Raw genomic sequence first — 230,686 nt, forward strand, 5'->3', positions numbered from 1 at the left:
CTGGAACGGGACGGCCTGGTCGTGCGGACGTACCACCCGGAGGTGCCGCCGCGGGTCGAGTACGAGATCAGCGAACTGGGCCGCAGCCTGGCGCCGCTCTTCGCGCACCTGGCCGAGTGGTCGACCGAGCACCTCGACGAGGTCGAGAAGGCCAGGCAGGCCTACGACACGGCCTGACGGGACTACGGCACGGCCTGACAGGGCCTACGGCACGGCCTGACAGGCATACGACATCGCCTGACGGGCCTACGGCACCGCTTGACGCCCCGGGACGGCGAGTGCGGCGACCGGCACGACCAGGTCCGCCCGTTCCCGGGTCGCCGCGACCAGCTCGGCGTTGCGCTGGTCCGTGCGCAGCACCCAGGCCACGGCCTCCTCGTGCCCCTTGCCGAACTCCTCGTGACGGGCCACCAGGCGCCGGACCCGTTCGCCCTCCGCCAGCTCGCAGAACCACACCTCGTCCAACTGCTCCCGCACCCGCGCCCACGCGCCCGTGCCGAGCAGCAGATAGTTCCCCTCGGTCACCACCAGCCGGGCCGACGCGGGCACCGGCACCGCCCCGGCGATCGGCTGCTCCAGCACCCGCTCGAAGCCCGGCGCGTACACCACGTCGGTACCGTCCTCCTCGGCGCGCAGCCGCCGCAGCAGCGCCGCATAGCCCGCCGCGTCGAAGGTGGCGGGCGCGCCCTTGCGGTCCCGCAGCCCCAGCCGGTCCAGTTCGACGTCGGCGAGGTGGAAGCCGTCCATGGGAACGTGCGCCACCCACGGCTCGCCGCCCGCGTTGAGCTCCCGCACCAGCGCCTCGGCGAGCGTCGTCTTGCCCGCGCCGGGGCTGCCCGCGATGCCCAGGAGCGCGCGCCGGTCGCCCCGCGCGAGGGAGCGGGCGCGCGCGAGCAGGTCGTCGAATGTCAGCGGCACACTGGAGAGTGTGCCACCCGGCCGGGCCGTGATCCTGGCCCGGAACACAGGGAGAGGGGGACGCAGGAGGGAGCCGCCACCGTGCCGGACGAGCCAGACGTGCCAGACGAGTCCGAGGTGTCCGCCGAGCCGGACGGGGCCGACGACGCCGCACAGATCCGCACGCTGATCACGAAGTGGGCCGAAGCCGTCCACCGGGGCGACCTCGACGGCGTCGTCGCGGACCACGCCGACGACATCGTCATGTACGACGTACCGCCGCCCCACCACGGCATCCACGGGCTCGCCGCCTACAGCGCGGCCTGGCCGCCGTTCTTCGTCTGGCAGGCCCAGGGCGCCTGCTTCGACATCGAGTCCCTCGACGTGACCGCGGGCGCCGACGTGGCCTACGCCCACGCGCTGCTGCGCTGCGCGACCCCCGAGGAACTCGCCGTGCATCCGGGCCTCCGGCTGCGGCTGACCTTCGGCCTGCGCAAGGAGAACGGCCGCTGGCTGGTCGCGCACGAGCACCACTCGTTCCCCCACGACTGACCGGCCCCACCCGGAACCTGCACGCCGGGCCGGTCGTCATACACCTGGGCGAACTTCGCACCGCACGAGCACGGACTGCGGGTTATTTTGTCCGTGCTCCAGTTCGTTTTCACGGCTCCCGACCAGGGCCGAGCACCTCCATGGCATACACGGGGTAAGGGGTGGACGATGGCGCACGGCATGAATGCCCTGCTCGCCGAAGTACGACGGATCGACTGGGTGACCATGCCCGTCGCGTCCCGGCGCCGGCGGGGCGATGTCCTGCTCGCCGCCGTCGCCGGGGTCTTCGTCCTGGCTCAGCTGCTCCTCGTACGGCCGGGCATGGGCCTCGGCTGGGACGAGACCGTGTACGTCAGCCAGGTCGGGACCCAGGCGCCGCCCGCCTTCTTCAGCGCACCACGCGCGCGGGGGGTCTCCCTGCTGGTGGCACCCGTCGCGTCCTGGTCCACCTCCACCGAACTGCTGCGCGTCTACCTCGCCGTGCTCTCCGGGCTCGGTCTCTACGTCGGCCTGCGCGTGTGGCACGGACTGTTCCGGTACCGCGTCCTGGCGGGCGCGGGGGCGCTGTTCGCCACCCTGTGGGTGACACTCTTCTACGGCCCGCAGGCCATGCCCAACTACTGGGTCGCCATCGGCGCGCTGGTCACCGTGGGCTGCTTCCTGAAGGGCCGTGTGTGGGGTGTGCTGGCGGGCGCCGCCCTCATGGCGTGGATGCGGCCCACGGACGCGGTCTGGGTGACGGTGCCGCTGTTCGTGTTCGCGGTGGCGGCCCGGCGGTGGCGGCCGCTCGCCGCCCTCGCCACGGGGCTCGCCCTCGGCGCCGTGCAGTGGGTGATCGAGGCGTACGTCTCGTTCGGCGGCCTGACCGAGCGACTTGATGAGGCCTCCCGCATCCAGGGCGGACTCGGCTGGAACATCGCCGTCGACGACCAGATGCGCAGTCAGGTGGGACGCGCGCTGTGCCGTCCGTGCGACGGATCGATGCCGAACCCGCTGATCACGGCATGGCTGTACGTCCTTCCGGTACTCGCCGTCCTCGGTCTCGTCGTCGCCGTCCGCGCGGGCCGCACCACGCGCACCCTGGTCCCGTTCGCCTGCGCCGTCACGGCGGCCGTCCCCTACCTGTTCATGATCGGATACGCCGCGCCGCGCTTCCTGCTGCCCGCCTACGCGCTGCTCGCGCTCCCGGTCGCCGACGCGCTGCTCCACCTGGCCATCAGGCCGAACGGCACGTGGCGGCCCGTGGCCGCGACCTTGGTGGCGCTCGGCCTGACCGCGCATCTGGCCGTCCAGATGAACGTCCTGGACCGCGCGGTCTCCAACGCCACCGCCGCCCGCGACGGCTGGGAGCGGACCGCGGCCGAACTGCACCGCCTCGGTGTCCGCCCGCCCTGTCTGCTCACCGGGCACGAGGCCATCCCCGTGGCCTACTACACCGGCTGCTCCTCCGCGGCGACCGGCGGCCACAACGCCAACTCCACCACCGCCGAGATCCACGAGACGGCCCGTCACATCCCGGTCGCGTACCTCACCCCGCCGGAGGGCGGCACGGCCGGGTACGCCCACGACTGGACGCCCCACCAGGCCGGCGGGGTGCTCGTGCGGCTGGCGCCGCCGGGTGCGGCGGGCGGTGGCGGATGACGTCCGAACCGGTCGTCCTCAGCCCCCCTCGAAAACGGGTCTACTGGCACGCCGCCGTGACCCTCGCCGTGCTGGTGGGCATCGCCTGTCTGGCACGGCGGCACTGGCCGGTGCTGGAACGCGGGGCCGTGCGGCTCGCCGTCGCGGACCAGGGCTGGCTGCTCGTGGGCGGGGTCGCGGCCGCCGCGACCTGGGTGTGCGCCGCGCTGGCCCAGCAGGGCGCGGTCGTGCCCCGGTTGCCCCAAGGGAGGCTGGTGGCCGCGCAGTTCGCCGCCGGTTCCGCCAACCACCTGATGCCCGCCGGGCTCGGCGCCGGCGCGGTGAACCTCCGCTTCCTGATGCGCTGCGGTCTGCCCGCCGGGCGGGCCGCGAGCGCCCTCGCCGTCAAGGGGACCGCCGCCGCGATCGTCCGCGCCCTCCTGATCGTCGCCCTGGCGGCGGCCTGCCCGGGCGTGCTGCGGATGCCGCGGCCGGACCTGCGCATCCTGGCCGCCCTGTGCGCCGCCGTCGTCTGTGTGACCGTCCTCCTCGCCTGGCCGCGCTGCCGCCGCGCTCTCGCGGTCGTCCTCGCGGACATCAGAGCCGTCCACGCCAACCCGCCCCGGGCAGCGGCCCTGTGGGGCGGACAGCTGGCCTTCGCCGCCCTGCACGCGCTCGTGCTGATCGCCGTCAGCCAGGCCGTCGCCCTCCCCCTGCCGCCGGCCCGGGTGGCGCTCCTCTACGTCGCCGCCAGCAGCGCCGCCGCCCTGCTGCCCACCCCCGGCGGCCTCGGCTCCCTCGACGCCGCCCTCGCCTTCGCCCTCACCGCGAGCGGCGCCCCGGGCACCGCCGCCGCGTCCGCGGTGCTCGGCTACCGCCTCCTGACGGTGTGGCTGCCCCTGGTCCCGGGGCTGGTGGTGCTGGCCGTACTGGTACGCCGTAAAGCCCTCTGAGCCCGACCGGCGCACGCCTTCCGAGCCTGCCCGGAGTGAGCCGTCCGAGCCCGAACGGTGTTTCCGCCGCATGGACTTCAGGTAGGACTGGTGCGTCGGCCCGGAGACGACCGAGGGGGAACACGATGACGGCGAACGACCAGGGCGGACGGCTGGGTGAGGAGTTCTTCACCCCCGGGACCTCGTCCTTCACCGAGTTCCTGACCGCCCACCGGCCCGCGCTGCTGCCCACCCGCAAGCCCTTCCCGGACCACGTCCGCGCCGCGCCCGGCCGCTTCCCGCACGGCACCACCGTGCTCGCCCTCGCCTACCGCGACGGTGTGCTCATCGCGGGCGACCGCAGGGCCACGATGGGCAACCTCATCGCCCAGCGCGACCTGGAGAAGGTGCACCCCGCCGACGACTACACCGCCGTCGCCTTCGCGGGCACCGTCGGTCTCGCCCTCGACATGGTGAAGCTGTACCAGGTCGAGCTGACGCACTTCGAGAAGATCGAGGGCATCCCGATGACCCTCAACGCCAAGGCGCGGCGCCTCGCGGGCATGATCCGGCAGAACCTCGGCCAGGCCATGCAGGGCCTCGCCGTCGTCCCTCTCCTCACCGGCTACGACGACACGGCGCCCGAGGGGGAGCGGGGCCGCATCTTCAGCTTCGACGTCGCCGGGGGCCTGTACGAGAAGAAGGGCTTCCACGCCGAGGGCTCCGGTTCGCCCTATGCCCGGGGTGCGCTGAAGAAGCTGTTCCGGCGGGGCATGACCCGGCGCGAGGCCGCGCTCGCCGCTCTCCAGGCGCTGTACGACGCGGCGGACGACGACTCCGCGACCGGCGGCCCCGACATCAACCGGCGGATCTTCCCGATCGTCTCGGTCATCACCGAGGACGGCTTCGAGCGGCTGGCGGAGCCGGAGACGGAGGAGCTCAGCCGCGAGATGGTCGAGCAGCGCCGCACCCGCCCGGACGGCCCCAGCGCGACGCCGTGAGAAGGCGCGCGACGTCCTGAGGGTGCGCGCCATGCCGTGACCACGCTCTTTCCCCTCCCGTGGGAAAGATCTGCCACGGCCTTTACTGCACATGAGTTGCAGTTACCGGAGGATGGCACAAGGCTGCCTGTCGCGGCCGCTTCGCCGAACGAAAGATCCTCCCGATGCCGGTCGCCCCTGACTCCGCTCCGCCCCTCCCCGCGCCGGACACCGCAGTCACCGGGGTCCGGCAACGCGTCCGCGGCTCCATGACGCGTGAGGAGTGGATCAGGGTCGGGGGGATGGCCGCGTTCATCCTGGCCCTGCACGTGATCGGCTGGTTCACCCTGGTCGCCCTCGTCGCACCCCAGCACCACAGCGTCGGCACGAAGTCCTTCGGGGTCGGCATCGGCGTGACCGCGTACACGCTCGGCATGCGGCACGCCTTCGACGCGGACCACATCGCGGCGATCGACAACACCACCCGCAAGCTGATGGGGGAGGGGAAACGGCCGCTGTCGGTGGGCTTCTGGTTCTCGCTGGGCCACTCCAGCGTCGTCTTCGGCCTGACGTTCCTGCTCTCCCTGGGCGTGAAGGCCCTCGCCGGCCCCGTCCGCGACGACGGCTCCTCCCTGCACGACGTCACGGGCCTCATCGGTACGACGGTCTCCGGGACCTTCCTGTACGTCATCGCCGGCATCAACCTCGTGATCCTGGCCGGGATCTGGAAGGTGTTCCGGCGGATGCGTACGGGCAGCTTCGACGAGGCCGCTCTGGAGGAGCACCTGAACAACCGGGGTTTCATGAACCGGCTGCTGGGCCGGGTGACGGGGGCGATCACCAAGCCCTGGCAGATGTATCCGCTCGGTCTCCTCTTCGGCCTCGGCTTCGACACCGCCACCGAGGTCGCCCTGCTCGTGCTGGCGGGTTCGGGCGCGGCCTCCGGGCTGCCCTGGTACGCGATCCTGTGCCTGCCCGTCCTGTTCGCCGCCGGCATGTCCCTGCTGGACACGATCGACGGCACGTTCATGAACTTCGCCTACGGCTGGGCGTTCTCCCAGCCGGTCCGCAAGGTCTACTACAACCTCACCGTCACCGGCCTCTCCGTCGCCGTCGCCCTGCTGATCGGCACCGTCGAACTCCTCGGTCTGCTCGGCGAGAAGCTCGGCCTGCACGGCCCGTTCTGGACCTGGATCGCCGGCCTCGACCTCAACACCCTCGGCTTCGCCGTCGTAGGCCTGTTCGTCCTGACCTGGGTCGTCGCCCTGGTGATCTGGAAGGCCGGCCGGATCGAGGAGAAGTGGACGGCGGATCTCGCGGACTGACCCGTCGGCGGTGCCCCCTGCTCACAGCCGAAGTTCCTTGCGCCACTTGAGGATCTGTCTGTCCGGGTCGCCCGTGTACGACCACGGCGTGCGCGTGGCGCGGGCACCCTGGATGCGCAGCAGTGCGCCCGCGACGTCCGTCAGCCCCGCCTGACAGGCCGCGTGCGTCAGGTAGTTGAGGTCGCGCAGCTCGCCGGGCGCGATGCCGCCGCCGGGGCGGTCGGCCAGCCAGCGCTGCCAGGTGCGGCGTACGTCGCTGACCGCGCCGTCGTGGGTCCAGTGCTCGGCGAGACCGACCGCGGACTGGCGCCCCTTGGCCGCGTCCAGCGCGTAGCGGTACTCCTCGACCCGGGCGTACTGGACCAGCACCGGCAGCGCGCAGCCGGGCGGCGCCACACCGGCCGCGTCGCGGGCGAAGTCGTACATCAGTCCGTGCGTGCCGTGCCAGCGGTTGGAGTAGTAGTGGAGTATCTGGAGGTGGCCCTCCACGCTGTAGGGGTCGCGCCGGTGCAACTCGTCCCACCAGCGCGCCAGTTCCTGTCTGCGCACGCCCGACGGGTACAGCCGGGCGACGGAGATCAGGGAGATCCACGGCGTCGGGTCGTCCGGGCAGGCGTCGGCGGCCTGGAGGCAGGCCAGCACGGCGGTGTCGATGCGCTGCTGTTCGATCGGCACGCCACGGCCCGCGGCGATCGCCAGCTGGAACGCCCGGGCCGTCTCCGTGGCCGCCCGCAGCACCAGCGCGTCACCGCTGTGCGGCTCGGCGGCCAGCCATGACTCGGCCGTCGAACTGCCCGCGCAGGCCTGCGCGAGCAGCCGGACCCGGTGCCCGCGACTGAGCCAGTCGGGGCCGGTGGCCCGGAGCAGATCGCGCAGCCCCTGCCAGCGGCCGATGACGATGTCGTGGCGGGCGTCGGTGAGGGGGGCGTCCCCGCAGTCGGGGTCGAAGTCGAGGGTGAAGCGGTCTCGCACCATGGCCGGCCCCCTCAGAAGTCGGTGGGGAGACCCTCATGGGCACGGGACTGCGCGACCACGAGGCGGTCGGGGACGTAGTCCGTCTCGATGGTGTGCGAGGCGTCGAGCCTGGCCGGCCGGTAGTAGTCGCTGCCCTGCTTCCAGTACCAGAGCATCGGCAGCAGTCCGACGGCGAGCCCGCCGACGCCGATCCCGATCGCGGCGGCGCTCAGCTCGCTCAGCGACTCGACGAAGACCCAGAACATGAACACGGCGCCCAGCAGCGGCCACAGGCCCCCGAGCAGGAAGTTGGCCGCCGACTTCAGCAGCATCTTGCGGTAGGCGACGACCACCGCGAGCCCCGCCAGGCCGTAGTACACGGCGATCTGGAGGCCGATCGCCGAGATCGCGTCGGAGAGGATGTCGCCCACCGTGCCCAGCAGGTTGGAGGCGACGAGCATCACCAGCGCCACCGCCCCGACCACGGTGATGGCGACCCACGGGGTGTTCCACCGGCGGTGCACCCTGCCGAGCGCGGACGGCATCGTCCGGTCGCGGCCCATCGCGAACAGTGACCGCGTGACCTGGATCAGCGTGGTCTCCAGCGTGGCGATGGTCGACAGCATCACCGCGACGACCAGCAGCTTGCCGCCCCAGCCCGGCCAGATCTCCTCGCCCAGCACCGCCAGCACGTTGGCGTCGTTGTCCTGGATCTGCCGCGAGGACAGCACCACGTTCACCGCGATGGTGAACGCCTCGAAGAGCAGGAAGACGACGCCCACTCCGATCAGGCCCGCGAGTCCGGTCGTACGGCGGCTGTTGCGGGTCTCCTCGCTGAGGTTGCTGGTGACGTCCCAACCCCAGTAGTAGAACGCGGCGATCAGCGCGCCGGACGCGAACCCCGAGACTCCGTCGAACTGTCCGAAGCCGAGCCAGGACCAGTCGAAGGCACGGGCGTTGTCCGCGTGGAAGAGGGCCAGCAGCGCGAACAGGGCGAGTATGGCGAGTTCGATGCCGGACATCAGCAGCTGGGCGCGCACGGTGAGCCGGGCACCGCCGAGCACCACCAGCAGCATCATCACGAACCAGGCGGCGCCGACCAGCGTCGACAGTGCGGTGTCGGCGGCGAGTTCCTCGTCGAACAGGGCCAGCGTCATCGACCCGGCGGGCAGTGAACCGGCCACCATGAACAGGGTCGCCGACACCACCAGCGCCCAGCCGCTGAGGAAGCCGAGGAACGGGTGGAGCGTGCGGCCCACCCAGGAGTAGCTGGCGCCGGCGTTCACGTCGATGCGGCTGAGATAGCTGAACGCCAGGGCGATGCCCAGCATCGGGATCGCGCAGTAGAGCAGGGCGGCCGGGCTGGCGAGGCCCACCGCGCCGACGAGGACGGCGGTGGTGGCGGCGATCGAGTACGCCGGGGCGCTGCCCGCGACGGCCATCACCACCGTGTCGAAGGTCCCGAGGGCGTTGGCCTGGAGCCCTCTGCCCCTGTTGTTGCTCATGACTTGCTGCTTTCCGTCGTGCACGACGCAGGGACGACCAGGCCCCGACGGCGTAGGGGGGTGGGGGGTGGAACCCGCCTCCCACGACGAGGGATGGCCTCGGGCAAGGGGCGGCACAAAGGGGGCGGCAGACACCGTTCAGCACTGCGTCGGCAGACGGTCACACCGTGTGTGCGAGTGATGATAGCCCTAGCCGTCGGCCGTGCAAGATTGGCCGGAGGGGAATCTCCCGCTTCCAACTCCGCCGCAGGTCAGGGGCGTTGCCCGGGGCGGAGCCGGAGGCTTGTCGGTCACTCGCCGATGCGGTCGATCTGGCGGAGCCGGTTGGTGGCGTCCAGGGCGGCGACCTTGTAGGACTCGGCGAGGGTCGGGTAGTTGAACACCGCGTCGACGAGGTAGTCGACCGTGCCGCCGCAGCCCATCACGGACTGGCCGATGTGGATCAGCTCCGTGGCGCCGGTCCCGAAGCAGTGCACACCGAGCAGCGTGCGGTCCTCGGGGGAGACCAGCAGCTTCAGCATGCCGTGCGAATCACCGATGATCTGCCCCCGGGCCAGTTCCCGGTAGCGGGAGATGCCCACCTCGAACGGCACGCTGTCCTCGGTGAGTTGGTCCTCCGTCCGGCCCACGAAGCTGATCTCGGGAATGGTGTAGATGCCGATCGGCTGGAGCTGGTGCATGCGTCCGACCGGTTCGCCGCACGCGTGGTAGGCGGCCGACCGCCCCTGTTCCATCGAGGTCGCGGCCAGCGCCGGGAAACCGATGACGTCCCCGACGGCATAGATGTGCGGCACCTCGGTGCGGTAGAACTCGTCGACCGCGATCCGGCCCCGCCGGTCCGCCGACAGACCGGCCTTGTCGAGATCGAGGTCGTCGGTCAGGCCCTGCCGGCCCGCCGAGTACATCACGGCGTCGGCGGGGATCTTCTTGCCGCTCTCCAGGATCGTGAGCGTGCCGCGCGGATGCCGCTCGACCGCGGCCACCGTCTCCCCGAAACGGAAGGTCACGGCGAGGTCCCGCAGGTGGTACTTGAGCGACTCGACCACCTCGACGTCGCACAGGTCGAGCATCCCGGCCCGTTTCTCCACCACGGTGACCTTGCTGCCGAGCGCGGCGAACATCGAGGCGTACTCCATGCCGATGACCCCCGCGCCGACGATGACCATCGAGCGCGGCACGTGTTCCAGGGCGAGGACGTTGTCGGAGTCCATGATGGTGCGCCCGTCGAACTCGACACTGTCCGGCCGGGCCGGGCGGGTACCGGTGGCGATGACGATGTGCTCGGCGCTCAGCAGCCGCTCGTGGCCGGTCACCTCGCGCAGGGCGACGGTGTGCGGGTCGACGAAACGGCCGGTCCCGGCGTGGAGGGCGACGTGGTTGCGGGACAGCTGGCTGCGGATGACGTCCACCTCGCGGCTGACCACGTGCTGGGTGCGGGCGGTCAGATCGGTGACGGTGATGTCCTCCTTCAGCCGGTAGCTCTGCCCGTACAGATCGCGCTGGGTGAGGCCGGTGAGGTACAGCACCGCCTCGCGCAGGGTCTTGGAGGGAATGGTGCCGGTGTGGATGGAGACCCCGCCGACCATGTCGGGGCGGTCGACGACGGCCACCCGGCGGCCCAGCTTGGCCGCGGCGATGGCGGCCTTCTGGCCACCCGGGCCGGATCCGATGACGAGCAGATCAAAGTCGAAGTCGGGCACCCTCAGGAGTGTGACAGTTCAACCGCCCGGTCCGGAAGAGCGGGCAACTCCCCGGCACGGATGATCAGTTGCAGCGCGGGGTGCCGGACGCGCCCGACGGGGCGACAATGCCGTCATGGGCCATCGACTCGACGACGCGAGCGCTCCCGCCCGGCTGGCAGACCCCGACGAGGGCATCGGCCGGGACGAACTGGCCCTCGCGACCCGCAACCACGGACTGCCGCTGGAAGCCCTGCGCTACGACGTCACCCCGCCGGGCCTGCACTACGTCCTCACGCACTACGACATCCCGTACGTCCCCGACGACATGGAATGGCAGCTCACCGTCGGCGGCCTGGTCCGCCGGCCGCTCCGCCTCACCCCCGCCGACCTGCGCGCGTTCCCCCAGGTCACCACGCGGGTGACGCTGGAGTGCGCGGGCAACGGCCGGGCCCTGCTGACGCCCCGCCCGGTCAGCCAGCCCTGGCTCGTCGAGGCCGTCGGCACCGCCGACTGGAGCGGCGTGCCGCTGCGGCTGCTCCTGGAGCGGGCCGGGGTCGAGGCGGGCGCCGTGGACGTGGTGTTCACCGGCGCCGACCACGGCGTGGAGCGCGGGGTCGAGCAGGACTACCAGCGCGCCCTGCCGATCGGGACCGCCACCGGCACCGAGCCGGAGGTGCTGGTGGCGTACGCGATGAACGGCGCCCCGCTGCCGCCGCAGCACGGCCGGCCGCTGCGCCTGGTCGTCCCCGGCTGGTACGGCATGGCCCACGTGAAGTGGCTGCGCGACATCACCGTCACCGACACGGCGTTCACCGGTTTCCAGCAGTCCGTCGCCTACCGGCTGCGGCAGCGGCCCGAGGACGCGGGCGAGGCCGTCACCCGGATCGTGCCGCGTGCGCTGCTGGTCCCGCCGGGGTTCCCGGACTTCATGTCCCGGGCCCGCGTGGTCCGCCCCGGTCCGGTGCCGCTGGAGGGACGCGCCTGGTCCGGGCGGGCGCCCGTGACCCGGGTCGAGGTGAGCACGGACGCCGGGCGAACCTGGCAGGAGGCCGGACTGGAGCCCGACGGCGGGCACCGCTGGGCATGGCGCCGCTGGCGGTGCACCTGGACGGCGACACCCGGTGAGCATGTGCTGAGCGCGCGGGCCACCGACGCCGACGGCCGCACCCAGCCGCTGGAGCAGCCGTGGAACCGGGGCGGTTTCGCCGTCAACCTCGTCCAGCGGGTGCCGGTGCTGTGCGTCGACGAGGACGGCGAGGGCGACGCAGCGGCCGGACGGGACTGAAGGGCCCGGGGCCGGGCCCTTGTCGACCCACGGCTACGGCAGCAGCTTCTCCAGCGCGGCCGGCCCCTCGGCCTCCAGTTTGCGCCTGGCCCACTCCAGGTTGCCCGGGGTCAGGTCCCGTCCGGCGGCGAGCACCACGTCCTCGGGGGACACGTCGGTGCCGGTGCGGGTGTGGAGCAGGTCGTCGGGGGTGGCGCGGTCCTCGGAGGGCCCGGACGTGTCGGGCTGTGACGTCGGCATGATGTGTGCTCCTCGGGTCGTCATCGGGTCCGATATCACCATTAACCCGGGGAGCGCGGTGTGCATCCGGAAGAGGCTCCGCCCCGCGTGCCGACGGGCTTGGACGGGCGTCCAGGGCCACGGTGCCCCGTACGCGCTGGGACGGCACCGGCGCAGGCCCCGGAGCCACCGGCGCCCGGCGTCAGGCGGCGGGGCGGGGAGTGGCCCGGGGGTGCAGCCGGAACGCCTGGACGACGGCCCGGGCGTGCAGCGAATCCAGCGTCCTGATCTGCTGCTCCGCCCTCCGCAGCAGCCCCTCGACCCGATCGGCGTCCAGACGTGGCTCCAGCGCCGACACCGGGAGCAGAGCGCGCCAGAGGGACGCCTTGCCCTGCGCCCCCAGCCGCAGGGCCTCCAGCTCCACGAGCACGGCGAGGCCGGAACGCCGCAGCAGCCGGCCATTGGGCTTCAGCCGCCCGATCTTCTCGGCCAGCCACGCCGCGCCGAGCTTGTACCGCCGCACGGGCACATCGAGGTCCGACAGCAGCCCGACGAGGGCCTGCCGGTCCCGGGAGATCTCCGTGGCGAGCTTGTCCAGGTCATCGCCGTAGGCCGACGCGTGGTGCTCCTGGACCATGCGGCGGACGAGCGCGGTACCGGTCGTGGCACCGGCCAGATGATCATTGAGATAGATGCCCAGCATCCTGTGCCGCGCCGGACCGTCTACGGAGTTCGGTGTCGGCACGTTCATGGTGTTCCTCCGTGGCTCGGATTTCCTCGACCGGTCACCGAGTGCCCCGCTCGCGCAGGAACACGAGCGGTGGAGCCGGCTCGTGCGCAACGACACACGCCCGTCCGGTAAATCGCTGGCCCCCGCCCGGTCGATCTTCTAACGTGTGCACGTCACGCCCCAGGACCGACGGAAGGAGGCGAGTGCCATGCAGTTCACGGACATCCAGCGCTCCCTTCCCGTTGCCCCGGGCGTGCGCCACTGAGTTCCCGGGAGCGCTCCACGCGGCATGCATCCCGGAGGAATCCATGACCGGTCTGGTCATCCGCCCGCTCGACGAGAGCACCGCACACGAGTTCGATACCCTTCCCGACCCCCTCGGCGTCCGCGCCGCGCACCCGCTCACCCGGCACCGCCCCGACTGGCAGCGCATCGCCCTGCGCGACGGCCGCATCGTGGCCCGGGCCGCCTGGTGGGGCGGCCCCGACGACACCGAGCCGCTCTGTGTCGACACCCTGGACGTGCTGGCGGGGGAGACGGAGGCGGCCGCCGAACTACTGCGCACCGCGCCCTGGCGCGTCGACATCGACTTCAGCCTGCCGCCCGGCTGGCGCGAGGACCCGGAGGTCCGCCCCGCGGTCGAGGACCGCTTCGCCGCCGCCCGTGCGGCCGGCTACGAACTGCTCGTCGAGCGCTTCAACTACCGCTGGACCCCCGAGTGCGGACTGCCCGAACGGCCCGGCCGCCTCGTCTTCGGTCCCGAGCCCGACGACGCCGTCTTCTTCGACGCACTGCGCCGCATCCATTCCGTCACCCTCGACGCACACGCCGTGCGGGCCGCCGAGGAGGGCGGTGCCGACCGAGCGGCCCAGGAAGAACTGGACTTCTTCCGCTGGTGCCCCTCCCCGCGCGCATGGTGGCAGACCGCCCGAACCCCGGACGGCGAACTCGTCGGCATCCACATCCCCGCCCGCAACCACCAGGCCCCGATCGTCGGCTTCATCGGCGTGGTGCCCGAGCAGCGCGGGCACGGTTACGCCTACGACCTGTTGACCGAGTGCACCCACTACCTCGTGGAGCAGGGGGCCGAGTACATCGTCGCGGCGACCGACCAGGGCAACTTCCCCATGGCCGCGCACTTCGCCAAGGCCGGCTATCCGGTGCGGCGGGAGCGGGTCAACTTCCACCTCCCGCAGGGCGTGCGGTAGAGCGGTACACGCGGTGCGGCGCCGCGCCCGCCGCGCCCGCCGTATCCGGGCAGCCTCGGTCAGTGCCGGATGACAGGGTGAGCGGGAGCATCGGCACCGGGTGACGGAGGCGCAGTGGGGTCCGACCCCTGGCTGTCGGGCCGCTTCACCGTGGGGCCGGCCTGCGACGTCGTACGGCAACCGTTCGCCCGTGGGCCCGGTTCCGGTGGAGCGAGAAACCGTTCGACGCGCAGCGGCCGGACCTGCGATCTTGGGTGGTTGCGAGAACCGTGGAGAGGAACCCCCCATGCACCGAGCGGCCGATGCCGTCGCCGACCACTACGCGCTCGGCGACGGGCCGTGGACCATGACCCCCGTCACCCGCGGCGCGCTGGGGCAGATCTGGAAGCTGGCGGGGGACGGCAGCACGTGGGCGGTGAAGGAACTGCTCTTCGGCTGCGACGAGGGGCAGGTACGGCGGGAGGCCGCGCTGCGGGACGCCGCGGCGGAGCTGGGGATCTCCGCGCCCCGGCTGCTGGCGAACCGTGACGGTTCGCCCGTCACCCGACTCCACGGCTCGTACGTCAAGTTGTACGACTGGGTCGGCGGCGACGAGGCCGATCCCGCCGACCCGGAGCTGCTCCGCTGGTGCGGGCGGACGCTGGCCGTCCTGCACCGGGCCGGCCAGGGTGCCGCCGAGACGCCGGACGCCTGGTACGAGGAGTGTCCCCAGGAGGCCGACTGGACCCGGCTGTCGAAGGAGGTGCGCCAGGCCGGGGTGGCGTGGTCCGACGAGCTGGGCCGGTTCCTCGACACCCGGATGCCGGAACTGGCGCGGCACGTCACACCGTCCGGGCCCGACGGCCTGGTGCGCTCCCACCTCGACCTGCAGCCCCAGAACGTCCTCGTCGGCCCCGACGGCCCGACCCTCATCGACTGGGACAACGCGGGCGCCATCGCGCCGGAACGCGAACTCGCCCGTGTCCTCTACGTCTGGGCGGGCGGCAACGACTTCTCCGCCACGGCGGCCCGGACGATCACCCGGGCCTACGCGGACGCCGGAGGCCCCGCCAGGGTCACGGGTCTGGACTCGTTCTCGATGCTCTTCGCCACGGACCTGAACTTCGTGTACGTCCAGGCGGAGTGCGCGATCGACCCGAAGGTGACCGCGGAACAACGCGAGTTCGCGAGCTCCAGGGTCGTCGACACCTTGGCGACCCTGCCGGACCCGACTGCCATGACCCGGCTTGCGGCTGCCGTCGCGATGTGACACCGGCGGCGGCCGTCGCGCCCTGAGCGGCAGCCGGATGCGCCGTGCTCGTCCCGTTCCGTCCGTCAGCCGCGGTCGTCGCCCAGCAGGGACTCCGCAGTGGCCAGGATCTCGGTGACGCGCAGCCCGAACGCGGCGTCGCACGGGTGCGGTCGGCCGGTGCGGGCCGCGTCGAGCAGCGCGTCCGCGGCGCGCACGAGGGCGGGCACGGCACCCTCCGGACTCCTCGGCAGCAGCGCGACCCCGGCCTCGCCGCGCAGTTCGACGGCCGCGCCCGCCGCCGCGGGCGGCGCGGTCAGACTCAGGGTGAGGGTGCTCGAGGCGCCGCCGGTGTGGTCGAGGACGAGGTGCACGGTGTCGGCGGGACCGTGCGCGGCCGCCGCCACCCGTCGTACGTCGCCGAGGACCGGCAGCAGCACGGACAGGGCGTGCGGGCCCACGTCCCACAGGGCGCCCTTCTCCCGTCGCCAGGGCGACGCCCCGAACGGGCTGTCGGTGGTGAACACCGCACCCAGCCACTCGGCGCGCGCGGTGAACCAGCCCTCCACCGCCGCCTGTTCGGTGATCCACGCCTCCGTCACGGCCTGGAAGCGCGTCGTGAAGAACACGACCGAGGCGACCCCGGCCTCCCGCGCCGCGTCCACCACGGCCCGGCCCCGCTCGACCGTCGGCGCGAGCGGCTTGTCCAGCAGCAGATGGCAGCCCGCCCGCGCGGCCCGCGCCGCGAGCTCGGCCTGCACCGCCGGCGGCAGCGCGACCGCGACGGCGTCCACGTCGGCGAACAGCGCGTCGACGTCGTCGTAGGCCCGGGTGCCGAACCGGCCCGCCAACTCCTTGGCGGCGTCCGGGCGGCGGCCCCACACCCCGGCGAAGTCCAGTCCCGTGTGCTCGCTCAGGGCGGGCGCGTGCGCCCCCTCGGCCCATGGGCCGGTGCCGAGCAGTCCGATGCGCATGCCGCCGCCTCTCACCGTCGTCGCTGGTCGAGGGTGAGCGTGCCACACCGTCCCGAGGCCCGCGCAACCGGATCGAGGAGACCGGCCGAAGACCGGTCGACGCGTTCTCGCATTCAGTCCCCGTGGTGCTGAATGCGTTCTCCTTCTTCTATTGGACCTGCGGGCCGGGGCCGGTCCAGGCTGAGACAAGGGCGAGATTCCTGCCCCGGACGAGGTGTATCCCCAGGAAGCCAGGGGAGAAAGCGCTTGCCCAACCACCCGTACCCTGGGAAGGACCACCACCAATGGCCTCGCCGTTGGAGAGACCGCTCGACCACCGCTACCGGGGCGAGCACCCCATCCGCACCCTCGCCTACCTGTTCCGCGCCGACCGTCGCCGCCTTGCCCTGGCCGTCGTCGTCTTCACGGTCAAGCACAGCCCCATCTGGCTGCTCCCGCTGATCACCGCGTCCATCATCGACACCGTCGTCCAGCACGGGCCGATCACCGATCTCTGGCTCAGCACCGGGATCATCATGGTGATCCTGCTGGTCAACTACCCGCTGCACATCCTGTACGTCCGCCTGCTGTACGGCAGCGTGCGCCGCATGGGCACCTCGCTGCGGTCCGCGCTGTGCACCCGCATGCAGCAGTTGTCCATCGGCTACCACTCCCGGGTCAGCGCCGGCGTGCTCCAGGCCAAGGTCGTACGGGACGTGGAGACCGTCGAGCAGATGGTGCAGCAGACCGCGGAGACCGGACTCGGCGCGGGCACCGTGCTGATCGGCGGCCTCGTCATCATCGGCGTCCGCACCCCGGAGTTCCTGCCGGTGTTCCTGGTCGTCGTCCCCGCCGCCGCCCTCGTCGTGGCCCGCCTCAGGGCCCGGCTGCGCACCCACAACGAGCACTTCCGGCACGAGGTCGAGACCCTGTCGTCCCGGGTGTCCGAGATGACCCGGCTGATCCCGGTGACCCGCGCCCACGGCCTGGAGCGCAAGGCGCTGCGCCGCATGGACGGCACCCTGCACCGGCTGCTCACCTCCGGCAACCGCCTCGACCTCGTCAACGGCCGCTTCGGTTCGCTGGCCTGGGTCGTCCTCAACGTCGTCGGCGTGTGCGTCCTCGCCGGCGCCGCGCTGGTGTCGTACTACGACGTCTGGGGCGTCACCCCCGGCGACGTGGTGATGCTGAGCGCGTTCCTGACCACGCTGACCAACTCCACCACCACGCTGGCGGGCCTCGCCCCGGTCATCACCAAGGGCCTGGAGTCCGTCCGGTCCGTCGGCGAGGTCCTCCAAGCGCCCGAACTGGAGGACAACGAAGGCAAGTCGCAGGTCGCCGAGGTGCGCGGGGCGGTCATCTTCCAGCAGGTCGGCCACGCCTACGGGCACGGCGAGCGGCCCGCCGTGCACGACTTCACCCTCTCGGTGCGGCCGGGGGAGACCATCGCCCTCGTCGGCGCGTCCGGCGCGGGCAAGTCCACCGTCCTCAACCTCGTCATCGGCTTCATCCGTCCCACCTCGGGCCGGCTGCTCCTGGACGGCACCGACATGAACGCGCTCGACCTGCGCACCTACCGGCGCTTCGTGTCGGTGGTGCCGCAGGAGTCGATCCTGTTCGACGGCACGATCCGGGAGAACGTCGCCTACGGCATGGAGGACGAGGCCGACGAGGCGGCCGTGCGCGCGGCCCTGCGCGACGCCAATGCGCTGGAGTTCGTCGACCGGCTCCCGCAGGGCCTGGACACGGTCGTCGGCGAACGTGGCGCCCGGCTGTCCGGCGGTCAGCGCCAGCGCCTCGCGATCGCCCGCGCCCTCATCCGCGACCCTCGGGTGCTCGTCCTCGACGAGGCCACCTCGGCCCTCGACACCCGCTCGGAGGCCTTGGTCCAGGAGGCGCTGGCCCGGCTCCTGCGCGGTCGCACCACCTTCGTGGTGGCCCACCGGCTGTCCACCGTGCGGGGCGCGGACCGGATCGTCGTGATGGGCGACGGCCGCATCCAGGAGATCGGCACGCACGAGGAACTCCTGCGCCGGGGCGGTGCGTACACGGCGCTGCACGGCGGACAGGTGGCCTGAGGAGAGCCCTCCGGGCAGGGGCGGCGCCCGGAGGGCACGGTGCGCCGTCTGCTTCCGCGCGGCCGGGCGGGCGATGCCCCCGTCAGGCCGCGCTGCTGCGCGGGACGCGGTGCGGGCAGCGGGTGTCGTGGTCCGTGCCGCAGCTCGTCCACCATCGCTCGCAGCACGCGGCGTCGAGTTCGGCCTGGACGACGTCGTCGTCCACGGTCCCGGCGACGCCCGGGCCGACCGCCGCAGCCGCCGTGCGCTCCTCGTGCCACTCGGCCTCGCGGACGACGGCGATGACCGGGACGAGGCTCGCGGCGGCGGCGAGATACACGGCCCAGGTGGGGCCGTGACGGTATTGCAGGACCGTGGTCCAGGCGAGTCCGGCGCTCGTGGCGACGTAGAGCGAGCAGAGCAGACGGGGGAGGCGGTTCATGGCGTTTACCGTTCGTGCGAGGGGATGCCTCCTGTTCAACTGCCGACGGCCCGTGGGGAAGCGGTTCGGTTCCACGCTCGCGGGAACGTCACTCCTGTGGGTTTCCCGCAGGCCGGATTCGAGCGGCACTCGGGCATCGAGAGCCAGGATTCCGTCAAATGCGGGCCGTGGGGCGGGAGATGTGACCGCTTCGTCGGCGGGCCCGTGAACGGATGGTCGAGAGAGGGGCTTTTCGTGCTGGTGCCGGACCCGAAGGTCGTCAGGAAGCTGCTCACGCAGTACGCGTCACTTCAGATCGCCCACGCCGAGCGGGGTGACGTGACGGTCGCGCGAGAGCTGGAGGACGTGAGCTACACCCTGTGCGTCCTGATGGGCACCACCGCGGTCCATGACGCCGTCGCCAAGGCGGACGCCCTGCTCTAGGCCGCCGTCAGCCGGACTCCGCGGTGTGTGAACGCCCGTGGAACGCCGTGCGGTAGGCCTGCGGAGTGGTTCCGGCCACGCGCCGGAACCGCTCGCGGAACGCGGTCGGGGAGCCGAACCCGGCCTGCCGTGCGATGCGTTCGATCGGGTGGTCGCTGTTCTCCAGCAGGTACTGGGCGCGCCGCACCCGCGCCCTGAGCAGCCACTGGAGCGGCGTGGTGCCGGTCTGCTCGCGGAACCGGCGGCTGAAGGTGCGCTCGCTCATCCCCGACCGGGACGCCATCGCCCCGAGGGTGATGTCCTGGCCCAGGTTGTCCTCGATCCACTCCAGGACCGGTTCGAGTGTCGAGCCGCGCGGCACGGGCGGATGGTCGTGCACGATGAACTGGGCCTGGCCGCCCTCCCGTTCGAGGGGCACCACCGACATCCGCGCGGCATCCGCGGCGACGGCCGACCCGAAGTCGCGCCGGATCATGTGCAGACACATGTCGAGGCCCGCGGCGGCGCCCGCCGAGGTGAGGATGCGGCCGTTGTCGACGTAGAGCACGTCCGGTTCCACCCGCACCCGCGGATAGCGGCGGGCGAGTTCGTCCGCGGCGACCCAGTGGGTGGTGGCGCGCAGGCCGTCCAGCAGCCCGGCCTCCGCCAGCACGAACGCCCCCGTGCACACCGAGGCGATCCGGGTGCCCGCCGCCGCGGCCCGCCGCAGCGCGTCGAGGACGGGTTCGGGCGTGGGACCCGCCGCGGGGGAGGAGCCGGGCACGATCACCGTGTCCGCGTCCGCCAGCGCCTCCAGGCCGCGTTCGACGCGCAGCGAGAAGCCGCCGTCGGCCCGTACCTCCGGCGACTCGGCGCACAGCCTGACCCGGTAGGCGCCGCGGCCGTCGGGCAGCCGTGTCCAGTCGAAGACCTGCAGGGGCGCCGCCATGTCGAACGGCACCACCAGGTCGAGAGCCAGGATCGCCACGGAGTGCATGGGGCCACGATAGGCGGGTTCTCGCCAGGCCCGGCAGGGGGGACCGGCTGGAAGAGCGCAGGTCGGGCCGTTGGCGAGAATCCGTTGCTGCCTGTCATTCCTGCCTCTGTGCCCTGGGCGTGAAGATCCCTAGCGTGGGCGGCCGGCCCTCCACGTCGGCCCCCCATGTCCGCCAATCCGCGTCCGCCCCCCATGTCCGCCAATCCGCGTCCGCCAATCCACGTCCGCCAATCCACGACCGCCCCTGGACCTCACCGATGACCAAGTTCCTGCTGTCCCTCCACGTCCTCGCCGCCATCGTCGCCGTCGGCCCCGTCACCGTCGCGGCCAGCATGTTCCCGCCCGCGGCGCGCCGGGCGGGCGACGACCCCGCGAGCACCGGCACCGTCGTCCTGCTGCACCGCATCTGCCGCGTCTACGCCGGCCTCGGTCTGGCCGTCCCGCTCCTCGGCCTCGCCACCGCCGTGGCGATGGGGGTGCTGGGCAGCGGCTGGCTGGTCGCGTCCGTCGCGCTGACCGCCGCGGCCGCCGGGGTCCTGGTGGCCTTCGTCCTGCCCCGGCAGTCGGAACTCCTCGACCAGCTCGACGCGGGGCAGCCCGTCGAGCGCGCCAGCACCGGCCAACTGGCCATGTTCACCGGCGTGTTCAATCTGCTGTGGGCGACGGTCACCGTGCTCATGATCGTCCGGCCGGGCTCGACCACGGGAGCCTGAGTCAAGCCGAACAGGGGAATTCACCCCGCAGGGTGCAGGGGCGCCTAGACTCGACAGCCGTGCCCATACCAGTGGGCCGTGACATGAAAGGCACGTTGACGGGTGTTCCAGGATTCCCCCATCTATGACCGACTCATCGCGGAGCGCGGCGACGTACCCACTCAGGTTCGCAGGGAGGCCGAGCGAGTCAGCAGGGAACTGGAGTTCGTCATGCAGCCCCTCCAGTCCATCGGCCGTTCCCAGCTCGGCGAACTGCCCTCGCCGCCTCCGCCGCCGGGCTGGCAGCGCAACGCGCTCATGCCCGGCCCCGGCCAGCTGTGACCCTCAGGTGAGCGCGGAGTCCGTGCCGTTGACCTGTGCCCCCTCCTCCGGCCCGGGGCGGGCCAGCCACTCGGCGATGGTCCGCGCGATCGGCTGACCCGTCTCCACCTCGACGAAGCCGAACTGCCCCGACTGGTTGCACTCCAGGAACCACCAGGTTCCGTCGGCGTCCTCCGCGAAGTCGAAGGCGCCGTAAGCCAGTTCGGCCCCCCGCAGATAGCCGCGCACGGCGTCGGCGATCCGCGGCGGCACCTCGGTGGCCTGCCACGGGTGGGCGGGGGAGGCGAAGCGGACGTCCACCTCGTCCGCGTCCGCCGCCGTGCATTTGCGTGCCGCCAGCATCTGTTCACCCACCACCGTGAGCCGGATGTCCGCCCGCTTGGCTACCCGGCGCTGCAGCAGCGTCGGACCGAACGCGACGGCGCCGAAGTCCGCGTCCGGCGCCACCCTGCTGGTCGGCACCGCCCGCGGCGGATCCTGCGGATGCGACCCGGAGACCGGCTTGACCACCAGGTCCGGATAGCGCTCGGCGAACTCACGGGCGGCCTGCGGGAACGTCGTGATCAGCGTGGCCGGCACGGGCAGCCCGGAGCGCTGGGCCAGCCGCAGCTGCCAGGGCTTGTGCCGGGCCCGGCGGGCCGCGTCGGGATGGTTCATCCACCGCGCCCGCGAGCTGCGGAGCATTCCGTAGAGCGCCTGCGAGGACTCCTCCGTCAGCCATGCGGACGGTGCGGCGGCCCGGGTGGCGGCCCGCCCCGGCCGGCGCACCCACACGGACCGCAGTCCGTTGATGCTCACCAGCCGCCCCCCGGACGACAGATGGCCGCGGAAGGAGCCGTGCACGTACTCCCCGGACAGCGCCGCGCTTCCGGTCAGGTCGGCGGGGTCGAGCCGGACCACCGGCACCCCGGAGGCGTTGAGGTGGACGACGACCATGTCGGCCGTCACGTCCTCTTCACTGGTCAGGATCAACACGGTCATGTGCGCCGGTCCGTGTTCAGTCGTCGAAGTGGGTCTTCGAACCGGCGGTGGATGTCGTCGTGCCCAGTTCTCTCAGCAACGCCAGGTCGTGGGCGGCGATCCGCCCGTCCGACAGCACGTTCAACTGCCGCCCGGAGTCGTACACATACGGAGTGGTGGCCTCCGACTGTGCTGCCGGACGTGCGTAGTTGAGCGCGAACGGTTGCATCGTCTCTCCCTCGTGGGTGCTGCGCCGAGCCGGCGATGGTCGCTTGCACCGTCGCCCGGGACGCCGACTGCCGTCGGCTTCCTGAGACTTATACGAATCGAACGAGTGATTGGTTTCCTTACTGTGTGTAACCAGGGGCCGTTGAGGCTGCTGGGACGGGGGAGACAGGAGGGGAATGAGGGGCGTGTGATCAGGCGGTATTGCGGAATTGGTCACGCTCCGCGTACGCGCGCATGCTGCGCAGAGCGAGGAGCAGAACTCCGATGTCGTCGAGATACACCGGGTCGACCAGCAGGTCGGCCGGCAGCAGGAAGTAGGCGAGGGCACCCCAGAAGACCCAGCGCGGCCCGGTCGGCAGCCCGGCCCGCCTCAAGTCCCGCCGCGCGCGCAGCAGTCGTACGAAGACTCCCACGGCCGCGGCCAGAAGCAGCGCCGCGACCACCGCGGCGACGACGATCACGGTGGTGGTGTCCACGGGCCCTCCTCGTATCGGGATGTGCCGTATCAGGGTGTGTGCATGCCTTCACGGATTCCCGTTCCCACGACGGGTATGGCCGCCAAGGCTCGAACCGGTGTCATCGAACACCAGTGGGGGTGCCGGGACGTGAGCTGTCGGGGGTCCGTCATACCCGTGGCGCATCCGAGTGGCACGGTCGGGCGCGGACGCCTAGTAATGGTCACCGTAACGTTGCGTGTCGCGCGTCGGGGGCGCCAGCAGCAGCGGCCGCATTCCACTCCTTTGGAGACCCGCGCATGACCAGTCGCCCGCCCACCCCTCAGTCGAACGGCCCCGCCATATCCGTCTCGGAGCCGACCAGCCCCTTCGCACCGCCCCCGGCCGGCGGCCGCGGGGAAGGGAATGTCTCGGCGCACGGCGATCCGGTCGACGCCCTGGTCCGCGCCGCCGTGGCCGATCGCCCCCTGGACGAGGTGGCCCAGCTCATCACGCTGCTCGAACAGTCCCCCCTGTACGCGCGTGCCACGGCCGACGCGCTCCGCGCGGTCGGAGTGAGCCGCTCCGTGGACGACGTCACCCGCCTCGTCGTCCTGCTGACCCGGCCGCCGCGGGACGCGTCCGGAGCCGACGAGGCGATCCGCGCCGCGGCCGAGTCCCGTTCCGTCGACGAGGTGACCCGGCTGATGGCCCTGCTCCAGCAGGCCCCGCTGGAGCCGCACTGCGGACAGGAGGCGGTCCGGGCGGCCGCCACCGGCCGGCCGGTGACGGACCTCGTGGAGCTGATCGGCCGCCTGGCCGACGAACGCGGCGGCACACCCCCGCCGCAGCCGGAGGCAGCAGCCGACCCGGTGCCGCTCGAGGAGACGCCGGTGCGCCGCCCCGCGCGGGTTCGTTTCCGCAGCGCCGCGCCGCCCGCCTGGCCGGCCCGTCTGGCGGCCCTGGCACTGTTCGTCTGCGCCGTCGCCCACGTCCCGGCCCACCAGGACGGTGTCTCGCTGCGGCGGTACGGCTTCGTCCTCGGCCTGTCCGGGGTGTGCCTGCTGCTCGGGCTGCTGGTGACGCTGCGCCCCACCGCACCGGTGCTCACCGGCGCGGTCCTGGTGCCGGCGGCGCTGGCCGCGACACAGCTGTACGCGGCCCGCTTCGACTCGGGCCGGCTGTCCCAGGCGCTCGACCTCACCTTCGCCCCGGCCTGGGCCGCCGGCCTCGCCGCCGTGTGCGCGGCCCTCGCCGCGTTGACCGCCCTGGTCGTACGCCTGGCGTCGCCGCCCCCGCGCCTGATCGCGGCGGAACGCCTGCCGGCCGAGGCACAGCGCGCGGCGGACTGACGGCCCGTCGCCGCCCGGCCCCCTCCCGCGGTGGCGACGAGGGCACCGCCCGTACGCCGGTCATGGCTTCCGCAACGACGCCATGACCGGCGTACGCGATGGCCGTCACGACGCCGACCGCCTCCCGCGGCTTCGCCGACGCAGGGCGCGTCCCGGCTCATCCCGCAGGTCAGCCGGTGCCGAGTGAACCCCCTGCTCAGCTGGTGCCCTCGTCGCCCTTCGTGGGGCGGCGCTTGAGACGTTCGAAGGTCCGGGTGAGCTGGTGCAGCGGGGAGCCGGGCTGCTGCTCGGAGGCCGGCGTGGTCGGCGCGGCCGGGCCGGTCTGCCCGGTGGGCTGCGCGGCGCCCTCCCGGTAGGCCGCCAGCGCCTCGTTGGCGCGTTCGGCGGCCTCCCGGTAGAGGTCCCGGGACTTGGTCATCGCGTCGAGCGCCTCCGCGTACATGGCGACGAGTTCCCGCTGCCGGGCGAGTTCCTCCTCCAGGGTCAGCAGCCCCCACCGCTCGCGCAGGGCGGTGACCGCCTCGTCGGCGCCGCCGGGCAGCGCCCTCGGCAGGGCGGTGAACCGGCTGAGGACGTCGATCAGTTCGGTCGGCGGGGTTCCGTCGAGGAAGACGCTGCGTACGGAGAACTCGTCGGTCTCGTGACCCGGCGGCAGCGGGGGCAGGACCACGGCGCCGCCCCGCGGCACCTGCACGTCGAGGTCCTTGAGCGCCCAGTTGACGGCCCGCAACTGATGCGGCGCGGCGCGGTGTTCCACCACGCGGTGCTCCAGGCCCGGCGGCAGCAGCGCGGCCAAGGGGCGCAGGCCGCGCTCGTCGGGGGTCATCGCCTCGTGGACGACGACGTGGACGGCCCACGACTCGCGCGCACAGCTCTTCAGCAGGCGCCGCATCTCCTTGTCGTCCTCGGTGAGCCGGTTGGCCTCCCGGAAGCGCAGACCGGCGACCGTGTCGTGGTCCCACCCCGCCTCCGGACCGAGGTCCCAGAACATGCCGACGGGGGAGGGCCAGGCCATGTTCCAGGGGCGTTCCGCCTCCGCGACCAGCATCCACTCCTCGTCGGTGAGGGTCAGCCGGGCCCGCACGGTCACCTCGTCGTCGACCCGCCAGCGGGCCTCGAAGACCCGTTCCTCCGGCAGCTCCCGGAAGTCGTCGAGGACTCCCTCGTCCTTCATCCGCCGTGCATGGGAGGCGCGGAGCACGTCCGCCGCGGCGGAGTCGGCGTGGCGGCCGCGGAGCTGCCACACGGTGGCGGGGTGGGTGGCGGGCGAGGGGGCGGTGGAGGAGATCGGCATGAGTCCATCTGGGGCGGGGGGAACCGTGCGCCTCCCAGTATCGTCGCCGCAGGTGGGTGGAGATCGGGCGGGGTCGACAGGCGAGACGGGCGCCCGGCGGTCCGGATCACTCGGGGTGTGCGGAACACGCCTCGGGTGGGCGTCGTTCACGCGTGTCGCCCCGCTGCCGGGCCCATCACAATGACCGGCACGAACAGGGCCCGCCCGCCATCCGCATCGGGGTGGGTCCTGTTCGCCATGGGCGCGGTGGTGCCGGCCGGGGAAGGATGGATGCCATGACCACCATCGCCATCATCGGAGCGGGACCCGGACTCGGCGCGGCCGTGGCCCGGCGGTTCGGCGGCGAGGGCTTCGACGTCGCCCTCGTCGCCCGCACCCCCGAGCGCATCGCGGCGCTCGCCGCCGGTCTGGCCGGCCAAGGCGTCACGGCCCGCGCCTTCACCGCGGACGTACGCGAACCCAAGGCCCTGGCCGCCGCCCTCGACGAGGCACGGGCGGCGCTCGGCCCGATCGAGGTCCTCCAGTACAGCCCGGTCCCGCAGCCCGACTTCATGCGGCCCGTCCTGGAGACGACCCACGCCGACCTCACCGGCCCGGTCGAGTTCTCCGTCTACGGTCCCGTCGCCGCCGTCCAGCAGGTCCTGCCCGGCATGCGTGCACTGGGCCGCGGCACCATCCTGTTCGTCAACGGAGGCACCGCCGTCGTCCCGCACCCCGACCGCGCCGGTACGTCGATCGCGTTCGCCGCCGAGAGCGCGTACGGGCATCTGCTGCACGACACCCTCGCGGCCGAGGGCATCCATGTCGCGCAGCTGGTCATCCCCGGCGCGATCGTCCCCGGCCACCCCCGCAAGGACCCGGCGGTCCTGGCGGACACCCTCTGGCAACTCCACCGGGACCGGCACGGTTTCCGGCACTTCGCCGACGACCTCGACTCGTGAGAGCGCCGGGACCGCGGAGAGGGACGGGCAGGGGGTCACCGTACGGTGACCCCCTCCAGGGCACTTGTGCCGGGCTCGCGGTCAGGCGCCCACGTAGTCCGCGAGGTGTTCGCCGGTGAGGGTCGAGCGGGCGGCGACCAGGTCGGCCGGGGTGCCCTCGAAGACGATCCGGCCGCCGTCGTGGCCCGCGCCCGGGCCGAGGTCGATGATCCAGTCGGCGTGGGCCATGACCGCCTGGTGGTGCTCGACGACGATGACGGACTTGCCGGAGTCGACCAACCGGTCCAGCAGGCCGAGCAGTTGCTCGACGTCGGCGAGGTGCAGACCGGTCGTCGGCTCGTCGAGGACGTAGACTCCGCCCTTGTCGCCCATGTGCGTGGCCAGCTTCAGCCGCTGCCGCTCGCCGCCGGAGAGCGTGGTCAGCGGCTGGCCGATGGTGAGGTAGCCGAGGCCGACGTCGACGAGCCGCTCCAGGATCTTGTGCGCGGCCGGGGTGTGCGCCTCACCGGAGCCGAAGAACTCCTCGGCGTCGGTCACCGACATCCCGAGCACCTCGCTGATGTCCCGGCCGCCGAGCCGGTACTCCAGGACCGACGCGTCGAACCGCTTGCCGTCGCAGTCCTCGCAGGTGGTGGAGACCCCGGCCATCATCCCGAGGTCGGTGTAGACGACGCCCGCGCCGTTGCAGGTCGGGCAGGCGCCCTCGGAGTTGGCGCTGAACAGGGCCGGCTTCACGCCGTTGGCCTTGGCGAAGGCCTTGCGGATCGGGTCGAGCAGCCCGGTGTAGGTCGCCGGGTTGCTGCGCCGCGAGCCCTTGATCGGGCTCTGGTCCACGGAGACCACGCCCGCGTCGAGCGGCACCGAACCGTGCACCAGAGAGCTCTTGCCGGAGCCCGCGACGCCGGTGATCACGGTGAGCACGCCGAGCGGGATGTCGACGTCGACGCCCTTGAGGTTGTTCGCCGTCGCGCCCCGGATCTCCAGCGCGCCCGAGGGCTCGCGCACGCTCTCCTTGACGGTGGCCCGGTCGTCGAGGTGCCGGCCGGTGATGGTGCCGGAGGCGCGCAGGCCCTCCAGGGTGCCCTCGTAGCAGACGGCGCCACCCGCGATGCCGGCGCCGGGACCGAGGTCGACGACATGGTCGGCGATCGCGATCATCTCCGGCTTGTGCTCGACGACGAGGACGGTGTTGCCCTTGTCGCGCAGGCGCAGCAGCAGATCGTTCATCCGCTGGATGTCATGGGGGTGCAGGCCCGCGGTCGGCTCGTCGAAGACGTAGGTGACGTCCGTCAGCGAGGAGCCGAGGTGGCGGATCATCTTCACGCGCTGCGCCTCGCCGCCCGACAGCGTGCCGGCCGGTCGGTCGAGGGCGAGATAGCCGAGGCCGATCTCGACGAACGAGTCCAGGGTGTGCTGGAGCGCGGTGAGCAGCGGCGCCACCGACGGCTCCTTCAGGGCGCGGGCCCAGTCGGCGAGGTCCCGGATCTCCATCGCGCAGGCGTCGGCGATGGAGATCCCCTCGATCTTCGACGATCTGGCTCCCTCGGTCAGCCTGGTGCCGTCGCACTCGGGGCAGACGGCGAAGGTGACCGCGCGCTCCACGAACGCCCGGATGTGCGGCTGCATCGCCTCGGGGTCCTTGGACAGCATCGACTTCTGGAGCTTGGGGATCAGGCCCTCGTAGGTGAGGTTGACGCCGTTGATCTTCACCTTGACGGGCTCGCGGTACAGGAAGTCGTGCCGCTCCTTCTTGGTGTACTTGCGGATCGGCTTGTCCGGGTCGAAGAAGCCGGACTCCCTGATGACCCGCACCACCCAGCCGTCCCCGGTGTAGGTGGGGATCGTGAACGGGTCCTCGTTGAGCGACTTGGCGTCGTCGAAGAGCTGGGCGAGGTCGATGTCGGTGACGGTGCCGCGGCCCTCGCAGCGGGTGCACATGCCGCCGGTGCGGTTGAAGGTGACCTTCTCGGTCTTCGTCTTCTCGCTGCCCCGGTCTACGGTGAGGCCGCCCTGCGCGGAGACCGAGGCGACGTTGAAGGAGTAGGCGCTGGGCGGGCCGATGTGCGGCGTGCCGAGCCGGCTGAACAGGATGCGCAGCATCGCGTTGGCGTCGGTGGCGGTACCGACGGTGGAGCGCGGGTCGGCGCCCATCCGGCTCTGGTCGACGCTGATGGCGGTCGTCAGGCCGTCGAGGACGTCGACCTCGGGGCGGGCCAGCGTCGGCATGAAGCCCTGGACGAAGGCGCTGTACGTCTCGTTGATCAGACGCTGCGACTCCGCGGCGATGGTGTCGAAGACGAGCGAGCTCTTGCCGGAGCCGGACACCCCGGTGAACACCGTCAGCCGGCGCTTCGGGATCTCGATGCTGACGTCCTTGAGGTTGTTCTCACGCGCCCCGTGCACGCGGATCAGATCGTGGCTGTCGGCAACGTGCGGCGCGGTGGCGGCCTGCGAGTCCGTCTTCCTGGCCATGCTTGTCGTCTCTCCTCCGTCGGGCCGGGGCGCTCGGCGGAGCCGAGGCGGCGTGGCTCTCAGGCTAGGTCCGGGTGCGGGCCCCGCGCTTCTCCATTCCTGACTGCCCGCACGGGACGGGCGTGTTCGGCTCGCTGAATATATCGGCAGCCGATATATTCGGTTTCATGGCACCGAGGAACATGACACAGGCGGCGTTCTTCGTCCTGACCGCCCTGGCCGACGAGCCGCGACACGGCTACGGCATCCTGCGCGAGGTCGAGGACCTGTCCGACGGCGCGGTGCAACTGCGCGTCGGCACCTTGTACGGCGTACTCGACCGGCTCACCGCGGACGGGCTGATCGTCCTGGACCGCGAGGAGGTGCAGCAGGGCCGGCTCCGGCGCTACTACCGCCTCACCGACGAGGGGATGCGGGCCCTGGACGCCGAGGCGGAGCGGATGGCCGCGGGCGCCAGCGCCGCCAAACAGCGGATCGCCGAGGGCCGCAAGGCCGACGGCACCCCGCCCGTCACCGGCCCCGGACTCGCGGGAGGCCTCGCATGACGACCCTGCTCGAAGCGCGCTACCGCACCGTGCTGCGGCTGCTCCCCGCGTATTACCGCGAGACCCGCGAGGAGGAGATGGTCGAGGTCTACCTCTGGGACGTCGACCAGGAGACCCAGGACCAGAGCAGGCCCACCCTTGGCGAGGTGGCCAGCATCGCCGCCCTGGCCGTGCGCAGCCGACTGGCCGCCACCGGGGCTCCCCGGCGCTACGCCCTGCTCGGCTCGGCCGTCCGGCACTTCGCGCTGTACGCCGTCCTGCTCCAGGCGGGCGCCGTCGTCTCCGACGAGGTCCTGCGGGTGACCTGGTCGGCCACCCGCGGCGCACACGAGTGGGACATGTTCCTGACCGGCTTCACCGGCAGCGGCCCGCTGCCGGCCGTCGTCGCGATCGCCGGGTGGGTGCTGCCGCTGCTGTGGACGGTCGGGTTCTTCGCCCTCGTCCACGACCGCAGGCGCCTGGCCCGGGCCGCCGTGCTGCTGGCCGCGCTGCCCTCGCTCTGGCCGCTGATCGAGCCGCTGGTGACCGAGTGGCCGATGTCCGCCCCGTACTTCGTCACCGCCAACGCGCTGTTCGCGTGGCTCCCGGCCCTCGCCGTGTGCGCCGCGTACCACCGCGACGCCCCGCCCGCCGTGCTGCCCGTGGGCACTCCCGGCCTCGCCTTCCTGGCCTGCTGTGTCGTCACCGGCGGCTCCGTCGCGCTCCTGCCCACCATGGCCGACCTGGCCTGGGCGCCCGCCACCTGTTTCGTCCTCGCCGCCCTCGGCTGGCTGGTGCTGCGCGCCCGCCGCCCCGAACTCGGCGGCGCTGCCGTGGCCCTGGCGGTACTGGGCCTGCTGATCCTGGCGGTCCGGCTGGCGGCGCTGTCCCTGTGGCTCGGCCTCGCCCTGCCCGCGGTGTACCTCGTCGGCGCACTCGCCCAGGCGGGCGCGCTCACCCTCCTGGTCGTGGCGCTGGGCGTGGTGGCAAGGCGCGACCTCGCCCCCCGCTGATGGGGCCGCGCCGCATGCTCAGCTGTGGAACTTGATGTAGCCGTTGCCGTCCGGGTCCGACCCGCTCTTGGTGTACGAGTGGACGTCGGCCCGGCTGCCGGCGGGCTTGAACAGGTAGATCGTGTCCTTGTCGTTGTTCCACAGGAAGTTGCAGTTGTCGCGGTACACGACGTTCTTCGCGTCGGAGTCGGTGCCGTGGCCGCCGCGCAGCTTCACGTAGTCACCCGGCTGGAGGTAATGGTTCGCGGTGAACTCGAACCAGTTCCCCACCGCGTCCTCGACCCAGTACCCCTTCAGGTTCACGGTCTTGGTCGAGGAGTAGTTCTTGATCGTCACGTACTCCTCGTCAGTGTTCCCGGTGGCGCAGTTGTTGGAGTCGCGGCCGGGCGCGTCGTACTGGACCCCGCGGATCTTCAGCGCGGACGTGTACTCGGTGGCCTGTGCGGGCACCGCGCTGAGCGCTATGAGCGTGCCGGCGGTGGCGGCAGCGGCCGTGGTCGCGGCAAGGCGCATACGCATGACAAAGCCCCCCTTGTGAAGGTTCGGTGAAGAAGAGCCTGGAGCGTATACGGCCTTCCTGTGTCGCCACGGGCGATTCCCCGAAACGTGACCCCGTCAGTGCGGGTAGGCGCGGGGCGGCCGCTGCCGGGGCAGCCCCTCCCGGAACTGCGCGATGACCGAGCTGATCTGACGCATCAACGCCGTGTCCTCCAGTCGGTCGAGGTAGAGGTTGCGACGGGCGAGGGTGGGGGCGTCCACGCAGAAGTACAGGGCCATGAGCGGGTTGATGAACAACTCGCTGTCCCGGGTGCGTTCGGTGAAGCGCACGTCCCCGAAGTCGCCGCGCACGGCCGCGGCGACGGAGCCGTTGACGATGCTCGGGTGATCCGGGGTGCACTCCTGGGCGTGCGCCACCGCGTCCAGGTACAGGGCGCCCTCGCGGCTGTCGCGCGGCACGGAGAACGCGCCCAGGTAACCGCCCTCGCGGTCCAGGGCGGCCAGGTTCTCCAGGACCAGGGCGTGGTTGACGCCGTGATGCGCGTCCACGCCGAACCCCAGGCAGGCCACCAGCCGTTCGGGCACCTCGTCCAGCCCGGCCACGGCGGCCAGGCTCGCCATGTCCTCTTCCGGGGTGCCGAGCCCGTGTTCGTCGCCGCGCAGCAGGATGTCGGTCCCGCCGTCCACCAGCACGATCGCGTCCACCGGGCCCAGGTGGTCGAGGAGCGCGCGGTAGGCGGCGCGCAGCGGCCGTACCCCGGTGAGCGGGAAGGCGTGGACGGTCGAGGGCAGCCCCTGCCGGTCCAGCCAGCGGGCGAGGGTGCGCTCGGGGAAGTAGTCGCCGCGGGCGGCGGTGCCGGGGCGGACGGCCGCGACGTCCGGCTCCAGCCACACGTCCTGGTCCAGGCCGTAGAGGTCCGCGAACGACAGGTTGGCCAGGTGCACTTCCTTGCCGGCGGCCTGAAGGGCGAGCGCGAGCGGAAGACCGGCGTAGACGTCGAAACCGCCGCCCGCACCCGCGACGAGGACCCGCCGCGCGGCACGCAGACGGGTGAACAGGGCCGGTTCGTGGAGGGAGAACACCGCAGGACGCTAACAGGCGATCTTCGGTTCATGGCGGCCGTGTGGGGGCGGCAGACTTGTGGGAGCGCTCCCAACTGGGCAGGATGCTGCGATGACTTCGCCAGCAGTGATCCGCCGGTACCACCCCGGCGACCGGGCCGCCCTCGACGACATCTGCATCCGCACCGCGCACAACGGCCTGGACGCCAGGCCCGTCTACACGGATCCGGGCATCCTCCCGGTGATCTTCGCGCAACCGTACGTCGAGCTGGAGCCGGACCTCGCCTTCGTGCTCGACGACGGTCGGGGGCAGGCCGTCGGGTACATCCTCGGCGCCGCCGACACCCCGCGCTTCGCCGCGGAGTTCCGCGCCAAATGGCTCCCGCTCGTCGCCGGCCGCTACCCGGAGGGCAGCGCGGCTCCGGGCGCCCCGGAGGAGCTGATGATCCGGCTCCTGCACGACCCCGAGCGCATGGTCGTCCCCGAACTCGCCCCCTACCCCGCCCACTTGCACATCGACCTGCTCCCCGAGTGGCAGGGCCGCGGCTACGGCCGGGAACTCATGCGCACGCTCCTGAAGGCGTTGCGGGAGCGCGGGGTCCCGGCGGTCCACCTGGTCATGGCGACGGCCAACGTTCCGGCGCGGGCCTTCTACGACCGCCTGGGGTTCCGTGAGATCCCGGTGCCGGATCCGGGGCCGGTCGCCTGCCTGGGGCGCACGACGGGGGATCTCGACCGGTTGTGAATCCCCTCTAGTACGATGGGCATCGTAGTTCGACACTTGTCGAACTACCTTGCCTGGTCGAAGGGGGAAGAACCATGGTCACGACGGTGCGGTTCCACGAGGTCGGCGGGCCCGGGGTGTTGCGGCTGGAGGACGTGCCGGTGGGGGACCCCGGCCCGGGCGAACTGCTGATCCGGGTGGACGCGATCGGCCTCAACCGGGCCGAGGTCCTGTTCCGCAGCGGGCAGTACATAGAACCCGTCAAGGAGTTCCCCGCCCGGCTCGGCGCCGAGGCCGCGGGCGTCGTCGAGGCCGTCGGCCCACGGGTCACGGGATTCGCGGCCGGGCAGCCGGTCAGCGTGGTGCCCGCGTTCTCGATGAACGAGTACGGCGTCTACGCCGAGCGCGCGATCGTGCCCGCCCGGGCGGTGCTCCACCGTCCCGAAGGGCTCGACGCGGTGACGGGCGCCGCCGTGTGGATGCCGTACGTGACGGCGTACGGCGCACTGGTGGAGGTCGGCGGGATGCGCGCCGGGGACACGGTCGTCCTGACCGCCGCCTCCAGCAGCGTCGGCCTGGCCGCGATCCAGGTCGCCCGCAGCGTCGGCGCCGTCCCGGTCGCCACCACGCGCACCCGCGCCAAGGCCGCGGCGCTGCGGGAGGCGGGCGCGGCCGACGTGATCGTGACCGGGGAGGAGAACGTCGCCGACCGGATCCTCGGCCGGACGGCGGGGCGGGGCGCCGAGTTCGTCTTCGACGCCGTCGCCGGCCCCGGCGTGGTCGAGCTGGCCCGCGCGGTCGCGCCCGGCGGCACACTGCTGCTGTACGGGGCGCTCAGCGGACAGCCGACCCCGTATCCGGGCTTCGATCTGGGCATGCCCGCGCTGAACATGCGCACCTACACCCTCCACGAGACCACCCGCGACCCCGAACGGCTGCGCCGCGCCGAGGCGTTCGTCTCGTCCGGGCTGCGCACGGGGGTCCTCGCGCCGGTCGTCGACCGGACCTTCGCCCTGGCGGACATCGCCGAGGCGCACCGCTACCTGGAGGCCGGCTCGCAGATCGGGAAGATCGTCGTCACCGTCGAGCACCGCTGAACACGCGAAGGGGCCGGGGAGTGCTGCCCCGGCCCCTTGCTGGCTGCGCCAACTCGCTCAGGCGCCGCTGGCCTTGAGCATGTCCTCACGCTCGACGATCTTCACGCGCTCGCGGCCCTGCGGCTCGCCCAGCGCCTTCTCGGCGGCGTCCAGCTTGTACCAGCCCTCCCAGGTGGTGAAGCGGATCTCGCGCTCGGCGAGGAACTCGTCCACCGCCTCGGGCGCGGGGGAGTCCGGCGTCTGCAGACGGCCGCCCGCGAAGTCGTCCAGCAGGTTCGCGACCGTCTCGTTGGCGTCGCCCTTGGTGTGGCCGATGAGGCCCACCGGGCCGCGCCGGATCCAGCCGGTGACGTACGTCGACTGCAGGTGCTCGCCGCTCTCCTGGAGGACCCGGCCGCCCGCGTCCGGGACGGTGCCGGAGCCGATGTCCCAGGGCAGCTTGGGCAGCTTGTCGGAGAGGTAGCCGACCGCGCGGTAGACGGCGTCGACGTCCCAGTCGGTGAACTGGCCGGTGCCCTTGACGTTGCCGGTGCCGTCCAGCTCGGTGCGCTCGGTGCGCAGGCCGACGACCTTGCCGTCCGCGCCGAGGATCTCCACGGGCGACTCGAAGAAGTGCAGGAACAGCTTGTGCGGGCGGTCGCCGACGTCGCGGATCGCCCAGTTCTCCAGGGTCTTGGCGACCATGTCGACCTGCTTGTTGCCGCGCCGCTCGGCGATCGAGCCCTCGTCGTAGTCGATGTCCTCGGGGTTGACGATGACCTCGATGTTGGGGGAGTGGTCGAGCTCGCGCAGCTCCATCGGGCTGAACTTCGCCTGCGCCGGGCCACGGCGGCCGAAGACGTGGATCTCGACGGCCTTGTTGGCCTTGAGGCCCTCGTAGACGTTCGGCGGGATCTCGGTCGGCAGCAGCTCGTCCGCCGACTTGGCGAGGATGCGGGAGATGTCGAGTGCCACGTTGCCCACGCCCAGGACTGCGACCTTCTCCGCCTCCAGCGGCCAGGTGCGCGGGACGTCCGGGTGGCCGTCGTACCAGGAGGCGAAGTCGGCGGCGCCGTAGGAGCCGTCGAGTTCGACGCCCGGGATCTTCAGCTCGCGGTCGGCCATGGCGCCGGTGGAGAAGATCACCGCGTCGTAGAACGCGCGCAGGTCGTCCAGGTGGACGTCGGTGCCGTAGTCCACGTTGCCGAAGAGGCGGACCTGCGGCTTGTCGAGGACCTGGTGGAGGGCCTTGACGATGCCCTTGATGCGGGGGTGGTCGGGGGCGACGCCGTACCGGATCAGGCCGAACGGGGCGGGCATCCGCTCGAAGATGTCGATGGACACACCGGGCTCGGTGGCCACGTCGGACTTGAGCAGAGCGTCGGCGGCGTAGATACCGGCGGGACCGGCTCCGACGATGGCTACCCGCAGGGGGCGGGGCATGATCAGGTTCCCTTCGAGCGGCGACAAGCGATCTCGTCGGGAAGCCTAAGCTAAGGCAAGCCTAAGTCGGTACGCGGGTCCGATCTATGAGCTCATAAGGCTACTTTATGAGCCGACTCGGGCCGCGCGAGCACCCTCTCACACCCTCCGGGAACCCGATCACGGGGTTCGGGCAACAGCAGTCGACCATGCCCGTGACCCCGGGGAGACCGAATGAAACCGACAGGCGATGCGTACGTCGAGGAGCGCCCGCCGTCGCCTCCGACGACGAACTCTCCGACGCCGCGGTCGTGGAACGGTCCTGGGAGGAACCCGACGCGTTCGGGCTCCTCTTCCATCGGTACGACGACGACATCCACCGGTACGTGTCCCGGCGGCTCGGCACCGAGACCGCCGACGACCTCATGGCCGAGACCTTCGTCCTCGCCTTCCAGCAGCGCCGCCGTTACGACCTGACGCGGCCGCACGCCCGCCCGTGGCTGTACGGGATCGTCACCAACCTCGTCGGCCGGCACCGGCGTGCCGAGGCGCGCCGGCTCAGGGCGCTCGCGCGTGCCGCGGTGACGGCGGCGAGGCGCTGGCGGACCGGGTGACGGCCCGGGTGGGCGCCGAGCGCACCCGGGCCGAACTGGCGGGCGCGCTCGCCGGGTTGCCGTCCCGGTACCGGGACGTGCTGCTGGTGATCGCCTGGGGCGACCTCGGCCACGCGGAGGCCGCGGAGGCGCTCGGCATACCGGTGGGCACGGTGCGCTCGGGGCTGCACCGGGCACGGGCGAAGCTGCGCGAGGCGCTGGGCGGTTGCGATCCCACGGCCCGAACGGGACGCGCAGAGCCCGCGGATGGCCACGCTGAGCGCGGCGGAGCTGCTGCACAAGGCCGCGGACCGGACGCGGGCCGACACAACGGGCCTGCCGGTCCCCCGCGGCGACCAGTACTTCTACACCAGGACCCGCACGGTCCGGACCTACAGGAAGGGCGGGAAGGTGCGGACCTGGACGGACGAGAGCTGGACCTCCGTGGACGGCTCCCGGCCGTCCAGGCGCCAGGAGTACGGGAAGGTCCACGACGACCCCCCGCTGGGCGCGGACGAGGTCAGGTGGCCGCCGACCGCGTACACCGCCCTGGCGAAGTGGCCGACGGACCCGGCCGAGCTCCTGGAGCGGCTGCGGACGGGCACGGCCGGGGACGACGACGCGTTCATGACCGCCGTCCAGCTCTTCGCGGTGCCGCGGGCCATGCCGCCCGGACTGGAGGCCGCCACCTTCGAGGCCGTGGCGCGGATTCCGGGCATCCGGACCGACCGGCGCGTCGTGGACGCACTCGGCCGCAGGGGTGTCGCCGTCGCCCACCCGACGTTCGACTTCGCGTTCGTCTTCGGCGCCCGGAGCTACGGCTTCCTGGGGCGCAGCCTGGAGGGCAGCACCGGGTACCTGGTCGATGGCCGGTTGAAGTATCGCGACCCGTACGACGAAATGCGGGCCCGGGCGGAGTCGGGCGTTGTCGACCGCGTCGGACAACGCCCGTAGGCAGCCTCCGGCTTCCGGTCAGCCGATGTGGTAGCTGTCCCCGTAGACCTTCCAGTCCAGCGGCGGATCGAGGTTCAGGTTGCCCTTGCGCAGGAAGACCCGCTGGGCGGTGTCGACACGGCTGGTGTCGCTGTGGGCCTCCTCCTGCTTCATCGCCCACACGCGGGCGTCCAGGAAGGCGTCGAGCCAGGCCACCTCGTCGCCGCCCTGCGCCGGGGGCTTGGCCCGGTTCAGCGCCCGCTTGCGGATGTTGCGGAAGCTGGTCGGGTCGCCCCCGTCGCCGTGCATGACGAGGGCGTCGTAGTACGCGAACTGCCCGAGCACGCGTACCCCGTCGGCCTTGCCCTGGCGCACGGCCGGGTTGAAGTACACCCGGTCGCGCTCGTCGTTCTGGGCCCGCTGGAACTCCGTGTCCTGTGCGGCCCGGCGCCAGTCCCGGGGGAAGTCCGGGTCGAGCCCGGCGTGCGAGTCGCTGCCGTCGACCTGGCGCAGGGCCGGCAGATAGCGGGCGAGGACGTTGCCGGGCATGCGGTCGGTGTACAGCTCGACGAGGTCGAGCATGTCGCCGGTGCCGGAGCAGAATCCGATGATGCCCGCGGTGTAGCCGCGGCCGTCGCCGATGTCCTCGATGTACCGGTACTGGGCCTTCCAGTCGAGCGAGGAGTTCTCCGCGCTCGACACCAGCTGCATGGCGATCTCCTTCTTCGCCGGGTCGTCGAGTCCGACCGCGGCAGGAAGGGCCGCGGCGCCAGGGGAGTCGAGGAGCGGGGCCGACGCGAGGGACGCGCCGAGCAGGGCGAGGAGGGTACGGCGCGAGGTGCGCGCGGGGTGCTTCACGGCGGCTCCAAAGGGAGGTGGGGGGTGGGGAGTTGGGCCGTTCCTGACACTGATAGGAAGGTTTACTATCAGATGGCGCGCGCGAAGAACACCCTTCCCGCCGAAGGTTCGTACCAACGAACAACAAGTGCCGTTACGGCAGGGGCTGCTCCGCCCAGATGACCTTGCCCTCGGGCGTGTAGCGCGTCCCCCAGCGCTCGGCGAGCTGCGCGACCAGGAACAGCCCCCGGCCGCCCTCGTCCGTCATCGCCGCGTAGCGCAGATGGGGCGAGGTGCTGCTGCTGTCGAAGACCTCGCAGATCAGACTGCGGTCGTGCAGCACCCGGACCCGGATGGGCTCACCACCGTAGCGGATCGCGTTGGTGACCAGCTCGCTCAGGATCAGCTCGGTGGTGAAGTCCAGGTCCGCCAGGCCCCATTCGGCCAGCTGCCGGGTGACGTCCGCGCGCACCCGCGCGACCGCCGCGGGGTCGGACGGCACCGACCACTCGGCGACCCGGGCGGCGTCGAGCGCCCGGGTGCGGGCCACGATCAGGGCGATGTCGTCGCTGGGCCGGGCCGTCAGCTTGGAGTCGAGCACCACCTGACAGGTCTCCTCGGGCGTCTGCCCGGCTCGCTCCAGAGCGGCGGCCAGCAGCTCCAGACCCACGTCGATGTCCCGCTCCCGGTCCTCGACCAACCCGTCCGTGTACAGCACCAGCCGGCTGCCCGCGGCGAGTTCGAGGTCGGCCGTCTCGAACGGCAGGCCGCCCAGGCCCAGCGGCGGCCCGGCGGGCACGTCCGGGAACTCCACGCTGCCGTCGGGATGGATCAGCGCGGGCGGCGGGTGCCCGGCGCGGGCGACGGTGCAGCGCCGGGCGACGGGGTCGTAGACGGCGTAGAGACAGGTCGCGCCGGTGACCGGGGCGCTGTCGCCCTCCTGGGTCTCGTCCTGGTCGATGCGGCCGACGAGTTCGTCCAGCAGCGCCAGCAGCTCGTCGGGCGGCAGGTCGAGGGCGGAGAAGTTGTGGACCGCGGTGCGCAGCCGCCCCATCGTCGCCGCCGCGTGCAGACCGTGACCGACGACGTCGCCGACCACCAGGGCCACCCGGGCACCGGACAGCGGCAGCACGTCGAACCAGTCACCGCCGACCCCCGCCTGCGCGGGCAGATAGCGGTAGGCGATGTCCAGGGCGTTCTGCTCGGGCAGGTTGCGGGGCAGCAGGCTGCGCTGGAGCGTGACTGCCATGGTGTGCTCGCGCGTGTAGCGGCGCGCGTTGTCGATGGAGACCGCGGCCCGGGTCACCAGTTCCTCCGCCAGGGCCAGTTCGTCGGTGTCGAAGGGCTCCGGCTTCTGCGAACGCCAGAAGTTGACCACGCCCAGGACCAGCGCGCCCGCGCGCAGCGGCACGGTGATCAGTGAGTGGATGCCGAACTCCAGGACCAGCGCGGTGCGTTCCAGGTCCTGGGCCCGCCAGCCCGGCGACTCGGCCAGCCGGGACTCCAGGACCGCCTGCCCGGAACGCAGGGCCCGGGCCTGCGGGGCGGACGCCACCAGCCGCATCCGCTCGCCCACCGGATACAGGGGCGCGTCCTTGCGGATGCCGCTGAACGCCGTGCGCCGCAGCTCGGTTCCCGCGTCCGGCTGGCCGCCGCCGAGCACCGCGTCGAACAGGTCCACGGTGACGAAGTCCGCGAACCGGGGCACGGCCAGCTCCGCCAGCTCCTCGGCGGTGCGGGTCACGTCCAGGCTGGTGCCGATGCCGACCCCGGCGTCGTAGAGCATGTTCAGCCGCTCCCGCGCCGCCTCCGCCCGGCCCGACAGGGCCCGCAGCTCCGTGGAGTCGCGCAGGGTCGCCACCGTGCCCGCCGGGCCGCCCTCCAGCTCCGTCGCCCGCTGGTTGATCGCCAGCAGCCGCTCGCCGACCAAATGCACCTCGTCCGTGGCGACCCGCCCCGAGGCGAGAAGGTCGGCGGTGTCCGGCGGGAGACCGAGCTCGCGGACCTGCCGGCCCTCGGCGTCCGCGGGCAGATGGAGCAGCCGCTGCGCCTCGTCGTTGGCGAGCAGGAGCCGCCCCTCCCCGTCCGCGATGAGCACGCCCTCGCGCACGGCGTGCAGCACCGCGTCGTGGTGTTCGTACATCCGGGTCATCTCGTGCGGACCGAGGCCGTGCGTCTGGCGCTGGAGCCGTCTGCTGACCAGGGCCGTGCCCGCGGTGGCCACCGCCAGTCCGCCGGCCGCCATGGCGATCAGCAGCGGCAGCTGCTGGTCCGCGGTCCCGCCCACGTGCTCGGTGGTGATCCCGGCCGACACCGCGCCGACGACCTTGCCGTCCGGGTCCTTGACCGGCACCACGGCCTGCACCAGCGGCCCGATGGTCCCCTCGATCTGCTCGGTCACCACATGCCCGGCCAGCGCGGGGGCGAGGTTGCCGACGAACTTCTTCCCGATGCGGTCGGGCTTGGGGTGCGTGTAGCGGATGCCGTCGGTGTTGAGTACGACGATGAAGTCCACGCCGGTCGCCTTGCGCGCGGCCTCGGCCCGCGGTTGCAGCACGGCGGTGGGGTCGGGAGCGCTCAGGGCCTCGCGGGTGCCGGGCGCGTTGGCGAACGCCTCGGCGACGGCGACCGAGCGGTTGCGGGCCTCGGTGGTGCTGTCGTGCCGTACCTGGAGCACCAGCGCCACCACGGCGGCCACGACCAGCAGCAGCACGATCACGACCTGGAGAACGAACACCTGTCCGGCGACGCTGCGTCCGCCCAGCGCCGACCGCACCTCGGCTCGCCCGCGCCGCGACCGGCCTGCGTCACGCTGCGAGAGTCGGGCCATGTGCCATGTCTACACTGCACGGCCCCAGGAGGCGAGAGGCGTCACAGGCTGTGACACGACCTGCACGACACCTCGACAGCGTCGTCGGGGGCGGGCGGGGTGTGGTGGGTGGGGGTGTGCCGACGGGTGGCCCGGGTGGTCGTCGATGAGGGTGGCGCGAGGGCTGTGGTCGGTGGGGCGGGTGCGGTGTGCTCCCGGGGGTGCTCAGGCGCGGCGACGCCGTTCGCGGCGGGTCGCGAGCAGCAGGGCGATGTCGTCCGGGCGGTCGGCGGTGTGGCGGGCCGTGGTGGTGAGGCGGTCGGCCAGGCCCGCCAGGCGGGTCGCGGGGGTGCCGGCGCGGGCCAGGGCGACGCGCAGGGCGCTGATGCCGTCGTCGATGTCGACGCCGGGCCGCTCGACGAGGCCGTCGGTGTAGAGCGCGAGGACGGCGCCGGGCTCCACCTGGAGCTCCGTGACCGGGTAGCGGGCCCCGGCGTCGACGCCGAGGACGACGCCGCCGGGCAGGTCGAGGACGCGCGTGGAGCCGTCGGCGTTGCGCAGCAGGGGCGGCGGATGGCCGGCCCGGACCGCCCGGGCGAGGCCGGTGACCGGGTCGAGCCGGATGTAGCAGCAGCTGGCGAACTGGCCGGGGTCGAGGTCGATGAGGAGGTGGTTCGTGCCGCTCATCACCTCGTCCGGCGGCCGGTCACTGAGCGCGAACGCCCGGACCGCGCTGCGGAGCTGCCCCATCGTCGCCGCCGCCTGCACTCCGTGCCCCTGCACGTCCCCGATCACCAGGGCCAGCCCGTCCCCGGACTCGACGACGTCGTACCAGTCCCCGCCGACCTCCATGCCCTGGGTGCCCGGCAGATAGCGGCCGGCCGTCTCCACCAGCGGGTGGTCCGTCAACCGCCTCGGCAGCAGGGCCTGTTGGAGCCCCCGGGCGAGCGCCGCCTCGCTCTCGTAGCGCTGGGCCTTCTCCATGGCGTGCGCGATCAGCCCGGCGAGCGCGGTGAGCACCGAACGCTCCTCACCGCTGAAGCTGCGCTGCCGGTCGAAGCCCAGGATGCAGGAGCCGACCGGGCGCCCCGAGGCGATCAGCGGCAGGAAGGCGCGGGCGCCCTCCGTCGCGTCCAGCGGGATGCCCGGGTAGGCGGCGGAGAGCTGCTGCATGGAGTCGAAGAAGAGCGGCCGGCCGGTGGTGAGCGTCTCGACGCCGGGCAGCCGCGCGTCGAGGCCGACCCCGTCGAACGGGGCGAGGAACCCCGGCGGGAAACCGGACTCCCAGGCCAGGAACAGATGCCGGTCCTGAAGGAGGTAGAGGGCGAGCCGCCGCCCGCCGAAGGCCGGGAGCAGCTCCCGCATCACCACGGCGGAGACCTGACGGGCGGTGACGGCCTCGGTCAGGGCGATGGCGAGGACGATCGGCCGGTACAGCGGGGCCAGCGAGGACGCGCCGGCGGCGTCCGCGCCCCCGCCCGCGGCCCCCTCCGCGGCCTCGTCCGCGCCGGGCATCCGGCTGGTGGGCTGCACCGTGCAGGTCAGCACGTCGGGGCCGGGGTAGACCGACAGCGCCAGCCAGTCGCCCTCGTAGGAGTCCTGCGCCGGATCGGGCGGCCGTCGCACCCGCAGGTGGACCGGGTCGGGCGACAGCAGGGCGCTGCGCAGATGGTCCTCGAAGTCGGGCTGGTTCAGCCAGGGCACGCCGTCCCACAGCGAGTGCCCGAGCAGCAGGTCACGCGGCCGGTGCAGCAGCTGTCCGGCGCGCGGATTGGCGTAGGCGACCAGCCCCAGCCGGTCCAGGCAGAACACGCCCTCCGGCAGCAGGTCGGCGGCGGCGTCACCCGCCGCCGACGGACCCGGATCGAGCACGAACCCCCGCACGGGCCGGACACCCGCCCCGGAGGACGCAGAGGCCCCGGAGGACGCAGAGGGCCCGACAGTCCCGGAGGCTCCGGAAAACCCGGAGGCTCCGAAGGCCCCGGAGGGCCTCGATGACCCGGCGGGACCGGGGTCAGGGTCCGGGGTCCAGAACTCCATGAGCCGCAGACCGCCGTCCGCGGCCCGCACGTACAGCGGCAGCGAGGGCGGAGGCCGGTTCGCGGCCGTCTCCTGCAGCGCGGCCAGCACCCGCTCCGCGTCCGTCGGGGACACGGCCTTCGCGAGCCCCTGGACCGTCGCGTCGAACTCGGTGGGCGCCACGCCGAGCAGGGCGTGCAGCGGCGCGTCGGCGGTGACCACACCGGTCGCCGGGTCCCAGGCGAACCGCCCGAGCCGCCCCCCGGACGGGTGGGCGGTCGGCGGCCGTACGCACAGTGGCTCGCCGTCCCAGGCGACCGTCTCTCGGTGGTCCTCCAGCCGTGCGGCCAGCTCCTCGGCCACCTGCGTGAGCCGCTCCCGCGCGGGCAGCACCTCGGCCGCGTCGGCGGCCGCGGGCCGCAGCACGGTCAGCACGCCGTACGTCGACGACGCCCCGGCTACGGGGACGTACAGCGACCCGAACTGGAACGGCAGGCCCGCCGCGAACTGCGGATAGCGGCGCATCGTCTCCGTGGCGTTCGGCAGCACCACCTGCACCCCGAGCCGGTAGGCGTCGGCGACCGGGAAGGGGCGGTCGGCGTGCACCCGCCACCAGGGCTTGAACAGCGGCCCCGGCAGTCCGGCGAGGACGGCCAGCCGCAGCACGCCCGAGGTGTGCGAACGCAGGTAGATGCCGCCGGCGTGCCCCCCGGCCGCGCCGATCGCCTCCGTCGAGGCGTCGATCAGCAGTGCGGCCAGCGGTCCCGGCGCCCGGTGCGCTTCCTCGCCGCTCCCAGTCATCGGCCCTGCCTCGTCGCTGTGCCGCCGCTCGGGCGACACAGCAAGAATGCGCCACGAGACGCCGGAGGCGCACCCGGACGGAGGCGAGGAAAAAGCAGCGGGCGGGGGACCGGCCCCCCGGTGTCAGGTGAGGAGCCCCTGGAGCCCTTCGTAGGCCGCCGACACGATCTCCAGGCCCCGCTGGTCGTCCGCGGGCTCCCGCATCTGCTGGGTCACGTACGCGACCGCCATACGGGCCGCGGGATCGACCATGACGAGCGACCCGCCCCAGCCGCCCCAGCCGTACGTCGTACCGAACAGGCCGTATCCGAGACCCCAGCGCATCTGCATCCCCAGGGTGCGGTCCTCGCCGTCGAACTGCTCCTCCCAGGCCCGTTCGCAGCCCGCCGGGGACAGCAGCCGCACTCCGCCGACCGTGCCCGAGCAGGCCATCGCGGACTGCACGAGGGCGACGGAGCGGGCGTTGCCGTAGCCGTTGGCCGCGGGGATCTCGGCCCGGCGCCAGGCCGTGCTGTTGGCGTCCCGGACCCGCAGCGCGGTCGCGGTGCCGGGCTCGGGGTCCGCGTTCTGAGCGCTCGCGGTGTAGTCCTCGTCGTACGAGGGCGGCGGGACGGCGAGCGCGACCCGGTGGTCGTCCTCGGGGCCCACACCGATCCGGAAGTCGGCACCGAGCGGACCTGCCACCTCCTCGGCGAAGAACGTGCCCGGGGTCCGGCCCGTGATCCGGCGAACGACCTCGCCCACCAGGTAGCCCTGGGTGAGGGAGTGGTACCCGGCCGCGGTGCCCGGCTCCCACTGCGGGGCGAGTGCCGCGAGCCGGGCCGTGACGGCGGGCCAGTCGTAGAGCTCGGCCACGGGCCCGTCGTAGTCGGGCAGGCCCGCGGTGTGCGACAGCAGGTGCCGGACGAGCACCTTCTCCTTGCCCGCCGCGGCGAACTCCGGCCAGTACCGGGCCACCGGCGCGTCCAGGTCGAGCTCGCCCCGGTCCGCCAGAACCAGCGCGGACAGCGCCGTCATCGTCTTGGTCACCGAGAAGACGTTCACGATCGTGTCCCGCTGCCACGGCGTGCACCGCCCGGCGTCCGCGAAGCCGCCCCACACATCCACCACGGCCTCGCCGTTCACGAAGACCGCGGCCGAGCCGCCGGCGTCCCCCTCGTCCAGGAAGGCGGCCAGTGCGTTGGGCACGGCCAGGAACAGGTCGTCGTACGAGCCCTGGATGTCTGCCATGTGCCGAATCTAGCCCCGGACGAGGGGCCGGGAGCAACCGGATATCCGGGCGCGGACGGGCCGGGAACGAGCTGGCAAGGTCGCGGGAACAGTCGGGAACGGTCGGAGTTTGCCGTCGGAGGGGCATCCCGCCCGGCGGCTCATATGGTGGGAAGTGACGCGATATCGGCAGTGAGGCGGCAGGGCCAATGACGGACGCTGGGATCGACTACGCAGCGGTGTTCCAGGCGCTGCCCGGCATGGTGGCGGTCCTGACCCCCGAGCTGGTGTACGCCGACGCCAACGAGGAGTTCGTCCGCATGTCCGGGCGCACCCGGGAGCAACTCGTCGGCCGCTACCTCTTCGAGGTCTTTCCCGACAACCCCGACGACCCGGCCGCCTCCGGCATGCGCAACCTCGCCGCCTCCCTGAGCCGCGTCCTGGCCACCGGCGAGCGCGACACCATGGCGGTGCAGCGCTACGACGTCCAGTCCCTGGAGCAGCCGGGCTGCTGGGAGGAGCGCTACTGGAGCCCGGTCAACGCCCCCGTGTTCGGTCCGGACGGGAAGGTCGCCCTGCTGGTGCACCGGGTGGAGGAGGTCACCGAGTTCATCCGCGACCGCGGCGGCCCCGTCGGTACCCGGGCCCGTGCGCTGGAGGCCGAACTGTACATCCGGGCCAGGGAGTTGCAGGAGGTCAACGAACGGCTGAGAAAGGCCCACGCCCGTGAGCGCGAGGTCGCCCTGGCCCTCCAGGAGGCGATGCTCCCGGCGCCGCGGCAGGTGCGCGACCACCGGGCCGCCGTCCGTTACCGGCCCGCCGTCGGCGCGCTGAACGTCTGCGGCGACTGGTACGACCTCGTGGAACGGATCGGCGGCGACCGCATCTGCGTGGCAGTCGGCGACGTCGTCGGGCACGGGCTGGGGGCGGCCTGTGTGATGGGTCAGCTGCGCAGTGCACTGAGCGCCGCGTCCCGGGTGGCGGAGGGGCCGGCGCAGGCCCTCGACGTGCTGGGCCGGTACGCCCATGTCGTGCCCGGCGCCGAGTCCGCGACGGTGGTCACGACGTTCGTCGACTTCGACGCCCGCACCGTCACCTACAGCAGCGCCGGCCATCTCCCGCCGGCGCTCGTCCACGCCGACGGCCGGGTGGAGTTCCTCGACGCGGCGACGGACCCGCCGCTGGACGCCAGCCCCGACCCCGTCCCGCGCCCCGAGGCGACGGCCGGCTTCTCCCCGGGCGACACGCTGGTCCTGTACACCGACGGGCTGGTGGAACGCCGCCGCGAGGACATCGACGCCGGGCTGGAACGGCTGGCGGACTCCCTCGCCCGGCACCGCGGGGCCGAACCGGCGGCGATGGCCGACGCCGTCCTGCTGGAACTGCTGCCGCCGGAAGGGGCGACGGACGACACGGCGCTGATCGTCGTACGGCTGTGAGGGCCCAGGGCCGCGCGCTTCCCGCGGACCGGAGACGATCGCCACAGGAGTGGAAGCGGCCGGAGGCGGAACGGCCTGACCGGCGAGAACCGGTGCCCTGGGCGTCTGGCCGCTCTACGGTGTGCCCTCCGCGTCGGATCCGACCCGCTTCGAGGACAGGGTGCGGCTCCTGGAGGCGTGCGGGATCACGGTCACGCCGCGCCGACGCCTTCCTTGCGTCCCTTCACGGCCCAGGCGCGAGCCGTGAGGGCGATCGTCCCGTCGGCCCGTACCGGCACCCGCTCCCGCAGCGCCCGCCGCAGCTCCTCGCGGAGTGCCGGGGAGAGGGCGGCCACGTACCCGGGGGCCGGGCCCTGGCCGGACAGGAACGGGGCCCACAGGTCGTCGAAGTCGGTGAACAGGGTCGGGATCTCGACCGGCGTGACCGTCACCTCGGTCAGCCCCGCCGCGTCCCACAGCGGACGCAGCGCCGACGGCTCGCACAGCGGGAAGCGGTGGCCCTCGTCGTGGGCCGCGGCCGACGGGTCGACCGCGGTCGCGGCGGCCCAGAAGTGGCGCAGGAACCCCATGCCCCCGGCGTAGTCCCAGACGTAGGCGGCCACCACACCGCCGGGCCGTACCACCCGGACCGCCTCCGCCAGTGCGAGGCCGGGCGCGGGAAGGAAGTTGAGCACCAGCCCGCTGACGGCCGCGTCGCAGACCGCGTCCCGCACCGGCAGCGCCTCGGCGTCCGCCACGACGACACGCGCCGGCGGGGGAGCGGAGGCGCGTGCCGTCGCCGCGAACCCGGCGGACCGCTCCACGCCCAGCACGGACCGGGGCCGGCACCGTACGGCCACCGTCGAGGTCAGCGCCCCCGAACCGCAGCCGATGTCCAGCCAACGGGCGCCGGGCGGACCGTCCAGCCATCGGACGAACGCGTCGGCCACGCGCCGGCTCCACCGGCCCATGTACCGCTCGTAGGCGTCGCCGGCGGCCCACACGTCGAAGTGCCGTTCGCTCACCCCTCCACCTTGCCCTGTCTCAAGGGGCGTCGCAGGCGACGGGCGCGGGCCGGGGCGACGGCCTCGCGCGTCCCGGGCGGCCGAGCGCGACCCCGGTCAGCACCAGCCCCAGCCCGCACAACTGCCGTACCGTCAGCGCCTCGCCCGCGACCACCGTGCCGAGCAGGACGCCGGTCACGGGATTGAGCAGGCCGATCAGGCCGACCGTCCCCGCGGGCAGGCGGCGCAGCCCGGCGAACCACATCGTGAAGGCCAGCGCCGTGGCGACGACCGACACATAGCCGAACGCCAGGAGCGCCGAGGCGGACAGGGCGGGCGGCGGGCCCTCCACGGCCGCCGCGACCGGGAGCAGGAACAGCGCACCGGCGGTGAGCTGCCAGGCGGTCGAGGCGAGCACCGCGCCGCCGGCGTTCCATCGCTTGGTCAGGATGTGGCCGAAGGCCGACACCAGCATGGCGCCTGCCGAGGCCAGCACCCCGGGCACGCTCACTCCCTCGGTGCCGGTGAACAGCATCAGACCGACCCCGGCGAGCCCGGTCGCGGCGCCGACGAGATGCGCGGTGCCGGGCCGCTCGGCGAGCAGGGACCAGGCGATGAGCATCATCGTCAGCGGGGACACCGCCATGACGGTCGAGGCCACGCTCGTCGGAAGCAACTGGGAGGCGGCGTAGACGAGCACGAAGAACACGCTCACGTTCAGCAGCCCGAGCACCGCGGAACGCCCCCACCACACTCCGCGCGGTCGCCGCCGGGCGAGCGCCAGCAGGACGAGACCGGCGGGCAGTGCCCGCAGCGCGGCCCCGTACAAGGGGCTGTCCGTCGGCAGGAACTCGTGGGTGACGTAGTAGTTCGTGCCCCAGGCGACCGGCGCGACCGCGGTCAGGGCCACCCATCGGCTATTCGCTTCCATGGAAGCCAATATAACTTCCCGGGAAGCTAATGTAACTTCCGGGGAAGCTAATATGAGGTCCATGTCCATGGAAGACCGGCTGCCGCCGGACCGCGTGGCCCGCATCCAGGCCGACTGGCGCCGCGAACGGCCCGACCTCGACGTCACCCCGCAGGGCGTGATCGGCAGGCTGCACCGCCTCGCCGACCGGCTCACCGAGGAACTCGTCCTCGTCTACGGCCGTCACGGCCTCGGCGAGGGCGAGTTCGACGTGCTGTGCGCGCTGCGCCGCGCCGGTGAGCCCTACGAACGGGCCCCCGGCGAACTCGCCGCGCACACCATGGTCACCACCGGCGCGATGACCAAGCGCATCGACCGCCTGGAGCGGGCCGGGCTCGTCACCCGCCGCCGCTCCGCCGACGACCAGCGCGGCCGGATCGTCGCCCTGACCCGCCCCGGCCGCGAACTGATCGACCAGGCCTTCACCGACCACATGCGCAACGAGCGACGGCTGCTCGACCTGCTGACGCCCGCCGAGGCCGAGACCCTGGAGAGGCTGCTCACCACCTGGCTCGGCCGCCTGGAACCCCCGACGGGGAACTGAGGTGCTCAGACGGTGACGACGAGCTTGCCCCGCGGATGCCCGCTCTCCAGATGGCGTACGGCGGCCACGGCCTCGTCCAGCGGATAGGCGCGGTCGATCACCGGGGTGATGGCGCCCGACTCCGCGAGAGCCTTGAGCCGCAGGAGGTCCGGCTGCCGGGTACGGGCGAAGAGCGGGCGCAGCCGCTGCCCCACGAAAACGGACAGCACCAGACCCCGGACCCAGCGGTCCAGGCCGCCCAGCACCGGGCCGCCGGTCTCGCCGCCGACGAGGACGACCGTGCCCCGCGGGGCGAGGACGCGGCGCAACCGGGTCAGGGAACGGTTCCCGGCGGCATCGACGATCAGGTCGTGGCGGACCGGACGGTCGGTGATGTCCTCGCGCGTGTAGTCGATGACGTCGACCGCCCCGAGCGACCGGACCAGATCGGCCGCGCCGGGCCCGCACACCCCGGTGACCCGGGCCCCGTAGTGGGCGGCGAGCTGCACGGCGAACGTGCCCACGCCCCCCGAGGCGCCGATGACGAGCACCCTGCAGCCCGGCTCCGGGAGGGCCGTGTCCAGCGCCTGGAGCGCGGTCACGCCGGAGACGGGGAGGGCGGCGGCCTGCGCGAAGGAGAGGCCGTCGGGCATCGGGGCGAGCTGCTCGGGTTTGGCGCGCGCGTACTCGGCGAAGGAGCCGTCGCACTGGCCGAAGACCTCGTCCCCGGGCTTGAACCCGGTCACCCGCTCGCCGACCGCCTCGATCCGCCCGGCCGCGTCCCAGCCGCGCACCACGTGCGCGGGGCGGCGCAGCCCGAGCTCGGGACTGAGCCGGGCGATGTAGGGCCGCCCCGTCATCAGATGCCAGACGCTCGGGTCGACGCCGGCGGCGCGCACCGCCACGAGCACTTCGTCGCCGCCGGGCGCGGGACGCTCGACGTCCCGCAGCCGCAGGGATTCGGTGGAGCCGTACGCATACTGGACGATGGCCTTCATCGGGGCACTCCTCCGCGCCGGTCGGTCGGTGTCCCCCCGGATCGTCCCGGTGAACCGCGCGCCTGACCAGCCCCCGCGCCGGACCGCCACGACGAACCCCCGCAGCCCGAACTCGCCGGGCTGCGGGGGCCGTTGGGGCGGCAGGGCGGCGGACTACTGCCGGGCGCCGCCCCGGCGCCGTACGGCGAACGCGACGGCCGCGGCCACGACGACAACCGCCGCCGCGAGACCGATCCACACACCGGTGGACAGGCCGCCGTCGTCGTCCTGCTCCGTGTCGGCGGCCTGCGGTGCCGGCGCGGCGCTGGACTCCTCGGCGGTCGGCGTCGGCGACCCGCTCGCAGCCGCGCTCGGGGAGGGGGCGACGGGCGTCGCGCCCGGCGCGGCGGCCTTCAGCTCCAGCACCGGGGCGGGGTTGCCCTCCCCGTGCCCGTGCCCGTCGTCGTCACCGCCCTCATCGAGCTCGATCCAGCGGTCCACCTTGCCGTCCCCGTAGGTCTGGAGCGTCTTGAACGCGAGCTCCTTCGCGTCGGGCAACTGCCGTACGACGACGGAGTACTCGGCGTCGGCCCCCACCTTCAGGGCCGCTCCCTTCACGGTGTAGCCGTCGTCCGTCACGCTGAACTTCCAGCCCTCGGGCCCCTTTCCGTACGTCACGTCGGACGGGGCGATGCCCTCCGGCAGCACCACGCGGATCTGCGAGATCCCGGCGGTGGCGGACTCCGACTCGGCGGTGAAGGCGAGTTCGGCGTTCTCGGCGAGGGCCTGCGCGTGGTCCGACTCGACCTCCACATGGGCGGCGGCCGGAACGGCGGTGCACAGTACGGCCGTTGCCGCGGCGGCGGCCGCGACGGACAGACGGCGGGTGATGCGGGACATGGGTGTCTCCTGGCAGGGGGGTATGGCGGGCCGCCGCACGGCGCAGCCGAACGCGCGGCCCGATCGGGTCAGTTGACGAGAGCTGTCCGACCCGGCGGCGGCCCCCGCCGCACCACCGCATACGCGAGAACGCACCCCAGGGGCGCCGGCGCCGCACGCTCCGCCGCCACCGGAGCCGGCACCCCGAGCCGCCGGGCCACCCGCGGCCGGGTCAACACCGCCCGGGCGGCGGCCACATGGGCCCGCACCGCGGCCAGCACCACGCTCATGCCCCGGGCCAGCGTCCAGCAGGCCGTGTCCGCGCGATGCAGCACCACCGCGACGAGCACGGCAACCAGCGCATGGGCCGCCGTCATGGCCACGGAGTCGTGCAGCGGCTCCGGCCCGTCCGCGTGACCGCCGTGATGGACGTGGGCCCGCGGTGCGTGCGGGGTGAGCGTGAGCCACAGATGCAGTCCCGACTGCCCCGCCACACTGCACGCCACGACCGTGCCCACACGCCGCGGCCGGCGCACGCCGACCAGCCCCAGCCCGAAGAGCCCGCAGGCCACGGTCGACGCCTGCGCCCACGGCACGGCCTCCGCGCCCATCAGATGGTGCGCGCCCACCCCCAGCACGGAGCCGACGACGGCGAACACCGCGGCCCGCAGGACGGGCAGCGGCGCGCGACGGTCGGTGACGTGCGGGTGCATGACCCGCTCATCCTGGTCCATCGCAGGCGCGGTGCGCAGGCCGCTCCGGAAAGATCGGCGGCGTCAGACCGAAACCGGACCGCCCCGCGGCCGGGACCGCACCCAGCGGAGCACCACCACCGAGCACAGCGCGGCCAGCGCGCACCACGTCGAGACGAACTCCAGCCGCCACAACGCCGCGCAGACCACCGCCCCCACGGCCACCAGCACCCCCAGCACGAACAGCCGCCGGTCGCCCGAGAGCAGCAGCGAACCCACGGTCGCCAGCAGATACCCGGCGATGAGCAGGGGAGCGTGGGACAGGCCGATCGAGTAGCCCATGGTGTGACCGCGGATCTCGGCCGTCACCGGGCCGGCGGCCAGGGCACGGCCGAGGGCCGCGCCGGTCGCCGCGCCGATCACCACGGGCACCGACAGCAGGCGCCGGGCCCGCGACGAAGCCGCGCACCACACGGCCATCGGCACCCCCGCGGCCAGCACCGGCAGCGCGATGACGGCCCACACCACCGTGGCGGCCCCGCTGCCGCCGCCGGAGTTCCACACCAGCGCCTCGACGATCTGATGCGCCCCGAGCAGCAACGGCAGCGCGGCCAGCGGGAGATCGCGCGGATCGCGCACCCGCGCCACGCAGGCGACGCCGACACCCGCGACCGCGGTCCCGGCCACCAGGTCGGCCGTCGCACTCCAACACATCGCGCCACCCAGGGTTCCACGCCGCGACGTCCGTCGCGGCCGTCCCCCACGGTACGTCCGGGCGGGGCGGCGGCCGGGACGACACGGGTGGCGCGGGCCACGGGGGCCGGAAACCGTCAGGGCAGCAGCCGCCGTTCCTTGGCGACGGCCACCGCGCCCGCGCGCGTGTCCACGCCGAGCTTGTCGTAGATGCGGCGCAGGTGGGTCTTGACCGTGGCCTCGCTGATGTAGAGGGCGCGGGCGATGTCGCGGTTGCCGATGCCGCGGCCCAGCTGGGCCAGGATGTCGCGTTCGCGGTCGGTGAGGGCGGGCCGGGGCCGGCGCAGACTGGCCATCACCCGCCCGGCGACCGGCGCCGACAGCGTCGTACGTCCCTCGGCGGCGGCGTGGATCGCCGCGAACAGCTCGTCGGGGCGCTCGGCCTTCAGCAGATAGCCGGTGGCGCCCGCCTCGATCGCACGGGTGATGTCGGCGTCCGTGTCGTACGTCGTCAGCACCAGGACGTGGGGGCGGGCACCGGACGTCGAGGTGAGGCGGCGGGTGGTCTCCACGCCGTCGATGCCCTCGCCCAGCTGGAGATCCATCAGCACCACGTCCGGCGTGAGTTTCGCGGCCAGCGCGAGCGCCTCCTCACCGGTCCCGGCCTCCCCGGCCACCTCGATGTCCGGGGCACTGTCGAGCAGCGCGAGCAGTCCGGCCCTCACGACGGCATGGTCGTCGCAGACCAGGATGCGCACACGGGAGCGGCCAGGGGGCGGGGTCGTCACGGCGTCTCCAAGGGGGCTGTGGTCGTCATCGGTGCGTTTCCAGTTCGGCGAAGGCCATCGGTGCGTCTTGGGGGATCGGCGGCGCTCATCGGCGGGCCTCCAGCGGGACCGCGGCGGACAGGACCGTGCCCTCGCCGGGGCGCGACTCGACGGTCAGGGTGCCGCCGAGCGCGCGCAGCCGCGCCCGCATCGCGGGCAGCCCGTGCCCGCGCCCGGCACCGGGTGCGTCGGGCGGCGCGGCCGGGTCGAAGCCGTGGCCGTCGTCGGAGACGTCCAGGACGACCTCGTCGTCGAGGAGCGTGAGCGTGAGCGCGGCGCCGCTCGCCCCGGCGTGCTCGCGGACGTTGGCCAGGGCGCCCTGGGCGATCCGCAGCAGGGCGGACTGCACGCGGTCCGGCAGCCGGGCGAGCCGGTCCCCGTCGGCGTCGACATGGACCCGTACGGTCAGCTGCGCCCCGGACTCCCGGGCGGCAAGGGCGTGCAGCGCCGCGTCGAGGCCGCCGCCGCGGGCGAGGTCGGCGGGGGCGAGGTCGTGCACGAAACGGCGGGCCTCGGCGAGATTGTGCTCGGCGACCGAGGCGGCGGTGCGGACATGGGCGCGCGCCTTGTCCGGTGCGCCGTCCCACACCCGGTCCGCCGCCTGGAGCAGCATCCGCTGGCTGGACAGGCCCTGGGCGAGCGTGTCGTGGATCTCCATGGCGAGCCGCTCGCGCTCGGCGAGGGTGCCCTCGCGGCGCTCCGAGGCGGCGAGTTCACGGCGGGTGCGGATCAGGTCGTCGATGAGCGCGCGCTGGCGGTCGGTCTGCCGTTCCATCTGCAGGAAGACGGCGGTGGCGAGGGCGGCGACGGCCGGCGGCGCGAGCACCAGGTTCGGGTCGAAGTCCCCGGCGAGCTGCACCTGCGCGGCGACCACGAACACCGTCAGCACCGTCACCAGCACCAGCGCCGCCCGGGGCGGCAGAGTACGCAGGCCGGTGTAGAAGAGGGGCACCGCGCACCAGGCGAAGCTGGGCGCGAGCACGACCAGCACCATCCACACCACGACGACCAGCGCCAGCCAGGCCGAATGCCGCGGCCCCGGGCTGCCCGCCTTCGGTCCCAGCAGATGCAGGACGACGAGCACCCCGCACAGCGCGATGATCCACGGCGTGCGCGGCTCGCCGGGGTGGCGCAGCAGGAAGCGGGCGAGGGCGCCGCCGAGCAGCAGGAAGAACGCCGCGTGCAGGACGGCGCCGAGCCACCGGGTGTCCACGGCGCTCGGTTCGTCCGGGCGGTCCGGCATCAGGGCCCGCCTCCCTTCCGTCCCGGCCGTGGGAGCTGAACCGGGCACGCTGAACTGGGCAAACACCTCCATTGTCACCGGCGGCGCGACCCCCGCAGGTCAACCGATCGGATGACCCCGGCGTCATCCGTCCCGCGCTGCCGAGCGAGCCGGAACGTCGACCGTCCGGGCCCGGTGCCGGGCCGAGGGTGGAGAGCAGGAAACGGGGCGGCGACCGCGCCGCCCGCCCACCGAAGGAGTCGACGACCCATGAACGCCGTGCAGCCCCAGCACAAGAAGGTCTCCCGCCGCGCCCGTGTCGCCACCGGGGGCGCCGTGCTCGCCGCCGTCGCCCTGGCGGGCTTCGGGGCGGTCTCCGCCAACGCTTCCGCCCCGGACGCCGCGCCCGCCGCCGTCGCGGCCGCCGCCCCGGCCAAGGCCACCACCACGAGCACGCACCTCACGATCGACGCCGCCACCCGCGCCGCCCAGGCCGCGCTCGACGCCGCCGAGAAGGAGAACCAGCGGGTCACGGTCGCCGTCGTCGACCGCAACGGCAACACCGTCGTCACCCTGCGCGGCGACGGCGCCGGCCCGCAGTCCTACGAGTCCGCCGAGCGCAAGGCGTACACCGCGGTCTCCTGGAACGCCCCCACCTCCGAGCTCGCCGAGCGCCTGCAGCAGGCCCCCAACCTGAAGGACATCCCGGGCACCCTGTTCCTGGCCGGCGGCGTCCCCGTCACCGCCCAGAACGCCCCGATCGCAGGCATCGGCGTCGCGGGCGCCCCGTCCGGCGCCCTGGACGAGAAGTTCGCACAGGCGGGCGCGGAGGCGGTGGCGGGCCGCTGAACGGCTGAACGGCTGAACGGCTGAACGGCTGAACGGATGAACGGCTGAACAGGGGGACGCAACGCCTCGTCCGGTCGACGGGCGGCTCACCCCCCCGCCGCATGTCGGCGCAGCTCACCGCCCCGGCATCCCCCCCGTGCGGGCTGCTGATCACCAACGGGAGGGTGCCCTCGCCCTCGGTCACCGCCCGCGCCGGACGGTGCAGTCCGGCGGCCGAGGCGGTGAGGTGCACCGCATGCCAGGAGACCGGCCGTTCGTCCAAGCACTGCCGGTCTTTGTCCATGGAACCGGTCCGCCGCCGCGGGCGAGGGTGGATCATGAGCCGATTCACGCACGGGACGCGGACGTCCCGACGCACACCCACTCCGGGGCAGCGGCCCGCCACCGAGCGGGCGCGGCTGCCGGCGGGCCTGGTCGCCCTGGCCCTCGGCGGCTTCGGCATCGGGCTGACCGAGTTCCTGATCGCCGGGCTGCTGCCGCAGGTCGCGTCGAGTTTCGCGGTGTCCGAGGCGGCGGCGGGCCGCCTGATCTCCGGATACGCGCTGAGTGTCGCGGTCGGCGCGATCGCCCTCACGGCGGCGACGGCCCGCCTGCCGCGCAAACACGTCCTGGTCGGCCTGGTGGTGTTGTTCGTGGTCGGCAACCTGCTCTCCGCCGTCGCGCCGAACTACGCGGTGATGATGGCCGGACGGATCGTGGCGGCCCTGTGCCACGGTTCGTTCTTCGGCATCGGTTCGCTGGTCGCGCGCAGCCTGGTCGCGCCGGAGCGGAAGTCCCGCGCGGTGGCGGTCATGTTCGCGGGGCTGACCTTGGCGAACGTGCTGGGCGTGCCGTTCGGCGCGCTGGTCGGCGAACGCTGGGGCTGGCGTGCGGCGTTCTGGGCGGTCACCGCGATCGGCGTCCTGGCACTGGCGGGCATCGCCGCCCTGGTGCCTGCCCGGGCGGGCCGGACGTCACCGGCCGGCGGCGGCAGCCCGGTCCCGGTCCTGGTCCCGCCCACCAGCCTGCGCGCCCAGCTCCGCGCCTTCCGCTCCTCGCAGGTCTGGCTGACCCTGACAGCCACCGCGCTCGGCTACGGCGGCATGTTCGGCGCGTTCACCTACATCGCCTACACGTTCACCGAGGTCGGCGGCTTCTCCGCGGCGGACGTCGCCTGGCTGCTGATGGTGTACGGCGCCGGCCTGGTCGTCGGGAACGTGATCGGCGGGCGGGCGGCCGATCGTGACCGTGACCGCGCTCTGCTCATGGCCCTTCTGGGACTGACCCTCACTCTCGCCGTGTTCGGACTGCTGGCCGCCAGCGCCCCCGCCTCCGTCGTCCTGGTCTTCCTGATGGGGCTGACCGGCTTCGCGGCCGTCCCCGGGATGATCACCCGCGTCACGGACCACGCCCACGGGTCCGCGCTGGCCGCCGGCGCCAACGTGTCCGCCTCCAACGTCGGCAACGCCCTCGGTGCCTGGCTCGGCGGTGCGGCCCTCTCCGCGGGCCTCGGCTACCGGGCACCGCTGTTCGCCGGCGCCGGGATCGTCGCGGTCTCCGTCGTCGTCATGGCGGTCGCGGCACGAACCGTCCGAGAAATTCCTTGACAGGAATATTCTTGTGGGTGAATACTTCAAGGCATGGAGCGGATCGCATCAGCACTGGGGGACGGCGCGCGGTGGCGCATCGTCGAACTCCTCGTCGAGCGGCCCCGGTCCGTCGGTGAACTGGCGGAGCTGACCGGGCTGCGGCAGCCACAGACCACCAAGCACCTGCAGACCCTGGCCCGGGCCGGCCTCGTGACGGTCTTCCCGCTGGGGCAGCGCCGGGTCTACGCGGTCGAGACCGCGCCCCTGGCGGCCCTGGCGGACAGGCTGCGGGAGCTGGTGGAGACCGCGGGGACACACGCGGGCGAGCGAGACGTCATCGCGCGCTACCGCGCCGCCATCGAGGCGGAGGCCGCGGCCGCGGACCGGGAGCGGTGGGCGGACGGGAGGACGTTCGCGTTCGAGCGCCTGCTCCCCGCCTCCCGGGACCTGGTGTGGCGGTACTGGACCGACGCCCACCTGCTCGCCTCCTGGTGGGCGCCGCCGTCGCTGACGGTCACCGAATGCGTCCTGGAGGCGCGGCCGGGCGGACGCGCGGTCCTCGAGTACCGCGACGCCGAAGGGCGCTACCGCTCCGAGGGGCGGGTCCATGTCGCGGCCGGACCCGAGCACCTCGTGTTCGACCTCTCGGTGCTGGACGCGGCCGGCGCGGTCTCGTTCACCGGCCACTACGACCTGGGCCTCACCGACGTCCCGGACGGGACGCGGCTGCGGCTCGGCCTCCGCATCACCGACACGACCGTCGAGGCCGCCCCCTACATCGCCGGGATCGGAACCGGCTGGGAGCGGGTGCTCGACAACCTCGCCGACGCCGTCGGCACAGCGCGCACCACCGAAGGCACGACACAGACACGGACCAAGGGATAAGGAAGCGCCATCATGAGCAACCCGACCGGACGCAAGGTCACCGCGAACATCAACCTCACCCTCGACGGCCGTTACAACGGTCCCGGCGGTCCCGGCGACCTCGGCGCGATCGTCCCGTACGCCGTCACGGACGTCGCCCGCAACCACCTCACCCGCATCTATGAGAACGCGACGACGGTGGTGCTCGGCCGGGGCAACGCCCAGGGCTTCCTCGGGTTCTGGCCCTCGGTGGCCGAGGACGACAACGCCGACCCGCGCGACCGCGGATACGCGAAGTGGCTGGTCGACACCGAGAAGGTGGTCCTGTCCACGACCCTGACCGAGGCACCGTGGAGCCGGGCCCGCGTGGTGAACGCCCCGACCGCGGACGTCCTCGCCGACCTCAAGGCCACCGGAGAGGGCGACATCCTCATCAACACCAGCGCCAGCGTCATCAAGGCGGCCCTCGCGGCGGACCTGGTGGACCGGCTGTATCTCATCATCTGCCCCGAGATCGCCGGGGGCGGGGAGCGGCTGTTCGACGACGGTCTGCCGGCCTCGAAGTGGACGCTCACCCACCGGGAGATCGGCGAGTCGGGCGAGATGGCCCTGACCTACGACCGCGTCCGCTGACGAGCCGGCAGCACACCGAGGCAGGTGACCGGATCGGTCCGCCCCAGGACCCGATCCGGCCTGTCGCCGCCCCGCCCCGCGGGAGCAGGCTGAGACACATGAACCGAGCCCTCGTCGTCATCGACGTCCAGGAGTCCTTCCGTGCCCGCCCGCTGTGGGAGACCATCTCCGACCCCAAGATCACCGACAAGGTGCACCGTCTCGTCCGGCTGGCCCGCGAGGCGGGGGAGCTGGTGGTGTGGGTGCTGCACGCGGAGCCCGGCAGCGGAGACGTCTTCGACCCCGCCCTCGGCCACGTCCGCCTGATGGCGGAGCTGGAGCGGGCGGACGGCGAGCCGCTGATCCACAAGACCTCCCACAACGCGTTCACCAGCACCAACCTCCAGCAGCAGCTGACCGAGCTCGGCATCCGCGAGCTCACCGTCTGCGGCATCCGCACCGAGCAGTGCGTGGAGACCACCGCCCGCGTCGCGAGCGACCTCGGCTACGGCGTCACCTTCGTCGTCGACGCGACGGCCACCCACCCCATTGCGCACCGCGACGCCCCCGCCGACCTGAGCAACGCCGAACTGCTGGCCGACCCCCGCACCCTGCCCGCCGAGGAGGTCGTACGGCGTACCGAGTACGCCCTCGCCGGACGCTTCGCCACCATCGCCACCGTCGCCGGGCTGGAGGCCGCGGCCCGGAGTCAGGCATGATGACCGGATCGTGAGCCACGTCGTCTTCTTCCTGGTGCCCGGGGTCCATCTGCTGGACCTGGCCGGTCCCGCGCAGGTCTTCTCCACCGCCGCCGACCTCGGGCGCCCCTACACCCTCAGCTACGTCGCCGAGCGGCCCCAGGTGCCCGCCGCGCAGGGCCTGCCGCTGGTGGCCGGACTCGACTGGCCCGAGCTCGGGCCCGAGGACCTCGTCGTCGTGCCCGGCTGGCGGGCGGTCACCCTGGCCGACTCGCCCGAGATCGGCGCCCCCGCCCTGCGGGCCCTGCGCGACCACCACGCCCGCGGCGGAACGGTGGCCAGCGTGTGCGCCGGAGCCGAGGCGCTCGGCCGGGCCGGCCTGCTCAAGGGCCGCCGCTGCACCACGCACCACGACGTCCAGGACGAACTGGCCCGCCGCCACCCGGGCGCGACGGTCGTCCGCGACGTCCTGTTCACCGCCGACGACCGCGTCGTCACCTCGGCCGGCATCGCCAGCGGCATCGACCTCGCCCTGCACCTGGTCGCCGGCCGGCACGGACCCGCCTTCGCCGCCAAAGTCGCCCGGGACATGGTCGTCTACGCCCGCCGCAACGGCCACGAGCCGCAGTCCAGCGCGATGTTCCGGCACCGGTCCCACCTCGACGACACCGTGCACCACGTCCAGGACCTCATCGACGCCCGCTTCGACCGCCCGCTGCCCCTGCCCGCCCTCGCCTCGGCCGTCGGCGTCAGCGAGCGCACCCTGACCCGCCTGTTCACCCGCGCCACCGGCCTGACCCCGCTGCGCTACCAGCAGACCCTCCGCCTCGAACGCGCCCAGCACCTCATCAGCCACGGCGCCACCCTCGAAGCGGCCGCGCGCTCGGTCGGCTTCGAGGACGCCCGCATGCTGCGGAGACTGCGCGCCCGGGCCGCGTAAGGGAACCCCGCGGTACGTCAGTGCGACTCCCGGCTCACCTCCGAGCCGCTGGAGCCCACCAGGAAGTCCAGGTCGGCGCCGGTGTCGGCCTGGAGCACGTGGTCGACGTAGAGGCGCTCCCAGCCGCGCCGGGGGCAGGCGAAACCCGCGACGGTGGCCTTGTCCGGGGTCCTGCGGGCGAGTTGGTCGTCCGGTACGTCCACGTCGATGCGGCGGGCCTCGACGTCGAGGACGACGACGTCCCCGGTCCGCACCAGGCCCAGCGGCCCGCCGGCCGCCGCCTCCGGCGCCACGTGCAGCACGACCGTGCCGTACGCCGTGCCGCTCATCCGGCCGTCGCACACCCGCACCATGTCCCGTACGCCCTGCTCCAGGAGCTTCTTCGGCAGCGGCATGTTGGCCACCTCGGGCATGCCCGGGTAGCCCTTGGGACCGCAGCCGCGCAGGACCAGGACGGAGTCGGCGTCCACGTCCAGATCCGGGTCGTCGATACGGGCGTGGAAGTCCTCGATGCTGTCGAAGACGACCGCCCGGCCGCGGTGCCGCAGCAGGTGCGGGGAGGCCGCGGCGGGTTTGATCAGCGCCCCGTGCGGGGCGAGGTTGCCGCGCAGCACGGCGATGCCGCCCTCGGCGACCAGCGGTTCGGCGCGCGGGCGGATCACCTCCGAGTCCCAGACGGGGGCGTCGTCGAGATGGTCCACCAGGCGCTCGCCGGTGACGGTCAGCGCGTCGGGGTCGAGCAGGTCACGGACCTCGCGCAGCACCGCGAGCAGCCCCCCGGCGCGGTGGAAATCCTCCATGAGGAAGCGGCCGGCCGGCTGGAGGTCCACGAGGACCGGCACGCGGGAGCCGATGCGGTCGAAGTCGTCCAGACTCAGTTCCACGCCCAGCCGCCCTGCTATGGCCAGCAGATGGACGACCGCGTTCGTGGAGCCGCCGATCGCGGCCAACGCCACGATCGCGTTGTGGAAGCCGGCCCGGGTCAGGAAGGTGCCCGGCCGCCGGTCGGCGGCCACCATGTCCACCGCCAGCCGGCCCGTGCGGTGGGCGGCTTGGAGCAGCCGGCTGTCGGGCGCGGGGGTCCCGGCGACGCCGGGTACGACGGTACCCAGGGCCTCGGCCACCAGCGCCATCGTCGAAGCGGTGCCCATGGTGTTGCAGTGCCCGCGGCTGCGGATCATCGCCGATTCGGAGCGGGTGAACTGCTCCTGGGTGAGCGTGCCGGCCCGCACCTCCTCCGACAGCCGCCACACGTCGGTGCCGCAGCCGAGCGGCGTGCCGCGGAAGGTGCCGTTCAGCATCGGGCCGCCGGGGACCACGACCGCGGGCAGGTCCACCGAGGCGGCGGCCATGAGCAGCGACGGGATCGTCTTGTCGCAGCCGCCCAGCAGCACCACGCCGTCGATGGGGTTGGCGCGGAGCATCTCCTCGGTGGCCATCGCCGCCATGTTGCGCCAGAGCATGGCCGTCGGGCGGACGTTGGTCTCGCCGAGCGACACCACGGGCAGGTCCAGCGGGATGCCGCCCGCCTCGTACACCCCGTCGCGGACCGAGGACGCGACCTCGTCGAGATGCGCGTTGCAAGGGGTCAGGTCCGAGGCGGTGTTGGCGATGGCGATCTGCGGACGTCCGCTGAACGCGTCGTCCGGCACACCGCGGCGCATCCACGCCCGGTGGATGTAGGCGTTGCGGTCCTGACCGGCGTACCACTGCGCGCTGCGGAGCGTCACCCCGGAGCTCCTTCCAACCATCGACACACAGGTCTAATCTGTGGAACGCCATGGAGCATACGCAGACGTACGACGGCTCGACAGACCCCGACGAGGGCAACTCCCGTCAGGCCGCGGCCGGTTCGGTGCGGGCCGACAGCAGCCGCCTGGTGGGCTCCGACCGGGTGCTCGCCGTGCTCAAGCAGCTCGCGCGCTATCCCGACGGGGTGGGGCTGGAGGAGCTGACCCGGGTGATCGGCAGCCCGAAGCCGACCGTGCACCGGGCCCTGGGCGCACTGCGCCGGGCGGGCCTCGCCGACCAGGACGTCCGCGGCCGCTACCTCCTCGGCGACGAGTTCCTGCGCATGGCCTTCGCCCACCACGAGGCCCGTCCCGACCATGTCCGCCTCCGGCCCCTGCTCCGGAGCCTCGCCGTACGGTTCGGAGAGACCGCCCACTACGCGGTCCTCGACGGCCGCGAGGTCGTCTACCGCGCCAAGGTCGACCCACCCGCCGGCGCCGTCCGCCTCACCTCCACCGTGGGCGGCCGCAACCCCGCGCATGCCACCGGCGTCGGAAAGCTGCTGCTTGCCCACGAGTTGGAGACGCTCGACGCCGTACGGCAGTGGATCGGCGGCACACCGCTGGAGCGCCGCACCCCGCAGACCCGCTGCACGGCCGAGGAACTGCACCGCGAACTGGAGACCACCCGGCGGCGCGGCTACGCCGTGGACGACCAGGAGAACGAGCCCGGGGTCAACTGCCTCGCCCTGCCCGTCTACGCCACCTCGCCGACCTCGCCCTCCGGAGCCGTGAGCGTCAGCGCCCTCACCTACCGAACCCCCTTGCAGAGCCTGGTCGACGCGGTCGACGAGATCCGCGCGACGCTCGGTCCGCTGAGCGAACCCCATCGACCCGTACGCCCCGCCACCCCCTGAACTCTGGAGAGCGACCCCGTGCACCTCATGCGTATCGGCGCGCCCGGCGCCGAGAAGCCCGTCGCCCGCGTCGACGACCACACCTACGTCGATCTGTCCGACACCGTCACCGACTTCGACGAGGCGTTCTTCGGCTCGGACGGCATCGACCGCGTCCGCCCCGTCGTCGCCGAGCGGACGGCCGCCGGGCGGGTGTCCCGCTTCGCCGGAGAGCGCGTCGGCGCGCCGATCGCCCGCCCCCACCAGATCCTGTGCATCGGCCTCAACTACCGCGACCACGCGGCCGAGAGCGGCATGGCCGTCCCCGACGAGCCGATCCTGTTCACCAAGTCGCCCAACACCCTCGTCGGCCCGCACGACGACGTGCGCATCCCGCGCGGGTCCACCAAGACGGACTGGGAGGTCGAACTCGGCATCGTCATCGGCCGACGGACCAGTTACCTGGACTCCGTCGACGACGCCCGCGACGCCATCGCCGGGTACACGGTCGTCAACGACGTCAGCGAACGGGGCTTCCAACTGGAACGCGGCGGACAGTGGGTCAAGGGCAAGTCGGCCGAGACCTTCAACCCGGCAGGGCCCTGGCTCGCCACCGCCGACGAGATCGACGACGTCCTCGCGCTCGACATGTGGCTGGACGTCAACGGCGTGCGCCGCCAGACCGGCAGCACCAAGACGATGATCTTCGACCCGTACTTCATCGTGCACCACCTCAGCCAGTTCCTCGTCCTGGAACCCGGCGACCTGATCAACACCGGTACCCCGCCCGGCGTCGGCATGGGCCTCAACCCGCCCGTCTACCTCCAGCCGGGAGATGTCGTGGAACTCGGCATCACACACCTCGGCACCCAGCGCCAGCACGTCATCGCCGCCCGGTGATTGGGCCGTCGATGCGTGCCTTCGTCCTCACGGCACCGGGGGAGTACGCGGTGCAGGAGGTCCCCGCCCCGGTGCCGGGACCCGGCGAAGCGGTCGTGGACGTCGAACGGGTCGGCGTCTGCGGCACCGACGTCGAGTTCTACACCGGCGCGATGACCTATCTCCACCAGGGCCACGCCGCCTACCCGATGCGGCTCGGGCACGAGTGGGCCGGGCGCGTGGCGGCGGTCGGCGACGGTGTGGACGCCGGATGGCTCGGCCGGCGCGTCATGGGGGACACCATGCTGGGCTGCGGCGCATGCCGCCGCTGCCGGCGCGGCCGGCAGCACGTGTGCGACCGACGGCAGGAGGTCGGTATCCGGGGCGGCCGTCCCGGCGCGCTGGCCGAGCAACTAGCCGTCCCCGCCTCCTCGTTGCACTCCCTGCCCGACACCGTCGACGCCGAACTCGGCGCCCTGGTCGAACCCGGCGGCAACGCCTTGCGCGCCGCACAGGCCACCGCGGCCGGTGCCGGCGACCGGGTGCTGATCCTCGGTCCGGGCACGATCGGTTTGCTCACCGCGATGTTCGTGCGGGCCGCCGGGGCGGAGGTCCACCTCATGGGCGCGACCGACGCGTCACTGGCGTTCGCCCGCCGACTCGGCTTCCCGCACGTCTGGCGGGAGGACTCCCTGCCCGACCTGCCCTACGACGCGGTGGTCGACGCCACCAACGCCGCCCGACTGCCCGCCCTGGCGGTGGAGTCGGTCGAGCCCGCCGGACGCGTCGTGTACGTCGGCATCGCCGGCGAACCCAGCCGCGTCGACACCCGGACACTGGCCCTGAAGGACGTCACCGCGGTGGGCGTGCTGTCCGCGTCCCCCGGTCTGGAGGCGGCCATCCGGGCGTACGCGGAGGGCAGCGTCGACCCTCGCCCTCTCGTCGCCGCGACGGTCGGTCTGACGGAAGTCGGTGCCGTACTCGCCGGGAAGCGTCCTGCGGACGCGGGCGGCGGCCCGAAGATCCTCGTCGATCCGCGCCGGACCTGACGCGGTCACAGGCGCCGCCGCTCATACGGTATGCTTGATCTTGAGCCGGTCACCGCAACTGCGAACAACCGGCGCTGCGTTGGTGGTCCAAGGAAAGACGCCCCGCTTCCTGCGGGGAAATGCAGGTGCAAGGCCTGCCCGGCGCTCAAAGACGGGGCCCGTTCCGTGCGATGCACGGAACGGGCCCCGTGCTCATGCCCGGCGTTCATGCCTGACGTTCCGGCCCGGCCGCAGGCGGACTCCCACCGCAACTCGCCACCACCGACCACGACCGGGGCATCCCCTCCAACGGTGCGCCCGAGCAGCCGAGGAGGACCGGCGTCCGCGGTGCGTCGCTGTGCGGCTACAGGTCGCGCAGCGCGCGCCCCATCCGGGTCACCGCCTCGCGCAGAACAGCGGGCGGCGTCGCGAAGTTGAGGCGTACGTGCCCCTCGCCACCGGAGCCGAAGACATGTCCGGAACTGAGCGCGACCCTCGCCCGGTCGAGGAAGAAGCGCGCGGGTCCGGCCAGGTCGCTGACCACGCCGGGCCCGTCGGCGGCCCGGGCGGTGCCGCGGTCGGCACCAGCGTCGCCGTCACGTTCGGTGTGCAGGCCGAGCCGGGTGCAGTCCAGCCACGCCAGGTAGGTCCCCTCGGGGCGGTGACAGCGCACGCCGGGGAGGTGTTCGGCGGCGAGGCGGTCGAGCAGGCTTCGGTTGGCGTCGAGGCCGAGCAGCAGGTCGTCGAGCCAGTCACCCCCCTTGCGGAAGGCCGCGGTGTGGGCGATGACGCCGAGGTGACTGGGCCCGTGGCCGACCTCCTCGGGCAGCAGCCGGAGTTCGCCGACGGCCTCGGGCCCCGCCACGGCCAGGGCCGCCTTCAGGCCCGCGAGGTTCCACGCCTTGGACGCGGAGGCCAGCATGAACGCGTTCTCGGCCCCGGACACGCTGAGGAAGGGGGTGAAGGCGGCGCCCGGCAGCACCAGCGGTGCGTGGATCTCGTCCGACACCACCCGCACCCCGTGCCTGCGGGCCAGCGCCGCCACGGCCTCCAGTTCCTCGCGGGTATGGACGACGCCGGTGGGATTGTGCGGGTTGCTCATCAGGAACGCGGCCCGCCGCCCCCCGCGCCGGGCCCGCACGAAAGCGTCCTCCAGGGCGCCCAGGTCGATGCGCAGATCGGCACCGAGAGGCGCCTCGACGACCTGACGGGCATCGTGGGCGACGAACGCGTAGAAGGGCGGGTACACGGGCGAACACACCACGACCGCGTCGCCCGGATCGGTGAGCAGCCGCAGCACCTCGACGACGCCCAGCATCACGTCCGGCACGATCGCGGTGCGCTCCACCCGCAGTCCGTCCCACTGCCACCGCTCGGCGGCGAACGCGGCCAGGGCCTCGGCGTACGCGGTCCCGCAGGGGTAGCCGGTGTCACCGAGGTCGATCGCCGTCTGCAGGGCCTCGGCGACGGCCGGAGCGAGGGGCACGTCCATCTCGGCGACCCAGAGCGGGAGGACGTCCGCGGGGTGGGTGCGCCACTTCATGCTGGTGCGCTGCCGCAGCTGCTCCAGGGTGAGTCGGCTGAGCGGGTCCGTCCGTGGCGGTTCCGCACGGTCGGGGGTCTGATCCATGGGTCCGGTCATTCTGGGCTTCCTGGGAGGGGAGGGACGGGGGCTGCCGTGGACCACCGAGCCAGCCGAGCCGACCGAAGTCAAGCGTCGTCACGGAAACGGGCCGGCGCGGGCCTGTCGGTGCGGCCCGCTAGGCTCCGGCGCATGAGTGAGGCAGACAGACGCGCCGAACGACGCGTCGTCGACGGGCGCTTCGAGCTGGAGGCCCGTCTCGGTGGTGGTGGGATGGGGACGGTCTGGCGCGCCAGGGACCTGGTGCTGCACCGGCTGGTGGCGGTCAAGGAGGTCCGCCCGCCCGACCGCGACCTCGCCGAGTACGACCCCGAGGGCGCGCGGCTGCTGCGCGAGCGGGTGCTGCGCGAGGCGAGGGCGCTGGCCAGGATCGACCACCCGAACGTCGTGACCATCCACCACGTGGTCGACGGCGGCGAAGGCACGTACCCCTGGCTGGTCATGGAGCTGGTGAGCGGCGGCTCCCTGGCCGACCGGCTCGCCCAGGGGCCGATGGCTCCGGCCGAGGCGGCCCGCCTCGGCCGCGGTGTGCTGGCCGCGCTCACCGCCGCGCACGACGCCGGTATCCAGCACCGCGACGTCAAGCCCGCCAACGTGCTGCTGCGACCGGACGGGCGCCCGGTGCTGACCGACTTCGGCATCGCGGCGATCCGCGAGTCGACCACCCTCACCGCCACCGGCTCCATCATCGGCACGGCCGACTTCATGGCCCCGGAACGCATCACCGGCCAGGAAGGCGGCGCCGCCTCCGACCTGTGGTCGCTGGCGATGATGCTGTACGCGGCCGTGGAGGCCCGGCACCCGTTGCGCCGTGCCACCACACTGGCCACCCTCGCCGCGGTCCTCCACGAGGACGTACCACCTCCGGTGCGGGCCGGTGCCCTGGGCGAGGTGCTGATGAGCGTGCTGGTACGGGACCCGGCGGCACGTCCGTCCGCCGCCGAACTGGACCGCGGGCTGGCGGAGATCGAGTCGCGGCCGACGAGCACTCCGGCCTCCGCCAGGGACGAACCCACGTCCTACCCCCTCACCCCACCGCACGCACCACCGCCGACCGGCTTCGGACCGCCGGTGCGCATAGCACCCCAACCGCCCACGGCACCGGTGTCGACGACACGCCGACGCGGCACGGGTACGACGGTGCTGAGGGCCGTCTCAGGCGTCTCCCTCGTCGGCGCCCTGGGCCTGCTGTGGTGGCTGCTGCCCCTGGACGACAACACGGGCGACAGCCTGGGCACCGGACCCTCGACCTCCACGTCGGCCTCCACATCGGCGTCCGCGCCGACGTCATCGCCCCGGACCCCGGCGCAGTCGGCGACGGAATCGCCGCCGCGGGAGACCGCACCGGCCGGCTCGATGCTCACCCCGGACAACATCCGGACGGCCGTCAAGGCACTGGAGGACGAGACGGGCCGGGACAGGTTCGGGGACTTCACCGTCTACGACGACTACGTGATGGCCCGGGTGATGGTGGAGAACAGCGACACCAAGTACGACAGCTACACGTACCGTCCGGGCACCGGCGTCGAGGAGGGAATCATCAAGAGCTCCCTGTCGGGCGGCGACCAGCCGTTCAGCCTCGACGGCTTCGACTGGGACAAGGTCCCCGCGCTGCTCCAGCAGGCGGGCAGGAAGCTGAACGTCCCGGACCCGGAGAACCGCTACGTGACGGTGCGACCGCCCAACGACCTTTTCGGCCGACCGGCGGGACTGGCCGTCTACCTGACCGACGACTACGGCTCCGGCTATCTGACGGCGACCCCGCAGGGGAAGGTCACCGAGGTGTTCCCCGCCGAGAACTGACGGGTGACGACCGGCCGGCTCTGAGGGGGAGGGGGCGACTTGAATGCTGCGGAGAGATGAACCCAGCGGCCTGCGCTGGACAGCCGACGCCTACGACGTCAGCTTCACGCTCACGCTCAGCGAAGGTCTCACGCCGCACGAACTGCTGCGCGGCATCGGCGCCGAGGAACCCCACATCGTCCCGCTGACCCGCTCCGCGGCCTATGAGTTGCTGACCCGGGACCGGGACGACCACCTCAGTGACCTCGACTTCGTGAACTGGGAAGACGAAGCGGCGATCGCCCGTCTGACGGACGGGCACTTCCTCCCCGACCCGCCGGAAACGATCGTCCGAGCGGGCTCGGTGGCGGGTTGGGCGTACGCGCTGGAGGAATTCCACTGCCGCACCGGGGCGTACCTCGCCGCGCTGTCCCGGCGCGGGCGCGCGTTCAGCGTCCATCGCAACGCCAAGGGCTTCAGCCGGATCGGTCATGCCCGCCATGGCAGACCGGTGACGTCGTTCGAGCCCGGCCTGCCGCACCTGACGAACGGCGCCCCACCCGAAGCGGCGCTCGCCTTCGTTCCCACCGAGGACGAGGCCGGCGACGTGTCCTTCCTGAGGTTCCTGGAGGATGCACTCGGCCTGTGGATCTCCTGGGAGGAGACAGAGGCAGCCTTGCCGTCGGCCGCGTTCACCGCAGCACACCGGCACATCGCCGCAAGCCGCGACCCGGTTCCGGGCCTCGGTGGACCCGGCCGTTGAGTTCGTGGCGCGAGCCGAACACGCCGTCCGGGAAGCAATGTGAGGCCTCACCCCAGGGCCGTGGCGGTACGGGAGCGGGAGTCCAGGAACGCGGTGATCTTGCTGGGGGTGAACACCCACAGCACCTGGTGGATGCCCTCCTTCGAGGCCGTGACGGTCAAAAAGACGGGAGGGTGTCCCTCGCGGCCGAGCAGCACGCCGGGGCGGCCGTTGGCGGTGACCGGCTCCGTCTCCACGCCGCCGCCCCAGAACTGCCGGTGCACCGACAGCATGGCCACCCGCGCCGCGCCCAGTACCGGGATGCGGGCACAGCCCCGGATGCCGTTGCCGTCGGACAGGCTGAGGGCGTCGGGCGTGAGGAGGGCCTCCAGCGAGGCCACGTCCCCGGTCCGGGCCGCCGCGACGAAGGCGTCCAGCAGGCGTCGGTGCTCCGCGGCGTCCACCGACTCCGGTGCTCCGTCCAGCAGATGCCGGCGAGCCCGGCTCACGATCTTCCGCACGTTGGCGGGGCTCAGCTGGAGCATGGCGGCGATCTCGGGATAGCCGTAGTCGAACGCCTCGCGCAGCACGTAGGCGGCGCGCTCGGTGGGATTCAGCTTCTGGAGCACCAGCAGCAGCGCCAACTCCAGCGCCTCCGCGCGCTCGGCGCCCAGCTCCGGGTCGGCGCTCGTGTCGACGGGCTCGGGCAGCCAGGGCCCGATGTAGGCCTCCCGCCGTACGCGCGCCGACTGCGCCACATTGATGGCCAGCCGGGTCGCGGTCGTCGACAGGAAGGCCGCCGGGCTGTCCACCACGGAACGGTCGGTCATCTGCCAGCGCAGCCACGCCTCCTGGACCACGTCCTCGGCCTCGGTCACGCTGCCGAGCACCCGGTAGGCGATGCCGAACAGACGCCTCCTGTGCCGCAGGAACACCGACACGGCGTCGTCGAGGTCGCCGTTCGTGCGGGTCGGTCGCGCGGCACCGCTGTCACCGGACGTCACGACTGCTCCTCTCGCCTCATCGCCCGCCTCTTCGCCATGGAATCGCAGGCCGCCCTCAGCATCGGTTCCAGGAGCGTAGTTTGTCGGGATTGACGGTCACCCAGACCAGGGCGACACGGTGATCGGCGACGTCGAGGCCGATGACCGCGGCCACCTGGTGGCCGTAGCGGACGACGAGACCCGTACGCCCGTTGACCGACTGCGCCGCCACGCCGGTGCCGGGTCGGCCGGCCACCGACGTCAGCAGGGTGCGTGCGACGGCGCGGCCCCCGTGTACCGGCCGGTCCGGGGCCCGCACCTTGCCCCCGCCGTCGAAGTACGCGGTGGCGTCCGCGCACAGCAAAGCCGTCAACGCCTCCTCGTCCGACCGAAGGCACGCCCGTGCGACGGCACGCGTCAAAGCGTCCTGCTCCCGTGCCGGGACCGGGCGGGACTGCCGCGCCCTCAGCCCGTGCCGGGCCGAGTCGGCGGGGTCGACGCATTCCGGCTCGTTCCGTCCGGAGCCCTCCGCGTCCGCGTCCGAAGCCGTCGCGAACACCGCACCTCGCACGATTGCCGCCCGTTCCGGCGACGCGGGCCCCTCCCATGCCGGCGCCAGCCTTTCCCATGCCTCCGCCGGTCCCTCGCACGCCTCCGCCGGCCCCTCCCACGCCTCCGCCGACCCCTCCCATGTCGGCGCCGCACCCTCACGCGCCTCCGCCGCCTCTCCCCACGCCTCCGCCTGTTCTCCCCACCCTTCCTGCGGCCCTGCGCCGACGTCCGCTGTCGTGACCCCGGCCGTGCCGATCCGTGTGCCGTCCGTACCCCGGCCCGAAGCCGCCAGCCTCCGCAGAGAGCACCGGCCCGCGCATCGCGCCAGCCACGACCGGGGCCGCGTGATCTCCCGTCGCGCCGTGTCCCGCAGCCCGTACCAGTGCCGGTACACCTCGTCGACGACCCGCTCCGCCTCACCCGGCCCACCCGCGTCACCCAGCACGGACAACGCCACGTCCAGCAGGTACCGGCGCTCCTCGACCAGCTCCGCGATCGGCACCGCTTCGACGTCCTCCACACGCCCACCTCCCCGCGTCCCGGCAGTTCCGGTCACCGGCCCGTCCCACGGAGCGGACGCACCGGTCGGCACCGCCCCCGGTCGCCGCGTCATACTCCCCGGATGAACACGCACGCCATGGAAGAGGCCCGGGGCTGGCTCGCCGAGCAGGGAGTACGGCAGGGCGCCGACGGCTGGATCTCCGCCGCCGCGCCCGACGAGCCGCTCACCGCCGGTCAGGTCGCGCACACCTGGGCCGGGGACGTGTTCACCGACGACGCGCTGGACCCCGTCGGCCAAGTGCGCCTGGCGTTCGGCCTGTTGGACCTCCTCGACGAGTACTGGGTGACGTGCGGGATCCGGATGGCCCACCTCGGCCCGGACGGGCCCCTGCCCGCCGACGCCCTGTGGGACGGCTACCGTCGGCGGCTGGAGGCCGACCGGGACGCGGAGGCCGTCATGTACTCGCTCTGGGTCGACTGGTTCGAGGACCGCGGCACCGCCGGCACGGCCTTCGGCGAGGTGCTCGGGCACGACATCGACCGCGTGGTGGCCGAAGGCTCGCAAGTTCTGCTCCGCCGGGCCCGGCGGGTGCTGGAGTGCTCGGGTCCGGTGCCGTGGCCGGTGAAGGCGTCCGTGTACGACACCGCCGTACGGCTTCCCGCGCTGCATCCGGCGCTCTTCAAAGGCCTGCTGGCCGGCTACCACGATGCCTACGGGGATCTGGAACCGGCCGCCGCCCTGGCCCTCCTGGAGCGGCTGCGTCTGCCGGCGGGCACACCGCATGTCGAGGAGCTGCGCTGCGTACTCGCCGCCGGGCAGGCGAACCACCGGCGCGCACCCGGAGCCTGGGACGCGGCCGTGCGGGCCCGCCCCTGAGGCGTGCGGGTGCCGGCTCGTGGCCGCGGCGGCGGCTCCGTGCCGCGCCGCCGGCGCCCCTGCCTCCGCGTTCGCGTCCGGGCCGTGGCAGGGGCGGCCGGCGTCCGGGTTCACTGCCGAGCGAGCCAGTCGGCGAACCGGGTCTCGGCGATGTGCGCGTCCGGCCCCGGCAGGAGCGTGGAGCCCTGCAGCTCGGCACCCCAGTAGGTGGCCTCCGGGGCGGTGACGATCTTGCGGGGGTCGTCGACGGCGGTCAGCCCCACGCGGATGAACTCCTCGAGCTCGAAGACCTCGGGGCCCGCGACCTCCACCACACCGCCGACCGGAGACCCGGCCGCGGCGCGGGCGACGGCCGCGGCCACGTCGTCGGAGACGATGGGCTGGATCTTCCCGGCGGGCAGCCGCACGGTGTCGCCGTCGGTCACCCCGTCGGCGAGCCCCTTCGCGAACTCGAAGAACTGCGTGGCGTGGACGATGGTGTACGGAACCCCGGACGCCTTGATCAGCTCTTCCTGGGCCAGCTTGGCACGGAAGTACCCGCTCCCCTGGAGGCGGTCGGTGCCGACCACGGACAGGGCCACGTGGTGCCCAACGCCCGCCTCGCGCTCCGCCTGGAGGAGGTTGGTCGTGGACGTGCGGAAGAACTCCATGACCGCCGCGTCCTCGAAGGAGGGGGAGTTCGACACGTCGACCACGACCGACGCGTCCTTGAGGGCAGCGGCCAGCCCTTCGCCCGTCAGCGTGTCGACTCCGGTGCTGGGTGCGGCGACGACCACCTGGTGTCCGTGCTCCTCCAGCCGGCCGACCACCTTCGAACCGATGAGCCCGGTGCCACCGATCACTACGACCTTCATCACGGCTTCCTCTCGCGTTGTCCTGGGAATTTCGCCCCGCACCAGAGGAGACCGGGCAGCGGCCCTTCCTGTGACACCGGCGTGCGCGGCATCCAGGGCGCGTGCGTCAGGAGCCCGTGGCGGCCCGGTCGGACTCGCTGCGCAGCACACAGAACTCGTTGCCTTCCGGGTCGGCGAGGATCGCCCAGCCGGAGCCGTCGGGACGGCGGTGATCGGCGACGAAGGCGGCGCCGAGGCCCAGCAACCGGTCCACCTCCTGATCGCGCGAGGTCTCCGGGCGCAGACACAGGTGGATGCGGTTCTTGACCGTCTTGGGTTCGGGCACCTGGTTGAAGTAGAGCACCGGGCCCTCCGCCAGCTGCACCTGCGTCTCCCGGCTGCCCGGTCCGTCCTCGGGATGCAGCGGACAGCCGGTCACCCCGCTCCAGAACCGGGCCAGCTCATAGGCGTCCGCACAGTCGATCGCGATGTTCTGCACTACCGAAACCATGACGGTGAGCCTCCCCGATCTTCGCGCCGGACACCACCGAGCCGGGCCTCCCGGCTGACGGGAAGCGCTTCTCAGCCGGTACGGAGGACCCGGAAGCGAGCGGGTTCCGCCGGATCGCGGTCCACGACCTGGATCGAGGCCCCCGTCCCCTGCCAGACGCCGATGCCCGGCGTGCGGGAGAACCCGATCCGGCCGCGCGTGCCCTCGACCGCCACGTCCGGCCAGGACGCGGCGACGGCGGCCCGGTCCGTGCCCCGCGACCGCAGCACGGCGGCGAGGACCAGGATCGAGTCGTAGCCCTCGAAGGCGACGAAGGACGGCGCGGTGGCCAGGCGCTCGCGCAGGGCCGTCTCGACGCGTGCCCCGAGCGGGGTGAGTCGCTCGGGGAGGTAGCGCAGGAACGGGATCGCGGTGCCGTCGGCGCCCAGCGACGCCGCCCAACCGGCGAACTCGGGCTGTCCCGCCGGAGCGCCCAGCAGGAGCTGGTCGAGGCGCCGGTCGCGGCGGACGGCCCTGACGATCGGCACGGCGGGTTCCGGTTGGCCGGCCAGCAGCAGGAGGGCCGTGGCGCGCCGGTCGACGACCGCGTCGCACACGGCGGTGGGGGTGAGCTCGCGCAGGTCGAGTTCGGCGACCGAGCCGCCGTGCGCGGCGAAGTGGTCCCGCAGGACGCCGGCACCGGCCGCCCAGTAGGCGCTCGGCTGGGTGGCCACGGCGATGCGACGGTGGCCCGCGGCGAGCAGGTGGTCCGCGTAGACCCGCCAGCCGCGCGACTGCGGCGGCGCAAGACGCGCGACCCAGTCCGTCGGCCGCTCCGTGAGCACGTCGAGCACGGCCGACGAGCAGAGGAACGGCAGACCGAGCGCGTCGGCCCGGGTGGCCGCGGCGCGCGCGACGACGCTGTGGTACTCCCCGACCAGGGCGGCCACCCCACGGCTCGCCAGCTCGTCCACGGCCGCCGCGGCCCGCTCCGGATCGGCCGCGGTGTCCCGGACCACGAGGTCGAGTCGCGCACCGGCGATCCCCCCGTCCGCGTTGACCTCGCGAACGGCCGACTCGACGCCGGCGAGCAGGTGTTCACCCGCCTCGACCCAACCGGGCCGGGTCAACGGCACGAGAACGCCGACCTGCACGGCCGGCGCGTCCTCCCGCTCCGCCGCGGAGGGCGAAGGCGACTGTGATGGCGTCGAGTTCATGTGCGGGTGTTCCTCCCCTGGAGCCACGGCACTTCGGTGGCGCGTCATCTGGTCCGGACGCGACGCCACCATGATCCACGGTGGTGGCCCGGGACGGGGCCGGAGCCGGTGAACCTCGCGGTGGCCGATTCTCGACGGCGCGGACGCCGGGATTCCGATCCTCGAACTGTTGTGCAGGTTGTGTGTTCTCTTTCTGTCTAGACTCTGGAGCTCGTACGGAGAGGGAGCACGTGTGAGTGAACAGGCAGGCCCCGTCTGCCCGGAGTGCGGGACGGCCCGGGCCGCGGACGGAACCCCGGCGTGCACCTGCGCTCGCCGCGCCTCCGACGCCCACCGTGCCGGTCGTACCGCGGAGGCCGCGGCCGCGGAGGACTTCGATCCGGTCCGCATACGGCCGTTCGTCGAGGTCGGTGACGACGGGGACGCGTCCGACGTACGCGATGCCCCCGCCGCCCCGGGCGATCCGGCGGCCGAACCGGCCGACGGCGTGGGGGAGTTACCGTCGCCCGCTTCCTTACCCGAGGTGCCTGTCACGACGAGCGCGGCCGAACCCGGGCCGCACGGGCTTGGCCGCGCTCGTCGTCCGGACGGCACCGCACGACAGCGCCGCGGGCGACGGACCCTGCTGACCATCGGACTGGGAGCGGCCGGAGGCGCCGTGCTGACGGGATGCCTCGTCGGCGGACTGTTCTGGTACGACGGCCCCGACCGCGACGATTCCCTGTCCGGTGGGGTACGCGCGGGTCTGCCGGACGAGCAGGCGTCGGAGACCGTCGCCCCGTCCCCGGCCACCTCCCGGGCGGCGTCCCCCACACAGCCCGCCACCTCCGCCACCGCCTCGGCGGAGCCCTCCGCCACCGGTGGTCCGCCCACCCCGACCGGCACCACGGGCCCGACCGCGACGGCGTCCGGTGCCACCCCGACCGCCACGGGCGGCGGCCCCACACCGAGCTCTTCCGGGGGCCAGACCCCCGTTCTCCGCCCGGGCGACAGCGGCCCGGAGGTCGTCGAACTCCAACTCCGGCTGCGCCAGGTCGGCCTGTACGGCGGAGAAGCCGACGGCACGTACGACGATGAAGTGCAGAGCGCCGTCCGCGGCTACCAGGTCACCCGCGTGATCCTCGGCGACGAGTCGGGCGTGTACGGCCCACGGACCCGGGCGGCCCTCGAATCCGAGACCTCGGAACCATGACGGACGGCATGCGCTGACGCCGGCGTCGACGCCGCCATACGGCGTCGACGTCTCCCCGAGAGGCGGGTGACGCAGCCGAATCCGTTACGCATGCAACCCGGACCCCACGCCGACGGTGTTACAGGGAGGAGCTAGTGCGCGCCTGACCAGCGCGCGGCAGTGGAAGGAATCGGGGGAACGCAGGGTGCGTGCGACGACCAGTGCCTGTACGCCCACCGCCGATCGAAGAGAGGCGGCGCGGGACGTGGACCGGGAATCGGGGGACGGCGCGGGAGGGAGCGGCTGGAGTGAGCCTCCGGGGGACGAACTACAGGACTTCGAGACGTACGCGGCTGTTCGCTGGCCGCGGCTGCTGCGGACGGCGTATCTGCTGACCAACACCGCTCAACCAGGTCTCCCACGAAGCATTCAACGACCCGCAGGTACCAAAAGAAACGGCGTCTTACACGATCTGGCAGAACACCAGCACGCCGGACACGTACTACTCGTGCTCGGACGTGGTGTTCCCGGCGGCGAAGGAGCAGAGCGGGCAGGGCGGCGCTCCGTCGCCGTCGAAGACGGCGCCGTCGCGGGAGACCTCGCCTGCGGCCTCGGCGACCGCCTCTGCCTCGGCCTCGGGTGCCGCCGAGGCCCGTACGGCCCAGAGCCCGACGCCGACCGCCGGGTCCCGTGCGTCGGCCAGGAGCGCCGACGCCGCCCCGGTGGCGGCCGCGGACGGCACCGGCTCGGGGCCGTCCGCTCCCATGGTGGCGGGCGGCGCCGCCGCGGTGCTGGTGCTCACCGGGGGCGCCGCCCTGGCGCTGCGCCTGCGCCGACGCTGAACGACTGGCGCGGACAGGTCAGTTGACGAAGACCGCCGCGCCGTCGGAGGTGGCGACCGGGGCGTACTTCGCGGTCCAGAAACCGCTGCTCGGGCAGAGCGAGGAGCCGGAGGTCCTGGTGAACTGCTGGTTGGTGAACTGGATGCTGTTGTCGGCGTTGGCCGCCGTGCCGGAGAGGCTGCCGTTCGCCGCCTGGTAGACACAGGTGACGCTGCCCAGCAGGGTCCTGAGCACGACGGTCGTCTGGATGGCGCCGGCGCTGCCCGGGGAGACGGTGACGGTGCCGTCGGAGGCCACGGTGGTGGTGTACGCCAAGTTGTTGACCGTGACGCTGTTGACGCCGAGCACGCCCACGTTGTTCGAGGTGCAGTTGCTGAAGGTGTGCCCGGTGAGCGTCTCGGAGGCGGTGCCGGGGGCGGCCGGGTTGCTGTCGACCGTCGCGGTGAACTGCGAGGTGGTGCAGGTGATGCCCGTGGTGCCGGTCGCGCTGGAGTAGAGGGTCGCGGTGGTGCCGCTCGCCAGGGACGCGGTGAGGCCGGTGTTCTCGGCGACGGCGTCGCCGCCCGCGGAGCCGGTGGTGAGGACGTTGTCGGCGGCCGACGCCGGGCTCATGCCCGACAGGGCGAAGGCGGCGACGGCGGCGGTGAGGGTGAGCAGGGAACGCGTACGCATGTGGGGATGCCTCTTTTCCGAGGTGAGGGGGGTTGGGGATGTGGGGGGGGTGGAGATGTGGGGGGTGGGTCGGGTGGGGGTGCGGACGCGGCGCGGCGTCCGCCGTCGACGGCCCGTGACGCCTTCTCCGTACGTCACGGACCGGCGACGGCGACCGACCGGTCAGCGGCCGGGGATCGTGGGGTGGTCCCCGGCCGAGCCGGGCGGGAGGCGGCACCCCGGCACGGGCCAGGGGGGAAGAGACCGTGCGGGTACCGGCGGGAGGAGCGGGCACAGGTGGTGTGCCCGGAGACGGACAGGACGTCCGGGAGACGCGGCCAGTGCCGCGCAGCGGATCCGGCGCCACGGATCCGGGTCGAGCCAGGCAAGTTGTAGACCTGATGCTCAGTCAACGTCAAGCAGGTGTACGGGAGTTGACGCTATGTCAATAGCGGTGGCTGGGGTCACGGGCCGACTCGACCCACAGGTGAGGCACAACCGACACCCTTTTTCCACAACTCCCTTGACCCTTAAATGTAACCACCGGTAACTTCCTCGGCAGCTACTGCGGAGTACGAGAAAGCCCTTGCATCCGCCGGGAGTTGCGAGGAGTCGCGCGCCGCCTGCGCTGTCCGCGCCAGGACAACGTGCCATTGACGCCAGACCGCACTGTCTATGCCCTGGGAGCACACATGGCCTCGTCTTCGGACGCCACTTCGGCCGCCGACAACACACCAGAGAGCGCGGAAAGCCCTTCCGCGCAGGAGCCCGCCAGACGCGGGCGGGTCCGGGCACGCCGGGCCGCCGTGATGGCCGTGCCGGCCACGCTGGTCGCCGCCACGCTGGCGGTGCTGACCGCGGAGGGCGCGCTGGGCGTGCAGTTCGCGATCTCCGGTATGCCGTTCACGGTCACCGCCAAGGAGCTGAACGGCACCGGCTTCGAGCAGTTCGGCGCCCTGGACAACATGGCGGAGAACAGCCCCAACGCGGGCGACACCGGGGGCCAGGTGCTGGTGGTCACCTCCGCGATCAAGAACGCGACGCTGGACAGCCTCTGCCAGAGCGTCGACCTCGGCGGGACCAACCTGCTCATCACGGCGGGCAGCGGATCGCAGAAGGTCAAGGCGACCGACCTGACCACCGACTCCACCGAGCTGTCCGGTGACGCCGACTTCAACAACATCGAGATCGGCAACGATGCCAGCACGCTCACCAAGGCCGGGGTCAAGGGGCCGATCGGCGTGTTCAGCCAGCAGTCGGACACGGTGCACATCGCCAACCTCCGGCAGACCAACTATGCGACCACGGCCGGGGTGTTCAAGCTTCCGGGCCTGAAGCTCCGTTTCAGCAGCTCGGGTTGCTGATGTCGGACACGGACACCCCGCGTCGGGGAGTGCGGTCGGCCTTCCGCAAGTGGCGGGCCGGCCGTCCGTTCTGGGGCGGGCTGCTGCTCGCCCTGGGCGGGGCGGAGATCCTGCTCACCGAGAAGGCGTCACTGAAGGTCGTCCTGCACATCGGCATGCAGGGCCTGGCCGGCTATCTCCTGCCGGCGCTCATGCTGCTGTTGGGCCTGCTGATCCTGTTCAACCCCACCCAGCGTCTCTTCTACTCGATCACCGGCGTCCTGCTCGCCCTGGGCACCTGGCTGACCTCGAACCTCGGGGGCTTCTTCATCGGCCTCCTGCTCGGCGTCACCGGCAGTTGCCTGGCCTTCGGCTGGCTGCCGGACCAGGAACCGCGGGTGAGCCGCAGGAAGCGGCGCAGGGCGGCACGGGAGGCGAAGGCCGCGACGGGGCTCGGCTCTGTCGGAGGTGTCGGCTCCGGCGTGCCTGTCGGCCCCCTCGGACCGGAGGCCGGGGAACCGGCGTGACGACGAGGGTCCAGGCCGGCGCAGGCCCATGACGGCGAAGGTCCGGGCCGGCGCAGGCCGGTGACGGCGAAGGCCCAGACCGGCGCACGCCCGTGACGGGGAAGGTCCGGGCCGGCGCAGGCCGGTGACGGCGAGGGCCGGTGAGCCGTGGGGACAGAGCGGCGGCAGGAAAGCACCGCCGCCGAGCCGTGTCGGCCCCGTCCGGCTCGGCGGACACACCGGACCCGCCTGGCCCCGCGAGCCCGCCCGTGCACACCTGCCCGCCCTCGGGGTCCCGTCCTCCCCACCACCCCACCCCCCTGCGCCTTCGACCACCCGCCCGTTTCCGGCCAGAGCCCTCGTGCACCCTCGCGCACCCCGCGCCCGTCCCCCTAGCGTGGCCGTGACGCACCGCAGCCCGGGCCGGCCGGGGTGGCCGTGTCGTGCCGTCCGGAGACCCCGAGCCGGGGCCCGGGAGCCCACGGGACAGGGGGAGTTCGATGGAGTTCAAGGACCCGGTCGTGATCGACCCGACCGGTCGTGACATCCACGGCGAGGCCGCGCGGATACGGGAACGTGGCCCCGTCACCCCGGTCGAACTGCCCCACGGGGTACCGGCCTGGGCGATCAGCAGCCCCGCGCTGCTGCGCCGGCTGCTCGCCGATCCGAGGGTGTCGAAGGACCCGCGGCAGCACTGGCCGCGCTGGATCGAGGGCGGCATCACGCCGGACTGGCCGCTGTTCACCTGGGTCGCCGTGCAGAACATGTTCACGGCCTACGGCAACGACCACAGGCGGCTGCGGAACCTCGTCGCGAAGGTGTTCACCGCCCGCCGTACCGCCGCCCTGCGACCGCGTGTCGAAGCCATCGCCGATGCCTTGCTGGACCGCGTCGCCGAGGCCGGCGAGGGCGGCCGAGTCGTCGACCTGCGCAAGGAGTTCTGCTACCCGCTGCCCATCCAGGTCATCGGCGAGCTGCTCGGGCTGCCGGAGGAGCAGGGGCCGGAGCTGCGGGCCGTGGTGGACGGCGTCTTCCACACCTCCGCCGACCCCGCCGAAGTGGCCGACATCTACGCCAGGTTCTACGCCGCCATGCATCAACTCGTCGCGACGAAGAGGGCGTTGCCGGGCGACGACCTCACCTCCGCGCTGATCGCGGCCCATGACGACGACGGCTCCCGCCTCAGCGAGCAGGAGCTGCTCGACACCCTGGTCCTCATGATCAGCGCCGGGCACGAGACCACGGTGAACCTGCTCGACAACGCGGTCCACGCCCTGCTCACCCACCCCGCCCAGCTCGCCCTGGTGCGCGGCGGGCAGGCGTCCTGGGACGACGTGATCGAGGAGACCCTGCGTGCCGAGGCACCGGTGGCGAGCCTGCCGCTGCGGTACGCCGTGACCGACCTGGAGCTGGGTGAGCTGGGCGGCCCCGAGGGCGCCGTGATCCACGCGGGCGAGGCGATCCTCGCCGCGTACGCCGCCGCCGGGCGCGACCCGGAGCATCACGGCGAGGACGCGGACGTCTTCGACGTCACCCGGGCCGACAAGGACCATCTCGCCTTCGGGTACGGCGCCCATCACTGCCTGGGCGCCCCGCTGGGTCGCCTGGAGGCGCGCGTGGCGCTGCCCGCCCTCTTCGGCCGCTTCCCGGACCTCACGCTCGCCGTGCCGCCCGCGGGCCTCGAACCGGTGGACTCGTTCATCTCGCACGGGCACGTCCGGCTGCCGGTCCGCCTGAGCTGACCGGCCGCCTCACCCCGCGGCGGCGGGGGGCTCCACCGGGGTCTGCGGTACCGCTTCCGCCGCGGTCGGCGTCACCGACGTCGTCGCCGCGGGGTCGTCCTTCATCGCCTGCGCCTCGCTCTTGAGGATGCGCATGGACCTGCCGAGCGCCCGCGCGGTGTCGGGCAGCTTCTTCGAGCCGAACAGCACGATCACGACGATCGCCACTATCAGCAGGTGCCAGGGTTCCAGTCCGTTGCGGAGCACGGCTGCGGCCTCCCATTTCCGGTCGCCCCGGAGTCGCCTGAGTTCTCTCAACTCACTCTTACGTCGGTCGCGCACACTGGCGTCGGCCGCCCGTCGGATGACGGTTGCTGTCGTACGCAACTGTACAACCGGGACTTAGGCGACAAATCCCATCAATGTGCAAAAAGGGCGCGGATGACGATCACCAGTGCGGGGAGGCCGGCACCCCCGCGGCACCGGCAGGAAGGGTCCGGCGGTCGCCGCCGGACGGGCCGTCGCCGGGGCCACCGGATACGCGTGGCGCTCGCCGTCTGCCTCTCGCTGCTGGTCCTCGCGACCGCCGGCGCGGGCTGGCTCTACCTGAAACTGGACGGGAACATCAGCACCTTCGACTCGGGCGGGGTCTCCGACGACCGGCCCCGGGCCGGTTCCTCACGGGGCGAGAACATCCTGCTCATCGGCTCCGACGCACGCACCGGCGGCAACGCGGCCCTCGGCGGCGGCGACAAGGACGACATAGGGCGCTCCGACACCACGCTCCTGCTGCACGTCTACGCCGACCACCGGCACGCGCTCGCGGTCTCCATCCCGCGCGACACCCTGGTCACCGTCCCGCCCTGCAAACTGCCCGACGGCAGCTGGACCAGGACGCAGACCGACACGATGTTCAACGCGGCGTACTCGGTGGGCGAGACCGCCAAGGGCAACCCGGCCTGCACCCAGAACACCGTCGAGCACCTCACCGGTCTGCGCGTGGACCACACGGTCGTCGTCGACTTCAAGGGCTTCGCCCGGCTCACCGAGGTGGTGGGCGGGGTGCGGGTGTGCGTGCCGCAGGACGTCCACGAGAAGGACCTCGACCCGCACCGGACGACCCCCGGCAGGCTGCTGTTCAAGAAAGGGGTGCAGACCGTCTCCGGGCAGAAGGCGCTGGACTACGTGCGCCTCCGGCACGGCATCGGCGACGGCTCCGACATCGGCCGCATCAAGCGCCAACAGGCTTTCGTGGCAAGCCTGTTGAAGGAAGTGAAGAGCAAGGGCCTCACGCCGTCCCACCTGCTCCCGCTCGCCGACGCGGCCACCGAGTCCCTCACCGTCGACAGCGGGCTCGGCTCCGCCGGCAAGCTCATCTCCTTCGCGATGTCCCTGAAGGACGTCGACCTGCACAACACCAAGTTCGTCACCCTGCCCTGGCGGTACGACGGTTCACGCGTCGCGATCGTCGAACCGGACGCCGACGCCCTGTGGGCGGCCCTGAGGTCCGACCGCACGATCGACGGCAGGAACGCCACGGGCAGGACGAGGACGACGCCGACCGCACCGGCGTCCGCCGCCCCCGTGACGGGCGCCGGCATCGCCGTCGGCGTCTACAACGGCACCACCGTCACCGGTCTCGCCGCCCGCGCCGCCGCCACGCTCACCTCCGACGGCTTCACCGTCACCGGTACGGCGACGGCTGCCGACCAGGACCACACCACCACCCTCGTCGAGTACGGCCCCGGCGAGGAGACCCGGGCCCGCACGGTGGCCGAGGTCTTCCCGGGCGCCGCCCTGGAGTCCGTCACGGGGCCCGGCATCAGTGTCGTCCTGGGACGGTCGTACGCCACCGCGGCCGGCCCCACCACCACCGCGACCGCCGTCCCCAGCCAGGTCGCGGACGGCGCACGCTCCGCGGACGACGACCCGTGCTCGAATCTGACGTACGGCTGAGCCCCGCTGAGACCATCACGATGCGGCACCGAGAAGTCACTACCAGCGGCTGATCACTTGACTACCGGCGGTCACACGCGGTTGGCTCCGGACCAGTGAAGGTTCAACAGGCCGACGCACACCCGCGTTTCGGCCTCACTTCGCGTTCCACCTGCTCGGCCGCACAGTGAGGTGCCGCACCCTCATGATCACCACTTCCCCACCCCAGGCATCTTCCAGATCCGGCGCGTCCGTGCGTGCAGCCGTCGCCACCGCGACCGCCCTTCTGCTGCTGGCCGGCTGCTCCGGTTCTGGTTCCGCTTCCGGTTCCGCTTCCGACCAGGCGCGGCTCGGTGCGGAGGCGGCGAAGGGGGCGATGAAGGTCGCTCTGATCACCCACGGAGGCGAAGGGGACGCCTTCTGGGAGCTGGTGCGCAAGGGGGCGGAGGCGGCAGCCGCGAAGGACGGGGTCGCACTGACCTACGTGAGCGACTCCGACCCGGTGCGGCAGGCGCAGTCGGTGCGGGACGCCATCGGGGACCGGGTGGACGGGATCGCGGTGACGCTGGCCAAGCCGAACGCGATGAAGGCGCCGGTCGCCGAGGCCAGGGCGGCGGGCATCCCCGTCGTCGGGCTCAACTCCGGTATCGACGCCTGGACGTCGCAGGGCCTGTTGCAGTACTTCGGCCAGGACGAGACCGTCGCGGGCGCCGCCGTCGGGGACAGACTCGACGGGCTCAAGGCCAAGCACGCGCTGTGTGTCATCCACGAGCGGGGCAACGTGGCACTGGAGGCGCGCTGCGCCGGGGTGAAGAAGGCGTTCGGCGGCGAGACCGAGAACCTGTACGTGGAGGGCACCGACGCCGAGGCCGTCGACGCCGTCCTCACCGCCCGGCTGCGCCAGGACCCCGGCATCGACGAAGTCGTCACCATGGGCGCGCAGTTCGCGCTGGACGCGGTCGGGTCGGTGAAGGCGGCCGGCAGCAGGGCGCGGGTCGCCACCTTCGATCTCAACAAGGACCTGGTCCAGGCCGTGCGGAACGGGTCCGTGCAGTTCGCGGTGGACCAACAGCCCTATCTCCAGGGCTATCTCGCGGTCGACTCGCTGTGGCTGTACCGGACCAACGGCAACGTCAGCGGCGGGGGTGTGGCACCCGTACTGACCGGCCCCGCGTTCGTGACCCGGAGCAATGTCGCGGCCGTGGCGAAGTTCGCCGCCGCCGGGACCCGCTGAGCGGGCCCCCACTCCGCTCGAACTCCCCACCTCCCCCTCCCTGCTGATCGCCCAAGGACGACCATGTCTGAACGGACGGGCCCCCGGCGCCGGCGCCGCCTCGGCTCCATACGGCTCTCCCTGATCCTCCTGGCGCTGGTGCCCGGCGTCACCCTCGCCGCCATGTGGGGTGTGACGACCACCCAGATGTTCTCCGAGGGCCTCAGGCTGCGCGCGCAGACGGAACTGAGCCGCTCGACCGGCGCCATGGGCACCGAGGCCACGCTCGCGCTCCAGGGCGAACGGGCCCGGTCGGCGGCCTGGTTGGCGCGCGTACCCGGGTCCCGGGCCGCCCTGGACCGGCAGCGCGCCGAGACGGACCGGGCGGTCGCGAAGCTCGTCGGCCGCGCCGAGGAGATCCAGCGGGCCCCCGACCGGGTCGCGGAACGGCTGTACTCGGTGGTGGCCTCGCTGGGCAGCCTGGAGTACTACCGCGACCAGGTGGACGACCCGGCCGACATCCCCGCCGAACAGGTCCTGGACCAGTACACGTCGATCGTCGACGGTCAGATCCACGCCTTCCAGGAGCTCTCCCAGGTCGACGACGGCGACCTCACCTCCCAGGCGGGCCCGCTGGTGGCCCTGGAGCACGCGGCGGAGCTGACCTCGCAGGAGGACGCACAGCTCACGCTCGCCTGGCCGAGCGGACACCTCGACGAGCAGGCCCGGACGCAGTTCGTCCAGCTGGTCAACACGCGCCGCTGGCTGGTCAAGGACCAGATCCTGCCCGCACTGACCGGCGACACGAAAACGGAGACCGAACGAATCCTGGCGAGCGAGGAGTGGCAGACCCTGCTGTCCGTCGAGGACCAGGTGCTCGCCGCCCGCCCCACCGACGGCACCGGCCGGGTCGCGCTGCCCGACCTGCGGAAACAGTGGACGGCCGCGCTGGACAAGGTCTCCGCCCGCTACGCGGTCCTCATCCGGCAGCAGACCTCGGGGCTGCTCACCCGCAGCGCCGACAAGGCCGACGGCCTGCTGCTGACGGCGGCCTCGCTCAGCGCCGGCGGGCTGGTCGCCCTGCTGCTGTGTGTGGGCATGTCCTGGCGGATCACCCGCTCCCTGTCCCGGCGGCTGCGCGGCCTCAGGGTCGCCACCCTGAGTCTCGCCCAGGAGCGGCTGCCCGACGTGGTCGCCCGCCTCGACCGGGGCGAGAAGGTCGACGTGGACCGGGCGGCACCCGAGCTGGACTACGGCTCCGACGAACTCGGCGCGGTGGCAAGGGCGTTCAACACCGCGCAGCGCACGGCAGTGGAGACCGCCGTCGAACTCGCCGACACCCGGCGCGGCTTCCAGAAGGTCATCCTCGGCATCGCGCGGCAGAGCCAGAACCTGGTCAACCTCCAGCTGAGCCGCCTCGACACTCTCGAACGCCGCCACCAGGACCCCGACGTCCTCGCGGGCCTGTACGAACTCGACTCGACCGCCAGCCAGTTGCGGCGGTACGAGGAGAATCTCGTCATCATCAGCGGCGGGCAGCCCCGGCGCAGCTGGACCGAGCCGGTCGCGCTCGTCGACATCCTGCGCAGTGCGGTCGGAGAGGTCGCCGAGTACCAGCGGGTGGAGGTGCACACCGACGAGGAGCTGTCCCTGGCCCCGCCCGCCGTGGCCGACGTGATCCACCTGCTGGCCGAACTCATCGAGAACGCCACGCTGTACTCCCCCGCGCCCAGCCCGGTCGGGGTGCGGGCGGCGCTCGTCGCCAAGGGCCTGGCCGTCGAGATCGAGGACCGGGGTCTCGGTATGCCGGAGGAGGACTACGCCTCGTTCAACGCCCAGTTGGCCGAGGACCCCAAGTTCGACGTGGTGGCCCTCGCCGACGACCTCAGGCTCGGCATGTTCGTGGTCGCCAAGCTCGCCGACCGGCACGGCATCACGGTGACGCTGCGCTCGTCGCCGTACGGGGGGACCACGGCGATCGTGCTGGTTCCGCACGAGATCCTGGTCCGGGAGGAGGACGCCGAGCCCGCGGAGGCCGTGGACGCGGAGCCCCGTACGACGCTTCCGCCCCCGGAGCCCCGTACGGCCCTTCCGCCGAAGGAGCCGCGTGAACCGGCGCCCACGGAGGCCCCCGTGGCCGGGCTCTCCCCGCTCCCCCGGCGCGTCCCCCAGACCAGCCTGGCCGTGGAGCTCCGCGAGGAGGCGCCGCCCGTCGCGGACGACGACCCCGACGGCTTCACGGCGGAGCACGCGGCCTCCTCGCTCGCCGGGTTCCAGCGCGGCACGCTCCGAGCCCGGGACGCGGTCGAATCCGCTCCCACCCCCGCTTCGCACACCGACCGCTCATGAAGGACAACGCCATGACACACCCCACCCCCGCCACGCACACCGCGCTGGACCAGTTGCTCACCGGGCTCGTCGACCGGGTCGCGGACGTGACCCAGGCCGTGGTGCTCTCCGAGGACGGGCTGGTGGTCAGCAAGTCCACCGGGTTCCTGCGCGACGACGCCGAGCGGCTCGCGGCGACCGCGTCCGGGCTGATGAGCCTCAGCAAGGGCGTCAGCATGGACTTCCGGGGCGGGCCGGTGCGGCAGGCGCTCATCGAGATGGCCAACAGTTTCCTGATACTGACCTCGGCCGGTCCCGGCGCCCACCTCGTCGTGCTCACCGGGCCGAACGCGGACGTCGGCGTGGTGGCGTACCAGATGAACATGCTGGTGAAGAAGATCGGCGAGCACCTCAGCGCGGCCCCACGGACCGGCCTCGGACCCACCGGCGCGTGAGGTGAGCGAAAGCGACGCGGCGGCGGGCCGGCTGGTACGGCCCTTCGCCCTGACCGGCGGGAGGACCCGGCCCAGCCGCGCCTGCTTCACCCTCATCGCCACGGTGACCGCGGTGGACCCGCCGCCGGAGCGGGCGCCCCGGCCGCAGCCCGAGCAGGCCCGCATCCTGCGCCGGTGCGCCCGCCCGGTCGCGGTCGCGGAGCTGGCCGCGCTGCTGGACCTGCCGGTGAGCGTGGTCGTGATCATGCTCTGCGATCTGCTGGAGGCGGGCCTGGTCACCGTCCACCCGCCGCATCCCGTCACCGACCGCACCCTGGACCTGGACCTCTTGCAGAAAGTGAGGGACGGCCTTGGCCGGCTCTGAGGCACCCGTCGTCGAGACCCCTGTCGCGCCGGACACCGTGAAGATACTGATCGCCGGGGGGTTCGGCGTCGGCAAGACGACGATGGTCGGGTCGGTGAGCGAGATCGTGCCGCTGCGGACCGAGGAACCGCTGACCGTGGCCGGGCTCGGTGTCGACGACCTGGCGGGTATCGAGCTCAAGAAGGCGACCACCGTCGCCCTGGACTTCGGCCGGATCACGATCAACGACCGGCTCGTCCTCTATCTGTTCGGCACCCCGGGACAGCAGCGGTTCTGGTTCATGTGGAACGACCTGGCGGTGGGCGCCCTCGGCGCGGTGGTCCTCGTCGACGTGCGCCGCCCGGAGGCCAGCTTCGCCGCCGTCGACTTCTTCGAGCGCCGGAACATCCCCTTCGTGGTCGGCGTCAACGGCTTCGACGGCCGGCACCCGTACCCGCCGGACGTGATCCGGGACGCCCTCGCGCTGCCGGAGGGCGTCCCGGTGGTGCTGTGCGACGCGCGGGAGCGGGAGTCCTCGCGGGACGTGCTGATCGCCCTGCTGGACCTGCTGATCGCGGCGGCGGTGCAGGGCCCCGCGCACCCGGAGCTGCCCGGCGGCCGTGACGGAGCCGCCGGGCCGCGGTGATCAGCGGCGGCGCAGCCGCCACGTGGTCAGCAGGACGCCGCCCGCGAGCAGCAGCAACGCGCCGAGCGTGTACGGCAGGACGGTGTGGCCGGAGTCGGCGAGCGAGTCGCCCCCGTGGCCCGGGTGCCCGCCGCCCGGGTGCCCGCCGCCGGGGTGCTCACCGGGCGTCGTCTCACTGGGCGTAGGGGTCGGGGTTGGGGTCGGGGTCGGCGTCGGCTCCGGGGTCGTCGCCCGCTCGGTGTTGGTGACCGTGCAGGTGAGGGCGGTCCCGGCCACCACGTCCACCGTGTCGTCGCGTACCTCGACGGCGTCGCCGTCGCTGTCGGCGCAGGCCCAGTCGGAGGCGTCGTAGCCCTCGGGGCCGTCGGACTCGGCCAGGGCGTAGGAGCCCGCGGTCACCACGGCGTCGGTGACCGTGTCCGCGCCGGACGTCCCCGACAGGCCGGTGGGACCGTCGGCGGTGAGGGTCCAGTCGGCCGGTTCGGCGGTTCCGCCGTGCGCGTTGACGACCTTCTTCACCAGGGTCAGCTGGGCCTTGCAGGTGACGGTGTTGCGGACGGCGAAGGTGTTGTGTTCGCGGGTGAGTTCGACGGTGTGGGGCAGCGTGTGATCCACGCTGCCGCCGTTGGCGGAGATCAGCCGGGCGTCCTCCAGGACACATCCTTCGGGCAGCTCGACGGTCTCGTCGACGGTCGTGGAGTCGCCCACGGTGTAGCCCTCTCGGACCGCGCCCCAGTCCTGGTCGGTGGGCGTGGCGGTGTCGGGGCCGGTCAGGGTGAGGCCGGCCGAGAGCCCCTCCGGGCGGTCCTGGTGGGCGTATGCGACGCCGTCGACGAGCCAGGTCTTGTCCACCCGGACGTCGGCGGTGCGGGCGGGCCGGTTGTAGACGACGCAGCTGATCGCGGAGCTGCGCGGCACGTCCACGGTGAAGCCGGTCGGGCCGGAGTTGGTGACCGGCACCGCCGATCCGTCGTCGAGGTCGGTGCACACCGCGTTCTTGCCGCCCTGGGTGACCAGGGTGTGGTCGGGGCGCTGGGTCTCCGCCACGGTGACGTCGGCGCCGGTGACGTCGGCGGGGTAGGTCGGCTGGAAGGCCACGGCGCCGGTGCCGTCGTCGGTGGTGGTGCGGGAGTCGGGCAGGGCGCCGATGCCGGAGGTGGTGGTGGAGGCGTCGAACTGCCAGCCCGCGCCCGCGTTCTCGGCGCCGGTGACGTCTTCGCCGGTGTTGGCCGCGGGCACGATCTGCTTGACGACCGACAGGGTGCCGTCGCAGTGGGTCAGCGCGATGTCGTGCAGGGCGGTGCCGGCCTCGGCGAAGTCGTCGGTCTGGTAGTAGTCCGCGGTCACCGGGTTGGTGGTGTCGAAGGCCTCGGTGCCGGAGATGGCCCGCAGATTGAGCCCGGAGTCGCCCTGCACACCGCTGCCGACGCCGACCGCGACGACCCGGGAGCCCTCCTTCTTGACGGCGTTGGCCGCGAAGATGCCGCCCTCGGTGTCGGCGAAGTGGGTCTGGCTGCCGTTGCCCTGGTAGGGCTTGCCCCAGCGGGTGGGGTTGCCGTCGGTGAGGACGACCACCAGGTCGTAGTCGGGGTCGGCCTCGGCGACCGCGTTGAGCGCCTGGTCCCAGTTGGTGCCGGAGCCGAGGCCCCAGTCGGCGTACTGCTCCTTGAACGCCGTGCCGCCGGCGGCGGTGGAGACCGACATCAGCTCGGGGTGGTTGGCCGTGCCGGTGCTGGGCGAGTTCCGGTCGAAGGAGAACAGCGCGAGCCGCGAGGGGGTGCCGGTGAGGGCGTCGGTGAACTTGTTCGCCGCCGCCTTGAGGCTGTCCAGCGCGCTGCCCACGGAGGCGGACAGGTCCAGCACCAGGGCCACGTCCAGCCCGCAGTTCGCCGGCAGTTCGGGGTTGACCCGGGAGTTCTGCCAGGTGCCCGCGGAGGCGAGGTAGGGGCTCACCCCGTAGGCCGTGCTGTACATGAAGTCACGGGTGGAGGAGTAGGTCCGGCCGTCCGCCAGCGCGGGGGTCCGGAACTGGTACGTCGAGGGGTACGACACCGAGCCGCTGCCGTTGCCGGTGCGCAGCTTCGGGTTGGTGTACCAGCCGGACGGCACTCCGTCCTCGACCTGGCGGACCCAGAAGCGGGCCCCTTCGTTGGCGCCGCCGCTCCCGGTGCCGGGAACGGTGAAGTTGCAGTCGCCGTCCGCGTCGGAGGTGCATCGGGCCCAGTCGCCGGAGACCGGCGTGGTGTCGCTCTCGTCGGCGTAGAGGGCGAGCCGGACGCCGGCCAGCGGGACGACGCCCAGGCCGCCGGTGCGGTCGCCGCCGGTCCTGACGGTGACCACGGAGGAACCGGCGGTGGCGTCAGGCACGTCGGCGTGGGCGGCCGGGGCCGGAAGGGGGGCCAGCAGGAGGGCGGTGAGCCCTGCACTGGCGGCCACCGCCGGTCCGGGCCGAAGGCGTGTGTGACGCCGCATGGGCGACCTCCCGAAGTCGTGGACTCCGGGTAATTTATCCAGACAAACCACCCATTCCATGACAATCGCCCTGTGTGTTCGTCACCCCACCCCCGGGTGCGCCGTGGCACACGCTCTCGGCGTCGCGGTGCGGGGCGGCGACCTGCTCCCAGCGGGCCTCGTCGCGCACCCCCAGCAGGGCGAGCCGCACAGGAAACAGGCGGGTTTCCGCCAAGCGTGACACGCCGATTGACGGGCCTCAGCCGCCCCTCTACTTTCCATTCGCATCATCGAACCTTGTTCGAAATATCGACACGATGTCGACCTCCAGGAGAGCTCATGCCCGCAGAGCCGCCCCCCGCTCCCGCCCCCTCCACCCCCTCCGCCCCCCACCTCTCCCGCCGTCGCCTCCTCGGCATGGCCGCGGCCGCGCCGCTCGCCGCGACCGGGGCACTGGCGCTCGGCGCCGGAACCGCGCACGCCGCCGACTCGGCGTACGTGATGGGGTACTTCACCGAGTCCCCGGACATGCTGGCCGCCGACTACGGTCTGCACCTGGCCGTCAGCACCGACGGTCTGCAATGGACCCCGCTGAACCAGAACGCTCCCGTCGCCACCCCGACCGCGGGCTCCGGCGGGCTGCGCGACCCCTTCATCCTGCGCAAGCAGGACGGCACCTTCGTGGTCCTGGCCACCGACCTGTACGGCACCGACTGGACGTACGTCAGCCAGTACATCCACGTCTGGGACTCCACCGACCTGCGCACCTTCACCGGCTACCGGCGGATGAAGCTCCACGACATGAACACCCACAGCTGGGCACCGGAGGCGTTCTGGGACGCGGGCCGGGGCCAGTACGCGGTCATCTACTCGGCCGTCAACTCCAGCGGCCACAACGTGATCATGGTGAACTACACCAGCGACTTCGTGACCGCGGGCAGCCCCCAGGTCTTCTTCGACCCCGGCTACGACGTCATCGACGGCGACATGGCGGTCGGCGTGGGCGGCTGGAACTACCTGTACTTCAAGAAGAACTCGACGCTCGTCGGCGCCCGCTCCACCTCACTGGACCCGGGCAGCTTCACCGAGTTCAGCACGGCGGTCTCGCACGGCGGCACCGAGGCGCCGACCCTGGTCAAGTCACTGACCTCCAGCACCACTTGGTACCTCTGGGGTGACACCTGGTCCCCGAACGGCGTCTTCTACGCCTGGCAGACCAGCAGTCTGGCCGCCGGCACCTGGACCGCCCTCGACCAGAAGACCTACACCCAGCCGCTCAACTCCAAGCACCTGACCATCCACCCGATCACCTCGGCCGAGTACGGCAACCTGATCGCCAAGTGGGGCACGCCCACCTGGAACCGGCTCAAGTCCTACAACTACCCGGACCGTTACGTCCGGCACTCCGACTACGTCGGCCGGATCGACGCCTACGCCTTCGACCCGTACCCCGACTCCCAGTGGAAGCTGGTCCCGGGCCTCGCCGACTCCTCCGGGGTGTCCTTCCAGTCGGTGAACTATCCGTCCCGCTATCTGCGGCACTACAACTACGCGCTCCGACTGGACGCGAACGACGGCACGTCGACGTTCGCCGCGGACGCGACGTTCTACCGGACCGCCGGCCTCGCGAACTCCGCGTGGGCGTCGTTCCGTTCGTACAACAACCCGACCCGCTACATCCGGCACTCCAACTACCTGCTGCGCATCGACCCGATCTCCACCAGCACCGAGCAGCAGGACGCGACGTTCTACGTCGGGTACTAGGCATCCGGGCAGCAGAACGGCCGCTGACGCGAGGTGGTCTCCCGTCAGCGGCCGGTCGTCACCGCGTCAGGACGCCAGGCCGGCCGTCTTCAGCCACGCCTTCGCGACGTCCAGCGGGTCCTTGTTGTCCAGCTGCACCTGGGAGTCCAGGTCGAGGAGCGTCTTGGTGTCCAGCTTCGCCGAGACCGCGTTGAGCGCGTCCACGCCCTCCTGGGAGAGGCCGCTCTTGTAGACCAGCGGGGTCACGTTGGCGAACCCGAAGAGGTTCTCCGGGTCCTGGAGGACCACGAACTTGTTCTTGGTGATGTTCGGGTCCGTGGTGAAGACGTCCGCGGCCTGCACGGTGTCCTTCGTCAGCGCCGCCACGGTCAGCGGGCCGCCCGCGTCGAGCGCCTTGAAGGACTTGAACTTCAGGCCGTACACCGACTCCAGGCCCTTCAGGCCCTGCTGCCGGGTCTGGAACTCGGGTGAGCCGCCGATCACCAGGTCGGGAGCGGCGTCCTTGAGGTCCGCGAGGGTGGACTCGCCGGTGAGGCTGTACTTCTTGGCGGTCTCCGCGTTGATGCTGACGGAGTCCTTGTCCTCGGCGGACGACGACTCCAGCAGCGTCAGCTTGCTGTCGAGCTTGGCCTTGACGGCCGCGTTGACCTCGTCGGCCGACTTCTGCTCCGCCTTGGCGTCGAGATACGACAGCAGCGAGCCGTTGTACTCGGGCAGGACGGTGATGGAGCCGTTCTTCAGCAGCCCGTAAGTGACCTCGCGGGAGCCGACGTTGGGCTTGTAGGTGACCTTGATGCCCTTGGCCTTCAGGGCCTCGCCGTAGATGTCGGCGAGCAGGATGCTCTCGGCGAAGTTGTTGGAGCCGACGACGACCGTGTCGCCGCTCGCGGCCTTGCCGCTGTCCTCGGCCAGGGGGTCCGAACCGTCGTCGGAGCCGCATCCCGCGAGCAGGGCCGCCGAGGCGGCGAGCGCGACGGCCATCGCGCCGGGATGCTTCCGAAGGGACCTGCTGCGTGGGGCGTTGGAAGTCACGATTCCCGTTCCGGGCTGTGGGCTGATGAGAGACAGACTTTGGTGCAGGTTGTGGTGCGGGACAAACACGTGCACTGATCCAATCCAGCCAGTTCTTGATCAGTCAAGAGCAGCCTGGTCACCAATTGGCGTCGATATGTTGCCTGTTGTGAACAACAAGTTAATCAACCCGCAAGGCGGCACGCCTGCCCGTAATGGATTCTTGACACGGACGCACATGATCCACATCCCGATGAGGCGGTAGTCTCCGCTTTGTCGGCGAGCGATCAGAATCGGTCAAGAAGGAGGCCTGTTGTCCATACGGGGTTTCACCGACCGCTGGACCTTCAGGCGCAAGCTCAACCTGCTGGTCGGCGTGCCGCTGACCGTGGTCGCGGTGCTGCTCGCCTACCTCATCGCCGACCAGGTCGGCCGGTCCTCGGACGCCTCGGACGCCGCCCGGCTGGTCCGGGACAGCAGCGAGGTCGCGACGCTGGTGGACCGGCTGGAGGCCGAGCACCAGCAGGCGATCCTGCTCTCCGTGCGCCACGAGGCCACCAACGACGGCGGCACCCCCTCGCAGGACCCGTACCGCGACGCGCAGCTCGCGGTGGACCGGCAGGTCGAGACGGTCCGCAGGACCTTCGGCGACCGGCTCCCCGTCGAGGAGGCCCAGGCCCTCAAGGAGATCAACGGCCTGGAGAGTCTGCGCGACACCGTCGAGCAGGGCTATCTCCCCGCCGACAACATCGACCCGGCGTACACCAGCGCCGCCAAGGCCCTCATCGACGGCCTCGGCCTGGACCGCAACGCCGCCCTCGCGGCCACCTTCACCGGCAACCTCCTCGACTCGCTGCTGCGCGCCGACGCCGCCCACAGCGCCTTCGAGACCGGCGTCTTCTCCGCGACGACCGGTGACTCCAACGCGCTCATCGAGTTCATCGGCGCGATCGGCTCCCACGACGAGTACACCCACCAGGCCGACCGCTTCGCCCGGTTCGCCACCGAGGAGCAGGCCGAGCAGCTCGCCGGGATCGAGCACAACAGCGCCCAGGCCGTCATCAACGAGCAGTACGCCGAGCTCCAGATCGACCCCAGCTCGCTGCAGGCCGAGACCCCGGCCGCGATCCGTGAGGCCTTCCGGACGGCCTTCGACTCCTATCCGTCGTACCGCAAGCAGGCCAGTGTCCGGCTCGGCATCACCACCTCGCTCATCGACCGGATCGCCGACCGCGCCGACGCCGCCTCCGCCGACGCCCTGCACAACGCCGTCCTGCTGCTGGCCCTCGCGCTGCTCGGCTTCGTCGTCTGGTTCGCGCTCTCGGTGGCGGTACGGCGCTCCGTGGTCCGCCCGGTGCAGGCCCTGACCGGCGCTGCCCGGCAGGTCGCCGACGTCGCCGGGCGCGAACTGGCCCGGGTGGCCGACGACGACGCCGAGGACGACACCCCGCCGCGGCTCGGCGAGGTGCCGGTCACCGCCCGCGACGAGATCGGCGAGCTCGCCGAGGCCTTCAACCACGTGCAGACCACCGCGGTCGCCCTGCTCCAGCGCCAGGTGCTCAGCCGCCGCAACGTCGCCGAGATGTTCGGCAACGTGGGCCGCCGGGTCAGCAACCTGACCTCCCGTCAGCTGTCGTTGATCGACGCCGTGGAACGCGGCGAGACCGACCCCGAGCTGCTCGAACGCCTCTACAGCATCGACCACATCGCGGTCCGCCTGCGCCGCAACGCCGACAGCCTGATGCTGCTCGCCGGCATCCGCGAGACCGGCCTCGGCTCCGGTCCCGCCGCGCTCACCAACGTCGTACGGGCCGCGCTCGGGCAGATCGAGGGCTTCCGGCGGGTCCGGCTCCAGGCCCGCAGCGAGGTCATGGTCGAGCCGGACGTCATCGGCGACCTGACCCTGATGGTCGCCGAACTCGTCGAGAACGCCGTGTCGTTCTCGCCCGAGGGCAGCCCGGTCGAGGTGACCGTGCAGAACGCGGCCGAGGGCGCGGTGATCGTGGTCGCCGACCACGGCCTGGGCATGAGCGCCGACCGGCTCGCCGAGGAGAACGCCCGCCTGGTGCGCCGCGAACGCCTCGACCTGGTCCCCACCAAGGTGCTCGGTCTGTTCGTGGTCGGCACGCTCGCCCGCCGCTGGGAGATCTCCGTCGTCCTCACCCGCACCGCGGGCGGCGGCGTCACGGCCGAGGTGACCCTGCCGTCCTCGCTGCTGCTGCCGGCGGCCGCCGTGGCAGCGCCGATCGCCACGACACCCGCCGCCGAGCACACCGAGGCCGGCCCGCGGCCCGCCTCCGACGACCCCACGGGGCCGCTGCCGCGCCGGATCCCCCGGCGGGAGGCCGCCGAGAAGTCCGTCGAAGAGGCCGTCGAGGGGGCCGTCGAGGGGGCCGTCCTCATCCCCAGGGCCCGCAGCGGCGAACCGATCGCCGCCGAGACGCCCGGCGCCTCCCGCCCCTTGCGCCGCCGTGTCCGCGGCGCCACCCTCCGCACCACCGACACGGCCGCCCGCCCCGTCGTACGGCAGGAGGCCCGTCCCGCCGACGCGGAAGCCGTCCGCTCGGCCCTCGACGAGTTCGAGGCCGCCGTGGAGCGCGCCCACCGCGACAGCAACAGCGACACGGCGTCCACCCCGTACCCGACCCCCCGCAAGCTGGACCAGAACCACCTCCCGGAAGGAGCGGAGCAGTGAGTGAGCCGACCTCGCCCGAACTGCAGGCCGCCGCAGCCGACTTCACCTGGCTGTTGAATCGTTTCGCGACCGAGACCGCCGGTGTCGTCGACGCCATCGCCGTCTCCTCCGACGGACTGCTGATCGCGGTCTCCGAGCTGCGTGAGCACGCCGACTCCGAACGCCTCGCCGCGATCGTCTCCGGCATCACCAGCCTGGCGGCGGGCGCCTCCGGCAACTACGGTCTCGGCGGCCTCAACAAGGTCATCATCGACCTGGAGGGCGGCCACGTCCTGGTCTCCGCGATCGGCAGCGGCGCCGTCCTCGGCGTGGTCACCGACAAGGAGGCCAAGCTCGGCAACATCGCCTACGAGATGACGGTGTTCGCCAACCGGGCCGGCAGCGCGCTCAGCCCCGAACTGGTGCTCGCGCTGAAGAACAGCGTCGGCTCGCCGACGGCCCTGTAGCCCGGACGGACGGACACAGCATGGCGGACGGCTCCCCGGCCCCGGGCGCCCCACCCCCGGGCGGCGACCCGGCGGTCGGCCCCGCCCCCGCCGTACGGCCGTTCCTGGTCACCGCGGGCCGGGTGGCGTCCAGCGCACCCGGCCGGACCATCCCCGTGGAGACCCAGGTGGTGGCCACCGCCGAAGGTCTCGGCGACCTCGACAAGCTCTCCTTCGAGCAGTACGACATCGTCGCCGCCTGCCGGCGGCCGCAGTCCATCGCGGAACTCGCGGCACGGCTGCGGCTGCATCTCAACGTGGTCCGGGTCCTCGCCGAGGACCTGCGCGAAGAGGGACGGCTGACGGTGCACGTGCCCGACTCCGAAGCCACGCACGACGCTTCCGTCCTGCGCAGACTGATCGATGGCCTGCGCGCCATCCCCGACTCCGGGAAGGTACTCCGTGACAACGGCGACAACGGCTGAACCGGCCGCCGTACGACCGCCGCTGCCGGTCAAGATGGTGATCGCGGGCGGCTTCGGCGTGGGCAAGACCACCGCCGTCGGCTCGATCTCCGAGATCGAGCCGCTGACCACCGAGGCGGCCATCACCGAGGTCGCGGCAGGTGTGGACGACCTCTCGCTCACCCCGCGCAAGACCACGACCACGGTCGCGATGGACTTCGGCTGCATCACCATCGACCCGACCCTGAAGCTGTACCTGTTCGGCACGCCCGGGCAGGAGCGGTTCGGGTTCATGTGGGACGACATCGTCGAGGGCGCGGTCGGCGGGCTGGTCATCGTCGACACCCGCCGGCTCGACGACTGCTACGCCGCCGTCGACTACTTCGAGCACAAGCGGATCCCGTTCGCGGTCGCCGCCAACGCCTTCGACGGGAAGGTCGAGCACACCCTGGACGAGGTCCGCTGGGCGCTCGACGTGGCCGACCACGTCCCCGTCGTCGTCTTCGACGCCCGGGAGACCGGTTCGGTGCGGGACGCCCTGCTCGTCGTCCTCGAACTGGCCCTGGCCCGCACCGAGTCCTGACCCTCAGCGGCTCACCGCGGTCTCCCGGTCCAGACGCGACAGCTTCTCGGGGTTGCGCACGGCGTAGAGGCCGGTGATCCGGCCGTCGTCGATCCGCACCGCCATGACGCTGTGCACGGCGCCGTCCTGGAGGAGGGTGAGCGCCGGGTAGCCATTGACCCGGGTCGGCCGCAGCGAGAGCACGCCGGTGACGTTGCCGAGCACCCGGGCCACCTGCTCCGCGCCGACGATGGGCGCCGGCGCGGCCTGCACCACGCCACCGCCGTCGGCCAGCAGGACGACGTCCGGCGCGATCAGGTCCAGCAGGCCCTGGAGGTCGCCGGTCTCGACGGCCCCGCGGAACGCCTCCAGCACATCGCGGGTCTCGGCCGGGGAGACGATCGCGCGCGGACGGCGGGCCGCCACATGGAGCCGCGCCCGGTGCGCGATCTGCCGTACCGCCGCCGGACTCTTGTCGACGGCCTCCGCGATCTCCTCGTAGCACAGGTCGAAGACCTCGCGCAGCACGAACACCGCGCGTTCGGTCGGCGCGAGGGTCTCCAGGACCAGCAGCATCGCCATCGAGACGCTGTCGGCGAGTTCGACGTCCTCGGCGACGTCGGGGGCGGTGAGCAGCGGTTCGGGCAGCCAGGGGCCGACGTAGGTCTCCCTGCGGCGGCGCAGGGTGCGCAGCCGGGTGAGGGCCTGCCGGGTGGCGGTACGGACCAGGTAGGCGCGCGGCTCGCGGACGGTCGCGTGGTCCACGTCCGCCCAGCGCAGCCAGGTCTCCTGGAGGACGTCCTCGGCGTCGGCTGCGGAGCCGAGCATCTCGTAGGCGACGGTGAAGAGCAGGTTCCGATGGGCGGTGAACGCCTCGGTGGCGTCCTGTGGCTGCATGTCCGACCTCCGCGGTTCTCCCGATGTCACGCACAGGACGCCGGCCGCCGCGGTTCTGTGACACCCGTGATCCGTGGCCTGCGTCACAGCGGCGGGCCGTCACAGGGCCCGGGCGGGCGGCGTCTGGTGTTCGTCAAGCGCATCCCACAGTGAGGACGACGTCATGGACCACCTGGAGCCCCGTCTCAACCTGTTCGACACCCCCACCGCCGCGAAGGTCGCCAAGCGCTTCTACAACGTCTCGCTCGCCCTGGAGGAGTCGAGCCTGCCGAAGAGCCTGCGGGAGCTGGTGGAGCTGCGGATCGGCCAGATCAACGGCTGCGGCTTCTGCGTGGACATCCACACCAAGGAGGCCACGGCCGCGGGCGAGAGCGCGGTGCGGCTCGCCCTGGTCTCCGCGTGGCGCCACAGCACGGTGTTCACGGCGGCCGAGCGGGCGGCGCTGGCCCTCGCCGAGGAGGGCACCCGGCTCGCCGACGCGGCCCGGGGCGTGTCCGACGAGACCTGGGCCGAGGCGCGCAAGCACTTCGACGACGACGAGCTGGGCACGCTGGTCTGCGTCATCTCCCTGATCAACGCGGCGACCCGGATGAACGTGATCGTGCACAACCCGGGCGGCGCGTACGAGCCCGGCATGTTCGCGGCCCTCTCGGACTGACGGCCGTCGGCGGGGGTGCGGCTCAGGCGCCGCGCCGCACCCCGGGCGACACCGCGAACCGGCCCACCAGCCAGAACACGGCGAGCGTCGCGAGTGCCATGCCGGCGACCAGCGTGGCGCCGCCCACGACCTTCTCGTAGTTGCGCTGGTAGAGCCCGTCGATGATGAACCGGCCGAGTCCCCCCAGTCCGACGTAGGCGGCGATGGTGGCCGTCGAGACGATCTGGATGGCCCCGGAGCGGATGCCGCTCAGCACCAGGGGGAGGGCGGCCGGGAGCTCCACCTGGAACAGCACCCCGGCCTCGCTCATGCCCATGCCCCGTGCCGCGTCCACCGGCGAGGGGTCGACCGAGCGCATCGCCTCGTACGTGGTGACCAGGATGGGCGGTACGGCGAGCACGACCAGCGGGACCATGACGTTCACCAGGCCGAACCCGTACAGCAGGGTCATCAGCACCAGCAGGCCGAAGGTGGGCAGGGCCCGTCCCGCGGTGGCGATCAGCGACAGGGCGTTGCCGCCGCGCCCGTAGTGGCCGGTGACGAGGCCGACCGGCAGTGCGATGAGGACGGCGAAGGCGAGCGCCTCCAGCGTGTAGCCGATGTGCTCGGCGACCCGGGTGGGGATGCCGTCGTAGCCGTGCCAGTGGCCGCCGTCGCTGAAGAACGCGTTGATGAAGTGGAACAGGTTCACCGGGCTGCGTCCTCCAGAACTGCGGCGGCCGGCTCGGGCCGCTCCGCCTTCGGCTTCGTCCGCCCCTTGCCGCCCCTGCGCGGCATCCACGGGGTCAGCAGCAGGCGTACGACGACCAGGGCGCCGTCGACGAGGACGGCGAGGAGGGCCATGCTGAGCACGGCGTTCACGGCGAGCTCGGGCCGGTTGTAGATGTTGGCGTCGTTGATGAGATTGCCCAGGGCACCCTGGTTGCCGATGATGCTGCCGATGCTGACGAGGCTGATGCTCGAAACGGTGGCGACCCGCAGCCCCGCGACGAGGGCGGGCACCGCGATCGGCAACTGGACCTGGACGTAGCGGCGTACGGGTCCGAAGCCCATGGCGGTCGCGGCGGCGAGGGTCTCCTGCGGTACCGAGCGGACGCCGTCGACGATGGCGGGCACGAGCACGACGAGGCTGTAGACGGTGAGCGGGATCATCACCGTGAGCTCGGTCTGGCCCGTGTAGTCGATGAGGAGGACGAAGAAGGCCAGCGAGGGGATCGCATAGAGCACGGTCGTCACCCACAGCACCGGCGGGTACAACCAGCGGAAGCGCACGCAGAGTTGGGCGAGCGGCAGCGAGATCAGCAGCCCGGCGAGCACGGGCAGCAGGGCCTCGCGCAGATGCAGGCCGACCAGGCCGAGCCAGCTGTGCTGGAGGTCGCTGGGGATGTCGAAGAGGCGGTCCCAGTTCATCCGCCGACCTTCGCGTCCGTGCGTACCTCGGCGTGGGCGCCCCTGATCGCCCGGGCGATGGTCTGCTGGGAGACCACGCCGGTCACCTTGCCGTCGGTGTCCACGGCGACGGCCCATCCGGTGGGCGAGAGCACCGCGCAGTCCAGCGCGGCCCGCAACGAGTCCCTTCCGGCGACGAACGGACGCCCGTAGGGCAGGAGTTGCCCCTCCGCCGCCAGGTCCTCCGGCGCGGTCCAGCCGAGCGGCCTGCCGTCGGCGTCCGTCACCAGGAGGAACTCGGCGTCGGTGTCCGCCCGCTCGGCACCGCCGCCCGCCGTGACGACGGGTGACATCGTCAGTTCCAGCCCGGTGGAGGGGAAGAAGGAGAGCCGGCGGACCCCCCGGTCCGCGCCCAGGAAGTCCTCCACGAACTCGTCCGCCGGGTGCGACAGCAGTTCGGCGGGCGGCGCGAACTGGGCCAGGTGCCCGCCGGTGCGCATCACCGCGACCATGGTGCCGAGTTTGACGGCCTCGTCGATGTCATGGGTGACGAAGACGATGGTCTTGCCCAACTCCTCCTGAATCCTGAGGAGTTCGTCCTGGAGTCCCTTGCGCACGACGGGGTCGACGGCGGAGAACGGCTCGTCCATGAGCAGCACGGGCGGGTCGGCGGCGAGCGCCCGGGCGACGCCGACGCGCTGCTGCTGTCCGCCGGAGAGCTGGTAGGGGTACCGCCGGGCGAGCGAGCCGTCGAGGCCGACCCGTTCCATGAGTTCCCGGGCGCGCTCGCGGGCCTTGTCCTTCTTCCAGCCGAGCAGACGGGGCACGGTCGCGATGTTGTCGACGATGGTGCGGTGCTGGAAGAGGCCGGCGTTCTGGATGACGTATCCCATGGACCGGCGCAGGGTGTTGACCGGCTGCTGCTGAATGTCCTGGCCGTCCAGGAGGATGGTGCCCTCGCTCGGCTCGATCATCCGGTTGATCATGCGCAGGGTGGTGGTCTTGCCGCAGCCCGAGGGGCCGACGAGGACGGTAATGGCGCGGTCGGGTATCTCCAACGAGAGCCGGTCGACCGCCACCGTGCCGTCCGGGTACCGCTTGGTGACTGAATCTATCCGTATCAAAACGCCGAATACCCTTCGGGTCTGGCAGGAGTTGCCCGCTTTCGGCCCCGGCGGGACCGGCCGTTCCGGTGAGTCTAGACCCGTCGTGTTTCGGACCTGCGAAGACAGGGGCCGGACACGAGGATGGTGCAGGCGTGCGTGCAGAACGGCACGGCGGTCGCCGGCTACAGCGGCCCGCGCCGCCTGGACGTCTGTGACGTCAGCCGACCCGTGAAGGGAACGGGGGCGGACTGCGACCGGCAGCCCGCACCGGTGTTTTCCAGTAGGGTCGCGCCACCGGACGGGCAGCGACGGCGAGTGAGGTCAGGTGCGGCACTTCTTCTTCAGCTACGCGCGCTCCGACCTTGTGGACGTGTATCTGGACCGGTTCTACGAAGACCTCTGCCGCGAGCTGTCCACCCGAGGCGGTCTCCCTCTCGACTCGGTGGGCTTCATCGACCGCAACCAGCCGAGCGGCGCCCTGTGGGCCACCGCGCTGGGCGAAGCCCTGGCGGAGTGCCTGGTCTTCGTGCCGGTCTACTCACCGCACTACTTCGCCAGCCACGTGAGCGGCCAGGAGTGGTCCGCCTTCGCCCACCGGATGGCGGCCCACCACAAGGCGACCGGCGAGCGGCCGAACAGCATCGTCCCAGTGTGGTGGCTGCCGCCCCGCGGGGAGCTGCCACCGGTGGCGGATGAACTGCAGGACTCCCGGGACGGGTTCGGAAAGGAGTACAAGCAGTTCGGGCTCAAGACCCTCCTCCGGCGGCGTGACTACCGGAGCCAGTACCTCGGTTTCCTCGAGCGCTACGCCGAGATGATCCTCGAGGCGGCGGCCGCTCCACCGGCCCCGCATCCGGTTCCCGACCTGCTCTCCCTGCCCAACGCCTTCGCACCGGCCGAGCGGCCCGCCGCAGCCGGCGGACGGGTCCCCGCGGCGCGTGCCGGAGGGGGTGCCAGAAAGGTGGTGTTCGTGGTGGCGGTGGGCCGACGGGACGACATGCTGAACGTGGCGCACGCCGAACTCGACATGTACGGGCAGGAACTGGTGGACTGGCGGCCGTACCACCCGGCCTCCTCGGGCAGCATCGTCGTACGCGCCCAGGGCGTGGCCTTCACCCGGGACATGGAGTCGCAGGTCCTGCCCGCCGACGACTCGCTGTTCACGCTCCTCGACGGCCCGGCGGAGCGCCAGTGCCTGGTAGTGCTGATCGTCGATCCCCGATCGGTCGAACTGGCAGCATTCCAGGAACTGTTCGCCCGGCTCGACCGGACCCGGTCGAGCAACTCGGTCGTCCTCGTGCCGTCGGACCTCGACGAGCTGCGGAAGGGGCCGCAGGGCGGTCACGTCTACAACCGGTTGTATGCCAGTCTGGGCAACTGGATGGAGGCGGGCGGCGGGGCCTTCCGGGGCGACATGCCGTCGATGGAGGACTTCGAGCGGGTCCTCGGCCAGGTGCTCGTCGAGATTCAGGGCCGCATCATGCGCATGGCCGAGGTCGTACGCCGCGTCAACGAGGCCGGGCCGCAGTTCCGGCCGGTGCTCACCGGACCAGGGGGGCTGGGGCGTTGAGGGCGCGGATCGTCACCTTCTACTCGTACAAGGGCGGCACCGGCCGCACCATGGCCCTGGCCAACGCCGCCTGGATCATGGCCTGCCGGGGCAAGCGTGTCCTGGTCGTGGACTGGGACCTCGAAGCGCCGGGCCTGCACCGCTACTTCCACCCGTTCCTCCCCGACAGCGAACTGCTCTCCTCGCCCGGGATCATGGACCTGGTGTGGGAGTTCGCGACGGCCGCCACGGACCCGGCCACCCCGGACGAGCCCGACTGGCACGAACCACTCGCCGCGATCCAGCCCTACGCGATGTCCGTGGAGCACGACTTCCGCGAGCCGGGATCGATCGACCTCGTCCCCGCGGGCCGCCAGGACCATCTGTACTCGACGCTCGTCAGCACCTTCGACTGGAACAACTTCTACGAGCGTCTCGGCGGCGGCGGCTTCATCGAAGCCCTCAAGCGCAGCATGCGGGAGCACTACGACTACGTCCTGATCGACAGCCGTACGGGACTCAGCGACACCGCGGGCATCTGCACCGTCCAGCTCCCGGACATCCTGGTCAACTGCTTCACCCTGAGCAGCCAGGCCATCGACGGCGCGGAGGCGGTGGCCGCTTCGGTGCACCGGCAGCGTGCGGGCAACCAGCTCCGCATGTTTCCGGTGCCGATGCGCGTCGAGAACGGCGAGGCCGACCGGCTGGACCAGGGTCGCCGCTACGCGCGGGCCAGGTTCGGACGCTACCTGTCCCATGTGCCGGACCCCGAGCGCTACTGGGGCGCCGTCGAGGTGCCGTATCAGCCCAGTTACGCGTACGAGGAGATCCTCGCCACCGTCAGGGACGAGCCCCTGCGCCCCGCCAGTCTGCTCGCGGCCTCGGAGCGCTTGGTCTCGTATCTCACCGACGGGGAGGTCACCCAGGTCAGTCCGATGGACGAGCCGGAACGCCAGGAAATCCTGCGCCAGTTCATCCGCACCGTGCCCCAGGAACCGTCGTCGGCACGGGCTGCGCGAGACCGCGAGCGGCCGGGCAGGCGGGTGTTCATCACGTACGCGTACGACTCCCCCGACCACTTCGAAGCCGTACGCGAACTGTGGTTCCTGCTGCGCGGACACGGCATCGACGCCCGGCTGGACCTGCCGCCCGGCCAGCGCCAGGAGGACTGGCCGCGCTGGCAGCGGGAGCAACTCCTGGGTGCGGAGCTGGTGTTGCCGGTGTCTTCGCCGGGCTACCGCAGCCTTCCGGACACAGAGGCCACGCAGCTGCAGGACGTGTACTACGCCTATCCGGACCGCTTCCTGCCCGTCACCCTGCCGGACGGTCCGCCGGACGGCCTGCCCGGGTTCCTGGTGCCGCCGCCCCGGCGCGCGGAGCCCGCCGAGCTGACGGCCGCGGGGGTGGCGCCGGTGGCCGCGCTGATCAACCGGCGTACGGCGCCCCGGAAGCCCCTGGTGGTCACGGCGGGTGCCGAGGAGTCGAGCCGGCGGCCGACGTACTTGGAGCCCGAACTCGTCAGGGCGGTCGAGACGCTGGCCGATGCGGTGCGGCGGAATCTGTTCAAGGAGCTGAGACGGCGCAGGCTCGACGATCGCCATCCGCTCCCGCTGCGCTGGTCCCTCAGCCGTAGTACGGTGTCCCGCTCCGACCCCGGACGCATGTCCACGTCCTCCGGTGACCTGCTGAGCGACCCTCGTGGCCTCTTCGACTCCGTGCCGGACGGGCGACTCGTCCTAATCGGAGCGGCTGGATCGGGCAAGACGACAGCGGCCTACCAATTGGCGGGCGCCTTGCTGGAGAAGCGGACGCCGTCTGAGCGCTTTCCGGTGCCGGTGATGCTGCCGCTGGCTTCGTGGAATCCGCAGGGCCGAACACTCACCGACTGGATCCGCGACCGCGTTCAGGCGGATCACCCCTCACTCTCGGTCGAGTTGGGACCGGGCACCCTGGAGCGTCTGGTGCGCGGGGGCTGGGTCCTGCCCTTGCTGGACGGGTTGGACGAACTGCCCGCCCAGAGCCGCGCCGTGGCGATCGACGCCTTGAACCACTCTCCGGAGAGCATGTTCGTGCTGACCTCGCGCACGGGGGAGTATGAGGCCGTCATCCGTCAGGACGGCCGCCCATTGCGGGGGGCGTCGGTCCTGGAGCTCGATCCCCTTCGAACGGCCGATGTCTTCCACTATCTGATGCAAGAACTCCTGCCGGGCGACAACCGATGGGATGCGGTCTTCCGCGTCCTCTCCACTCAGCCGTACCACCCGTTGGCCGAGGTCCTGAGTGCGCCCTTCATGCTCCGCATGGCCGCGGAGGTCTACCGGGAACCCGGGACCAATCCCGAAGAGCTGCTGCGATTCACGGACGGCGAGCACATCCAGAGGCGCCTGCTCGACGGCTTCATCCCCGCCACCTACCGCCACAGCGATCCCACGGTCACCTCACCGGAGAAGGCCACGCGCTGGCTGGCCTTCATGGCCGGGCACATGGACCGGCTCCAGACGCGCGACTTCGTCTGGTGGGAGCTGCACCGGGTGTACGGCTCCCTGGGGTTGAGATTCCGGCTCGGGTGCGTCGCTCTTGTCCTCACCGGACCGCTGCTGGGCCTGGGCCTCACACTCCAGGGAGGAGCTCGCGTCTTCTATCTCGCGCTCACCGGAGCTTTCGTGGCGTTGGTGGTACTCGCCACCGCGCGCTCACCGCAGCCCCGCAGGCTCGCCCTGCCACTTCCCCGGCGTTCGCGGCGGACGACGGACGCCGTCAGCGCGAGACAGAGCCTGCGTCTGGATAGGCGCTCGGCGCTGCTCCCGCCGGTCCTCGTCGGCCTCGCCACCATGGCCGCCTTCGCGGCGACCGGGTCCGTGAATCCTTTCGCGCTGATCCTGGCGTTCCTGACGACGGCCGTACCGGCGTCGGCCCTGATGCTGCGAGGCAGGGCGTCGCCCCGGTATGCCGTCACCGTCGGGTCGTTGGCGTTCGCCGGGCGGGTGCCGGTGCGTCTGCTGCGGTTCCTGGAAGAAGCTCACGCTCTCGGCGTGCTGCGCCGCAGCGGCTCCGTGTACCAGTTCCGCCACGCCGCGTTGCAGGAGGTGCTGGCCGACCGGGCGAGGTGGGGAAACCGGTAGGGCTCAGGACCGGCTCTCGGCCTCAGCCGTGGGGAACCCGGGCGTCCGCAGCACCCGGCGCTCCGCGTCCACCGCGAACACCTCGACGCCCGGCAGGGAGGCCGCCCAGTCCACGCCTTCCGGGCCCATCGCGAACGCCGCCGTGGCCACCGAGTCGGCCTCCGTCAGGGAGGGGGCCACCACCGTCATGCTCAGCAGTCCCGTCGCCGGAAGCCCGGTACGCCCGTCGATGATGTGGTCGCCTCGCTCGTAGCGGGCGGAGGTCGCGACCGCGCCGTCCGTCAGGTCCAGGACCGTGCACAGCTTGTCGGCCTGTTCGGGGTGGCGTACGCCCACCCGCCAGGGGCCGCCGGCGGCGGCCACGTCGCCGCCGGCGTTCAGCACGAAGCGCCGCGCGCCCGCCGCCCTCAGCAGGTCCGCCGCCCGCTGCACGGACCAGCCCTTCACCACCGCGCAGGGGTCGAGGCCGCGTCCGGGGAGGCGGACGTCGAACGCGCCGCCGGTCGCGGCCCGGTAGTGCTCGCACAGGTCGAGCACCAGCCGCAGGTCCGCGCTCACGTCGGCCTCCGCCGGCTCGCCCCGGCCGAGCCGGGAGACCTCGCTGTCCGGCTTGAACGGGCTGAAGCGGGCGTCGACCTCGCGCAGCCACGCGAAGACGGCGTCCCCGGCCTCCGCGAAGTCGCCCTCGTCGTCGACGCGCAACGACACCGGGAAGCCCATGACGTGTTCGACCCTGTGCATGATCAGCCCTTCGCGTCGATCGCGGCCTGGAGGGACTCCTTGTAGGCCTCGCTCGTGATCGTCGCACCCGACACCGTGTCGATGTCCGCGCTCTGCGCCTGCAACGTCTCCGCGACCAGCTTGGGCACCGCCGCCGTCGTCTGCGGATGGTTCGGCTGCTGGAGCATCTTCACCGCGGTGATCTTCTCGCCCTCGAAGGTCACCTGGACCTGGACGGGGCCCTTCTCGGTGGTCAGCGCCGAGCCGTCGACGGTCCGGGACGCGGACGCCGGGGAGGCCGAGGCCGACGCCGCGGACTTCGCCTGCTCGTCGATCGCGGCCTGGAGGGACTCCTTGTAGGCCTCGCTCGTGATCGTCGCACCCGACACCGTGTCGATGTCCGCGCTCTGCGCCTGCAACGTCTCCGCGACCAGCTTGGGCACCGCCGCCGTCGTCTGCGGATGGTTCGGCTGCTGGAGCATCTTCACCGCGGTGATCTTCTCGCCCTGGAAGGTCACCTGGACCTCCACCGGCCCCTTCTCCGTGTTGACCAAGGTGCCCTTGACGACCGTGCCGGTCGCCGCACCGCCGGACGAGGAGGACGACGCGGAGGGGGCCGGGGCGGCTTCCGTGGTGGACGTTCCGCCGCCGAGGGACGGCTCGTAGCGCCAGACCGGGACCAGGCCCGCGATGCTGAGGACGACTACAGGTATGGCTCGCTTCACGATCTCTTTCCTCATCCCGCCAGGCTGAAGCGCTCGAAGTGGGTCTGCGCCTTGGGCACGTCCAGCGCGCGCAGGCTGCCCAGCACCGCGTTCATCATGGGGGGCGGCCCGCACAGGAAGACGTCCCGGTCGGCGATGTCGGGGACCATGCGCAGCAGTTCGGCGGGGGCCAGCTTGTCGGGGTGGACCGGGCCGGTCACCAGGTGCAGTTCGGCGCCCTTGGCGTGGGCGAGCTCGCGCAGCTCGTCGTAGAGGACGGCGTCGCGGTCGGTGGCGACGCGGTAGATGACGACCGCGTGGCCGTGGAGCTCTTCGAGGAGCGCGCGGATGGGGGTGACGCCGACGCCGCCGGCGATCAGGACCGACTCCGGGCGGGTGCGGTGCAGCGCGGTGAAGGCGCCGTAGGGGCCCTCGGCGAAGACGCGGGTGCCGGGCTTGACGTGGCGCAGGGCGGCGCTGCCGGCGCCGGCGGCCTTCGCGGTGAGCCGCAGGGTGCGGCCGTCGGGGGCCGCCGACAGGGAGAAGGGGTTCGCCTGCCACCAGCGGTCCTTGGTCAGGAACCGCCACAGGAAGAACTGGCCGGCGCGGGCGGGCAGCTTGTCCAGGTCGCGGCCGGTGATGTAGATCGAGACGACGGTGGCGGACTCGGGGACGACCGCCTCCACGCGGAACTGGTGGCGCAGGTTGCGCCAGAGCGGCAGCACCGCCCGGCCCAGGACGACCGCGCCGAGAGCGACGGTCCACACGCCGTACCAGTACGTCTTCGCGACGGTCGACGAGGTGAACGTCGTACCGGCCGCGACCTGGTGGGTGATGGCGAGGACCACGGCGACGTAGGTGTAGAAGTGGATGAAGTGCCAGGTCTCGTAGGCCAGTCGGCGCCGGGCCCAGCGGCCCGAGACGGCGCCGACCACGATGATGATGCCCAGCGCGACGACCGCGCGGAGCACGCCCTCGGTGGTCTCGGCGAGGTCGACGACGGTGCCGACGGGGCCGACGTCGGTGCCCTCGGCGTAGCCGAAGGCGATGAAGACGGCGTGCGCGAGGAGCGTCCACAGGATGCCGAAGCCGGTCCAGCGGTGCCAGGAGGTCAGCCGGTCCATGCCGATCCGGCGGTCGAGCCAGGGCAGCCGGGCCACCAGCAGCAGCTGGAAGGCCATGAGGAGGGCGCCGTAGAGGCCGAAGAGGCGGCCCAGCACGACGAGCGCGTTGGAGGCGAACCCGGCCTGGGCGAAGAAGACGGCCACGACCACCACGTTCGCGGCGAGTACGGCGTACAGGCCCGTGCGGGCCACCACTTTGGGCCGTATCGCCGTGGTGGGGGTCACGGGTGGCGCTTTGACGGTCGTCACGGAACGGAGCTCCTTGATCGGTGCCGGGGTAATCGAGCTTCGCTTGAGCGACCTGTCGATTTGCTGTCGTACAACTTTCAAGTGGTTATCGATGTGGCCCCGCGGAGGATACGGCTCTGGTCTGCGGGGCCGCGTGCCGCACTATGAGCAGGTGGAAAAAGTACGACTCCTCGTCGTGGACGACGACCCGCCGATCGCCGACCTCGTGGCGACCGTCGCCCGCTACGAGGGCTGGGAGGCGGTCACCGCGAACTCCGGCGAGGAGGCGCTGAGCCGTGCCGCCGAGTTCCACCCGGACATCGTGGTGCTCGACCTGATGCTGCCCGACGTCGACGGCTTCGGGGTGCTGGAGCGGCTGCGGCGCTCGGGGACGATGGTGCCGGTGGTCTTCCTCACCGCCCGGGACGCGGTCGCCGACCGGGTCGCGGGGCTGACCCGGGGCGGGGACGACTACCTGGTCAAGCCGTTCGCCGTGGAGGAGCTGATGGCCCGGCTGCGGACGGTGCTGCGGCGCGCCGCCGGCCCCGGCTTCCAGCGCTCGGTGCTGCGGGTCGCGGACCTGACGATGGACGAGGACACCCGGGAGGTGCGGCGCGGCGGCAAGCTGCTCACGCTCACCCCCACCGAGTACGAGGTGCTGCGCTACCTCATGCGCAAGTCGCCGACCGTGCTCACCAAGGCGCAGATCCTCGACCACGTCTGGGAGTACGGCTTCGGGGGCCGTTCGAACGTCGTCGAGCTGGTCGTCAGCCGGCTGCGCCGCAAGCTCGACGACACGGGTGACGACCCGCTGATCCAGACCGTGCGGGGCTTCGGGTACGTCATCCGGCAGGCCGCGGAGTGATCCGGCGGCTGCGCTCGGCGTACCGGCGGATGCGGCTCGGGACCCGGCTCGCGCTGGGGCTGGGGGCGCTGGCGCTGGTGGTGTTCGGCGTCGTGGGCACGGCTCTGACGACGTACATGCGCGACTACCTGTCGGCCCAGCTCAACGAACAGCTCTCGCTCGCCCAGGTCGCCCAGTCCAAGAGCATCGCGGAGTCCGGCAGCCTGGCCGGCAAGAAGTACTACCGCTGGTACTACGCGGTGTACGACGTGCAGGACGGCACCCCGGTGCTGCGCACCCCGGAGGACCCCACCGACCTGCCGAAGGACGTCGACGAGTTCACGGCCGTCGCCGAGGCCAAGGCCGCCGCGGACACGGACGTGACCCGCACCGAGCACCTGGCGGGCGCGGGCGAGTACCGGCTGCGCGCCTGCGAGGTCGAGCCCGGCGTGATCCTGGTCAGCGCGGCGCCCATGGACGACATCGACGACACCGTGGGGCAGCTGATCACGGTCCAGGTGGTGGCGTTCGGTCTCGCGCTGCTGGCCCTCGTCCTGGTCGGGCGCAAGGTGCTGCGCCGCGGGCTGAAGCCGCTCAGCGACATGGCGTCCACCGCGCACGGCATCGCCTCGCACGACCTGACCGAGTCGGCGGCCCGGCTGCCGCTGCGCGCGGACCGCAAGGGCGGCGGCCCGGAGGTCGAGGAGCTGCGGACCGCGTTCAACTCGATGCTGGAGCACATCGACCGCTCGCTGGCGGTGCGCTCGGAGGCGGAGCAGCGGCTGCGCCGTTTCGTCGCGGACGCCTCGCACGAGCTGCGCACACCGTTGATGTCGGTACGGGGTTACGCGGACCTCTTCCAGTACGCCGCCGCCAACGCCCCCGGGGAACGGGACAAGCACCTGGCCCGGCTGCGGGCGGAGGCGGCCCGGATGGGCGTCCTGCTGGACGACCTGCTGCTGCTCGCCCGCCTGGACGCGGCGGAGGTGGAGACCCCGCTGCGCCCGGCCGACACGGATCTGGTGACGTTGGTCCGGGACGCGGCGGACGCGTTCCGCGCGGCGCACCCGGACCGGCCGCTGACGGTGCCGGACGGTCCGGGGTCGGTGGCGCTGCGGGTGGACCCGCACCGCGTCCGGCAGGTCCTGGACAACCTCCTCACCAATGCGGCCGTGCACACCCCGGCCGGTACCCCGGTGTGCGTGACGGTGTCCGTCGCCGGCGGGCGGGCGCTGGTCGAGGTGGCGGACTCCGGCCCGGGCATCCCGGCCGCCGACCGGGAACGGGTCTTCGACCGCTTCTACCGCGTCGACAAGGCCCGCAGCCGGGACCGCGGCGGCAGCGGCCTCGGCCTCGCCGTGGCCCGCTCACTGGTACGGGCGCACGGCGGGACGGTGGAGGTGCGCAGCGAGCCGGGGCGCACGGTGTTCACGGTGACGCTGCCGCTGGGCGGGGCGGCGGCGGACTGAGCGCGGGGGACCGCCGACGGGTCGGGGCCGAGCCCGGCGGACCGAGCCGCCAGGCCCCGGAGGCGGCCTTCACCCCCGCGCGGACGTCATCCGCGGGGCGGCGCTCCGCAGCTGCGCCGCACGACGAGCTCGACGGGAATCATCGGCTCGTCCCCCGCGCCGGCCACGGCGTCGGTCCGTCCGTCGATCCGGTCGAGCAGCAGCCGCAGCAACCGGGTGCCGATCTCGGCGAAGTCGGTCCGCACGGTCGTCAGCGGGGGCAGGAAGTGGGCGGCCTCGGGGATGTCGTCGTAGCCGACGACGCTGATGTCGTCGGGGACCCGGCGGCCCGCCTCGTGCAGGGCGTGCAGCAGGCCGAGGGCCATCTGGTCGTTGGAGGCGAACACCGCGGTGACGTCCGGGCGTCGGGCCAGTTCCCGGCCCAGTTCGTACCCGGAGTCCGCGCTCCAGTCGCCGACGAGCGGCTCGTGGATCTCGGCACCGGCCGCCTTCAGGGTGTCCTGCCAGCTGGCCACCCGCTGGTCGGCGGAGCTCCAGCCGGCGGGCCCCGCGATGTGCCGCACGGTGGCGTGCCCGAGCCGCAGCAGATGTTCGGTGGCCTGCCGGGCGCCGCCGCGGGAGTCGGCGGTGGCGAGCGGGGTGCCGCCCCGGATCTCGTTCTCCATGACCACCAGCGGCGTACCGAGGCGGGTGTCGGCCAGGGCCTGCCCGACCCGGTGCTGCGGGGCGATGGCGATGACCCCGTCCGCCCCCTCGGCGGACAGCCGCTGCACGGCCTCGGCGACGGTGGCGTGGTCGGCGGTGTCGTCGAGGGCGATGGAGCTGAGCAGGTAACCGGCCTTCTGGGCGGCGGTGTTGATGGCGGTGAGGATGCTGGCGGGCCCGTAGCGGGCGGCGTCGAAGGAGATCACCCCGACCATCCGGGTCCGCCCGCTGGCCAGCGACCGGGCACTGGCGCTGGGCCGGTACCCCAGCACCCGCATCGCCTCCCGCACGGCTTCCCGGGTCTCGTCCCGGACAGCGGGGTGATCGTTGAGCACCCGGGAAACGGTCTGCTTGGACACCCCGGCCATCCGAGCGACGTCAGCCATGACGGGCCGGGCCCCCGCGAAGTTGCGACGACTGCGGCCTCTGGGGGCGGGGGAGTCGGCGGGGCGAGGGCTCATCGGAGGTTTCTTCCTCAGCGGAGGGGTCGGAATCGCCCCCAGCATACGGCCGGGCATCGCCGCTGAAGGGGCGCGGGGAACTGCGCGACCAGCCACGACGCGGCCGCACCCGACACTCACCCCGCCTCACCCCGCCTCACCTCACCCCGCCCCGCCTCACCCTCACCTCACCCCACCTCACCTCACCTCACCCCGCCCCGCCTCACCCTCACCTCACCCCGCCTCACCTCACCCCGCCCCGCCCCGCCTCACCCTCACCTCACCCCGCCTCACCTCACCCCGCCTCACCTCACAGCCCAGCGGCGAACGGTCACCAACTCCACCCGCTCGATGACCGCAGCACTCCGACTCCCTTCCGCCACGTACACAGCGGCCCCCTCGTCCCCGCCGAGCGCGCGCACCCGCAACTCCCCGGCCGGCAGCCGATCGAGGCCGATGTCCCACACCCGCCCCGAGAAGAACTGGTCGGCGACGAGGACCTCCCCCACATACGCCCGCCCCACGTCCCCGGCCCAGTGAATCCGCAGCAACGTCCCCCGCGGCACCGCATCCGGCAGCGAGACGACGTACTCCGCCGCCGCCGTCTCGAACCACTTCTCCGCAGGCGCACTCGCCCGTCCCATGACCCCGGTGACCGGCTCAGGGGCGGGCCCGGCGGCCCGGACGGGACGGACCGAGGCCTCCCCCACCTCTGCGGCGGGCTCCCCCTCCAGCACGTACCGTCCGAACACCCCGTCCGGCACGCCACCGGGCCGACCCGTCGGAAACACGGCGATCGACGGCCGCTCCACGGCACTGTGCACCCGCACCTCACCGCGGTCGAACACGACCCCGCCGTCCGCCAGCACCAGCCGCTCGGCGCCCCACAGCACGCCCCGGTAGGCGGTACGAGCGGTAGCCGCATCCAGCACCAGCAGCCCCACCCGCCCCCCGCCCACGGTCTCCACCTCGACGAGCGCGTCCGTACCGGCCCGCAGTCCGGTGACCAGCGCGCGTCCCTCCCCGTGCGAGACCTCCCCGGACGGAGCCGAGAGGGAAGCCACGCCGCTCAGCGCGAGTTCTGGATCGATGCCGTCAACCGCGGCCAGCACCAGCACGGTTCGGCCACCGTCCGCCACCGTGCACACCGGCTGCGCGGTGGCCCACTCCACCCGCACCCCGCCCACGTCCAGCCGCAACGGCCAGCAGAACGAGGCGCCCGACGGCACCGTCACCGGCACCGACGGGAAGCTCAGCTCCTCGTCCCCGAAGGCGACACCGAACGACGTCTCCGGATGATCCGGCAACGGCTCGTGCGGCTGGTGGTTGTTGACGAACAGGAACCCCGACGTCCCGTCGCCGCGCACCGCCCACCGCAGCGTCTCCCGGTCGTCCTGCCCACGCGGCAGCTCCGCCGGCAGCACGGACTCCATCGGCGCGATCAGATGGCCGAAGTCCGCCAGCATCAGGTGCTGGAGCCGCAGTTCGTCGTACGACGGCCGGTACTGCCCGTACTCGCCGAGCGGGGCCTGGAAGTCGTACGTCAGCACCGGCAGGTCGTTCGGGTATCCGGTGGCGTGGGACTCCTGGAGGGTCGACGCCTCCCCCACCGGGTTCGTGCCGCCGTGGAACATGTAGTACCCCTGCCACACCGACCCGCACCCGATCTTGGTGAGCCCGAGGGCGGCGATGTCGGCGGCGTCGACCCGTGGGCGCCGGTGGTAGGAGACCGCCATGCCGCCGCCCAACTCGCAGGTGGCCCAGGGGAATCGGTCCGCGAAGGCGTCCGGGGCGCTGCCGCGGACGGCGGTCACCGGCCGCAGGTCCGCGCCGATGCCCTCGTCGTCGCGCTGGTGGGTGAAGAAGAAGTGCTTGCGGCAGGTGTCGGGCCAGCCGCCGTCGGCCTCGGTCCAGAAGGTGTCGGTGTAGCCGCCGTAGAGGGGCAGCAGTTCGTCGGGCGGGAGCTGGACACCGCCCCAGGCGGTGGACGTCCACAGCGGGGCGCTCAGGCCGGCCTCCTGCGCCATCCGCTTCAGGGTCAGCAGGTGGCCGGGCTGGTCGTAGAGCTCGTTCTCGATCTGGACGGCGACGATCGGGCCGCCGTGGGCGCGGTCGAGGCCGCGGAGCTGGTCGGCGATCGCCGCGTACCAGGGGCGCACGGCCGCCAGGTAGGCCGGGTCGTCGGTGCGGGGGGCGCAGTCGCGGGCCAGGACCCAGTCGGGCAGGCCGCCGTTGCGGACCTCGGCGTGCACCCAGGGGCCGATCCTCGGGATGAAGTCCAGACCGTGGCGGGCGCACAGTTGGACGAAGCGGCGCAGGTCGCGGTCGCCGTCGAAGCGGATGCGGCCCTCGGTCTCCTCGTGGTGGATCCAGATGAGGTAGCTCGCGACGACCGTCACGCCGGCCGCCTTCATCTTGAGCAGTTCCTCCTCCCACTCGGCGGCCGGGTAGCGGGTGTAGTGGAACTCGCCGGAGACCGGGAACCAGGGGCGGCCGCCGCGGGTGAGGCAGCGGCTGGTGACCTCGACGGGGTCGGGGACGCCGGGCGCGTCGGCGAACGGCAGGTGGCCGGTGAGCGGGGGCGCGGTCGTGTCGGGGACGCGCAGGTGGTGGTGCGGCATCAGGGGTTCACCGGTCCGAGGTCGGGGGTATCGGTCAGCTGGGCGCGGGTGGCGGTGGTGGCGTGCAGTTCGAGCAGGATCAGCTCGTTGATGCCGGCGCGCAGGACCGGTGCGGGGACGTACAGGGTGTGCTGGGGGCCGCGGTTCCAGTAGCGGCCGAGGTGGAAGCCGTTGATCCAGGCCTGGCCCTTGGTCCAGCCGGGCAGCGCGAGGAAGGCGTCGGCGGGTTCGGCGACCTCGAAGGTGCCCCGGTGGAAGGCCGGTTCGAAGGCGGTGGACGTGCCGGACGGCTCGAAGGGCACGGCGGTCGGGTCGGCCAGGGACAGCGGGTGGCAGTCCCAGCCGTGCAGGGCGGTGCCGTTGAAGGAGACCGGGCCGAGCAGGCCCTTGGGGGTGCCGATGCGGGGGCCGTAGTTGACGCCGCCCATGTTCTCCACGAGCACCTCCAGTGTCGCGCCGGGGCGCGGCACGAGGACCGGCAGGGTCTCGTCGTGGCGTTCGCGTTCGAGGACGCCGACGGGGGCGCCGTCGACGAGGACCTGCGCGCGGTCGCCGACTCCGCCCGCGAAGTGCAGCAGGCCGTGGCCCGCCGCGGGGAGGGTGGTCCGGTAGAGGGCGTATCCGGCGGCGAGGCCGAGTGCGTCCATCGTCGCCGGGGTCTCGGTGCGCACGGGTGCGGCGAGGGCGCCCGCGTGCGGCAGCAGCGGGGCGCGGTGGTCCAACTCGACGGTGCGGGGCGCGAGTTTCGGTGCCGGCGCCGGGACCGGCTCATCCGGCACGGGGGCGTGGCGGGCGATGACCTCGCGGAAGGCGTGGTACTTGGGGCCGGGGTCGCCGGACTCGGTGAGCGGGGCGTCGTAGTCGTAGGACGTGACGGTGGGCTCGTAGGTGTGGTGGTGGTTGGCGCCGTTGTGGAAGCCGAAGTTGGTGCCGCCGTGGAACATGTAGAGGTTGACGGAGGCGCCCGCGGACAGCAGCCGGTCGAGGTCGGCGGCGGCGTCGGCGGCGCTGCGGGTGTGGTGCGGGCCGCCCCAGTGGTCGAACCAGCCGACCCAGAACTCCGCGCACATCAGCGGGCCTTCGGGCCGGTGGGCGCGCAGTTCGGCCAGGGCGGCGTCGACCTTGCCGCCGAAGGTGCCGGTGGTGAGGACGCCGGGCAGGCTGCCGGCGGTCAGGTGCTCCTGGTTGACCTGGTCGCACGTGAAGAGGAGTTCCTCGACCCCTCGGTCCCGGAAGCCCTGTTCGAGGTGTTTGAGGTAGGCGGTGTCGTCGCCGTAGGCCCCGTACTCGTTCTCGACCTGGACGGCGATGACGGCGCCGCCGCGTGCCGCCATGTGCGGGAGCAGCGGGGGCAGGAGCAGGTCGAGGTAGCGGTCGATCGCAGCGGTGAAGCGGGGGTCGGAGCTGCGCAGCGCGATGTCGGTGTCCGAGGTGAGCCAGCCGGGCAGACCGCCGCCGTCCCACTCGGCGCAGATGAACGGGCCGGGGCGCAGCAGCACATGGAGTCCCTCGTCGCGGGCGAGGGCCAGGTAGCGGGGCAGGTCGAGGATGCCGTCGAGCACCAACTCGCCGTCCGGATGCGGCTGGTGGGCGTTCCACGGGACGTACGTCTCGACGGTGTTGAGGCCCATCAGCCGGGCCTTGCGCAGCCGGTCGGCCCACTGGTCGGGGTGGACGCGGAAGTAGTGCATGGCACCGGAGACGATGCGGAACGGCTCGCCGTGCAGCAGGAATCCGTCGGACGTGGTCGTGAGCGCGGACATGCGGGGTCTTCCTTTCAGCGGGAGGAGGATCGGGTACTGCGGACGAGCCAGAGGGTCGCGGCCAGGCACAGTGCCGAGACACCCCCGAGAAGCAGCGGTACGGCCTCGACGCCGGACCACTCGATGGCCTTGCCGAGCGCCGGTCCGGCCACCACTCCGCCGACCATGGAGGCGGCGATGACCAGGGCTCCGGCGCGCCGGGCGGTGGGGGCGGCCTTGTGCAGCCAGGGCAGGCCGGTGGGGAAGACGGGTGCGATGAAGAGGCCGACGCCGGCATAGGCGTACGGCGCCAACTCGCTCACGGAGGCCAGCATCAGACAGACCGTCATGCCGGAGCAGGAGACGCTGATGATGGTCTGGGGCGAGTACCTCAGGGCGATCGGGGCGGCCAGGAACCGGCCCACGGTCATCATCAGCCAGTAGACGGACGTGGCGGTGGCGGCGGCTCCGGCGCCGTAGCCGACGGTCTCCAGGTGGGTGGGTTCCCAGCCGCCGACCCCGGCCTCGATGCCGACGTGCAGGACGTAGAGCGCGACGAAGACGCCGAGCACGGAGGCGAGGCTGCGGGTGCGGATGCCGCCGGAGTCGTGGGCCCCCTCGGACGGCTGCGGGGCCTGGTTGCGCACGCCCTTGAGGCACAGCAGCAACGGCAGGTTGACCAGCGCGAACACCAGGAAGACCGCGGGGTAGTGCGCGGCGCCGACCGCGCCGATCAGGGCCGGGCCGAGGATCGCGCCGATGCCGAAGTGGGCGTTGAGGATGTTCAGCATGGCCGTCGAGCGGTGGCCGAAGCCGACGGCGAAGAGCTGGTTGAGGCCGTAGTCGATGCCGCCGAAGCCGAGCCCGGCCAGCAGGGCGGCGGCGAGCGCGAGGGGCCACTCGGGGGCGAGCGCGAAGCCCGCCGCGCCCACGGCCATGAGCAGATAGGAGGCCCCGAGGATGCGCCGGTTGCCGACCGCCCCGTACCACCGGTCGAACAGCAGCACGCCGCCCACCCCGCCGACGAAATGCGCGCTCAGCCCCAGCCCGGCGGCCGACGGGGACAGCCCGAACTCCTCACGCAGGGCGGGGATCGCCGGCCCGTACAGGGCTTGGAGCACGCCGATCAGCACGAAGCCGGCGCACGAGGCGACGACGGCGGCCGGGCTGAACACCGGGGCTTCGACTACACGGGTCTCTCGCAGCACGACAGGAAATGTTACCGGTAACATCCAGGCCGTCAAGATTGCCGACGACTCCACCATTGAATGCTTGAATCGACATTCATACACTCACTCGGTGGATGAATTCACCTTTCGTAGACGCTCGACGAGATCAGCGAGGGTGGCCGCCGTGCTGCTGATGGCCGCCGGTCTCACCACCACTCCGTCCCTGACCGCCACCGCGTCGGCCGCCCCGGCGCAGCCCGTGGTGTGGCCGCAGCCCCAGAGCATGCAGTCGGGACCCTCCCGGTTCACGGTCCCCGACCGGGTCGTGGAGGTCGTCGGCCCGGACACGGACCCCGCGGCCCGCAGGGTCGTCGAGTCCGCCCTGCGCGCCGCCGGCGCCGACCGCATCGTGACGGCCGACAAGCCGGCTCCGTCGGCCGCCTTGACGGTCTACCTCGACGGCCCCGGCACCACCGGGGTCCTGAAGCGCCTGGGCGCCCGCTCCCCGCACGGCCTCCCCTCCGGCGGTTACGCCCTCGCCTCCGGCCGTACCCACGGCCGCACCCTCCTCGCCCTGGCCGGCTCCGACGCCACGGGCACCTTCTACGCCGCCCAGACCCTGCGCCAACTCCTCGCCGGACAGCGCGAGTTGCCGCAGGTCACGATCCGCGACTGGCCCACCGCCGCGCTGCGCGGCGTGGTCGAGGGCTTCTACGGCACCCCCTGGACCCATGCCGAGCGCCTGCGCCAACTCGACTTCTACGGCCGGACCAAGCAGAACGTGTACGTCTACTCCCCCAAGGACGACCCGTATCTGCGCGCCCAGTGGCGCGACGCGTACCCGGCGGCCGGACTCGCCCGGCTGAAGGAGCTGGCCGACCGGGCTGCCGCGAACCACGTCCGCTTCACCTACGCCCTCTCCCCCGGCCTGTCGGTCTGCTACTCCTCCGCCGCCGACATCGCCGCCCTCACCCGCAAGTTCGACTCGCTGTACGCCATCGGGGTGCGCTCCTTCGCGGTCCCGCTGGACGACATCAGCTACACCAAGTGGAACTGCGCGGAGGACGAGGCGGAGTTCGGTACGGGCGGCGGCGCGGCGGGCGCGGCCCAGGCGCATCTGCTCAACACGGCGTGGGACGGCTTCTCGGCCGGCCACCCCGGCCTGGAACCACTGGAGATGGTCCCCACCGAGTACTCCGACCTCGCCGACACCCCCTACAAGACGGCCCTGCGCGAGAAGCTGGACCCGTCCGTGGTCGTGGAGTGGACCGGCGTCGGCGTGATCGCACCGACCATCACCGCCGCCCAAGTGGCTGAGGCCCGCCGGGTGTTCGGGCACCCGATCCTGATCTGGGACAACTACCCCGTCAACGACTACGTCACCAGCCGCCTCCTCCTCGGCCCGTACACCGGCCGGGAACCCGGCGTGGCGCGCCCGGGGACCGGGGCGATCGGTGTGACCGCCAACCCGATGGTCCAGGGCGAGGCGAGCAAGCTGGCCCTGTTCACGTCGGCTGCCTGGCTCTGGAACCCCGACGTCTACGATCCGCGGGCCGCTTTCCTCGCCTCGGTCCGGGATCTGGCCGGCTCCGGCGGCGCCACGACGGGGGCACCGCCCGCGCCCTCCACGCTGCGGGCGAGCCTGCTGATCTTCGCCGAGAACAACTACTCCTCCCCGCTGGACGCGACCGAGTCCCCGACCCTGACCGGGCTCATCGCCGCGTTCCGCACGGCGTACGAGGACGACAGCGGGCTCGGCCGGGCCGCCGCCGCACTCCGCTCGTACTTCACCGACATGGCCGCGACACCCGCCGAGTTGCGCGCCCGGCTCGCCAACCCCGGTTTCCTGAGCGAGACCTCGGCCTGGCTGGACAAGGTCGGCCGCTACGGCGCGGCGGGGCGGACGGCGGTCGACCTGCTGCTGGCCCACAAGGCCGGTGACGACGAGGCCGTGTCGACGTACTGGAACCGACTGCGCGCCCAGCGCAAGGAGTTGGACGCCGTCCCGGAGCAGGTCTCGCCGGGCGTGATGGACCAGTTCCTCTACACGACGATGCTGGAGTCCGCGCCCGACCCCGGGGTGGACGCCACGTTCTCCCCGTCCTCGCTGTCCCTGAAGCCCGGCGCCACCGCGACGGTCACCCTGCGCTTCGCCGACGCCTCCGCCAGGACGGTCGACTGGAAGCTCGACGTACCGGACGGCGTCACCGCCTCCCCGGCCGAGGGCACGGCGACCGTACCGGCCGGGGGCAGCGCCTCGGTCTCCGTCACGCTGACCGGCGTGGGCGAGGGCGTGCACTCGGTGCTCGTGTCGGGGACCGGCGTCCTCGGCCGGGCCCTTCCGGTCCAGGTCACCGACGGCCGCGGGAGCCTGAAGGCGCTGACCGCCAACTTCAGCGGCGCGTCGGTCAGTTCCGTCGATCTCGGGTCCGGCGCGACGAAGGACATCGCCGTCGGCGCCAACCCGGGCGAGGTCGTGGTCAGTTCCGACGGGCGTACCGCCTATGCCGCCAACCAGGGCTCGAACACGGTCAGTGTGATCGACGTGGCGAGCGGCACCGTCACCGCCACGGTGGCCGTGGGACGGGTACCGGCCGGGCTGGCGCTGACGCCGGACGGCGGGACGCTGTGGGTCGCCGACTACGCGGACGGCACGGTGCAGCCGGTGGACACCGGCACGCTCACCGCGGGCCCGCCCGTGCCGGTGGGCGACGGGCCGGAGAACATGGCGATCACGCCGGACGGCAGGACCCTGTACGTGGCGGCCATCCACGACAACACGGTCAGCCCGGTCGACCTCGCCACGCGGAAGGCCGGTACCGCGATCCCCGTCGGGCCCCGGCCCTTCAACGTGGTCGCGGCGCCGGACGGGAGGACGGTGTACGTGTCCGACTCCGGCGGGTCGACCGTCACGCCCATCGACACGGCGACGAACGACACCGAGCCGACCCTGCTCGTCACCGGCCAGGCGTACGGGCTCGCGCTGTCACCGGACGGCCGGACCCTGTGGGTCAGCCCGAGCAACGGCGACTACGTCACGCCGGTGGACACCGTGACCGGAGCGCCCGGCAAGAGGATCACGGTCGGCAGGTCGGCCTTCGACGTGGGCCTGGACTGGAGCGGCACGACGGCGTACGTCACGACGGCCGACGGCAACGCGCTGGTGCCGGTCGACACCGGAACAGGTCAGACCGGCACGGCCTTCACGACCGGCGCCTATCCCCTCGCCACAGCCCTGACTCCCGTACCGGTGGAGTGATCAACTCGCGGTACGCCGGATCCGTCCGGCGTACCGCTTCTCCAGTTCCAGGTTCCCCTCGAAGCCGCCCGGCACATTGGCGGACACGTACACCGGCGGACGCTCTCCCGCGGCCAGCATCTGCGCCGTGGCCTCCGCCACCGCCATCTGCACCAGCATCACCCCGGTCAGCGTCGACAACGCGCACACCGCACCCCCACCCGGCAGCTCCAGCAGCGCGTCCCCGCGCGGGGCCGCGTTGTCCAGGACGACGTCGGCCAGGTCGACGAGCTTTTTGCCGCTCGCGTGGCCGGCCGGGACGGCGCGGGTGTGGGTGAGGGAGGTGAGGGCCAGGATCTTGTGGCCGTGCTCCTTGGCGTGGAGGGCCATCTCGACGATGACGTTGTTCACGCCCGAGTTGGAGACGATGACGAAGAGGTCCTCGGGGCGGGGCGCCGCGAGGTCGTAGAGGCGGGCGGCGACGCCGGGGCTGCGTTCCAGGAGCGGGTCGTCGAGCACGCCGGGGTCGTCGCCGCCGTACAGGACGAGGTCGGCGATCTGGATGCGGTTGGTGGGGACCAGGCCGCCCGCCCGGCCCGCCACTTCGAGGACCATGGCCTGGGAGTGGCCGGTGCCGAAGGCCTGGATCACGCCGTCCGCGCGGACGCAGTCGGCGATGAGCCCGGCGGCGCGGGCCACGTCGTCGCGGGCGGACCGGGTGAGCTGCTGAAGGACGGCAAGGCTCTGCTGGGCGAAGCCCTGGGCGCTGACGGACTCGGCGGACACGTGACACTCACTCCCCACTGATGGATTGAACCACCCTGTATATCTCCATCGATGAATCAATAAATCACACGGCGGCGGTCGGGTTCAATCACCGTGATCCGGTCCTGGTATTCAAAGGGGGGTTCGGGCGGTGGCTGGTACCTTCTCACCATGCCCCCGACGGACGTCACCACACTGATCCGGACCGAGCTGCCCCGGCTGGCCGGTTCCCTGCGCAAGGTCGGCGAGCTGATCCTGGAGGATCCGGCCGCCGTCACCCACTGTTCGGCCGCCGAGCTGGGCCGCCGCACCGGCACCTCCCAGGCGACGGTGACCCGCTTCTGCCGGGCCATCGGCCTCGACTCCTACCAGCACCTGCTGATCGAGCTGGCCCAGGAACGCGGCCGCGGCCAGGTCTCGGACTGGGGCACCGCCGAGATCGGCCCGGACATCTCCCCCGACGACTCCTTGGAGCGGGTCGTGCAGGTCGTGGGCAACGCGGATCTGCGCGCGGTGCAGCAGACCATCGACCGGATCGACCTCGACGCGATCGAGCGCGCCGCGCAGGCGATGGCGCGGGCCCGCCGGATCGACCTCTACGGCGTCGGCGGCAGCGGCGCGGTGGCGCTGGAGACCGAGACCCGGCTGTTCCGCATCGGCTGCTCGGTGCGCGGCTGGACCGAGGTGCACGGCGCGGCCACCTCCGCCGCCCTGCTCACCCCGGCGGACGTCGCCCTCGGCATCTCGCACTCGGGGGCCACCCGGGAGACCATCGAACCGTTCGAGCTGGCCAAGGAGCGCGGCGCGACCACCGTGGCGATCACCTCCGACCCGCGCTCACCGCTCGCCAGGGCGGCCGACATCCGGCTCGTCTCCTCGGCCTCGGAGACCAACTTCCTCACCGGCATCGGCGGCCGGCACTCCGTCCTGGTGCTGCTCGACTGCCTCTACGTCCGGGTCGCCCAGCTCTCCTACCAGCGCGCGAGCGCCTCGCTGGCACTGACCGACCACATCGTGCCGCAGCACTCGGCGAAGGGGCGGCGCACCCGCTGACCCGCAGCGCCGAGCACGGGCCGACCACAGTGATATTGCATAGATGATTCACCGAGAACACGCGTAGATGGTTGTTTGAACCATCTCCACGGTGCCAGGATGGGACTCCGCCGAGCACTCTCGTAGGAGACCCATGCGCGTCACCTCTGTCGAGTCGACCGAGCTTTTCGTCGGCACCCCCGAGCAGCCGTACCAGGTGGTGGCCGCCGAGATCGAGCACGTCCCGGGCCGCCAGGTCCGCCTCACCGCCGAGGGCCCGGGCGTGCGGAGCGTCGGGGAGACCCTGGTCACCGTGGGCGAGGACGGGACCGTACGCGCCGAGATACCCGTGACCGGCGACGGCGAGCACATCACGGTGACCGCGGCCGACGGCTCCGAGGCCGCCCGGCGCACCGCGCCGTTCACCGCCGCCGAGCCCGGCTGGACCATGTTCATGGTCAGCCACTTCCACTACGACCCCGTCTGGTGGAACACCCAGGCCGCCTACACCGAGACCTGGGACGTCGCCGACGACCCGGCCGCCACCGGCCTGCCGGCCCGCACCTTCGACTCCCGCGGCCAGTCGGGCATGAGCCTGGTGCGGGCGCACTGCGATCTCGCCCGGCGCGACCCGGCGTACACCTTCGTGCTCGCGGAGGTCGACTACCTCAAGCCCTACTGGGACGCCTTCCCGGAGGAGCGCGCCTTCCTCCGCGAGCTGATCCGCACCGGCCGCGTCGAGATCATGGGCGGCACCTACAACGAGCCCAACACCAACCTCACCGGCGCCGAGGCGACCGTACGCAACGCGCTGTACGGCGACGGGTACCAGCGCGGGATCATGGGGGCCTCCCCCGAGACCGCCTGGCAGTTGGACGCGTTCGGGCACGACCCGCAGTTCCCCGGTCTGATGGCGGACGCGGGCATCACGTCGAGCTCCTGGGCGCGCGGCCCGTTCCACCAGTGGGGGCCGGCCCTCTCCGTCTTCGGCGAGGAGCCCCGCGATCCCCGACGCATGCAGTTCCCGGCGGAGTTCGACTGGATCGCCCCCTCGGGGCGCGGCATCCTCACCGCCTACATGGTCAACCACTACGGCGCCGGTTGGGCCATCGACAACGCTCCCACCCTGCCGGAAGCAGAACAGGCCGCCTTCAAGCTGTTCCGGGGTCTGAAGAAGGTCGCGCTCACGCGCAACGTGCTGCTTCCGGTGGGTGGGGACTACGCGCCGCCGTGCCGGTGGGTGATGGGCATCCACCGGGACTGGAACGCCCGGTACGTCTGGCCGCGGTTCGTCAGCGCGATCCCGCGCGACTTCTTCGCCGCCGTACGGGCCGAGTTGGAGGCGGAGGGGCGCAGGCCCTCGCCGCAGACCCGGGACATGAACCCGGTCTACACCGGCAAGGACGTCTCCTACATCGACACCAAGCAGGCCCAGCGGTACGGCGAGACCCTCCTCGCCGACGCGGAGGCCTGGGCGACCCTCGCCTCCCTCGTCACCGGGCACCCCTACCCGGACGCGGCGCTGGACAAGGCGTGGCGGCAGCTGGTCTACGGCGCCCATCACGACGCGATCACCGGCTCGGAGTCGGACCAGGTCTACATCGACCTGCTCACCGGCTGGCGGGAGCTGGCCGACCTGGCGGAGGCCGTGCACGCCGACGCGACGGACGCGCTGGCCCGCCGGGTCGCCCGGCTCCCCGGCTCACCGGACGACCTGGTCGTCTTCAACGCGGCCACCCGGGAGCGCCGGGACGTGCTGTCCGTCCCCGACCCCGGGGCGGTCCCCCTCGACGACACGGGTCTGCCGCTGCCCGCCGTGCGGGAGGAGGACGGCGGACTCCGGGTCGTCGTCGGGGAGGTGCCGGGGCTGGGGCTCAAGGCACTGCCGCTCGCCGCGGGTTCGGTCGGCGGATGGACGCCCGGCGCGGGGGCGACGATCCGCAACGAGTTCTACGAGGTGACCGTCGACCCCTCGCGCGGCGGCGGCGTCAGCAGCCTGCGCCAGGGCGGCCGGGAGCTGCTGCGCGCCGGTGACATCGGCAACGAGATCGTCGTCCAGGAGGAGTACCCGAGGCACCCGCGCTTCGGCGAGGGCCCCTGGCATCTCACCCCGACGGGCACGACCGCCGCCCGCAGCGGGGCCGTCCCGGCCGATGTCGAGGTTGAGCACTCCGCGGCCGGGCAGCGCATCACCGTCCGCGCCGACCTCGGCCTCTTCCGGTACACCCAGCGGCTGACCCTGTGGAAGGGCGTCGACCGGCTCGACGTCTCGACGACCGTCGACGGCTACGACGGCGCCGACCGGCTGATCCGGGTGCGCTGGCCGTCCGACGTGCGGGGCGGGCTGCCGGTGCACGAGGTGGCCGACGCGGTGATCGGGCGCGGCTTCGGGTTCGTGGAGGTGGACAGCGAGCGGTTCCCGTGGACGCTCGACAACCCGGCCAACACCTGGTTCGGGCTGGGGTCCACCGCGCGGGTAGCGGTGCACGACGACTCCGGTGTCCTGCTCGGCCGACGGGCCGTCGGCGTGGCCGAGTTGGTGTACGCCGACTGGGACGCGGCCGGTGCGCTGGGGGCGCCGCTCGCGGCGGCGCTGGTCCGTGCCGGGGTCACCGCGACCTCGACCGTCGCCGGCGGCCCCCGCTACGGCGACCTGGAGGTCGACTCCAACCTGCCCGACCTGCGGATCGCCGTCGGCGGCCCCGAGCGCAACTCCGTGGTCGCCGAGGCCCTCGCCATGGACCCGGCCGCCGGGCGCGAACTGCGGCGCCAGTTGGCCGCGTCGGGCGCGGCGGCGGTGTGGGTGGCGCCGCGTGCCTCGCTGCGCGAGGAGTGGGTGCCGGGGGCCGATCTGCGGGACCTGGAGCGGCTGCCGCTGCTCGTGGTCGCGGACACCGGGGACGGCACCAAGGCGGTCGACGCGCTCGTCGCCGACCTCGACGACTTCACCGTGACGGCCACCGCGGCGGGCGGCGGCGAGGCACTGCCGCCCGGCGACGCCTGGGACGGGCGGAGCTTCGCCGTCCTCAACCGGGGCACGCCGGGCTGCGTGGTCACCTCCGCCGGCGACCTCTGCATGTCCCTGATGCGCTCCTGCACGGGCTGGCCCTCCGGCATCTGGGTCGCCCCGCCCCGGCGCACCGCCCCCGACGGCTCCGCGTTCCAGCTCCAGCGCTGGTCCCACACCTTCGAGTACGCCGTCGTCGCGGGCGAGGGCGACTGGCGGGATGGCGAACTGCCCGCCCGCGGGCATGAGTTCAACCACCCGCTCACCGCCCGTCTGCGCACCGGGGCCGAGGGCGGGGCCGCGGACCCCCTGCTGCCCCGCAAGGGCACGCTGCTGGAGCTGGAGCCCGCGGGAGAGGTCCTGCTCGACGCCCTCAAGCCGGCCGGGTCGCCGCTGGCCCGGGGCAGCGTGGCACGGCCCGACCCGGGACGCGGGATCGTGGTCCGGGTGCACGAGGTGAACGGACGCCCGGTGCGGGCGCGCGTCCGCGGGGTGTTCGGCTGGACCGGCGGCACACGTGCCGACGTACTGGAGACGCCCGGGGAGCCGCTGGTGCCGGACGCGCAGGGTGTCCTGGACGTCGGTCTGAACGGCTTCGAGGTGGCGACCGTGCTGGCCACGGCGGCGGAGGCGGCGCCTGTCTCCCCTGCTCCCGGCGTCGCCGCCCGGGAGCCCGCCCAACCCATCCACACCCGGTACTGGCTGCACAACTCCGGCCCCGCGCCGCGCGGCAACATGCCGGTGACCGTGTACGTCTCCCCCACCGTCCTCACCGCCTCCGGCCCGGTGACGGCCGGCGTCCGGATCGCCTCGGAACTCACCGACGCCCCGGTCTCGGGCACGGTGACCTTCGAGGTGCCGCCGGGCTGGCGGGCCGAGCCCGCCGAACTCCCCTACGCGCTGGGCCCCGGCGGCTTCTCCCTCGCCGAGGTCACGGTGACCCCGCCCCCGGACGCCGGGCCCGGCAGACACTGGCTCGCGGCCCGGCTGTCGTACGGCGGGCAGACGTACGAGGACGTGGTGGCCCTGGACGTGCCCGGCGGGCCGCCGGCGGGGCCGACGCTGGTGTGCGCCCTGGGCGCCGAGCGGGTCACCGTACGGCGGGGTGAGCGCGTCCGGGTGCCGGTGAGTCTGCGCAACACCACGCTCGGGGCGGTCAGCGGGCAGGTGTGGGCGGTCTCGTCCTGGGGGACCTGGCCGGGGGTCCGGCCGGGACTCCAGGGGTTCACCGTGCCCGCCGGGGAGCGGCTGGAGTACGCGGTCGAGGTGGACGGCTCGGCGGTCCCGCCGGGTTCGTACTGGCTGATGGCAAAGGTCGGATGGCACGGCTGTGTCGCCTATACGGAGGCGGTGGAGCTGGAGGTGACGCCGTGACGGAACAGGATGCCGCCGCGGTGCGGGGCGAGGGGATCTCGAAGGCACGGGTGGATGCCCTGTTGAGAGCCGTCCCGCCCCGTGACCGGGAGACCCGCCCCGAGTCCCTGGCACGGGCCGAACGACAACGCCGCCGCTGGGCGACCCAAGTGGTCGTCACCGACGAACTGGCCCGCCGGGCCTGCGCCGACCGGGGCCTGGAACCCCCCTGCGAGGTGTCACCGGCCCTGCTGCTGCGGGTGGCCGAGTCCGATGTGGCGGACCTCGGCAGCATCGTCGCCGCCGCCCTCGCGCACTCCCCCGCGGCCCGGGCCCTGCTGGCCGAGTTGCAGCGTGAGCACCCCGTGCCCGAGGAGGCGGTGCGGGACTACTACGACCGCAACCGGGACCGCTACCTCACCCCGGAGGCGCTCAGACGCGGGGTGAACCCCTTCGGCGGCGCCACGGACGCGGACTTCGTGCCGTACCGGAAGGCCCGTGCCGGCATCACGGCCGAGCTGCGCCGGGCGGCGGGTCACCGCGCGTTCTTCGACTGGCTGGACCGGGCCCGGGCCGACGTGACCTACGCGCCGGGGCACGAGCACCCCGGCGACCCGTCGCACCCCGATCACGAGCACCGGCACTGAGAACGGCATCCAAACGCAACACGGCAAACCATTGACCTCCGATGAATTCTGGTCCACCTTTTCATCAATCGGAGCCCAAGTTGGTGATTTGAACCAGCCGAGAGGACAGTTCATGCGTGCGAGAAGAGTGACCGGATCCCTTGCCTGTCTCGTGGCCCTGACGCTGACGGCCGCCGGGTGCGGCCTGTCGGGCGGCGGCTCCAGCGACGGGGGCGCCACCGCGGGCGGCTGCAAGGTCGACAAGGGCAATGTCGGGTCGGGGAAGCTGACCGGGGACGTCAAGGGCACGATCACCTTCCAGACCACCAACTTGAAGAAAGACTTCGGAGGTTTCTTCAACGGGGTGATCGCCGCCTTCGAGAAGGCCCACCCCGGCGCCGAGGTCAAGTGGATCGACGACCCGGGCGACAACACCTTCACCAGCCGCACGGTCGCCGACGCCCAGGCCTGCACGCTGGCGGACGTCATCAACGTCAACGCGCCCACGGCGACGGCCCTCACCAAGGCCGGCTACCTCCTCGACGTCGGCACCAAGGACCCGGACGCCGCCAAGCCGTTCGTCCCGTCGTTCTGGAAGTCCGCCGCCTTCAAGGACGCCGACGGCAAGGCGATCCACACCGCGCTGCCCTGGTACACCGGCGGTGTCGTCCTGACGTACAACAAGGACCTGCTGGAGAAGGCCGGCGTCGACCCGGCGAAGCCGCCGACGAGCATCTTCGGGCTGTTCGCCGACTACGAGAAGATCGCCGAGGCGGGCGACGGCAAGTTCTACGCCACGATGGCCAACCCGATCTGGCGCATCCCGGCCGACTTCGACCAGATGGGCATCAAGGTCCTCTCCGGCGACGGCAGGTCCGCCGTGTTCGCCGACGACCCGCGCACCACCCAGTGGGTCGCCTGGATGGCGAAGCTGTACAAGGCGGGCGCGATGCCGAAGGACTCGCTGTCCTCCAGCAACGACCCGTCCACGCTCTACAGCCAGGGCAAGGTCGCCTACGGCTCGACGAACCCCAGCTTCGTGCGGTTCGTGAAGCAGAACAGCCCGTCGGTGTACGACAGGACGGCCGTCGGCCAGCAGCCCTACGACGCGCTCGGCCGCGCCTCCGCCGGTGCCCCGCAGTACATCTCGGTCGCCGCGACCAGCAAGAACGCGCCCACCGCACTGTCGTTCGCGGAGTTCCTCACCGACGCCGAGAACCAGACGGCCTGGTGCAAGGACCCGGACGTGGTGATCTTCCCGACCACCACCGCGTCGCTGAACGACCCGTTCTTCCAGAACGCCGGCGGCAGCGACCCGTTCTCCCAGGCCCGCAAGCTCGTCGCCGACCAGCTGAAGACAGCCAGCACCAACCAGACCAACCTCTCCCCGGCCGTGCAGAACGCGATCGTCGCCCAGGTGCAGTTGGCCATGCAGGGCAAGAAGAGCCCCGAGCAGGCCGTCAAGGACGCCCAGGAGAAGGCGAACGAGCTTCTGAAGCAGGCGGGTTGACGGTGACGGCCGAGATCACGAAGCCGGTACCGGTGCCCGGCACGGAGACATCCGTGCCGGGCCCGGCCCCCTCCCGCCTCCGGGCGTTGCTCCCCGGCCCGTCCGCCGGGGCCAACGGGGCGGCGATGTACCGCCGTTGGTGGCTGCCGTGGCTGTGGACCGCGCCCGCGATCGCCTGTGCGGTGGTCTTCGGCGTCTTCCCGTTCCTCAACACCGTCCTGCTGTCGTTCACGAACGCCAAGCCGCTCGGCGGCGCCGCGAGTTTCGTCGGAGTCGACAACTACACGCGGATGCTGGACGACTCGGACTTCTGGCTGGCGACCCGCAACAGCATCCTGTACGCGCTCGTCGTCGTCCCCCTGATGGTGCTGCTGCCGCTGCTGCTGGCCGTGCTGGTGGAGAAGAACCTCCCCGGCATCGGCTTCTTCCGCTCCGCGTTCTACACGCCGGTGCTGGCCTCCAGCGTGGTCGTGGGGCTGAGCTGGCAGTGGCTGCTCGCGGACGACGGGCTGGTCAACACCTGGCTGGAGAAGGCCCACTTGATCAGGTCGGCGATTCCGTTCCTGTCGGACTCGTGGCTGATCCTGCTGTCCGCGATGGGCCTGACCCTGTGGAAGGGCCTCGGCTGGTACATGGTCTTCTATCTGGCCGCCCTCGGGAACGTCCCCAAGGAACTGCACGAGGCCGCCGCCATGGACGGCGCCGGAGCGGTCCGCCGCTTCTGGCACATCACGGTCCCCGGCGTCCGCCAGGCCATGATGCTCGTCGGCACCCTCACCGGCATCGGCTCGCTGCGCGTGTTCACCGAGATCTACATGCTCGGCAGCTCCACCGGCGGCCCCGGCGGCGCCGACCGCACCCTGCCCTTCTACATCCGGGACGTCGGCCTGGACCCCATCACCGGCAACGCCGGTTACGGCTCGGCCGTCAGCGTGGCCCTGTTCGCGCTGACGCTGGGCCTGACCCTGCTGGCGCAGCGCCTGACGAAGGAGGACGAGTCGTGACGACCGCTGTTCCGGCCCGGCGCCGACGCTTCCTGCCCCGCTGGCGCGACTACGGCCGTCCGCGTGAACTCGCCGTCCGCTACCTGCTGTTGTTCCTCGTCCTCGGTCTCACGGTCGGCCCGCTGCTCTGGCAGCTGCTGGCCTCCCTGAAGAGCACGGGCGAGGACGTCTTCGGCGCGGACGCCACCCTGCTGCCGCACCACCCGACGCTGCGCGCCTACCGCACCGTCTTCGAACAGGTCCCGGTGGCCACGTACATCAGGAACAGCCTGATCGTGGTCGTCCTGTCGATCACCAGCCAGCTCGTCTTCTCCACCACGGCCGGCTACATGCTCTCCAAGCCCGGCTGGAAGGGCCGCAAGGCGGTCTGGGTGGTTCTGATCGCGTCGATGATGTTCCCCTTCGAGTCGATCATGGTGTCGCTGTTCCTGAGCATCCGCGACCTGGGCCTGGTGGACAGCCTGGCGGGCGTGTGGCTGCCCGGATTCGTCGGGGCCATCAACGTGCTGCTGATGCGGGGCGCGTTCCTCGCGGTGCCGCGCGAGATCGAGGACTCGGCGATGCTCGACGGCGCGAACGAGTGGCAGCGCTTCCGGTACCTCTACCTGCCGTCCGCGTGGGGCGCGATCATGGTGGTGGTCATCAACACCTTCATCAGCGCCTGGGACGACTTCCTGTGGCCGCTGATCGTGCTGCGCTCCGAGGACAACATGACACTGACGCTGGGGCTTTCCCGGTTGCAGTCGTCGTCCTTCGGCTACGACCAGCGGATGGTGATGGCCGGTTCGGTGATCTCCGTGATCCCGGTGCTGGTCCTGTTCGTGATCACGCAGCGGTGGTTCTACAAGGGCGTGTCGTCGGGGGCGGTCAAGCTCTGAGGTCGACCCGGACGGGTACGGCGGTGAGCGCCGCCCGCGCCGACTCGGCGACGCGCAGCTCCAGCAGGCCGGTCAGCTCGTTGTCGAGCGTCAGCGTGACCGTGCGCCGCTCCCCCGCCGCGAGGCCGACCCCCTCGAACGCGCACAGTTCGAGGGTGCGCGGCCAGGTGGTGGCGATCAGCCGCCGCAGATAGACCTGCACGACCGAACGGCCGTACCGCCGCCCGGTGTTGGTGACATCGACGGTGACGGTACGGCCGGACGCGCGGGGCGGCCCGTACCCGAAGCTCGTGTACGACAGTCCGTGCCCGAAGGAGTACTGCGGCTCGGCGTCGGCGTCGGCGTAGCCGCCGTACTCGGTGTCCTTGTGGTTGTAGTGGACGGGGAGCTGGGCGGCCGAGCGCGGGACGGAGACGGGGAGCCGGCCGGCGGGTTCCGTGAGTCCGAGCAGCACCTCGCCGATGGCCTCGCCGCCCCAGGGCCCCGGGTACCAGGCGGTGAGGAGCGCTCCCGCCCGGTCGGGCACGACGTGCGGGCGCCCCTGGATCAGGACGACCGCCGTGGGGGTGCCGGTGGCGACGACGGCGTCCAGGAGGGCGTACTGCGCGGCGCCGAACCGCAGTCCCGCCAGGTCGACGCCCTCGCCGCAGGTCATCTCCGAAACGGCGGTCAGGGCCGCCCCGTTGGCGGCGAAGCCGGTGTCCGGCGTACGGGCGCTGCTGCCGCCCAGCACCAGCACGGCGAGGTCGGAGGCGGCGGCCGCGGCGACCGCCTCGGGGATGCCGGAGCGGTCGTCGCCGGTCAGCGCGCAGCCACGGGCGTGCCGGATGCCGACGCCGGGCGGGGCGAGGCGGCGCAGGGCGTCGAGGACGCTGCTGCCGGTGCCGGGGCGCTGCGGGGCGGTGTAGTCGCCCGACTGGTGGGCCGGGGTGGCGGATTGGGGTCCGAGCACGGCGATGCGGGAGACGTCGGCGCCGATGGGGAGCGTGCCGTCGTTGCGCAGGAGGGTGACGGCGGCGCGGGCGACGGCGACGCTGAGCTCCGTGCCGCCGGCCGGCGCCGGGGGTGCGGTCCGCCGCCGGTCGAACAGCCCCAGGCGGAACTTGAGGCGCAGGACGCGGGCGACGGCGGCATCCAGGGTCGCCTCCGTCACGAGTCCCCGCTCCACCGCCTCCTCCAGGCGTGTGAAGCCCTCGTCCCAAAGGCTGAGGTCCACACCGGAGTTGAGGGCCAGCGCACCCGCCGAGACCCGGTCACCGGTGACCCGCGCCAGCCGGTCGACGGCCAGCCCGTCGGCCATCACGATCCCCTCGAAGCCCCAGTCCTCCCTGAGAACTCCGGTGAGCAGGGCGGGGTTGCCGGAGCAGGGCATGCCGTCGACCTCGTTGTAGGCGGCCATGACGGCGGCGGCCCCGGCGCGGACGCCCGCCCGGGCGGCGGGCAGGTGGATCTCGTGCAGTTCCCGCAGCCCGAGTTCGGACTCGGCGGAGTTGCGGCCGCCGACGGTGGCGCCCTGTCCGGCGAAGTGCTTGAGGACGACGGGGGCCCGGTCGGCGGCGAAGCGTTCGCCGGGATCACCCTGCATGCCCCGCACGACCGCCTCCGTCAGGCGTGCGGCGAGGAACGGGTCCTCGCCGAAGCACTCCTCGGTGCGGCCCCAGCGGGGGTCGCGGGCGATGTCCAGCGCGGAGACGAGGGCGACATGGCCGCCGCGGGCCCGCAGTTCGGCGGCGGCGTGGGCGGCGGCGCGCTCGTGGAGTCCGGGGTCCCAGGTCGCCCCGACGGCCAGGTTGACGGGGAGGACGGTGCCGTCGAGGGCCATCAGGCCGTGCGGGACCTCCTCGACGAACAGGGCGGGGATGCCGAGACGGCTGCTGTCGACGACATGGCGCTGGACGAGGTCGGCGAGGGCGGCGGCGTCCTCGGCGTCGGGTCCGTGGCCGTGGTCGACGCCGGACCAGGCGTCGGCGCGCTGGAGGCCGTACAGGGCGCCGAGGCCGGCGAAGCGCTCGGTCTCGGCGCGCAGGGCGTCGGTGATCTCGAAACCGCCGTCCGGGGTGCGGCGGTAGGCGTCCCACCCGTACATGCGCTGGTTGAGCTGGCCGGCCTTCTCGCGCAGGGTCATGCGGGAGAGCAGGTCGTGGACGCGGGCGTCGAGCGGTGCGGCGGGGTCGCGGTACGTCGTCATCGGCGGCGTCCTCGGTCGAGTCGGGCGAGGGCCACGGCTCCCTGACAGCCGTCGGGCACCCAGTCGAGGGTCAGTGCGTGGGCGTGGAGCCGGGAGTTCAGGGGGCCGTCTAGGGGACCTTCGGGGCCGAGGAGACCGCCGGTGGCGACGATCCGTTCGCCGGGGCGCGGCTCCAGCGCCCGTACGGTGTCGGCGAGATGCTCCGCCGCCCGGTCCAGGAGCGCCGCGGCGACGGCGTCGTGGCGCCGTGCCGCCTCGGCGACCAGCGGCGCGAACCGGGCGAGCCGGACCGGGGGTTCGGCCATGACGGTGGGGAGGAGGTGCATGCGGTAGGCCTCGCGCCCCTCCCGGCTCCAGCCGTCGCCCGGCAGCACCTCGCCTGGCGACACCTCGCCCGTCGGCACCTCGCCCGTCGGCACGCCGCCCGGCAGCACCTCGCCCGGCAGCCCCAGCGCCCGCCCGACGGAGAGCGCCAGGAGCGTGGCCGGGCCCCGCCCGTCGGCCATGCGCAACGCGGCCCGGACCGCGCCGCGCCCGATCCAGAAGCCGCTGCCCTCGTCACCGAGGAGCCAGCCGTCGCCGTCCACGGTGGTGGTGGCGCGGCGGTCGCTGATGCGCATCGCGACCGCGCCCGTCCCGGCGACCAGGGCGAGACCGTCGGCCGGGGTGCCGGGGGCGGAGGCGAAGGCGGCCTCGATGTCGCTCCAGATGCCGGGCGGTCCGGCCGGGATGCCGAGGCGGTCCAGGGCGGCGGTGAGGGCGGTGCGGGCGCGGACGGAACCGGGGTCGTCGGGCGAGGCCGACGTGGCGCCCGCGAAGCCGCCGGCGACCGCGGTCACCCTGCCGCGGGCGGACTCGGGCACGGCGGCGCCGAGGGCCTCGGCGAGATGCTCGACGAGCCGTGGCTCCGGCACGGTCAGGGCGTTGCCCGGTCCGGCGGTCCCCTCGCCCAGCACACGCCCGCCCGCGGCGCCGGAGGCGGGCGCGAGCAGCGCGCGGGTGCGGGTGCCGCCGGCGTCGAGCCCGACGACCAGATCCGGTTCGCCGGCCCGTGCCACTTCCTGGTTCAAATCATTACCCATCGACGACTATGGTGATTGATACATTCGCGCAGGACAAGGCCCGGCCCGGGGAGGATCCCATCCGCACGCTCCGCTTCGGCGTCAACTACACGCCCCGCCACGGCTGGTTCCACTCGTGGCACGACTTCGACCCGGGCCGCGCCCGCGAGGACCTGGCGCAGATAGCCGGCCTCGGTCTCGACCACGTCCGGGTCTTCCACCTGTGGCCGCTGCTCCAGCCCAACCGCACCCACATCCGCACCTCGGCCGTCGACCAGCTGGCGCACCTCGTCGACCTGGCGGGCGAGGCCGGTCTCGACGTGATGGTGGACGGTGTGCAGGGGCACCTGTCGAGCTTCGACTTCTACCCGGAGTGGACCCGCAGCTGGCACCACCGCAACGTCTTCACCGACCCGGACGCCGTCGAGGCCCAGGCGGACCTCCTCCGCACCCTCGGCCGCGCCCTGGCGGGCCGCCCCCACCTCATCGGCCTCCAGCTCGGCAACGAGCTCAACAACCTGGTCGAGCACAACCCGGTGACACCGGCGGAGGCCGACCACTACCTGGACACCCTCCTGGCCGCCGCCCGCGACGGGCTCGGCGCGCACGGACTGGTCACGCACTCCGCCTACGACGCCGCCTGGTACGGCGACGACCACCCCTTCACCCCCGAGGCCTCGGCCCGCAAGGGCGATCTGACCACCGTCCACCCCTGGGTGTTCTCCGGCGACTGCGCCCGCCGCTACGGCCCGCGCTCCCCGCAGGTGCAGCATCTCGCCGAGTACGGCACGGAGTTGGCGAAGGCGTACGCCGTCGACCCGGCGCGTCCGGTGTGGGTCCAGGAGACGGGCGCCCCCGAGCCGCACATCCCGGCGGCCGACGCGCCGGAGTTCGCGCGGGCGACCGTGCGGAACGCGGCCGAGTGCGAGGGGCTGTGGGGCGTGACGTGGTGGTGCTCCCACGACGTGGACCGCTCGCTCGCCGACTTCCCCGAACTCGAGTACACCCTAGGCCTGTTCGACGCGGCCGGCCGCCCCAAGCCGATCGCCGAGGCCCTGGCGGAGGCCGTCGCCGGGCCGCACACCGCCCGGCCCCGGGAGACCGCCCTGGTGCTGGACTGCACCCCGGGGACCCGGTCGGTGTCCGGGCCGGGCGGCGAGTACTTCGAGGCGTGGATGCGCATGCGGGCGCGCGGGGTCCGCCCGGCGGTCGTCCTGGCCGAACGGGCGGAGGACGAGGGGTACTTGGCCGCCCGCGGGATCGAGAACGTCCTGCTGCCGGGCCTTTGAGCACCGGTCCCGCCGCACCGTCAGGCACCGGCCCCCGTCAGCACCTCCGCGACCGCCAGCAGGTTCACCCGCCCCCGCCCGTACGAGCAGAGGGCACCGCCCTCCGGCAGCCCGGTGTCGATCCGGATCGCGTCGGGGCGGCGGGCCAGAAGGGCGTCGCGGAGCCGGGCCTGCCAGGGGTGGAGTCCGGCGTCGCAGGTGGCGAGGACGAGGGGCCGGTCGCGGCCCAGGATGCCGTCGGCCAGGGCGGCGGGGTCGGCGGGTTCGCCGGCCACCGCCGTTCCGACGGCCGTGGGGTCGAGGGCGAAGACCGGGGTCAGCAGGTCCTCGCCGCCCCAGTTGAGGGCCGGGTGCGGCGGCGGGAACAGGTCGACGACGTGGGCCCCGCGGACGGCGGACGGCACACCCCGGCTCCCCGCGGCCCGTCGTACGGCCCGGCGCGCGGCGTCCGGACCGGCGTCCGCGTCCCAGGCGGCGACCGTCCCGGCCGGGGTGGCGTACCGCTCGGCGAGCCGCCGCACCCGCTCCGCCGCCTCCCGCACCCGGCCCTCGATCAGCACCCCGGAGCGCAGCGCGTCGAGGACCGCGTCCCGGCAGGCCAGTGTGACCTCCAGATCCGGTACGGCGACGATCACCTGGTCGGCCCCGGCGGCGAGCGCGATCCGCGCCCCGGCCGCCTCGCCGTACCGTTCGGCGATCGCCTTCATCTCCAGGGCGTCGCTGACCAGGACCCCCTCGAAGCCGAGGTCGTGCCGGAGCAGGTCGCCGAGGATGCGGCGGCTGAGGGTGGCGGGGCGGTTGGCGTCGAGCGCGGGATAGACGACGTGCGCGCTCATCAGCATCGGCACGCCCGCGGCGACGGCGGCGCGGAACGGTTCGAGATCGACGAGCAGTTCGTCGTACGGCCGCGGATCGACGGCGATGCCGTGGTGGCTGTCGGTCTCGGTGCCGCCGTGGCCGGGGAAGTGCTTGGCGCAGGAGGCGATGCCGCGCCCTTCGGTGGCGGTGATCCAGGCGCGCAGATGACGCGCGGCGAGCCCGGGGTCGGCGCCGAAGGAGCGGGTGCGCACGATCGGGTTGTCCGGCCGGTGCTGGAGGTCGGCGACGGGGGCGTAGGAGGCGGTGATGCCCAGGGTCGCCAGGTGGCCGGCGAGGGCGTCGGCACACCGGGCGGTGAGGGCGGGGTCGTCGACGACGCCGAGGGCGTAGGAGCCGGGGACCTCGGGCGCACCCGCCGCGACCAGGTGCCCGATGCCGCCGCCCTCGTTGTCGATGGCGACCAGCAGATCGGGCCGCAGTGCCCGCAGCGCGTCGGTGAGCTCACGGACCTGTTCCGCATCGCGCACGTTGCGGGTGAACAGGATGACCCCGCCGAGCCCTCGGTCGATCAGCCGTTTGAGGGTGTCGGGGAAGGTCGTGGTGCCGTCGAACCCGGCGACGAGACAGCGGTGAGCCGCCTCGTCCAGGTCGGACGGGAGGAGGCGGCCTTGGGACAGGTGCGCTGCGTGGGTCACCTTCGGGATTCTTCTGGCTGGTTCAGCCGGAAGTCAACATGGCTATGGATTGTTTGATTCATGACCACCGGGCGAGTGCCGCGCCCCTCCGGCGATTCATCGGCGCCGCGCTCGGCCTGCCCCTGTCCTGGACGCAGGTCGCCTTCGCCTTCCTCGTCGCGAGCACCGCGGTCGGGGGCGGTGCCCGCGCCGGGCGGCGTCGGGCCGGTGGACGCGGCGCTGGTGTTCGCGCTGGTCGGATTCGGCGCCCCGACGGGCCTGGCGACCGCGACGGCCGTCGGCTACCGGGTGCTGACGGTGTGGGTGCCGCTGCTGCCGGGGGCGCTGGTGCTGTCGGCGCTGGTACAGCGGAAGGTGCTGTGAGCCCCGGTCCGTTCCGACCGTCACACAGCCGCCCGCTCCTTTTCCCGCCCCGCCTCCCGCATCCGCCCGTACGCGTACACGCAGCCCGCCAGTGCCAGGTCGGACAGCAGCATGAAGCCGATGGAGTAGGAGTCCTTGGCGCTGTAGACGGCGCCCATGACCAGCGGCGGCACGAATCCGCCGAGTCCGCCGACCGCGCCGACGATGCCGGTCACGCTGCCGACCTGCGGCTGCGGGGTGACCCGGGCGACCAGCGCGAACACCGCCCCGCTGGTCGCGCCGAGGGCGGCGGCCATCACCAGCAGACAGACCGTGGCGGTCGGCACCAGCGTCGGGTCGAAGGCCTGGACGACGGCGAGGACGGCCACCGCGCCGAGGGCGACCGCGGTGACCACCGCCGGGTGGACACGGTCCGACAGCCACCCGCCGATGGGCCGGAACACCACGGCGACCAGGGCGAACCCGGCGGCCCTGGTGCCCGCGTCGGTGGCGTCGAGCTCGTACCAGGTCTTGAGGTAGGTCGGCAGATAGACGCCGAACGCGACGATGCCGCCGAACCCGATGGCGTACAGGGCGGACAGCTCCCAGGTCACCCGGAGCCGTCCGGCCTGGCCGAGCCGGGTGGTGAGCGGGGTGCTGGGGACGGGGCGTCCGGGCCGGTCGTTGATGAACAGGAAGGCGAGGACGGCGTATCCGGCGAGGGCGATGGCCAGCACGATGAACGGCAGGTTCTCGCTGTGCTTGTACATCCGGGGCGTGAAGTACCCGGACAGCGCGACACCGCCCATGCCCATGCCGAAGACGCCGAGGGCGGCGCCCCGGTGCCTGGGCGGGAACCAGGCGTTGACCAGCGGCACGCCGATCGCGAAGGTGGTGCCGCCGAGGCCGAGCACGAAACCCACCAGCACCAGCGCCACATAGGACGTGTGGGTGGGGATGAGCAGCAGCACGGGCACGATCGTCAGGGCGCTGACCACCGGGAACATCAGCCGGGCGCCGTAGCGGTCGGTGAGCGCGCCGACGGGCACCCGGCCGAGCGAGCCGACCAGCACGGGCACGGCGACCAGCACGGACTGCGCGAAGGACGTCATGTGCAGGTCGTCGTCGAACTGGCCGGCCAGCGGTGCGATCAGGTTCCACGCCCAGAAGGTGAGCGTGAAGCCGATCGTGGCCACCACCAGGTTCCGCCAGGCCGCTGGGGAGGGCCGCTCGTCGGCGCCTGCATCCCGGACCACTTCGCCCTTCCCAGCCGTCGACACACTGGCCATGAACACGCTCCCGGACTCCGCTCACGGATGGTCACCGAGGGCTCCGCCCACTCGGGATCAGCGGAGCCGACGCCTTTCCATGAGGTCACGGGGGCCCGGGAGCGGCAACTCGAACTCCTGGCCGTCCCGGCGGCTTCCCGTATCCCGGACGACAGGCGAATGCGACCTGGGCCACTCCGAAGGCAAGGCCGTCGCGGCCCTGGCGGACACGCTCCGCCAGGGCCGCGACGGCCGTCAGCCGGCGGCCTCCGGCGTCTCCGGGGGCTCGGCGGGAGTCGCGGCCGGGGGCCGGAAGAGGACCGCGCGGGCCACGGACGGGGCGAACAGCGCGGTGACCGGCGCCGCGAGCTGGAGCACCGCGCGGAAGGCGTCGCCGACGACGGCGTCACCGGGGGCCCGTTCCTGGACCCGGCGCAGATACCAGCCGGTGACGCGGTCCGAGGACCTGCCGTCGAGCGCGTTGCCGACCGCGCCCGGCATCTTGCGGTCCGCGCCGGCGGAGATGTCCCAGGCCAGCCGGGACGCCCCGAGCAGCGCCTGCTGCACCCGTCGCGTCGTGGGCGTCCGGCGCCGGTCGGCGAGCGCGTCCCGCAGGGCCACGGCGCTCATCGCCGCGACGGCCATGCCCTGCCCGTAGATCGGGTTGAAGGCGCACAGCGCGTCGCCGGTGGCGAGGAAACCGGCGGGGTGGCCGGGCAGGTCGTAGCGGCGCCGGACGTTCGCGGTGCGCCGGTAGCCGAACGCCGGGGACAGCGGCTCGGCGTCCTCCAGCCAGCGGTCCAGGAGCGGATGCGCCAGCCTCTTGGTGTATGTCACGAACTCGTCGTCGTCCGTGGGCGGTTCGTCGCCGCGAAGTCCCGAGACGATCACCAGATGGGTGCCGTCCTCCAGCGGCAGCGCACCGCCGCCGTGGACCTGTCCGGTGCCGGGGTAGACGTAGTAGCCGAGGGTGTCGCCGTCGAGGACACCCGCCCGGCCCCGGTAGACGCGGGAGGCGTAGGCGAGCCCGGTGTCGATGGTCTCCTCGTACGGGCTCGCGGCACCGATCCCCGCGAGCCACTGCGCGGCCTTGGTGCCGCCGCCGGAGGCGTCGACGACGAGATCGGCGGCCAGTGCCCGGGACCCGGCACGGGCGTCACCGGACCGCTCCCGCACGACAACCCCCCGCACGCGGGAGGCGTCACCGCTCAGCCCGACGACCTCGGTCCCCGCCATGACACTGATCGCGGGATTGGCGAGAACCCGCCGCCGCACCAGCCCTTCGAGCTGCGCGCGGGAGCCGGTGTAGATGTACGTCGACGTCGGCACCCGCCGGTACCAGCGGCCGTTCTGCCACAGCACCATGTCCGTCGGCATGCCCACCCGGGGCGCCCCGGCCGCCCGCAACTCCGCGACGAAGCCCGGCAGCAGGGACTCCATGGCCGCCTGGCCGCCCTTCAGCAGCACATGCGGATGCCGTCCCTGCGGTACGCCGGGCCGGGCCGTGCCGTCGTCCGGGAACCGGTCGCGCTCGACGACGGTCACCCGGTCGGCGTGCCCGGCCAGGACGTGCGCCGCGAGCAGCCCCGCGAGGCTGCCGCCGACGACGACCGCATGCCGCCCGCCCCGACGGCCTGTTGATCCGTCAGAGTCCACCGCTGCACTCCCTCTTGGTCGCCCATGTCCTGAGAAGACACAAGTATCCCGTCCGCGTGTGACGGACCGGCCGAGTTCCGGTCAGGCGGGGGCGGGGCGGCACGGCGCGCGGGGCGCCTACGCGGCCTGGGTGAGTTCGGCGCGGCCGAACAGCAGCGCGTAGCCGGAGGGGAGGCGGTGCACGATGCGGGTGATGAGGTCGGGACCGGCGTAGGCGGCGACGGCGGAGAAGACGGAACCGGTGTCCCAGCGGGTGGTGGCCAGGGAGGCACCGGTGCGCGCGGCGAGGTCCTTGACGAAGGCCCAGCCGCCCAGCGGCTGTGTGTCGGGGATCTGGGCGGTGAGGATGCGGGCGGCTTCGAGGGGCAGCCGGGCGGCCAGTTCGACGCGTTCGTCACCGGTCAGCTGGCGCCCCAGGCCGGCGAGGACGAGGCGGACGGCGTCGTCGGCCTTCTCACGGGTGGGGTAGGCGCCGTCGTAGCGGACCTTTTCCAGCATGTGCTCGTACGCCGTGCCGTGGTGCTGCCGGCTCGGTGCGCGCTGGTCGGAGATCACGGTGGTGGTTGCCTTTCTGTCACCGGGGTCGTGGTGACCGGTGTGCGGTCACCGGTTGATGGGTGGTCAGGTGGGCCGGGGGCGGCCGAAGAGGAGGTCGTAGCCCGCGGGGAGCTGGAGCAGGATCTCCTCGAGGAGGTCGTCGCCGGCGGTGTCGGCGACCGTGGAGAGGACGGCGCCGACGTCCCAGGCGGCGGTCTGTTCGCTGGCGCCTTCGATCCAGGCCGCCGTCGCGCGCACGAACCGCTCCGGGGACAGCGGTTCGGCGCTCTGCAGCGGGTTGAGGAGGATCAGGGCGAAGCCTTCCGGCAGCCGCGCCGCCAGCCGGGCGCGGACCTCGCCGACCAGGTGGGCACCCAGCAGGGCCAGCACCACGCGGGCCGCGCGTTCGGCTTCCTGCGGGGTGTCGTACTCGCCGCGTTCCTTCACCTGGTCGAGGAACGCCTCGCGTAGCAGTGTCACGTCGGCCGCCGCCCTTCCTCGGTCCACGGGGCGCGGAGGACGGGCCGGGGGAGTTCGGGTCCCGTCCTCCGTCGCCGCTCAGTCCTGGCCGCTGTTCGGCTCTCGCCGCTGTTCGGCTCTCACGGCCGCTCAGCCTCGTCCGTCCGGCTCAGCCGGAGATCTCCTTGCGGCCTGAGCCGACGCCGATGGCGATCTTGCGGGGCTTGGCGCGCTCGGCGATCGGGATGCGCAGGGTGAGCACGCCCGCTTCGTAGTCGGCCTGGATGTGCTCGGTGTCCAGGGTGTCGGCCAGCACGAGCTGGCGGGAGAAGACGCCCAGCGGCCGTTCCGTCAGCTCCATCTGGACGTTGTCGGCCTTGGCCACGGGCCGGCGCTCGGCCTTGACGGTCAGCATGTTGCGCTCGACGTCGACGTCGATGGCGTCCGGGTCGACTCCGGGGAGGTCGAAGGCCACCACGTACTGGTCACCCTCGCGATAGGCGTCCATCGGCATCGGGGACGGCCGCGACCAGGTGCCCGGGCCCATGAGCTGCTGGGCCAGCCGGTCCAGCTCACGGAAGGGGTCGGTGCGCATCAACATCGGAAAACACCTCCAGGAAGGTTCGGGCAGTTGCTGCCAATGCGCCTCACTGAAACCGTTGTAGCATGTCATCGAATGGATGACAAACGTGATGTCGTCCGAAGGATGACGCCCATGACCGACCGTCCGAGGAAGGTGTCCATGACCCCGGCCGACCAGCCGACGCCGCCCGACGCCGACGCATCCAGCCCGGCATCGTTCCTGGCCGCCGCGGCGGCCCTGCGGGCCATCGACGACGCCTTGCAGACCGCCCGGGAGGACACTCCCGGCGCGGCCGCGGCGCCTCACGTCGGCCCGGAACAGGCCCTGGCCTCCCTGCTGCTGCTCCGGCAGGTGCGCGAGGAGCTCGCCGGCTGGGAGACCGGCCTGATCGAGACCGCCCGCGAGGCGGGCGCCAGTTGGGCCGACCTGGCCCAACCGCTGGGCGTCGCGAGCCGCCAGGCAGCCGAACGCCGCTATCTGCGAGGCCGGCCCGGCCCCGCGGGCACCACCGGCGAACAACGCGTCCAGGCCACCCGCGAACGCCGCGCCACGGAACGCACCACCGCCACCTGGGCCCGCCGCAACGCCGCCGACCTGCGCCGCATCGCGGGCCGGATCACCGCCCTCACCGACCTGCCCGCCGACGCCGGCGACCTGCTCGGCCGCCTGCACACGGCCCTGGCCCACGACGACTCCGCCGTCCTCGTCGCCCCCCTCAACGCCACCCGGCCGCACCTCACCCCCGCCCACCCCGACCTCGCCGCCGAACTGGACACCCTGATGAGTCGCGCCCCGACAGCCGAAAGGGGCTCGCCCTGGTCGGAATGACCGGGGCGAGCCCCTTAGGTCCCGGCGAAGGGACCCCGGCTCAGCTCTCGTCCGGCGTCAGCCGCAGCGAGATGCTGTTGATGCAGTACCGCTGATCGGTCGGGGTCGCATACCCCTCCCCCTCGAACACATGCCCGAGGTGGGACCCGCACCGAGCACACCGCACCTCGGTCCGCACCATCCCGTGCGACCGGTCCTCGATCAGCTCGACCGCGTCGGTGTCCTTGGGGTCGTAGAAGCTCGGCCAGCCGCAGTGCGACTCGAACTTCGTGGTGGAGGTGAAGAGCTCCGCACCGCAGGCACGGCACGAGTACACGCCCTTCGTCTTGGTGTCGGTGTACTCCCCCGTGAAGGCGGGCTCCGTGCCGGCCTGGCGCAGGACGGCGTACTCGGCCGGAGTCAGCTCCGCGCGCCACTGCTCTTCCGGCTTTTCGACGTCGTACGACATGAAGCTCAGCCCCTCACTTCGACAGGCGGTCCAGGATCTGCGGGCCGAGGTCTGTCACGTCACCCGCGCCCATGGTGAGAACCAGATCGCCCGGCCTCGACATTCCCGCGACCACGGCCGGCACGTCCGCCTTGTCGTGGACCGGCGTCACGTCCGCGCCCGCGGCCCGGGCGGCCTCGATGATCAGGTCGCTGGTGATGCCGGGGATCGGGTCCTCGCGGGCCGGGTAGATGTCCAGGACCACGGAGGCGTCCGCGAGGGACAGGGACCGGCCCATCTCCTTGCCCAGCTCCTGGGTGCGGGAGAAGAGGTGGGGCTGGAAGACCACCAGGATGCGCGCGTCACCGGCCGCCGCCCGCATCGCCTCCAGGTCGGCCGTCATCTCGGTCGGGTGGTGGGCGTAGGAGTCGATGACCTGGACGCCGGCCGCCTCGCCCTTCAGCTGGAGGCGCCGCTTCACGCCCGTGTACGCCGCCAGGGCGGGGGCGAGGTCGGTGGCCGGGATGCCGAGCGCCACACCCGCCGCGAGGGCGGCCACCGCGTTGTGCGCGTAGTGGCGGCCGGGCACGGAGACCGCGAAGACCAGTTCCGTGCCGTCCAGGAGGACCGTGACCTCGCTCTTCAGGCCCTGCGCGACGACCGACAGCACCCGTACGTCGGCGTCCTCCGCCTCCCCGTACGTCACCGTCCGCACCGAACCCGCCAGCCGCCGGGTCAGCTCCCGCGCGCCCTCGTGGTCGGCGTTGATCACCAGCGTGCCGCCGGGGACGATCTTCCCGGCGAACGTCTCGAACGACTCGTAGATCTCGTCCATGGACGCGTAGTTCGCGTGGTGGTCGAGCTCCACGTTGAGGACGATCGCGACCTCGGGGGCGTACTTGTGGAAGCTGCGGTCCGATTCGTCCGCCTCGGCGACGAAGATCTCGCCCTCGCCGTGCAGCGCGTTCGAGCCGGGGGCGTCCAGGTCGCCGCCGATGGCGTACGACGGGTTGCGGCCCAGCTCGCTCAGCGACACCGCGAGCATCGAGGTCGTGGTCGTCTTGCCGTGGGTGCCCGCGACCGCGATCGGGCGCAGGCCCTCCATCAGGGCCGCGAGGGCGTCGGAGCGGTGCACCACCGGGATGCCCAGCTCCGCCGCGCGGGCCAGCTCCGGGTTGTCCCTGCGGATCGCCGACGACACGACCACACAGCTCGCGTCGTCGGCGAGGTGCTCCGCCGCGTGCCCGATGTGCACGGTCGCGCCCAGCGCGCGCAGGGCCTCGGCGGTCGCGGAGTCCTTGGCGTCGCTGCCCGCGACCTTCGCCCCGCGCTGCGCGAGGATCTTCGCGATCCCCGACATCCCGGCGCCGCCGATGCCGATGAAGTGCGGTCGGTCCATGGCGGTGGGAAGGGTGCCGGGTGCCACGTGATGTCTCCCTGTGCGTACAGATAAGGCGGACGTTCAGGCGCCCCAGCCTATGGCCTGCGGCGGCGGCATCGGCTCCGCACCCCCGCGGCGCTCAGGCCTTGCTGTGCGAGAACAGCTTCAGCACCGGCACCCCCACCTTGTGCCGGGCCCGCGAGGCCCAGTCCCGGTGGAAGAACTCCTCCACGTAGTGCGGATCGGTCAGCACGATCACCTCGTCGGCCCCGATCTCCTCCACCAGCGCCTTCAGCGCGTCCAGCGGGTGGTCCTCGATCAGCCGGCCCTCCGCGTCGCTCCCGGAGCCGCGCAGCGCCTGAAGGGAGACCTCCAGCGCCCGTTCCCCGAAGTCCTTCGCGGCGGCACCTTCGGGAACCTCCCGCTCCCGTGCCGCCTCGTCCAGCTCGCCCAGCGCCACGTCGTCGATGGCCCTCAGCAGCCGGTCGGCCTGGTCGCCGCGCGGCTGGAGGAGCACGTGGAAGGAGACCTGCTCGTCCCCGTGCAAGGTGGTGACGAACTCCACGTCGGCGGACGTCAGGGCCTTCTCGATCATCAAAACGCTTGTGAACACCGCGCGCCCCTTCTGCGGAAACCATCCTGCCCCGTGATCTCACGGGGACTGCGAGAGTTAGTGTGCCCGTCGAAAGCTAAACGGAACGGTTGATTCCGCCGTTTTCGGGACCGGCGGCACCGCTGATCGAATTTCAAGTGCGCTGGTAGCGGCCGAACAGAAACCCCTCCTCCTCCAACAGGGACACCAGTGCGAACCGTTGCGGAACCGCGACGGCCGGCCCCCCGGCGATCCGCTGGGCGCCCCCCGCGGTGAGCATCGGGGAGACGGTCAGACAGAGCTCGTCCAGCACCCCGGCGGCCACGAACTGGCCGAGGAGCCGCGGACCGCCCTCGGTCAGCAAGCGGGCGAACCCGAGGTCGGCGAGCGCCCGCACGGCCCGGGCGGGCTCCACCCCCACACCGTCACCGGCGGTCACCACCCGGGCGCCGGCCTTCTCCGCCGTGGCGACCCGGCCGGGAGCGGCGGCCGCGCCGGTCAGGATCAGGGTGGGGACGAGGGGGGAGGTGAAGAGCGGGAGCGAGAAGTCGAGGTCGAGGCTCGCGCTGACGATCGCGATCGCCGGCGCCGGCCCCTGCCCGGCCGCCTCCCGGGCGGCGGCGAACTCCGCCCGCGCGCGTGCGGGCCGGTACCCCTCCTGGCGTACCGTTTCCGCGCCGACGACGACCACATCGGCCAGCCCCCGCAGCGTGCCGAAGATCCGCATGTCGGCCGCGGTGGAGATGGGCTGCGACTTGCCGTCGTGCTGGGCGGCCCCGTCGAGCGTGGAGACCATGTTGGCCCGCAGCCAGGGCACCCGGGCGCCGCCGCTCGCCCCGGCCGCGGGCGCCGTGACCGACGCGGGGTAGGCGTAGGCGGCGGCCAGCTCGTCGAGGCTCCACTCGCGGTCGACGAGATCAGAACCCCGGGCGGCACCGGCACCCTCCGCCTCAGTGGCCCCCACGAGCGCTACCGCCCCCGGAGCCCCCTCCGCACCCCCGGCCCTCACATCCCCGGCCCCGTCGCCGGAGGCCGTCGTCGCTGTCTGGTCGGTCACAGGGAACAGGCGTCGCATGTCGTGCAGTGTGGCACGGCGCTTAGCATGGGGAACCGTGTCGTCCTCCACCGCCGCCTCCGGGATCAGCCCGATAGCAGACGCGGCCCCCGTGTCCCTGTGCGCCCGCGAGCCGCACGTCCCCGCCGACCGCCTGGTCGCCGAGATGGTGCCGCCGCCGCGCTTCGACTCGGTCCGCTTCAGCACGTACCTCCCGGACCCGAACCAGCCCAGCCAGTTCGAGGCCGTCAAGGTCCTCGAGGGCTTCGCGGGCGGGCTCGGCGGGGCGCACGCCGTCACCGGCGGCAAGCGCGGGTTCTTCGGATTCGGGAAGAGCAGGGCCAAGGGGGCCAAGACCCCCGCCGGGCCGCGCGGCGTCTACCTCGACGGCGGCTACGGCGTCGGCAAGACCCACCTGCTGGCCTCCCTGTGGCACGCCACCCCGGCGGAGCCCTCCCTCAAGGCGTTCGGCACGTTCGTCGAGCTGACCAACCTCGTCGGCGCCCTGGGCTTCCAGCAGACGGTCCGGACGCTCTCCGGCCACCGCCTGCTCTGCATCGACGAGTTCGAGCTCGACGACCCCGGTGACACCGTGCTCGTCTCCAGCCTCCTCGCCAGGCTCGTCGAGGCCGGTGTCGCCCTCGCCGCCACCTCCAACACCCTCCCGGGCAAGCTCGGCGAGGGCCGCTTCGCGGCGGTCGACTTCCTGCGCGAGATCCAGGGACTGAGCGCCCACTTCCGCACCCTGCGCATCGACGGCGAGGACTACCGCCACCGCGGCCTGCCCGAGGCGCCGGCGCCGTACTCCGACGAGCAGGTGACGAAGACGGCGTACGCCACCGCGGACGCCTCGCTCGACGACTTCCCGCAGCTGCTGGAGCACCTCGCCCGGGTTCATCCCAGCCGTTACGGCGCGTTGACCGATGGCCTGAAGGCCGTGTGTCTCACCGATGTGCGGCCGGTTCCGGACCAGTCCACCGCACTGCGGCTCGTCGTGCTCGCGGACCGGCTCTACGACCGTGAAGTCCCGGTCCTGGCCTCCGGGTTGCCGTTCGACCAGTTGTTCAGCGAGGACATGCTCCGGGGCGGTTACCGAAAGAAGTACTTCCGGGCGATCTCCCGGCTCACCGCGCTGGCCCGCGACGGCAAGCGGCTCATCGAGTCCGACTGACCCGCGAAACCCCGCAGATCAAGGGCCAGTTCACGCCACGCCACCAGCGCTTTTCAGGCTCTCTTCAGCTCGAAACGCTAAGTTAACCCTGCAAACAACTTTGCAGGGTTACCGTGTTTCTTGACCAGCCATTGACCAAGGCTTGGTCCGCACGTAAACCATGAACGGCCGGAAGGGGGGCGCATGCTTCGAGGTACGACGGCACCGACCGTGCTCGCGCCTCGCACCACCGCCCCGGTCACCCCTCCGCCGTTCACTCTCACGGAATCGTTCGCAACCGCGCACACGATCCGTGATGCTTCACCCAAAGCTCGGCCCACCGCTCGGACCCGTTCTCAGCGGGACCCGAGAACCTAGGCAGCCCGTTCCCGGCGATCCTTCAGGTCTTCCGTCGCCGCGACATCCGGAACCGGCTGCCTCCCCCACACACAGACACACCCCCACACATCTGTCATGTACGTCCGACGCGCCACTGCGGCGCGCCAGGAGGAGTCATCACATGCAGCCCCTCATCGACAACGCCCGCCTGTTCGGACAGCGCCCTGAGGAGTTCGCCAAACTCGCCGAAGGCCAGTCCCCCCAGGTCCTGTTCATCACCTGCTCCGACTCACGGGTCGTTCCGGCCCTGATCACCGGCGCCCGCCCCGGCGAGCTCTTCGAGCTGCGCACCGCGGGCAACATCGTCCCCCCGTACGCCTCCGAGCACCCCACCAGCGAGGCGGCCACCATCGAGTACGCCGTGGAGGTGCTCGGCGTCCGCGACATCGTGGTCTGCGGGCACTCGCACTGCGGCGCCGTCGGCGCCCTGGTGCGCGGCGACGACCTCGACGCCGTACCCGCCGTACGGGACTGGCTCGCCCGCGCCGAGCCGCGCCCGGCCGGTGCGGCCGAGGACCCGGCCTGCGCCGAGGGCGTGCAGAGCCATGTCCTGGCCCAGGTCCTGCGCCTGCGTTCCTACCCGTTCATCGACAAGAAGCTGGCGGCCCGTCAACTGACCCTGCGCGCCTGGTACTACGAGGTCCACACCGGAGCTGTGCGCGAACACCGCGCGGACACCGACGCGTTCGAGGCGCTGTGACCGGCATGACGTCCACATACCCCCACCTGCGGCAGGACTTCGCCGCATCGCTGGTCGTCTTCCTGGTCGCGCTGCCGCTGTGCGTCGGCGTGGCCGTCGCCTCGGGCGTCCCGGCCGAACTCGGGCTGGTCACCGGCATCGTGGGCGGCATCGTCACCGGCAGCATGCGGGGCAGCAGCCTCCAGGTCTCCGGCCCCGCCGCCGGTCTGACGGTGCTGGTCTTCGAGGCGGTCCGGGAGTTCGGGCTGCCCGTCCTCGGGGTCATCGTGCTGGCCACCGGCCTGCTCCAGATCCTCATGGGGTCCCTGAAGGTGGGCCGCTGGTTCCGGGCCATCTCCGTCTCCGTCGTCGAGGGCATGCTGGCCGGTATCGGTCTGGTGCTGATCGCCGGGCAGCTGTACGCGATGGCCGACACGGAGGCTCCCGCCTCGGGCCTGGGCAAGATAGCCGGCCTGCCCGGCGCGCTCGTCGACGCCGTCGGGGACACCGGGGCGCTGGCCTCGCTCGGGATCGGCGTCGGCACCATCGCCGTGCTGGTGCTGTGGAAGCGGATGCCGGCGAAGGTGCGGACCGTGCCCGGTCCGCTCGCCGCGGTCGGTCTGGCCACGCTCGCCGCCCTGGCGTTCTCCCTGCCGGTGGCGACCGTCGAGGTGCAGGGGCTGCTGGGGTCCGTCCAGCCGCCGTCCGCGTCGGCCTTCGGTGAGCTCGCGAGCGTCGGCGTGCTCGCCACGATCGTCGCGTTCACGCTGATCGCGTCCGCCGAGTCGCTGTTCTGCGCGGCGGCCGTGGACCGGTTGCACGACGGGCCGCGCACCGCGTACGACAAGGAACTCGTCGCGCAGGGCGCGGGCAACGCGCTCTGCGGGGTGCTGGGCGCGCTGCCGATGACCGCGGTGATCGTGCGCAGCGCGGCGAACGTGCAGGCGGGCGCGCGGACGAAGGCGTCCCGGGTCATGCACGGCGGGTGGCTGCTGCTGTTCGCGGCCCTGCTGCCGGGCGTCCTCGCCTACATCCCGCTCCCGGCGCTGGCGGGCATCCTGATCTACTCCGGCGCCAAGCTGATCCCGGTCCGCGAGGTCGTCTCGCTGTGGCGCGAGCACCGCGGTGAGGCGCTGATCCTCATGGTCACGGCCGTGTCGATCGTCGCGGTCAGCATGTTCGAGGGCGTGCTCATCGGGCTCGCGCTGGCGGTGGCCAAGACCGCCTGGGAGGCCTCGCACATCAAGCTGGAGGTCGTCGACAAGGGCGCCGGGCCCGTCCAGGCGTACCTGTCGGGCAACGCGACCTTCCTGCGGCTGCCGAAGATCCTCGACAGCCTGGAGTCGCTGCCGCAGGACCGCCCGGTGGAGCTGGACCTCTCCGGCCTGCACCACCTGGACCACGCCTGCCGTACGGCCCTGGAGAACTGGGCCGAGCGGCACAGCGCGGTGGGGACCGAGCCGGTGCGGATGACCGCCGTGTAGCACCCCGCCCGGTGCCTGGCCCCGCGCCAGGCACCGGGCATATCGTTGCAGGAGCAGACAAACAGGCCTCTCCCCGAGGGGGTCGTCATGCTCCAGGAGCTGCTGACCGCGGCCGTGGCGGCCGGGTCCGCCGGGGTGGTCTACGTCGCCGCCGGGGCCCGGGTCGTCAAGCAGTACGAGCGCGGGGTGGTCTTCCGGCTCGGCCGGCTGCTGGACGACGTACGGGAGCCGGGGTTCACGATGGTGGTGCCGTTCGTGGACCGGATGCACAAGGTCAACCTCCAGATCGTCACGCTGCCGGTGCCCGCGCAGGAGGGCATCACCCGGGACAACGTGACGGTGCGCGTGGACGCGGTCGTCTACTTCCGGGTGGTCGACGCGGCGAGCGCGCTCGTCAAGGTCGAGGACTACAAGTTCGCGGTCTCCCAGATGGCCCAGACGTCCCTGCGCTCGATCATCGGCAAGAGCGAACTGGACGACCTGCTGTCCAACCGCGAGAAGCTCAACGAGGGCCTGGAGCTGATGATCGACAGCCCGGCCGTCGGCTGGGGTGTGCAGGTCGACCGCGTCGAGATCAAGGACGTGTCGCTGCCGGACGCGATGAAGCGCTCCATGGCCCGGCAGGCGGAGGCCGACCGCGAGCGCCGCGCGCGCATCATCAACGCCGATGCCGAACTCCAGGCGTCCAAGAAGCTCGCCGAGGCCGCCAAGGAGATGTCCGAGCAGCCCGCCGCGCTCCAGTTGCGGCTGCTGCAGACGGTCGTGGCGGTCGCCGCCGAGAAGAACTCCACGCTCGTGCTGCCCTTCCCGGTGGAGCTGCTGCGCTTCCTGGAGAAGGCACAGGAGCACCCCTCGGGCCCTCCTCCGGGCGGCCCTTCCGGCGCGTGACACGTCTACGCGCGTGGTTCCCGGACCTCGTCGCAGGTGATAGACACAGCGGAGTCACAGTCCTGTCCGCCAGCAGGAAGGTTGCTCCGCCATGTCCGCAACACGACGTCAGATCCTGGCCCGCACGGGCGCCTTGGGGGCGGGCATCGCCTTCACGGGAGCCCTCTCCGAACTCTTCACGGGCACCGCCGCGGCGCAGTCCCTCGGCCACACCGGCTACGGACCGCTGGTTCCCGACCCGGACGGTCTGCTCGATCTGCCGGAAGGTTTCCGCTACCGGGTTCTCTCCCGCGAGGGCGACCAGCTCCGCTCCGGCGAAGGCCCGGTCCCCTCCAACCACGACGGCATGGCGGCCTTCGCCGGCAGACACGGCCGCACCCACCTGGTCCGCAACCACGAGAACCGGGTCACCGGCAAGGTCCCGGTCCCGACGATCGACGGCCTGACCTACGACCCGATGGGCAAGGGCGGCTGTACGGCGCTGACCCTGGACGCCCACAACAACGTCCTGTCGGAGCGCGTCGCCATCGCCGGTACGGCCGTCAACTGCGCGGGCGGGCCCACCCCTTGGGGCACCTGGCTGACGTGCGAGGAGACCGAGGACAAGGCCGGTACCAACGGCTACACCAAGGACCACGGCTTCATCTTCGAGGTGGACGGGGCGGACCCGCGGCGCTCGGGCGCGGTACCCCTGACGGCGATGGGCCGCTTCCAGCACGAGGCGATCGCGGTCGACCCCAGGCGCGGCATCGTCTACGAGACGGAGGACGCGTTCCTCAAGCCGTTCGGCCTGTTCTACCGCTTCCTGCCCCACCAGCCGCTGGGCGGCCCCGGTTCCCTGCGCGCGGGCGGCCGGCTCCAGGCGATGCGCGTCCCCGGCGTGCCCGACCTGTCCTCGATCCAGGAGACGGGCGCCTGCTTCGAGGGCATCGAGTGGGTCGACGTACCGGACCCGCTCGCCGCCCAGACCCCCGTCCGCCTCCAGGACTTCGGCCCGAAGGGCATCACGCACGCGCAGAAGCTGGAGGGCTGCTACTGGGGCGGGAGCTGCGTGTACTTCGTCTCCTCCTTCGCCCACAGCGCGGAGGGTTCGGCGGCGGACCACTACGGGCAGATCTGGCGCTACGACCCCGCCGCGCGCCGCCTCACCCTGGTGATCGTGTTCGGCCCGGACACCGACGTCCAGCTCCCCGGCGAGTCCCCCGACAACATCTGCCTGGCCCCCAGCGGCGGCCTCATGGTCTGCGAGGACGGCAACGGGGCCCAGCACGTGTTCGGGGTGACCCGGAAGGGCGAGGTCTACGCGATGGCCCGCAACGCGCAGAACATCGGGACGGAGGAGGAGCCGGAGTGGGGTGAGTTCGCGGGGGTCACCTTCTCCCCGGACGGCCGGACCATGTTCGTCAACTGCTACACCCCCGGGACCACGTTCGCCGTGACGGGGCCCTGGCGGCGGTAGGGCGGCGGGCGAGCCATGCCCGGGGAGTCGGTCATCCGCGTTCCCCGGGCACCCCGGCTGGCGGCCCCTCCCCGCCGGGCGCACGATCGAGGGACCACCGGACCGGAAGGGGTGCGCCGTGGCCAGGAAGAGGTCCAGGGGAGCCAAGAAGGAACCGAGCCTCAGCAAGCTGCTCCGCGTGCCGGACGGCGGGAAGCGGGTCGACCTCGCTTCCTTCGACACCCGGGCGACCCCCGGCGGCCCGGAGGACAAGAAGGCGGGCCTGGCCGGGATCGAACAGATGGGTGAGCGCCTGGCCGACCTCCAGGAACGCCTGTGGGCGGCGAGCACGGCGGGCGACCGGCGGCGCGTCCTGCTGGTCCTCCAGGGCATGGACACCAGTGGCAAGGGCGGCACGGTCAAGCACGTCATCGGCCTGCTGAACCCCTCCGGCTGCCGCATCAAGGCGTTCAAGGCCCCGACCCGCGAGGAGCGCAAGCACCCGTTCCTGTGGCGCATCCGCCAGGCGCTCCCCGCCCCCGGCGAGATCGGCATCTTCGACCGCTCCCACTACGAGGACGTCCTCATCGCCCGCGTCCGCAACCTCGCCCCGCGCTCCGAGGTCACCCGCCGCTACGCCCGGATCAACCGCTTCGAGGAGTCCCTCGCCCAGAACGACGTGACCGTCATCAAGTGCTTCCTGCACATCTCCTACGACGAACAGCGCGCCCGCCTCCTCGAACGCCTCGACCGCCCGGACAAGCACTGGAAGTTCAACCCCGGCGACATCGACGAGCGCGCGCTGTGGCCCGCCTACCAGGAGGCGTACGAACTCGCCCTGCGCCGCTGCTCCACCGCGAAAGCCCCCTGGTACGTGATCCCGGCCGACCGCAAGTGGTACCGGAACTGGGCGGTCAGCCGCCTCCTCCTGGAACACCTGGAGGCACTGGACCCGCAGTACCCGAAGGCCGACTTCGACGTCGAGGAGTGCCGGGAGAGGCTGCTGGAGGACGTCTGAACGGGGCGTCGGGCGGGCACACCGTGCGGCGGTCCGAAAATCATCCGATTCACCCCGTTATGTTCATGCGGTGATCATTCGAGTACGACAAGTCGCCGCCGTCTGCGCGATCGGAGCCGCCCTCACCGCCTGCGGCGCCACCCCCGAGGCACCCCGTACCAAGCCCGCTCACCCGGCCCGCTCCGCCGCCCCCTCGCACCCCCCGACCCTCGCCCCCGGCCCCGCCGGCCTCACGCCCGTCTTCAAGCACGGCCCCCGCACCCGGGACAAGGCCGTCGCCCTCACCTTCGACGCCGACATGACGGCCGACCAGGGGGCGCGGGCGGCAGCGGGCGAGCACTTCGACAACCCTTCGCTCATCGCGGCGCTGCGGGGGCTGAAGGTGCCCGCGACCGTGTTCATGACCGGGCGATGGGCCGAGGAGTACCCGGCCGAGGCCCGCTCGATCGGGCGGGACCCGCTCTTCGAGGTCGCGAACCACTCGTACAGCCACTACGCCTTCACCGGCGACTGCTACGGGCTGCCAAGGGTGTCCGAGGACCGTATGCGCTCCGACGTCGAGCGCGCGTACACCGCCTTCCGCAGGGCGGGAGTGCCGGACGCGATGCCGTACTTCCGCTTCCCCGGCGGCTGCTACGACCGTACGGCGCTCAAGGCGCTCAGCCCGGCCGGTGTCACGGCCGTGCAGTGGGACGTGGTGAGCGGGGACGCCTTCGCGACGGATGCGGACGCCGTGGCGTCGCAGGTCCTCGACGGCGTCCGGCCCGGTTCCGTCGTGGTCATGCACTGCACCCGCAGTGCCGCCCCGGCCACCGAGCGCGCGGTGCGCCGGATCGTGCCGGAGCTGCGCGCCCGGGGCTACCGGTTCGTGAAGGTCTCCGAGCTGATCGGGGCAAAAGGCGGGCCGTCCTAGGCTGGAGGCATGAGCGAGGACTACTGCACGATCCGCGAGGTCCCGAAACCGCCCGTCGCCGAGAGGCCGCCATACGCGGAGTGCGTGCTGTGCCGGAAGCCGACGGAGTACCCGGAGGCCTACAAGGGGATCACTCTGTGCCCGGTCTGCGAGTGGCAAGAGGCACAGCGCACCGCCTGTTCAGGGTGAGCGGCGGGAGGTGAGCGCGCACGCCACGGCCAGCGCCCCGGCCGTGACCAGGGCCGCCGCCGCGAACGGCAGCAGCGGCAGCGGAACCGTCCCCTTCCGGGAGCCCGTGACCAGTCCGCTGACCGCCGCATGGGCCGGGGAACCGGTCACCACGACCGACAGCAGGGCCGCGAACAGCATGGCGGGCACCGCCCGGCCCGGTGAGCGCAGCAGCGGCCAGGTGGTGAGCGCGCCGACGGCCGTGCCGAGCAGCGCGCAGGCCAGCACCGCGAGCAGTCCGGACCCGCCGGCCGGGAACCTCGGCACCCGGATCTGGTGGTCGGAGCTCACCGGGTCGCTGATCAGCGTCACGAGCAAGGTCGCGACCGTGCCGAGCGCCGCCGCGCCGGCCAGCGCCACCAGCAGCGCGGCGAGATGCGCGCGGGCGGGACCGGCGGCGGCGCAGACACAGGCCCGGGCCGCGGGCGGCTCGCCGGAGACACAGATCCGCACCAGCCAGGCGGCCACCGGCAGCAGCGCGGCGGCCGTGTAGCCGAGGGAGTCGAGGACCGGCTGCCCGCTCTGCACACCGACGCCGAGGAACACGGCGTACAGGATGACCGGCGGCAGCCAGCGCTGCGAGCGCACGAGCAGGGCGGCCTGGTAGCGGAGCAGCGCGGTCATCGGCCGCCTCTCTGTGTCTCGTGGCGCACGCTCACCACATGCCAGGGCCGGCGGGCCGTCAGCAGGGTGCGCAACAGGACGTCCGAGTGGGACGCGGGGACGGTGATCCGATACGCGCCGGGCGCGGTCTCCTCGACCGAGACCGCCGTACGGTGCGCCCCCTCCGGCAGCCCTCCGCCCACCGGGCCCTGGGCCTCGACGACAGCGTACGGGCCGGTGGCCGCCGGGCCGGAGGACGTGGGCGCCGTACGACGTTCGAGGCGTCCCTCGCGTACGGCGTGCACCGCGTCGGTCGCGTCCGCGAGGCGCTGCGGGTCATGGTCGACGAACACCACCGCCCCGCCGGCCGCGGTGCGTTCGGCGACGGCCCGTTCCAGTTCGGCGCGGGCGCCCGTGTCGAGGCCGGTCCACGCCTCGTCCAGGACGAGCAGTTCCGGTTCGGCGAGCAGGGCCTGCGCGACGGCGACCTTCTGGCTGCTGCCCTTGGACAGCTGGGCCATGGGGGTGCGGGCGTAGGAGGCGGCACCGAAGCGGTCCAGCCAGTCGGCGGCGGCGCGGCGGGCCGACGGTTGGGACAGGCCGTGGATCCGGCCGAGGTGGGTGAGGTAGCCGTGCGGGGTGAAGGGGAGGGCGGAGGGGAAGCGCTCGGGGACGTAGGCGGTGCGGGGGCGGCCGGTGACGCGGCCCTCCGTGGGGGCGTCCAGACGGGCCAGTACGCGCAGGAGGGTGGACTTGCCGCTGCCGTTCTCCCCTTCCACGCGGGTCAGGGTGCCCGGCGCTATGACCAGGTTGACGCCGCGTAACACCCAGGGGCCGCGCAGGCCGTAGCGGCGGCCGATGTCGTCCAGCCGCAGATCGCGTTCCATGGGGGAAATGATGTCCCCTCGGGCGGCCCCTCGGGTGTCCCCTTAGGGTGGCCGGGTGAACGCCAGTCCTTTCGCCTCCGACGTCAATCCGCGCGACGAGGCTCCTCAGTTCGTCCTGCCTCTGGTCGTACGCATCGAGCGTGCCGATCCTCCCGCCCGTACCGACGCCCTGGAGACCGCCGCCCGCGCCGTGCTGCTCATTCTCAGCGACGAGCGGTCGCTCGGCGAGGGCGAGTGGGCCCAGGCGATGCGGGACTGGCAGGACGCCCGCATCCGCAAGGTCGTGCGGCGGGCCCGGGGCGCCGAGTGGCGCAGGGCCGGGGCGCTGCCCGGGATCACGGTCACCGGGAAGTCGGCGGAGGTGCGGGTCTTCCCGCCGGTACCGCTCGACGGGTGGCCGAAGGAGCTGGCCAGGCTCCAGGTGTCCGGCACCGATCTCGACGACCCGGAGGCTCCCGTGGACGCCGGTCCCGGGGTGCCCGTGCTGTGGATGAGCCCCGACCTCGACATGTCCGCCGGCAAGGCGATGGCGCAGGCGGGGCACGGCGCGCAACTCGCCTGGTGGGAACTGCCGGAGGAGCAGCGAACGGCCTGGCGGGACGCCGGTTTCCCGCTCGCCGTACGCACGGCCGAGCCCGCGCGGTGGCCTGAACTCGTCTCCAGCGGGCTGCCGTTGGTACGGGACGCGGGCTTCACGGAGATCGCGCCCGGTTCCTGCACCGTCGTGGCCGATCATCCGGCGCTGCGGTGAGCCGGGGTGCCGGACGGGGCGGGGGCCTGTCCGGCGGGGTACCGGAGGCCTCGTGAGCAACCGGCCGCGAGGCGGCCGGAACCTCAAATGTTGCTCTGAAGACGCAGGGACGTGGTTCGGGCCGGGCCCCGGGGGCCATACCCCCGTCACACGGGATCGGCAGGGCGTCGAAGGAGACGGCACGGCGGGCACCTGAGGAAGCCGCTCGACGAGGGGACGGGGGACGGGGACGATGAAGCGACTGGGAACGGGAATCGGCTGGCGGCCGGAGATCGCGGACGCCGTGGAGCGCATGCCGGGCATCGACTGGGTCGAGGTCGTGGCCGAGAACACCTGCCCCGGCCATCTGCCGGCGTCGCTGCGGCGGCTGCGGGAGCGCGGGGTGACCGTGGTCCCGCACGGTGTCTCGCTCGGTCTCGGCGGCGCCGACCGACCGGACGAGAGCCGCCTGACGGCCCTCGCCGAGCGCGCCACCGCCCTGGGGTCCCCCCTGGTCACCGAGCACATCGCGTTCGTGCGGGCGGGCGGCCCCCTGACCGCCTCCCCCCGCCTGGAGGCCGGCCACCTGCTGCCGGTCCCGCGCACCCGCGACGCCCTCGACGTGCTGTGCGAGAACGTCCGCATCGCCCAGGCCGCGCTGCCCGTGCCGCTCGCCGTGGAGAACATCGCCGCGCTGATCTCCTGGCCGGGCGAGGAGCTGACCGAGGGCCAGTTCCTTTACGAGCTGGCCGACCGTACCGGCGTACGGCTGCTCATCGACGTCGCCAACCTGCACACCAACCACGTCAACCGCGGCGAGGACCCGGCCGCGGCCCTCGCCGATCTGCCCCTGGAGGCCATCGCCTACGTCCATGTGGCGGGCGGCTTCGAACGGGACGGCGTCTGGCACGACAGCCACGCCCACCCGGTCCCCCGCCCGGTCCTCGACATCCTGACCGACCTCGCGTCCCGGGTGTCACCGCCGGGGGTCCTGCTGGAACGTGACGAGAACTTCCCGGAACCGGCCGAGCTGGAGGGGGAGTTGGCGGCGATCCGGGGGGCGGTGGAAAAAGGGCGGGAGCAGGGGCCGCCGGCGGCGCGGGAGGTCCGTACGGCATCCGCCGACCGGACCCCTGACCTCCCCGACACCACCCCCACCCGCCAGCGCCTCGCCCTCGCGCAGACCGCGCTGCTGTCCGCCCTCGTCGCCGGGACCCCCGTGCCCGAGGGGTTCGACCGGGTGCGGCTCGGGGTGCAGGCGCGGGCGCTGGCCGGGAAGCGGGCGGACGTCGTGGCGAAGGTCGCGCCCGAACTGCCGGTGATCCTCGGCACGGAGTACCGGGCCGCGTTCCTCGGCTACGCCCACGCGCACCCGATGACCGGCGGGTACCGCAGGGACGCGCTGGACTTCGCCGGTCACCTGCTGCAGGCGGGGGCAGGGGCGGTGCGCGACGGGCGGGCGCTGGCCGAGGTGCGGGAGTGGTGGCTGGAGCGGTCGGGGTCCCGGCCTCGCTCCCACCGGCCCGGCGTACGGCTGGCGCGGGCGACGCGTCGGGTGCTGCTGCGGCGCTGAGCGGCGACCGCACGGTCCGGGTTCTCCCTGCACGGCAGTCGGCGTGGACCGCGCAGTAACATGCCGACAGCGCACCCGAGTCGCACTGGCGTGCGGTGCTGCGAAGCAGGAGGCACCATGCGACCCCGACCCCCCGTCACCGGCCGAGGCATCTTCAGTGGCACCGGGCTGATCATCACCGGCCTGGCGGCGACACTGGCGGCCCTGGTCTTCCCGATCTGGTCGTACGCCGACCGTTCCGGGACGGGGGCGGACGTACTCGACGCCCAGACCGTGTCGACGGATTACGGGCCGTTGTCCGCGCTCGACCGGGAGTTCGTCACCAAGGTCCGCCTCGCCGGACTGTGGGAACTGCCGGCCGGGCAGCAGGCCCTGCAGAAGGGCACGACCCAGGCGGTGCGGTCGGCGGGGCAGCACCTCGTCGAGGGGCACACGTTCCTCGACGAGCGGGTGCGCGACGTGGCCTCGCGGCTCGGCCTCGCCCTCCCCGACGAGCCCAACGACCAGCAGCGGCAATGGCTCGCCACCCTGAGCTCGGCCCAAGGCGTCGAGTACGACCGGCAGTTCGCCAATATCCTGCGGCTGGCGCACGGCAAGGTCTTCTCGGTCGTCGCCGAGGTGCGGGCCACCACCCGCAACTCCCTGGTGCGCGCCCTCGCCGACGACGCGAACACGACCGTCCTCGACCACATCAAGGTCCTGGAGGCCACCGGGTACGTCGACTGGGACGCCCTGGCCCAGGAGATGGCCAGGGGCAGCACTCCCCCGCTCACCCGGCCCCCCGGCCCGCCCGGCCCGACGACCGACCCGAGCCCGGCCGTCCCGGTCACGCCGTCGGCGTCCCCGACGTACTCACTGCCCCCGCCCGCCACCAGCCCGCCACCGAGCGCACCCTAGACGGCCCCGCCCAAACGGAACATCACGCCCCGGCAACGCTCCGTCCGGATTGTGAACAAGGCATGGCGCCTTCGCGACCGGTTCGCATAGAACAGCGTCATGTTCTGGGTCCTTCTCCTCCTGCTGGCCTGGGCCGCCGCCGGTACCGCGTGCACCCGGTTGTGCCTGGCCGCCGTACGTGCTGCGGCCGTGGAATCGGAAGAAGTGGCCGCGGGCCGCGGGCATGATCTGACGCTGTACGAGGCGGCGTTCCTGTCCGGCGGCCCCCGGCGGGTCGCCGACCTCACCATGGTCTCGATGGCGCGCCAGCGCCGGCTGCTCCTCGCGCACACCGGCTGGGCGACGGTCGTCGACCCGCGCGGCCGGGACGAGATCGAGCGCTCCGTCATCGGGGCCATCGGTCCGGAGGGCCAGTCCCGCATCACCCCGGCACGGGACGCCGCGGCCGGCGCGGCCCCGGTGCGCGGCCTCGCCGACCGGCTGGTCCGCGCGGGTCTCGCCGTGCCGGACGGGGCGCGTACGACGGTGGCGGCGGCGGTGCGCCAGGTGCAGCTCGCCTCGCTGGCCGTCCTCGCGCTGGGCGCGACCGCGCTGCTGACGCCCGCCCCGTCGGAGATGCCGCGCCAGCTGATCGCCCTCTGGTTCGCGCTGCCTCTCGCGCTGACGCTGAGCTGCCTGGCCATCGCCCGCATCGAGGTCCACCCGTACTCGCGCTGGGCCTCCCCCGCCGGCCAGCGGCTCCTCGGCGCCCTCGCCCGCCGCACCGGGGGCGGCGACGACCGCACGTACCTCACCACCGTCGCCGTACGGGGCGTCCACGCGGTCGGTGAGCCGGATCTGCGCGCGGCCTTCGCCGACCGTGAGCAGCACTGGCGCGCCGGGCACACCAGGGGCGCATAGGGGGCATTGGCGCCGACACCGGCCGGGCGGTGCTTGCCTTCGCCGGCAACCGAACGAAACATCCCTTCTGTTGCTGCCGTGCACCGAAGGGATACGCGATGAGAGCCCCCGCCCTCTACTCGGCCGCAGGATCCTTGCTCCTGACCGCCCTCACCGCTGTCCCGGCCGGTGGCGCCACGGCCGTTCCCGGCGCGGCCGAGCTGCGCGGCACCACGACGGCCGCCGCCCGCGCCGAGGCGGCCGGCATCGACTTCGCCGAGTGCCCCGACGCGGAGGACCTGCCGGCCGCGATGGAGTGCGGCACGGTCACCGTCCCGCTCGACTACGCGCACCCCGACGGCAAGCAGATCAAGCTCACCGTGAGCCGGGTCCGGGCCACCCAGAAGGACCCGCACAACAGCAAGCGCAAGGTCCCCAGGCAGGGCTCCCTGGTCTACAACCCGGGCGGCCCCGGCGCCTCCGGCATGTACTTCCCGCTCATCGGCTACGTGCCCGAGTGGAAGCGGCTCGCGGCGGCGTACGACCTCGTCGGCTACGCCCCGCGCGGTGTCGGCCGCTCCGCGCCGCTGTCCTGCCAGGACCCCCAGCACTTCCTCAAGGGGCCCTCACCGGCGCCGACGCACCCCTCGGAGTCGTACAAGCAGGAGCGCATCGCCGAGGCGAAGGCGTACGCCCGCGGCTGCGCGAAGCGGAACGGCGCCGCCCTGCGGCATTACACCTCGCTCAACAACGCCCGCGACCTCGACGTCCTGCGCGCCGCGCTGGGCGAGGAGAAGCTGACGTTCATGGGCGCCTCGTACGGCACCTACTTCGGGGCGCTGTACGCGACCCTGTTCCCCTCCCATGTGCGGCGGATGGTGTTCGACGCGGCGGTGAACCCGGACCCGGAGCAGATCTGGTACCGCAACAACCTCGACCAGTCGGCCGCGTTCGAGGGCCGCTGGGCGGACTTCCGGGAGTGGATCGCCAAGCACGACAAGGTGTACGGGCTCGGCGACACGGCCGAGAAGGTGCAGCGCAGCTACGACCGGGCGGCGGCCCAGCTGGCGGCGGAACCGGCAGGCGGGAAGGTCGGGCCCGGGCAGTTGCAGGGGGCGTTCCTGACCGCCGGGTACTACGACGACTACTGGCCGCACCGGGCCGAGGCGCTGTCGGCCTACCTGAAGGGCGACCCGAAGCAGCTGATCCAGCAGGCGGGGCCGCATCCGGAGGCGGCGAAGGAGGCGGAGAACTCCAACGCGGTGTACACGGCCGTCGAGTGCAACGATGCGTCCTGGCCGACGGACTGGAAGGTGTGGGACCGGGACAACACGCGGCTCGCGCGAGTGGCGCCGTTCGAGACGTGGGACAACGTGTGGGTGAACCTGCCCTGCGCGTACTGGCAGGCGCCGCGGCAGGAGCCGCTGGACGTGCGGACGGGGCCGGGTGAGCTGCCGTCGACGTTGATCCTGGCCGCGGAGCGGGATGCGGCGGCGCCCTACGACGGGGCGCTGGAACTGCACCGGCGGCTGTCCGGGTCGGTGCTGGTGACCGAGCGGGACGCCGGGACGCACGGCATCGCGGGCGGGCCGAACCGGTGCGTCAACGGGTACGTGGACGCGTACCTGTTGGAGGGCCGGCTCCCGGTGCGGCGCGCGGCCTGCGCACCGCACCCGGAGCCCCGGCCCCGGGGCTGATCAGGCCAGACCGGCGACCAGGTCCCCGATGTCCTTGCGGCGGCCTGTGAAGAAGGGGACCTCCTCGCGGACGTGCATACGGGCCTCCGACGCGCGCAGGTGACGCATGAGGTCGACGATGCGGTAGAGCTCGTCGGCCTCGAAGGCCAGCAGCCACTCGTAGTCGCCCAGGGAGAAGGAGGCGACCGTGTTGGCTCGGACGTCGGGGTAGCCGCGGGCCATCTTGCCGTGGTCGGCGAGCATGCGGCGACGGTCCTCGTCGGGCAGCAGGTACCAGTCGTAGGAGCGCACGAAGGGGTAGACGCTGACGTAGTTGCGCGGCGTCTCGTCGGCGAGGAACGCCGGGATGTGCGAGCGGTTGAACTCGGCGGGGCGGTGCAGCGCCATGTTGGACCACACCGGCGTGAGGGCGCGGCCCAGCTTGGTGCGGCGGAAGAGGTTGTACGCCTCCTGGAGCTGGTCGGCGGTCTCGGCGTGCCACCAGATCATGAGGTCGGCGTCGGCGCGCAGGCCGGACACGTCGTAGGTGCCGCGGACGGTGACGTCCTTGGCGGCGAGCTGGTCGAACAGCTCCTGGACCTCGTCGGCGTAGCCCGCGCGGTCCTCGGGGAGGACGTCCTTCAGCTGGAAGACGGACCAGAGCGTGTAACGGATGACCTCGTTCAGGTCCTTGGCCAGCTTGCCCTTGTTCGGGATCCGGCCGGCCTCGGGGGTGGGGGCTTCGTTGCTCATGGTCCTTATTCTCCTGCTCCTCCGTGCAGACTCTGCACCGGGTTGGCGGTGAGCTCCTGCACACCGCGGTCGTCGCCGTACACCTGGTCCACCGCGGCGTAGGCGCTCGCGATGCAGGCGGGGATGCCGACGCCGTCGTACTGCGCTCCGCAGACGGCGATGCCGGGAAGCTTGGCCACGTGGTCGCGGATGCGGGCCACGCGCGCGTGGTGGCCGACGGGGTACTGGGGCAGACCGTCGGTCCAGCGGGTGACGCGGGTTTCGAGGGGGCGGGCGTCGAGGCCGGTGGCCTGGCGGAGGTCGTGGCGGGAGACCTCGACGAGGTCGGCGTCCTCGCGCTCCAGGATCGCCGTCTCGCCGTAACGGCCGACGGAGGTGCGCAGGACGACGACGTCCGGGTTCTCGTCGGCGATCCAGCCCCACTTCCGGGAGGCGAACGTGGACGCCTTGATGGTGCGGCCGTCGACGGGCGGCACCAGGAAGCCGCTGCCCGCCGGGAGGTCGGTGTCGGCGCGGTGGTAGGCGAGGGTGACCAGGGCCATGGAGGCGTACTCGACGCCGGCCAGCTCGGCGGCGGCCCCGGGGGACTCGCCGCGCAGCAGGTCGGCGGCGGCCGGGGCGGGGACCGCGACGATCACGGAGTCGGCGTGCAGGGTCCGGTCGCCGGTGACGACCCGCCAGCCCCCGGCGCCTTCGCGGCGCAGCCCGGTGACGGGCGCGCCGGTGACGATCTCGCCGCCGCGCGCGCGGACCGACTCGGCGACGGCGAGCGGGAGGCTGCCGACGCCGCCCCGGAGGCCCATGAAGACCGGGCCCGTCTGCTGGTGGGCGGCGGCCCTGGCCTGGATGTCGCGGACGGCCTCGGTGAGCGAGGTGTGGGTCTTCGCCGCCTGGAACAGCTGCGGGACCGCCGAGCGCATCGAGATGCGGTAGGCGTCGCCCGCGTACACCCCGCCGAGGAGGGGTTCGATGAGCCGGTCGACGACCTCGCGGCCGAGCCGCGCGGCGACGTACTCGCCCACCGCCACGTCGTCGCCGATCTCGGTGCGCGGCAGGTCGGCGTCGCGTTCGATGCGGGCGAGGCCCTCCTCGGACAGGACGCCCCCGAGGGCGGCGGCGGTGCCGGGGACACCCATCACATGGCCCTTGGGCATGGGGCGCAGGGCGCCGCGGGTCCAGATCGAGGCGGTGGCGGTGGCGGGCGGCTGGAGACGCTCGGTGAGGCCCACCTCACGGGCGAGGCCGACGGCCTCCGGTCTGCGGGCCAGCATCGACTCCGCGCCGAGGTCCACGCGCGCGCCGGCGATCTCGCCGGGCAGCAGCTTGCCGCCGACGCGGCCGGACGCCTCCAGCACGGTCACCCGTGCCCCGCGCTGGAGCAGCCGGTGCGCCGCGGCCAGTCCCGCGATGCCGGCTCCGATGACGACGACGTGCCCCGTCGTGGCTGATCCGCTCATGGCTCCACCCTCTCAGACGCCACCGACACCGAGGCCAGGGACCTTTGGCCCTTCCGAGTCCCGACCGTGACCCCATCGGAACCGCCCCGGCCCAACGTCGCGGGGCGCCCGCGCGTCGAAGGAGCGTCAGTCGTCAGCACCCTCGGGGGGCAAGCCCATGCACGCACGACGTTCCGCACGACCGGTCCGGGCCCTGACGGGCATCCTGCTGGCCGCCGCACTGGCCCTGGCCGGCTGCTCCGGCTCCGGCTCCGACTCCTCCGACGGCAGTTCCGGCAGCGACAGCGCCGCGCTGACGGACGCGAAGGAGGCCGCCCCGGGCGGCGCCGCCGACAGCGGCAGCGGCGGCAGGCAGGCGAGCAGCGCGCCCAGCCTCCCGGTGAGCCGCATCATCCGCACGGCCGCCCTGACCGTGCAGGTCAAGAACGTGCCCAAGGCCCTCGACAGGGCCCGCACCACCGCCGAGAACGCGGGCGGCTACGTCGGCAAGGAGTCCACCTTCCGGGACGCGGGCGGCGCCGAGGAGACGCAGGTGACGCTGCGGGTGCCCGTCGACCGGTACGAGGAGGTGCTGGCCGACCTGGAGGGCGCGGGCAAGCTGCTGGAGCGCTCGGCGAAGGCGCAGGACGTCACCGACCAGGTAGTCGACGTGGAGAGCCGTATCAGGACGCAGCGGGCGAGCGTGGCCCGCATCCGTGAGCTGATGGACCGGGCCACCAAGCTGAGCGATGTGGTCACCCTGGAGGGGGAACTGAGCACGCGTCAGGCCGATCTGGAGGCGCTGCTGGCCCGCCAGGCGTCCCTGAAGGACCGCACGAGCCTGGCCACCATCACGCTGTCGCTGTCCGAGAAGCCGGTGGCGAAGGCCGCCGAGGACGACGATCCGGGAGTCATGGACGCCCTGTCGGGCGGCTGGGACGCGTTCGTGACGATGCTGCGGTGGTTCGTGGTGGCGCTGGCCGCGGTGCTTCCCTTCGCCGCGGTGGCGGCGCTGCTCCTGCTGGCGTGGCTGCGCCTGCTCCGGCCCCGGCGGTCGCGCCGCCCGGCCCCGGCGAGCGCGACGAGCGCCATGGGCCCTCTCCCGGTCGCCCGTCCCGTCCCCGGGGAGGAGCAGAACGGCGAACGGGACTGAAATGCCCGCTCCACGTAGCGTGTTCGCATGAGCATGAGCGCTGCGAGGGAACGACTGGTCGTGATCGGCGGCGACGCCGCGGGGATGTCCGCGGCGTCGCAGGCCCGCCGCATGAAGGGGCCCGGCGCACTGGAGATCGTGGCGTTCGAGCGGGGGCACTTCACGTCCTTCTCGGCCTGCGGCATCCCGTACTGGGTGGGCGGCGACGTCGAGGAGCGGGACGAGCTGATCGCCCGGACGCCGCAGGAGCACCGGGCGCGGGACATCGACCTGCGCATGCGCACGGAGGTCACGGAGATCGACGTGGCCGGGCAGCGGGTACGCGCGCGTGACGTCGAGTCCGGGGCCGAGTCCTGGACGTCGTACGACAAACTCGTGATCGCGACCGGCGCCCGTCCCGTCCGGCCGGAGATGCCGGGGGCCAACGCGCCCGGTGTCCATGGGGTGCAGACCCTGGACGACGGTCAGGCGCTGCTCGACACGCTGGCACGCACGCGTGGGCGCAGGGCGGTGGTGGTCGGCGCCGGTTACATCGGCGTCGAGATGGCCGAGGCGCTCATCAACCGCGGCTACGAGGTGACGGTCGTCAACCGCGGCAGCGAGCCGATGTCGACCCTCGACCCGGACATGGGCCGCCTGGTGCACGAGGCGATGGAGGGCCTCGGCATCACCATGGTCAACGATGCCGCGGTCACCAAGGTCCTCACCGGCGCCGACGGCCGGGTGCGCGCGGTGGCCACGGAGGGCGCCGAGTACCCGGCGGACGTGGTGGTGCTGGGCATCGGCGTCCGGCCGGAGACCTCGCTGGCCGGGGCGGCGGGGCTGCCGCTGGGGCGGCACGGCGGGCTGCTGACCGACCTGGCCATGCGGGTGCGCGGGCACGAGAACATCTGGGCGGGCGGCGACTGCGTGGAGGTCCTCGACCTGGTCTCCGGCCAGGAGCGGCACATCGCGCTCGGCACCCACGCCAACAAGCACGGCCAGGTCATCGGCGCCAACGTGGGCGGCGGTTACGCGACCTTCCCCGGGGTGGTCGGCACGGCGGTGAGCAAGGTCTGCGACCTGGAGATCGCCCGCACCGGTCTGCGCGAGAAGGACGCGCGCCGGGTCGGCCTCCAGTACGAGACGGTCACCATCGAGTCCACGTCCCGCGCGGGCTACTACCCCGGCGCCTCCCCCATGACGGTGAAGATGCTCGCCGAACGCCGCACGGGCCGGCTGCTGGGCGTGCAGATCGTCGGGAGGGAGGGCGCGGGCAAGCGGGTGGACATCGCGGCGGTGGCGTTGACGGCCGGGATGACGGTGGAGCAGATGACGGCCCTGGACCTGGGCTACGCCCCACCGTTCAGCCCGGTGTGGGACCCGGTGCTGGTGGCGGCCCGCAAGGCCGCCAAGGCGGTGCTGAGTTAGGCGCCGGTGCCGTTGATCCGCTCGATGGCCTGCCGGGCCTGCTCCGCCGGGGGCCGCGGCAGCGAGGACACGGACGCGCTCGCGGGCACGGCGGAGGGCACGGCGGGGGGCTGTTCGCCCGCGGGCTTGGCATGGGCGGCCGAGGCCCGGGACGACCGCAGCCGATGGCTCACCGCCTCGTCCAGCGTCACCGGCCGCTGCATCTGCGCGGCCAGCCGCCCGGCATCCTGGCCCAGTCGGGCGACGTCCTCCCAGGGCAGCCGCAGCACGACGGCGAGCTCGGCCTCGCCGTCGGGCAGCGCGTGGAGCGGAGGAGTAACTCGGTCGTTCATCGCCTGTTCCTCACGTCGGTTGAGAACTCATACGCACGCGCGCGTGCGGGTGTTCACCGGGCGCGGGACCGATTCACGGTCCGTATCGGGGGCACATTCCCCTTGTGGTCATCCCCGTCCATGACGTGAACCCGGTGCGCCGCACCCCTGTGGTGACGTATGCGCTCATCGCCGCGAACGTGCTGGTCTTCCTGTACACGCCCGGCCTGGCCGGCTCCGTGGCGGGTGACAGCAGCCTGTCCCAGCTCTGCCATCTGCAGGCGTTCCTGGACCATTACGCCGCGGTGCCGCAGGAGCTGATCCACCAGCAGCTGCCCCGGCTGGTGCCCACCGGTGACGTGGGTCCGGGCGGCAGGGGCTGCGTGGTGGGCCCGCCGGGCTACGACAAGTCGCCGTTCGTGTCGGTGTTCACCGCGATGTTCCTGCACGGCGGCTGGCTGCACCTGCTGGGCAACATGCTGTTCCTGATGATCTTCGGCAACAACGTCGAGGACCGCATGGGCCATGTGCGCTTCGCGCTGTTCTACGTCGTCTGCGGCTACGCGGCGTCGTACGGCTTCGCGCTCCTCAACGACGACTCCGGCGACCCGCTGATCGGCGCGTCCGGCGCCATCGCGGGGGTGCTGGGCGCCTATCTGGTGCTGTATCCGAAGGCCAGGGTGTGGGTGCTCGTGCCGTTCCTGGTCTTCCTGCCACTCAGGCTGCCGGCCTGGCTGGTACTGGGCTTCTGGTTCGTGCTCCAGGCCGTCTACTCGTCCGGCGAGGGCGTCTCGGACGCGGGGACGGTGGCGTACGCGGCGCACATCGTGGGCTTCCTGGTGGGCATGCTGCTCGCCTGGCCGCTCAAGGCGGGTACGACCCCGCCGCCGGAACCGCGCGGCCTGCTGTTCGGCAGGAAGGCGCGGCCCCGGCACACGTGGTAGGTCAGCGGGCCGTCTGCGTGTGGACGTACTCCACGAGCCGGGTCAGCGCGTCCGGGTCGGTGGACGGCATGACGCCGTGGCCGAGGTTGAAGACGTGGCCCTCCAGGTCCTTCGCCGTCTCCAGGACCTCGCGGGTCTTGGCCTCGACGGCGTCGGTGCCGGCGAACAGGACGGTCGGGTCGAGGTTGCCCTGGAGCGCCTTGCCGGGGCCGACCCGGCGGACGGCCTCGTCGAGCGGGACGCGCCAGTCGACGCCGACGACGTCCGCGCCGGCCTCGCCCATGAGACCGAGCAGCTCACCGGTGCCGACACCGAAGTGGATGCGCGGGACGCCGTAGGGCTCGACGGCCCGGAAGACCTTCGCGGAGGCGGCCATCACCGAGCGGCGGTAGTCGACGGGGGCGAGGGCGCCGGCCCAGGAGTCGAAGAGCTGCACGGCGGAGGCACCCGCCTCGATCTGCACCTTGAGGAAGGCGGCCGTGATGTCGGCGAGGCGGTCCAGCAGGTCGGCCCAGAGCTCCGGGTCGCCGTACATCATCGCCTTGGCGTTCTCGTACGTGCGCGACGGGCCGCCCTCGACGAGGTAACTCGCGAGGGTGAAAGGCGCGCCCGCGAAACCGATGAGCGGGGTGGCGCCGAGCTCGGCGGTCAGCAGGCCGATGGCCTCGGTGACGTAGGAGACGTCCTCGGGGGTGAGGTCGCGCAGCTGGGCCAGGTCGGCACGGGTGCGGATGGGCTTCTCGACGACCGGGCCGACGCCGGGCTTGATGTCGAGGTCGATGCCGATGGCCTTGAGCGGGACGACGATGTCGCTGAAGTAGATCGCCGCGTCCACGTTGTGCCGGCGGACCGGCTGGAGGGTGATCTCGGTGACCAGCTCGGGCCGCATGCAGGACTCGAGCATCGGGACGCCCTCGCGGACCTTGCGGTACTCCGGCAGTGAGCGCCCGGCCTGCCGCATGAACCACACGGGCGTGTGCGGCACGGGCTCGCGCCGGCAGGCCTTGAGGAAGGCGGAGTCGTACGTGGCGGACGGCGGCGTCTGGTTAGCACTCACGTCGGCAAGTTTCGCACGGCTCCACGGGTGCCGAGCGCCCGGTGCCGGCGGCGGGCCGCTCGTGACGTGCCGCCCGTTGTCCGGGTGTCTAGGCCCGCACCGGGGCCCGGTTCCCCTTAACCTTCCGGCATGGCTGCGGCTCAAGGACGACTGTCGGACGGCACTGGCGGAATGGACGACGCGAAGGAGGGGGACCGGGATACGAGCGGTGAGGCTCCGCTGCCCTTCCGGGCCGCCGTCGACGCGCTGCGGGCCGCGCGGCTCAGGCCGCAGATCGAGGTGGAGCCGACACGGGCCCCGCAGCGGCTCGCGCCGTTCGCGTACGCGCTGGAGGCGACGGTCGTCGACGGCGACCAGGACCTGGCGGACGGCCGGCTGGTGCTGCTGCACGACCCGGACGGGCACGACGCCTGGCGGGGTACCTTCCGGCTGGTGACGCTGGTGCGCGCGGAGCTGGAGCCGGAGATGGCGGCCGATCCGCTGCTGCCGGACGTGTGCTGGTCGTGGCTGACCGGCGCGCTCCAGGCGCGCGGGCTGGCCTGCGGGGAGCCGAGCGGCACGGTCACCCGGGCCAGCTCCCACTACTTCGGCGGTCTCGCCGAACGTCCGGCGGCCTCGCAGATCGAGATCCGGGCCTCCTGGACGCCCCGCGAGGGGCTGGGCGGGGTGCCGGACACGGCGGGTCATCTGGCGTCCTGGTGCGATCTGCTGGCGCAGGTCGCGGGGCTGCCGCCGGCCGGTCCGGGCGACGCGTCGGTGGTGACGCTGCCGCAGCGGCGCGGGCCGCAGTCGCGCTGACCGTCACCTTCGGCCTCACTCGTTCGGGCGCAGGGACTGTGCCGTGGCTTGGCCGTCGCTTGGTCATCACTTTGTCGATACGGCCACTTTCAGTCGAGAGTGATCTCTCGAACGAACCGATTCGTTCACCGAACGATCGACCACACGTCCGAATTGCACTAATTGTTACTCACTAGATCGTGATCATTCTCTAAAGGACTCGAGATCCGGTGCCGAAGACGACTGTGACCTTCCAAGTCGTCCCCGCACTCCAGGAGGCCTGGTGTCCGTTCTTCTCGAGCAGCCCGCAAGCCTGGTCGCCTACCGCCCGAACAAGCCCACCGCGATGGTGGTCGTGGCCGACCCGCGCGTCCGCTCCACCGTCACCCGCCACCTGTGGGCGCTCGGTGTGCGCGATGTCATCGAGGCCTCGTCCGTCGCGGAGGCTCGTCCCCGCATCGGCAACCCCCGCGACATCTGTGTCGCCGACGTCCACCTGCCCGACGGCTCCGGCCTGACCCTCCTGTCGGAGACCCGCGCGGCAGGCTGGCCCAACGGCCTCGCCCTCTCCGCCGCCGACGACATCGGCGCCGTCCGCAACGCCCTCGCGGGCGGGGTCAAGGGCTACGTCGTCACCGGCACCCGCACCAACGTCGGGCTCCCCACCCGGCCCGGTGCCGCCCCCATCGGATCCCGCGCCGCCGGGATGCACCGCCGCCCCCCGGGTGCCCCGAGCCACCCGGGCGGCTACCGCGAGCTGTCCGGCCGTGAGGTCGAGGTGCTGCGGCTGGTGGCGGAGGGTCAGTCGAACAAGGCCATCGGCGTCTCGATGGGCCTGTCCGCACTGACCGTCAAGAGCCACCTCGCCCGCATCGCCCGCAAGCTCGGCACGGGCGACCGCGCCGGGATGGTGGCGGTGGCGCTGCGCACCGGCATCATCCACTGAGGTACCCACCGAGCCATCCCCTCCGCCCCCACCGATTCCCCCACCGACTCCCCCCGCGATTCCCCTTGAGGGTGCCCCGCCCTCGTCGTTCACGGACGTGAACCAGACCTTTCCCCGTACTGACTGGTTTACGACCCCCAGGTGCCCGTCGACGGAACGTTCCGTCGGCGGGCGCTGTCCATCCACGGATACCCTTGACAGGTGACCGACGCCCAAGACACCGCAGCAGACAGCTCACTGCGAACCACCGGAGGCGCCCCTCCGGACGACGGCGGATCTTCTGTTACGGGGGCGCCGAACCCTGAACCGGGACCCGAAGCCGGTCCTGAACCCGGCCCTGAGCCGGTTCCGCTCCTGGAACCGCGCGAGGGCATTCCGCCCGTGATCGCGGACGAGACCGCCCTGGCCGAGATGATCGCCGCGTTCGCCGCCGGCTCCGGCCCTGTCGCCGTCGACGCCGAGCGCGCCTCCGGCTACCGCTACGGACAGCGCGCCTACCTCGTCCAGCTGCGCCGCGAAGGCGCCGGCAGCGCGCTGATCGACCCCGTGGCCTGCCCCGACCTCTCGGGGCTCGGCGAGGCCCTCTCCGGTGTGGAGTGGGTGCTGCACGCCGCCACCCAGGACCTGCCCTGTCTCCGCGAGATAGGCATGGTGCCGACCTCGCTGTTCGACACCGAGCTGGCCGGACGGCTCGCCGGGTTCCCCCGGGTCGGGCTCGGCGCGATGGTCGAGGGCGTCCTGGGCTTCGTCCTGGAGAAGGGACACTCCGCGGTCGACTGGTCGACCCGGCCGCTGCCCGAGCCCTGGCTGCGCTACGCCGCGCTGGACGTGGAACTCCTCGTCGACCTGCGGGACGCCCTGGAGAAGGAGCTGGACCGGCAGGGGAAGCTGGAGTGGGCGCGGCAGGAGTTCGACGCGATCGCGGCCGCGCCGCCCGCGGAGCCGCGCAAGGACCCCTGGCGGCGGACGTCCGGGATGCACAAGGTGCGGCGGCGCCGGCAGCTGGCCGTCGTGCGGGAGCTGTGGCAGACCCGCGACCGGATCGCGCAGCGGCGCGATGTGTCGCCGGGCAAGGTGCTGTCGGACGCGGCCATCGTGGAGGCGGCTCTCTCCCTTCCGGCCAACGTTCATGTGCTGGCCGGGCTGAGCGGGTTCGGGCAGCGGATGGGGCGGCGGCAGCTGGAGCAGTGGCAGGCGGCCGTGGACCGGGCCAAGGCGCTGCCCGAGGCGCAGTTGCCTGCGCCTGGGCAGCCGGTGACGGGACCGCCGCCGCCGCGGGCCTGGGCCGACAAGGATCCGGCCGCGGCTGCTCGGTTGTCCGCGGCCCGGGCGGGAGTGTCCGCCCTGGCCGAGCGGCTCAATATGCCTCAGGAGAACCTGATCACCCCGGATACCGTTCGGCGGGTTTGCTGGGAGCCGCCGAAGGTGGTGGACCTGGGGTCTGTCGGGGATGCGTTGAGCGGGCACGGGGCTCGGGCTTGGCAGGTCGAGTTGGTTGCGCCGGTTCTGGTGAGCGCGCTGTCCGCCTAGGCGCCGCGGGGGAACTGTCGCATCGCGAGTGACGGTTCGTCGTGGCTCGTCGCGCAGTTCCCCGCGCCCCTGAAGGCCCTTTATCTGGTCGCGCCCTTCGTGAAGCCGTTGTAGATGTAGCGCTGCAGCGCCAGGAAGACGATCAGCGTCGGCAGGATGACGACGATGGCTCCTGCCGAGATCGTCTCCCAGTGGGCGCCGTACGGGCCCTTGAAGCGGAACAGGGACGTCGAGATCACGCCAAGATCCTGCGACGGCATGTAGAGGAACGGGATGTAGAAGTCGTTGTAGACGGTGATCCCCTTCACGATCACGACCGTGGCGATGGCCGGTTTCAGGAGCGGGAAGATGATCTTGCGGTAGATCGTGAAGGCGTTGGCGCCGTCCAGTCGGGCCGACTCGTCCAGGGAGACCGGGATCGAGCGGACGAACTGGAGGAAGATGTAGATCGAGACGATGTCGGTGCCCATGTACAGGGCGATGGGCGCCCACAACGTGTCGAACATGCCGAAGCCGTTGACGATCTGGAAGGTCGCGACCTGGGTGGTGACGCCCGGGACCAGGGCCGCCAGCAGGAACAGGGCCACGACCAGTTTCTTGAAGCGGAACGTGAAGCGGTCGATCGCGTACGCCGTCATCGAACCGATCAGGACCGTACCGGCGATGGCGAACACCAGGATGAAGGCCGTGTGGCCGAAGGCCGAGAGCATGCGGCCGTCCTGGAACGCGGTGACGTAGTTGTGGAAGTTCAGCGGGTCGTCGGGGAGGGTCAGGGCGCCGCTGCCGCCCGTCATCTCCTTGTCCGTCTTCAGGGACGTCAGGAAGACCACGCCCAGCGGGAGCAGGACGACGAGGGTCGCGAGGGCGAGCGACACGTACACGAGCGTGCGGGCCACGGCGCGGCGGGTCATACCAGGTCCACCTTGTCGTCGGGGACGAGCCGGCGCTGGATCCAGGTCACCAGCAGGATGATCAGCAGCAGCACCAGGGCGGCGGCCGAGGCCAGGCCCGTCTTGTTGAACTGGAAGGCCAGCTTCACCGTCTGGATCACGAAGGTCTCGGTGCCGGTCGCGCCGCCCGTCATGATGTACGGGATCTCGAAGGCGGACAGTGAGCCCGAGACCGACAGGATGACGGTCAGGGTCAGGACCGGCTTGATGCCCGGCGCGATGATGTGGCGGAACTGGTGCCAGCGGTTCGCTCCGTCCAGTTCGGCCGCCTCGTACAACTCCCCCGGGATCGACTGGATCGCGCCGAGGAACAGGACGAAGTTCAGGCCCAGATAGCGCCAGACCGAGACGGCGGCCAGGGAGGAGTTGGCGGAGAACGGCGTGCCCAGCCAGGCGTGGTCGGAGTGGTGGCCGAACAGGGCCAGGACCGAGTCGAGGGTGCCGCCGTCCTGGAAGAAGTAGAGGAAGACGAAACCGATCGCCACCCCGTTGATCAGGTACGGGAAGAACAGCACGCCCTTGAAGAAGTTCCGGAAGCGGACGTTGAAGCTGAGGATCGTCGCGAAGTACAGGGCCATGACGATCTGGATCGCCGAGGCGACCAGGTAGTAGCCGCTGACGAAGAAGACCTCGAACAGCTCGGGGCGGGTGAAGAGTTCGGTGTAGTTCTCCACGCCCGTGTAGTGCAGTTCGGGGCTCACGCCGTCCCAGTCGGTGAAGCTGTACGCGACCATGTTGACGATCGGCGCGTAGGTGAAGGTGACCAGGAGGGCGAGGGGGGCGACCAGGAAGATCCAGGGGGTCAGGTGCCGCCACATCCGGGCCCGGCGGGGGGCCGGAGCCGGTACCGGGGTGTCCCGTACCGGCTCCTTCGTGACGGACACCCTTGCGGTGGTGTCCGTCATCAGGACCCCATGTTCTTCTGGGTCTCGGTCCACCTCTGGCCCAGGCTCTTCAGGTAGTCGTCGAGGGTGCCCTTCTTGGCGCCGCGCGCCAGGTCCACCAACTCCTGCCGGTAGTCGGGGGTGTTGATGCCGACCTCGGACTCCGTGTCGATCGCCTTGACCTCGGCGCCCTTGCTGTCGTCCAGTTCGATGAGCTTGACGCCGTGCTCCTCGTACGGCTTCAGCACGGTCGGCATCGGCGCGTCCTTCAGCGGGGAGATCGCCAGGTTGTCGTCGGCGTAGCCGGACTTGTCGGTGAACCAGTCGAGCCAGGCGCGGGCGGCTTCCTTGTACCGGGAGTGGACATTGATGCCCTGGTTGTAGTCCGGGCCGACGGTGGCGCAGAACTTGCCGCCGGTCTGGGCCGGGAAGGGCATGAAGCCGATGTCGTCCGGGTTCACCCCGGCCTTCTTCGCGGCGTCCTGGAACTGGATGATCGCCCAGGTGCCGAGCCACTGTGTGGCGATCTCTCCCTTGGCCAACCGGCCCTTGGAGGCTTCCCAGTTGGAGGTGGTCGGGTCCTTCTCCGCCAGGCCCTCGTGGACGATGTCGTACAGGAGCGTGTCGCCCACGCGCAGGTCGGCACCCTCGGCCCAGGGGTTGCCCTCGGCGATCTCGGTGGTGGCCCGGGGGTCGCAGTGGACCGTGCCGTTGACGAAGGTCCAGGAGGTGAGGGTCCAGCCGGCGGCGAAGTTGGTGTAGTAGGGGGTCGCGTCGGTCCTGGACTTGATGGCCTTGAGGTCGGTGAGGAACTCGTCCGGGGTGGTGGGCCAGTCGGTGACGCCGGCCTCCTTCCAGACCCGCTTGTTGTAGACGAAGCCCGGCATCACGCCGTCGGCGGTCTGGCCGTAGACCTTGCCGTCGACAGCGGTGTAGTCGGTGAACCGGTACTTCTTGCTGCGCTCCGCGACCGTGCCCAGCGAGGCGAAGAACTTGGGGTAGTCGCTCTTCTTGATGACCCCCGGGATCATCAGGACGTCCCCGTAGTTCTCCGTGTTCATCCGGATCTTGACCTCGGCCTCGTAGTTCGTGAGGGCCTCGAACTTGACCTTGACCTTCGGGTAGATCTTGTTGAACTCGGCGGCGTACTTGTCCATCGTGCCGTCCTGCACGAGGTCGGTGCGCACGGTGAGGACCTTGATGGTGCCGGTGACCTTGGCCGGGTCGTCGGGCGCCTTGGCGTCGGCGCCTTTCGAGGTGCCTCCGGTACCGGTGCAGCCGGCGGCCAGCAGGGCGGATCCCACGGCCAGGGCGAGGATGTGACGGCGGTTCATGTGCATCAGCTCCGCTCTCGGGACGTTCACGGGACGGACGAGCACGTGCGGGTGGTGGCGCATGGCAGCGCGCGTCGCGGTGCATGGCCATGCGGTTGGCTGGTTCGGTACTCTGACAACGTTTTCTTAACCGGTAAAGTCCGTATCTCGCCAACGATGCCAAAAAGTTTCCGCAGCACCGGACTTGATCGGTTTAGGGAGTGCGTACATGCTTCAGGCCACACCGCTCACCGAGGGATGGATCCTGCGGCACGACGGGGACGCCCTCCCCGCCTCCGTGCCGGGATGCGTCCACACCGACCTGCTGGCGGCCGGGGTGATCCCGGACCCCTTTCTCGGGCGCAACGAGACCGAGGTGGCGTGGGTGGGGCGGCGGGACTGGACCTACGAGGCCGACCTGCGCACCGGACCGGGCGACGAGCGGACCGACCTCGTCTTCGAGGGGCTCGACACCGTCGCCGAGATCCGGCTCGACGGGCGGGTGCTGGGGCGGACGCGGAACATGCACCGCTCGTACCGCTTCGACGTGACCGGCCTGTCGGGGCGGCTGTCGGTACGGTTCGTGTCCGCCTACGCCGAGGCCGAGGCGGTGCGCGGCACCCTGGGCGAGCGGCCCGCCGCCTACGACGAGCCCTTCCAGTACGTCCGCAAGATGGCCTGCTCCTTCGGCTGGGACTGGGGTCCCACCCTGGTGACGGCCGGGATGTGGCGGCCGGTCCGGCTGGAGCGGTGGTCGACGGCCCGGATCTCCCGGGTGCGGCCCCTGGTCACGGTCGAACAGGGCGTGGGCGTGGTCGAGTTGGCCGTCGATGTCGAGCGGACCCGGGTCGAGGCTCCGCTGACCGTGGAGGCGACGGTCGCCGGGGAGCGGGTGCGCGCCTCGGTCGACGGCACCCGGGCAGTCGTACGGCTCGAAGTGCCCTCGCCGCGGCTGTGGTGGCCGCGGGGGTACGGCGAACAGCCGCTGTACGACCTTGAGTTGAAACTGCTGCACGGCGGCTCGCCGTTGGACGGGTGGCGGCGGCGCATCGGGTTCCGCAGCGTCGAGCTGGATCGGTCGGCGGACGAGCACGGCAGCGGGTTCACGTTCGTCGTGAACGGGGAGCGGCTCTTCGCGCGGGGCGTCAACTGGATCCCGGACGACGTCTTCCCGTCCCGGGTCACCCGCGAGCGGTACCGGGAGCGGCTCGGGCAGGCCGCCGAGGTGGGCGTGGACCTCGTACGGATCTGGGGCGGCGGGATCTACGAGAGCGAGGACTTCTACGACGCCTGCGACGAGTTGGGGCTGCTGGTCTGGCAGGACTTCCCGTTCGCGTGCGCGGCCTATCCGGAGGAGCAGCCGCTGCGCGGCGAGGTGGAGGCCGAGGCGCGGGAGAACGTCGTGCGGCTGATGCCGCACCCCTCGCTCGTGCTGTGGAACGGCAACAACGAGAACCTGTGGGGGTTCCGGGACTGGGGGTGGGAGGAGCGGCTCGCCGGGGCGTCCTGGGGCGAGGGGTACTACCTGGGCGTACTGCCGCGCGTGGTGGCCGAGCTGGACCCGACCCGGCCCTATACGGCGGGCAGTCCGTGGTCCGGTTCGTGGGACCACCATCCGAACGATCCGGCGCACGGTACGCATCACTCGTGGGAGGTGTGGAACCGGGAGGACTACGCCGAGTACCGCAGTGAAGTGCCGCGGTTCATGGCCGAGTTCGGATGGCAGGCGCCACCCGCCCACGCCACGCTGCGGCGGGCGCTGCCCGGTGAGGAGCTCGCGGCGGACTCCCCCGGCATGCTGCACCACCAGAAGGCCGACGACGGGAACGGCAAGCTGCGCCGCGGACTGGAACGCCATTTCGTCTGGCCCGAAGGGGACTTCGACCGCTGGCACTACCTCACCCAGGTCAACCAGGCGCGGGCGGTGGCCACCGGGATCGAGCACTGGCGGTCCCACTGGCCGGTGTGTGCGGGCACGGTGCTCTGGCAGCTCAACGACTGCTGGCCGGTGACGAGTTGGGCGGCCATCGACGGGGACGGGCGGCCGAAGCCGCTGTACCACGAGCTGCGCCGGCTGTACGCGGACCGGTTGCTGACCCTTCAGGGGCGGGTGCTGGCCGTCGTCAACCAGGCGGCGCGGGCATGGGCGGGGGCGGTGCGACTGCGGCGGATGTCCGTGGCGGGGGGCGTCCTCGGCGAGGCGGAGGTGGAGTTCGCCGCCGGGGCGCGGGCGGTGGCGCGGGTCGACGTGCCGGAGGAGCTGGTGCCCGTCGGGCCGAAGGAGTTCCTGGTCGCGGACGCGGAGGGACTGCGGGCGGTTCGTTTTCCCGCGCCCGACCGCGACATCCCCTATCCGCGGCCGGAGTTCGACGTCTCGGTCACACCGGGCGGCTCGGTGACGGTCACCGCTCGCAGTCTCGTACGGGATCTGCTGCTGCAAGCCGACCGGCTCGACCCCGACGCGCGGGCCGACCGGGGGCTCGTGACGCTGCTGCCCGGCGAACAGGTGACCATCGGGGTCAGCGGCTGGGAGACTCCCGGTGCGGACGCCGCCCGCGCCGCCCTGTACTGCATGGAGCCCCCGCGATGACCGCCCAGCCCGCCTCCCGCGTCACCATCAAGGACGTCGCCGCCCGCGCCGGCGTGTCCAAGGGTGCCGTGTCCCTCGCCTTCAACCACAAGCCGGGGTTGTCGGAGGCGACCCGGGACCGGATCTTCCGGGCCGCGCGGGAGCTGGGCTGGGCGCCGAACCTCACCGCGCGGACGCTGGCGGGATCGCGGGTGGACGTCGTGGGGCTCGCCATCTGCCGGCCGGCGCGGCTGCTGGGACTCGAACCCTTCTACATGGAGTTCATCTCAGGGGTGGAGAGCGTCCTCACCGAGCACTCCTGCTCCCTGCTGCTGCGGCTCGTACGGAATGTCGAGGAAGAGGTCGGCATCCAGGAGAGCTGGTGGCGGGGGCGGCAGATCGGCGGGGCGATCCTCGTCGACTTCCGGCCCGACGATCCGCGGGTGGCGGCGGCCGAGCGGCTCGGGATGCCGGTGGTCGCCGTGGGACATCCCTCGCTCACCGGCGGTCTGACGTCCGTGTGGACCGATGACGCGACCGCCGTGACGGAGGCGGTGCGGTATCTCGCGGCGCTGGGGCACCGGCGGATCGCGCGGGTGGGCGGGGCGGCGGCGCTCGGGCACACCGCGGCGCGGACGGCCGCGTTCGACGAGGCCGCGCGGACGCTGGAGCTGGCCGGCGCGTGGCAGGTGACCACCGACTACTCCGGCGAGGCGGGGGCGCGGGCCACCCGGTCGATGCTGATGGCCGCGCCGGCCGACCGGCCGACGGCGATCGTGTACGACAACGACATCATGGCCGTGGCGGGGCTCTCGGTGGCCGCGGAGATGGGGCTGTCGGTGCCGGGGGACGTCTCGCTGCTGGCGTGGGACGACTCGCAGCTGTGCCGGCTGACGCATCCGACGCTGTCGGCGATGAGTCATGACGTGCACGGGTTCGGGGCGGACGCGGCCCGTACGCTGTTCGGGGTGATCACCGGGGAGGGCGGTGGGTCACACCCCGTGCCCACTCCGGTACTCACTCCGAGGGGATCGACGGCGCCTCCGCGGATGTGACCTTCGCCGCTCCCGCCGTCAGGACTGTGCAGCTACGTTACCCACAAGTAGCATGGGCCTGAGCGCGCGCTCAGCGCTTGCGCCGTGCAGCCGTGCCAGCAGTGCCATCCCGCATCTGGAGGAGAGCCATCGTGCCTCGTACCGTCAGGGACGTCGTCTTCGTCGACGGCGTCCGCACCCCGTTCGGCAAGGCGGGCCCGAAGGGCATCTACCACGAGACCCGCGCCGACGACCTCGTCGTGAAGGCGATCCGGGAGCTGCTGCGCCGCAACCCGGCTCTGGAGCCCGCCAAGATCGACGAGGTCGCCATCGCCGCGACCACGCAGATCGGTGACCAGGGCCTGACCATCGGCCGCACGGCCGGCATCCTCGCCGGTCTGCCGCAGTCGGTGCCCGGCTACTCGATCGACCGCATGTGCGCCGGCGCCCTGACCGCCGTCACCACGGTGGCCGGTTCGGTCGCCTTCGGCGCGTACGACGTCGCCATCGCCGGCGGTGTCGAGCACATGGGCCGCCACCCGATGGGCGAGGGCGTGGACCCGAACCCGCGGTTCGTCAGCGAGAAGCTGGTCGACGAGTCCGCCCTGTTCATGGGCATGACCGCGGAGAACCTGCACGACCGCTACCCGACGATCACCAAGCAGCGCGCCGACGAGTACGCCGTGCGCTCGCAGGAGAAGGCCGCCAAGGCGTACGCCAACGGCAAGATCCAGGCCGACCTGGTCCCGATCTCGGTGCGCCGCACCAACCCCGAGGCCGGCGAGACCGGCTGGGGTCTGGTCACCGCCGACGAGCCGATGCGCCCGGGTACGACGCTGGAGAACCTCTCCGGCCTGAAGACGCCGTTCCGTGTGCACGGCCGGGTCACCGCGGGCAACGCGGCCGGTCTGAACGACGGCGCCACCGCCTCGATCATCGCCTCCGAGGACTTCGCCCGGGAGAACAACCTCCCGGTGAAGATGCGCCTCGTCTCCTACTCCTTCGCGGGTGTGGAGCCGGAGGTCATGGGCTACGGCCCGATCCCGGCCACCGAGAAGGCCCTCGCCCAGGCGGGGCTGACCATCGACGACATCGGCCTGTTCGAGATCAACGAGGCCTTCGCCGTCCAGGTCCTGGCCTTCCTGGAGCACTACGGCATCGCCGACGACGACGCGCGCGTCAACCAGTACGGCGGCGCCATCGCCTTCGGCCACCCGCTGGCCTCCTCCGGCGTGCGTCTGATGACGCAGCTGGCCCGCCAGTTCGAGGAGCAGCCGCACGTCCGCTACGGCCTGACCACCATGTGCGTCGGCTTCGGCATGGGCGCAACGGTCATCTGGGAGAACCCGCACTTCGAGGGGGACAAGTGAGCACCACCGCTGAGCTTCTGAAGGGTGCGGCCGAGCTGTTCCCCGACGAGGTCGTGACGTCCGCGCACGTACGCCACCTCGACCTGCCGTTCGGTGCCGGGCGCTTCGCGCTCATCACCCTCGACAACGGCTTCGACCACACCAAGCCGACCACCTTCGGCCCGGCGTCGCTGGCGAACCTCAACACCGCCATCGACCAGGTCGAGAAGGAGGCCGCGGCCGGCGAGATCGTCGGCATCGGCATCACCGGCAAGCCGTTCATCTTCGCGGTCGGCGCCGACCTCAAGGGCGTCGAGCTGCTCAAGGAGCACAAGGACGCGCTCGCCATCGGCAAGGGCGGCCACGAGGTCTTCAAGCGCCTCGGCGCCCTCGCGGTCCCGACCTTCGCCTACTACAACGGTGCCGCCATGGGCGGTGGCGTCGAGGTCGGTCTGCACTGCAAGTACCGGACGGTCTCGAAGGCCCTGCCGGCCTTCTCGCTGCCCGAGGTCTTCCTCGGCCTGGTGCCCGGCTGGGGCGGCTGCACGATCCTGCCGAACCTGATCGGTGCCGACAAGGCCGTCTCGGTGATCATCGAGAACAGCCTCAACCAGAACAAGCAGCTCAAGGGCCAGCAGGTCTTCGACCTCGGTATCGCGGACGCGATCTTCGAGGGCGCGGACTTCCTGGAGCAGTCGCTGATCTGGACGGCCCAGGTACTGAAGGGCGACGTCGAGGTCGAGCGTCCGGTCATCGACCGCGGCGAGGCCTGGGACCAGGCCGTCGCGCGCGGCCGTTTCATCGCCGACTCCAAGGTGCACGGCGCGGCCCCGGCCGCCTACCGCGCCCTGGACATCATCGCCGCCGCCAAGAACGGCGACCTCCAGCAGGGCTACGACGCCGAGGACAAGGCCCTCGCCGACCTGATCATGGGTGGCGAACTGCGCTCCGGCATCTACGCCTTCAACCTGGTGCAGAAGCGCGGCAAGCGCCCGGCCGGCGCCCCGGACAAGAACCTGGCGCGCCCGGTCACCAAGGTGGGCGTGGTCGGCGCGGGCCTGATGGCCTCGCAGCTCGCCCTCCTCTTCCTGCGCCGCCTGGAGGTCCCGGTCGTCCTCACGGACATCGACCAGGAGCGCGTCGACAAGGGTGTGGGCTACGTCCACGCCGAGATCGACAAGCTGCTCGGCAAGGGCCGTATCAACCAGGACAAGGCCAACCGCCTCAAGGCCCTGGTCACCGGTGTCCTGGACAAGGCCGAGGGCTTCTCCGACGCCGACTTCATCATCGAGGCCGTCTTCGAGGAGATCGGCGTCAAGCAGACGGTGTTCGCGGAGGTCGAGGCGGTCGCCCCGGCGCACGCGATCCTGGCGACGAACACCTCCTCCCTCTCGGTGTCGGAGATGGCGTCGAAGCTCCAGCACCCCGAGCGGGTCGTCGGCTTCCACTTCTTCAACCCGGTGGCCGTCCTGCCGCTCCTGGAGATCGTCCGCGGCGAGAAGACCGACGACGCGTCGCTGGCCACGGCCTTCGCCGTCGCCAAGAAGCTGAAGAAGACCGCGGTGCTGACGAAGGACGCCCCGGCGTTCGTCGTGAACCGCATCCTCACCCGCTTCATGGGCGAGATCCAGAACGTCATCGACGAGGGCACGCCGGTCGAGGTCGCGGAGAAGGCGGTGGAGCCCCTGGGCCTGCCGATGTCGCCGCTGGTCCTGCTGGAGCTGGTCGGCCCCGCGATCGGTCTGCACGTCTCCGAGACCCTGAACCGGGCCTTCCCGGACCGCTTCACGGTCTCCCCGAACCTCGCGGCCGTCGTCAAGGCGGGCAAGCGCGGCTTCTACGTCTACGACAGCGGGAAGCCGGAGCTGGACCCCGAGGTCGCGGCTCTGCTGAAGCAGGGTGACGTGGTCCTCACCGAGGAGCAGGTCCGTGACCGCGTCCTCGACGCCGTCGCCCAGGAGATCGGGCTCATGCTCGACGAGGGTGTCGTCGCCGAGGCCCAGGACATCGACCTCTGCCTGATCACCGGCGCCGGCTGGCCCTTCCACCTGGGCGGCATCACGCCGTACCTGGACCGCGAGGGTGTCTCCGAGCGCGTGAACGGCAAGAAGTTCCTGGCTCCGGGCGTGGCGAGCGTCCCGGCGTAACCGCTCCTGCTGTGAACGGCGGTGCCCCGCAGGCCTGTTGGCGTGCGGGGCACCGGCGTCCCGGAAGGTCTTCCGGGTGGCTTCAGCGGGCGTCCGCGACATGCACGACGTGCAGGTCCGTGCCGTCCCGGTGACGCTTGCCGCGGCCGTGGAGGCCGACGGCGAGGTGCGACGGGTCGGCGGGCTCGTCGGGGCCGACACAGGTGACGACGTCCGGGTGGTGGCCGGTGACCAGCCAGCCGGTGCCGTCCTCGAGCGCGCGGGTACCGAAGTCGCCGGCGGGGCCGCCGGCGCGCACGGGACCGTACTGCCGGAGGATCACGACGGCCTGTCCGGTGAGTTCTCCGTCGGGCTCCTTGAGCATCACGCACCTGCCGTTCTCGAACAGCACCCAGGAGACTCCGGACGGCTCCAGGATGCGCTGCCAGACCTCGACGAGGTGTTCGGTGTCCACGCGGCCCATGGTGGCCCGCCCGACCCCGAACGGGCATCCGGACAAGGCGGCTTCAGCTCTCCCGCCACGCCTCCAGCGCCAGCCCCGGTTCGTCCTTGCGCCGGGTGAGCAGGAGTTGGCCGGTCGACGGGGACAACGTTGCCGCCACGACCCGGCCGTCCTCGTCGGTCGCGAGTGACACCAGTGCGTCCGCGGGGAGGTGGGGCCCGGACTCCGTCCACCACGCGCCCGCCGACTCCTGTTCCGTCGGGTACGCGGCGAAGACGACCCGGCCGCCGGCGGAGCGCTGGGCGAGCAACGTGCAGTCGTGGCCGTCGAGTTCGCAGCGGACGGCGGAGACCGGGCCGGGACCGGCCGAGGCGACGAGGGCGACGGGCTTGCCTCCCGGGCGCCAGGCGCACAGGTCGCCGGAGTCGTCGGTGTAGAAGAGGGTGGTGCGGTCGGCGGAGGTGGCGAGGGCGCGCAGGGTGCCCGGACGCACCGGGGTCTCGACGGCCTCCTCCAGGACCGGCGGTGTGCCCGGCTCGCCCTGCCGCCAGTACAGCAGGCCCCAGGGGACGGCCGCGTACAGCTCCACGCGCCCCGACTCCCCCGTCACCGCGGCCAAGTCCTCCTCCACCTCACGCCCCTTGAGGTCCTGCCACGGCTCCCAGCCGCCCTTCTCCTTCTGCGCGGCCATGCCCACGCCGCCGCCCTTGTTGCGGACGAAGACATGGGCACGCCCCTGGGCGTCGACCGCGACGGCGGGGGTTCCGGTGCGGTCGCCGGTCTTGTCGGGGTGGCCGATCGGAACCCAGTCCAGGGCCGCGAGCCGGGGGCGGAGGTGGGTGGAGTGCACGAGCCCGGCCTCGCCGGGCTTGGTGGGCCGCCAGGAGACCAGGTGGGCGTAGCCGTCGGTGCCCTGGCCGAGCGCCGGGCCGTTACGGAGTTTCTGGTCGCCGCCCACCCTGCGCGGGGACGCCTCCCAGGGGCCGCCGGGGCCGAGCTCGGCCCGGCACAGGACGGTGTCGCCCGACGGCAGATAGACACAGAGGCGGCCGTCGCGGCCGCGGAGGAGCCAGTCGCCGTTCACCGCTTCACTCTATGCGGGGCCCCGGACGGGCCGCCTGGTCACCCCCCGCCCACAGGTCCTACGTTGGCCTCATGACCGACAAGCTCACCGTCTCCGTCCTGGGTACCGGCATCATGGGCGCCGCGATGGCCCGCAACCTGGCCCGCGCCGGACACACCGTCCACGCCTGGAACCGCACCCGCGCCAAGGCCGAGCCCCTCACCGCCGACGGCATCCGTGTCACCGGCTCCCCCGCCGAGGCGGTGGAGGGCGCGGACGTCGTCCTGACCATGCTGTACGACGGCGCCGCCACCCTGGAGGTGATGGAGCAGGCGCTGCCCGCGCTGCGCCCGGGCGTGGTGTGGGCGCAGTCGACGACGGCCGGCCTCGAAGCCCTCGGTGAGCTCGCCGCCTTCGCCGCCGCGCACGGCCTGGTCTTCTACGACGCCCCCGTGCTGGGCACCCGGCAGCCCGCGGAGGCCGGTCAGCTCACGGTGCTGGCGGGCGGCCCGGAGGCCCACCGGTACTCCGTGGCCCCCGTCTTCGACGCGGTGGGCGCCCGCACGGTCTGGACCGGCGAGGCGGGCAGCGCGACCCGGCTGAAGCTGGTCGCCAACAGCTGGGTGCTGGCCGCGACCGCGGCGACCGGGGAGGTGCTGGCGCTGTCCGAGGCGCTCGGCGTGGACGTGCAGGACTTCTTCGCGCTCATCGAGGGCGGGCCGCTGGACATGGGCTATCTGCACGCCAAGGCGGGGCTGGTGCTGGAACGGCGGCTGTCCCCGGCCCAGTTCGCGGTCTCCACGGCCGCCAAGGACGCCCGGCTGATCGTGCGGGCGGGCGCGGAGAACGGCGTCCGGCTCGATGTGGCCGCGGCGAGCGCGGAGCGGCTGGAGCGGGCCGCCGCGCAGGGGCACGGGGACGAGGACATGGCCGCCGCGTACTACGCCAGCTTCGACGAGAAGCGTGGGGACTGACACCCTGGCCGCATGAACACCGAAGTCCCGCTCCTCGTGATCGTCGATGCCGCCAATGTCGTCGGGTCGGTGCCCGACGGCTGGTGGCGGGACCGGAGGGGGGCCGCGGAGCGGCTGCGGGACCGGCTGGCGGCGGACGGGGTGCCGGGGCGGGCCGGGCCCGTGGAGATCGTGCTGGTGGTGGAGGGGGCGGCGCGCGGGGTGGAGTCCGTGGCCGGGGTGCGGGTGGAGTCGGCGCCGGGGAGCGGGGACGACCACATGGTGGACCTGGTCGCCGCGGCGGCCGGCCGGCCCTGCCTGGTGGTGACCGCGGATCGGGAACTGCGGCGCCGGGTGACGGAGTTGGGGGCCGAGGTGGCGGGGCCGCGCAGTGTGCGCGGCTAGGGTGCGCGATCGGTATGTGCGGCCGGCGCCCCAAGCCGACTGTCCCGATTGCGTCGGAATGCGGGGGTTCGCCCCCTGCCGATTCGACAAAATGGGCATAAGCTAGCCGCATTCGGTCAGGATTTCGACATCCTAGTCACTTTCCAGTGACGGAAGAGCGCGGACGCGAGAAGCTGACTGAATGGTGCCCTGCGTTCTGAGACTATTCCGGCACCCTTGACGGCTGGTGGACGGGAGGCAGGAGTGGCACGTGCCGCTCTCAGCAGGGACGGGCGCGAGCTCGTTTTCGATTCCTGGGGTGATCCGCACGGGCACCCGGTCTTTCTGCTGCACGGAACTCCTGGCAGCCATCAGGGGCCGCGCCCGCGGTCCATGGTGCTCTATCAGCTAGGCGTCCGTCTCATCGCCTACGACCGTCCCGGCTACGGGGGTTCCACCCGCAAGCCCGGCCGCCGGGTGGTCGACGCCGCCGCGGACGTCGAGGACATCGCACGGTTTCTCGGGCTCGACGAGTTCTCCGTCGTCGGGCGGTCCGGTGGCGGCCCGCACGCGCTGGCCTGTGCCGCTCAGCTGTCCGGCCGCGTACGCAGCGCCGCCGTCCTGGTGACCCTGGCCCCGCCGGACGCACCGGAGCTGGACTGGTTCGCGGGCATGACCGAGCACAACGTCCGCGAGTACACCAACGCCCGTGACCACCCTGACGTGTTGCAGAGCAGCCTCGTGCAGAACGCGGACGCCATGCGGGCCGACCCGATGGCCCTGCTGAACACGCTCGACGGCGAGATGCCCGAGGTGGACCGGCACGTCGTGGCGGACGCCGGCATCCGCCGGATGCTGCACAAGAACTTCATGTCCGGGATCGAGAAGAACGCGGACGGCTGGATCGACGACGCCGTCGCCTTCACCCTGCCCTGGGGCTTCGACCCGGCGAAGATCACCGTGCCCACGCTGCTCTGGCACGGGGAGAAGGACGTCTTCTCCCCCGTCGACCACTTCACCTGGCTGGCCGGCCGGATCGAGCACGCCACCGTCGTCCTGGAGCCGTCGGCGGCGCACTTCGCCGCGGTTCCGGTCCTGCCGAAGGTGCTCGGCTGGGTGCGCGAGCACGCGAAGGCGGGCTCGGACGCCACCGCCACCACGGCGTGACCTTCCCGCCGCCCCCGGCGCTCGCTTCCGGCACGGTCAGATCGGGTGGGGATCCAGTTCCAGCCCCACCCGTCGGCCGGCGCGCAGCCGGGCCACCTTCGAGTGCTCGGTGCCCAGCTTGGTGCTCAGGATCGTCAGGCTCTCCTGCGCCAGGTGGTCCGCCTCCTCGGTGCGGCCGGTCTCCCTCAGCATGATGGAGAAGTTGCCCCGGCAGGTGAGGGCCGTGGGGTGGTCCCCGCCCAGGCGGTCGGCCAACTCCCGGTGCGCCTGGCGGTAGTTGCGTTCGGCCTGCCCGGTGTCGCCGACGGCGGCCTCGGCGTTCGCCAGGTTCATCTGGCAGTTCATGCTGAACGGATGCTCCGGACCCAGCGTGGTCCGCAGCGCCGCGCGGGCCTGCTCGCACACGTCGTGCGACTTGGCGGCCTGGCCGGTCGACAGCAGGTTGATGCCGTGATTGACCGCGCAGGCAAGGGTGTTGGGGTGGGTCTCCCCCAGGGCCGCGCGGAACCGGTCGAGCAGGTCGGAGGTCTCCGCGCAGGCCTCGTCGTACCGCTCGGCCGCGGCGAGGTGGCCCGCGAGCCCGAGCCGCACCACCAGCGTCTCGGGCGAGGCGTCGGGCAGGCGCAGCCGGTAGATGTCCAGGACGCTCTGACTGAGTTCGATCGCCTCGTCCAGCTTGTCCAGACGGCGCAGGGTGATGGCGAGGGCCTTGGCGGCCTCCAGCGCGGGCGGTGACGTCGGCCCGAGTTCCCTGGCCGTGTCGTAGACCGCGCGCAGGGTCGCCTCCGAGGCTTCGTACTCGCCGCAGGAGCGCTGGTCGCGGCCCAGGTTCACCCGGGAGAGCAGGGTGTACGGGTGCCTCCCGCCCAGCGTCAGCACCCGCAGGTCGCAGGTTTCCTTGTCGACGTTCTGCGCCTCGTAGCAGTCCCCGGCCATGCGCATCGACACGGCCAGGTTGTTCGCCGCGATCAGGGTCCGCGGATGGTCGTCGCCGAGGAGGTCGACGGAGCGCTGGTACGTCTCACGGTTGATCTGCAGCGCGCGTCCGACCTGGCCGACGGCCCGCAGGTCGGCGGTGAGGCTGATCGCCGTCATCAGGGTGTGCGAGTCGTCCTCGCCGAGGACCTCGCGCTGCCGCTCGTAGACGTCCTGGTCGATGTCGAGCGCTCTGTTGTACCAGCCCTGGAAGCGCAGCACGTTGGCGATCTCGTAGCGCAGGTGCAGGGTCCACCGGTCGGTGGCGCCGGCCTCCTTCGCCCAGACGGTCAGCAGCTCCTCGGCGAGCGACATGGCCTCCGCGTACTCGCCGCGGGACCGCAGGTAGCGCAGCCACTCGGTCATCAGCCGGCGGATCCGGTCGTCGAGCGAGTAGCGCAGCCACGGGGTCTTCAGGTGCGGCCAGATGGTGTTGTAGCGGGGCCAGTTGGCGGGGCGTTCGACGTCGCCCTCGGACGGGCGGGCGCCGCTGAGGACGTTGCGTACGACGCGCAGCGCGTTCTCGCGCTCCTCCTCGGACATGGAGGAGCGCACCGCCGCCTGCACCAGCCGGTGCACCTGGATGCTGCGGCTCTTGCGGTCGACCTTGGCCAGGGCGTACCGGTGCAGCTGCTGGATGGCGCGGGACACCAGTGCCGTCCCCTCGCCGCCGGGCTGTGCCTCGATGAGGGCCTCGCCCATCTCCTTGCCGTGCACCAGGTCGAAGGAGATGGGGTCGGCGCCGAAGTGGGCGCACAGCTGCAGCAGCCGCAGGGCCACGGGGGCGTTGAGCTGCTGGATGGAGATGTTCCAGGTGGCGCCGACCTGGAGCGGGAAGGCCTGGGCGTCGGCGACGGCCTCCAGCGAGGCCAGCTGGGGCTGGAGCAGGGCGAGGTACTCGGTGGCGTCCTGGCCGGTCTCGTTGAGCCAGGCGGCGGCCTGGTCGACGGCCAGCGGCAGGTCGCCGAGGGCCTCCGCGACCCGGTCGGCGTCCTCGGTGCTGATGGCGGAGACCCGGTGCAGCAGGTGTTCGACGCTCTCGGAGCGGGAGAAGACGTCGACCTCGACGCGCTCGCCGATCTGGGCCCAGCCCTCGTTGCGGGTGGTGATCAGGACGTGGCCGGTGGGGCTGTTGACCAGCAGCCGTTCGATGGACTCGGGGGTGGTGGCGTTGTCGAAGACCAGCAGCCAGCGGTCATAGGTGGCGCCCCGGCGCAGGGCGTCGCGCACCGCGTCGGCCGTGGCGCTGATGCTGTCGCGTTCCTCGACGCCGAGGTGGGGGGCGAGTTCGGAGTACTGGCGCAGTGCGAGGTCGCCGAACTCCGCCTCGATCCACCACACGACGTCGTAGTTGCCGCGGTACCGGTGGGCGTACTCGGTGGCCAGCTGCGTCTTGCCGACCCCGCCCATGCCGTGCAGCAGGGTGGCGGTGCCGGTCTCCCCGAGCCGCTGCCTGAGGTTCTCCAGCATGCCGGCGCGGCCGGTGAAGGCGGCGTTGCGTACCGGCGCGGACCAGACGGGCGGTTCCGCGCCCGGGAAGCGGGGTCCGGGGAGGGTGGCGTCGGCGGGGTGCTCGTCCTGCACGAGCGGGGCGTCCAGGGCCCGCAGCAGGGCGTTCCTGGCCTGTGTCTCGTTCATGTTGCCGAGGTGGATCGGCGTCCGGTCCGAGAACGGGTGCCCCAGGCGTACGTCGCTGACCCGCACCGGCACCAGGGTGCGCCGCGCGCCCATCGGGTCGGCCGCGGCCACCGCCTCCCAGACCGCCCTGGCCTCGGGGGACTTCTGGTAGGCGGCGGAGAGCACGGCCACCGTGCGGGAGGCGCCGCGCACCTTGCTGTCGGTGTCGTCGCGCAGCGGGACCCCGGCGGCGGAGCCGTCCTCGGAGCGGGCGTCGCCGACGGTGAAGCCGGCGTCGGACAGGACCCGCCGGATCCAGTCCGCCCACATCTGGTCCTCGGGCACATGGCTGAGGAACACATGGGTGGGGTCCGGCGGCCGGCGGCGCACCACGGCCTTGAGGTAGTTCTGGCGTTCCTCGTCGGTCATCGGGTCGAGGCAGGTGACGTCGCCCTCGGTGACGACCGAGGTCAGCCGCTCGCAGGCGGCGAGCAGGGAGGTGGGGGTGCCGGGCTCGTCGCGGAAGGTGGCGAGCATCTCCTCGTAGGCGTAGGTGGGCTTGTACGGCAGTTCCACGTTGCCCCAGTAGCGGCGTACGTCGACGTGCGGGGTGCGCATGAGCAGCTGGTCGAAGGTGACGCGGACCTTGGCCCGGGCCGCCTCCAGGCGGTCCGCCTCGGAGTCCACGACCCGCATGGGCACCGGCAGGATGCGGATGCGCCGGTCGTGGTAATAGGTGTCGACCACCCGGCGGGCGACCGCCGCGGCGCCCTCGATGCTCTGGTCGTTGTGGGTGAAGCAGTTCACCAGCACGTCGGGGAAGTGCAGGGTGCAGATGTCGGAGATGTCGCTGAGGCCGGTGCGGCTGTCGACGAGGACGTAGTCGTAGCCGCGCCGGAACTGGGCGCACACGGCGTCGAGGAACTGGCCGCCGTACTGCTCCTCGTAGAAGCGGGTCCAGTTGAACTGGGAGAAAATGGAGGAGTAGTTGCGGTCCTGGCGGCCCGCGGAGATGAAGTCGAGGCCGCCGCCGCGCGGGAAGCGCCATTGCAGCGGGGAGATCGCCTTGCCGATGTCGGCCTGCTGGACCACCCATTCCTCGTCGACCCCGGTCTCGCCCAGGGACTCGACCTTCAGCATGTAGTCGTTGATGAGGTCCAGGACCCCGGGGCGGTCGCGCAGGGCGTGCGGTTCCAGGAACGGGCGCAGGAAGCGGTCGAGGCCGGGCGCCTCCAGGTCCCAGTCGACCACCAGGACGCGCCGGCCCTGCGAGGCCATGATCCAGGCGGTGTTGGCCAGCGCCATGGTGCGGCCGGTGCCGCCCTTGTAGCTGTAGAACGTGACGATCTTGCCGCCGTCGGGGCGGGCCAGCGCGCCGGTCACGGTCGGTCCTCCTGGTCACCAGCGTGGGGCCGCTCCGCCGACGCCGAGGGCCTGGTGGTCGTGGATCGTAGCGGAACTCGGTTGAGGTACTGCTGGGCCGCGCTGTCCGCCAGCTCCATGAAACGGGCGTTGAACGTCTCCGAGTTGTCGATGCCCAGCATGGCGCCGCGCTGGATGGGCCGGCTGCTGCTGAGCCGCCTCGGCAGCGCGGCCCGCAGCAGCCGGTCGAGGTCTCCGCCCGCCTGCCGGGTCTGCGGATCGTCGGCGATCGGCGTCAGGACGGACACCCAGGGCAGGTCGCGGGAGTCGAAGGCGCGCACCCGCTCCAGGGCCGCCGGGTCGCGCAGGATCCACGGGTCGAGGATGAGCACCCAGGGGCTCCTGGTCTCGCGGTGCCCGAGGAAGACGGGCTCGGCCTGGTCGTAGGTGTGGATCTCCGGGGCGAAGCCGAGGTTGCGGGCGAGTTCGGCGGTTCGTTCGGCCAGCGGGGTGCCGTAGCCGTCGCTGTAGGGCTGCCAGTCGCGCGGTCCGCGGCCGTACTTGGTGTCCCTGCGGCCGGGGGGCAGATGGTGCAGGTCCGGGGCGAGGACGGCGATGCCCAGCGGGTGCCAGGACGAGGCGGCGAACGCGTCCGGAATGTCATCCAGATCGGTGAACTCGACCGATTCCGGGCCGGGTTCGGGCGCCCGGCGGACGGCCTGGACGACCCGCTGGGCGATCCGCCGGACGCACTGGTCGTAGTGCTCGGGATGTTCGGTGTCGGCCCGCAGTCCGTACAGCCCGCCCCTGGCGTAGTCCTTGAGCGCGTCGTCGTCGACGGGCACCGGTTCCGTCGGCGGGGTGGGCACGGGCAGGGCGAGGTTGACGGGCACCGGGCGAGCGGTGGTCGGCACCGGGGTCCACAGGGCCGGGACGAGTGTGCCGCGGCGGGCGCGGTGGGTGAGGGCGTGCCACTGCCGGCCGCAGTACACGTCGGTGAAGTAGCGGCGGGTGATCACGGGGACGAAGACATGGCAGTCGTGGAGGGCGCGCACCGACCTCGCGCCGCCGCGGTCGGTGGCGTCCAGGTGGCCGACGGAGCGCGGTGCGAGGGTGCCGCTCATCGCCCGAACCTCCCCGAGCAGGTCCTCGTAGAACTCCCGCACGCTCTTGTCGGTCTCCTGGCGGCCCTCGTCGGTCTCGTCGGCGGCGGCCGGGGTGGGGGCGTAACTGACGAAGAACCAGGGCGTGTGCATCAGCGTTCCTCCCCCACCGTGTCGTTCATCGCGTCGAAGAGGTCGTCGAACTCCCCCGGGTCACAGGGTTCCAGGCGGGAACTGACGGCCACGTCGACGATTTTCAGGGCGAGTTGGTAGACCACCTTGCGGAACGTCCCGTGGTTGCCGGAGATCTGCAGACCGCGCAGCCCCAGTTCCAGGTACTTGGGATCCAGGTCCTGGTGGGTGTACTGCACCTCCGAGTAGGGCGCGGGTATGTCGCCGGACCGCAGCGGGCTCCACAGGACCGGCACGACCGCGTTGCGGATGAACGTGCCCCGGCCGCGCTGGAGTTGCTGGCGCCGCTGGAAGCACTCCCATTCGAGGGCGCACCACTCGCTGGTGAACAGCCGCCGGGACAGCAGGGGTACGAAGACCTGGCAGCGGGAGAGGCGTTCCTTCAGCTCCTCCTCCCAGGTGGAGCCGAGCGGTATCCGCTGGTCGAGGTAGACGGCGGGGACCTTGGCGTCCAGGTCGGTGAGCTCCATCAGGTCTTCGGTGAGCTTGGCGTGGAAGCGGCTCAGCGGGTCGTCGGTGGACCGGTCCGTCTCCGGTACGGCGGGGGTGCGGCCGTAGCTGAGGAAGCCGTAGGGCTGCTGGACGCTATGCACGGTCGGCCTCCGCGCCGCGGCCCGCCGCGATCCACCGGGCGGCGGTGTCCACGGCCCAGCGCAGCGGGAACAGTCTGCTGTCGGCGGCGCCGACCCGGCCGCGGGCCAGCGGGCCGCGGCCGGCCGGTGCGGAGGTCTCCAGCCAGCGGCCGAGGTCGCCGAAGTCGCTGTCGTCGTGGTCGACGTCGAGGAAGGCCGTCCAGCGCGGGCCGTCCTCGGTCATGACCCGGCAGTCGTAGCGGCGGCGGACCGGGCCGGGCTGCCGGCACTCGGACAGGTGGAAGGCCGAGCACACCTCGAACCCCACGCCCAGCAGCAGGACGTACGCCCCCTCCTCGTACAGCCGGGCGAGCGGGGACCGTTCGCCGAGCAGGCAGTCCAGGGCGTGTCCGGAGGTGATCCGGGCGGCCCGGGGGCCGAGTGCGGCGAAGGACGTCTGCGGGTGGGTGCTGCGCACGGCTGCCGGGTGGACCCGCACCTCCTCCGCCAGTCGTCCCATGCCGTCGGAGGGAGTGGAAGCCGGGCTGAAGGGCTCCATGTTCTCACGGTATGACAGGAGTTGATGTCGTGTCAGGTCTCGCGTGCGACGGAGGTACACCGGTGACGTGAGGGAGTTGCCGGTCGTGAACGTGGGGACGACCAGGGTGCCTTCGGGGCCGAGTGCGTCGCGCAGCGCGGCCAGCAGCGTCCGGCTGCCGCCGTGGACCGGGCCGACGGACCGCAGGGAGGCGTGCACGAGCAGCGTCCTGGCCTTGGTGACGCCGAGTCTTCGCAGGTCGGCGGTGAGGGCGGCCTCGGTGAGCATGGTGGGTCAGCCTCGCAGCCTGGCGGCCATCCGGCGCCCGTGGGCGGTGAGGCCGTCGTGGGGTATCCCCGGAGCGGGCAGCCGTTCCAGGTACGCGGAGCGCAGGGTCTCGCCGGCCGCCTCGCTGCCGGCGAGGTCGAACAGCTCCGACAGGGCGTTGAACTTCATCTGCTGCACCCCCTCCGCGATGAGCGCGGCCAGCGCCCGGGCGGTGTCCGGCAGGGCGAGGCCCAGGGCGCCGAAGGCGTGGGGATCGGCGGAGACCTCTCCCTGTTCCGTTGCCCCGTGCACCGGAGTGCATGCGGCGAACAGGGCCCGCACGCCCGGTGCGCGGCGGGCGTGCCGGGTGCGGAGGTGGTCGGCGGCCTCGGCGAACAGCCGTGTCCAGTGGGCGTACCGTGCCTCGTCCAGCCGGGGCAGGGGCGCGGCGGCGCAGCCGTCGCGGCAGGGGTCGCCGTCCTCCAGGAGCACGCTGAAGTCCCCTACGGGGATGCGGCGTACGGGTTCCCAGCCGATGCCGAGGGGCGCGGTCTCGGGGAGCGGGCGGGGCGCGGTTCCCGGCCGGGGGGCGAGGAGCAACTGCCCGTCGCGGGCGACCAGTCGGGCCGGCCCGTGGTCCGGCCGCAGGGTCAGCCGCCCCAGTCCCGGCAGATGGGCCTCGCCGGCCCCGTCGGGCAGGGTGAGGTGGAAGGTCTCGCCGGCGCGGAGCGCGGTCACCGCGGCGATCTCGCCGAGCCTTTGCCGTACGGCGTGCGGTGCCGGTGCGTCCGCCAGGACGCGTGCGGCCCAGCTCCCCAGGTAAGGGTGGCGCAGGGTCTCGGCGGCCTCCCGGGGGTGGCGCCGGTCCAGCGCGACGACGGCGCTCGCCTCGGGGCCCGGGTGGCCGGCGCAGACGGCACCCAGCAGCATCCGGCGGACGCTGGCCGCGGCGGCGACGAGGGTGCGCAGTGCCTCGGGGTCGCCGTCGCCCCCGGCCAGCGAGTCGAAGCCGTCCGGGGTCAGGGTGTGCGGGCGGCTCACCGGTCGCGGCCTCGGGGCGCGCAGGATGTGCCGGATCAGCCGGAAGAGGTCCTCGCAGTAGACGGAGGGGTTGTCGAAGCCGTTGGCGGCGCGGTAGCGGTGGCCGTACAGGCCGCCCCCGCAGATCCGCACCACGGCGCAGTCCTGGCACTGCCGGCTCAGTGCGCCGATGCCTCCGCCCTGTGCCAGGAAGCCGGGGTGGGCGGCGGCCTCGTCGAAGGTGTTGCGCAGGACGTGGAAGCCCGTGGCCGGTGCGCCGTGCTTCGCGGTCTTGAGCCAGTCGGCCTGCTCGATCTCCCCGTCGGTCTCGACCACGACCAGGTCCGGGCTGCCGAGGCCCAGCGCCTCGGTGAAGGACTCCTCGCCGTCCCGCCCGGCTTCGATGGAGTCGAAGATCCGGACCGGGAAGGGCCTGCCGTCGGCCCGCCACCGGTCGTAGACGGTGGTCAGCCAGCGGGCGTGGGCCGCGCCGGGCGGGGGTGGGCGGTCCCAGGTGGTGTGCGGCAGCAGGAAGTCGACGCGCGGCGGGTCGAGGGCGGCCAGGGCGTCGTAGACGGCGGCGGGGTCGTTCGCCACGTCGACGGTGCACAGCAGGCCGGCGAAGGCGTCGCGGTGGGCGGGCGAGCCGAGGAGCCGTACGGCCGTGACGACGGCGTCGTACGACCCGGTGCCGTTGGCCCGCTTGCGGTGGCGGTCGTTGGAGGTGCGGTCGCCGTCCAGGGAGACACCGGTGCTGATCCGCTCCCGGACCAGCATCCGGCACAGGTCCTCGTCCAGCCGCAGCCCGTTGGTCTGCATGCCCAGGTCGAGCTCGCACACCCCGTGCAGTGCGGTGCGCAGTTCCCGGGCGATGCGGGACAGCCGCTCGCGTCCGGCGAGGAGGGGTTCGCCGCCGTGCAGGATGACGTTCACGCGGGACAGTTCGGGGTGGGACCGGGCGTGCTCGGCGATGCGGTACGCCACCGACGAGATCACCTCGTCCGGGATCACCTGCGGGCGCCGCCGCCAGCTCTGGTCGGGGTGGCGGTAGACGTAGCAGTGGTCGCAGGCGAGGTCGCACCTGCTGTGCACCTTGAGGACGAACTGGCGGAACGCGCGTGTCCCGGCGGTCATCTGCCCCTGGCGTCCTGGTCCGTCAGCGGCCGGAGCCGAGGGCGGTGCGCGCGGGACGGCCGGACCGCAGCACCCTGTTCAGGACGTGGTGGTCGACCTCGCCCAGCCGGTCCAGGGCGATCTCGCCGCAGTCGGGGATCTCGGTGGTGAGCCGCGCCGGCCGCGGGGGCGCCGCCGGTAACGCGCTCTGGAACCCGCCGGGCACCTCTCCGGCTTTCCTCATCGCGGTCTCCTTCGCCGGTTCGTGGAGTCCGCACGTCGGGCGAACTCCCACCAAGTGGAATCGCACTGAGCAGTCGAGGGGTGGCTCGTCGTCATCGCTCCACCCATCATCGTGGCCGTTTCCGGTCGGACACAAGGGCGGCAAAGGTACGTTACGCGCCAGCTTCCGTACAGCAAGGGTCAGTTCCGGTCACAAACAGGCGGACGGCCCGGCCCCGTGACGTCGTGCACGGGACGGGGCCGTCCGGCCGGCCGGTTACTCCGCGCCGCCCTCCGGCGGCTTCACCGCCTGCCCCACCGTCGTCCGCTCCCCCTGCGCGAGCCGGCTGTGCGACCGCCCGTACAGGAAGTACACGGCGAAGCCGAGCACCATCCAGATCGCGAACCGCAACCACGTCTCCGCCGGCAGGTTGAGCATCAGCCACAGCGAGGCGAGGACCGACAGCACCGGAATCACCGGGACCCACGGGGTGCGGAACGACCGGTGCAGGTCGGGGCGGGTGCGACGGAGGATGACGACGCCGATCGCGACGACCACGAAGGCGAACAGCGTGCCGATGTTGACCAGTTCGGCCAGTTCGCTGAGCGGGGTGAAGCCGGCGACGATCGCGATGATCACGCCGAGCAGGATGGTCGGGCGGTGCGGGGTCTTGAACGTCGGGTGGACGTGGGAGAAGAAGCGCGGCAGCAGGCCGTCGCGGCTCATCGCGAAGAAGACCCGGGTCTGGCCCAGCAGCAGGATCATGCAGACCGTGGTGAGGCCGACGGCCGCGCCGAAGCTGATGAAGCCCGCGTACCAGGGGTGTCCGATGGCCTTGAAGGCGTCGGCGAGCGGGGCCGTCACGGACAGGTCGGTGTACTTCTGCATGCCGGTCACGACGATCGACACGGCGACGTAGAGCGTCGTGCAGATGAGCAGCGAGCCGAGGATGCCCCTCGGCATGTCCCGCTGCGGGTTCCTGGTCTCCTCGGCCGCCGTCGCGACGACGTCGAAGCCGATGAAGGCGAAGAAGACGACGGACGCGGCGGTGAAGATGCCCATGACGCCGAAGTTGGACGGCGCCCAGCCGAACATCAGCTGGATGAGCGGGGCCTGGAGATCGCCGCCCGCCTCCACCGGCTGGGACTTCGGGACGAACGGGTCGTAGTTGTCGCTCTTGACGAAGAAGGCGCCCGCGATGATCACTACGAGCACCACCGTCACCTTGATGGCGACGACGATCGAGGTCACGCGCGCGGACAGCTTCGTGCCGAGGACGAGGATGCCGGTGAGGACGAGGACCAGCGCGGCGGCGAGGATGTCGAAGCCGAACCCGTCCGCCCCGTCCCGGCCGCTGAGCGCCTCCGGCAGATGCCAGCCCGCGTTGTCGAGCAGCGAGGCGATGTACCCGGACCAGCCGACGGCCACCACCGCCGTGCCGAGCGCGAACTCCAGGACCAGGTCCCAGCCGATGATCCAGGCGGGCAGTTCACCCAGGGAGGCGTACGAGAAGGTGTACGCCGAGCCGGCCACCGGCACGGTGGAGGCGAACTCGGCGTAGCAGAGCGCGGCGAGCGCGCAGACGACGCCGGCGACGACGAAGGCCAGGGCGACCGCCGGTCCCGCGTTGTTCTTGGCGACCGTGCCGGTCAGGACGAAGATGCCGGTGCCGATGATGACGCCGACGCCGAAGACGGTCAGATCCAGCGCGGAGAGGGATTTCTTCAGCGCGTGCTCTGGCTCCTCGGTGTCGGCAATGGACTGCTCGACTCTCTTCGTCCGGAAGAGTGTGCTGCTCACGGGCGTACCTCCCACGCTGTGTCGTCCTCGACATGATCGAGAGGGGGCGTACTGCGTATGCCCCGGCGCGTGCGGATTCACGCAAATGGGCCGGTCGCACCACTGCGAAGAGTGGTGCGACCGGCCCATTCGGCGCTACGTCAGTCCCGTGCGGGCTCCACCTCGGCGGCCGCGCGGTCGAAGCGGCCGTCCAGCTTGGAGACCAGGCCGGTGACCTGGCGGGCGATGTCGGGCGCGGTCAGCCCGATCTCCGCCATGACCTCGGCGCGCGAGGCGTGGTCGAGGAAGCGCGGCGGGATGCCGAAGTCGCGCAGCGGGACGTCCACGCCGGCGTCGCGCAGGGCCTGGGCGATCGCGGAACCGACGCCGCCGACGCGGGAGTTGTCCTCGACGGTGACGACCACGCGGTGCCGCTCCGCGAGCGGGGCCATGGCCTCGTCCACCGGCTTGACCCAGCGCGGGTCGACCACGGTGGTGGTGATGCCCTGCTTGTCGAGGAGCGAGGCGATCTCCAGGCACATGGGCGCCAGGGCGCCGACGGAGACGAGGAGCACGTCGGGCGTGTCCGTCCCCGGCTCGCGCAGGACGTCCATGCCGCCGACGCGTCCGACGGCCGGTACGGCGGGGCCCACGGCGCCCTTGGAGAAGCGGACCACGGTCGGCGCGTCGTCGACCGCCACGGCCTCCCGCAGCTGCTTGCGGACCTGGTCGGCGTCGCGCGGGGCGGCGAGCCTGAGGCCGGGGACGACCTGGAGGATCGACATGTCCCACATGCCGTTGTGGGAGGCGCCGTCGGTGCCGGTGACGCCGGCCCGGTCCAGGACGAAGGTCACGCCGCACCGGTGCAGGGCGACGTCCATGAGGACCTGGTCGAAGGCGCGGTTGAGGAAGGTGGCGTAGACGGCGAAGACCGGGTGCAGGCCGCCGTGCGCGAGGCCGGCGGCGGACACCGCGCCGTGCTGCTCGGCGATGCCGACGTCGTAGATCCGGTCCGGGAAGGCGTCCGCGAACTTCTTCAGGCCGACCGGCTGGAGCATCGCCGCCGTGATCGCCACGATGTCCTTGCGCTCCTTGCCGAGCTGCACCATCTCGTCGCCGAAGACGGAGGTCCAGTCGGCGCCGGAGGCCTTGATCGGCAGGCCGGTGTCGGGGTGGATGGGGCCGATGCCGTGGAAGCGGTCGGCCTCGTCCTGGAGGGCGGGCTGGTAGCCGCGGCCCTTCTCGGTGAGGACATGGACGATCACCGGGCCGCCGAAGCGCTTGGCGCGGGCCAGCGCGGACTCCATGGCCTCGATGTCGTGGCCGTCGATGGGGCCGACGTACTTCAGGCCGAGGTCCTCGAACATGCCCTGCGGGGCGATGAAGTCCTTCAGGCCCTTCTTGGCGCCGTGCAGGGTCTCGTAGAGCGGCCGGCCGACGACCGGGGTGCGCTCCAGGAGGTCCTTGCCGCGGGCCAGGAAGCGCTCGTAGCCGTCCGTGGTGCGCAGGGTCGCCAGGTGGTTGGCGAGGCCGCCGATGGTGGGCGCGTAGGAGCGCTCGTTGTCGTTGACGACGATGACCAGCGGGCGGTCCTTGGCGTCGGCGATGTTGTTGAGCGCCTCCCAGGCCATGCCGCCGGTGAGGGCACCGTCACCGATCACGGCGACCACGTGGTCGTCGCGCTCCTGGATCTGGTTGGCCTTGGCGAGCCCGTCGGCCCAGCCGAGGACCGTGGACGCGTGGCTGTTCTCGATCACATCGTGCTCGGACTCGGCCTGCGAGGGGTAGCCGGACAGGCCGCCCTTCATCTTCAGCCGGGAGAAGTCCTGGCGGCCGGTGAGCAGCTTGTGGACGTAGGACTGGTGTCCGGTGTCCCAGAGCACCTTGTCCTTCGGGGAGTCGAAGACACGGTGCAGGGCGATGGTGAGCTCGACCACGCCGAGGTTCGGACCGAGGTGGCCGCCGGTCTTGGAGACGGCGTCGACGAGGAAGGTCCGGATCTCCTCTGCCAGCTGGTCCAGCTCTTCCAGGCTGAGCCGGTCCAGATCGCGCGGTCCCCTGATGCGGGTCAGCAGCGGCACCCGTGCCTCCTTGCAGTAGAGCTGTTGCCGGGCTTGTCGAGTCTAATGTTCCGCCTTTGCGGACGAGACGCGGGCGGTGCGTGATACGTCACGCGATCGGCTGTACCCACAATCATCCGGTCCTACAACGCCGGAAGGGGCGCGGGGAACTGCGCGACCAGCCACGACGGACCGGCACCCGCAAGTTCACCCGCGCCCCGACGGCGCTCTACGGTGTTATCCGCGTCCCGCGGCCTTCTGGGACTTGCGCGACACGGAGTCGATGACCACGGCGCCGAGCAGAACGCCACCGGTGATCATGTACTGGATCGACGTGTTCATGTTCAGCAGGTCGAGACCGGTCTGGATGGACTGGATGACCAGCATGCCCAGCAGGGCCGACCACACGGTGCCGCGACCGCCGAACAGCGACGTACCACCGATGACGGCCGCCGCGATGGCGAGCATCAGGGTGTTGCCGCCACCGGCGTTCAGCGTCGCCGACGCCGTCTGACCGGCGAAGAACATACCGCCGATCGCCGCGAAGCCGCCGGAGATCGCGAACACGGTGATCCGGACCATCGGGACGTTGATACCGGCACGGCGGGCCGCCTCGATGCCGCCGCCGACCGCGAAGACCTTGCGGCCGTACGTCGTACGACGCAGCACGAAGTCCACGATCACCAGCGAGGCGAGGAAGATCACCAGCGCGTTGGAGACGCCGGCGGAGTTGTTCAGCACGACCGCGGTGGCGAAGGCCGCCACGGCGAGGGCGCCGACGCGCAGCAGGATCTCGCTGGTCGGCCGGAACGGCACACCCGCGGCCTTGCGGCGGCGCTGGTCCATGAAGGAGCCGATCAGCATGGACGCGACGGCGAGGCCGGCCAGGATGTAGGCGCCGACGATGGCCTGGTCCATGAAGAAGGAGCTCTGGCCGAGCAGCTGGATCGGGCCGCTGTCGGACGGGATGTTGATCGTGCCGCTGTCACCCAGCAGCCACAGCATCAGACCGTTCCAGCCGAGGAAGCCGGCCAGGGTCACGACGAACGCCGGGACGCCGATCTTGGCGAAGAACCAGCCGTGCAGGGCACCGATGGCGATACCGGTCAGCACGGCCAGGATCAGGGCCAGCCACTGGCCCATGCCGTGGTTGACCACGAACACCGCGAAGACCGTGGACGCCAGACCGCTGACCGAACCGACCGACAGGTCGATCTCGCCGAGCAGCAGCACGAACACCAGGCCGATGGAGAGCATGCCGGTGGCGGCCATGAAGTAGCTGATGTTGGACAGGTTGTCCGCGCTGAGGAAGAGGTCGTTCTTCAGCTGGAAGATCGTCCAGATGACGATGAGGCCGACGACGACCGGCAGCGAGCCGAGCTCACCGCCCTTCACCTTGCGCTTGAACTCGGTCCAGTAACCCTTGAAGCCCTCTTCGCGGATCAGCAGACGCGGGTCGACGACGGCGACCGGGGCGGCCGTGGGGTCGTCGGCGGGGGCCACCGTGGTCTGTTCCTCGACCACGCCGTCCGTCTTCTCTACCTTCGACGTGTCGCTCACTTTGCCGCCTCCGCGCTGCGACGCCCCGCACGACGGGTCACGGCGTTGTCCGTGGCGCCCGTGATGGCGGCGATGATCTCTTCGTGGGTGGTGTCCTTCACGGAGAAGGAACCGTTGTTCTTACCCAGGCGCAGCACGGCGACGGTGTCGGCCACGGCCTTCACGTCGGCCATGTTGTGGCTGATGAGGATGACGCCGAGGTTGCGCTCGCGCAGCCGCTCGACCAGGTCGAGGACCTGCGCGGTCTGCTCGACGCCGAGGGCCGCGGTGGGCTCGTCGAGGATGACGACCTTGGGGTCACCGATCAGGGCGCGCGCGATGGCGACGACCTGACGCTGACCGCCGGAAAGGCTCGCGATCGGGATGCGGACGCTCGGGATGCGGATGGAGAGCGTGGACAGCAGCTCGCGGGCCTTCTGCTCCATCGTGACCTCGTCGATGACGCCGCGGTGCAGCAGCTCTCGTCCGAGGTAGAGGTTGCCGACGACATCGAGGTTGTCGCACAGCGCGAGGTCCTGGTAGACCGTCGCGACGCCGAGTCCCTGGGCGTCGTGCGGCTTGTTGATGCTGACCGGCTTGCCGTCCCACTCGATGACGCCCTCATCGATGGGGTGGACACCGGCGATCGTCTTGACCAGCGTGGACTTTCCTGCGCCGTTGTCGCCGACCAGGGCGACGACTTCTCCGGCGTGGACCTCCAGCTCGACGTCGGTGAGTGCCTGCACCGCACCGAATCGCTTGGAGACTCCGCGCAACGCCAGCACGGGCGTAGCGGACACGTGAACCATCTCCTTCGCCGCCTGACCGGCGGGGATGCCGCGCTTGGGGTAAGGCGCGGAGGATGTGCTTGAAGCACGGATTTACTAGATGAACTTGCGCGCAGTCCGGCCGAGTTGGCAACGGGCGCGCACACGATGATTCCGTCCGGCGCCCACCCCGCAGCGGGGTGTGTAGGCGGGGCGGGCGCCGGAGGGGCTCTTACCTGCCGACGGGGCGTGCCGTGTGGATCAGGCACGCCCCCGGAGGCGAGTCGTTACTGCAGACCGGCCTTCTTGCACGCGGCGGCGTAGGCCGAGGTGCAGATCTGGTCGACGGTGTACAGCTTGTCCTTGACCACCGTGTCCTTGATGTTGGCGACGGTGACCGAGACCGGCGTCAGCAGCTGGGACGGGACCTTGTTGCCGGAGCCGTTGGTCATGGTCGTGGTGGCGAGGTCGTCGATGCTCTTGCCCTCGACCAGGTTGACCGCGAGCTGGGCGGCGGCGTCGGCCTCGGGCTTGAAGGCCTTGTAGACCGTGCTGGACTGCGTGCCGGCGACGATGCGCTGGATGCCGGCGAGCTCGGCGTCCTGGCCCGTCAGCGGGATGCCGGAGATGCCGGAGCCCTTGAGGGTGTTGGCGATACCACCGGCCATGCCGTCGTTGGCGGCGTAGACGCCCGCGATGTTCTTGGCGCCGAGCTGGGTGATGGCCGCCTTCATCTTCTGCGCGGCGACCGAGTCCTTCCACAGGCCGGACTGCTCGTAGGCGATGTCGACCTTGCCGTCGAGGACGCTGTGGGCGCCCTTCTTGAACAGCGCGGCGTTCGGGTCGGCGTCGTCACCGTTGATCATGACGACCTTGGACTTGGGGGTCGCCTTGGAGCCGAGCGAGTCCAGCAGGGCCTGGCCCTGGAGCTGGCCGACCTTCTCGTTGTCGAAGGAGACGTACGCGGAGACCGGGCCCTGGGCCAGACGGTCGTACGCGATGACCTTGACGCCCTTCTTGACCGCGGCCTCGATCGAGGACTTGATGGCGGCCGAGTCCTGGGCGGAGATCGCGATGACCTTCACGCCCTTGGTGACCATGGTGCTGACCTGCTGGGCCTGCTTGGCCGCGTCCGCGCCGGCGTTGGCGTAGGAGACGGTGCAGTCGCTGCACAGCTCCTTGACCTTGGCCTCGAACAGCGGCTTGTCGAACTGCTCGTACCGCGTGGTGACGCTGTCGGGCAGGAGCAGGCCGATCGACTTGTTGCCCGAGCCGGCGCTGCTGCCGCTGTCGGAGTCGTTGTCGTCTCCGGCCTTGCCGCAAGCGGCGGCCGTGAGGGCGAGGGCCGAGACCAGAACGGGTACAGCCGCACGACGCATAAGCGTGTTCACTTCAGAAACCTCCCTGACGAGGCCGCGTCGTTGCGGCCGAGGTGGCTGGAAGTCAACTCGGCCACACGTGCGACGTCAAGAAGTAAATACTTAACGGGTTGGCAACGGCGGGTTTCGTTCTCTAAGTGAAGGCAGGAGTCGCCGCGTGCAGCGTGCCGTCCAAAAGGGTCGAATCACCCATCTCGCTGAGTGCGAGGGCGAGTGCTCCGAGCACCTCCGCACGGCCTCCAAGTGCCCCGGGGAGAACGGTGAGTTGACGTGCCGCGCTGGGAATGGCGTAGCGGCTGACGGACTCCCTTATGGGGCCAAGGACCAGCTCGCCGGCCTCGGCGAGATCACCACCGAGGACCACCCTGCTCGGGTTCAGGAGATTGCAGAGATTGGCGACTCCACTGCCGATGTGGCGGCCGACGTCGGCGATCACCCGACGACAGCCAGGGTCTCCGTCCCTGGCCAGCCGCACGACGCCTTCCATCGTCAGGTCCGTGCCGTGACTGGACTGGAGGAGCGGCAGCACATAGCGCGCGGCCGCGAAGGTCTCCAGGCAGCCCCGGTTTCCGCAGCGGCAGACAGGGCCGGACTCATCAAGAGTAATATGCCCGATTTCCCCCGCTGTGCCACCCGGGCCCCGGTAGATCTTGCCGTTGATGACCAGGCCCGCGCCGACACCGCTGGCGACCTTGATGTACGCCAGGTCCCTGACGCCCCTGCCGCTGCCCCAGACCATCTCGCCGAGGGCGCCCAGGTTGGCGTCGTTGTCGACGTGCACGGGGACGCCCAGACGGCCTCGTAGCTCCTCGGCGGGCTTGGCGCCGATCCAGCCCGGCAGGATCGCGGAGGAGCCCAGGGAGCCGGACTCCAGGTCGATCGGGCCGGGGACGCCGAGGCCCACGCCCGCGATCTTCGAGCGGTCCACGCCCGTTGCTGCGATCAGGCGATTGACCAGCTCTTCCGCCCGGTCGAAGCCCTGCGTCGAGGAGGCGTCGACGTCCAGCGGCTCGGACTCCTCGGCCAGCACCTGGTGGGCGAGGTTGCCGACGGCGACCCGAAGGTGGGTGTGGCCGAAGTCGACGCCGATGACGATGCCGGCGTCGCCGCTGAGGGAGACGCTGCGGGCTCGTCGGCCACCGGCCGAGGTGGGCGTGACCTCGACGGTTCCGCCGTCCTTGAGCTCGCGGACGATGTTGGAGACGGTCGCCGCGGACAGACCCGTGGTCCTCGCGATCTCCGCCTGGGTGAGCGACCCGGCCAGCCGGACGGCCCGGACGACCCGTTCCAGGTTGGCTCGGTGCAGCGACGACTGCGACCCCGGAGTCTCCACGACGACCTCCTGCGCGCGGGACCGCATCGACGAGGCCCCGTTCATGTCCAACTAGTGAACTCTAAGCTGAGCCGTTCGGGTCGCCTCCCGTCAAGAGGTTGAACAGTATCCGCGGTGCTGCACACACGGGCGTACGCCGCTCCCTGGGCGGGGAACGGCGTGCGCACGGTCGGTTTCGGAGCGCTACCGGCGGCTCACTTCAAGGTCGCGGATGTCAGGCCGGCCTGCACCTGACGCTGGAAGGACAGGTACACCACCAGCATCGGGATCATGGCGATGGTCACGCCCGCGAAGAGCACCGGCAGATCGGAGGCGTACCCCTGTTGCTGCTGGAGCTGGATGAGGCCCTGGGTGAGGACGTAGCGTTCCGGATCGTCACCGCTCTGCGGCTGCATGAGGACCGTCGGCAGGATGAACTGGTTCCACTGGCCGAGGGTGTTGAAGATGCCGACGCTGAGCAGACCCGGCTTCGCCATGGGCAGCATCACCTGGAAGAAGGTGCGGCTGTGCGAGGCCCCGTCGAGGATCGCCGCCTCGAAGACCGCGGTGGGCAGGGTCCGGAAGAAGGCGTGCATGAAGAAGACGGTGAACGGCATCGAGTAGGCGACGTACACCAGGATCAGGCCCTGGTAGGTGTTCAGCATGTCCAGCCGTTTGACCATGAAGAACAGCGGGACGAGGGCGAGGAACACCGGGAACATCGCGCCGGCCACGAAGAAGTAGTAGAGGAAACGGTTGCCCCAGAACTCGTAGCGGGCCAGCACGTACGCCGCCATCGAGCCGAACAGCATCGTCAGCGGCACCGAGAAGACCAGCACGATCACGGTGTTGAGGAAGTAGTCGCCGATGCCCTTGTCCCAGGCACGGGAGAAGACGTCCAGTGACCAGTTCTGCGGCCAGCCGAAGGCCGAACCGCCGATCTGGGCGTCGGTCTTGAAGGAGCTCAGCACCAGCCACAGCAGCGGCAGGATGATCAGCAGGGCCCACAGGGCGAGGAAGCCGTGCGAGAAGACGTTCAGCACGACGCCCTCGCCGCGCTCGTCACCGGCCCGGGCCGGGGTCTTGGCCACGGGCCGCCGGACGGGAGCGTCCGAGGTCTCCTTGATGGGTGCGCTCATCGTCGTATCTCTCCCGCTCAGAACTCGACGCGGTCGCGGCGGGTGGCGCGCAGCGTGACCACGGACAGGACCAGGGTGAGCAGCAGCATGACGACGCCCATCGCGCAGGCGTATCCGCTCTTGCCGAAGTACTGGAAGTTGCGCATCATCACCGTCGACATCACGTCGCTCTTGTGGTCGGGCCCGCCGCCGTAGGCGCCCATGTTCTGGGTCATCGAGGACACCAGGACGAACATGTCCATCGCGACGATGCCCAGGTAGACCCAGGCGGTCTGCACGGAGTCCCACAGCAGGGGCAGGGTGATGCGGAAGAAGGACTGGTTGCGGCCGGCGCCGTCGATGAGCGCCGCCTCGTAGATGTCCCGGGGGATCGACTGCATGGCGGCCGAGAACAGCACCAGGTAGAAGCCGACGCCGTGCCAGACGACGGCGATCAGCAGCATCCACAGGACCAGGTTCGGCTCGTTCAGCCATTCCATCGGGCTGTCGGCGTCGACCAGTCCGAGTTTGATCAGAAAACCGTTGAGCAGGCCGCCGCCGTCACTGCGGTACACGGCGTTGAACAGCACCGCGACGATCGCCAGTGACAGCACCTGCGGAAAGAAGTAGACGATTTTGTAGAACGACGATCCGGCGACGCCCGACACCCCGCCGGCCCTGCTGCGCCCGCCCGCGTTCAGCATGAACGCGAAGAACAGGGCGAGCAGGATCGTGATCACCGGAATGAAGATCAGGAACAGGATGTTGTGCCAGATCGCCTGCATGAAGACGTCGTCCTGGAACAGCGCCTTGTAGTTGTCCAGGCCGACGAACTTGAAGGTCTGCGACTGTCCCTTCCAGTCGGTCAGCGAATAGCCGAACGTCTGGAGATACGGCCAGATCACGAAGATCAGATAGAGCGCCACGGGGGCGAACAGAAAACCCGCGACGAACCTGTACTGCCCTTTGCGCATTGGCGATTCCTGCCCCTGATGTCCTCTCCCGGGCCGGAATGACCCGGCCCGGGAAACGGCGTTGCGGTCAGTCCCGGTGGTTCTTCTTCGAGGCCGGGTCCTTGGCCTGCTTGTCGACCGCGGCCTGGCAGCGCTTCAGCCACTCGTTCGGCTGGATGCGCTTGGCCATCAGTTCGTTGGAGGCGGCCTCGATCGCCGTGCCCATCTCGCTGTACCACTCGGTGTACAGGTAGCGGAAGGTGTTGCTGCCGGCCGCCTTCGACGCCTCCACCGTGGACTGGGTGCCCGGCCGCAGCTGGACGCTGGGGTCGACGCCGTCCTTGAGAATGGTGAGGGAGTTGGCCTCCTTGGCGAAGAGCGTGGACCACTCCTTGGAGAGCATGCGCCGCATGAACTCCTTGGCGCCGGCCAGGTTCTTGGCCTTCGCGGGGATGATGAACGGCTCGCCGGAGCCGGCCCGGATCGCCTCGAACGGCAGCTTGCTGTCCGGCAGCAGCGGCATCGGCAGGAACTTCATGTCGAAGTCCTCCGGTGTCGACTTCAGCTGCTCGTTCTCCAGCCAGGAACCGCTGGTGATGAAGGCCGCTTTGTACTGGTTCCAGCGGGTCTGCGACTCGGTGTGGGTCAGGCCGTTGGTGCCGGGCATCAGCAGGCCCTTCTCCACGACCTCGTAGATCGCCTCCACGCCCGCCTTCGCCGCGTCGGAGCCGACGAACGCCTTGGGGTCGAGGTTGTCGATCGCCTTCATGGCGTCCAGGCCGCCGGTCTTGGCGATCAGGTCCATGATGGCGACGTTGATGTAGTACGGGTACTTGCCCTGGTGGGCGAGGCCGCCGATGCCCTGCTTCTTGGCGTCCTGGCAGATGGCGATGAAGTCGTCCCAGGTCTTGGGCGCCTCCCAGCCCTTCTCCTTGAAGAGCTTGCCGGAGTACCACAGGCCCCAGACGGTATAGATGTAGTTGAGGGCGACGATCTTGCCCTCCTGCATACCGGCGTCGAGGGTGCCCGGGATGATCAGGTCGCGGACCTTCTTGCTCGGGTCGTCGACCGCCGGGGCGTCCAGCACCTCGGCGAGGTCGAGCAGCTGCCCGTTCTTGTACAGCACGTCGACCTTGATCTGCTGGGCACCGGAGTCGTCGACGATGTCCGGCGGGTTGCCCGCGTTGAAGCGGGGCTGGAGCTTGCCGGTGATCTCCTGGGTGCCGGTGTGGGTGGAGGTGATCCCCAGGTCCTTCTGGAAAGCGGCCTCCCACGCCTTGGCGTAGTCGTCGCCGTAACCGCCCTTGAAGATCACGACGTCGAGCTTGCCGCCCTTCGCCGCGCCGAAGGGATTGTCCTTCGAGGTGGCGCCCTTGGTGCTGTTGTCGCTCGCGTCGTCGTCCCCGCCGCCGCTGGCGCACGCGGAGAGGAAACTCATCGTCGGGACGGAGATCAGACCGAGTGCGGCGGACCGCTTGATCAGATCACGGCGGCCGACGTGTGCGGTGCCGTCGGGGTTCTCGGCGGAAGTGGATCCCATGCTCAAGTCCTCGCCTTCTCCAGGACTCAGGCGGTGAACCGGATCCTCGCCGGCACCGCGATCGGGTCACGCTGGGTCGTGCAGGAAGTGCGGGTCGTGCGGTGGAACAGATCGGTGAATCGCCGACAGGTATAGTCCACTTCCCGCCAGCGGAGCAAGATCGAATGCAAGGTTGGCCACGGGTCTTTTCCGAGTTGAGACCTCCCGGAAATATGTGCGGGCTGTGCACCGCCCGAAGGAAAAACCACCGGCAATACGCCTGAACGCCACACTCAACACCCTTGACATCCTTCACCACTTGGACCACAACTGATCCTTGCGCATCGAAGTCGACAACGTTGTCCACGACATGCAGGGAGCGTGTTGGTCCATGCGGCACAGACGGTGTTCGACAGTGGTCGCGATGGCGGCTCTCGTTTTGGCAGCCGGTCCTCAGGCCGTCGCCCTGCCCCAGCCCCCCACCACCCCCGACCAGCGGTTCACCTCCTCCTTCGAGCCGGACGATCCCGCCCCCGACTGGCTGAACACCCCCGAGCGCGCCTCGGGCGTCGACGGCGGCTACAGCAGCGGCATCCCGGGCAACGTCACCGATCACGTCACGGACATCCGCGCCAGCGCCGAGAACACGGGCGGCGGCGAGGTGAAGGAGAACCTCGCCGACGGCGAGGCGGTCACCAAGTGGCTGGCCTTCGAGGCCACCGGCTGGGTCGAATTCGACCTGGACAAACCCTTCAAAATCTCCGCGTACGCCCTCACCTCGGCCAACGACTACGCCGAGCGCGACCCCAGGGACTGGACCCTGAAGGGTTCCGCCGACGGCAAGAGCTGGAAGACCCTCGACACCCGCTCCGGCGAGACGTTCGACGAACGGTTCCAGACAAAGTCGTACGACCTCCCGGAACCGGCCGAGTACCAGCACTTCCGTCTGGACGTGACGGCCAACGGCGGCGCCGACGGCATACTCCAGCTCGCCGACCTCCAGCTCTCCACGGGCGGCAGCGGCGGCCCGGTCCCGCAGGACATGCTGTCCCTGGTCGACCGCGGCCCGAGCGGCTCGCCGACGGCGAAGGCACGCGCCGGGTTCACCGGCAAGCGCGCGCTGCGGTACGCGGGGCGGCACACGGCGGACGGGCGGGCGTACGCGTACAACAAGGTCTACGACGTGAATGTCGCCGTCCGCTGGAACACGCGTCTGTCCTACCGCGTCTTCCCGTCGATGGCGGACGGCGACCGCGACTACGACGCCACGAACGTGGCGGTCGACCTGGCCTTCACCGACGGCACCTATCTGAGCGGGCTCGGGGCGACGGACCAGCACGGGTTCGGGCTGTCGCCGCAGGCTCAGGGGGCCGCGAAGGTGCTGTACGTGAACCAGTGGAACAGCGTGGCCTCGCGGATCGGGTCGGTGGCGGCCGGGAAGACGGTCGACCGGATTCTGGTGGCGTACGACTCCCCGCGCGGCCCGGCCAGGTTCCGCGGCTGGCTGGACGACGTACGGATCGAGCGCGTCGCGCCGGAGCGGCCGAAGGCCCATCTGTCCGACTACGCGCTGACGACCCGCGGCACCCACTCCAGCGGCGGCTTCTCGCGCGGCAACAACTTCCCGGCGACGGCCGTGCCGCATGGCTTCAACTTCTGGACGCCGGTGACCAACGCGGGCTCGCTGAGCTGGCTGTACGACTACGCGCGCGGCAACAACGACGACAACCTGCCGACGATCCAGGCGTTCAGCGCCAGTCACGAGCCGAGTCCCTGGATGGGCGACCGGCAGACCTTCCAGGTGATGCCGTCGGCCGCGTCCGGCGTCCCCGACACCGGCCGCGAGGCCCGGGAGCTGGCCTTCCGGCACGAGAACGAGACCGCGCGGCCTTACTACTACGGGGTGCGGTTCGAGAACGGTGTGAAGGCGGAGATGGCGCCGACCGACCACGCGGCGGCGCTCCGCTTCAGCTACCCCGGCGACGACGCGAGCGTCCTCTTCGACAACGTCACCGATCAGGCGGGCCTGACGCTCGACAAGGCGGCGGGGGTCGTCACCGGCTACTCGGACGTGAAGTCCGGGCTGTCGACGGGCGCGACGCGGCTCTTCGTCTACGGCGTCTTCGACCAGCCGGTGACGGAGGGCGCGTCGGAGGGGGTGAAGGGGTACCTGCGCTTCGACAGCCCGACGGTCACCCTGCGGCTGGCGACCTCGCTCATCAGCGTCGACCAGGCGAAGGACAACCTGCGGCAGGAGATCCCGGACGGCACCGGATTCGACACCGTACGGGACCGCGCCCAGCGCCAGTGGGACCGTCTCCTCGGCAAGGTCGAGGTCGAGGGCGCCACGCCGGACCAGCTGACGACGCTGTACTCCAGCCTGTACCGGCTGTACCTGTATCCCAACTCGGGCTTCGAGAAGGTGGGTTCGGAGTACAAGTACGCGTCTCCCTTCTCCCCCATGCCCGGCCCCGACACCCCGACGCACACCGGGGCGAAGATCGTCGACGGCAAGGTGTACGTCAACAACGGCTTCTGGGACACCTATCGGACCACTTGGCCCGCGTACTCGCTGCTGACGCCTGGTCAGGCGGGTGACATGGTGGACGGGTTCGTGCAGCAGTACAAGGACGGCGGCTGGACCTCGCGCTGGTCCTCCCCCGGCTACGCCGACCTGATGACCGGCACCTCCTCGGACGTCGCCTTCGCCGACGCCTACGTCAAGGGTGTCGACTTCGACGCCGAGGCGGCGTACGACGCGGCCGTGAAGAACGCGACGGTGGTGCCGCCGATGTCGGGCGTGGGCCGCAAGGGCATGGTGACCTCCCCGTTCCTCGGCTACACGAGCACCGAGACGCACGAGGGCCTGTCGTGGGCGCTGGAGGGCTACCTCAACGACTACGGCATCGCACGGATGGGCCGGGCACTGTACGAGAAGACGGGGGACGAGCGGTACGCGGAGGAGTCGGAGTACTTCCTCAACCGGGCCCGGGAGTACGTGAACCTGTTCGACCCGAAGGCCGGCTTCTTCCAGGGCCGGGACCTCGCCGGGAACTGGCGCGTGGCGTCCTCGGCCTACGACCCGCGGGTCTGGGGCTACGACTACACCGAGACCAACGGCTGGGGCTACGCCTTCACCGCCCCGCAGGACTCGCGCGGACTCGCCAACCTGTACGGCGGACGCGCCGGGCTGGCGGACAAGCTCGACACCTACTTCGCCACGCCGGAGACCGCCTCTCCCGACCTCGTCGGCTCGTACGGCGGTGTCATCCACGAGATGACCGAGGCGCGGGACGTGCGGATGGGCATGTACGGGCACTCCAACCAGGTCGCCCACCACGTGAACTACATGTACGACGCGGCCGGTCAGCCCTGGAAGACCCAGCGCAACGTCCGCGAGGTGCTGTCCCGGCTCTACGTCGGCAGTGAGATCGGCCAGGGCTACCACGGCGACGAGGACAACGGTGAACAGTCGGCCTGGTACCTGTTCTCCGCGCTGGGCTTCTACCCGCTGGTGATGGGCAGCGGCGAATACGCCGTCGGATCCCCCCTGTTCACCAAGGCGACCGTGCATCTGGAGAACGGCCGGGACCTGGTGGTGCGGGCGCCGAGGAACAGCTCCCGCAATGTGTACGTCCAGGGATTGCGGGTCAACGGGCGTTCCTGGTCCTCGACTTCGCTCCCGCACGCGCTGCTCGCGAAGGGGGCGGTGCTGGACTTCGCCATGGGGCCGCGGCCGTCGTCGTGGGGCAGCGGCTCGGCGCCCGTGTCGATCACGCAGGACGACAAGGTGCCGGACCCGCGCACCGACATGCTGAAGGGTGACGGGGCGCTGTTCGACGACACGTCGGCGACGGACGCGTCCGTGACCTCGGTGGACCTCCCGGTGCCCGGGCCGGTCAAGGGGGTGCAGTACACGGTGACGTCGTCCGGTGACCGCACAAAGGCGCCGACCGGCTGGACGCTCCAGGGATCGGCGGACGACGGGACGACCTGGGAGACCCTCGACCGGCGGTCCGGGGAGTCCTTCTCCTGGGACCGGCAGACACGTGCGTTCACCGTGGGGTCTCCGGGTACGTACGGGAGGTACCGCCTGGTCCTCGACGGCGAGGCGGTGGTCTCGGAACTCGAACTGCTCGGCTGAGCAGGGGTATGGGAGGACTCATGCGGGGCGTGCGGGGTGTCGATCCGGCCTGGCTGCCGGACGAGGTGTTCCGGCCGATCGGCACCCGGCGCACACTGATCCGCGGCTCGGGCCCGCTCGTGGACACGGTGTACGGGGAGGTCGCGGAGGCGTGCGCCCGGTTCGGGGGCGGAGTCTCGCGGGCGCCCGGCGCGCACGACCTGGTGCTGGAGCTGGACGGTGACGACGACTCCGAGGGGTTCACCTACCAGCGGGGTGACGGGCGGACGCACGTCACCGCGTCCGGGGCGCGCGGGCTGCTGTACGGCTTCTTCCATGTCGTCCGGCTCGGTGAGGAGGCGTTCCGCGGCGAGCCGGTGCGGGAGACCCATCGGCCGGCGATCGGGCTGCGCATGCTGGACCACTGGGACAACGTGGCCGTGCACCCGGTCATGGGCCAGGTGGAACGGGGCTACGCGGGCGGCTCGCTGTTCTGGGAGGACGGGCGGGCGCGCGGGGACCTGGACCGGGTGGCGGCGTACGGCAGGCTGCTGGCGTCCTGCGGGATCAACGCCGTGGCCGTCAACAACGTCAACGTGCACGAGACCGAGGCGCGTCTGCTGACCGACCGGATCGACCAAGTCGCCGCCCTGGCGGACGTGTTGCGACGGTACGGCATCCGAACGCAGCTGTCGGTCACCTTCGCGGCGCCGGTCGTGCTGGGCGGACTGACGACGGCCGATCCGCTCGACGCGGACGTGCGGGCGTGGTGGGCGCAGGCCACCGCCCGGGTCTACGAGGCGATACCGGACTTCGGCGGGTACGTCGTGAAGGCCGACTCGGAGGGCCAGCCCGGCCCGTTCGCGTACGGCCGCAGCCATGCCGACGGGGCGAACATGCTGGCCGCCGCGCTGGAGCCGTACGGCGGCACCGTGCACTGGCGGGCGTTCGTCTACAACCACCACCAGGACTGGCGGGACCGCTCGACGGACCGGGCGCGGGCAGCGTACGACCATTTCACGCCGCTGGACGGGGAGTTCGCGGCCAACGCCGTGCTCCAGGTGAAGCACGGGCCGATGGACTTCCAGGTGCGTGAACCGGTCTCGCCGCTGATCGGCGCGATGCCGGGGACGCGGCTCGCGGTGGAGTTGCAGGCCACGCAGGAGTACACCGGGCAGCAGCGGCATGTCTGCTGGCTGGGGCCGATGTGGAGCGAGGTGCTGCGCTTCGAGCCCGAAGAGGGTTCGGCGGTCGCGGAGTTGGCGCGCGGTGGGCTCGTCGCGGTGTCGAACGTCGGTGACGACCCGTTCTGGACCGGGCATCCGCTGGCCCAGGCCAACCTCTACACCTTCGGGCGGCTGGCCTGGCGGCCGGACGCGGACGTCGACGGCATCCTGGACGAGTGGCTCGGGCTCACCTTCGGGGCGGGGGCGGCGGCCGGGGTGCGGGCGGTCATGGCGGGCTCGTGGCGGACGTACGAGAAGTACACCGCGCCGCTCGGCGTCGGTTTCATGGTGCAGCCGGGGCATCACTACGGGCCGAGCGTGGACGGGTACGAGTACAGCCCGTGGGGGACCTACCACTTCGCCGACCGGGACGGGGTGGGGGTGGACCGCACTGTCGCCTCCGGCACCGGGTACGCGGGGCAGTACGGCAAGCGGTGGGCCGAGGTGTACGAGTCGGTCGCGTCCTGCCCCGACGAACTGCTGCTGTTCTTCCATCATGTGCCGTACGGACATGTCCTGAAGAGCGGGAAGACCGTGATCCAGCACATCTACGACACACACTTCGAGGGGGTGGCGGAGGTCGAGGAGGCCCGGCGGGTGTGGGCCTCGCTGGCCGGGGTCGTCGATGCGGCGCGGCATGCGCGGGTGGCCGAACTGTTCGAGGAGCAGCTGCGCGGTGCCCGCGAGTGGCGGGACCAGATCAACAGCTACTTCTTCCGGAAGTCGGGGGTCGCGGACGAGCGCGGGCGGATTATTCACTGACAGATCCTGAGCGTGGTGCTTATGATGCCGCCGATGAAGAACTTCTCCTCGTTCGGATTGGGGGACTCGTTCGCACAAGGTGAGTGCTGATGGCAGCCCACCTCGCGAACGGGATTCCGACCCGCCTGTTGATGTGGCAGCGCGTGCGTGAGTACGCCGTGCCACTGTCCATGATCGAGACCTCGGCGGCACGGCGTGCGGCCGGTGACTGGGCGGGCGCCTGCGCTGCCGCCCGGGTCGACGTCGATCTCGATCTGCGCGCCGTGCGAAGTCGTCACGGCACTGAAGTCACCGCTCGACTGCGGGCGGATCTGCGCCGGTTGGCGCCGGATCTGCTGCGCTGGCACATGCCTCGGACCGCCCCCGACGGGCGGCTGCGGCCGGGCCTGACGCTTTCCCTGGCCCGCTACCAGGGTGCAGCTCCGCTGCATCTGGTGGTGCGGACGCCGCCGGCCTGGGCGGACGCCGGGCAGCGGATGGCGCTCGCGCTGTGGGAGGAGTCCGGGGACAGCGGCCCCGCACACCATCCGCACCCCCACCCCGACCGGCGTTTCCGGCTCGATCTGCACCGGCACCTGTGGGACGCGGAACGCAGCGGCGAGCTCTGGCGGCGCTGCGCCGACGACTCCGACGCCACGTGGGCCAGGGCGCGTTGGGCCGCCGAGGCGGAGTTGCTGTTCCGCGCCGACGGCCGCCCCCGGGGTGCCTTCACCGTGCGGCTCGGGGCGCGCAACCGTGCCGTGCTGGAACTCGTCGCGCCCGACGACACTCACGCGCCGACGTTCCGGCCGGTGCGGGAGGAACCGCCGCCGCAGGAGGTCGCGGCGCTTCCGGTGCTGCCGGAGGCGGCGGCCCGGGTGCTGCCGGATCTGGAGCTGGTGCGGGCCGGACTGGTCCCGGTCGACCGGCTGCATCCGCTGGTCGCCGGCGCGTTGGCCGCGCACTGCCCTGCGGTGGAGGCGGCCGTTCCCGTCGCCGAGGTGCGCGATCCGCATCGCGTGGAGTGCCGGGGCGAGGTCCATCGGATCGCGCTGCGGAACGGCGTGCTGACGGCGGTCGATCACGATCCGGAGCAACTGCGCCGCGAGGAACTGCTGGTGGCGCTCGGCGGGCCGCCGCTGCCCTGCCTGCGGGCGATCGACGCGGTGCACCGCAGCCCGGAGGCGCTGCCCGCGGTCCGGGAGCGGCTCGGTCACGGTGACGTCGTCGGCGCGCTGGCCGTGGTCGAGGGGCTGCTCGGCCCCGGCGCGGTGCTGCGCGACGGGCCGCTCCGGGACGCGCTGCAATCGGCCGCGGCCCGCCGCGTCGACCATGGGCTCTACCGGTCGGGGCTGGTTCCCGAGCACCCGGCCGCCGGTGCGGTGGGGAGCCTGGCGCGGCCCGAGGCGGGTCACCGTCCGCGGCTCGACCGCCGGCTGCCCCATGAGATGCGGCGCAAGCGCGGCAGTCGCACCCGGCCGCGCATCGGCCTCTGATCAACTCCCCCTTCTTCCCTCTCGTTTCGGGACCTGCTGTCCCGTTCCCCGACACCACCCAGGTGATGCCCATGACTTCGCACGCCCTCCTGCCCGCGTCCCCCCAACTCGCCCTCGCCGACGATCTCCTGGCCCTGCTCCGGACCACCACCACCGAACCCCGCCCCGACGACCAGCTCGACGCGCTCACGCTCGCCGTCGCGGCCGACCTGCCCGTACTGCTGTGGGGCGAGCCCGGCATCGGCAAGACCGCGGCGCTGACCCAGCTCGCCGACTCCCTCGACCTGCCGCTGACGACCGTGATCGCCAGCGTCCACGAGCCGACCGACTTCTCCGGGCTGCCCATCGTGGGCGACGACCCCGCGGTGCAGGGCGTGCCGATGGCCCCGCCGCAGTGGGCCGTGGAGCTCGTACGGGCGGGGCGGGGCCTGCTCTTCCTGGACGAGCTGTCCACCGCCACCCCGGCCGTGCAGGCCGCGCTGCTGCGGGTCGTACTGGAGCGCAGGGTAGGCGCGCTCCAACTGCCGCCGGGGGTACGGATCGTGGCCGCCGCCAATCCGCGGGCGTCGGCGGCGGACGGCTGGGAGCTGAGCCCGCCGCTGGCCAACCGGTTCGTGCACCTGTACTGGATGCACGACCGGGACGTGGTGGTACGCGGCCTCGGCGGGGTCTGGCCGCGGGCCGAGCTGCCCCGTCTGGACCCTGAGCGGCTGCCGGAGGCGGTGGCCTTCGCCCGGCGTGCGGTCTGCGGCTTCCTGCACACCCGGCCGACGCTGATCCACCGGCTTCCGAGCACGGAGACGCGGCGCGGCGGGGCCTGGCCCTCGCCCCGCAGCTGGGAGACGGCACTGACCCTGCTGGCCTTCGGCACCGCGGCGTCCGTCTCCCGGGAGGTGCTGGCGCTGCTGGTGCGGGGCGCGGTGGGCGACGGGCCGGGCCTTGAGCTGCTGGCCCATCTCGACCGGATGGAGCTGCCGGACCCGGAGCTGCTGCTGGCCGATCCGCCGGCCGCCGAGCTGCCGGAGCGCGGCGATCTGCGGCAGGCCGCGCTGGAGGCGGTGGTGGCGGCGGTCGGGGCGCGCCCGGAGCGGGATCGCTGGGAAGCGGGCTGGGCGGTGCTGGTCCGGGCGATGGAGACCGGCGCCCCGGATCTGCTGGTAGCCCCGGCCAAGGCACTGGCCGGCCTGCGACGGGACGACTGGGAGGTCCCGGCGACGGTGGAACGGCTGGCAAGGGTCGTCGGAATCGCCGACCGCGCGGAAAAGTCGGTGACCCGCGCGGAGGCAGCGGGGGCCGGGCGGGTGCTGGGGGTGGCGCGGTGACGGAGGGCATGGAGGCGGGGGCGGGGGCCGGGAGCGGGGCGATGACGCGGGACGCTGAGGCGGGGGCGGGGGCGAGGGCCGGGGACGCCCGGATGACGCAGGACACGAGGACCAGCGCGGGGGCCGGGGGCGGCCCCGCGACCCAGAACACGAAAGCGGGGACCGGAAGCGGGGCGATGACGCAGGGCACGATGGCGGAGCACGGGCGGGGTGCCCTTTCGGGGGTCGTGCGGAAACGGCCGGTGCCGCGGCCTATGCCGCCGCCTCCGCCGCCCCGGCCGGTGGGGGCCACGCGGCCGCGGCCGCCGGTGGTGGCGGGCAGCGGGGCGACCACCGCGCTCCCACCGGACGCCGCACTCCCCCCGGACGCCACACGCTCACCGAACGCCACACGCCCCCTGGGCGCCCGGCCTCCCCTGGAGTCCGCGGTCCCGCTGGACATGGAGAAGCTGCTCGCCGCCCGGCTGCACGCCGTCAAGGTGCGTCCCTACCTCGCCGTCGCCCTGTTCGCGCTGCACATCGTCGAGGACCGGTCGGTGCCGACGATGGCGGTCGACGCGCACTGGCGCTGCTACGTCTCCCCCGCCTTCGTGGCCCGCATGCCGGTGGAGGAGCTGGCCGGTGTCTGGGTGCACGAGGTGTCCCATCTGCTGCGGGACCACCACGGGCGCGGCGAGCGCTACGCGCGGGAGAACGAGGAGTACGGCCCGGGGCAGCGCCTGCGGCGGAACATCGCCGCCGACTTCGAGATCAACGACGACATCTACGGCGACGGGCTGCCCCGGCCGGCCGGCGCGGTGCTGCCCTCGCGGCTGGGGCTGACGAGCGGCCTGCTGATGGAGGAGTACCTGCGGACGTCCTCGATGTCCGGGTGCACCGGTGACCTGGCCTGGCTGGACTGCGGCAGCGGCGCCGACGGCCAGGCACGGCCGTGGGAGCTGGGCCCCGACGGGTCGCACGGGCTGACCCGGCAGCAGCGGGACGCGGTGCGCTTCCGGGTCGCCGAGGGGATCAAGGGGCAGCCGGGCGACACCCCGGACGGCTGGCGCCGCTGGGCGGACGAGGCGTTCCATCCGCCGCAGCCCTGGCGGCAGTTGCTCGGCGCGGCGATCCGCTCGGCGGCGGGTGCGCCGGGGGTGGGCGAGAACCACACCTACCGGCGCCCGTCCCGCCGCTCGGCCGCCGTCCCGGGGGTCCTGTTGCCGAGTCTGCGCCGCACCCCGCCCCGGGTGTGCGTGGTGATCGACACCTCGGGGTCGGTGAGCGACGCCGAGCTGGGCAGCGCGCTGCTGGAGGTGGCGGGGATCGCACGGGCCGTCGGCGGCCGGCGCGACCTGGTCTCGGTGATCTCCTGCGACGCGGCGGCGGGGCTGGCCGCTCCGCTCTGCCGCGCCGAGGACATCGAACTGATCGGCGGCGGGGGGACGGACCTGCGCTCCGGTTTCACCCGGGCGCTGCGCTCCCGGCCCCGCCCGGACGTGATCGTCGCCCTGACGGACGGCCAGACTCCGTGGCCCTCGGCACCGCCGCCGTGCCGTACGGTCGTCGGGCTCTTCCCCCGCCCCGCTCTTGGGGGGAACGAGCGAGATCCCGACTACGTCCCGGACACCCCGCCGTCCTGGGCGCGGGTCGTCACCATCGGCTGAGCAGCCGCAGCACCGCCACGCCCAGCGGCTCCAGGGACAGCGGCTCACCCTCCTCGACGCGCTTCCCGGTCAGCAGGTCCTCGGCGGTGGCGTGAGCCGTCAAGTGGGCAGGTGCGGCTGCGTGGTTGAGGAGGAAGAGTAGGCGGGTGCCGTCGGGGGCGGTACGGGTCGCGGTCTCGACGGCCGGGTGGCCGGCGTACGGGCCGATCAGGTCGTGGCGGGCGAGGACACGGCGGACCACCGCGTCGACGCCGGGCTGGTCGAGGGCGGTGGCGACGTACCAGCCCGCGCCCCGGCCGAAGGCGTTGCGGGTCACCGCCGGGGTGCCGGCGTAGAAGTCGCTGCCGTAGGTGGCGACCGGCTCGGCGCCGCGCGGCTGGACGATCTCGAAGACCAGGCGGGCTTCGGACCCCAACTCGGTTATGGGCTGGACGACTTCCGGCGGCCGGGAGTCGCATTCGTCCACGCGGACGCCCATCAGCGGGGCGAGCGGGCCGGGCACGTCGGCGCGGAACGCGCGGTCGTGTGCGTCGACGCGGCCGGAGAGGAAGGTCGCGAGGACGGTGCCGCCGCGTGCGGCGACGGCCTCCAGGCGCGCGGCCAGGTCGCCCTTGACCATGAAGAGGGCCGGAGCGAGGATCACGTCGTACGCGGTGAGGTCGGCGGTCTGTGGTACGACGTCCACGTCGGCGCCGGCCGCGCGGGCGGCACGGTAGTAGGCGTGGACGACCTCCTGGTACTTCACCAGCCGGGAGGGGCCGTCGGAGATCTCCAGGGCCCACCAGCTGTCCCAGTCGAAGAGCAGGGCGGTGCGGGCGGGGGTACGGGCGCCGAGGGTCGCCCCGCCGAGCGTCTCCAACTCCCTTCCCAGCGCGGCTACTTCACGGAAGACCCGGGTGTCGTCCCGTCCGGCGTGCCCGATGACCGCCCCGTGGTACTTCTCGCAGGCGCCGCGGGAGGCGCGCATCTGGAAGTACAGGGCCGCGTCGGCGCCGTGGGCGACGGCCTGGAAGGTGGCGAGGCGCAGCTCGCCCGGTCTGCGCAGGGGGTTCACGTCCCGGCAGGCCGTGGTCGACGGGGTCTGCTCCATCAGCCAGAAGGGGGCGCCGTCCTTGAGGCCGCGCATCAGGTCGTGGGCCAGGGCGGGCCAGGTCGGCGGGGCGTCGAGGGGCGGGTAGCTGTCCCAGGAGGCGAAGTCGAGGTGGGGCGCCCAGCGGTGGTAGTCGAGGGGGCGGAACATGCCCATGAAGTTGGTGGTGACGGGTGTCTCGCGGTCGTACCGGCGGATCGCCTCCTTCTCGGCCAGGAAGCAGCCGAGCAGGGCGTCGGTGGTGAAGCGGAAGTAGTCGAGGGTGATGGCCTGGAAGGCGGTGTGGTCGGGCCCCCGCCAGTGTTCGGTGAGGGCGTTCGGCGGTTCGATCTCGTCCCAGTCGGTGTAGCGGTGCGACCAGAAGGTCGTCCACCAGGCGTCGTTGAGGGCGTCGAGCGACTGCCCGTACCGGTCGCGGAGCCAGTCCCGGAAGGCGTCCGCGCACAGCTCGCAGTAACAGACGCCGCCGTACTCGTTGTTGATGTGCCAGGCGAGCAGCGCCGGGTGATCGGCGTAGCGTTCGGCGAGCCGGGCGGCCATGGCGGTGGCGAGGCGGCGGTACGCCGGTGAGCTGGGGCAGAAGTTGTGCCGCTGGCCGTGGCGGTGCCGGCGGCCCTCGAAGTCGGTGCGGTTGGTGTCGGGGTACTTCTTCGCGAGCCAGGGCGGGAGGGCGGCGGTGCCGGTGGCGAGGCACACCCGGCGGCCTTCGGCGGCGGCGCGGTCGAGGATGCGGTCGAGGAGCGTGAAGTCGTGGGACTCCTCGGCGGGTTGTGTGAGCGACCAGGAGAAGACGCCGACGGTGAGGGTGTCGATGCCGGCCCGGGTGAAGAGACGGTGGTCCTCGTCCCAGACGTCCTCCGGCCACTGCTCGGGGTTGTAGTCGCCGCCGTACGGAATCTTGCCGGTCATGCGGTGAAGTCCCTCTCGGTCTCGGCGATCACCGGGCGGCTGCCGTGCAGCAGGGACAGCAGCAGCGGGGCGGCCAGCAGGGCGGGCAGGGCCTCGGTCAGCAGGGTGGTCCCCGCGGCGGTCAGGACCAGCAGCGATCCGGCGGCAAGGGTGGCGCGGCCGTGCCGGACCAGGAAGTACGCGGCGAGGCGTGCGGTGTCCCGGGTACGGAAGCTGAAGAGGGAGGTCAGGACGAGGGCGTGGGCCCCCCAGAGCAGTGCACCGACGCCGATCGCGCCGAGCAGGACCGCCCACCAGCCGGGCAGCCCTGTGGCGGCGAAGTGGGTGAGCGTGAAGGCGATGACCGTGAGCCAGGCCAGCAGCGGCGCCCACAGCCGCAGCGCCGGGAGCGCGTTGAGGCGCCAGCCGCGCCGGTAGGCGCGGGCCGGGTGCAGGTCGGTGAGGTCGCGGTCGCGGTGGTGCAGGGCGTAGACGGCGGCGGAGGCGGCGGGGCCGAGCGGGAGGAGGCACACGGCGGCCAGGGGGAGGTTGGACGGGTCGGCGCCCAGCAGGAGCAGCCCCGCCAGGCCCGGGCTCGCCGCGGCCAGGAGGAGGGCCTCGACCGTGAGGAGGGTGTGGACGAGGGCGGCGGCGCGGGAGAGGGAGCCGACGCCGAAGGCGGGGGCCGGGGCGCTCATCGCGGGTCCCTGCCGAGCAGCCGGCCCTCGTCCGTCCAGGGCGGCGCCTGCTCGTCGACGGCGCTGACCTCGACCAGCGTCACCTCGTGGCGGCTCAGCGTCAGGTCCAGCTCCACCCGGTCGTCCGCCACCGGCAGCCGCAGATGCCGCCGGGCCGGTTCCGCCGCCTCATGGAGCACGTCGACCTGGTCCGGCCGCGGTGACCGGGGGCTGCCCATGCGCTGCCAGGCCGTGCGGGCGTTGCCGTGCTCCTCGTCCACGGTGGACCGTCGGACGAACGCCTCCCCCGCGGACCTCAGCGGCACGGACAGCCGCACCCGGTGCCGCTCGGGCCCCGGTGTCTGCCCGCCTGCGTCGACCGGCGCCCACGCGAGGACGGTGACACGGCCGTCGGCATGCCTGCCGACCAGGTGGTCGTCGCCGCGGGCGAGCAGTTGGGTGCCCATCCGCGCCATGAACGCGTACAGGTGGTACGCCGGCTTCTTCACCTGCCGGTGGGTGAGCAGTCCGAAACCGCCGTGGAAGAGCGCGGTCGGCGGGCCGGCCTCCTCGAACATGTCGCTGAACGTCCAGTAGGAGAAGGAGTCGACGTGGTCGCCGCCGTGCGCGAGGACGGGAGCCAGGTAGGCGGCGTGGAAGGCGGTGTCGTGGATGGGGTTGTCGGGGCGGTAGGAGGAGTTGAACTCGGTGATGTGGACCGGTAGTTCGGCCAGCCGGGTGCCCTTGAGGAGGTCCCGGGGGGTGGCGAACTGGTCCAGGAGTCCTTGGGCGGGCGCGAGTCGCTGGTACACGCCGAAGGGCACGTGTTGCGCCGGCTCCGAGGTGTAGGCGTGCTTCGACACGAAGTCGACGGGCACGTCCCGGCGTTCGGCGAACTCGGCGAAACGGCCCAGCCATTCGTCCGCGCCGGGCGAGATCGCCGGGCCGCCGACCTGGAGCCCGGCGTCCACGTCCTTCACCGCGGCCGCCGTCACCTCGTACAGCCGGTGATACGCCGGTTCGTCGGCGTTCTCCCAGAAGTCGGTCAGGTTGGGCTCGTTCCACACCTCGATGGGCCAGGTGCGGACCTCGTCGAGCCCGTAGCGGTCGACGAGGTGGGAGACGGTGGCGCGGACCAGGTCGGCCCACTCGTCGTACGACCGGGGCGGGGTGACGTTGCCCCGCCACCAGAACACCGTCTGCCGGCCGGACGCCAGCTCGGTCGGCATGAAGCCGAGTTCGAGGAAGGGCCGGATGCCCAGGTCGAGGTAGGCGTCGACGACCTGGTCGACGTAGGTGAAGGAGTGGTGGACGTGCCGGGTGCCCTGCCACTCGTAGGGCCGGTAAACCGCCATGCCGTCGCTCAGCAGGCCGTGGCCCCGGATGTACCGGAAGCCGATCTCGTCCTGGAGGAGCTTCAGCGAGTCCTGGTAGTCGCGGCGCAGGGCGAGTTCGATGCGGCCGGTGCCGACGCAGTGGCGCCAGGCGTCGGAGAGCGGGCCGATCGGTGCGGCGGGGACGCGGATCACCCGTTCTCCTTCTTGAACCGGTCGTAGGCCTTGTTGTGCAGGTCGACGAGTTGTTGCAGGTTCTTCGACTTCAACTCGGAGACGTAGGCGTCCCATTCGGACATCGGGCGTTTGCCGAGGACGAACTTGAGGGTGTTCTGGATGGCGTGGTCCTTGAGCGGGGTGTCCCACAAGGTCGCCTGTTCCTGCTCGACGGACTGCAGGGGGTGGGCGGGGTCGATGGGCAGTTCCTGGCGCTGGGACATCGTGTCCTGGAACTTCTTCTCGTCCGGGCCGAAGTTGGAGGAGACCAGCTCCCAGCTGCCGCCGTAGGTGAAGACGCCATTGAAGAAGCCGAAGTCCTTCTGGAGGTCCTTCGGGGCGTCCGGGTCGGAACCCATGAGGGAGATCCCGGGCCGCAGCTCGTACCTGCCGCCGGACTCGGTGTAGGTGACGCCCTTGACGCCCCACTTGCACAGCTTCTGGCCCTCGTCCGAGTACCAGAGCCAGTCCACGAACTGCATCATCGCCACGAAGCTGTCACTCTTGAGCGCCTTGCTGGAGACCATGATCCCGTTCTCCAGCCGGACGCCGCCGAGGACGACGGGGCCGGCCGGGCCGAGCGGCACCGGGACCATCTCGATCTTCGCGCCCTTGACCTGCTTCTCCAGGTTGTAACGGTAGTTCTGCACCAGCTCCTGCGGGTTGGCGCTGATGACGTACGACTTCTCGGCGAGCAGCTTCTGCACGGCCTGGTCGTCCTGCTGGGTGAAGCTCTCCGGGTCGAGGAGCTTCTCGGCGACGATCTTTCTCAAGTACTCGATCATCGCCCGGTAGTTGTCCTGGGTGGCGGTGAAGACGAACTTCTGGGCCTTGGTGTCGAAGCTGATGTTGTCGTACGCCCAGCCGGCCTTCACCCCGTAGGCCTGGCCGAGGTATTGGAACAACGCCCCGCAGGGGAAGGGGGTGTTGATGCTCCAGCGGTCGGTCCACGGGTACTTGTCGGGGTACTCCGCCCTGATCGCCTTCAGGACGGAGTACACCTCGTCCCAGGTGGTGGGCAGGGCCAGGCCGAGCTTGTCGAGGACGTCCGTGCGGAAGGAGAGCGAGTAGCCGGCCTTGGGCTTCTCGTGCAGGCCGGGCAGCAGGTAGTACTTGCCGTCGGACTGGCGTATGGAGTCGAGCTCGGGTTCGAGCTTCCACTTCTTCACCTTGTCCTGGAAGTTGGGCATCAGGTGCACGTACTCGCTGACCGGGAGGATCGCGCCCGAGGACACGAAGGCGACCTCGCCCGGGTGGTACGTCTTGGGGATCAGGAAGGGGGCGTCTCCCGCGCCGATGAGGACGCTGCGCTTCTTCTCGTAGTCGGCGAGCGGGACGTCGACCGGCTTCAGGGTGATGCCGGTGCGCTTGGTGACCTCCTTCCAGAACAGCCAGCTGCTCTTGTACGGGTAGACCGGGTTGTTGTTGTGCAGCATCGAGAAGGACAGCGGCTTGGCGGCCTTGAACTGCTGGCCGGCGCGGTACTCCTTCATCGCGCCGTTCTGCTTCTTGGAGAGGTCCTTGCCGTCGCCGCCGTCGTCGCCGCTGCCGCAGCCGGTGAGGGTGGCGAGGCCGATGAAGCCCGCGGCGGCCAGGATCTGACGCCGCGACAGCTCTCCTGCGTTCTGCACGGGAACTCCTTTGTTCCTTGGGTGAGTCGGGGGGCCGGTCGCACGTCAGGGGTTCAGCCCTTGACCGCGCCGAGCATCACGCCCGAGACGAAGTAGCGCTGGACGAACGGGTACACGCAGAGGATCGGCAGCGAGGTGAGCACGATGGTCACCGCCTGGATGTTCGCGCCGACCTGGCTGAGCTGCTCGGTCCCGGCGCCCGCGGTGGAGCCGCCGGTGGCGCCGAGGATCATGTTCCGCAGATAGACGGTGACCGGCATCAGGTCCGAGCTGTCCATGTACAGGAACGCGCTGAACCAGGAGTTCCAGAAGGACACCGAGTAGAACAGGACCATGGTCGCGACGACCGCCTTGGACAGCGGCAGCACGACCTTGAGCAGGATGCCGTAGGTGCTCAGCCCGTCGATCTGCGCGGCCTCCTCCAGCTCGCCGGGCAGACTCTCGAAGAAGGCCTTCATCACCAGCAGGTTGAACACGCTGATCGCGTTGGGCAGGGCGATCGCCCACACGCTGTTCTTCAGGCCGAGGGTGGTGATCAGCACGTAGTTGGGGATCAGCCCGCCGGTGAAGAACATGGTGAACACGGCGACGCCGACGAGCGCGGTGCGGCCCTTGAGGTGCTTCTTCGACAGGACGTAGGCGTAACAGGTCGTCAGGATCATGGCGACGGCGGTGGAGACGACCGTGTAGAAGACGGTGTTTCCGTAGTTCCGCCAGAACATGGAGTCCTGGAAGACGATTCTGTACGTGGTGAGGTCGAACCCCTTGGGCCACAGGGTGACTTCACCGGCGCGGATCTGCCGCTCGCCGCTGAAGGACCGGGCGACGATGTTGAGGAAGGGGTACAGGGTCACGGCCACGACGAGGGTCAGGATCACCCCGTTGACGCCTTGGAACACCCGGTAGGAGCGGCTCGGCCTCACCACAGGCTGGTCCCCACCGTGCGGCGCGAGAGCTGGTTCGCGGAGGTGATCAGGACCAGGCCGATGACCGCCTCGAACAGGCCGATGGCGGCGGCGTAGCTGAAGCTGTTGGACTCGACGCCGGTCCGGTAGACGTACGTCGAGATCACGTCGGAGGACTGGTAGGTCAGCGGGTTGTAGAGGAGCAGGACCTTCTCGAAGCCGACCGCCATGAACGTGCCGACGTTGAGGATCAGCAGCGTGATCATGGTGGGGCGGATGCCGGGCAGGGTGACGTGCCAGGTCTGCCGCCAGCGGCCGGCGCCGTCGATGCGGGCTGCCTCGTACAGGTCCTCGTCGATGGTGGTGAGCGCGGCGAGGTAGAGGATCGTGCCCCAGCCGGCGGTCTGCCAGATCTCGGAGCCGACGTAGATCGTGCGGAACCACTCGGGTTCCTGGATGAAGCGGATCTCGTCGTGCCCGAACCAGCCCAGGACGTGGTTGACCGGGCCGTCCGTGGCGAGCATCTGCAAGGTGATGCCCGCGACGATCACGATCGACAGGAAGTGCGGCAGGTACGACACCGACTGCACGAACCGCTTCAGGGCCCGCCTGCGCACCTCGTTCAGCAGCAGCGCCAGCACGATCGGGATGGGGAAGCAGAAGACGAGGGTCAGTCCGCCGAGCCAGAGCGTGTTCCGGAAGACCTGCCAGAAGGTCGGGTCACTGAGGAACATCTCGACATAGCGCAGGCCGACCCACTGCTCGCCGAACATCGAGCCGCCCGGTTCGAAGCGCCGGAAGGCGATGACGTTGCCGAGCATCGGCAGATAGCGGAAGACCAGGAAGAACAGCAGCGGCAGCAGCGCCAGCGAGTACAGCTGCCAGTCGCGGCGCAGCGCCCGCCTCCAGGTGACGCGTGCGGAGGGCCTCGGGGGTGGCGGTGGCGCGGGCGGGTCCTGGACGCCCGGCGGAGAGGCCGACTTCGTGGACGTGCTCATGCTCGGTCCTCTCAGGAGGGGAGGGGGGAGCTGAACCGATCGGGAGGGGCAGTCGAACCGAAACTTTCGAACTCTTACCGGTAACTTCGCGGCAACTTAGAGGCAGTCAGAAAGCGCTGTCAATGGGTGTTGCAGCGGCCCTTTGAGGCGCGGATGGAGAGTTGAAGTGCCGTGTGCACGGGGTAGAACCCGGGAGCCAGACGCAGTGATCTCCGCAAGTTTCCCTCTGTCGTCCGACTCCTGCGAGGTGTCCCGTGCCCGCGTTCGACCTGCCCCTGACGGAGCTCGTGCACCACCGTCCGCTGCCCGAAGAGCCCGCCGACTTCGACGAGTTCTGGCGCGACACCCTCAAGGAGGCGGCGCAGGCGGACCCGTTGGTGAGCGCGGTTCCGGTGGCGTCGGGACTGCGGCTGACAGAGACTTGGGACGTGACGTTCCGGGGCTTCGCGGGCGACCCGGTCCGCGCCTGGTTCACCCGCCCCGCCGGGGTACGGGAACCCCTCCCCGCCGTCGTCGAGTACGCGGGCTACGGCCGTGGCCGCGGTCTCCCGCACGAGCGCCTGACCTGGGTGAACGCCGGATACGCGGTGCTGCTCATGGACAACCGCGGCCAGGGCGACCAGTACGGCAGCGGCGGCGCCACCCCCGACCCGCACGCCCAGGCGCCCGGCGGTCCCGGCCCCATGGTCCGCGGCCTGCTCGACCCCCGCGACTATCACTACCGCCGCCTCATCACCGACGCCGTCCGGGCGGTCGGCGCGGTCCGCGCCCTGCCCGGCGTGGACGCCTCCCGCACGGTCGCCGTCGGCAACAGCCAGGGCGGCGGCCTCGCCGTGGCCGTCGCGGGACTCGTCCCCGACCTGGCCGCGGCCCTGGTCACCGCCCCGCTCCTGTGCGGCGTCCGCCGCGCCCTCGACCTCACCGACGCACACCCGTACGGCGAGATCAGCACCTACCTCTCCGTCCACCGCGGCGCGGCGGAGGCCGCGTACCGCACCCTGTCCTACGTCGAGGGCATCTCCTTCGCCCGCCGCGCCCACGCCCCCGCCCACTTCGGTGTCGGTCTGCGTGACACGGTCTGCCCGCCGAGCGGCGCGTACGCCGCCTTCAACCGCTGGGCCGAGCTGTCCGGCGCCGCCCCCCGCACGGAGCTCCACGCCTACCCGTACAACGGTCACGAAGGTGGCGACGCGGTCCATGTGCGGCGCCAACTCGACTGGCTGGCTGCGTTGTTCAGCGGGTCGCCGATGTGAGCCGTGGTCGGTCCGACGCCGTCCCGGCAGGACCGCTCGCCCTCGCGGAACGACGGCGGGGCGGCGTCGGGGTCCGCACCCCACCCGCGGTCGGGCGCGCCGGCGAGCGTGTAGTCGAGGCGACCGCCGTCCCGCACGAAGGAGGCGGGCAGCCACGGCCGTTCACTGACCCGTCCGTCCACCCGCAGGGAGCGGATGTACGGCGAGCCGGCGGCGGCGCCGTCCGCCCGGACGGAGATGTCGTTGCCGTCCGGGCGGTCGATCTCGATCCGCGGGAACAGCGGTGAGGCGAGGACGAGTTCGGCGCGGGAGGGGACCTGCGGGTACATGCCGAGCGCGGAGAAGACGTACCAGGCGGACATCGCCCCGAGGTCGTCGTTGCCGGGGATGCCGTCCGGCCGCGTCGACCACAGCTGCCGCATGGCGGCGCGCACGGTCTCCTGCGTCCGGTAGGGCGCACCCGCGTAGACGTACAGGTAGGGGACGTTGATCGACGGCTCGTTGGCCAGCTCGGACTTCTCGCCGCCGCTCCCGGTGAAGGCCCAACTGCCGTCCGCGGCGTGGAAGAAGGCATCGAGCCGGTCGAGGGCCACGCCCCGCCCGCCCATCGCGGCGAAGAGCCCCGCCGGATTGTGCGGGACCATCCAGGTGTACTGCGCGGCGGTCCCCTCCACGAACCCGTTGCCGGTGTCCGGGGTGAAGCCGCTGACCCAACTGCCGTCGGCCTCGCGGTCGGCGATGTAGCCGCCGGTCGGGTGGGCGGCGCTGTCGAAGTTGTTCTGCCACCACTGTGCACGCCGGGCGAACTCGGCGGCGGTATCCCGCTCCCCCGCCGCCGCGGCGAGCCGCGAGAGGGCGAAGTCGGCGCCGGACATCTCCAGCGTCTCCGCGGCACCGCCCCAGGCGTTGGACACGGACGGCATGTAGTGATGTCGCAAGTACCGGTCGAGGGACGGCCGTTGACCGACGGAGAGCACGGGCCGCCCGGCCGCGGAGAGGTCCTGCGGGGTCGGTACGGTCGCCGCCCGGACCAGCGAGTCCAGTGCGCCGCGCAGATCGAAGTCGGTCCCGCCGAAGGCGTGGATGCCGGCCAGGGCGACGGTCGACGGGTCGCCGTTCATGACGTGCGTGCCGGCCGCCCCGTGCAGCCAGCGGTCCCAGATCCCGCCGTTCTGCCGGGCGAGTTCGTACAGCGACTGGGCGATGTCGGACCCGGTGCGCGGCTGGAGGAGCGTGAGCAGCTGGAGCTGGTCGCGGTAGACGTCCCACCCGGAGAAGGTGCCGTACTGGGCCCGCCGCCGGGTCCTGTGCACCTGTCCGTCGGCGCCGCGGTAGCGGCCGTCGGCGTCGCTGATGACGTTGGGGTGGAGGAGGGAGTGGTACAGGGCCGTGTAGAAGGTGGTCCGTTCGGCGTCCGTGCCGCCGCCGACCCGGACGGCGGAGAGGTCCTCGCGCCAGGCGCGGCGGGCCGCCTCTCGCACGTCGCCGAAACCGCGGTACGGCGGGTTCTCCGCCGCCAGGTTCGCCTCGGCGCCCGCCCGGCCGACGTACGAGATGCCTACTTTGACGTTCACCGGCCCGGCGCCCGGCGCGAACTCGACGTATCCTCCCGCCCCCTTCCCGGCGACCGGCCGGCCGGCGCCGCCGGAGCCCGCGAAGCCACCGGTGCCGCCGCTCACCGCGAGGGACCCGGGGTCGAGCCGGCCGTCCCGCCAGGTGCCCGCCGCCTTGAAGGCGCGGTCGAAGCGGGCGGTGAAGTGCAGGGTGTAGTAGGCGCGGCGGCCCTCCGGGTCGAGGTGGCCGCAGAAGTTGCCGGAGGTGACGGAGCCGGAGACGGTACGGGTCGCCGGGTCGATCTCGACCGTCGAATCCGTCGAACCCACCTCGGAGTTGGCGGTACGGATCAGCAAGGAGGCGGGCCGGTCGGCCGGGTAGGTGAAGCGGGCCGCGCCGGTGCGGGCGGTGGCCGTGAGGTCGGCGGTGACGCCGGACGCGAGGGTGACCCGGTAGTGGCCGGGTTCGGCGGTCTCGTCGGCGTGGTCGAAGTCGGCGGCGTACACCGTGTCCCCGGTGTCGCTCGCGGGCGAGGAGGCGACCTGTCCGGCGTAGGGGAAGAAGGGGATGTCGCCGCTGCCGCCCGCGCATCCCGTCCCGGACATGTGGGTGAGGCTGAAGCCCCGGATGCGGGCGGCGTCGTAGTGGTAGCCGCCCGGGGCCGCTGTGCGGGTGGCGTCGCCACGGGTGTTCTCGGGGCTCCAGGAGAGCATGCCGAACGGGGTGACGGCGCCCGGGAAGACATTGCCGCCGTTCCTGGTGCCGATGAGGGGGTCGACGTAGCGGGTGGGGTCGTCGAGGAGTCCGGGGCGCGAGGGAGGTTGCGGGGACTCGGGGTGCGCGGGCACGACACCGGCGAAGGCCAGCGTCACAACGGCGGCGAGCATCAGGGGCATCACGTGCGTCAGCCGTACCACGCGGAGTCGCGGCCGGACGGGCGACGGCACGGCGGCACCACCTGGATGGATCAACCCAACTCGTTTGACGTGGTGGTCCGTTGACACGATAGGATGAGGTTTAGACCTCTCGACAACGTTGTCCGACCAGCGACGGTGTCGCCGTCCAGAGCCACTCCACCCCCGGGCAGGGACTCCCCCTCACCTGCCCGGACGTGCGGACCCGGTGGGGGTGTCCACCGGGTCCGCGCGCGGCGGCTCGGGTCAGCCGGGGGTCAACCGACCCGACAGGGCAGCGTGGTGGCCGTGTCACCGCCGGAGCCGGTCACGACGTACCCGAACGTGGTGCTCTGTCCTGGGCTCAACGAACCGTTCCAGTCGGCGTTGTGGACCATCACGTCCTGTCCGGTGTAGGTCGCGTTGCCGTTCCAGAGGCTGTCGACCTTCTGGCCGCCCGGGAGCGTCCAGTCGACCATCCAGCCCAGCATCGGGACGTCGCCGGAGTTGGTGACGGTCACCTCGGACTGGTAACCGCCGCTCCAACTGCCGGTCGTCTTGCGGGTGGCGGTGCAGGTGCCGGGGACCGGGTCGGTCGGATTGCCCGGCTCATGGATGCCCGTCACCTCGCCGTTGCCGCCGTCGAAGACGACGTCGGAGCAGGAGTAGAAGGTCTCCGCGCTGTCCGAGCGCTGCCACACCATGTAGATGATGTGGCGGCCCGACTTGTTCGACGGAAGCTGCCCGGTCCAGGAGTAGTTGGCCTCGACCGTGCCCGGGGTGCCGTTGAGCGGCGGGTGGTCCGCGGAGAGGAAGGGCTGGTCCTCCATGTCGTTCCAGGTGAGGGTCTTCTTCGGGTCGAAGCCGTCCTTGGTGACGTAGACGTAGAACCAACCCGGGTGCGCAGCCCAGGCGTTGTAGGAGAAGTCGACGGTCGCGCCCGAGGTGAGGTGGGTCAACGGCCAGTCGTCGCGGGGGGCGTTGAAGCCGGTGAAGTTGGTGTTGCCGCCACTGCACAGCTCGCCGTCCGGCACGAAACCGCGGGTGCGGCCGGCGCCGTCGGAGCGGAGCACCGAGAACCAGTTGTAGAACGGCGTGGTACCACTGACGGCTTGGGCGTTCTTGCAGGCCGGGTTGACCGGCTTGATCTCACCGGTGTCGGTCAGCGCGTCCTGCCAGCACAGGAAGGTGCGGCTGCCGGGCTTCATCGGGGTGCCGTGGGCCTGCGCCTGCCCGCCGGCCGTCACGACCAGGGCGACGGCGGGGACGGTGGCGAGCAGGGAGACCAGGACGAGGAAGAGGGCTCTGGCGCGGGTGGGGAGCGCCAGCGCGGCGAGGGCTGTTAATCGGCGCCCCGGAGACGCCGCCGACTTTGTCAGGATCATGACAGTCCAGTCCGTTCCTTGAAGTACGGGCCGTACGGATGCGTGCGTGCGGTGAGCGGGGCGGGCCGATCCCTTCGGGCAGGTTCCGGTCCACCCGTATGGGAGCGCTCCCACCCCGCCTGTTGCGGAAGGTAGCGCGAACGGGGGCGGGTGTAAACGGTTGGCGCGGGAGGGTTCGGGGTCAACGGTGTTCCATGGAGTCGCCGGTTCGGGTGGCGGTACCTTCGTACGTAACGATCACGCCGCGTATCGGCGTCCAGACCGGCGTCCATGGGAGCAGTGATGACGACGCCCGGCGGGGACAGGCCACCGCGGACACCTGGATGTTCCCGCCGGCCGACGGCTGGACCTTCGACCAGGTCTAAGACTTGGAGCTGCCCTTCGACTGGGAACTCGTGGACGGACGGATCGTGGTCCGAGGACAGACCAAGTCTTGGCACAACCGTGTGCGGGACAAGATCGTGTCCGGTCCAGAGGCGGTTCGTACCCAGCCGTACGAGGTCGTGGCCGAGCAGTGCGTGATGGTCGACGCCCAGAACACGCCCAAGCCCGATGTGATCGTCTTCGACCCCCGGGAGCTGGACTTCTTCGAGCTCGAGTGTGTCCCGGTGGGGAAGGTCGCCCTCGTCGTGGAGGTCGTCTCTCCTGGCTCCCGCCAGGACGACCGCGTACGCAAGCCCGCGTTGTTCGCCACCAACAAGGTCCCGTACTACTGGCGCGTCGAACTGGACCGCAACCAGAAGCTCGCGGTCCACGAGTACTGGCTCAACGCGGACACCCTTACGTACTTCCCCGCGCCCTCGCACCCGGTGCACCACGACAAGCTCGTCACCGAGTTGCCGTTCCCCGTCGAGATCGACCTCGACGGCCTCGTCGGCTTCTGACCCCGGCGGGCGTCCCGGTCACACCGGATACGCCCCCTGGAAAGCCAGCCGCTCCTCCGCCCCCTCCCCCACTTCCGTCAACAGGTCGTCGAGGTCGAGGAACTCCTCCCACGCCGACCGCCCGCTCGCCTCGGCCAGCGTCCTGACCACCAGGTCCTCCAGCTCCGGGACGCGTTTGTTCTTCCACGCCTTGTCGGCGAGGCTGACCAGCAGGTCCTCGATGCCGACGTCCGGCGCGGTCCAGCTCGCATGGGTGGCGGCGAAACGGGCCAGGGCCGGGGCGACGCCATGGCGCAGCAGCAGCTC

At 72.0% G+C, this 230,686-nt stretch carries 195 protein-coding genes and 4 pseudogenes (2 of these 199 only partly in view); 99 read left to right on the forward strand and 100 right to left on the reverse strand.

Features of this window, described 5'->3' with window-relative positions:
• Positions 1-177, forward strand: the end of a protein-coding gene (locus DI272_RS11610) for a helix-turn-helix domain-containing protein (protein ID WP_109500795.1). Its footprint begins 192 nt before the window's first position; only the last 177 of its 369 coding nucleotides appear in the window; its start codon lies off the left edge, out of view; the stop codon is at positions 175-177.
• Between the two features lie 69 nt (positions 178-246).
• Here DI272_RS11610 and DI272_RS11615 read toward each other — a convergent pair whose 3' ends face one another.
• Complete coding sequence (locus DI272_RS11615; protein WP_109495286.1) at positions 247-918, reverse strand: nucleoside/nucleotide kinase family protein; 672 nt, start codon at positions 916-918, stop codon at positions 247-249.
• A 99-nt stretch (positions 919-1,017) separates the two neighbouring features.
• Between DI272_RS11615 and DI272_RS11620 the strand changes: the two genes are divergently transcribed.
• From DI272_RS11620 to DI272_RS11640, 5 genes are all read left to right on the forward strand, one after another.
• Positions 1,018-1,449: an SgcJ/EcaC family oxidoreductase gene (locus DI272_RS11620; protein ID WP_258314526.1), complete on the forward strand. Its 432-nt coding sequence runs from the start codon at positions 1,018-1,020 to the stop codon at positions 1,447-1,449.
• Between the two features lie 168 nt (positions 1,450-1,617).
• On the forward strand, positions 1,618-3,090 hold the full coding sequence (locus DI272_RS11625) for a hypothetical protein (protein ID WP_109495287.1): 1,473 nt from the start codon (positions 1,618-1,620) through the stop codon (positions 3,088-3,090).
• Positions 3,087-4,022 carry a lysylphosphatidylglycerol synthase transmembrane domain-containing protein gene (locus DI272_RS11630; RefSeq protein ID WP_109495288.1) on the forward strand — a complete coding sequence of 312 codons (936 nt, stop codon included), beginning with the start codon at positions 3,087-3,089 and terminating at the stop codon, positions 4,020-4,022. Before DI272_RS11625 ends, DI272_RS11630 begins: the two co-directional genes overlap by 4 nt.
• Positions 4,023-4,147: 125 nt before the next feature.
• Positions 4,148-5,002 (forward strand): proteasome subunit beta, encoded by an 855-nt coding sequence (gene prcB / locus DI272_RS11635; RefSeq protein WP_109495289.1) that lies wholly within the window; start codon positions 4,148-4,150, stop codon positions 5,000-5,002.
• A gap of 164 nt (positions 5,003-5,166) precedes the next feature.
• Entirely contained in the window at positions 5,167-6,306 is a 1,140-nt protein-coding gene (locus tag DI272_RS11640; RefSeq protein WP_181387161.1) for a HoxN/HupN/NixA family nickel/cobalt transporter, read from the forward strand.
• A 21-nt stretch (positions 6,307-6,327) separates the two neighbouring features.
• Here the strand turns inward: DI272_RS11640 and DI272_RS11645 are convergent, their stop codons facing one another.
• From DI272_RS11645 to sthA, 3 genes are all read right to left on the reverse strand, one after another.
• The gene (locus DI272_RS11645; RefSeq protein WP_109495290.1) at positions 6,328-7,281 is read right to left on the reverse strand and encodes a hypothetical protein; all 954 of its coding nucleotides are present in this window, start codon (positions 7,279-7,281) and stop codon (positions 6,328-6,330) included.
• 11 nt (positions 7,282-7,292) lie between these two features.
• Positions 7,293-8,765, reverse strand: coding sequence for an APC family permease (locus DI272_RS11650; RefSeq protein ID WP_109495291.1), 1,473 nt, complete (start codon positions 8,763-8,765; stop codon positions 7,293-7,295).
• A gap of 290 nt (positions 8,766-9,055) precedes the next feature.
• Positions 9,056-10,465 carry a Si-specific NAD(P)(+) transhydrogenase gene (gene sthA, locus DI272_RS11655; RefSeq protein ID WP_109495292.1) on the reverse strand — a complete coding sequence of 470 codons (1,410 nt, stop codon included), beginning with the start codon at positions 10,463-10,465 and terminating at the stop codon, positions 9,056-9,058.
• 115 nt (positions 10,466-10,580) lie between these two features.
• On the opposite strand from sthA, the gene DI272_RS11660 reads away from it, so the two are divergent.
• The gene (locus DI272_RS11660; protein ID WP_109495293.1) at positions 10,581-11,732 is read left to right on the forward strand and encodes a sulfite oxidase; all 1,152 of its coding nucleotides are present in this window, start codon (positions 10,581-10,583) and stop codon (positions 11,730-11,732) included.
• A gap of 33 nt (positions 11,733-11,765) precedes the next feature.
• On the opposite strand, the gene DI272_RS11665 is transcribed toward DI272_RS11660, so the two are convergent.
• Together DI272_RS11665 and DI272_RS11670 are read right to left on the reverse strand one after the other, a co-directional pair.
• A complete protein-coding gene (locus tag DI272_RS11665) occupies positions 11,766-11,972 on the reverse strand; it encodes a hypothetical protein (RefSeq protein WP_109495294.1) in 207 nt (68 codons plus the stop codon).
• 181 nt (positions 11,973-12,153) lie between these two features.
• Positions 12,154-12,702 carry a hypothetical protein gene (locus tag DI272_RS11670; RefSeq protein WP_109495295.1) on the reverse strand — a complete coding sequence of 183 codons (549 nt, stop codon included), beginning with the start codon at positions 12,700-12,702 and terminating at the stop codon, positions 12,154-12,156.
• Between the two features lie 287 nt (positions 12,703-12,989).
• Between DI272_RS11670 and DI272_RS11675 the strand changes: the two genes are divergently transcribed.
• Positions 12,990-13,889, forward strand: coding sequence for a GNAT family N-acetyltransferase (locus DI272_RS11675; protein ID WP_109495296.1), 900 nt, complete (start codon positions 12,990-12,992; stop codon positions 13,887-13,889).
• 286 nt (positions 13,890-14,175) lie between these two features.
• On the forward strand, positions 14,176-15,138 hold the full coding sequence (locus tag DI272_RS11680; RefSeq protein ID WP_109495297.1) for a phosphotransferase enzyme family protein: 963 nt from the start codon (positions 14,176-14,178) through the stop codon (positions 15,136-15,138).
• Between the two features lie 65 nt (positions 15,139-15,203).
• On the opposite strand, the gene DI272_RS11685 is transcribed toward DI272_RS11680, so the two are convergent.
• Complete coding sequence (locus DI272_RS11685; RefSeq protein ID WP_109495298.1) at positions 15,204-16,091, reverse strand: Gfo/Idh/MocA family protein; 888 nt, start codon at positions 16,089-16,091, stop codon at positions 15,204-15,206.
• Positions 16,092-16,375: 284 nt separating this feature from the next.
• Here DI272_RS11685 and DI272_RS11690 point away from each other — a divergent pair, with 284 nt between their 5' ends.
• Positions 16,376-18,148: an ABC transporter ATP-binding protein gene (locus DI272_RS11690; RefSeq protein ID WP_109495299.1), complete on the forward strand. Its 1,773-nt coding sequence runs from the start codon at positions 16,376-16,378 to the stop codon at positions 18,146-18,148.
• 82 nt (positions 18,149-18,230) lie between these two features.
• Here DI272_RS11690 and DI272_RS11695 read toward each other — a convergent pair whose 3' ends face one another.
• Positions 18,231-18,569, reverse strand: a complete 339-nt coding sequence (locus tag DI272_RS11695; protein WP_109495300.1) for a hypothetical protein — start codon at positions 18,567-18,569, stop codon at positions 18,231-18,233.
• A 234-nt stretch (positions 18,570-18,803) separates the two neighbouring features.
• Here DI272_RS11695 and DI272_RS11700 point away from each other — a divergent pair, with 234 nt between their 5' ends.
• Positions 18,804-18,992, forward strand: a complete 189-nt coding sequence (locus DI272_RS11700) for a DUF5133 domain-containing protein (RefSeq protein WP_109495301.1) — start codon at positions 18,804-18,806, stop codon at positions 18,990-18,992.
• Positions 18,993-18,999: 7 nt separating this feature from the next.
• On the opposite strand, the gene DI272_RS11705 is transcribed toward DI272_RS11700, so the two are convergent.
• Positions 19,000-19,968 carry a GlxA family transcriptional regulator gene (locus tag DI272_RS11705; protein WP_109495302.1) on the reverse strand — a complete coding sequence of 323 codons (969 nt, stop codon included), beginning with the start codon at positions 19,966-19,968 and terminating at the stop codon, positions 19,000-19,002.
• Between the two features lie 257 nt (positions 19,969-20,225).
• Between DI272_RS11705 and DI272_RS11710 the strand changes: the two genes are divergently transcribed.
• Complete coding sequence (locus DI272_RS11710) at positions 20,226-20,681, forward strand: DUF2269 family protein (RefSeq protein WP_109495303.1); 456 nt, start codon at positions 20,226-20,228, stop codon at positions 20,679-20,681.
• Positions 20,682-20,783: 102 nt separating this feature from the next.
• A complete protein-coding gene (locus DI272_RS11715; RefSeq protein WP_109495304.1) occupies positions 20,784-21,002 on the forward strand; it encodes a hypothetical protein in 219 nt (72 codons plus the stop codon).
• A gap of 3 nt (positions 21,003-21,005) precedes the next feature.
• On the opposite strand, the gene tgmB is transcribed toward DI272_RS11715, so the two are convergent.
• From tgmB to DI272_RS11730, 3 genes are all read right to left on the reverse strand, one after another.
• Complete coding sequence (gene tgmB, locus DI272_RS11720) at positions 21,006-21,983, reverse strand: ATP-grasp ribosomal peptide maturase (protein ID WP_109495305.1); 978 nt, start codon at positions 21,981-21,983, stop codon at positions 21,006-21,008.
• 16 nt (positions 21,984-21,999) lie between these two features.
• Positions 22,000-22,191: a putative ATP-grasp-modified RiPP gene (gene tgmA / locus DI272_RS11725; protein ID WP_097271997.1), complete on the reverse strand. Its 192-nt coding sequence runs from the start codon at positions 22,189-22,191 to the stop codon at positions 22,000-22,002.
• Between the two features lie 190 nt (positions 22,192-22,381).
• Positions 22,382-22,666, reverse strand: a complete 285-nt coding sequence (locus DI272_RS11730; protein WP_109495306.1) for a DUF1232 domain-containing protein — start codon at positions 22,664-22,666, stop codon at positions 22,382-22,384.
• A 278-nt stretch (positions 22,667-22,944) separates the two neighbouring features.
• On the opposite strand from DI272_RS11730, the gene DI272_RS11735 reads away from it, so the two are divergent.
• The gene (locus DI272_RS11735) at positions 22,945-23,976 is read left to right on the forward strand and encodes a hypothetical protein (RefSeq protein WP_258314528.1); all 1,032 of its coding nucleotides are present in this window, start codon (positions 22,945-22,947) and stop codon (positions 23,974-23,976) included.
• A gap of 196 nt (positions 23,977-24,172) precedes the next feature.
• Here the strand turns inward: DI272_RS11735 and DI272_RS11740 are convergent, their stop codons facing one another.
• On the reverse strand, positions 24,173-25,270 hold the full coding sequence (locus DI272_RS11740; protein ID WP_258314529.1) for a hypothetical protein: 1,098 nt from the start codon (positions 25,268-25,270) through the stop codon (positions 24,173-24,175).
• Between the two features lie 275 nt (positions 25,271-25,545).
• Between DI272_RS11740 and DI272_RS11745 the strand changes: the two genes are divergently transcribed.
• On the forward strand, positions 25,546-26,211 hold the full coding sequence (locus tag DI272_RS11745) for an SDR family NAD(P)-dependent oxidoreductase (RefSeq protein ID WP_181387162.1): 666 nt from the start codon (positions 25,546-25,548) through the stop codon (positions 26,209-26,211).
• Positions 26,212-26,292: 81 nt separating this feature from the next.
• Here the strand turns inward: DI272_RS11745 and DI272_RS11750 are convergent, their stop codons facing one another.
• A complete protein-coding gene (locus DI272_RS11750; protein WP_109495308.1) occupies positions 26,293-28,683 on the reverse strand; it encodes an excinuclease ABC subunit UvrA in 2,391 nt (796 codons plus the stop codon).
• A 182-nt stretch (positions 28,684-28,865) separates the two neighbouring features.
• Between DI272_RS11750 and DI272_RS11755 the strand changes: the two genes are divergently transcribed.
• Entirely contained in the window at positions 28,866-29,228 is a 363-nt protein-coding gene (locus DI272_RS11755) for a PadR family transcriptional regulator (RefSeq protein ID WP_109495309.1), read from the forward strand.
• Positions 29,225-30,220 (forward strand): hypothetical protein, encoded by a 996-nt coding sequence (locus DI272_RS11760; protein ID WP_109495310.1) that lies wholly within the window; start codon positions 29,225-29,227, stop codon positions 30,218-30,220. Before DI272_RS11755 ends, DI272_RS11760 begins: the two co-directional genes overlap by 4 nt.
• 18 nt (positions 30,221-30,238) lie before the next feature.
• Here DI272_RS11760 and DI272_RS11765 read toward each other — a convergent pair whose 3' ends face one another.
• Both DI272_RS11765 and DI272_RS11770 read right to left on the reverse strand, forming a co-directional pair.
• Positions 30,239-30,739, reverse strand: coding sequence for a lamin tail domain-containing protein (locus DI272_RS11765; RefSeq protein ID WP_181387163.1), 501 nt, complete (start codon positions 30,737-30,739; stop codon positions 30,239-30,241).
• Positions 30,740-30,835: 96 nt separating this feature from the next.
• Positions 30,836-31,801, reverse strand: coding sequence for a DUF1152 domain-containing protein (locus DI272_RS11770; protein ID WP_109495312.1), 966 nt, complete (start codon positions 31,799-31,801; stop codon positions 30,836-30,838).
• A 91-nt stretch (positions 31,802-31,892) separates the two neighbouring features.
• Here DI272_RS11770 and DI272_RS11775 point away from each other — a divergent pair, with 91 nt between their 5' ends.
• Together DI272_RS11775 and DI272_RS11780 are read left to right on the forward strand one after the other, a co-directional pair.
• Positions 31,893-32,525 carry an N-acetyltransferase gene (locus DI272_RS11775; protein ID WP_109495313.1) on the forward strand — a complete coding sequence of 211 codons (633 nt, stop codon included), beginning with the start codon at positions 31,893-31,895 and terminating at the stop codon, positions 32,523-32,525.
• Positions 32,526-32,599: 74 nt separating this feature from the next.
• Positions 32,600-33,601: a zinc-dependent alcohol dehydrogenase family protein gene (locus DI272_RS11780; RefSeq protein WP_109495314.1), complete on the forward strand. Its 1,002-nt coding sequence runs from the start codon at positions 32,600-32,602 to the stop codon at positions 33,599-33,601.
• 57 nt (positions 33,602-33,658) lie between these two features.
• On the opposite strand, the gene DI272_RS11785 is transcribed toward DI272_RS11780, so the two are convergent.
• Positions 33,659-35,023, reverse strand: a complete 1,365-nt coding sequence (locus DI272_RS11785) for an FAD-dependent oxidoreductase (RefSeq protein WP_109495315.1) — start codon at positions 35,021-35,023, stop codon at positions 33,659-33,661.
• A 188-nt stretch (positions 35,024-35,211) separates the two neighbouring features.
• Here DI272_RS11785 and DI272_RS11790 point away from each other — a divergent pair.
• Together DI272_RS11790 and DI272_RS11795 are read left to right on the forward strand one after the other, a co-directional pair.
• Positions 35,212-35,870 (forward strand): annotated as a pseudogene (locus DI272_RS11790) (RNA polymerase sigma factor); the annotation flags it as partial.
• Positions 35,791-36,549: pseudogene (locus DI272_RS11795) on the forward strand (CU044_5270 family protein); the annotation flags it as partial. The pseudogenes DI272_RS11790 and DI272_RS11795, both read left to right, overlap by 80 nt.
• A gap of 18 nt (positions 36,550-36,567) precedes the next feature.
• Here DI272_RS11795 and DI272_RS11800 read toward each other — a convergent pair.
• The 4 genes from DI272_RS11800 to DI272_RS11815 all read right to left on the reverse strand — a co-directional run bounded on the left by DI272_RS11800 (position 36,568) and on the right by DI272_RS11815 (position 44,224).
• Entirely contained in the window at positions 36,568-37,386 is an 819-nt protein-coding gene (locus DI272_RS11800; RefSeq protein ID WP_109495317.1) for a chitosanase, read from the reverse strand.
• A 133-nt stretch (positions 37,387-37,519) separates the two neighbouring features.
• On the reverse strand, positions 37,520-40,195 hold the full coding sequence (locus DI272_RS11805) for a SpoIIE family protein phosphatase/ATP-binding protein (RefSeq protein ID WP_109495318.1): 2,676 nt from the start codon (positions 40,193-40,195) through the stop codon (positions 37,520-37,522).
• 204 nt (positions 40,196-40,399) lie between these two features.
• Entirely contained in the window at positions 40,400-42,994 is a 2,595-nt protein-coding gene (locus tag DI272_RS11810; protein WP_109495319.1) for a SpoIIE family protein phosphatase, read from the reverse strand.
• Positions 42,995-43,117: 123 nt separating this feature from the next.
• Positions 43,118-44,224: a serine hydrolase gene (locus DI272_RS11815; protein WP_109495320.1), complete on the reverse strand. Its 1,107-nt coding sequence runs from the start codon at positions 44,222-44,224 to the stop codon at positions 43,118-43,120.
• Between the two features lie 188 nt (positions 44,225-44,412).
• Here DI272_RS11815 and DI272_RS11820 point away from each other — a divergent pair, with 188 nt between their 5' ends.
• Positions 44,413-45,642: a PP2C family protein-serine/threonine phosphatase gene (locus DI272_RS11820; protein WP_109495321.1), complete on the forward strand. Its 1,230-nt coding sequence runs from the start codon at positions 44,413-44,415 to the stop codon at positions 45,640-45,642.
• A 191-nt stretch (positions 45,643-45,833) separates the two neighbouring features.
• Here DI272_RS11820 and DI272_RS11825 read toward each other — a convergent pair whose 3' ends face one another.
• Complete coding sequence (locus DI272_RS11825; RefSeq protein WP_109495322.1) at positions 45,834-46,646, reverse strand: class I SAM-dependent methyltransferase; 813 nt, start codon at positions 46,644-46,646, stop codon at positions 45,834-45,836.
• 19 nt (positions 46,647-46,665) lie between these two features.
• Positions 46,666-47,556, reverse strand: coding sequence for an EamA family transporter (locus DI272_RS11830; RefSeq protein ID WP_219933846.1), 891 nt, complete (start codon positions 47,554-47,556; stop codon positions 46,666-46,668).
• 67 nt (positions 47,557-47,623) lie between these two features.
• On the opposite strand from DI272_RS11830, the gene DI272_RS11835 reads away from it, so the two are divergent.
• Positions 47,624-48,139, forward strand: a complete 516-nt coding sequence (locus DI272_RS11835) for a MarR family winged helix-turn-helix transcriptional regulator (RefSeq protein ID WP_109495324.1) — start codon at positions 47,624-47,626, stop codon at positions 48,137-48,139.
• A gap of 5 nt (positions 48,140-48,144) precedes the next feature.
• Here the strand turns inward: DI272_RS11835 and DI272_RS11840 are convergent, their stop codons facing one another.
• The 6 genes from DI272_RS11840 to DI272_RS11865 form a co-directional block, all read right to left on the reverse strand.
• Positions 48,145-49,116 (reverse strand): NAD(P)-dependent alcohol dehydrogenase, encoded by a 972-nt coding sequence (locus tag DI272_RS11840; protein WP_109495325.1) that lies wholly within the window; start codon positions 49,114-49,116, stop codon positions 48,145-48,147.
• A gap of 153 nt (positions 49,117-49,269) precedes the next feature.
• Positions 49,270-49,995, reverse strand: coding sequence for a DUF1775 domain-containing protein (locus DI272_RS11845; protein ID WP_109495326.1), 726 nt, complete (start codon positions 49,993-49,995; stop codon positions 49,270-49,272).
• A gap of 68 nt (positions 49,996-50,063) precedes the next feature.
• Positions 50,064-50,708 carry a hypothetical protein gene (locus tag DI272_RS11850; RefSeq protein ID WP_258314530.1) on the reverse strand — a complete coding sequence of 215 codons (645 nt, stop codon included), beginning with the start codon at positions 50,706-50,708 and terminating at the stop codon, positions 50,064-50,066.
• A gap of 42 nt (positions 50,709-50,750) precedes the next feature.
• A complete protein-coding gene (locus DI272_RS11855) occupies positions 50,751-51,380 on the reverse strand; it encodes a DUF6629 family protein (protein ID WP_109495327.1) in 630 nt (209 codons plus the stop codon).
• 116 nt (positions 51,381-51,496) lie between these two features.
• On the reverse strand, positions 51,497-52,147 hold the full coding sequence (locus DI272_RS11860; RefSeq protein WP_109495328.1) for a response regulator transcription factor: 651 nt from the start codon (positions 52,145-52,147) through the stop codon (positions 51,497-51,499).
• Between the two features lie 85 nt (positions 52,148-52,232).
• Positions 52,233-53,429, reverse strand: a complete 1,197-nt coding sequence (locus tag DI272_RS11865; protein WP_109495329.1) for a sensor histidine kinase — start codon at positions 53,427-53,429, stop codon at positions 52,233-52,235.
• Positions 53,430-53,678: 249 nt separating this feature from the next.
• Between DI272_RS11865 and DI272_RS11870 the strand changes: the two genes are divergently transcribed.
• The 6 genes from DI272_RS11870 to DI272_RS11895 all read left to right on the forward strand — a co-directional run bounded on the left by DI272_RS11870 (position 53,679) and on the right by DI272_RS11895 (position 58,939).
• Positions 53,679-54,257 carry a heme-binding protein gene (locus DI272_RS11870; RefSeq protein WP_109495330.1) on the forward strand — a complete coding sequence of 193 codons (579 nt, stop codon included), beginning with the start codon at positions 53,679-53,681 and terminating at the stop codon, positions 54,255-54,257.
• Positions 54,258-54,655: 398 nt separating this feature from the next.
• Complete coding sequence (locus DI272_RS11875) at positions 54,656-55,843, forward strand: MFS transporter (protein ID WP_109500801.1); 1,188 nt, start codon at positions 54,656-54,658, stop codon at positions 55,841-55,843.
• Positions 55,844-55,876: 33 nt separating this feature from the next.
• Positions 55,877-56,710 carry a metalloregulator ArsR/SmtB family transcription factor gene (locus tag DI272_RS11880; RefSeq protein WP_109495331.1) on the forward strand — a complete coding sequence of 278 codons (834 nt, stop codon included), beginning with the start codon at positions 55,877-55,879 and terminating at the stop codon, positions 56,708-56,710.
• A 12-nt stretch (positions 56,711-56,722) separates the two neighbouring features.
• The gene (locus DI272_RS11885) at positions 56,723-57,322 is read left to right on the forward strand and encodes a dihydrofolate reductase family protein (protein WP_109495332.1); all 600 of its coding nucleotides are present in this window, start codon (positions 56,723-56,725) and stop codon (positions 57,320-57,322) included.
• 98 nt (positions 57,323-57,420) lie between these two features.
• Complete coding sequence (locus tag DI272_RS11890) at positions 57,421-58,020, forward strand: cysteine hydrolase family protein (protein WP_109495333.1); 600 nt, start codon at positions 57,421-57,423, stop codon at positions 58,018-58,020.
• 10 nt (positions 58,021-58,030) lie between these two features.
• Complete coding sequence (locus tag DI272_RS11895) at positions 58,031-58,939, forward strand: GlxA family transcriptional regulator (protein ID WP_109495334.1); 909 nt, start codon at positions 58,031-58,033, stop codon at positions 58,937-58,939.
• Positions 58,940-58,956: 17 nt separating this feature from the next.
• Here the strand turns inward: DI272_RS11895 and DI272_RS11900 are convergent, their stop codons facing one another.
• Positions 58,957-60,669 carry an IlvD/Edd family dehydratase gene (locus DI272_RS11900; protein WP_109495335.1) on the reverse strand — a complete coding sequence of 571 codons (1,713 nt, stop codon included), beginning with the start codon at positions 60,667-60,669 and terminating at the stop codon, positions 58,957-58,959.
• 50 nt (positions 60,670-60,719) lie between these two features.
• On the opposite strand from DI272_RS11900, the gene DI272_RS11905 reads away from it, so the two are divergent.
• The 3 genes from DI272_RS11905 to DI272_RS11915 are packed head-to-tail and all read left to right on the forward strand — an operon-like array spanning position 60,720 to position 63,493.
• Positions 60,720-61,586 (forward strand): IclR family transcriptional regulator, encoded by an 867-nt coding sequence (locus tag DI272_RS11905; protein ID WP_109495336.1) that lies wholly within the window; start codon positions 60,720-60,722, stop codon positions 61,584-61,586.
• Positions 61,587-61,604: 18 nt separating this feature from the next.
• On the forward strand, positions 61,605-62,465 hold the full coding sequence (locus DI272_RS11910) for a fumarylacetoacetate hydrolase family protein (protein ID WP_109495337.1): 861 nt from the start codon (positions 61,605-61,607) through the stop codon (positions 62,463-62,465).
• A gap of 11 nt (positions 62,466-62,476) precedes the next feature.
• Entirely contained in the window at positions 62,477-63,493 is a 1,017-nt protein-coding gene (locus tag DI272_RS11915; RefSeq protein WP_109495338.1) for a zinc-binding dehydrogenase, read from the forward strand.
• Positions 63,494-63,836: 343 nt separating this feature from the next.
• Here the strand turns inward: DI272_RS11915 and DI272_RS11920 are convergent, their stop codons facing one another.
• Entirely contained in the window at positions 63,837-65,102 is a 1,266-nt protein-coding gene (locus tag DI272_RS11920; protein WP_109500802.1) for a MalY/PatB family protein, read from the reverse strand.
• Between the two features lie 144 nt (positions 65,103-65,246).
• Here DI272_RS11920 and DI272_RS11925 point away from each other — a divergent pair, with 144 nt between their 5' ends.
• Complete coding sequence (locus tag DI272_RS11925; RefSeq protein ID WP_109495339.1) at positions 65,247-66,917, forward strand: serine/threonine-protein kinase; 1,671 nt, start codon at positions 65,247-65,249, stop codon at positions 66,915-66,917.
• Between the two features lie 43 nt (positions 66,918-66,960).
• Positions 66,961-67,659, forward strand: coding sequence for a DUF6461 domain-containing protein (locus tag DI272_RS11930; protein ID WP_109495340.1), 699 nt, complete (start codon positions 66,961-66,963; stop codon positions 67,657-67,659).
• A gap of 47 nt (positions 67,660-67,706) precedes the next feature.
• Here the strand turns inward: DI272_RS11930 and DI272_RS11935 are convergent, their stop codons facing one another.
• Positions 67,707-68,642, reverse strand: coding sequence for a sigma-70 family RNA polymerase sigma factor (locus DI272_RS11935; protein WP_109495341.1), 936 nt, complete (start codon positions 68,640-68,642; stop codon positions 67,707-67,709).
• A 55-nt stretch (positions 68,643-68,697) separates the two neighbouring features.
• Positions 68,698-69,693 (reverse strand): RNA polymerase subunit sigma, encoded by a 996-nt coding sequence (locus DI272_RS11940; RefSeq protein WP_109495342.1) that lies wholly within the window; start codon positions 69,691-69,693, stop codon positions 68,698-68,700.
• A gap of 102 nt (positions 69,694-69,795) precedes the next feature.
• On the opposite strand from DI272_RS11940, the gene DI272_RS11945 reads away from it, so the two are divergent.
• Positions 69,796-70,551 (forward strand): hypothetical protein, encoded by a 756-nt coding sequence (locus DI272_RS11945; protein ID WP_181387164.1) that lies wholly within the window; start codon positions 69,796-69,798, stop codon positions 70,549-70,551.
• A 110-nt stretch (positions 70,552-70,661) separates the two neighbouring features.
• Here DI272_RS11945 and DI272_RS11950 read toward each other — a convergent pair whose 3' ends face one another.
• From DI272_RS11950 to DI272_RS11960, 3 genes are all read right to left on the reverse strand, one after another.
• Complete coding sequence (locus tag DI272_RS11950; RefSeq protein ID WP_109495344.1) at positions 70,662-71,405, reverse strand: SDR family oxidoreductase; 744 nt, start codon at positions 71,403-71,405, stop codon at positions 70,662-70,664.
• Positions 71,406-71,511: 106 nt separating this feature from the next.
• Positions 71,512-71,895, reverse strand: coding sequence for a VOC family protein (locus DI272_RS11955; protein WP_109495345.1), 384 nt, complete (start codon positions 71,893-71,895; stop codon positions 71,512-71,514).
• Between the two features lie 71 nt (positions 71,896-71,966).
• Positions 71,967-73,091 carry an ABC transporter substrate-binding protein gene (locus DI272_RS11960; protein ID WP_109495346.1) on the reverse strand — a complete coding sequence of 375 codons (1,125 nt, stop codon included), beginning with the start codon at positions 73,089-73,091 and terminating at the stop codon, positions 71,967-71,969.
• A gap of 232 nt (positions 73,092-73,323) precedes the next feature.
• Here DI272_RS11960 and DI272_RS11965 point away from each other — a divergent pair, with 232 nt between their 5' ends.
• Entirely contained in the window at positions 73,324-74,283 is a 960-nt protein-coding gene (locus DI272_RS11965) for a peptidoglycan-binding protein (RefSeq protein WP_109495347.1), read from the forward strand.
• 481 nt (positions 74,284-74,764) lie between these two features.
• Here DI272_RS11965 and DI272_RS11970 read toward each other — a convergent pair whose 3' ends face one another.
• On the reverse strand, positions 74,765-75,064 hold the full coding sequence (locus DI272_RS11970) for a hypothetical protein (RefSeq protein ID WP_146238323.1): 300 nt from the start codon (positions 75,062-75,064) through the stop codon (positions 74,765-74,767).
• Positions 75,065-75,122: 58 nt separating this feature from the next.
• A complete protein-coding gene (locus DI272_RS11975) occupies positions 75,123-75,776 on the reverse strand; it encodes a Tat pathway signal sequence domain protein (RefSeq protein ID WP_109495349.1) in 654 nt (217 codons plus the stop codon).
• A gap of 671 nt (positions 75,777-76,447) precedes the next feature.
• Between DI272_RS11975 and DI272_RS11980 the strand changes: the two genes are divergently transcribed.
• The 3 genes from DI272_RS11980 to DI272_RS11990 all read left to right on the forward strand — a co-directional run bounded on the left by DI272_RS11980 (position 76,448) and on the right by DI272_RS11990 (position 79,346).
• A complete protein-coding gene (locus tag DI272_RS11980) occupies positions 76,448-77,119 on the forward strand; it encodes a DUF6230 family protein (RefSeq protein ID WP_109495350.1) in 672 nt (223 codons plus the stop codon).
• Positions 77,119-77,625, forward strand: coding sequence for a DUF6114 domain-containing protein (locus DI272_RS11985; RefSeq protein ID WP_258314531.1), 507 nt, complete (start codon positions 77,119-77,121; stop codon positions 77,623-77,625). Before DI272_RS11980 ends, DI272_RS11985 begins: the two co-directional genes overlap by 1 nt.
• Before the next feature lie 479 nt (positions 77,626-78,104).
• Entirely contained in the window at positions 78,105-79,346 is a 1,242-nt protein-coding gene (locus tag DI272_RS11990) for a cytochrome P450 (RefSeq protein ID WP_109495351.1), read from the forward strand.
• A 9-nt stretch (positions 79,347-79,355) separates the two neighbouring features.
• Here the strand turns inward: DI272_RS11990 and tatA are convergent, their stop codons facing one another.
• Positions 79,356-79,592, reverse strand: coding sequence for a Sec-independent protein translocase subunit TatA (gene tatA / locus DI272_RS11995; protein WP_109495352.1), 237 nt, complete (start codon positions 79,590-79,592; stop codon positions 79,356-79,358).
• Positions 79,593-79,766: 174 nt separating this feature from the next.
• Here tatA and DI272_RS12000 point away from each other — a divergent pair, with 174 nt between their 5' ends.
• The 6 genes from DI272_RS12000 to DI272_RS12025 all read left to right on the forward strand — a co-directional run bounded on the left by DI272_RS12000 (position 79,767) and on the right by DI272_RS12025 (position 86,245).
• Positions 79,767-81,281 carry an LCP family protein gene (locus DI272_RS12000; RefSeq protein WP_109495353.1) on the forward strand — a complete coding sequence of 505 codons (1,515 nt, stop codon included), beginning with the start codon at positions 79,767-79,769 and terminating at the stop codon, positions 81,279-81,281.
• 184 nt (positions 81,282-81,465) lie between these two features.
• Positions 81,466-82,494, forward strand: a complete 1,029-nt coding sequence (locus tag DI272_RS12005; protein WP_109495354.1) for a substrate-binding domain-containing protein — start codon at positions 81,466-81,468, stop codon at positions 82,492-82,494.
• 63 nt (positions 82,495-82,557) lie between these two features.
• Positions 82,558-84,822 carry a nitrate- and nitrite sensing domain-containing protein gene (locus tag DI272_RS12010; RefSeq protein ID WP_109495355.1) on the forward strand — a complete coding sequence of 755 codons (2,265 nt, stop codon included), beginning with the start codon at positions 82,558-82,560 and terminating at the stop codon, positions 84,820-84,822.
• Positions 84,823-84,833: 11 nt separating this feature from the next.
• Positions 84,834-85,256 (forward strand): roadblock/LC7 domain-containing protein, encoded by a 423-nt coding sequence (locus DI272_RS12015; RefSeq protein WP_109495356.1) that lies wholly within the window; start codon positions 84,834-84,836, stop codon positions 85,254-85,256.
• A 1-nt stretch (position 85,257) separates the two neighbouring features.
• Positions 85,258-85,620: a DUF742 domain-containing protein gene (locus DI272_RS12020; protein WP_109495357.1), complete on the forward strand. Its 363-nt coding sequence runs from the start codon at positions 85,258-85,260 to the stop codon at positions 85,618-85,620.
• Positions 85,607-86,245, forward strand: a complete 639-nt coding sequence (locus tag DI272_RS12025) for an ATP/GTP-binding protein (RefSeq protein WP_109495358.1) — start codon at positions 85,607-85,609, stop codon at positions 86,243-86,245. The genes DI272_RS12020 and DI272_RS12025 overlap by 14 nt, the downstream gene beginning before the upstream one ends.
• Here the strand turns inward: DI272_RS12025 and DI272_RS12030 are convergent, their stop codons facing one another.
• The gene (locus DI272_RS12030; protein WP_109495359.1) at positions 86,246-88,681 is read right to left on the reverse strand and encodes a VWA domain-containing protein; all 2,436 of its coding nucleotides are present in this window, start codon (positions 88,679-88,681) and stop codon (positions 86,246-86,248) included.
• Between the two features lie 354 nt (positions 88,682-89,035).
• On the opposite strand from DI272_RS12030, the gene DI272_RS12035 reads away from it, so the two are divergent.
• Positions 89,036-90,460: a glycoside hydrolase family 43 protein gene (locus DI272_RS12035; RefSeq protein WP_109495360.1), complete on the forward strand. Its 1,425-nt coding sequence runs from the start codon at positions 89,036-89,038 to the stop codon at positions 90,458-90,460.
• 66 nt (positions 90,461-90,526) lie between these two features.
• Here DI272_RS12035 and DI272_RS12040 read toward each other — a convergent pair whose 3' ends face one another.
• Positions 90,527-91,492: an ABC transporter substrate-binding protein gene (locus tag DI272_RS12040; protein WP_109495361.1), complete on the reverse strand. Its 966-nt coding sequence runs from the start codon at positions 91,490-91,492 to the stop codon at positions 90,527-90,529.
• A 292-nt stretch (positions 91,493-91,784) separates the two neighbouring features.
• Between DI272_RS12040 and DI272_RS12045 the strand changes: the two genes are divergently transcribed.
• Genes DI272_RS12045 through DI272_RS12060 form a run of 4 tightly spaced genes read left to right on the forward strand, consistent with a single transcriptional unit; the run spans position 91,785 to position 95,638 of the window.
• Entirely contained in the window at positions 91,785-94,166 is a 2,382-nt protein-coding gene (locus DI272_RS12045; RefSeq protein ID WP_109495362.1) for an ATP-binding protein, read from the forward strand.
• Complete coding sequence (locus tag DI272_RS12050) at positions 94,163-94,612, forward strand: roadblock/LC7 domain-containing protein (protein WP_109495363.1); 450 nt, start codon at positions 94,163-94,165, stop codon at positions 94,610-94,612. The genes DI272_RS12045 and DI272_RS12050 overlap by 4 nt, the downstream gene beginning before the upstream one ends.
• A gap of 20 nt (positions 94,613-94,632) precedes the next feature.
• Positions 94,633-95,076, forward strand: a complete 444-nt coding sequence (locus tag DI272_RS12055) for a DUF742 domain-containing protein (protein ID WP_109495364.1) — start codon at positions 94,633-94,635, stop codon at positions 95,074-95,076.
• Positions 95,015-95,638, forward strand: coding sequence for an ATP/GTP-binding protein (locus DI272_RS12060; RefSeq protein ID WP_375138038.1), 624 nt, complete (start codon positions 95,015-95,017; stop codon positions 95,636-95,638). Before DI272_RS12055 ends, DI272_RS12060 begins: the two co-directional genes overlap by 62 nt.
• Before the next feature lie 3 nt (positions 95,639-95,641).
• On the opposite strand, the gene DI272_RS12065 is transcribed toward DI272_RS12060, so the two are convergent.
• Complete coding sequence (locus DI272_RS12065; RefSeq protein WP_109495366.1) at positions 95,642-96,514, reverse strand: RNA polymerase sigma-70 factor; 873 nt, start codon at positions 96,512-96,514, stop codon at positions 95,642-95,644.
• A 172-nt stretch (positions 96,515-96,686) separates the two neighbouring features.
• Here DI272_RS12065 and DI272_RS12070 point away from each other — a divergent pair, with 172 nt between their 5' ends.
• Positions 96,687-97,172 carry a carboxymuconolactone decarboxylase family protein gene (locus DI272_RS12070; RefSeq protein ID WP_109500803.1) on the forward strand — a complete coding sequence of 162 codons (486 nt, stop codon included), beginning with the start codon at positions 96,687-96,689 and terminating at the stop codon, positions 97,170-97,172.
• A gap of 22 nt (positions 97,173-97,194) precedes the next feature.
• Here the strand turns inward: DI272_RS12070 and DI272_RS12075 are convergent, their stop codons facing one another.
• The 3 genes from DI272_RS12075 to DI272_RS12085 are packed head-to-tail and all read right to left on the reverse strand — an operon-like array spanning position 97,195 to position 99,685.
• Positions 97,195-97,863 carry an ABC transporter permease gene (locus tag DI272_RS12075; protein ID WP_109495367.1) on the reverse strand — a complete coding sequence of 223 codons (669 nt, stop codon included), beginning with the start codon at positions 97,861-97,863 and terminating at the stop codon, positions 97,195-97,197.
• A complete protein-coding gene (locus DI272_RS12080; RefSeq protein ID WP_109495368.1) occupies positions 97,860-98,582 on the reverse strand; it encodes an ABC transporter permease in 723 nt (240 codons plus the stop codon). The genes DI272_RS12075 and DI272_RS12080 overlap by 4 nt, the downstream gene beginning before the upstream one ends.
• The gene (locus DI272_RS12085; protein ID WP_181387165.1) at positions 98,579-99,685 is read right to left on the reverse strand and encodes an ABC transporter ATP-binding protein; all 1,107 of its coding nucleotides are present in this window, start codon (positions 99,683-99,685) and stop codon (positions 98,579-98,581) included. The genes DI272_RS12080 and DI272_RS12085 overlap by 4 nt, the downstream gene beginning before the upstream one ends.
• A 307-nt stretch (positions 99,686-99,992) precedes the next feature.
• Here DI272_RS12085 and DI272_RS12090 point away from each other — a divergent pair, with 307 nt between their 5' ends.
• Positions 99,993-101,237, forward strand: a complete 1,245-nt coding sequence (locus DI272_RS12090) for a TIR-like protein FxsC (RefSeq protein WP_109495369.1) — start codon at positions 99,993-99,995, stop codon at positions 101,235-101,237.
• Positions 101,234-104,338, forward strand: coding sequence for a KGGVGR-motif variant AAA ATPase (locus tag DI272_RS12095; RefSeq protein ID WP_109495370.1), 3,105 nt, complete (start codon positions 101,234-101,236; stop codon positions 104,336-104,338). Before DI272_RS12090 ends, DI272_RS12095 begins: the two co-directional genes overlap by 4 nt.
• A 3-nt stretch (positions 104,339-104,341) precedes the next feature.
• Here DI272_RS12095 and DI272_RS12100 read toward each other — a convergent pair whose 3' ends face one another.
• Genes DI272_RS12100 through DI272_RS12110 form a run of 3 tightly spaced genes read right to left on the reverse strand, consistent with a single transcriptional unit; the run spans position 104,342 to position 107,135 of the window.
• A complete protein-coding gene (locus tag DI272_RS12100) occupies positions 104,342-105,079 on the reverse strand; it encodes an FAD:protein FMN transferase (protein WP_109495371.1) in 738 nt (245 codons plus the stop codon).
• Positions 105,080-105,081: 2 nt separating this feature from the next.
• Positions 105,082-105,783 carry an FMN-binding protein gene (locus tag DI272_RS12105; RefSeq protein WP_109495372.1) on the reverse strand — a complete coding sequence of 234 codons (702 nt, stop codon included), beginning with the start codon at positions 105,781-105,783 and terminating at the stop codon, positions 105,082-105,084.
• 11 nt (positions 105,784-105,794) lie between these two features.
• Positions 105,795-107,135 carry a ferric reductase-like transmembrane domain-containing protein gene (locus DI272_RS12110; protein ID WP_109495373.1) on the reverse strand — a complete coding sequence of 447 codons (1,341 nt, stop codon included), beginning with the start codon at positions 107,133-107,135 and terminating at the stop codon, positions 105,795-105,797.
• A gap of 175 nt (positions 107,136-107,310) precedes the next feature.
• Here DI272_RS12110 and DI272_RS12115 point away from each other — a divergent pair, with 175 nt between their 5' ends.
• Positions 107,311-107,979 (forward strand): response regulator transcription factor, encoded by a 669-nt coding sequence (locus tag DI272_RS12115; protein WP_109495374.1) that lies wholly within the window; start codon positions 107,311-107,313, stop codon positions 107,977-107,979.
• Complete coding sequence (locus DI272_RS12120) at positions 107,976-109,427, forward strand: cell wall metabolism sensor histidine kinase WalK (RefSeq protein WP_109495375.1); 1,452 nt, start codon at positions 107,976-107,978, stop codon at positions 109,425-109,427. Before DI272_RS12115 ends, DI272_RS12120 begins: the two co-directional genes overlap by 4 nt.
• Before the next feature lie 86 nt (positions 109,428-109,513).
• On the opposite strand, the gene DI272_RS12125 is transcribed toward DI272_RS12120, so the two are convergent.
• From DI272_RS12125 to DI272_RS12145, 4 genes are all read right to left on the reverse strand, one after another.
• The gene (locus DI272_RS12125; RefSeq protein ID WP_109495376.1) at positions 109,514-110,593 is read right to left on the reverse strand and encodes a LacI family DNA-binding transcriptional regulator; all 1,080 of its coding nucleotides are present in this window, start codon (positions 110,591-110,593) and stop codon (positions 109,514-109,516) included.
• 284 nt (positions 110,594-110,877) lie between these two features.
• A complete protein-coding gene (locus tag DI272_RS12135; protein ID WP_181387167.1) occupies positions 110,878-113,193 on the reverse strand; it encodes a beta-galactosidase in 2,316 nt (771 codons plus the stop codon).
• The gene (locus DI272_RS12140; protein ID WP_109495378.1) at positions 113,193-114,956 is read right to left on the reverse strand and encodes a beta-galactosidase family protein; all 1,764 of its coding nucleotides are present in this window, start codon (positions 114,954-114,956) and stop codon (positions 113,193-113,195) included. Before DI272_RS12140 ends, DI272_RS12135 begins: the two co-directional genes overlap by 1 nt.
• 14 nt (positions 114,957-114,970) lie before the next feature.
• The gene (locus DI272_RS12145; RefSeq protein WP_258314532.1) at positions 114,971-116,143 is read right to left on the reverse strand and encodes a sugar MFS transporter; all 1,173 of its coding nucleotides are present in this window, start codon (positions 116,141-116,143) and stop codon (positions 114,971-114,973) included.
• A gap of 154 nt (positions 116,144-116,297) precedes the next feature.
• Between DI272_RS12145 and DI272_RS12150 the strand changes: the two genes are divergently transcribed.
• A complete protein-coding gene (locus DI272_RS12150) occupies positions 116,298-119,363 on the forward strand; it encodes a beta-N-acetylglucosaminidase domain-containing protein (protein WP_109500805.1) in 3,066 nt (1,021 codons plus the stop codon).
• Here DI272_RS12150 and DI272_RS12155 read toward each other — a convergent pair whose 3' ends face one another.
• Entirely contained in the window at positions 119,364-120,128 is a 765-nt protein-coding gene (locus DI272_RS12155; RefSeq protein ID WP_109495380.1) for a sugar isomerase domain-containing protein, read from the reverse strand.
• A 150-nt stretch (positions 120,129-120,278) separates the two neighbouring features.
• Here DI272_RS12155 and DI272_RS12160 point away from each other — a divergent pair, with 150 nt between their 5' ends.
• The 6 genes from DI272_RS12160 to DI272_RS12185 all read left to right on the forward strand — a co-directional run bounded on the left by DI272_RS12160 (position 120,279) and on the right by DI272_RS12185 (position 129,517).
• Positions 120,279-121,160 carry a MurR/RpiR family transcriptional regulator gene (locus DI272_RS12160; protein WP_109495381.1) on the forward strand — a complete coding sequence of 294 codons (882 nt, stop codon included), beginning with the start codon at positions 120,279-120,281 and terminating at the stop codon, positions 121,158-121,160.
• A 133-nt stretch (positions 121,161-121,293) separates the two neighbouring features.
• Positions 121,294-125,520 (forward strand): NEW3 domain-containing protein, encoded by a 4,227-nt coding sequence (locus DI272_RS12165; protein WP_109495382.1) that lies wholly within the window; start codon positions 121,294-121,296, stop codon positions 125,518-125,520.
• Complete coding sequence (locus tag DI272_RS12170) at positions 125,517-126,146, forward strand: malonyl CoA-ACP transacylase (RefSeq protein WP_109495383.1); 630 nt, start codon at positions 125,517-125,519, stop codon at positions 126,144-126,146. The genes DI272_RS12165 and DI272_RS12170 overlap by 4 nt, the downstream gene beginning before the upstream one ends.
• A 112-nt stretch (positions 126,147-126,258) precedes the next feature.
• A complete protein-coding gene (locus tag DI272_RS12175) occupies positions 126,259-127,635 on the forward strand; it encodes an extracellular solute-binding protein (RefSeq protein ID WP_109495384.1) in 1,377 nt (458 codons plus the stop codon).
• A 2-nt stretch (positions 127,636-127,637) separates the two neighbouring features.
• The gene (locus DI272_RS12180; RefSeq protein ID WP_109495385.1) at positions 127,638-128,639 is read left to right on the forward strand and encodes a carbohydrate ABC transporter permease; all 1,002 of its coding nucleotides are present in this window, start codon (positions 127,638-127,640) and stop codon (positions 128,637-128,639) included.
• Positions 128,636-129,517 carry a carbohydrate ABC transporter permease gene (locus DI272_RS12185; RefSeq protein ID WP_109495386.1) on the forward strand — a complete coding sequence of 294 codons (882 nt, stop codon included), beginning with the start codon at positions 128,636-128,638 and terminating at the stop codon, positions 129,515-129,517. The genes DI272_RS12180 and DI272_RS12185 overlap by 4 nt, the downstream gene beginning before the upstream one ends.
• On the opposite strand, the gene DI272_RS12190 is transcribed toward DI272_RS12185, so the two are convergent.
• Together DI272_RS12190 and DI272_RS12195 are read right to left on the reverse strand one after the other, a co-directional pair.
• Positions 129,507-131,705 (reverse strand): glycoside hydrolase family 3 N-terminal domain-containing protein, encoded by a 2,199-nt coding sequence (locus DI272_RS12190; protein WP_109495387.1) that lies wholly within the window; start codon positions 131,703-131,705, stop codon positions 129,507-129,509. The genes DI272_RS12185 and DI272_RS12190 overlap by 11 nt on opposite strands.
• Positions 131,702-132,787 carry an N-acetylglucosamine kinase gene (locus DI272_RS12195; RefSeq protein WP_109495388.1) on the reverse strand — a complete coding sequence of 362 codons (1,086 nt, stop codon included), beginning with the start codon at positions 132,785-132,787 and terminating at the stop codon, positions 131,702-131,704. The genes DI272_RS12190 and DI272_RS12195 overlap by 4 nt, the downstream gene beginning before the upstream one ends.
• Before the next feature lie 8 nt (positions 132,788-132,795).
• Here DI272_RS12195 and DI272_RS12200 point away from each other — a divergent pair, with 8 nt between their 5' ends.
• On the forward strand, positions 132,796-134,055 hold the full coding sequence (locus DI272_RS12200) for a cellulase family glycosylhydrolase (protein WP_109495389.1): 1,260 nt from the start codon (positions 132,796-132,798) through the stop codon (positions 134,053-134,055).
• A gap of 20 nt (positions 134,056-134,075) precedes the next feature.
• On the opposite strand, the gene DI272_RS12205 is transcribed toward DI272_RS12200, so the two are convergent.
• Positions 134,076-135,569, reverse strand: a complete 1,494-nt coding sequence (locus DI272_RS12205; RefSeq protein ID WP_109495390.1) for a glycoside hydrolase family 3 N-terminal domain-containing protein — start codon at positions 135,567-135,569, stop codon at positions 134,076-134,078.
• A 71-nt stretch (positions 135,570-135,640) separates the two neighbouring features.
• Between DI272_RS12205 and DI272_RS12210 the strand changes: the two are divergent.
• A pseudogene (locus DI272_RS12210) lies at positions 135,641-135,932 on the forward strand (lysylphosphatidylglycerol synthase domain-containing protein); the annotation flags it as partial.
• 20 nt (positions 135,933-135,952) lie between these two features.
• Here DI272_RS12210 and DI272_RS12215 read toward each other — a convergent pair.
• The 5 genes from DI272_RS12215 to DI272_RS12235 all read right to left on the reverse strand — a co-directional run bounded on the left by DI272_RS12215 (position 135,953) and on the right by DI272_RS12235 (position 140,432).
• Positions 135,953-137,200, reverse strand: coding sequence for a NarK/NasA family nitrate transporter (locus DI272_RS12215; RefSeq protein WP_109495391.1), 1,248 nt, complete (start codon positions 137,198-137,200; stop codon positions 135,953-135,955).
• Between the two features lie 234 nt (positions 137,201-137,434).
• The gene (locus DI272_RS12220) at positions 137,435-138,835 is read right to left on the reverse strand and encodes an NAD(P)/FAD-dependent oxidoreductase (protein ID WP_109495392.1); all 1,401 of its coding nucleotides are present in this window, start codon (positions 138,833-138,835) and stop codon (positions 137,435-137,437) included.
• 117 nt (positions 138,836-138,952) lie between these two features.
• The gene (locus DI272_RS12225; protein WP_109495393.1) at positions 138,953-139,390 is read right to left on the reverse strand and encodes a DUF2267 domain-containing protein; all 438 of its coding nucleotides are present in this window, start codon (positions 139,388-139,390) and stop codon (positions 138,953-138,955) included.
• Between the two features lie 66 nt (positions 139,391-139,456).
• Positions 139,457-139,852 (reverse strand): DUF2267 domain-containing protein, encoded by a 396-nt coding sequence (locus tag DI272_RS12230; protein ID WP_109495394.1) that lies wholly within the window; start codon positions 139,850-139,852, stop codon positions 139,457-139,459.
• A 148-nt stretch (positions 139,853-140,000) separates the two neighbouring features.
• A complete protein-coding gene (locus DI272_RS12235; RefSeq protein WP_109495395.1) occupies positions 140,001-140,432 on the reverse strand; it encodes an Hsp20/alpha crystallin family protein in 432 nt (143 codons plus the stop codon).
• 141 nt (positions 140,433-140,573) lie between these two features.
• Between DI272_RS12235 and DI272_RS12240 the strand changes: the two genes are divergently transcribed.
• The gene (locus DI272_RS12240) at positions 140,574-141,242 is read left to right on the forward strand and encodes a type III effector protein (protein ID WP_109500806.1); all 669 of its coding nucleotides are present in this window, start codon (positions 140,574-140,576) and stop codon (positions 141,240-141,242) included.
• Between the two features lie 40 nt (positions 141,243-141,282).
• On the opposite strand, the gene msrB is transcribed toward DI272_RS12240, so the two are convergent.
• The 4 genes from msrB to DI272_RS12260 all read right to left on the reverse strand — a co-directional run bounded on the left by msrB (position 141,283) and on the right by DI272_RS12260 (position 144,717).
• Positions 141,283-141,690: a peptide-methionine (R)-S-oxide reductase MsrB gene (msrB, locus tag DI272_RS12245; protein ID WP_109495396.1), complete on the reverse strand. Its 408-nt coding sequence runs from the start codon at positions 141,688-141,690 to the stop codon at positions 141,283-141,285.
• Between the two features lie 13 nt (positions 141,691-141,703).
• Positions 141,704-143,095 carry a UDP-N-acetylmuramate--L-alanine ligase gene (murC, locus tag DI272_RS12250; RefSeq protein ID WP_109495397.1) on the reverse strand — a complete coding sequence of 464 codons (1,392 nt, stop codon included), beginning with the start codon at positions 143,093-143,095 and terminating at the stop codon, positions 141,704-141,706.
• A 94-nt stretch (positions 143,096-143,189) separates the two neighbouring features.
• Positions 143,190-143,663 carry an indole-3-glycerol phosphate synthase gene (locus tag DI272_RS12255; protein ID WP_181387169.1) on the reverse strand — a complete coding sequence of 158 codons (474 nt, stop codon included), beginning with the start codon at positions 143,661-143,663 and terminating at the stop codon, positions 143,190-143,192.
• A 133-nt stretch (positions 143,664-143,796) separates the two neighbouring features.
• Entirely contained in the window at positions 143,797-144,717 is a 921-nt protein-coding gene (locus DI272_RS12260; RefSeq protein ID WP_109500807.1) for a pyrimidine reductase family protein, read from the reverse strand.
• A 37-nt stretch (positions 144,718-144,754) separates the two neighbouring features.
• Here DI272_RS12260 and zapE point away from each other — a divergent pair, with 37 nt between their 5' ends.
• From zapE to DI272_RS12300, 8 genes are all read left to right on the forward strand, one after another.
• Entirely contained in the window at positions 144,755-145,867 is a 1,113-nt protein-coding gene (gene zapE, locus DI272_RS12265; RefSeq protein ID WP_109500808.1) for a cell division protein ZapE, read from the forward strand.
• A gap of 499 nt (positions 145,868-146,366) precedes the next feature.
• Positions 146,367-146,945: a carbonic anhydrase gene (locus DI272_RS12270; protein WP_109495399.1), complete on the forward strand. Its 579-nt coding sequence runs from the start codon at positions 146,367-146,369 to the stop codon at positions 146,943-146,945.
• A gap of 5 nt (positions 146,946-146,950) precedes the next feature.
• Positions 146,951-148,408, forward strand: a complete 1,458-nt coding sequence (locus tag DI272_RS12275; RefSeq protein ID WP_109500809.1) for a SulP family inorganic anion transporter — start codon at positions 146,951-146,953, stop codon at positions 148,406-148,408.
• A gap of 87 nt (positions 148,409-148,495) precedes the next feature.
• Entirely contained in the window at positions 148,496-149,296 is an 801-nt protein-coding gene (locus DI272_RS12280) for a slipin family protein (protein ID WP_109495400.1), read from the forward strand.
• Positions 149,297-149,387: 91 nt separating this feature from the next.
• Entirely contained in the window at positions 149,388-150,755 is a 1,368-nt protein-coding gene (locus DI272_RS12285; protein ID WP_109495401.1) for a PhoX family protein, read from the forward strand.
• A gap of 118 nt (positions 150,756-150,873) precedes the next feature.
• Entirely contained in the window at positions 150,874-151,752 is an 879-nt protein-coding gene (locus tag DI272_RS12290; RefSeq protein ID WP_109495402.1) for a PPK2 family polyphosphate kinase, read from the forward strand.
• A gap of 70 nt (positions 151,753-151,822) precedes the next feature.
• The gene (locus DI272_RS12295; RefSeq protein ID WP_109495403.1) at positions 151,823-152,665 is read left to right on the forward strand and encodes a polysaccharide deacetylase family protein; all 843 of its coding nucleotides are present in this window, start codon (positions 151,823-151,825) and stop codon (positions 152,663-152,665) included.
• Positions 152,666-152,674: 9 nt separating this feature from the next.
• Positions 152,675-152,854, forward strand: coding sequence for a hypothetical protein (locus DI272_RS12300; RefSeq protein WP_109495404.1), 180 nt, complete (start codon positions 152,675-152,677; stop codon positions 152,852-152,854).
• On the opposite strand, the gene DI272_RS12305 is transcribed toward DI272_RS12300, so the two are convergent.
• Both DI272_RS12305 and DI272_RS12310 read right to left on the reverse strand, forming a co-directional pair.
• Positions 152,846-153,517, reverse strand: a complete 672-nt coding sequence (locus tag DI272_RS12305) for an ABC transporter (RefSeq protein WP_109495405.1) — start codon at positions 153,515-153,517, stop codon at positions 152,846-152,848. The genes DI272_RS12300 and DI272_RS12305 overlap by 9 nt on opposite strands.
• Positions 153,514-154,383, reverse strand: coding sequence for an ABC transporter ATP-binding protein (locus DI272_RS12310; protein ID WP_109495406.1), 870 nt, complete (start codon positions 154,381-154,383; stop codon positions 153,514-153,516). The genes DI272_RS12305 and DI272_RS12310 overlap by 4 nt, the downstream gene beginning before the upstream one ends.
• Before the next feature lie 55 nt (positions 154,384-154,438).
• On the opposite strand from DI272_RS12310, the gene DI272_RS12315 reads away from it, so the two are divergent.
• The 5 genes from DI272_RS12315 (at position 154,439) to DI272_RS12335 (ending at position 160,159) form a co-directional block, all read left to right on the forward strand.
• Positions 154,439-155,134 carry a peptidyl-tRNA hydrolase gene (locus tag DI272_RS12315; protein WP_109495407.1) on the forward strand — a complete coding sequence of 232 codons (696 nt, stop codon included), beginning with the start codon at positions 154,439-154,441 and terminating at the stop codon, positions 155,132-155,134.
• Positions 155,135-155,366: 232 nt separating this feature from the next.
• Positions 155,367-156,686, forward strand: coding sequence for a DUF692 domain-containing protein (locus DI272_RS12320; RefSeq protein ID WP_109495408.1), 1,320 nt, complete (start codon positions 155,367-155,369; stop codon positions 156,684-156,686).
• 117 nt (positions 156,687-156,803) lie between these two features.
• Positions 156,804-157,583 carry a DUF4142 domain-containing protein gene (locus DI272_RS12325; protein WP_109495409.1) on the forward strand — a complete coding sequence of 260 codons (780 nt, stop codon included), beginning with the start codon at positions 156,804-156,806 and terminating at the stop codon, positions 157,581-157,583.
• 99 nt (positions 157,584-157,682) lie between these two features.
• A complete protein-coding gene (locus DI272_RS12330; protein WP_109495410.1) occupies positions 157,683-158,483 on the forward strand; it encodes a TIGR04222 domain-containing membrane protein in 801 nt (266 codons plus the stop codon).
• 98 nt (positions 158,484-158,581) lie between these two features.
• On the forward strand, positions 158,582-160,159 hold the full coding sequence (locus tag DI272_RS12335; protein ID WP_109495411.1) for an alpha/beta hydrolase: 1,578 nt from the start codon (positions 158,582-158,584) through the stop codon (positions 160,157-160,159).
• Here DI272_RS12335 and hemQ read toward each other — a convergent pair whose 3' ends face one another.
• Positions 160,160-160,891, reverse strand: coding sequence for a hydrogen peroxide-dependent heme synthase (gene hemQ / locus DI272_RS12340; protein ID WP_109495412.1), 732 nt, complete (start codon positions 160,889-160,891; stop codon positions 160,160-160,162). It lies immediately after the preceding gene.
• A gap of 5 nt (positions 160,892-160,896) precedes the next feature.
• Entirely contained in the window at positions 160,897-162,348 is a 1,452-nt protein-coding gene (hemG, locus tag DI272_RS12345) for a protoporphyrinogen oxidase (RefSeq protein WP_109495413.1), read from the reverse strand.
• A 157-nt stretch (positions 162,349-162,505) separates the two neighbouring features.
• Between hemG and DI272_RS12350 the strand changes: the two genes are divergently transcribed.
• Positions 162,506-163,480, forward strand: coding sequence for a DUF4349 domain-containing protein (locus DI272_RS12350; RefSeq protein WP_109495414.1), 975 nt, complete (start codon positions 162,506-162,508; stop codon positions 163,478-163,480).
• Positions 163,481-163,507: 27 nt separating this feature from the next.
• Positions 163,508-164,890, forward strand: coding sequence for an FAD-dependent oxidoreductase (locus DI272_RS12355; RefSeq protein ID WP_109495415.1), 1,383 nt, complete (start codon positions 163,508-163,510; stop codon positions 164,888-164,890).
• Here DI272_RS12355 and DI272_RS12360 read toward each other — a convergent pair.
• On the reverse strand, positions 164,887-165,222 hold the full coding sequence (locus DI272_RS12360) for a hypothetical protein (protein WP_109495416.1): 336 nt from the start codon (positions 165,220-165,222) through the stop codon (positions 164,887-164,889). The two genes, DI272_RS12355 and DI272_RS12360, sit on opposite strands and share 4 nt — an antisense overlap.
• Positions 165,223-165,326: 104 nt before the next feature.
• Between DI272_RS12360 and DI272_RS12365 the strand changes: the two genes are divergently transcribed.
• Complete coding sequence (locus tag DI272_RS12365; protein WP_109495417.1) at positions 165,327-166,145, forward strand: rhomboid family intramembrane serine protease; 819 nt, start codon at positions 165,327-165,329, stop codon at positions 166,143-166,145.
• Position 166,146: 1 nt separating this feature from the next.
• On the opposite strand, the gene hemE is transcribed toward DI272_RS12365, so the two are convergent.
• Complete coding sequence (hemE, locus tag DI272_RS12370) at positions 166,147-167,202, reverse strand: uroporphyrinogen decarboxylase (protein ID WP_109495418.1); 1,056 nt, start codon at positions 167,200-167,202, stop codon at positions 166,147-166,149.
• Between the two features lie 129 nt (positions 167,203-167,331).
• Between hemE and DI272_RS12375 the strand changes: the two genes are divergently transcribed.
• The 3 genes from DI272_RS12375 (at position 167,332) to DI272_RS12385 (ending at position 170,455) form a co-directional block, all read left to right on the forward strand.
• Positions 167,332-168,000, forward strand: coding sequence for a DUF3000 domain-containing protein (locus DI272_RS12375; protein WP_109495419.1), 669 nt, complete (start codon positions 167,332-167,334; stop codon positions 167,998-168,000).
• Between the two features lie 262 nt (positions 168,001-168,262).
• Entirely contained in the window at positions 168,263-168,925 is a 663-nt protein-coding gene (locus DI272_RS12380; protein ID WP_059195623.1) for a response regulator transcription factor, read from the forward strand.
• 201 nt (positions 168,926-169,126) lie between these two features.
• Positions 169,127-170,455, forward strand: coding sequence for a ribonuclease D (locus DI272_RS12385; protein ID WP_109495420.1), 1,329 nt, complete (start codon positions 169,127-169,129; stop codon positions 170,453-170,455).
• Between the two features lie 80 nt (positions 170,456-170,535).
• Here DI272_RS12385 and DI272_RS12390 read toward each other — a convergent pair whose 3' ends face one another.
• From DI272_RS12390 to DI272_RS12400, 3 genes are read right to left on the reverse strand one after another with little or no spacing between them, the layout of a single operon-like run.
• Positions 170,536-171,366, reverse strand: coding sequence for a carbohydrate ABC transporter permease (locus DI272_RS12390; protein WP_109495421.1), 831 nt, complete (start codon positions 171,364-171,366; stop codon positions 170,536-170,538).
• Positions 171,363-172,310: a carbohydrate ABC transporter permease gene (locus tag DI272_RS12395; protein ID WP_109495422.1), complete on the reverse strand. Its 948-nt coding sequence runs from the start codon at positions 172,308-172,310 to the stop codon at positions 171,363-171,365. Before DI272_RS12395 ends, DI272_RS12390 begins: the two co-directional genes overlap by 4 nt.
• Positions 172,310-173,623, reverse strand: a complete 1,314-nt coding sequence (locus DI272_RS12400; RefSeq protein WP_109500810.1) for an ABC transporter substrate-binding protein — start codon at positions 173,621-173,623, stop codon at positions 172,310-172,312. The genes DI272_RS12395 and DI272_RS12400 overlap by 1 nt, the downstream gene beginning before the upstream one ends.
• A gap of 208 nt (positions 173,624-173,831) precedes the next feature.
• On the opposite strand from DI272_RS12400, the gene DI272_RS12405 reads away from it, so the two are divergent.
• The 4 genes from DI272_RS12405 (at position 173,832) to DI272_RS12420 (ending at position 180,701) form a co-directional block, all read left to right on the forward strand.
• Positions 173,832-176,192 carry a glycoside hydrolase family 2 protein gene (locus tag DI272_RS12405; protein WP_109495423.1) on the forward strand — a complete coding sequence of 787 codons (2,361 nt, stop codon included), beginning with the start codon at positions 173,832-173,834 and terminating at the stop codon, positions 176,190-176,192.
• On the forward strand, positions 176,189-177,226 hold the full coding sequence (locus tag DI272_RS12410; protein WP_109495424.1) for a LacI family DNA-binding transcriptional regulator: 1,038 nt from the start codon (positions 176,189-176,191) through the stop codon (positions 177,224-177,226). Before DI272_RS12405 ends, DI272_RS12410 begins: the two co-directional genes overlap by 4 nt.
• A 131-nt stretch (positions 177,227-177,357) precedes the next feature.
• Positions 177,358-178,575 (forward strand): acetyl-CoA C-acyltransferase, encoded by a 1,218-nt coding sequence (locus tag DI272_RS12415; protein ID WP_109495425.1) that lies wholly within the window; start codon positions 177,358-177,360, stop codon positions 178,573-178,575.
• On the forward strand, positions 178,572-180,701 hold the full coding sequence (locus tag DI272_RS12420; RefSeq protein ID WP_109495426.1) for a 3-hydroxyacyl-CoA dehydrogenase NAD-binding domain-containing protein: 2,130 nt from the start codon (positions 178,572-178,574) through the stop codon (positions 180,699-180,701). The genes DI272_RS12415 and DI272_RS12420 overlap by 4 nt, the downstream gene beginning before the upstream one ends.
• A gap of 82 nt (positions 180,702-180,783) precedes the next feature.
• On the opposite strand, the gene DI272_RS12425 is transcribed toward DI272_RS12420, so the two are convergent.
• Both DI272_RS12425 and DI272_RS12430 read right to left on the reverse strand, forming a co-directional pair.
• Positions 180,784-181,164: a hypothetical protein gene (locus tag DI272_RS12425; protein WP_109495427.1), complete on the reverse strand. Its 381-nt coding sequence runs from the start codon at positions 181,162-181,164 to the stop codon at positions 180,784-180,786.
• A gap of 43 nt (positions 181,165-181,207) precedes the next feature.
• Positions 181,208-182,227 (reverse strand): hypothetical protein, encoded by a 1,020-nt coding sequence (locus DI272_RS12430; protein WP_109495428.1) that lies wholly within the window; start codon positions 182,225-182,227, stop codon positions 181,208-181,210.
• 11 nt (positions 182,228-182,238) lie between these two features.
• Between DI272_RS12430 and DI272_RS12435 the strand changes: the two genes are divergently transcribed.
• The 3 genes from DI272_RS12435 (at position 182,239) to DI272_RS12445 (ending at position 184,710) form a co-directional block, all read left to right on the forward strand.
• On the forward strand, positions 182,239-183,180 hold the full coding sequence (locus DI272_RS12435; RefSeq protein ID WP_109495429.1) for an NAD(P)-dependent oxidoreductase: 942 nt from the start codon (positions 182,239-182,241) through the stop codon (positions 183,178-183,180).
• Between the two features lie 12 nt (positions 183,181-183,192).
• Complete coding sequence (locus DI272_RS12440) at positions 183,193-183,564, forward strand: NTP pyrophosphohydrolase (protein WP_109495430.1); 372 nt, start codon at positions 183,193-183,195, stop codon at positions 183,562-183,564.
• A 243-nt stretch (positions 183,565-183,807) separates the two neighbouring features.
• Positions 183,808-184,710 carry an alpha/beta fold hydrolase gene (locus tag DI272_RS12445; RefSeq protein WP_109495431.1) on the forward strand — a complete coding sequence of 301 codons (903 nt, stop codon included), beginning with the start codon at positions 183,808-183,810 and terminating at the stop codon, positions 184,708-184,710.
• Positions 184,711-184,746: 36 nt separating this feature from the next.
• Here DI272_RS12445 and fxsT read toward each other — a convergent pair whose 3' ends face one another.
• The 15 genes from fxsT to ngcE all read right to left on the reverse strand — a co-directional run bounded on the left by fxsT (position 184,747) and on the right by ngcE (position 206,139).
• Positions 184,747-188,685 (reverse strand): FxSxx-COOH system tetratricopeptide repeat protein, encoded by a 3,939-nt coding sequence (fxsT, locus tag DI272_RS12450; RefSeq protein ID WP_109495432.1) that lies wholly within the window; start codon positions 188,683-188,685, stop codon positions 184,747-184,749.
• Positions 188,682-189,920, reverse strand: coding sequence for an FxsC protein (fsxC, locus tag DI272_RS12455; RefSeq protein WP_109495433.1), 1,239 nt, complete (start codon positions 189,918-189,920; stop codon positions 188,682-188,684). Before fsxC ends, fxsT begins: the two co-directional genes overlap by 4 nt.
• On the reverse strand, positions 189,920-190,552 hold the full coding sequence (locus DI272_RS12460; protein ID WP_109495434.1) for a TIR-like protein FxsC: 633 nt from the start codon (positions 190,550-190,552) through the stop codon (positions 189,920-189,922). The genes fsxC and DI272_RS12460 overlap by 1 nt, the downstream gene beginning before the upstream one ends.
• On the reverse strand, positions 190,545-191,357 hold the full coding sequence (locus DI272_RS12465) for an aminoglycoside N(3)-acetyltransferase (protein WP_109495435.1): 813 nt from the start codon (positions 191,355-191,357) through the stop codon (positions 190,545-190,547). The genes DI272_RS12460 and DI272_RS12465 overlap by 8 nt, the downstream gene beginning before the upstream one ends.
• Positions 191,358-191,363: 6 nt before the next feature.
• The gene (locus tag DI272_RS12470) at positions 191,364-193,490 is read right to left on the reverse strand and encodes an FxsB family cyclophane-forming radical SAM/SPASM peptide maturase (RefSeq protein WP_109495436.1); all 2,127 of its coding nucleotides are present in this window, start codon (positions 193,488-193,490) and stop codon (positions 191,364-191,366) included.
• 22 nt (positions 193,491-193,512) lie between these two features.
• A complete protein-coding gene (locus tag DI272_RS12475; RefSeq protein WP_109495437.1) occupies positions 193,513-193,713 on the reverse strand; it encodes a hypothetical protein in 201 nt (66 codons plus the stop codon).
• A gap of 255 nt (positions 193,714-193,968) precedes the next feature.
• Positions 193,969-195,492 (reverse strand): amino acid permease, encoded by a 1,524-nt coding sequence (locus DI272_RS12480; protein ID WP_109495438.1) that lies wholly within the window; start codon positions 195,490-195,492, stop codon positions 193,969-193,971.
• A 140-nt stretch (positions 195,493-195,632) separates the two neighbouring features.
• Complete coding sequence (gene dxs / locus DI272_RS12485) at positions 195,633-197,552, reverse strand: 1-deoxy-D-xylulose-5-phosphate synthase (protein ID WP_109495439.1); 1,920 nt, start codon at positions 197,550-197,552, stop codon at positions 195,633-195,635.
• 216 nt (positions 197,553-197,768) lie between these two features.
• Positions 197,769-199,091 (reverse strand): sugar ABC transporter permease, encoded by a 1,323-nt coding sequence (locus tag DI272_RS12490; protein WP_109495440.1) that lies wholly within the window; start codon positions 199,089-199,091, stop codon positions 197,769-197,771.
• The gene (locus tag DI272_RS12495) at positions 199,088-199,879 is read right to left on the reverse strand and encodes an ATP-binding cassette domain-containing protein (protein WP_109495441.1); all 792 of its coding nucleotides are present in this window, start codon (positions 199,877-199,879) and stop codon (positions 199,088-199,090) included. Before DI272_RS12495 ends, DI272_RS12490 begins: the two co-directional genes overlap by 4 nt.
• A gap of 245 nt (positions 199,880-200,124) precedes the next feature.
• Positions 200,125-201,216 (reverse strand): sugar ABC transporter substrate-binding protein, encoded by a 1,092-nt coding sequence (locus DI272_RS12500; protein WP_109495442.1) that lies wholly within the window; start codon positions 201,214-201,216, stop codon positions 200,125-200,127.
• A gap of 133 nt (positions 201,217-201,349) precedes the next feature.
• Positions 201,350-202,549 carry an ROK family transcriptional regulator gene (locus DI272_RS12505; protein ID WP_109500811.1) on the reverse strand — a complete coding sequence of 400 codons (1,200 nt, stop codon included), beginning with the start codon at positions 202,547-202,549 and terminating at the stop codon, positions 201,350-201,352.
• A gap of 194 nt (positions 202,550-202,743) precedes the next feature.
• Positions 202,744-203,667 carry a carbohydrate ABC transporter permease gene (locus DI272_RS12510; RefSeq protein ID WP_109495443.1) on the reverse strand — a complete coding sequence of 308 codons (924 nt, stop codon included), beginning with the start codon at positions 203,665-203,667 and terminating at the stop codon, positions 202,744-202,746.
• Between the two features lie 17 nt (positions 203,668-203,684).
• Positions 203,685-204,620: a carbohydrate ABC transporter permease gene (locus tag DI272_RS12515; protein WP_109495444.1), complete on the reverse strand. Its 936-nt coding sequence runs from the start codon at positions 204,618-204,620 to the stop codon at positions 203,685-203,687.
• Positions 204,621-204,687: 67 nt separating this feature from the next.
• Positions 204,688-206,139, reverse strand: coding sequence for an N-acetylglucosamine/diacetylchitobiose ABC transporter substrate-binding protein (gene ngcE / locus DI272_RS12520; RefSeq protein WP_109495445.1), 1,452 nt, complete (start codon positions 206,137-206,139; stop codon positions 204,688-204,690).
• Positions 206,140-206,542: 403 nt separating this feature from the next.
• Between ngcE and DI272_RS12525 the strand changes: the two genes are divergently transcribed.
• The 5 genes from DI272_RS12525 (at position 206,543) to DI272_RS12545 (ending at position 216,672) form a co-directional block, all read left to right on the forward strand.
• Entirely contained in the window at positions 206,543-210,262 is a 3,720-nt protein-coding gene (locus tag DI272_RS12525; protein ID WP_258314533.1) for a GH92 family glycosyl hydrolase, read from the forward strand.
• A gap of 20 nt (positions 210,263-210,282) precedes the next feature.
• Positions 210,283-212,229: an alpha-glucuronidase gene (locus DI272_RS12530; RefSeq protein WP_109495447.1), complete on the forward strand. Its 1,947-nt coding sequence runs from the start codon at positions 210,283-210,285 to the stop codon at positions 212,227-212,229.
• An 89-nt stretch (positions 212,230-212,318) separates the two neighbouring features.
• Complete coding sequence (locus DI272_RS12535; RefSeq protein WP_109495448.1) at positions 212,319-213,704, forward strand: hypothetical protein; 1,386 nt, start codon at positions 212,319-212,321, stop codon at positions 213,702-213,704.
• A 71-nt stretch (positions 213,705-213,775) separates the two neighbouring features.
• A complete protein-coding gene (locus DI272_RS12540) occupies positions 213,776-215,026 on the forward strand; it encodes a MoxR family ATPase (RefSeq protein ID WP_109495449.1) in 1,251 nt (416 codons plus the stop codon).
• A gap of 440 nt (positions 215,027-215,466) precedes the next feature.
• Complete coding sequence (locus DI272_RS12545; RefSeq protein ID WP_109495450.1) at positions 215,467-216,672, forward strand: VWA-like domain-containing protein; 1,206 nt, start codon at positions 215,467-215,469, stop codon at positions 216,670-216,672.
• Here the strand turns inward: DI272_RS12545 and DI272_RS12550 are convergent.
• The 6 genes from DI272_RS12550 to DI272_RS12575 are packed head-to-tail and all read right to left on the reverse strand — an operon-like array spanning position 216,659 to position 224,411.
• Positions 216,659-218,671: a beta-galactosidase gene (locus DI272_RS12550; RefSeq protein ID WP_109495451.1), complete on the reverse strand. Its 2,013-nt coding sequence runs from the start codon at positions 218,669-218,671 to the stop codon at positions 216,659-216,661. The genes DI272_RS12545 and DI272_RS12550 overlap by 14 nt on opposite strands.
• The gene (locus DI272_RS12555) at positions 218,668-219,348 is read right to left on the reverse strand and encodes a hypothetical protein (RefSeq protein WP_109495452.1); all 681 of its coding nucleotides are present in this window, start codon (positions 219,346-219,348) and stop codon (positions 218,668-218,670) included. Before DI272_RS12555 ends, DI272_RS12550 begins: the two co-directional genes overlap by 4 nt.
• Positions 219,345-220,856 carry a glycosyl hydrolase gene (locus DI272_RS12560; RefSeq protein ID WP_109495453.1) on the reverse strand — a complete coding sequence of 504 codons (1,512 nt, stop codon included), beginning with the start codon at positions 220,854-220,856 and terminating at the stop codon, positions 219,345-219,347. Before DI272_RS12560 ends, DI272_RS12555 begins: the two co-directional genes overlap by 4 nt.
• Complete coding sequence (locus tag DI272_RS12565) at positions 220,853-222,508, reverse strand: extracellular solute-binding protein (RefSeq protein ID WP_109495454.1); 1,656 nt, start codon at positions 222,506-222,508, stop codon at positions 220,853-220,855. The genes DI272_RS12560 and DI272_RS12565 overlap by 4 nt, the downstream gene beginning before the upstream one ends.
• A 53-nt stretch (positions 222,509-222,561) precedes the next feature.
• On the reverse strand, positions 222,562-223,434 hold the full coding sequence (locus DI272_RS12570) for a carbohydrate ABC transporter permease (protein ID WP_109495455.1): 873 nt from the start codon (positions 223,432-223,434) through the stop codon (positions 222,562-222,564).
• The gene (locus DI272_RS12575; protein WP_109495456.1) at positions 223,428-224,411 is read right to left on the reverse strand and encodes a sugar ABC transporter permease; all 984 of its coding nucleotides are present in this window, start codon (positions 224,409-224,411) and stop codon (positions 223,428-223,430) included. Before DI272_RS12575 ends, DI272_RS12570 begins: the two co-directional genes overlap by 7 nt.
• Before the next feature lie 254 nt (positions 224,412-224,665).
• Between DI272_RS12575 and DI272_RS12580 the strand changes: the two genes are divergently transcribed.
• A complete protein-coding gene (locus DI272_RS12580) occupies positions 224,666-225,664 on the forward strand; it encodes an acetylxylan esterase (protein ID WP_109495457.1) in 999 nt (332 codons plus the stop codon).
• On the opposite strand, the pseudogene DI272_RS12585 reads toward DI272_RS12580, so the two are convergent.
• Both DI272_RS12585 and DI272_RS12590 read right to left on the reverse strand, forming a co-directional pair.
• A pseudogene (locus DI272_RS12585) lies at positions 225,664-228,114 on the reverse strand (GH92 family glycosyl hydrolase); the annotation flags it as partial. The gene DI272_RS12580 and the pseudogene DI272_RS12585 sit on opposite strands and share 1 nt — an antisense overlap.
• A 275-nt stretch (positions 228,115-228,389) precedes the next feature.
• Positions 228,390-229,496, reverse strand: a complete 1,107-nt coding sequence (locus DI272_RS12590; RefSeq protein ID WP_258314534.1) for a lytic polysaccharide monooxygenase — start codon at positions 229,494-229,496, stop codon at positions 228,390-228,392.
• Between the two features lie 212 nt (positions 229,497-229,708).
• On the opposite strand from DI272_RS12590, the gene DI272_RS45240 reads away from it, so the two are divergent.
• Together DI272_RS45240 and DI272_RS12595 are read left to right on the forward strand one after the other, a co-directional pair.
• A complete protein-coding gene (locus DI272_RS45240; protein ID WP_258314535.1) occupies positions 229,709-229,861 on the forward strand; it encodes a hypothetical protein in 153 nt (50 codons plus the stop codon).
• A 3-nt stretch (positions 229,862-229,864) separates the two neighbouring features.
• Entirely contained in the window at positions 229,865-230,380 is a 516-nt protein-coding gene (locus DI272_RS12595; protein ID WP_258314536.1) for a Uma2 family endonuclease, read from the forward strand.
• Between the two features lie 18 nt (positions 230,381-230,398).
• Here DI272_RS12595 and DI272_RS12600 read toward each other — a convergent pair whose 3' ends face one another.
• Positions 230,399-230,686 carry the 3' portion of an HD domain-containing protein gene (locus DI272_RS12600; protein WP_109495458.1) on the reverse strand. 303 nt of this gene lie beyond the right edge of the window, so only the last 288 of its 591 coding nucleotides appear in the window; its start codon lies off the right edge, out of view; its stop codon occupies positions 230,399-230,401.

Source organism: Streptomyces sp. Act143 (assembly GCF_003143935.1).
Taxonomy (GTDB): Bacteria; Actinomycetota; Actinomycetes; order Streptomycetales; family Streptomycetaceae; genus Streptomyces.

Excerpts from the sequence above, each read along its gene's own strand:
- DI272_RS11625 (WP_109495287.1), top strand. The coding sequence starts at position 1,618 with ATGGCGCACGGCATGAATGCCCTGCTCGCCGAAGTACGACGGATCGAC.
- DI272_RS11630 (WP_109495288.1), top strand. The coding sequence starts at position 3,087 with ATGACGTCCGAACCGGTCGTCCTCAGCCCCCCTCGAAAACGGGTCTAC.
- prcB (WP_109495289.1), top strand. The coding sequence starts at position 4,148 with ATGACGGCGAACGACCAGGGCGGACGGCTGGGTGAGGAGTTCTTCACC.
- DI272_RS11640 (WP_181387161.1), top strand. The coding sequence starts at position 5,167 with ATGCCGGTCGCCCCTGACTCCGCTCCGCCCCTCCCCGCGCCGGACACC.
- DI272_RS11645 (WP_109495290.1), bottom strand. The coding sequence starts at position 7,281 with ATGGTGCGAGACCGCTTCACCCTCGACTTCGACCCCGACTGCGGGGAC.
- DI272_RS11650 (WP_109495291.1), bottom strand. The coding sequence starts at position 8,765 with ATGAGCAACAACAGGGGCAGAGGGCTCCAGGCCAACGCCCTCGGGACC.
- DI272_RS11660 (WP_109495293.1), top strand. The coding sequence starts at position 10,581 with ATGGGCCATCGACTCGACGACGCGAGCGCTCCCGCCCGGCTGGCAGAC.
- DI272_RS11665 (WP_109495294.1), bottom strand. The coding sequence starts at position 11,972 with ATGCCGACGTCACAGCCCGACACGTCCGGGCCCTCCGAGGACCGCGCC.
- DI272_RS11670 (WP_109495295.1), bottom strand. The coding sequence starts at position 12,702 with ATGAACGTGCCGACACCGAACTCCGTAGACGGTCCGGCGCGGCACAGG.
- DI272_RS11675 (WP_109495296.1), top strand. The coding sequence starts at position 12,990 with ATGACCGGTCTGGTCATCCGCCCGCTCGACGAGAGCACCGCACACGAG.
- DI272_RS11680 (WP_109495297.1), top strand. The coding sequence starts at position 14,176 with ATGCACCGAGCGGCCGATGCCGTCGCCGACCACTACGCGCTCGGCGAC.
- DI272_RS11685 (WP_109495298.1), bottom strand. The coding sequence starts at position 16,091 with ATGCGCATCGGACTGCTCGGCACCGGCCCATGGGCCGAGGGGGCGCAC.
- DI272_RS11690 (WP_109495299.1), top strand. The coding sequence starts at position 16,376 with ATGGCCTCGCCGTTGGAGAGACCGCTCGACCACCGCTACCGGGGCGAG.
- DI272_RS11695 (WP_109495300.1), bottom strand. The coding sequence starts at position 18,569 with ATGAACCGCCTCCCCCGTCTGCTCTGCTCGCTCTACGTCGCCACGAGC.
- DI272_RS11705 (WP_109495302.1), bottom strand. The coding sequence starts at position 19,968 with ATGCACTCCGTGGCGATCCTGGCTCTCGACCTGGTGGTGCCGTTCGAC.
- DI272_RS11710 (WP_109495303.1), top strand. The coding sequence starts at position 20,226 with ATGACCAAGTTCCTGCTGTCCCTCCACGTCCTCGCCGCCATCGTCGCC.
- tgmB (WP_109495305.1), bottom strand. The coding sequence starts at position 21,983 with ATGACCGTGTTGATCCTGACCAGTGAAGAGGACGTGACGGCCGACATG.
- tgmA (WP_097271997.1), bottom strand. The coding sequence starts at position 22,191 with ATGCAACCGTTCGCGCTCAACTACGCACGTCCGGCAGCACAGTCGGAG.
- DI272_RS11735 (WP_258314528.1), top strand. The coding sequence starts at position 22,945 with ATGACCAGTCGCCCGCCCACCCCTCAGTCGAACGGCCCCGCCATATCC.
- DI272_RS11740 (WP_258314529.1), bottom strand. The coding sequence starts at position 25,270 with ATGCCGATCTCCTCCACCGCCCCCTCGCCCGCCACCCACCCCGCCACC.
- DI272_RS11745 (WP_181387162.1), top strand. The coding sequence starts at position 25,546 with ATGACCACCATCGCCATCATCGGAGCGGGACCCGGACTCGGCGCGGCC.
- DI272_RS11750 (WP_109495308.1), bottom strand. The coding sequence starts at position 28,683 with ATGGCCAGGAAGACGGACTCGCAGGCCGCCACCGCGCCGCACGTTGCC.
- DI272_RS11755 (WP_109495309.1), top strand. The coding sequence starts at position 28,866 with ATGACACAGGCGGCGTTCTTCGTCCTGACCGCCCTGGCCGACGAGCCG.
- DI272_RS11760 (WP_109495310.1), top strand. The coding sequence starts at position 29,225 with ATGACGACCCTGCTCGAAGCGCGCTACCGCACCGTGCTGCGGCTGCTC.
- DI272_RS11765 (WP_181387163.1), bottom strand. The coding sequence starts at position 30,739 with ATGCGTATGCGCCTTGCCGCGACCACGGCCGCTGCCGCCACCGCCGGC.
- DI272_RS11775 (WP_109495313.1), top strand. The coding sequence starts at position 31,893 with ATGACTTCGCCAGCAGTGATCCGCCGGTACCACCCCGGCGACCGGGCC.
- DI272_RS11780 (WP_109495314.1), top strand. The coding sequence starts at position 32,600 with ATGGTCACGACGGTGCGGTTCCACGAGGTCGGCGGGCCCGGGGTGTTG.
- DI272_RS11785 (WP_109495315.1), bottom strand. The coding sequence starts at position 35,023 with ATGCCCCGCCCCCTGCGGGTAGCCATCGTCGGAGCCGGTCCCGCCGGT.
- DI272_RS11805 (WP_109495318.1), bottom strand. The coding sequence starts at position 40,195 with ATGGCCCGACTCTCGCAGCGTGACGCAGGCCGGTCGCGGCGCGGGCGA.
- DI272_RS11810 (WP_109495319.1), bottom strand. The coding sequence starts at position 42,994 with ATGACTGGGAGCGGCGAGGAAGCGCACCGGGCGCCGGGACCGCTGGCC.
- DI272_RS11815 (WP_109495320.1), bottom strand. The coding sequence starts at position 44,224 with ATGGCAGACATCCAGGGCTCGTACGACGACCTGTTCCTGGCCGTGCCC.
- DI272_RS11820 (WP_109495321.1), top strand. The coding sequence starts at position 44,413 with ATGACGGACGCTGGGATCGACTACGCAGCGGTGTTCCAGGCGCTGCCC.
- DI272_RS11830 (WP_219933846.1), bottom strand. The coding sequence starts at position 47,556 with ATGGAAGCGAATAGCCGATGGGTGGCCCTGACCGCGGTCGCGCCGGTC.
- DI272_RS11835 (WP_109495324.1), top strand. The coding sequence starts at position 47,624 with ATGGAAGACCGGCTGCCGCCGGACCGCGTGGCCCGCATCCAGGCCGAC.
- DI272_RS11840 (WP_109495325.1), bottom strand. The coding sequence starts at position 49,116 with ATGAAGGCCATCGTCCAGTATGCGTACGGCTCCACCGAATCCCTGCGG.
- DI272_RS11845 (WP_109495326.1), bottom strand. The coding sequence starts at position 49,995 with ATGTCCCGCATCACCCGCCGTCTGTCCGTCGCGGCCGCCGCCGCGGCA.
- DI272_RS11850 (WP_258314530.1), bottom strand. The coding sequence starts at position 50,708 with ATGGACCAGGATGAGCGGGTCATGCACCCGCACGTCACCGACCGTCGC.
- DI272_RS11855 (WP_109495327.1), bottom strand. The coding sequence starts at position 51,380 with ATGTGTTGGAGTGCGACGGCCGACCTGGTGGCCGGGACCGCGGTCGCG.
- DI272_RS11865 (WP_109495329.1), bottom strand. The coding sequence starts at position 53,429 with ATGCCGGACCGCCCGGACGAACCGAGCGCCGTGGACACCCGGTGGCTC.
- DI272_RS11870 (WP_109495330.1), top strand. The coding sequence starts at position 53,679 with ATGAACGCCGTGCAGCCCCAGCACAAGAAGGTCTCCCGCCGCGCCCGT.
- DI272_RS11880 (WP_109495331.1), top strand. The coding sequence starts at position 55,877 with ATGGAGCGGATCGCATCAGCACTGGGGGACGGCGCGCGGTGGCGCATC.
- DI272_RS11885 (WP_109495332.1), top strand. The coding sequence starts at position 56,723 with ATGAGCAACCCGACCGGACGCAAGGTCACCGCGAACATCAACCTCACC.
- DI272_RS11890 (WP_109495333.1), top strand. The coding sequence starts at position 57,421 with ATGAACCGAGCCCTCGTCGTCATCGACGTCCAGGAGTCCTTCCGTGCC.
- DI272_RS11905 (WP_109495336.1), top strand. The coding sequence starts at position 60,720 with ATGGAGCATACGCAGACGTACGACGGCTCGACAGACCCCGACGAGGGC.
- DI272_RS11915 (WP_109495338.1), top strand. The coding sequence starts at position 62,477 with ATGCGTGCCTTCGTCCTCACGGCACCGGGGGAGTACGCGGTGCAGGAG.
- DI272_RS11920 (WP_109500802.1), bottom strand. The coding sequence starts at position 65,102 with ATGGATCAGACCCCCGACCGTGCGGAACCGCCACGGACGGACCCGCTC.
- DI272_RS11925 (WP_109495339.1), top strand. The coding sequence starts at position 65,247 with ATGAGTGAGGCAGACAGACGCGCCGAACGACGCGTCGTCGACGGGCGC.
- DI272_RS11930 (WP_109495340.1), top strand. The coding sequence starts at position 66,961 with ATGCTGCGGAGAGATGAACCCAGCGGCCTGCGCTGGACAGCCGACGCC.
- DI272_RS11945 (WP_181387164.1), top strand. The coding sequence starts at position 69,796 with ATGAACACGCACGCCATGGAAGAGGCCCGGGGCTGGCTCGCCGAGCAG.
- DI272_RS11950 (WP_109495344.1), bottom strand. The coding sequence starts at position 71,405 with ATGAAGGTCGTAGTGATCGGTGGCACCGGGCTCATCGGTTCGAAGGTG.
- DI272_RS11955 (WP_109495345.1), bottom strand. The coding sequence starts at position 71,895 with ATGGTTTCGGTAGTGCAGAACATCGCGATCGACTGTGCGGACGCCTAT.
- DI272_RS11960 (WP_109495346.1), bottom strand. The coding sequence starts at position 73,091 with ATGAACTCGACGCCATCACAGTCGCCTTCGCCCTCCGCGGCGGAGCGG.
- DI272_RS11975 (WP_109495349.1), bottom strand. The coding sequence starts at position 75,776 with ATGCGTACGCGTTCCCTGCTCACCCTCACCGCCGCCGTCGCCGCCTTC.
- DI272_RS11980 (WP_109495350.1), top strand. The coding sequence starts at position 76,448 with ATGGCCTCGTCTTCGGACGCCACTTCGGCCGCCGACAACACACCAGAG.
- DI272_RS11985 (WP_258314531.1), top strand. The coding sequence starts at position 77,119 with ATGTCGGACACGGACACCCCGCGTCGGGGAGTGCGGTCGGCCTTCCGC.
- DI272_RS11990 (WP_109495351.1), top strand. The coding sequence starts at position 78,105 with ATGGAGTTCAAGGACCCGGTCGTGATCGACCCGACCGGTCGTGACATC.
- DI272_RS12000 (WP_109495353.1), top strand. The coding sequence starts at position 79,767 with ATGACGATCACCAGTGCGGGGAGGCCGGCACCCCCGCGGCACCGGCAG.
- DI272_RS12005 (WP_109495354.1), top strand. The coding sequence starts at position 81,466 with ATGATCACCACTTCCCCACCCCAGGCATCTTCCAGATCCGGCGCGTCC.
- DI272_RS12010 (WP_109495355.1), top strand. The coding sequence starts at position 82,558 with ATGTCTGAACGGACGGGCCCCCGGCGCCGGCGCCGCCTCGGCTCCATA.
- DI272_RS12015 (WP_109495356.1), top strand. The coding sequence starts at position 84,834 with ATGACACACCCCACCCCCGCCACGCACACCGCGCTGGACCAGTTGCTC.
- DI272_RS12035 (WP_109495360.1), top strand. The coding sequence starts at position 89,036 with ATGCCCGCAGAGCCGCCCCCCGCTCCCGCCCCCTCCACCCCCTCCGCC.
- DI272_RS12055 (WP_109495364.1), top strand. The coding sequence starts at position 94,633 with ATGGCGGACGGCTCCCCGGCCCCGGGCGCCCCACCCCCGGGCGGCGAC.
- DI272_RS12060 (WP_375138038.1), top strand. The coding sequence starts at position 95,015 with ATGGCCTGCGCGCCATCCCCGACTCCGGGAAGGTACTCCGTGACAACG.
- DI272_RS12065 (WP_109495366.1), bottom strand. The coding sequence starts at position 96,514 with ATGCAGCCACAGGACGCCACCGAGGCGTTCACCGCCCATCGGAACCTG.
- DI272_RS12080 (WP_109495368.1), bottom strand. The coding sequence starts at position 98,582 with ATGAACTGGGACCGCCTCTTCGACATCCCCAGCGACCTCCAGCACAGC.
- DI272_RS12100 (WP_109495371.1), bottom strand. The coding sequence starts at position 105,079 with ATGCACAGGGTCGAACACGTCATGGGCTTCCCGGTGTCGTTGCGCGTC.
- DI272_RS12125 (WP_109495376.1), bottom strand. The coding sequence starts at position 110,593 with ATGAGCCCTCGCCCCGCCGACTCCCCCGCCCCCAGAGGCCGCAGTCGT.
- DI272_RS12135 (WP_181387167.1), bottom strand. The coding sequence starts at position 113,193 with ATGCCGCACCACCACCTGCGCGTCCCCGACACGACCGCGCCCCCGCTC.
- DI272_RS12140 (WP_109495378.1), bottom strand. The coding sequence starts at position 114,956 with ATGTCCGCGCTCACGACCACGTCCGACGGATTCCTGCTGCACGGCGAG.
- DI272_RS12150 (WP_109500805.1), top strand. The coding sequence starts at position 116,298 with ATGGCCGCCGGTCTCACCACCACTCCGTCCCTGACCGCCACCGCGTCG.
- DI272_RS12160 (WP_109495381.1), top strand. The coding sequence starts at position 120,279 with ATGCCCCCGACGGACGTCACCACACTGATCCGGACCGAGCTGCCCCGG.
- DI272_RS12165 (WP_109495382.1), top strand. The coding sequence starts at position 121,294 with ATGCGCGTCACCTCTGTCGAGTCGACCGAGCTTTTCGTCGGCACCCCC.
- DI272_RS12175 (WP_109495384.1), top strand. The coding sequence starts at position 126,259 with ATGCGTGCGAGAAGAGTGACCGGATCCCTTGCCTGTCTCGTGGCCCTG.
- DI272_RS12190 (WP_109495387.1), bottom strand. The coding sequence starts at position 131,705 with ATGACGACGTACCGCGACCCCGCCGCACCGCTCGACGCCCGCGTCCAC.
- DI272_RS12195 (WP_109495388.1), bottom strand. The coding sequence starts at position 132,787 with ATGGGTAATGATTTGAACCAGGAAGTGGCACGGGCCGGCGAACCGGAT.
- DI272_RS12200 (WP_109495389.1), top strand. The coding sequence starts at position 132,796 with ATGGTGATTGATACATTCGCGCAGGACAAGGCCCGGCCCGGGGAGGAT.
- DI272_RS12215 (WP_109495391.1), bottom strand. The coding sequence starts at position 137,200 with ATGGCCAGTGTGTCGACGGCTGGGAAGGGCGAAGTGGTCCGGGATGCA.
- DI272_RS12235 (WP_109495395.1), bottom strand. The coding sequence starts at position 140,432 with ATGTTGATGCGCACCGACCCCTTCCGTGAGCTGGACCGGCTGGCCCAG.
- DI272_RS12240 (WP_109500806.1), top strand. The coding sequence starts at position 140,574 with ATGACCCCGGCCGACCAGCCGACGCCGCCCGACGCCGACGCATCCAGC.
- msrB (WP_109495396.1), bottom strand. The coding sequence starts at position 141,690 with ATGTCGTACGACGTCGAAAAGCCGGAAGAGCAGTGGCGCGCGGAGCTG.
- DI272_RS12260 (WP_109500807.1), bottom strand. The coding sequence starts at position 144,717 with ATGCGACGCCTGTTCCCTGTGACCGACCAGACAGCGACGACGGCCTCC.
- DI272_RS12270 (WP_109495399.1), top strand. The coding sequence starts at position 146,367 with ATGCAGCCCCTCATCGACAACGCCCGCCTGTTCGGACAGCGCCCTGAG.
- DI272_RS12275 (WP_109500809.1), top strand. The coding sequence starts at position 146,951 with ATGACGTCCACATACCCCCACCTGCGGCAGGACTTCGCCGCATCGCTG.
- DI272_RS12280 (WP_109495400.1), top strand. The coding sequence starts at position 148,496 with ATGCTCCAGGAGCTGCTGACCGCGGCCGTGGCGGCCGGGTCCGCCGGG.
- DI272_RS12285 (WP_109495401.1), top strand. The coding sequence starts at position 149,388 with ATGTCCGCAACACGACGTCAGATCCTGGCCCGCACGGGCGCCTTGGGG.
- DI272_RS12300 (WP_109495404.1), top strand. The coding sequence starts at position 152,675 with ATGAGCGAGGACTACTGCACGATCCGCGAGGTCCCGAAACCGCCCGTC.
- DI272_RS12305 (WP_109495405.1), bottom strand. The coding sequence starts at position 153,517 with ATGACCGCGCTGCTCCGCTACCAGGCCGCCCTGCTCGTGCGCTCGCAG.
- DI272_RS12310 (WP_109495406.1), bottom strand. The coding sequence starts at position 154,383 with ATGGAACGCGATCTGCGGCTGGACGACATCGGCCGCCGCTACGGCCTG.
- DI272_RS12320 (WP_109495408.1), top strand. The coding sequence starts at position 155,367 with ATGAAGCGACTGGGAACGGGAATCGGCTGGCGGCCGGAGATCGCGGAC.
- DI272_RS12325 (WP_109495409.1), top strand. The coding sequence starts at position 156,804 with ATGCGACCCCGACCCCCCGTCACCGGCCGAGGCATCTTCAGTGGCACC.
- DI272_RS12330 (WP_109495410.1), top strand. The coding sequence starts at position 157,683 with ATGTTCTGGGTCCTTCTCCTCCTGCTGGCCTGGGCCGCCGCCGGTACC.
- DI272_RS12335 (WP_109495411.1), top strand. The coding sequence starts at position 158,582 with ATGAGAGCCCCCGCCCTCTACTCGGCCGCAGGATCCTTGCTCCTGACC.
- hemQ (WP_109495412.1), bottom strand. The coding sequence starts at position 160,891 with ATGAGCAACGAAGCCCCCACCCCCGAGGCCGGCCGGATCCCGAACAAG.
- hemG (WP_109495413.1), bottom strand. The coding sequence starts at position 162,348 with ATGAGCGGATCAGCCACGACGGGGCACGTCGTCGTCATCGGAGCCGGC.
- DI272_RS12350 (WP_109495414.1), top strand. The coding sequence starts at position 162,506 with ATGCACGCACGACGTTCCGCACGACCGGTCCGGGCCCTGACGGGCATC.
- DI272_RS12355 (WP_109495415.1), top strand. The coding sequence starts at position 163,508 with ATGAGCATGAGCGCTGCGAGGGAACGACTGGTCGTGATCGGCGGCGAC.
- DI272_RS12360 (WP_109495416.1), bottom strand. The coding sequence starts at position 165,222 with ATGAACGACCGAGTTACTCCTCCGCTCCACGCGCTGCCCGACGGCGAG.
- DI272_RS12375 (WP_109495419.1), top strand. The coding sequence starts at position 167,332 with ATGGCTGCGGCTCAAGGACGACTGTCGGACGGCACTGGCGGAATGGAC.
- DI272_RS12390 (WP_109495421.1), bottom strand. The coding sequence starts at position 171,366 with ATGACCCGCCGCGCCGTGGCCCGCACGCTCGTGTACGTGTCGCTCGCC.
- DI272_RS12395 (WP_109495422.1), bottom strand. The coding sequence starts at position 172,310 with ATGACGGACACCACCGCAAGGGTGTCCGTCACGAAGGAGCCGGTACGG.
- DI272_RS12400 (WP_109500810.1), bottom strand. The coding sequence starts at position 173,623 with ATGAACCGCCGTCACATCCTCGCCCTGGCCGTGGGATCCGCCCTGCTG.
- DI272_RS12405 (WP_109495423.1), top strand. The coding sequence starts at position 173,832 with ATGCTTCAGGCCACACCGCTCACCGAGGGATGGATCCTGCGGCACGAC.
- DI272_RS12410 (WP_109495424.1), top strand. The coding sequence starts at position 176,189 with ATGACCGCCCAGCCCGCCTCCCGCGTCACCATCAAGGACGTCGCCGCC.
- DI272_RS12425 (WP_109495427.1), bottom strand. The coding sequence starts at position 181,164 with ATGGGCCGCGTGGACACCGAACACCTCGTCGAGGTCTGGCAGCGCATC.
- DI272_RS12435 (WP_109495429.1), top strand. The coding sequence starts at position 182,239 with ATGCGGGGCCCCGGACGGGCCGCCTGGTCACCCCCCGCCCACAGGTCC.
- DI272_RS12440 (WP_109495430.1), top strand. The coding sequence starts at position 183,193 with ATGAACACCGAAGTCCCGCTCCTCGTGATCGTCGATGCCGCCAATGTC.
- fsxC (WP_109495433.1), bottom strand. The coding sequence starts at position 189,920 with ATGCACACGCCCTGGTTCTTCGTCAGTTACGCCCCCACCCCGGCCGCC.
- DI272_RS12465 (WP_109495435.1), bottom strand. The coding sequence starts at position 191,357 with ATGCTCACCGAGGCCGCCCTCACCGCCGACCTGCGAAGACTCGGCGTC.
- DI272_RS12470 (WP_109495436.1), bottom strand. The coding sequence starts at position 193,490 with ATGACCGCCGGGACACGCGCGTTCCGCCAGTTCGTCCTCAAGGTGCAC.
- DI272_RS12475 (WP_109495437.1), bottom strand. The coding sequence starts at position 193,713 with ATGAGGAAAGCCGGAGAGGTGCCCGGCGGGTTCCAGAGCGCGTTACCG.
- DI272_RS12495 (WP_109495441.1), bottom strand. The coding sequence starts at position 199,879 with ATGGTTCACGTGTCCGCTACGCCCGTGCTGGCGTTGCGCGGAGTCTCC.
- DI272_RS12500 (WP_109495442.1), bottom strand. The coding sequence starts at position 201,216 with ATGCGTCGTGCGGCTGTACCCGTTCTGGTCTCGGCCCTCGCCCTCACG.
- DI272_RS12510 (WP_109495443.1), bottom strand. The coding sequence starts at position 203,667 with ATGAGCGCACCCATCAAGGAGACCTCGGACGCTCCCGTCCGGCGGCCC.
- DI272_RS12515 (WP_109495444.1), bottom strand. The coding sequence starts at position 204,620 with ATGCGCAAAGGGCAGTACAGGTTCGTCGCGGGTTTTCTGTTCGCCCCC.
- ngcE (WP_109495445.1), bottom strand. The coding sequence starts at position 206,139 with ATGGGATCCACTTCCGCCGAGAACCCCGACGGCACCGCACACGTCGGC.
- DI272_RS12525 (WP_258314533.1), top strand. The coding sequence starts at position 206,543 with ATGGCGGCTCTCGTTTTGGCAGCCGGTCCTCAGGCCGTCGCCCTGCCC.
- DI272_RS12530 (WP_109495447.1), top strand. The coding sequence starts at position 210,283 with ATGCGGGGCGTGCGGGGTGTCGATCCGGCCTGGCTGCCGGACGAGGTG.
- DI272_RS12535 (WP_109495448.1), top strand. The coding sequence starts at position 212,319 with ATGGCAGCCCACCTCGCGAACGGGATTCCGACCCGCCTGTTGATGTGG.
- DI272_RS12540 (WP_109495449.1), top strand. The coding sequence starts at position 213,776 with ATGACTTCGCACGCCCTCCTGCCCGCGTCCCCCCAACTCGCCCTCGCC.
- DI272_RS12545 (WP_109495450.1), top strand. The coding sequence starts at position 215,467 with ATGGAGAAGCTGCTCGCCGCCCGGCTGCACGCCGTCAAGGTGCGTCCC.
- DI272_RS12550 (WP_109495451.1), bottom strand. The coding sequence starts at position 218,671 with ATGACCGGCAAGATTCCGTACGGCGGCGACTACAACCCCGAGCAGTGG.
- DI272_RS12555 (WP_109495452.1), bottom strand. The coding sequence starts at position 219,348 with ATGAGCGCCCCGGCCCCCGCCTTCGGCGTCGGCTCCCTCTCCCGCGCC.
- DI272_RS12575 (WP_109495456.1), bottom strand. The coding sequence starts at position 224,411 with ATGAGCACGTCCACGAAGTCGGCCTCTCCGCCGGGCGTCCAGGACCCG.
- DI272_RS12590 (WP_258314534.1), bottom strand. The coding sequence starts at position 229,496 with ATGATCCTGACAAAGTCGGCGGCGTCTCCGGGGCGCCGATTAACAGCC.